Genomic DNA, 224571 nt, shown 5'->3' with positions numbered 1-224571 from the left:
TGGCTGGCTGGCTGGCTGGCTGGCTGGCTGGCTGGCTGGCTGGCTGGCTGGCTGGCTGGCTATTATTGCGTTTAAAATAAATTTCTTCGCCTTCTTCGCTGCTTTGTCCGCCATTCAACACACAATCTTTAAACGGAAAATCCAACACAATATCCGAATTGTCTTTCAAAAAGCGGTTGCCGTCCGTCAAACCAATGCGGTTGGCGTATTTTGTGTAGGAATTATTGACGCTGTGTTTGTCCAAGAAAAAACGAAAATCCTGCAATTTAAACACCAAAACACCATTTACTTCTACAAAAAAATGGCGTTTTAACTCATCATTTCCCAATAACAATCCGATAATGGTCGGGTCGGTTTTTTCCACCAAATCCAACAGGATGTTTTTGGCTAAAATGGTTTTTTCTTCGTTCGCCCATACTTTTTCGTGTGATAGCAGGGCTTGGGTTAATTCGGTTTGAATGTCTGCCTTCATCGTTATAAATCCTCATCAGTCATTTTAATGTACCATTCTTGTGTAACGGCAAATGGCTTTGCAAATAAATTCTAATAAAATCAATTCTTTGACGTCTTTGCTGTTTCCGGGGGGCGTTCGCAAAGTTGCGATAAGCGGGGCGGGTGTCCGAGTGTGTCGTGATTTTACGGAAATATCAACACATTATTCAAACACAGCCCGTATTTTTAACCGCCGTTCAGGCGGCGGATGCCGCCGTGTTCATCAGGCGCAAGGCTTTCAGACGGCATATTTCTTTTTGATATTCCGCCAGGCCGACAAAGCGGCCGTTTTCCGTGTAAACGCGTACCGGCGTATCGGAAGGCAGGTCTTCCTCGAAACGCGGCCGTTGTCCGCATTGGAGCATATGGACGGCATAATCGTTTAAAACGGTTTGGGGAAAGTGTGAAACCAATACGTCGCAGGGTAGCAGCAAGCTGTCGCGTTCTGTTTCGTCCAAGTTTGCCAAGGCTTCGAGCGTGTGGCTTTGGGTGATGGTAAAACCGGCGGTTTCGGTGCGGCGCAGGGCGGTCAGGTGGGCGAACGTGCCGATGTGTTTGGCGATGTCTTCGCTGAGGGTGCGGATATAGGTGCCTTTGCTGCAACGCACGTCTATCACGGCTTTGGGCGCGTCAAACTCGGCAATATCGATGGTGTAAACGGTAATGTCGCGCGCTTTGCGTTCGATGACGATGCCTTTGCGGGCGTATTCGTACAGCGGTTTACCTTCGTGCTTGAGCGAGGAAAACATTGGCGGCACTTGGCGGATGTTGCCTGTCAGTGCTTGGCAGGCCGTCTGAAATTCGGCTAAGGAAATATCGGCGCGGGCGGTGGCAACGATTTCGCCTTCGGCATCGCCCGTGCTGCTGGCTTCGCCGAGTTTCAGTGTGGCGGTGTAGGCTTTGTCGGCATTAATCAGATATTGGGCGAACTTGGTCGCTTCGCCGAAGCAGACGGGCAAAAGTCCGGTTGCCAAAGGATCGAGCACGCCGGTATGTCCGGCTTTTTCTGCATGAAACAAACGCCGCGCTTTTTGTAGGGCGGTGTTGCTGGAAAGGCCTTCGGGTTTGTCGAGAAGAAGAACGCCGTTGACCGGGCGTTTGGCGGGTTTATTGGTCATATTAATTAGGGAATATTAATGTTCAGACCGTCTGAAAGGGTTCAGACGGCCTGCGTGTCAGCTTAATTCTTCATTCAATAATTCACGAACAGAGTGTTTTTCATCAATTAGATCAACGCTGATTGCATCAAAGCCATTTCGTTTTAATGAGTCAAAACTAATGACGCGACCATCAATTAAGGGAACTTGTCCTTCAGAATTGACGAAATCTTCATATTCATCTTCATAGTCTATATTGTAATAAAGATGAATCAGAACTCGGTAAGTATACTCATCCAAATCAGTTAATGTTCTGTTTTGCTTTTGATTTGGGCTATATTTGTTGCAAAACATAGCGTTATAGCCATGTTCCGCGCCATCAAACAATACGATTTCATCGCCACTTACAGCTTCTACCGCCACAATTTTTACCGGAGCCTTATCAGTATCGGTAATCAATCCATCAAAAGGCTCTCCATAGTAACGGATGTGGAAAGTATCTCTACCTTGGCAGGATAATGAAAAGCAACGATGCCCGCCTTCAATTTGCAGGTCATCACTATGTACATAGGCGGCTAAATGTTCGGGAATCAGATTGTTCATTCTAGCAGTATCAGTCTTCAACCGGTTTTTCTGCCGCCACTTGGTCGATCAGGCTGGAAATGCTCATGCCGCGTTCGAGTGATTCGTCGTATTTGAAGTGCAGTTCGGGCGTTTTGAAGAGTTTGATGCGTTTGGCCAATTCGCTGCGCAAATGGCCTTTGGCGTGTTCCAAAGCTTCTTCGGTAATGTCGCGTGTGCTGTCGTCGAGGACGGTGTAGAACACGGTAGCGTGGCTGTAATCTCGGGTAACTTCGACTTCGTTGATGGTGATGAAGCCTGCGCGCGGGTCTTTCAGGCCGGTGCGGACGAGTTCGGCAAGCTCGCGCATAATTTGTTCTTTGACACGGTCTTGGCGGGCGTAGCCGCGTTGGGGTTTTTTCATGAATATCCTCAGATTTGGTTTCAGACGGCATTTCTGCCGCCGGGACGGTTGCGAAGGGGCGTATTATAGCCGAATCGGCAGGATTTTAAGGTAATACGTGGCAGGATGTCCTTGGGATCACAAGAAGGCAATACAAAGACTTCAAGGGTATAAACATTGGTCTTGTGATAAGAATAAACATTTCTTGTTTTTCTATGATTTGTGGTCTAAATATACACTATGGTTTTATCGGAAAAGCGGTTGGGTTTACAGAATGGGAGTTAACAGCCGGGGCAGGAGTAGCACAGTTGAAAGATAATAATCGAAATTTTGGAGCATGGGTTTCTCAATACATTCAAAATCGGATTAGAGAACTTTGGGATGCAGATTGTTTAGCAGCTTTTGATGATGCGAGTGATAATGAAGCTATCAAAATAGGTTTCAGACTATGGTCTCAGGCTACGTTAGCGGAAACGAAGTACAGCGAAGCGAAAGCCAAAACCGCGGTGTATGAATGCATAACCTATAATTGAAAATTTGCGTTAATTACAGATAATGCCAGCTGAAAATGTTTCAAAAAAATTGCATCCATTTTATTAGAATTTATAAGATTGAAATATCACCAATCTATTTTCCCCTGTTTCCTTAGCTCTTCTTCATAACAAGCAAATCCATATCCCAAACTAAAAATATCCTTTACCGAAGCAGTTGTTTTTACTGAGCAAAAAAATAATTCTATTTCTTCATGTACATTTACAATTGTAAAATCAGTATGATGCAGTTGATTGTACCGATTAATTTCATCTTCTAATAAATTAGGCGAAATTACATCAATTTCAAAAATTACTTCTTGTGCCATTATTTTTTTACTCCATCTATTAATGTTAAAGTTACATTTGGAAACATTATAATAGATATGGAGGAACTCCTTCTTTTTTAACGGCTCAAGTTATCTTAGATGAAATCTATAAATCTTATCAAGATAACAAACCTGTAAATATCAAGAAATGCCTAAATTATTAATATTCTTTTTAATTACATTCATTTTTTTGCTTTTTGGGTGTACAAGAAATAATGTGTCGTCAGATCATCAAATGTTAGAGCATTTCAATCTCTACGAGTCTGAATTTGAGAGATTGAGAAAAATTTCTGTTAAGTACGATGGATTTCATTATCCCCCTTATGACGAAACAGATAGTACAGCCTATGTTATTTCATCTAAAGATAAAAAGGAATTGGACTCTTTAATCAAGAGACTGGATATTATTAGTATACAGTATGATGGGATATCAGAAGTATGCTTGCTCTTTCATACATGGGGTGTTTCTATCAGTGGAGGGTACAAGGAGTATGTCTATACTCCAAATCTTGAGAATCATATAAAGAACTACGATAAAGAGGTTGCCTTAGATCCCAGCACTGAAATGTATATCGTAGAAAGAATTACGGAGGAAGATTTGGATCAAGTTGCTCAAAGATATTCTGCAAATATAGAGTTATATCGTCCTATAAAAAATGGTTGGTATATACATCTCAGTCGAGAGAATTGATTCTTGAGATGTATGCTATTCTTTTATATTGATAAGCACGGATATAGTTATTATACTTGGCAACCCGAACGGCGCGTGCCGTTTCTGCAACGCATACATTGTAAAGAAAGCCATGTCCAACGAAAACCGTACCTGTTCCTTTTGCGGAAAATCCAAATCACACGTCAAACATTTGATTGAGGGCGAAAACGCCTTTATCTGCGACGAATGCGTCTCAAACTGTATTGAAATATTGCATGAAGACGGAAATGACGGCACGCCTCCAGAAAGTGCCGGAGGGGAGCCGGAGGAATCCGGCAAGCTGCCCACGCCCGCCGAAATCGTTGCCAACCTTAACGACCACGTTATCGGTCAGGAACCAGCCAAGAAAGCCTTGGCGGTGTCGGTGTACAACCATTACAAACGCCTGCGCCACCCTAAAGCCGGCGGTAATGTCGAATTGTCGAAATCCAACATCCTGCTTATCGGCCCGACCGGATCGGGTAAAACCCTGCTGGCGCAATCTTTGGCGCGCAAACTGGACGTACCGTTCGTGATGGCGGATGCCACAACTTTGACTGAAGCAGGTTATGTCGGTGAAGACGTCGAGCAAATCATTACCAAGCTCTTGGGCAAATGCGATTTCGATGTCGAAAAAGCCCAGCGCGGCATCGTCTATATCGACGAAATCGATAAAATTTCACGCAAAAGCGACAACCCGTCCATCACGCGCGACGTATCCGGCGAAGGTGTGCAACAAGCCTTGCTGAAACTGATTGAAGGTACGGTGGCAAGTGTTCCGCCCCAAGGCGGCCGCAAGCATCCAAATCAGGAATTTATCAATGTCGATACCACCAACATCTTGTTTATCTGCGGCGGCGCGTTTGCAGGCTTGGAAAAAGTAATCCGTCAGCGCACCGAGAAAGGCGGTATCGGTTTCGGTGCGTCCGTTCACAGCAAGGATGAGGATGCCGACATTACCAAGCTGTTCGGTATTGTCGAACCGGAAGACTTGATTAAATTCGGCCTGATTCCGGAATTAATCGGACGTTTGCCCGTGATTGCAACACTAGAAGAACTGGATGAGGACGCGCTGATTAATATTTTGACCGAGCCGAAAAATGCTTTGGTCAAGCAGTATCAAGCCTTGTTCGGCATGGAAAATGTCGAACTGGAGTTTGAAGAAGGCGCATTGCGTTCCATCGCGCGGCAGGCAATGGAACGTAAAACCGGCGCGCGCGGCCTGCGTTCCATTGTCGAACGCTGCCTGCTCGATACGATGTACCGCCTGCCCGATTTGCAAGGCTTGAAAAAAGTGGTGATCGGCAAGGCAGTCATTGAAGAGGGCAGGGAACCGGAATTGGTGTTCGAGTCCTGATGGCAAACAAAACCGCTTCGGAACGTTGAATCACGTTTCCGAAGCGGTTTTTTGTTTCTGATGCCGTCTGAAGCCTTCCCGTTTTCAGACGGCATCTGCTTTCTGCCTAGGGGCGGTTTGCGGCGGCAAATTCCGCCAGCGCGTTTTCCAGACGCGCCAAACCTTCCGCCATATCTTCATCGTTCAACAGCAGCGAAGGCGCGAAACGCAATACGTCCGCACCCGCAACCAAAATCATCACGCCGTGTTTCAACGCAGCGGCGGTTATTTCGGATGCGCGTCCGCAATAAGGCGCGTCCAACACGCAGCCGAGCAGCAGCCCCATCCCGCGAACCTGTGAGAACAAGCCCGTTTTCCTGCCCAAATCCAGCAATGCCGTCTGAAGTTTCTGCCCCTGTTCACGGACATGGTTTAAAGTTTCGGGCGCATTGATGATGTCGAATGCGCGGCTGCCGACTGCACACGCCATCAGGTTGCCGCCGAAAGTCGAGCCGTGCGTACCCGGTTGGAAGGCGGCGGCAACCTCTTCCTCCGCCAGCATAGCGCCGATCGGAAAGCCGCAGCCCAAGGCTTTTGCCGAACTCAAAATATCGGGAACAACGCCGTAATGTTCATAGGCAAACAGCCTGCCTGTATGCCCCATACCGGTTTGAACTTCGTCCAAAATCAACAACGCGCCGTATTTGTCGCACAGACGGCGCGCGGTTTGCAAATATTCCGCAGTGGCGGGCAGGATGCCGCTTTCGCCCTGTATCGGCTCGATGATGACCGCGCAGGTCTGTTCGCCGACGGCAGCTTCCAGCGCGGCAATATCGTTGAACGGAACGTGCGTAATGCCTTGCGGCAGCGGTGCATAATCCTTGCTGTATTTCGGCTGGCCGCCGACGGATACGGTAAACAGCGTGCGCCCGTGGAAACTGTTGATACAGGCGACGATTTCGCTTTTTCCTCCGCCGAAACGGTCGCGGGCGTATTTCCTCGCCAGCTTCAACGCCGCCTCATTCGCTTCCGCGCCCGAGTTGCAGAAAAAAACCTTGTCGGCAAAACTGTGTTTCACCAATTTTTGCGCCAATTCCTGCGCCGGACGTGTCGTATAGATATTGGAAATGTGCCACAGCTTGTGCATCTGCGTGTTTAAAGCATCGATAAGGGCAGGGTGGCAGTGTCCCAGCGCATTGACGGCGATGCCGCCTGAAAAATCAATATATTCACGCCCTTCCGTATCCCAAACGCGGCTGCCTGAAGCGCGTTCGGGAATCATCGGGGCAAAGGCGAAATTGGGGGTCAGATAGTTTTGCATAATTGCTCCTGATTGCGGTTTTGCTCGGGATTATGCACCGTTTTTCAAGGCGGATAAAGGGAAATTGCCGACAATATCGGGTAGCGGTAAAAATAAACCTAAATATTTTCAATAAGATAGATGAAAAATCAAAAAAATTTCAATAAAATGCTTGAGGCGCGGCAGCGTTTTGATTTAGACTCTCCCCAATATTTTTATCTTCAGACGGCATTTCATCATGCAAGGCAAAACGTTTACAACCGCTTACTGCTATTGGTACCACACAGACGTGCGGTACTTTTTTGCGCTTGCTTGAAATCCATCCCATACGCAAAACAGGCCGCTCGAAAACGGGGCGGCTTTTTTGTTACCTTCACACAGGTCGCCCGATTCGGCAACACACGACAGAATCAGGAAAATGACCATGAATGCAATGCCCCAAACCGCCGCACAAAACGAAACCCTGCACACTTGCAGCATTATTGTCGATGATGCGCAGGATTTTTCCCTCATACTTCTCGATGCAGGGCGGGACGGCACACTCATCAGCGAATCGATGATTCCGCAAATCCGCACCGTTGCCGCCCTGATAGCCGCCGAACGGCACGATTTCAGCCGCAGCAGCCCCGCCGAGTTTACCGATGCCGCCGATTTTTTTGCCGCACGGATTCTCGTATTGGGCGTGCGCTGCTTCCATCTGGACGTATCGCTGCTGCAAGTATTGAAAACCGCCAACAGCCGCGCCCGCCGCTTTGCCGAAAAACACCGCCTGTTTTTCATACCCGCACAAGCCGAATTGAGCCTGAACAAACACAAAAACCGCCGCCTGCTGACCGTAGAAACCGAACACGAAGTCGAAAACAAAGGCAACCCCGTCGCCAACAGCCTCGCATTTGTCCGCAAACTGCACCCCCTGCCCCTGTAAACATCACGATTTGCCGGCAGAATGCTTGCCAAAATTCCCGACGGCGATACAATAAAACCGATTTTCCACCCGAACAGGACACACATGAAAAAAATCATCGCCTCCGCGCTTATCGCAACATTCTCACTCGCCGCCTGCCAAGACGACACGCAGGCGCGGCTCGAACGGCAGCAGAAACAGATTGAAGCCCTGCAACAGCAGCTCGCACAGCAGGCAGACGATACGGTTTACCAACTGACTCCCGAAGCAGTCAAAGACACCATTCCTGCCGAAGCACAGGCAAACGGCAATAACGGTCAGCCCGTTACCGGCAAAGACGGGCAGCAGTATATTTACGACCAATCGACAGGAAGCTGGCTGCTGCAAAGCCTGGTCGGCGCGGCGGCAGGCGCGTTTATCGGCAACGCGTTGGCAAACAAATTCACACGGGCGGGCAACCAAGACAGCTCCGTCGCCCGGCGTGCGCGTGCCGCCTACCATCAGTCCGCACGCCCCAATGCGCGCACCAGCAGGGATTTGAACACGCGCAGCCTCCGTGCAGAACAACAGGCGGCGCAGGCGCAGCGTTACCGCCCGACAACGCGCCCGCCCGCCAATTACCGCCGCCCCGCTATGCGCGGTTTCGGCAGGAGGCGGTAAACCCGTCGCGCCATGCCGTCTGAAGGGCTTTCAGACGGCATTTTTGCATTTGTTAGGGGGCGTTATGTTGCCGTTTGATTTTCAGACGGCATCATATCGAACCGTCAGGCCGTAGGGCGAGCATTCTTGCCGACCGATGCAAGGGCGGGATTTGGCGGGCGGGAATGCCCACCCTGCATCTGAACCTTTCCGCGTCATTCCCGCGTAGGAAGGAATCTAGGTATTTGAATTTACATAAATTTCAATCGTTACCAAAGCGGAAAAGGGTTTTTATTGCAGCCTAATCCTTTGGGTATCAAAGCCGGGCGGTGCTGAAACATTATAGTGGATTAACAAAAACCAGTACGGCGTTGCCTCGCCTTAGCTCAAAGAGAACGATTCTCTAAGGTGCTGAAGCATCAAGTGAATCGGTTCCGTACTATTTGTACTGTCTGCGGCTTCGTCGCCTTGTCCTGATTTTTGTTAATCCACTATACAAAAATGCCGTCTGAAACCCGAAATCGGTTTTAGACGGCATTGGTTTATGCGGCAGGTTGGGGCTTAGCGGTCTTTGTAACGGCGTTCGCTTTTGCCGGCAAAAGAATCGCCGGATTTGCGTTTGCCTTTGAAGCCTTCGCCGGTTTTTTTGAAACTATCTTTCTTAAAGCCCTCTTTCTTGAAACCTTCGCCGCGCGTTTTGTCGCCGAAGCCTTCTTTGCTCGGTCTATGATCGCCGCGCCAGCCGCCGGATTTCCTATCGCCCCAGCCGCCTTTGCCTTTCGGCTTGCCGCTTGCGGATTTGCGCTTGCGGGTTGGTTCCATGCCTTCGATGGTCAGCTCAGGCAATTTGCGGCCGATGTATTTTTCGATTTTGTGGACTTTGACGTATTCGTTCACTTCGGCAAACGTAATCGCAATACCGGTACGGCCTGCGCGACCGGTACGGCCGATGCGGTGAACGTAGTCTTCCGCTTGTTTCGGCAGGTCGTAGTTGATGACGTGGGTAATGGTCGGTACGTCGATACCGCGGGCGGCAACGTCGGTGGCAACCAAAATTTTGCAGCGGCCTTTGCGCAAATCCATCAGCGTGCGGTTGCGCCAGCCTTGCGGCATATCGCCGTGTAGGCAGTTTGCGGCGAAACCTTTTTCGTACAATTCATCCGCAATGACTTCGGTCATGGCTTTGGTGGACGTGAAAATCACGCATTGGTCGATGTTGGCATCGCGCAAGATGTGGTCGAGCAGGCGGTTTTTGTGGCGCATATCGTCGCAGTACAGCAGCTGCTCTTCGATTTTGCCTTGGTCGTCCACGCGTTCGACTTCGATGACTTCAGGGTCTTTGGTCAGTTTGCGCGCCAGTTTGCCGACTGCGCCGTCCCAAGTGGCGGAGAACAATAAAGTCTGACGGTCGGCCGGGGTGGCTTCGACGATGGTTTCGATGTCGTCGATAAAGCCCATGTCCAACATGCGGTCGGCTTCGTCCAGAATCAGCACTTCTAAGCGGGTGAAATCGACTTTGCCGCTTTGCATCAAGTCCATCAGACGGCCCGGTGTGGCGACAATCAGGTCAACCGGTTTGCTCAGGGCGCGGGTTTGGTAGCCGAACGATGCACCGCCGACGATGCTGACGGTGCGGAACCAACGCATATTTTTGGCGTACGCCAGCGCGTTTTTCTCGACTTGCGCCGCCAATTCGCGGGTCGGCGTCAATACCAAAGCGCGCGGGCCTTTGCCCGGTTTTTCGCTGCGTTTGGTCAGCCGCTGCAACGTCGGCAGCAGGAAGGCGGCGGTTTTGCCGGAGCCGGTTTGCGCCGAAGCCATAATGTCGCGGCCTTCCAAAGCAAACGGAATCGCCTGCGCCTGAATCGGCGTCGGGCTTTCGTAACCCTCGCTGCGCACGGCGGACAAAATGTTTTTATCGAGGTTCAAATCGGCAAATTTAATAGACATAGCTATCCTAAAGAGACAACAACGCGCACGTCTGAACAGTTTTCAGACGACCTGAAGCAAAGGAAAGTAACGATACGGAAAATGTGAAGTTACAGGGTTGTCGCAAGCGGCTCGCTTGTGGTTTACATCGACGGCAACCTGCACAGATACGCTTTGCAAAATCAAAGCAACAAAAGAAACGCGCCCGGAAGGGCGGTTTAGGTTGGAAGGCGATGGCTTCGTATGACAAGATAAGCGGCTGATGGTATAGGGTTTGCCCGAAACGGTCAAGCAATCGGGCGTTAATTACAGTAAAATTGCCGTTTTCCACTTTATTCCGCCTGAAATCAATGACCGACATCACACCGTTTGCCAACCGCTTGGGCAAAAACATCAAACACCTTATGAAATGGGCGAAACGCAACGGCATCGAAGCCTGGCGCATTTACGACCGCGACATCCCCCAATTCCCCTTTGCCGTCGATGTTTACGGCGACCAAATCCACCTTCAGGAATACGATACCGGCTGGCTGATGCAGCCCGAAGAATACGATGCATGGCTTGCCGAAGTATTGGAAGCCGTCGCCTTCGTTACCGGTTTTGCGCCCGAACAAATCCACCTCAAACGCCGCGAACGCCAAAAAGGCCTGCAACAATACGAGAAAACCGGCAAAACCGGCGACGATTTCGTCATCACCGAAAACGGCCGCAAGTTTTGGGTCAACCTCGACAAATACCTCGACACCGGCCTCTTTCTCGACCACCGCAACACGCGCAAAAAAGTCGGCGAAACCGCAGCGGGCAAACGCTTCCTAAACCTGTTTTCCTACACCGGCAGCTTCACCGTCTATGCAGCCACCGGCGGCGCGGTATCCAGCGAAACCGTCGATTTATCCAACACTTATCTCGAGTGGGTGAAACGCAATTTCGAACTCAACGGCATCGATACGGAACGGCACAAAATCGTCCGCGCCGACGTGTTCCAATATCTTCAGACGGCATATGGGGAAGGCAAACAGTTCGACCTCATCGTTATGGACCCGCCCAGTTTTTCCAACAGCAAGAAAATGTTCGATATCCTCGACATTCAGCGCGACCACAAAAAGCTGATTGACGGCGCGGTGAAGCTGCTCGCTTCAGACGGCATTTTGTATTTCTCCAACAACTTGCGCAGCTTCGTTTTGGACGATTCGGTATCAGAACAATACGCCGTCAAAGACATTTCCAAACAATCCGTTCCCGAAGATTTCCGCAACAAAAAAATCCATCGGTGCTGGGAAATCCGCCACAAATCTTAAGGGTGCGAAAAAGCCGCCGGAATCTTCCGGCGGCTTTTTTCCATATTGCCGTTAGGCGATGGAAGCCTCAACAAAGGCAGTCAGCTGACCTTTTGCCAATGCGCCGACTTTGGTGGCGACGACTTCGCCGTTTTTGAATACCATCAGGGTCGGAATACCGCGTACGCCGAAACGGGACGGGGTGACTTCGTTGTCGTCGATATTGAGTTTGACCACTTTCAGACGGCCTTCGAATTCGGCGGCGATATCGTCCAAAATAGGGGCAATCATTTTGCAGGGGCCGCACCAAGGAGCCCAAAAGTCCAGCAGGACGGGGGTATCTGCATTTAAAACGTCTTTTTCAAAAGCGGCATCGCTGGTGTGTACAATCAATTCGCTGCTCATCAAATTTTCCTTTTAGGTTTGGATTAGTGGGATAGTGTGCAGAATAGGGCTTGAACGTAAAAATTTCAAGGGGGATGTTCGGATAATAGTTTTTTTGTACCGCTCCCATCGTCTTTACAAATTCAGCCGACGGCACGGGTCGAATTATTTTTCTGAAAATTACTTTTATTATCAAAATGTAATAAATATAGTGGATTAACAAAAACCAGTACGGCGTTACCTCGCCTTAGCTCAAAGAGAACGATTCTCTAAGGTGCTGAAGCACCAAGTGAATCGGTTCCGTACTATTTGTACTGTCTGCGGCTTCGTCGCCTTGTCCTGATTTTTGTTAATCCACCATACGTTTGAGGCTGTACAGAAGCGCGCGGGCGGTGTATGCTTTGTTTAAATAGATTCTTAAAATATGAATGTTAAAAATAACCCCTAAAACCCTATAAAAGGAACCCTGCCATGACTGATTTTTCCGTTTGGGAAACCGCTCCCTTTGGTGCGACTGTCGATCATATCCTGCAACGCTACCACAATGTACACCGTGCACAATTTGAAGAATTGGTGCCGCTGGCGCAAAAAGTGGCCCAAGTCCATGCCGATACCTTTCCGGCGGAAATTGCCGAGCTGCTTGCCTATATGCAGAACGAGCTGCTGATGCATCTGATGAAAGAGGAAAGGATGCTGTTTCCGATGATTAATCAGGGTGTCGGTCGGGGTGCGGCGATGCCCATCAGCGTGATGATGCACGAACATGAAGAACACGACCGCGCCATCGCACGGCTCAAAGAGCTGACCAATGATTTCCACGCGCCCGAAGGAGCCTGCGGAAGCTGGACACGGCTTTACGCCTTGGCCAAAGAAATGGTGGAGGATTTGAATGACCACATTCATTTGGAAAACGATATTCTGTTTGCCCGCGTACTTGATTCTTAAGGGATAGGAGTCGGATATTTCCATGCCGTCTGAAATACGGTTTTCCGTTTCAGACGGCATTTTCATGTTTCAGCCCAGCAATTCGGGCGGAATGCGGCACACGGGAATTGGGTTGATTTTGTGCTGCATGGCGCGGTGAAGCCGCGTATAGATTTCCAGAACTTCGCGCCGCCGACCTTCAAAATCTTCGGGTTTGCGCGTGCCGTACACGCCCATTGCCCACTCCAGTTCGGGATAGCTTGCGCCCATTTGTTCCTCGTCGGTGCGTTCCGTATCCCACAGGCCGTCGGTCGGCGGGGCTTTTTGAATCGCCTCGTCCACGCCCAATGCTTCGGCAAGTCGGTAAACCTGCGTTTTGGTCAGGTCGGCAATCGGGCTGATGTCCACGCCGCCGTCGCCGTATTTGGTAAAAAAGCCCACGCCGAAATCTTCGATTTTATTGCCCGTCCCCGTAACCAGCAGCCCGTGCACCTGCCCGTAGTAGTAGAGTGTCAGCATACGCAGGCGGCTTCTGGCGTTGGCGAGCGAAAGCGGCTGATTGGCAAATGCCGTCTGATGAACGCCGACGGTTTGCTCAAAGGTCTGGAACGTGTCGGTCAAATCGGCCGTTTGTGCGCTTATATTGGCATATTGCCCTTGCAGGTTGCGGATGTGCCGCCTTGCCCGCTCAAGCTGGTCGGGGTGTTGGCGTATCGGCATATCCAAAAGCAGCGTGGGGCGACCGGTGCGGGCGGCGAGCGTGGAGACGACGGCGGAATCGATACCGCCGGAAACGCCCACGACAAACCCTTTTGCATTTGCCTGAGCGGCGTATTCGTCCAACCATCGGACAATATGTGTGATAACTGCCTGCGTATCCATTTTTCCTCCTGTTGAAAATATCCGCATCATAGCCTGCCGGCGGTGCAATTTGAATAGATTGCGGGCGGGTTGATGAATATTTTTCCCATTCCCCGCTTAAAAAAGTCATACGGGAAAAGGCGGGCGGCAAGATGGCGCGTGTTATAATATTGTTGACAATTTAGGCGGCCCAATGCCGCCTTGGGCTTCAAAACACATTCATATTTTTTATTATTTGATTGATTCGATGTCTGATTTTTTTCATTCTGCCGTGTTGTCCGTTTCCGAGTTGAACGCATTTGCCAAAAGTATTTTGGAAAACCACCTTGCCGGTTTGTGGATTGCGGGCGAAGTGTCCAACCTGACCCGCGCCGCCAGCGGACATTATTATTTCTCGCTCAAAGACAGCCGCGCGCAGGTGCGTTGCGCGATGTTCAAGGGTGCGGCGGCGCGTTTGGCGAAGCCTTTGAAAGAAGGCGACCATATCGAAGTGGCGGGGAAAATCAGCATTTACGAGGCACGGGGCGAATTTCAAATTACCGTAAACGAAGTACGGCTCAAAGGTTTGGGGCAGCTTTACGAAGCCTATGAGCGGTTGAAGGCGCAGTTGCAGGCGGAAGGCGCGTTTGCAGCGGAACGCAAGAAACCTTTGCCCGTCCGGCCGCAATGTATCGGTATCGTAACCAGTTTGGCGGCGGCGGCATTGCGCGATGTCGTTACCACCTTAAACCGCCGCGCGCCCGAAATCCCCGTTATCGTTTATCCGACGCCCGTACAAGGCACAGGCAGCGAATTGCAAATTGCCCAAGCGATTAAAACCGCTTCGCAACGCGCCGAATGCGATGTGTTGATTGTCTGTCGCGGCGGCGGCAGCATTGAAGACTTGTGGGCGTTTAATGAAGAGCCGGTCGTGCGCGCAATCGAAGCCTGCACGATTCCCGTCGTCAGCGGCGTGGGACACGAAACTGATTTCACGCTCGCCGATTTCGTCGCCGACGTGCGCGCGCCCACGCCGACCGGCGCGGCAGAATTGGTCAGCCCCAACCGCCAAGAATCGCTGCAACGTCTCGCCCAAGCCCAAGGCCGTCTGAAAACCGTTTTGGAACAACGCTATTTCGATGCCAGCCAAAAACTCGACTGGCTCGCGCGGCAAATCCGCCACCCGCGCCAAAAACTTGATGAGCAGCGCGCTTCAATCGGCAAGCTGGCGCAAACCCTGTCCTACTCGATGACGCAAAACCTCCGCGCCCACACCGCCCGTTTTGAACGCCAAACCCAAGCCCTGCAACATTACCGTCCTGATGTTTCCATTTACAAACACAACATCGTCCGCCTTCAGACGGCATTGCCCGTCGCCTTCAGCCAGCTGCTCGCCCGCCGCCGCCAAAGTCTGGCTGCCCAAGCCGCATTGCTCGAAGCCGTTTCGCCGCAGCACATTCTGGAGCGCGGCTTTTCCGTCGTCAAAAACACACGCGGACAAGTCATCCGCAACGCCGATGTTTTGAAGCAGGGGCAGAAGCTGCACATTACTTTCGCTGACGGCGAAACCGACGTGCGCGTAAGCAAAGAACAAGGGCAGCAGGATTTGTTCGATTGCATTTAAACCCAATCGGAAACAGTTCCCCTGCCGCCGTCATTCCCGCGAAAGCGGGAATCCGGAAGGGAAAAGTGGTGGGAATGTATTAGAAATGACTGAAACTCAAAAAACCGGATTCCCGCCTACGCGGGAATGACGAGTCAGAAGTTACTCGAAAAAAAAAATGAAATCGAACGAAGTGGATGGATTCCCGCCTACGCGGGAATGACGAGTCAGAAGTTACTCGAAAAAAAAAAATGAAATCGAACGAAGTGGATGGATTCCCGCCTGCGCGGGAATGACGATTGATACGTTTCGATAATTTATTGAAGATGGCTGAAATTCAAAGTTACAGAAATTTATAAACAAAAAACAGCAACCCGCCGCCGTCATTCCCACGAAAGCGGGAATCCAGTCCCTTGACCTTAAGATAATCCTTAATTTGTCATTCCCGCAAAAGCGGAAATCCGGAAGCGAAAAGCCGCAGGAATTTATCGGAAAAAACAGAAACCTTTCCGTACGCCAAAAATGTTTCAGACGGGGCATCTTGGGGCGGATAAAAACCCGACCCGATATTTTTTTATAATTTTCAATAAGTTTTCATTGAGCAAATGAAATTTTATTTTTCAACTGACAGAAAGAGGATGTTATGAAGTTTTTAGACCGTGAGGCAAGTATTGCCAAGCCGGGTTTCAACCGTTGGCTCGTACCGCCCGCAGCATTGGCGGTGCACCTTGCCATCGGGCAGATTTACGCCTATTCCGTATTCAACGCGCCGCTGACCAAACTTATCGGCATAACCGAATCGGCGGCCGGAGATTGGAAGCTGACGACCGTAGGTTGGATTTTCAGTATCGCACTTGCGATGCTGGGCGCGTCGGCCGCCCTGTTCGGTACGTGGATGGAACGGGTAGGGCCGCGCAAAGCCATATTTGCCGCCGCATGCTGCTTCAGCTTGGGCTTCTTCGTATCCGCATTCGGCGTGAGTACGCATAACCTCTTCCTGCTTTATTTGGGCAACGGCGTCATCGGCGGCGTAGGCTTGGGTTTGGGCTATATCGGGCCGGTTTCCACACTGATGAAATGGTTTCCCGACAAGCCGGGTATGGCGACTGGTTTGGCGATTATGGGTTTCGGCGGCGGCGCAATGCTGGCCTCGCCGCTTTCCGTATCACTGATGAATGCCTTCTCAAACGCCGCTTCGGTCGGGGTTGCCGAAACCTTCGCCGTATTGGGCCTGCTTTACCTCGCACTGATGATGTTCGGCGCGTTTACCATCCGCGTACCTGCCGACGGCTGGAAACCTGAAGGCTATACCGCGCCGAAAACGCAAAACAAGCTGGTCAGCAGCAATCATGTCAACGTGTCCCAAGCCATGAAAACGCCGCAGTTTTGGCTGTTGTTCTGGGTATTGTGCCTGAACGTAACAGCCGGCATCGGCGTATTGGGTCAGGCATCCGTGATGATTCAAGAACTCTTTTCCGAAACCTCGGCAGGCAGGCAGGCGGCAGTCGGCGCAGGTGCGGCGGCAGGCTTCGTCAGCCTCCTGAGCCTGTTTAATATGGGCGGACGCTTTTTATGGTCGAGCGTTTCCGACAAAATCGGACGCAAAAACACCTACACCATCTTCTTCGTACTCGGTTCGCTGCTGTATTTCGCCGTTCCCTCCATCGGCGAGGGCGGCAGTAAAACCCTGTTCATCATTGGCTTCTGCGTGATTATTTCCATGTACGGCGGCGGATTTGCCGCCATTCCCGCCTACCTGAAAGACCTGTTCGGCACCTATCAGGTCGGTGCGATTCACGGGCGCATCCTGCTGGCCTGGTCAACCGCCGCCGTTATCGGCCCGGTACTGGTCAATTACATACGCCAAAGCCAAATCGACAGCGGCATACCGGCGGCACAGGCATACAGCGTAACCATGTACATTATGGCGGGCTTGCTGATTATCGGTTTGTTGTGCAACCTCGCCGTCAAATCCGTACACGAAAAACACCACGAAAAAGACATCAAGGCAGCCGCACGCAGCGGTAACCCCGACGACGAAACCGCCATATCCGACGCTTACCTTGTGGGCGAAAAAGTTTCCGGCGGCGGCATATCGGTCTGGTGGCGTTGGGCATTGGCCGTCATACCGCTCGCCTACGGCGTGGTGATGGTCTTTGTCAAAGCACTCGACCTTTTCTCCTGAAAACGCCCGAATAAAATGCCGTCTGAAACAGTAGATGTTTCAGACGGCATTTTGTTTCAGGTCGGGTTGTCTTGGTTGGGAAGGGAATGTGCCGTGTTGTCGGTGATGCCGTCCGCGTTTTGGCTTTCTTGGGGGATTTGGGGTTTGAGGAGACGGAACAGTGCTTGTCGGACGGCGGTTTCGATGCGCTTGCGTACGGATAGGAGGATGAGGAAAATTAGGATGAATAGGGCGGTAAAGATGAAGAGGCCGTACAGATAGCTGCCCAGCAGTTGTCCGATAAGCAGGGAAAGGCTGAGCAAGGCGAGGATAAGGGTGAAAATGTCGGTCAGTCCGGCAGTCAGCCAAAACAGTATGGTCGCGGCCCGTTCGGCGGTTTTGCGGGCAAGTGCTTCCTGTTTTTCGTGAACCATGCCGGTAAGGGGGTTGACGGCGTAGGTTTTGATTTTGTGTTTGAGGTAGTCGAACACGGGGCATCCTCGGGATTATGGGGACATTCCCCAAAGAAATACGGAAAGGATACTAATTATGATATTTGGATGTAAGAAATTTTTTGCTATTGAAGTAACCAAGCTACCAATAAAATCCTATTATTCCACAATACCATTGAGAATTTGGATAAATTCTATACCGCTAGGAACATTTAATGATGAGACCTATATTCCCGTATTTATAGCCCGCCTTGAGCGATGTTTATCGAATCAAATTAGATTACCGGAAGATATTATTAATTCCAATACCAATAGGAAATTTTATTATCTAATCAATGATGAGACCACTAGTGAATATATTGTAGGGCTTGGGGATTCATTTGATGATTATCAAATGTATTATTTTAATAATAAAAATCGTGTTTCATTTTTATGGAAATTACGTGAAAATACATTTTCAAATTATAGCTATGAATACGATTGCAACGATTTATTTGAGTTTGAATTAGAGAAGAAGATAATTGAAAATAGTATACTAATTTTTAAGGAAGCTATCGATAATAATATTAAATATAATATTGTGAAAATAAATGAATGATTTTTAATAATTTTTTAATATAGGCTAAGACTATGGTAGAAAAATTTCACAGTATGCCGTCTGAAGGTGTGGCGTTTCAGACGGCATTTTTACTTTCAGGCTTTTTTGCGGCGGCGTTCTCCCGGCAGTAGCATGTCCGCCCATTTGATGATGTTGGCGACTTCGGCGGGGTTGAGTTCGTAGAACTGTCCGCGTTTGAGGCGGTTGGGCAGTCCGATGGGGCCGAAGCCGACGCGCACAAGGCGGCTGACGGTGAGTCCTTGGCTTTCGAATATGCGGCGCACTTCGCGGTTGCGGCCTTCTTTAATCACGACGTTGTACCATTTGTTCGCGCCTTCGCCGCCTTGTTCGCGGATGCGTTCGACTTTTGCCAAGCCGTCTTCGAGCATCACGCCTTCTTCGGTGAGGACGCGCATTTGTTCGCCGGTCAGCCCACCCAAGACGCGCACGGCGTATTCGCGTTCGACTTCGAAGCTGGGGTGGGCGAAACGTTGGACGAGTTCGCCGGAGGTGGTCAGGATGAGCAGACCGCTGGTGTTGATGTCCAAGCGTCCGATGGCGACCCAGCGGCTGCTGGCGGCCTGCGGCAGGCGGTCGAATATGCTGACGCGGCCTTGCGGGTCGTCACGGGAAACGATTTCGCCTTCTTGTTTGTAATACAGGATGATGCGCGGCAGGCGATCCGCCCATTTGAGTTTGATGATGCTGCCTTTGACGGTAACGTGGTCGTCGGGGGTAACTTTGTCGCCCAGTTGCGCGGTTTTGCCGTTGACCGTTACCCAGCCGTTGGTAATCCATTCTTCCATTTCGCGGCGCGAGCCGACGCCGGACGCGGCAAGCACTTTTTGCAGGCGTTCGGGTTCCATACGCGACAGGTCGCTGCGGCGTTCTTTCAAATCGCGCGCGTGTTCCATAATTTTTTGGTTGGGATTGCGGACGACGAGTTTTTTGGCTTTGGCGGCGCGCTGTTTGGGGGCGTGTTGCGGCTTGATGCCGTCTGAAGCTTTTTGTCCGTAAGGTTGGGATGCGGTTTTGCCCGTTTCGCCTTTGGGACGGGCTTTGCTTTTGAACGGTTTGGCGGTTTTTTTGGCAGACGGGGCTGCGCCGTCGCGCCATTGGCGTTTGCTGGTGGGTTGCTTGGACATCATTTTTCCTAACTCGCCTGATAAGGCGGTTCTTCTGCGGCGTGTGCGGCAGGACGGGTTGATAAAATGCCGCCCTCGGTCGGACGGTTCGATATTGTACCTGATGCGGCGGTTTTGCGGATGAAATCGTCGCTGTGGCTTTGGGGACAAAGTTTGTGCAACGGTTGAAATCGGTTTGTGTGCGGGAGTAGAATCTTTCAAATGATAAGAGGAGCGGTAAATGGATTTGCACAATATTCGGGAAGATTACAGCAAACGGGAATTGTCGGAAGGCGATTGCGCCGATAATCCGATCGAGCAGTTCGAGCGGTGGTTGGACGAGGCAGTACGCGCACAGGTCAACGAGCCGACGGCGGTCAATGTGGCGGCGGTCGATGGACGCGGCAGACCCAACAGCCGTATGGTGCTGCTGAAGGAAGTTAATTCTGAAGGTTTTGTTTTCTTTACGAATTATCACAGTCGCAAGGGGCGTTCGCTGGATGCCCGTCCGTTTGCGGCGATGACGTTTTTTTGGCCGGAGCTGGAGCGTCAGGTGCGCGTGGAAGGGCGTGTTGAAAGGCTGGCGGAGAAGCTGTCGGACGAATATTTTGAGAGCCGCCCGTATCAGAGCCGTTTGGGTGCGTGGGCAAGCGAGCAGAGCGAGGTGATTCCGAACAAGGCGGTTTTAGTGGCAAAGGCGGCGGCGGTCGGACTCAAACATCCTTTGCATGTGCCGCGTCCGCCGCATTGGGGCGGCTATATTGTGATTCCCGATTTGATCGAGTTTTGGCAGGGCAGGCCGAGCAGGCTGCACGACCGCATCCAATACCGTTTGCTGGATGGCGGCTGGATACGCGAGCGGCTGTCGCCTTGAACAGGAAAAAACATATGCCGTCTGAAAACCGGAATCGGGTTTCAGACGGCATTTTTTCACGGGGAAAATACGGACGGGAAGTTTTTTGTGTTCCGAACGGAAAGCCCGAATCTTCTTTATACCGGGGAATTATGATGCGGACGGCGTGAATGCGTCGGAGAAAAACAAGTTTTCCGGCAGCTTATGCTGTTGCACAAACAGATTCTTTGCTTGTTCGGTCATAGCCGGAGAGCCGCAGGCAAATACTTCGTATTCCGACAGGTCGGGGTGGTCTTGTGCCGCGATGTCTTGTACGTGGCCTTTTCTTCCTTGCCAGCCCTCTCCGGGGCGGGACAATACGGGGGTGAAGCAGGCGTTTTTCAGACGGCATGCCAACCTTTGTGCTTCTTCGAGGGCATACAAATCATCCTGATGACGCGCGCCCCAGTAGAAATGGACGGCGCGGCTGCTGTCTTGGCGGATAAGGTCGAGCAGGATGCTGCGGATGGGGGCGTAGCCTGTGCCGGTTGCCAGCAGGATGACGGGCTTGCCGCTGTCTTCCTGCAAGGTAAACGAACCGAGCGGACCTTTAACGCGGACGATGCCTTTTTCTTTGACTTTGGGTTCGCTGCCGAAAATCATTTCCGAGCAGACACCGTTTTCGCGCCTGCGGATGTGCAGTTCCAAAATGCCTTCTTGGTCGGGCGGATTGGCGATGGAGTAGCTGCGGCTGACGTTGCCCGGCAGTAGTAAATCAATGTATTGCCCGGCGTAGAAGGCAAACGGCGGGGCTTTGGGCAGGGCAAGTTTCAGGAGGGCGACATCGTGTTTGAAAACAATGCTTTCGATGCGTGCGGGCAGGGTGCGGACGGGTAGGGCATCGGCTTTGTAGCCGGGGATGTTGATGCTGATGTCGCTTTGCGCGGTGGTGCAGCACATCAAAATCTTGCCTTGGGCTTTTTCTGCTTCGGATAAAGCCTGTTCCGAGTGTTCGCCCATTTGAATATCGCCGCTCACCAGTTCGGCTTTGCATTGCCCGCAGGCACCGCTTTTGCAGGAATGGGGCAGATTGAGGTTTTGACGGGCGGCAGCGGCCAAAACGGTTTCGCCTTCGTTGGCGGCAAAGGTGGTTTGGTCGGGCAGGGTAATGGTGTGGTTCATATTGTTTTTTATGCTGTTTTAATGTGTGGTCAGACTGTGAAAAACTGTGAAAATGCCGTCTGAACGTCGGATTTGGGTTTCAGACGGCATCTTGCTTGTCAGGCAAGTTTGGCTTTAATCAGCTCTTGAACCTGCGCGGGATTGGCTTTGCCTTTGCTGGCCTTCATCACTTGCCCCACAATCGCATTCAGGGCTTTTTCGTTGCCGGATTTGAATTGTTCCACGGCTTTGGCGTTGTTGGCCAGCACTTCATCCACCATGGCTTCAACCGCGCCGGTATCGGTCATTTGCTGCAAGCCGTGTTTTTCGATGATTTCGGTAATGGTGGCTTCGGGTTCCGCCCACATGGCTTCAAAGGCTTTTTTCGCCAACTTGCTGCTTAATGTGCCGTCGGCGATTTTGCCTACCAGCGCGGCGAGGCGCGGGGCGGTAATCGGGCTGTCGGCAAGTTCCATGCCTTCTTTGTTCAGCGTAGCGGCAAGTTCGCCGTTCATCCAGTTAGCAGTCAGCTTGCCCTGTCCGCTTTCTTTGGCGGCTTCTTCAAAATAGGCGGCCTGTGCGCGGCTTGTGGTCAGCAGGCGCGCGTCGTATTCGGACACGCCGTAATCCGCCACGAAACGCGCCGCCATTTCTTTCGGCAGTTCGGGCATTTCTGCTTTGGCTTTTTGCAACCGGTCGTCTGAAATGATAACGGGCAGCAAATCCGGGTCGGGGAAGTAGCGGTAGTCGTGCGCGTCTTCTTTCAAACGCATCACGCGGGTTTCGCCTTTTTCAGGATCGAACAGCATCGTTGCTTGCTGGACTGTGCCTCCGTCTTCCAAAATCTCGATTTGCGCTTCCACTTCGTAATTAATCGCCTGCTCCAAGAAACGGAAGGAGTTGAGGTTTTTAATCTCGCGGCGCGTGCCGAACTCTGCTTGACCTTTCGGGCGAACGGATACGTTGGCATCGACGCGGAACGAACCTTCCGCCATATTGCCGTCGCAAATGTCCAGCCAGGTTACCAAGCTGTGTAAGGCTTTGGCGTAGGCAACGGCTTCGGCGGCGGAGCGCATTTCGGGTTCGGATACCACTTCCAACAGCGGCGTGCCGGCGCGGTTCAGGTCGATGCCGGTCGCGCCGTTCAAGCCCTCGTGTACGGATTTGCCTGCGTCTTCTTCCATGTGGGCGCGGGTTACGTTGATGATTTTCACATCGTCGTCGACCACGATTTCCAATTTGCCGTGTTCGACAATCGGCAAATCCAACTGGCTGATTTGATAGCCTTTCGGCAAGTCGGGATAGAAGTAGTTTTTGCGGTCGAACACGTTTTTCCGGTTGATTTTTGCATCCAAGGCCAAACCCAATTTGATGGCTTTTTCAACGACTTCGCGGTTCATTACCGGAAGCACGCCCGGCAGCGCGCATTCCACCACGCTGGCGTGCGCGTTGGGCTCTGCGCCGAATGCGGTCGATGCGCCGCTGAAGATTTTGGATTTGGTGTTCAATTGGACGTGGATTTCCAAGCCGATTACGGTTTCCCAGGTCATAGGAGGTTCTTTCTCTAAAATATCAATTCGATAGTCTTCGCGTCAGGCTGTCCGGCGGAGCGGTTTTTCCGTTTGGATGCCGTCTGAAATGCCGCGTGCTTCCGTTTTCAGACTGTCCTTCATCTCTGCAACCATGTTGTCCAGCATTTCATAACGCTTGCGGTACATCGAGCGTTTTTTGCTTTCGATGTCGGCAAGGTCTTTGCGGGCGGGGGTTTGGGGGAGATGCCAGTAGCCGTCCCGTTCCAAACTTGCGCCGTATTCCTGCCAGAATGCGTCGTAATTCATTTTGACGCGCTTTTTAAGTTTCCAGCGTAATTTGACTTGATGTTTTTGTGCAATGCCTATCGCGCCGTCTAATTTTAATGCGGCGGCGAAATATTGCAGTGCGGTTACCATCAGTTGTTGGGGACGCAAGCCGTGAAGTTGTTTGGTTATGCGGCGGACGGTGTCTTTGGCTTCTTCACCCGCAGGCCCTTGTACGGAGGCTGTCAGCAGGTGCGTGCCGACAAAGGCGAAGGTCGCCATATACAGCCGGTTGCCTGCTTCATCGCGCAAAGATAAAGACCACGCGCCTTCTTCGACGCAGTTGTCGTTGCGGTTGAGCCACAAGCTGATGCCGTCTGAAAGGTGCGCCAAGACCAGATGGAAGCGGTAGTCTTCCATTTGGTGCAGAATGTCTGTGCCGAACAGTTTTTCCGCCATGAGAAAATCTGCCGTCATCGCATCTAAACGGCGTTTGCAGTTAAAACGCCTGTCAACAAATTCGCGCAGCAGCGGATAGGCATTTTGCGGGCAGTGGAGGAACAGCCCCTGACGGATAGGGGAGGCGTTGACAAACTGCTCGAAGGCGTAAATTTCTTTTTTCCCGAAAAATTTTCGCAATGTGTATTTTAAATGTTGCAGCCGATATAAAGGAGCATAGCTGTAAACGGTGCGAAAATCGGGGAAGGTAAAGGTGCGGTTCTGCTTCATTCGGGTCGTTTGCCGTGCCAATCGCTGTTGAGTTGGATTTGATGCGCCGCACCGAGGATTTTGGCTTCGGCGAAGTAGTTGCCGATAAGCTGTACACCGACGGGCAGTCCGCCGCCGCTGAAGCCTGCGGGCAGGGTCAATGCGGGCAGTCCGGCGAGGTTGACGGCGATGGTGTAAATGTCGCTCAAGTAGGTTTCAACCGGCGAAGCATCCGCTCCGATTTTGGGTGCGGCGGAGGGTGCGGTCGGCGCGAGGATGAGGTCGCATCGTGCAAATGCCGTCTGAAAATCATCGGCAACGAGGCGGCGCAGTTTTTGGGCTTTGAGATAATAGGCATCGTAGTAGCCGTGCGACAGTACATAAGTACCGATCATGATGCGGCGTTTAACTTCGCTGCCGAAACCTTCGGCGCGGGTTTTGCCGTACATCTCTTCCAAATCGCTGAATTGGGCGGCACGGTGTCCGTAACGCACGCCGTCGTAACGTGAAAGGTTGGTGCTGGCTTCTGCGGAGGCGAGGACGTAGTAGGCCGGAATGGACAGCTTGGTTTGCGGCAGGGAAACTTCAATCAATTCCGCGCCTTGGGCTTTCAGCAAATCAATGGTGTTTTGCAATGCCGTCAGAACATCGGCGCTGTTGCCTTCGCCGAAATATTCTTTGGGCAGGCCGATTTTCAAACCTTTGAGCGGTTGGTTCAAATCGCGGGTGTAGTCTTCTTTTTCGCGCTCGAGGCTGGTGGAGTCTTTGGGGTCGAAACCTGCCATCGCGTTTAACAGAATCGCGCAGTCTTCGGCAGTTTGCGCCATCGGGCCGGCTTGATCGAAGCTGGAGGCGTAGGCGACCATACCGAAGCGGGAAACCGTGCCGTAGGTAGGTTTGATACCGGTGATACCGCAGTGCGATGCGGGTTGGCGGATAGAGCCGCCGGTGTCCGAACCGAGCGCGGCAGGGGCGAGGCGCGCGGCAACGACGACAGCCGAACCGCCGGAAGAGCCGCCGGGGACGTGTTCGTGATTCCACGGGTTTTTGGCCGCGCCGTAGAATGAGTTTTCATTGGTCGAACCCATAGCGAACTCGTCCATATTGGTGCGACCAAGCGTTACCATACCTTCGTCGAGCAGGTTTTGGACGACGGTGGCGGTGTAGGGGGAGATGAAGTTGTCGAGCATTTTGGAAGCGCACGCGCTACGCCAGCCGGTTTGGCAGAAAATATCTTTGTAGGCGACGGGGACGCCGGTAAGCGCGGAGGCGTTGCCTTGTGCGATGCGTTCATCGGCGGCACGGGCTTCTGCGAGGGTTTTATCTTGGTCGATGGTAATGTAGCCGTTGAGGGCGGGATTTTTTTCGGCGATGGCGGCAAGGTATGCGCTTGCCAGTTCGACGGCGGAAATCTGTTTGGACTGCAACAGGACGCTTGCCTGTTTCAATGTGTATTGGGTCATAAATCTTCCATCCTTAAAGGGCTTCGGGCGGTATTGCTGATGCCGTCTGAAGCGTATTCGGATTATTCTTCAATAACTTGCGGTACGATGTACAGGCGGTTGCGTACTTCCGGCGCAACGGCTTGGTATTCGGCGGCGCGGTCGGTTTCGGTTACTTCGTCTTCGCGCAGGCGCAGGGCGGCCTCGTGCGGGTGCGCCATCGGTTCGATGCCGTCTGTGTTGATGTTCTGCATCTGTTCGACCATAGAGAAGATGTCGTTTAATTCTTGAAGCGATTTTTCTTTTTCTTCCGCAGTCAGGTGCAGTCGGGAGAGTCGGGCGATTTTGTCTACGTCGGCAAGTGTCAGTGCCATGAAAAGCATCCTTGTCTGATGGTAAAGATACCGTCGTTCGGGTATGATGGGGCGTATTGCTTGAATTTTTAATTATAACGGAAAAATCCGTTGCGGCGGCAATTTGCAGCATCGGATGCCTGCCGCACGGGTTTGAAGGAGGGGAAATAATGGGATTGGGTATGGAAATCGGCAAGCTGATTGTGGCTTTTTTGGTGCTGATCAATCCGTTTAGCGCGTTGTCGCTTTACCTTGACCTGACCAACGGGCACAGTACGAAGGAGCGCAGGAAGGTCGCGCGGACGGCTGCCGTCGCCGTGTTTGCCGTGATTGCGGTATTTGCGCTGATCGGCGGTGCGCTGTTGAAGGTTTTGGGCATCAGCGTCGGTTCGTTTCAGGTCGGCGGCGGGATTTTGGTGCTGCTGATCGCCATTTCGATGATGAACGGCAACGACAATCCCGCCAAACAGAATCTCGGCGCGCAGCCGGAAACGGGGCAGGCGCGCCCCGCCCGCAATGCCGGGGCGATTGCCGTCGTGCCCATCGCCATACCGATCACCATCGGCCCGGGCGGTATTTCGACCGTGATTATTTACGCTTCGGCGGCTAAAACATACGGCGACATCGCGCTGATTATCGCAGCCGGTTTGGTGGTCAGTGCGATTTGTTATGCCATTTTAATCGTTGCTGGGAAGGTCAGCCGCCTGCTGGGCACGACGGGGCTGACGATTTTAAACCGCATTATGGGTATGATGCTGGCGGCGGTATCGGTGGAGATTATTGTGTCGGGACTGAAAACGATATTCCCGCAACTGGCAGGTTGATTCGATGTTTCACAGTGTCAATGTATTTACGGGCGAAACGCTTTACCGCCGCCCAGCTCAAGATTATGCGGAGTTTGAACGGCGGCTGGCGGATTTGAAAATACGCGGCAGGGCGTTCGCGCAATTGGGCGTAACCGATCGTGCCGCACGTCTGCAAAAATTTGCCGGCCGTTTGGAGGCGGAGAAAGGGCGTTTTGCGGAAATGGTGTGCGAAGAAGTCGGACGCTGCCTGCACGAATGCCGCGCGGAAATCGTCAAGTCTATCGAACTGATACGCTATTACGCCCGCCTCGCCCCCGAACTGCTTGCCCACAAAACCATTGCGACGCAGGCGAGTTTGAGTCAGGTGCGCTTCGAGCCTTTGGGCATCGTATTTGCCGTCATGCCTTGGAACTATCCCGTCTGGCAGGTATTGCGTTTCGCCGTTCCTGCCATGTGTGCGGGTAACGCGTGCGCCGTCAAACCTGCACCCAGCGTGGCACGCGTCAGTCAGGCGTTGTTCGATTTGGCTTCAGACGGCATTCCTTTGGCAGGCGCGTGGCTGGATGAGGCGGACACGCTCAAAGCCATCGAACACACCGATGCGATGGCGTTTACCGGTTCGACGTACACGGGGCGCATCCTTGCGGCACACGCGGGCGCAAACCTCAAGAAAACCGTGTTGGAGCTCGGCGGCAGCAATGCCTTTATCGTGATGCCCGATGCCGATTTGGAACGCGCCGCCGCAGAAGCCTGCTATTCCCGTTTCCGCGATGCGGGGCAATCGTGCAACGCCGCCAAACGCATCATCGTAACTGAAGCCGCAGCCGACCGCTTTATTCCGCTGTTTCTTGCCGAATGCGCCAAATTGAAAATGGGCGACCCCAAACATCCCGATACCACGCTTGCACCGCTGCACCGAGAAGATTTGCGGAACCGGGTTCACGGGCAGGTTGAAGATGCCGTTTCAAACGGCGCGGTATGCCTGATCGGGGGCAAAATCCCGCCGGGGTCGGGGTGGTTTTACCCTGCGACGGTTTTAGACAGGGTAAATCCCGACTGCCGGGTTTGGTATGAAGAAGTATTCGGCCCCGTCGCTCTGATTTTGCGTGCGGCAAACGAAGAACATGCCATCGCGCTTGCCAATGATTCCCCGTTCGGGCTCGGAGCCTGCATTTATACCGCCGATACTGAACGCGCCTGGCGGTTTGCCGAAAAAATACAGGCGGGATCAGTATTCATCAACCGCCATACCAGCAGCGATTTGCGCCTGCCTTTCGGCGGAGTCAAAGATTCCGGTTACGGGCGCGAACTGTCCGAATTCGGGCTGTACGAGTTCGTCAACGTTAAAACCTACTGGCAGAAATAAACAAACCCCGTGCCGCTTCAGACGGCATCGGGGTTTTCGATGAGGCTGCTCAACGGCAGTATTTGTTCACATCGTTATTGTATTTCCGAATCAAATCATCCTTGTTTTTCGCATTTGAGTTTCCCACCGCCTTCAGGTTCATTTTTGAAATCCGGCAGTTTTCTTCTTTGTTCTGCCGTTCGGTTTCGGCAATTTTTTTCTTTTCTTCCTCAAGCTGCCCGTTTTTTTCGGCAATATCCTTTTCGTTTTCCTTCGCACTGTCCGCATTCTTATCGACGGCAGGTTTGGGCTTGACCGCCGGTTTGGTTTGGCGCGTCCGCAGGTTGAGGATTTGGCTCTGGTCGGGATGAAGCTGTTTCGGTACATCCGAATAGCTGTTGCCGCCGCCGTCCTTCCAAGTAAAGACGGCGGCTTCGGCGGGCGGGACGGGCAGGAAAGAGGCGAGGGTAAATATGATGACGGATAAAGAAAAGTTCATTAGGATTTCCTTAATGGTTGGCTGTCGGGGCAGCATCAGGATTGGCTTGGGCGGTGTCTTTTCCGGGTTCGGGTCAAAGTGGGGAAGACACTCCGCCTTAATATGGTGCTTTATATAGTGGATTAAATTTAAACCAGTACGGCGTTGCCTCGCCTTAGCTCAAAGAGAACGATTCTCTAAGGTGCTGAAGCACCAAGTGAATCGGTTCCGTACTATTTGTACTGTCTGCGGCTTCGTCGCCTTGTCCTGATTTTTGTTAATCCACTATATATTGGGCTAAAACAGATTCCCAAAAATATCATTGGAATATGCTTATGCTACCGTATATTTCGACAAAGAAAAAGAAAATTGCAGGATAGTGCGCATAGGAATCGTTTTGAGTAGCGTGTGATTCTGTCTTTGACGTTGAATCGGTCGGATGTAAGTTGTCTGAGGTATTTGGTATTTTAATTTACGGGATGCCGTCTGAATGCTTTGAAAAGGGGTCAGACGGCATTTTGTTTAAACCGGTTTATTTGCGTTGCAATATAGCGGCAAAGAAGCCGTCGGTTTGGTGTTTTGCCGAATCGAGGCGCAGGTATTTTCCGGTATCCAAATCGATTTTCAGGTTTTGCAGAAGTTCGGCACAGTTGACGGGTTCAAATTCGGGATGTTCGGACAGGAAGCGTTCGACTTGCAGCTCGTTTTCTTCGGGCAGGATGCTGCAAGTGGCGTACACCAAGCGTCCTTGCGGTTTGACCAGTTTGGATGCGGCATCGAGGATGCTGTGTTGCTGTTCTAAAAGTTTGGCGACGGTCTCAGCGGATTGGCGGTATTTGAGGTCGGGATTGCGGCGCAGTGTGCCTAAGCCGGAGCAGGGCGCATCGACCAACACGCGGTCGGCTTTGCCTGACAGTCGGGCGATACGGGTATCGTGTTCGCTGCCGATACGTTCGGGGTGGATGTTGGTCAGTCCGGCGCGGGTCATGCGCGGTTTGAGGTTGGCAAGGCGTTTTTCGGCGATGTCGAAGGCGTAGATTCTGCCTTTGTTCGCCATTTGAGCGCCGACGGCGAGGGTTTTGCCGCCTGCGCCGGCACAGAAATCGACAATGATTTCGCCGCGTTTCGCGCCCACCAATAAGGCAAGCAGTTGGCTGCCTTCGTCTTGGACTTCCAGCGTGCCGTCTAAAAACAGTTCGTGTTTGCTAAGCGCGATTTTGTTTTTCAGGCGGATGCCCCAAGGCGAATAAGGGGTTGCCTCTGCATCGGGGCTTTCGGCTTGCAACAGCGGCAGCACTTTATCGCGTTTGCCTTTCAAGGTATTGACGCGGATGTCGAGCGGCGCGGCTTGGTTGATGCTGCGTCCGAAGGCGAGGATTTCTTCTTCGTTCCAATGCTGTTGCAGTTGTTCCACCAGCCATTGCGGCAATTCGGCGGCGGTATTCAGGCCGTCTGAAAACTCGGTTTTACGGGCTTTCAAATTGCCGAGAAACTCTGTTTCTTCTTCATCAAGCAGGTCTTTGATTTGGCTGATGTTGGTGCTTCTGCCGAGAACCAGTGCGGCGAGCGCGGCTTTGCGCGGCTGCGCGTGAGGGCGGCGCAGGGCAGTGCTGATTTTTTGATAGTGGCGCAGCGCGGCAAAGGCGGTTTCGGCGATTTCGTGGCGATCCTGCCTACCTAGCTTTTTGTGTTCGCGGAAATAGGCGGAGAGGACGGCATCGGCAGGCTGTTTGAAAGTCAGCATTTCAGCCAAAACTTTGGCGGTATGGTCGAGTTGTGCGGCGTTCATCATTAATGGGTTCTCTTAAAGTTGGTAAAGGGTTTCAGACGGCCTTCATAATGCGTTCGATTTCGTGCCAAAAGCCGTCCGGCCGACATTCCAAAACGGCAATCAAGCCTTGGTCGATGCGGCGGATTTCGGCTGCGTTCAATGTTTCGGTTTCGGCGACACGCGCAGGTGCAAGATAGGCCATGCGGTCGAGCAGGTGGTAGCGCGCTTCTTGGCGTTCAAACCCATATTCCGCCCAATCTTGAATATAGATGCCGCGCCAGCCGTATGGGTTAAGCGGCGGCTCAAAAGCATGGAAACCTTGTGGAAAAAATCCGATGCCGCGCACGACGGACGCGGGTTTTACGGTAAGTGGCAAACCGTGCTGCCGCAAGGTCCGGATGCCGTCTGAAGTGTGTGGCAGACCGAGTTGGGCGGTCAGCTTGGCGGCTTTTCCCAACAGCGTGTCTTTGGGGTTGAGTCCGCGCATGTCTTCGGGTTTGCCCGTGCCGCCGCCGTGGTATTTGCAGGTCAGCTCGATATGGTAGGGCTTGCCGTTAAGCCTTGCCACAAAATCCGCCGCGCCTTGCGTATTGCCGTCCGAACCGGAAACCGTCAGGTTGTGTGCGAGCAGTTCGGCGTGCGGCGCGTTGGCAAACCAAAATGCCAGCAACTCTTCGGCGTAAATGCCCAAGCGGTGTCCGAACGGGGCGCGTCGGGCGAGGTGTTCCGTCAGCGGAGCGGGATCGGCGTCCAATGCCAAAAGGTAACGGAAACCGTGTTCCCCTAATAGTTCGCGCACGCTCAATTCACAACCGCTTTGCCACAAAGGCGGCGCGGTCAGCAGCGAGGCTAAATCCCGCACGGCAGGGTCGGTCAGTTTCCACCACAGGGCATCGAGGGCGTAGTTCATGGTTTTCCTGTTTCTGTATTCTGATTTTTCCTGAAATGCCGTCTGAAAAGCGGATTCAGACGGCATGTGCTTAGGATTGCCCGTCCTTCAGACGCTGTTGCAGCGTATTGAAAAAACCGCGCAGGATGTCGATGTCTTCCGTTTGCGTGTTGGCGCGTCCGAACAGGCTCTGCATACGGCGCATCAGGCGTTCGCCGTTGCGGCGGTTGAAAAAGCCGATGCTGTCCATCACGCTTTCCATATGGGCGACCATACCTTTGATTTGCTCGTGGGTCGCGGCATGGTCTTCCTGTTGCAGGTGGGTCATGGGCATATCGGTCTGGCTGAAGATTTCGTAACACGCGACCTGCACGGCTTGGGCGAGGTTGAGCGAGAAATAATCGGGGTTGCCGTTGATGGTCATCAGTCGGTTGCAGGCTTGGACTTCTTCGATGCTCAAGCCGAAGGTTTCGTTGCCGAACACGAGTGCGGCCTGTTCGCCGCGTTGCGCCGCCTGCAACAGCTCGGGAACGAGTGCGCGCGGGGTTTGCAACGGGGCGGTGATTTCGCGGCGGCGGCTGGTGAGGGCGCAGGCGATGGTGGTGTCGGCAAGGGCTTCGTCCAGCGTGGCGACGATTTCGGCGTTGTGCAATACGTCCGCCGCGCCCGAAGCGAGGATGAAACTTTCTTCAGGCAGTGCAAAACTTTGCACGTCATCGGGATTGAAAACGGGCGGGTTTTCCGTCATCGGCGTAGCCATCAGATTGGGGGCGACGATGGTCAGCCTGTGCAGGCCCATCGTTTTCATCGCGCGTGCGGCAGAGCCGATATTGGCGGGGTGGCTGGTGCGGGTCAGGACGATGCGGATGTTGTCCAGATAAGCGTGCAGGGAGGGTTTGAGGGCAGTCATGTTCGGTTTTCGGTCGGAATGGAATAGGGTATAATGCGCCGTCTTTTTCGTTCGGACGGTCAAATGCCGTCTGAAATGTTCTTTAACAACGTCGGAAATTTAACGTTGCGCCTGAAGCAGACACGCGTCAGGCGGTATTTTACCCGATTTGGCAGGGTTTACCCCAACCAAATAAACTCCGATTTTGCCGCTCCGAAGGACTGCACGTCCGAACCGGCGGTATGCCACCCTTAAGGAAATCTGATGAATCCGTTTTTGAATACAGCCTTTAAAGCCGCCCGCCGTGCCGGTCAGATGATGATACGCGCCGCAGGCAACCTCGATGCCGTCAAAACCGACAGCAAAGCCTTCAACGATTTTGTTTCCGATGTTGACCGCAATTCCGAAATCATCCTGGTTGAGGCTTTGAAAGAAGCCTATCCGCACCACAAAATCACTTGCGAAGAAGGCGGCTCCCACGGTAAAGCCACTGCCGAGTACGAATGGATTATCGATCCGCTCGACGGCACGACCAACTTCCTCCACGGCCATCCTCAATACGCCATCTCTATGGCGCTCCTGCACAAAGGCGTGTTGCAGGAAGCTTTGGTGTACGCACCCGAGCGCAACGACGTATATATGGCTTCGCGCGGCAAAGGCGCGTTGCTCAACGACCGCCGCATCCGCGTTTCCAACCGCATAGAATTGAACCGCTGCCTGATCGGTACGGGCTTCCCCGTTGTCGATCAAAGCATGATGGACAAATATCTGGCGATTCTGAAAGACTTTTTGGCAAAAACCGCTGGCGGACGCAGGGAAGGCGCGGCTTCTTTGGATTTGTGCGCCGTAGCGACTGGTCGTTTTGACGGCTTTTTCGAGTTCAACCTCAAACCGTGGGACATTGCCGCAGGCGCATTGATTGTTCAGGAAGCGGGCGGTATCGTAACCGATATGACGGGTGAAGACGGCTGGCTGGAAAGCGGAGATATTGTGGCTGCCAATCCCAAAGTGCTGGCGCAAATGTTAAAAATCATTTCCGCACACGTTTAATCCGAGTCTTTCCCGAAGGAAGGGAAGAATAGAATGCCGTCTGAAATACCCGACCGTATTTCAGACGGCATTTTGCTTTGAAGCGGAACAATCTTTTGGTCGGATATTGTCGGTTCGTTAACTTTTCCTTTATTGCCGCCTAAAGCGTGGAGTGACGGCACACCCTGCCGGTGTGGTATAAAGTACACACTTGAAAATAGAAATAAACCGATATTTGGTAGGCGGATAGATTAAGCGTATGGATTCGTTTTGTAATGGTTTTGATTATCAAATATAATGCGCGCACAAAATATCCTTTGGGTTTTATCTTTTCCAATTCAAATTTGAACAATCAATAAAGGGAGCGTTTTCATGAACAAAAAACTTGCCTTAATGCCGCTGTTGATTTTGAGTGCGTTTTCGTCTGCCGCCGACAATGTTCCGCAGCAGGGCGAACTCGGACAGGTTCATGTCCGTGCCGATGCCAAACGCGTCAAAGCCGCCCGTTCTTACTCCATTGCCAGCGACGGCGACTTGCGCGACCGCGTGAACTTGGGTTTGTTGGGTAAGGCCAACGCCTTTACCGCACCGATTACCGTCGTTAATTACGACGAGCAAGCCCTCAACAACACCGAAGCGCGTACTTTGGTGGATGCCGTAGCCAAAAAAGACGCTTCCGTTTGGCAGTTCGGCGGCGAAAGCAACACGCTTACCGGTTTGTATTTCCGCGGTTATCAGCTTGACTCGCGCCAATTCAGCGTCAACGGTTTGGCAGGGATGTACGGCACGCAAGGCACGGCCAGCGTGCATGTCGGTTCCGCACAGCTGATTAAAGGCGCGTCCACCGCCGTAAATGGCATGGACCCTGAAGGCGCGGTATCCGGTTCCGTCAACATCGAAACCAAAAAAGCCGCCGACGAAGGCAACCGCAAAATCGGTTTGGGCTGGTTTAGCAACAACCGTGCCCAAGGTACGTTCGACTTGGGCCAACGCTTCGGCGAAAACAAAGAGTTCGGCGTGCGCGCCAACGGCAAACTGCGCCACGGCGACACTCCGCGCCACGGTTACAGCGAAGACAACAAAGAATTTGCGGTAAATGCCGACTATCGCGGCGAAACACTGCGCGTGGCGTTCGACTCCATCTACGCGAAACGCAAAACCAACGGCGGCCGCGCGCGTATGCAGGATATTCAAAACGCCAACGGACGCTTGTTTGATGCGCCCGATGGTAAAACCAACCTGCTGCCTTCTTGGAACTGGCAAAACACTGTCGGCGAAACCAATATGCTGACCTTTGAATGGGATGCGTTTGACAATGCCCAAATTACCGGCGGTATCGGCTACAACAAGGCGCGTTATTACGGCACGCTGATTTCCCCGACCGTTTGCGGTACAAGCGGTGCGAGCGACCAAACCGCTACCTGCTCAAGTGCCAACCAATACCATACCGGCACGGCGCACCTGACCGACCAATATTTCCGTACTTTGAGTATGAACCTGACCGCACGCGGCGAATTTGAAACCGGCCCGGTAACACACAACTGGAGTACGGCTTTCGACCGTATCATCCGTCAGCGGAAAACCATAAACGGCAAGGACGGCAACAACAAGGTAGAAGTGAACGCAAACGGAAATATTGAGCATCAATTGGCATCGTTTACAGCCGACTATCCCAATTCTTGGGCGAAAACCGCCAACTTGGATGCCAATATCAAAGTTAACAGCCTGGCTTTGTCCGACACCTTGGGCTTCGTGGATAACAAATACCGCCTGACTTTGGGCGGACGTTTCCAAGCGGTTGAATACACCGATAAGAAAAAATCACAGAGCGGCAATGCCAAACGCTTCAGCCCGATGCTGATGGCGGCGTGGGTGCCGCAGCCCGATTTGGTCGTTTACGGCAACTATATGGAAGACTTAGAGCCTGCCGACATCAAAACCGATGGTTCCGGCGAAACGACAATGGCGAAACCGCGCGTCAGCCGCCAGTTTGAAGTGGGCGTGCGTAAAAACTGGGGCGATTTCGTGACCACTTTGAACGCGTTCCAAATCAAACGCCCGGGATACTGGAGGGGTAATACCAAAACAGGTACTGATTTTGCAGCATACAAAACGCAAGGCGGCGCGAAGGGCGACGAGCAAGGAATGGAACGCAATCGCGGTATCGAGTTCAACGCATACGCCAACCTGTTAAACAAAACCCTGCGCCCGACTTTGGGTCTGATGTATCTGCAATCGACCGTGAAAGAGTATCCAAATTCACGCGATATGCTGGTTAACGGCGTACAAGTCGCCAATCCGCGCGTGATTGCCAAAGCAGGTTTGGAATGGGATACACCGTTTGCCAAAGGCTTAACTTTAAACGGTAATGTTTCGTATTTCGGCAAGTCTTACCAAGACACGCAAAAACAATACGCCTTCCCGTCCTATACCTTGGTTGATGTAGGCGCGCGCTACAAAACCAAGCTCGGCAAAAATACGTTGACCGTCAGCAGCTCGGTAGAAAACCTATTCAACAAAAACTACTGGCAGGTACAACGTGGCCAATTCGACCGCAGCTTCGCCGTCGTCGGTATGCCGCGTACTTACTGGCTGAAAGCGGAATTGGATTTCTGATTTCCCTACATCCGGAAAATGCCGTCCGAACAGGTTTCAGACGGCATTTCTTTTAAAGAAATATAGCGGGATATGCTTAAATAATGCTATTCTAGTACCTTTGAAACCTGCTTGTTTGAAGTGATGAAAAAACCTTTGATTTCAGTTGCGGCAGTATTGCTCGGCGTTGCTTTGGGGACACCTTATTATTTGGGTGTCAAAGCAGAAGAAAGCCTGACGCAGCAGCAAAAAATATTGCAGGAAACGGGCTTCTTGACCGTCGAATCGCACCAATATGACCGCGGCTGGTTTACCTCTACGGAAACGACGGTCATCCGTCTGAAACCCGAGTTGCTGCATAATGCGCAGAAATACCTGCCGGATAACCTGAAAACAGTGTTGGAACAGCCGGTTACGCTGGTAAACCATATCACACACGGTCCTTTTGCCGGCGGATTCGGCACGCAGGCGCACATTGAAACCGAGTTCAAATACGCGCCTGAAACGGAAAAAGTTTTGGAACGCTTTTTTGGAAAACAAGCCCCGGTTTCCCTTGCCAATACCGTTTATTTTAACGGCAGCGGCAAGATGGAAGTCAGCGTTCCCGCCTTCGATTATGAAGAACTGTCGGGCATCAGGCTGCACTGGGAAGGCCTGACGGGGGAAACGGTTTATCAAAAAGGTTTCAAAAGCTACCGGAACGGCTATGATGCCCCCTTGTTTAAAATCAAGCTGGCAGACAAAGGCGATGCCGCGTTTGAAAAAGTGCATTTCGATTCGGAAACTTCAGACGGCATCAATCCGCTTGCTTTGGGCAGCAGTAATCTGACCTTGGAAAAATTTTCCTTAGAATGGAAAGAGGGTGTCGATTACAACGTCAAGTTAAACGAACTGGTCAATCTTGTTACCGATTTGCAGATTGGCGCGTTTATCAATCCCAACGGCAGCATCGCACCTTCCAAAATCGAAGTCGGCAAACTGGCTTTTTCAACCAAGACCGGGGAATCAGGCTCATTTATCGACAGTGAAGGGCAGTTCCGTTTCGACACGCTGGTGTACGGCGATGAAAAATATGGCCCGCTGGATATCCATATCGCCGCCGAACACCTCGATGCTTCTGCCTTAACCGTATTGAAACGCAAGTTTGCACAGATTTCCGCCAAAAAAATGACCGAGGAGCAAATCCGCAATGATTTGATTGCCGCCGTCAAAGGCGAGGCTTCCGGATTATTTACCCATAACCCGGTACTCGACATCAAAACGTTCCGTTTCACGCTTCCGTCGGGCAAAATCGATGTGGGCGGGAAAATTATGTTTAAAGATCTGAAGAAGGAAGATTTGAACCAATTGGGACTGATGTTGAAGAAAACCGAGGCAGACATCAGAATGAGCATGCCTCAAAAAATGCTGGAAGACTTGGCGGTCAGTCAGGCAGGTAATATTTTCAGCGTCAATGCCGAAGATGAGGCGGAAGGCAGGGCAAGCATTGCCGATATTAATGAAACATTGCGCCTGATGGTGGACAGTACGATTCAAAGTATGGCAAGGGAAAAATATCTTACTTTAGACGGTAATCAGATTGATACGGTCATTTCCCTTAAAAACAACGCCCTGAAGTTAAACGGGAAAACGCTGCAAAATGAACCCGATCCTGATTTTGACGAGGGAGATATGGTTTCCGGCCAGCCGCATTAATGCCGTTTATGCCAAATGCCGTCTGAAATGTTCAGACGGCATTTTGTTGTATTGGAAACTGCCGTTTTCAACCATTCCTTCAGATAAGCCGTGCATTTAGTTGCATAGAAAGTTACATAGATATTTTTATGTATGCAACCACATATAGAGATAGCTTATGAATACTTTTAAAGAAAGATTGACCTACTTATGGCGCGATAACCCAAAGCCTGCGGTTATTGCAAGAGATATTGGAATGAGCCCACCCGGATTTAACCGAATTTGGTATAACGACGGCCTTCCAAACACTGAAACCCTTATAAAGATTCAAGAATCTACCGGGTGTGATTTAAACTGGCTACTGACCGGCAAAGGCCTACCGTATCTCGATAAAGCCAGGCCGGAAAACGCTGGAGCATTCTCTGTAAGCAGAAATTCTGATGGAATTACCGACACTATGGGCAACCCTGTCGACTTGTCAGAGTTTGTATTCGTGCCGCGCTACAACGTAGCCGCAGCAGCAGGGTATGGCGCACCGGTCTTCGGCGAAGAACCTTTGTTCTGCTTGGCTTTCCGGAAATATTGGATTGACAACTATGTGACCAAACAGCCGGAAAAACTGTCTGTAATTACCGTTAAAGGCGATTCGATGGAGGGCGTGCTCAATCATGGGGATTCCATCCTCATCAATCACGCCGAAACCGACCCGCGTGACGGCCTATATGTCTTGCGTATAGGCAATGACCTCTTTGTCAAACGTGTGCAACGCATACCGGGCAAACTGCTTGTAACGTCCGAAAGTCCACGTTACGCACCGTTTGAAATAGATTTGAACAATACCCAAGACGACATCGCCATCATTGGACGTGTTGAGTGGTATGGCCGGAGTATTGATTAAATCCATTTTAAAAACCTCTTAAAACAGTTTTAAAAATTCCCTAATCTCGTCAGCTTTAAACAGAAAACCACGCATTCCGGCGCGGTTTCGTGAAAAAGCTGGCGTAACTTTTCCGGATACAAAAAAACGCCGAAATCCACGTCTTCCGAAGATTTCAGCGTTTTTTTACTCTATTTGTTCCTTGTGCAAAAACTAACAGTCCCCCACACGTGTCGGATTCGTTTTTAGGCAGGACGTAGGGAATATTTTAATCCGCTGTAAAACAGAAAATGCCGTCTGAACATTTCAGACGGCATTTGCTCAAATAAACCTTATGGCTGTTTATTCAGTCGGATTTATTTTTTCTTTTGCGGAGGCAGGTCGGTACAAGTACCCAATGCCACTTCCGCCGCCATACCGATGGATTCGCCCAAGGTCGGGTGCGGGTGGATGGTTTTGCCGATGTCTGCCGCATCGCAGCCCATTTCGATGGCAAGGCAGACTTCGCCGATCATGTCGCCACCGTTCGGACCGACAATGCCGCCGCCGATGATGCGGCCGGTTTCGGCATCGAAAATCAGCTTGGTAAAGCCGTTGTCGCAACCGTTGGCAATCGCGCGGCCGGAAGCAGCCCACGGGAAGTTGGCTTTGGTGATTTTGCGGCCGGATGCTTTGGCGGACAATTCGGTTTCGCCCACCCACGCCACTTCGGGGGAGGTGTAGGCAACGCCCGGAATCACGCGCGCGTCGAAGTAGGCTTTGTGGCCGGCGCAGTTTTCGGCGGCAACGTGGCCTTCGTGAACGGCTTTGTGTGCCAACATCGGTTGACCGACGATATCGCCGATGGCGTAGATGTGCGGCACGTTGGTGCGCATTTGTTTGTCCACTTCGATGAAGCCGCGATCGGTTACGGCAACGCCTGCTTTTTCCGCGCTGATGAGTTTGCCGTTGGGTGCGCGGCCGGCGGCAACCAATACGGCATCGTAGCGTTGCGGCTCTTTCGGCGCGTTCGCGCCTTCAAAGGTAACGTAAACGCCGTCTTCTTTCGGCTCGACTGCAACGGTTTTGGTGTTGACCATAATGTTGTCAAAACGGTATTCGTTTTGTTTTTGCCATACTTTCACCAAGTCGCGGTCTGCGCCTTGCATCAGGCCGTCCATCATTTCAACTACATCCAAACGCGAACCCAGTGTGCTGTAAACCGTACCCATCTCGAGGCCGATAATGCCGCCGCCGATAATCAGCAGTTTGCCCGGTACTTCTTTCAGCGCCAATGCGCCGCTGGAATCGATGATACGCGGATCTTCAGGAATGAAAGGCAGTTTGGTTACGCGGCTGCCTGCTGCAATGATACAGTTTTTGAAGGCAACGATTTTTTTCTCGCCGGTAGGGGCTGCCTGTTCGTACGCGTCGCCGGCAGTCAGCGACACTTCCAAGTGATGCGGATCCAAGAATTGTCCGTCGCCTTGGATAACGTCCACTTTACGGCCTTTCGCCATACCTGCCAAACCGCCGGTGAGGCGGGAAACCACGCCGTCTTTGTAGGCGCGCAGCATATCGATGTCGAGTTCCGGCTCGGGGTATTTGATGCCGTTGGCAGCCAAGTGGCGCACTTCGTCGATAACGGCAGCGTTGTGCAACAGGGCTTTGGAAGGGATACAGCCGACGTTCAGACAAACGCCGCCCAAGGTTTTGTAACGCTCGATGATGGCGACTTTCAAGCCTTCATCGGCAGCGGCAAATGCAGCAGAATAACCGCCAGGGCCGCCACCCAATACGACTACGTCGTATTCGGCATCGGCAGAACCGCCGAATTGCGCGGCTTGAGGGGCAGGAGCGGCTGCTTTAGGTGCTTCTTGTGCAGGGGCAGCAGGCGCTTCGGCTTTAGGAGCAGCAGCTGCACCTTCGGCCTCAACGACAACAATCAAGCCACCTTCAGAGATTTTGTCGCCGACTTTAACTTTAACTTCTTTGACTACGCCTGCAACTTCGGCAGGCACGTCCATCGTCGCTTTATCGGTTTCCAAAGTAATCAGGGTATCGTCAACCGCGATGGTGTCGCCTACGTTCACTTCAACCGCGATAATATCTACATTTTCGTGTCCACCAATGTCGGGCACTTTCAATTCAACTAAAGCCATTATATTGACCTTTCAACTTAGTTAATTTCTATCAACTCTTTAGCAATAATCACTTCTTCAGGAATACAACCACAATCTTCAGCTCTGATTGTTACTTCCTTCTCATCTGGGTTTTCTGGATGTTCAACCTCATATTTAAAAATAGAATATTGACTAAACAAATCTCTATTTAAAACATATATATAGCCATTTTCGATGCCGGAGCTTGTTGCAAATTTCTTGGCAATTTCCTTGTCTGTTGTCGTAGATATATAACATCCGTCATATAGACCTGTTTCAATTTGATGGGCGTAAACTGCATTCTTCACACTTGGACCATGTGTAGCTTTACCATCATATTTAAACTTGCCATCATAACGAATTACAACTTCAGCTTTATTACCTTTAGGTTTTAATTGTCCATTATTTTGCTCATCTTGTTGGCAATTAATGCCTCTATATAAGAAATTTCCCATAAGTTATTAATTTAAAGGTTGAATTTAACACCATCACTCATCAATCTCAAGCAATCCAAACATTATCAGACTGCTTGAGAAGGATGTTTTATTTTATAAGGTAATGCGGCGGAAGTCTTTCAACAGGTTAGCCAGGAATACGGTGAAGCGCATACCGGCGGCACCGTCGATGACACGGTGGTCGAAGGACAGGCTCAATGGGCACATCAGGCGAGGAGCGAATTCTTTGCCGTTCCAAACTGGTTTGATTTGGGATTTGCACACGCCCAAGATGGCAACCTCAGGAGCATTTACGATTGGTGTGAAGCCTGTACCGCCGATACCGCCCAAGCTGGAAATGGTAAAGCATGCGCCTTGCATTTCTTGTGGCTTGAGCTTGCCTTCGCGGGCTTTTTTAGACAATTCGGTCAGCTCTTGGCTGATTTGTTTCAAGCCTTTTTGATCCACGTCTTTGATTACTGGAACAACCAAGCCGTTTGGCGTGTCGGCTGCGAAACCGATGTTGAAGTAGTTTTTCAGCACCAAGTTGTCGCCATCCAGGGAAGCGTTGAATTCAGGGAAGGCTTTCAGCGCGGAAACGGAGGCTTTGATAATGAACGCCAATGGGGACAGTTTCACGCCTTCGCGTTCCCATTCTTTGTTCAGTTGTTTGCGGAATTCTTCCAATTCGGTCATGTCCGCTTCTTCGTGTACGGTAACGTGAGGAATCACAACCCAGTTGCGAGACAGGTTTTGACCGGAGATTTTCTTAATGCGAGACAGTTCTTTAACTTCGACGCTGCCGAATTTAGAGAAGTCAACTTTAGGCCATGGCAACAAGTCTAGACCACCGCCCAAAGAAGCAGCGGCAGGCTTGCCTGCACCGCTTTGCATAACGGATTTAACGAAGGCTTTAACGTCTTCGCCCATGATACGGCCTTTCAGACCGGTACCTTTGACTTGACCCAAATCTACGCCCAATTCGCGCGCCAGTTTGCGTGCGGAAGGACCGGCGTGTGCTTTGGCGAAAGCGGCTTCATCGATTTTGGCAGCGGCAGGTGCAGAAGGTGCGGGCGCGGCGGCAGCAGTCGGAGCCGGAGCGGCAGCCGGTGCGGGTGCGGCAGCTTGAGCGGCAGAACCGGCAGTTTCCACTTCGATAATGGCAGAGCCTTCGGACACTTTGTCGCCGACTTTCAGGAATACGGTTTTAACGACACCGGCAGCGGTACAAGGTACGTCCATTGTCGCTTTATCGGTTTCCAAAGTAATCAGCGTGTCGTCTTCGGCAACGGTGTCGCCAACTTTGATTTCAACGGCGATTACATCCACATCGGTATGGCCGCCGATGTCGGGAACGGCTACTTGAACGGTTGCACCGCCTGCGGCAGCGGGTGCGGCGGCAGGTGCAGGTTGTGCTTCAGCCGCAGGAGCCGGAGCAGTTTCGGCAGCGGCGGCACCGGTTTCAACGGTCAAAATTACGCCGCCTTCGGAGATTTTGTCGCCGACTTTGACTTTCACTTCTTTCACGACACCGGCCGCATCGGCAGGTACATCCATCGTGGCTTTGTCGGTTTCCAGTGTAATCAGGGTGTCGTCAACGGCGATGGTATCGCCCGCTTTAACTTCTACGGCGATGATGTCGACGTTTTCGTGACCGCCGATATCGGGGACTTTGATTTCTACGATACTCATTTGAGTTCCTTTAATCTTTTTCAGTTGGATGCCGTCTGAAAGCTGCTTCAGGAGGCATCGGTACGGTTTGTCTGTTCAAACCATTCGGGCATTCGGTTTTCAGACGGCCTGATGTCTGAATGGGGCAAACAGGCCGTCTGAAACATCAATCAGCGTTTCCAGCTAGGGGCTGAATCGGCTTTGATACCATATTTTTCAATGGCTTGCTGAACGGTTTCTTTGCTGACCTTACCTTGTTCCGCCAATGCGCTCAATGCTGCCACGGCAACGTTGTAGCGATCCACTTCAAAGAAGCGGCGCAGGTTGGCGCGGCTGTCAGAACGGCCGAAACCGTCGGTGCCCAAAACGTGGTAGTCGTTCGGGATGTAGGCGCGGATACGGTCGGCATAACTGCGGATGTAGTCGGTAGCGGCAATTACCGGGCCGTCATGACCTTGCAGCTGAGAAGTAACAAACGGTACTTTTGCAGTTTCCAAGGGATTCAGGCGGTTGAAGCGTTCCACTTCGATAGCGTCGCGATGCAACAGGTTGAAAGATGGGCAAGACCAGATGTCTGCTTCCACGCCGAAGTCGGCTTTCAGCAATTCGGCACCGGCAATGACTTCTTGCAGGATGGTACCGGAACCCATCAATTGAACTTTCTTGTCGCCTTTGCCGCCGGCTTTCAGCAGGTACATACCTTTCAGGATGTCTTGTTCTACGCCTTCAGGCATATCCGGATGGGTGTAGTTCTCGTTCATCAGGGTGATGTAGTAGAACACGTCTTCGTGGTTAACATACATGCGGCGCAAGCCATCGTGTACGATAACGGCTACTTCATATTGGAATGTCGGATCGTAAGTTACACAGTTTGGAATCAAATCTGCTTGAATATGGCTGTGGCCATCTTCGTGTTGCAGGCCTTCGCCGTTCAGCGTCGTACGGCCGGCAGTACCGCCCAACAGGAAGCCGCGCGCGTGCATATCGCCCGCCGCCCATGCCAAGTCGCCGATACGTTGGAAACCGAACATGGAATAATAGATATAGAACGGAATCATGGCGAAGTCGCTGTTCGCATAGCTGGTTGCCGCTGCAATCCAGTCTGCCATCGCGCCCGGTTCGTTAATACCTTCCTGCAGGATTTGACCGTCTGTAGATTCTTTATAGAACATCAGCTGGTCTTTGTCTTGAGGGGTATATTGCTGACCTTTCGGATTCCAAATACCGTATTGGCGGAACATACCTTCCATACCGAAGGTACGGCTTTCGTCGGGAACGATAGGTACGACGCGTTTGCCGATTTTTTTGTCTTTCAACAAGGTTGACAAAATGCGGACAAATGCCATAGTGGTCGAGAACTCGCGTTCACCGCTGGATTTGAGTTGTGCGTCGAATGCCGACAGCTCGGGCACTTCCAATACTTCCTGCGTCGGTTTGCGTTGCGGCAGGTAGCCGCCCAAAGCATCGCGGCGTGCGTGCAGGTATTTGTATTCTTCCGTATCGGGTGCGAAAGACAGGTAAGGCAAATCGCCGCTTTCGATTTGCTCGTCGGTAACCGGAATGTCAAAGCGGTCGCGGAATTGTTTCAGGGACGCTTTGTCCATTTTTTTGGCTTGGTGGGCAACGTTCTGACCTTCGCCGGATGCGCCCATACCGTAACCTTTAATGGTTTTCGCCAAGATAACGGTAGGTTTGCCGTCGGCATGGTTCGCTGCGCGGTCGTAGGCGTTGTACACTTTTTGAGGATCATGACCACCGCGGTTCAATGCCCAAATTTCGTCATCGGTCATATCGGCAACCAATGCTTTCAGTTCGGGCGTATTGAAGAAGTGTTCTCGCACATATGCGCCGTCTTTGGATTTGTAAGTTTGGTAGTCGCCGTCCAAACATTCTTCCATACGTTGGCGCAGGATGCCGTCTTTGTCTTTCGCCAAGAGGCGGTCCCAACGGCGGCCCCAAATGACTTTGACGACATTCCAGCCGGCACCGGCAAAGTTGCCTTCCAATTCTTGGATGATTTTGCCGTTGCCGCGCACCGGGCCGTCCAAGCGTTGCAGGTTGCAGTTGATGACGAAAATCAGGTTGTCCAAGCCTTCGCGTGCAGCCAGCGCGATTGCACCTTGGGATTCGGGTTCGTCCATTTCGCCGTCGCCGCAGAAACACCATACTTTACGGCCTTTGGTTTTTGCCAAGCCGCGTGATTCCAAGTATTTCAGGAAACGCGCTTGATAAATCGCCATGATGGGACCCAAGCCCATAGATACGGTCGGGAACTGCCAGAAGTCGGGCAAGAGGTGGGGGTGTGGATAGGAAGGCAGACCGTGTCCGTCCACTTCTTGGCGGAAGTTGTTCAGTTGATCTTCAGTCAGACGGCCTTCGACGAAGGCGCGTGCATAGATGCCTGGGGCAACGTGGCCTTGGAAGAAGACCAAATCGCCTTCTTCGCCTTCGCCCTTGGCTTTCCAGAAGTGGTTGAAACCGACTTCATACATGGTGGCGGCAGATTGGAAAGATGCGATGTGCCCACCCAGTTCCAAATCTTTCTTGCCGGCGCGCAGTACGATGGCGGCGGCGTTCCAGCGCACGAATGCACGGATGCGGTGTTCGATGTTTTGGTCGCCCGGAATGCCTTTTTCGTTTTCGACGGAAACGGTATTCAAATACGGGGTGGTCGTGCCGTGGGGCATACGTACGCCTTTGTCGCGGCAGTATTTGACCAGGTTTTCCAAGAGGTATTGCGCGCGTTCGCCGCCTTCATATTCGAGGACGGAGCTTAACGCGTCCAACCACTCTTGGGTTTCGATAGGGTCAACATCGTGTAATTGGGTGGACATAGTATCTATCCTTTATGTTGAGTGTTTAATCGGCAGGGAGGGTGTAGCCAACCCCTTTATTTTCGTTTGTGAAAAATAATAAGCAAAAACGAAAATTTCTAAATCAAACCGAAACAAAATAATTTAAGTCCAATGTTTTCAAAAAATTATAAAAGTCTTGGAAACAAGGGAAAACTTGAAAAAATGTTCGGTCTGCTCCACACGAAATCCTATCAGCAATCGGGTCTGCTGGCAAATAACCATGCTTTTAAAAGCAGGTTTCGTTCCGAAGTGGGCGTTTGGTAAGGACAGGTCTTTTTGATTGTGAAAACATTCTGTTTAATTTTGGTTATATTTTTTCGGAATTGTGGGATATCGAATCGTTATGTCTCTGCCGGCAATTTTCCTATTGTAGAAAATCTATACACAAGCTTTGTGGATAACCGTGTTGATAAGCCACGGCTTGTGTTAAAAAAGTCTTACGCAACAAATGTACGCTTATTTTGATTAAAAAATAGGCACATTTAAATCTATAAAAATCATGTAATTATGTTCAATATGATGTTTCTGGTTATGTTTTTGTCGTCTGGCATGGGATTTGTCCCGCGCTTGGGGCAGGGGGTGAATTTTGGAGGTTGGTGCAAAACCTGCTTTTTTCGCGTTACAATCTGCACCCGATTTACTTTTGAATTTGCCTGTTTGGAAAAATACTTTTATGAAAGCCAGCCAATTTTTCATTTCCACCCTGAAAGAAGCCCCTGCCGAAGCCGCGCTTGCCAGCCACAAGCTGATGATTCGCGCCGGTCTGATTAAAGCCAACGCGTCCGGCCTTTATACTTGGATGCCGATGGGGCTGCGCGTGTTGCGCAAAGTCGAAAACGTCGTGCGCGAAGAAATGGCGCGCGCGGGCAGCGTGGAGCTGCTGATGCCGGTGGTGCAGCCTGCCGAGCTGTGGCAGGAATCCGGCCGCTGGGAATTTTACGGTAAAGAACTGCTGCGCCTGAAAGACCGCCACGAACGCGATTTCTGCATGGGCCCGACCTGCGAGGAAGTCATCGCCGACATCGTGCGCAAAGAAATCAACAGCTACAAACAGCTGCCGAAAAACTTTTACCACATCCAAACCAAATTCCGTGATGAAGTGCGTCCGCGCTTCGGCGTGATGCGTGCACGCGAGTTTGTCATGAAAGACGCTTATTCCTTCCATGCCGACTACGCTTCGCTTCAGACGACCTATGATGCCATGTACGACGCTTACTGCCGTGTCTTCACTCGTCTGGGTCTGGAATTCCGTCCCGTCACCGCAGACACCGGCAGCATCGGCGGTACTGGTTCGCACGAGTTTCAAGTGTTGGCGGAAAGCGGCGAAGATGTTATTGCGTACAGCGACACTTCCGATTACGCCGCCAATGTCGAGCTGGCGCCAACCTTGCCGCTCAAAGGCGAACGCGCGACCGCTCATGCCGAGTTGACCAAAGTACACACACCGAACGTCAAAACCATTGATTCATTGGTTGATTTCCTCAGCATTCCGATTGAAAAAACGCTGAAATCCATCGTAGTCGAAGGCGAAAACGACGGCGAAATCGTTTTATTGCTGTTGCGCGGCGACCATGAGTTCAACGACATCAAAGCCGAAAAACTCGCAGGCGTGAAATCGCCGCTGACCATGGCAGACCCTGCCGCCATTCGCGCGCAGTTCGGCGCAAACGGCGGCTCGCTCGGCCCCGTCGGCTTCACAGGCAAAGTCTATGCCGATTTCGCCACCGAAAAAGGCGCGGACTGGGTTATTGGCGCAAACGAAGACGACTACCACTATACCGGCTTCAATTTCGGCCGCGACGCTGCCGAGCCTGAGTTTGTCGATTTGCGCAACGTCGTCGAAGGCGACGAAAGCCCCGACGGACAAGGTTGTCTGAAACTCGCGCGTGGCATCGAAGTCGGACACGTCTTCCAATTGCGCGACAAATACACCCAAGCCATGAACGTAAGCTTCCTCGACAACAACGGCAAATCGCAAATCATGGAAATGGGCTGCTACGGCATCGGCATCACCCGCGTCGTTGCCGCCGCCATCGAGCAGAACAACGACGAAAAAGGCATCATCTGGACAAAAGCAATGGCGCCGTTTGAAGTCGTTATCGTGCCGATGAACTACAAAAAATCAGACACCGTGCGCGAAGCCGCCGACAAAATCTATGCCGAACTGCTGGCGGCAGGCGCGGATGTGCTGCTGGACGACCGCGACGAACGCGCAGGCGTATTGCTGAATGATTCCGAGCTGTTGGGCATTCCGCACCGCATCGTCATCGGCGACCGCGCTTTGAAAGAAGGCAATGTCGAATACGCCGAACGCCGCGATAACGAAGCGCAATCGGTTCCGATCGGGGAAATTGTTGCGCGTGTAACAGCTTCATTAAATGTGTAAGCTTGGTCAAATGCCGTCTGAAAATAATTTCAGACGGCATTTTTATTTGGGGAGAAAGTGAAGTGGCTTCAGTATTTTTAGAAGGAGAAGTAGTCGAGGTCGGCAATATTTTCTGTATCGGCAGGAATTATGCCGCACATATCGAAGAGTTAAAAAACGAAATACCTTCCGACCTGTGGTGTTTATGAAGCCGTCAGGCAGCATTTTGAATAGCGGCGGTACAATCTTGCTGCCCGAGTTCAGTAGAGATGTACATTTTGAGTGCGAGCTTGTGTTGCTGGTCGGTAAGGATTCAGACGGCATGGGCGAGGGTGAAGATATTTTGGGATGTGTCGCAGGATATGGTGTAGGGTTGGACCTTACAGCACGGGATATCCAATGCCGTCTGAAGGAAAAAGGGCTGCCTTGGTTGAAGGCAAAAGGGTTCAGGCATTCCGCGTGCGTGTCGGATTTTGCGGCGGCAGACAGAATCGGCAATCCCGAGAAGGTGTTGTTTTCATTAAAACAAAACGGTGTATTGAAACAGCGCGGGGATACCGGTTTGATGATTTACTCGATTCGGGAAATTTTACACAAACTGGCGGCGGATTACGGTTTGGGGAAAGGGGATTTGGTGTTTACCGGAACGCCCTCCGGTGTGGGCGCAATCGGTGCGGGGGACAATTTGGCATTGGAGCTGGACGGCTTGGTGCGCGCCTCTTTCACGGTAGGGTGTTAACCGTGCCGTTTAACCCTCACGCCCGTTGAAACATTCCGCCGCGCCGCCCTCGAAAAAACCGTGCAGGATGGCTTGCGCCGCCACTTGGTCGAGCACCGATTTGCGTTTTTTGCCGAAGACCTGTGCTTCCGAAAGCAGGCTTTCGGCATAGACGGACGACAGCCGTTCGTCAACCCAATAGACGGGGAGATTGAACCTGCCGTTCAGCCTGCGTCCGAACTTGCGCGACAGGTGTGTCATTTCGTGTTCCGTGCCGTCGGTATGCACGGGCAGTCCGACGACAAAATAACGCGGTTGCCATTCTTGAACCAGCTTGGCGATTGCCGCGAATTTTTCATCGTTGCTGCCGCCGGTAACGGTGCTCAAAGGATGGGACAGCCCCAATTCCGCATCGCCCTGTGCCACGCCGATGCGCGCTTCGCCGAAGTCGAACGCCAGTGCCGTTCCTTTTGGGATTTTATGCATGACCGGCTCCCGAAAACAGGGCGAGCGGGTCGATGCCGAGTTTGGCGAATGCGGCGGCGTAACGGTGTTCGTAGGGGATGTCGAACAGGATGTGTTCGTCGGCGGGAACGGTCAGCCACGCATTGTCGGCAAGTTCGCGTTCGAGCTGCCCTTTGCTCCAGCTCGAATAGCCTATGCTGATCAAGGCTTTGTCAACCGCACCTTCGCGTGAAATGTTTTCAAGCACATCGCGGGAAGAGGTCAGCGCGATGCCGTCTGAAACGCCGATGCTGCTTTGCCAGTTGCCGATCGGGGTATGCACGACATAACCTCGCTCGACTTGCACCGGCCCGCCCATCATCACGCTGTCGTGCTGCATCCGCATGGGGATGTTTTTGCCGGTGGCGGAAAAAATCATGTCCATCGTAATCGGAGAGGGTTTGTTGATGGCGATGCCGAGTGCGCCGTCTTCATCGTGTTTGCAGATATAGACGACCGATTGTGCAAAAAACGCGTCTTCCATATCGGGCATGGCGACGAGAAAGTGGTTGGACAGGTTCATAATCAGCGTTTGTCGGGATTTTCTATCGGGTTGGAAATAATGCAGGTGCCGGCAAGCAGTTTGCCGGAAGTATCGGTTTGCACCCCGTCGGTTTGCGGTATGCCGCTGCCGAAACAGGAAACTGCACTTAAGGAATTTTTCGGAGAACCTTGGACGATTTTATCGCTGTAAACCAAATAAGCGAAAGTTTTACGTTTCGGATCATAATAACGGATAATCTGTCGGCTCTTGAACGCGAAGCTCGTACCGCGCTTGAAAACTTCTTTCGGTTTGCGTACGGCGGTTTCGTCAAAAGAAATCGAAGATGCCGTCTGAACGCACGAAACCGATGCGTCGGACGCGTCCTCTTCCAAATTGACCATTTCCTTCAAACCGCCTTTTTTTGCATACGAAATATAACAGGCAACCCCTCGAACGTCGGGATCGTCGAATCCTTCCACTTCGATACGGTCGTTTTTGCCCAGCATATTGAAAACGGTGCTGACCCGTCCGATTTTATCGGTTTCGCCGCTGCCGCAGGCAGTCAGCAGAACAGCGGCAGACAGCAGTAGCAGTCTGTTCATCAAAATTTCCTTATCGGTTGAATCACCGTTTTCCGGAAGGCGGCAGGGCTTGCTTTGTTTGGATGGGCGCACGCTCCCGAATCGGGCAACATACGGTACGCGGCTTAATGTGCTACCCTGTATGTCGGAACACAATATCCGTTGCAGCATTGAAAATATGCCGCACAATATAAGGCTGTTTGAACCGATTGCAAGTGTCTGTGCAAAGAAGGTGCAAGATTGGGCAAACGGCATTTTCAGACGGCATAACTGACAGTATAATCCAAACGTCCGGCTGCTTTCGTGCAGCCTTCAGTATTATCCAACTTTTTCCGAAGGCCGAACCATGCGCTACAAACCCCTCCTGCTTGCCCTGATGCTCGTTTTTTCCACGCCCGTCGTTGCCGCCCACAACGCGGCACACAACCGTTCCGCCGAAGTGAAAAAACAGGCGAAGAACAAAAAAGAACAGCCAGAAGCGGCGGAAGGCAAAAAAGAAAAAGGCAAAAATGCCGCAGTGAGAGATAAAAAAACAGGTGGCAAAGAGGAGGAAAAAGAGGGCAAAGAGTCCAGAAAAAACGCCAAAAACCGCAAAGAAGCAGAGAAGGAGGCAACATCCAAGCAGTCTGCGCTCAAAGGACGCGGAGAGGATAAAGAATCGAAGGCGGAACACAAAAAGGCATATGGCAAGCCTGTGCCCGAATCCAAAGAAAAAAACGCAAAAACACAGCCTGAAAACAAACAAGGCAAAAAAGAGGCAAAAGGACAGGACAATCCGCGTAAGGGCGGCAAGTCGGACAAAGACACTGTTTCTGCAAATAAAAAAGACCGTACCGACAAGGACGGCAAAGCAGTGAAACAGAACAAAAAACACACGGAAGAGAAAAATGCCAAAACCGATTCCGACGAATTGAAGACCGCCGTTGCCGCTGCCACCAATGATGTCGAAAACAAAAAAGCCCTGCTCAAACAAAGCGAAGGAATGCTGCTTCATGTCAGCAATTCCCTCAAACAGCTTCAGGAAGAGCGTATCCGCCAAGAGCGTATCCGTCAGGCGCGCGGCAACCTTGCTTCCGTCAACCGCAAACAGCGCGAGGCTTGGGACAAGTTTCAAAACCTCAATGCCGAGCTAAACCGTTTGAAAACGGAAGTTGCCGGCGCGAAAGCGCAGATTTCCCGTTTCGTATCGGGGAACTATAAAAACAGCCAGCCGAATGCGGTCGCCCTGTTCCTGAAAAATGCCGAACCGGGTCAGAAAAACCGCTTTTTGCGCTATACGCGTTATGTGAACGCCTCCAATCGGGAAGTCGTCAAGGATTTGGAAAAGCAGCAGAAGGCATTGGCGGCGCAAGAGCAGAAAATCAACAACGAGCTGGCGTATTTGAAAAAGATTCAGGCAAACGTGCAGTCCCTGCTGAAAAAACAGGGTGTAAGCGACGCGGCGGAACAGGCGGAGAGCCGCAGGCAAAATGCCAAAATCGCCAAAGATGCCCAAAAACTGCTGGAACAGAAAGAAAACGAACAGCAATTGAACCATCTTTTGAGCAGTTTGGAGAAGAAAAAGGCCGAACACCGCATTCAGGATGCGGAAGCAAAAAGAAAACTGGCGGAAGCCAGACTGGCGGCTGCCGAAAAAGCCAGAAAAGAAAAAGAAGCGGCGCAGCAGCAGGCTGAGGCACGACGTGCGGCAATGTCCAACCTGACTGCCGAAGACAGGAACATCCAAGCCCCTCCGGTTATGGGTATCGGCAGTGCCGACAGTTTCAGCCGCATGCAGGGACGTTTGAAAAAACCGGTTGACGGTGTGCCAACCGGACTTTTCGGGAAAAACCGCAACGGCGGCGATGTTTGGAAAGGCGTGTTCTATTCCACTGCACCTGCAACGGTTGAAAGCATTGCGCCGGGAACGGTAAGCTATGCGGACGAGTTGGACGGCTACGGCAAAGTGGTCGTGGTCGATCATGGCGAGAACTACATCAGCATCTATGCCGGTTTGAGCGAAATTTCCGCCGGCAAGGGGCAGCCGGTTTCTGCGGGAAGCAAAATCGGCACGAGCGGGTCGCTGCCGGACGGGGAAGAGGGGCTTTACCTGCAAATACGTTATCAAGGTCAGGTGTTGAACCCTTCGAGCTGGATACGTTGATTGGGAAAATAAAAAGGCAGGTTTTGCGCGGATTGTCCGCTGCGGCGCATCCCGTTGCAAATCCTGCCGTTTTCAATACGTTTTCAATGGCTGCGTTTCCGTTTTCGGAAAATCAAGAGAGAAAGTTAAAGAAGAATGTCGAAACCTGTTTTCAAGAAAATCGCACTTTATACCCTGGGCGCAATCAGCGGCGTTGCCGTCAGTCTGGCGGTGCAGGGTTTTGCCGCCGAGAAGGACAGGCGGGATAACGAAGTCCTGCCGGTGCAATCCATCCGCACAATGGCGGAGGTTTACGGTCAAATCAAGGCAAACTATTATCAGGACAAACCCGATGCCGATTTGTTTGAAGGTGCGATGAAGGGTATGGTGGCCGGTTTGGATCCGCATTCCGAATATATGGATAAAAAAGGTTATGCGGAAATGAAGGAATCGACCAGCGGCGAATTTGGCGGCTTGGGGATGGAAATCGGGCAGGAAGACGGTTTTGTCAAAGTGGTTTCGCCGATTGAGGACACGCCTGCGGAACGGGCGGGGGTGAAAAGCGGCGATTTCATTGTGAAAATCGATAATGTTTCGACGCGCGGGATGACGGTCAGCGAAGCGGTTAAAAAAATGAGGGGTAAGCCGGGTACGAAGATTACTTTGACGCTGTCGCGTAAAAATGCCGACAAGCCGATAGTCGTCAACCTGACGCGCGCCATCATTAAAGTGAAAAGCGTCCGCCATTATTTGCTCGAGCCGGATTACGGCTATATCCGCGTCTCCCAGTTCCAAGAGAAGACGGTCGAAAGCGTCAATACCGCCGCAAAAGAGCTGGTAAAGGAAAACAAAGGCAGACCGCTCAAGGGGCTGGTGTTGGATTTGCGCGACGACCCCGGAGGGCTTTTGACCGGCGCGGTCGGCGTGTCGGCGGCATTTCTGCCGTCCGAGTCGGTCGTCGTCAGCACCAAGGGACGCGACGGCAAAGACGGCATGGTACTGAAAGCCGTTCCCGAAGATTATATGTACGGTATGGGCGGCGATCCTTTGGCGGGCATTCCTGTCGAGTTGAAAACCGTTCCGATGACGGTGTTGGTCAATTCGGGTTCGGCTTCCGCCTCGGAAATTGTTGCAGGTGCATTGCAGGACCACAAACGCGCGGTGATTGTCGGTACGCAGAGCTTCGGCAAAGGTTCGGTTCAGACTTTGATTCCCTTGTCCAACGGCAGTGCGGTCAAGTTGACGACCGCCCTGTATTACACGCCGAACGACCGTTCCATTCAGGCGCAGGGGATTGTTCCCGATGTCGAGGTGAAGGATAAGGAACGCACTTTTGAAAGCCGTGAGGCGGATTTGGTCGGACACATCGGCAATCCCTTGGGTGGCGAGGATGTGAACAGCGAAACCCTTGCCGTGCCGGTTGAAGAAAATGCGGATAAACCCGCTGCAAAAGAAAAAGGCAAAAAGAAAAAGGATGAAGATTTGTCTTCAAGGCGGATTCCCAACCCTGCCAAAGATGAGCAGTTGCGCAAGGCTTTGGATTTGGTCAAGTCGCCCGAGCAGTGGCAGAAGTCTTTGGGGCTGGCGGCGAAAAAGCCGGTTTCAAATAAGGATAAGAAAGATAAAAAAGATAAGAAGTAGGTTTTGACGATGCCGTCTGAAAGGATTTCAGACGGCATATTATGTTTGAAAGGACAGGTTATGACTGATTTTTTACCGGAATTTGAACCGTTTGCAGAGAAAATTGCAGCCACGGCAAAACCCGTCGTGCGTTTTTCTTTGAAGAAAGAGACAGTAGAACTGTGGGACAGCAAGGTCGGCGGCAGACCTTATCTGCTGGAGGGTATGGAATATCCCCAAAACGACCAAGGACAACCGCTTTCCCTGTTGGCGCAAATCAACTTTGCCCAAATGCCGCATCTGCCGGACTATCCGACCGAAGGCATCGTCCAGTTCTTTGTCGACGGTTACGACGATTTGTCGGGCATGGATTTCGACGACTTGCGTGCCCAAAAGGGATTCCGTGTTTTGTACCATCGCGAAGTGCGGCAGGAAGGTTTGTGTTCGGATCTTCCGGCATATTCCGATTTCGGGGATTTCGGAGTCGGTCTGCCGTTTGGTGCAGAGGAAGAATTCCGCATGGTTTTTTCCGAACCGGAGATGCAATATCTGTCTTTCGACGATTACCGTTTCGATCGGACTTTTCCGGAAATGCGCAAGCTGATTCTCGAAAGGGTTACGGATACGGGTAACAACGATTGGCGGCTTTACGAGAACTATCGGGAAGCTTCCAATCAGGCGGGACACTGTATTGGCGGTTATCCCTGCTTTACCCAATACGATCCGCGCGGCGGCAGTTTGGAAGGCTACGAACTGCTGTTCCAATTGGAAAGCGAATATGACGAGAACGAAGGAATAGACATCATGTGGGGCGATATGGGCATCGGCAATTTCTTTATCGCGCCCGAAGATTTGGAAAAACGCGATTTTTCCAAAACGGCATTCACTTGGGATTGCGGTTGAGTTCAGACGGCATACGGTCGGGAATGTCTTTTATTCCATGCCGTCTGAAAGGCGTTTCTTCCCCATCCCTACTACACGCTTTGTCCGCAAACGCATCACAGGCAAGATTATGGAAGTTATCCGATACCCCGATTCCCCCTTCAAACTCCACCAGCCATTCCCGCCCGCAGGCGACCAGCCCACCGCCATTGCCGGCCTGCTCGAAGGGCTTTCAGACGGCCTTGCCTATCAAACCCTGCTCGGCGTAACCGGTTCGGGCAAAACCTACACCATGGCGAACGTCATCGCCCAAAGCGGCCGACCCGCCATCATCATGGCGCATAACAAAACCCTTGCCGCCCAGCTCTACGCCGAAATGCGCGAGTTTTTCCCCGAAAACGCGGTGGAATATTTCGTGTCCTACTACGACTATTACCAGCCCGAAGCCTATGTGCCCAGCCGAGATTTGTTCATTGAAAAAGACAGCGCGATCAACGAACACATCGAGCAGATGCGCCTTTCCGCCACCAAAAACCTGATGACGCGCGACGACGTGATTATCGTCGCCACCGTGTCCGCCATTTACGGTATCGGCGACCCGACCGAGTATCAGCAAATGGTGTTGTCCGTCAAAGAAGGCGACACCATCGAGCAGCGCGACATCATCGCCACGCTCGTTTCCATGCAGTACGAACGCGGCGATTTGGATTTCAAACGCGGCAGCTTCCGCGTGCGCGGCGACGTGATTGACGTGTACCCCGCCGAAAGCTCCGAAAACGCCTTGCGCATCAGCCTGTTTGACGACGAAATCGACCGCCTCGATATGTTTGACCCGCTTTCAGGCAGCCTTATCCAACGCGTCGGCCGCTACACCGTCTTCCCGTCCAGCCACTACGTTACCCCGCGCGACACCGTCTTGCGCGCCTGCGAGTCCATCAAAGAAGAATTGCGCGAACGTATCGAATTTTTCGCTCGCGAACAACGCCCTGTTGAGCAACAACGCATCGAACAACGCACCCGTTTCGACCTCGAAATGCTCTACGAAATGGGCTTCTGCAAAGGCATTGAAAACTACTCCCGCCACTTCTCCGGCAAAAAAGAAGGCGAACCGCCGCCCACGCTGATGGACTACCTGCCCGACAACGCCATCATGTTCATCGACGAAAGCCACGTTACCGTTACCCAAATCGGCGGCATGTACAAAGGCGACGCATCGCGCAAGCAAAACCTCGTAGACTACGGCTTCCGCCTGCCTTCCGCCCGCGACAACCGCCCGCTCAAATTCCACGAATTTGAAAAAGTCATGCCGCAAACCATCTTCGTTTCCGCCACCCCCGCCAAATACGAAGAAGAACACGCCGGACAAGTCGTCGAACAAGTCGTCCGCCCCACGGGGCTGGTCGATCCCCAAATCATCATCCGCCCCGTCGCCACCCAAGTCGATGACTTAATGAGCGAAATCAACGACCGCATCCAAAAAGGCGAACGCGTACTCGTTACCACCCTCACCAAACGCATGGCGGAGCAACTCACCGACTATTACAGCGAACTCGGCATTAAAGTGCGTTATCTGCACAGCGACATCGACACCGTAGAACGCGTTGAAATCATTAGAGATTTACGGCTCGGTCTGTTTGACGTGCTGGTCGGCATCAACCTCTTGCGTGAAGGCTTGGACATCCCCGAAGTCTCCCTCGTCGCCATCCTCGACGCCGACAAAGAAGGCTTCCTGCGCTCCCACCGCAGCCTGATTCAAACCATAGGCCGCGCCGCGCGCAACGTGAACGGCGTCGCCATCCTGTACGCCGACAAAATCACCGACTCCATGAAAGCCGCCATCGACGAAACCGAACGCCGACGCGAAAAACAGATGAAATTCAACGAAGAACACGGCATTGTGCCGCAGCAGATTAAAAAACAGGTCAAAGACATCATCGACGGCGTGTACCACGAAGAAGACGGCGGAAAAGGCCGTCTGAAAGGCAAAAACAAAGTTAAAGTCGGCGAAATCCACAACGAAGAAGACGCGATTAAAGAAATCGCCAAACTGGAAAAAGCCATGCAGCAGGCAGCTAGGGATTTGCAGTTTGAAGAGGCGGCGGTATTGAGGGATAGGATTCGGAATATTAAAGAGAGTTTGTTGTTTGGGGCGGAATAATTTTATTATTTTTATTTAACATGGAGATTAATTAAATGACTTCTATTATTTTAGAACTCCAAAGCCTAGCTGCCAATCCAAATAGTGATGTAGAAGAGTTAGTGATTAAAACATTAATGGTTGCAAGAAAATTAAAAATTAATGAATTAACTGAATGGTGTAATAATGAATTACAAGGTTATTCATCAAAAAATTTACCAAAATATAGAATATTTTATGGAGAGTTAAAAGCTTTTAACCCTTATCGTGGCGATGTTCCATTTATGCTTCCTGATGAATTGAGAGAACGAGTAACAAGAGTTGAATATACCTCATCAATTAGCGAAATAAGAAACTTACTAAAAACAAAAAATAATAATTTTATACGAATTCTATCTAGTAAAGAAAAACAGTTTTTAATGAATTTACAAGATACTCCATTTCCACTTGAACCTAAAATAATTATTCATCCAATTAACTTAATGAATATTCAATCAAAAGTAAGACAACTAATTTTAGATTGGGCATTACGACTGGAAGAGGAAGGCATTTTAGGAGACGGTATCCAATTTACAAAATCAGAACAGGAGAAAGCAATGTCAAACCAATTCAATATTCAGAATATGCAAGGGTTTATTGGGGATATTTTTGGCGGTAATGTTCAGCAAAATATTCAAGACGGTATTCATATTGAAAAAGAAAATTTCAATGAACTGGCTAACTTTTTAGCAAAAAACGGGATTCCATCTGCCGAATTAGAAGATTTACGAAATGCACTGATAGAAGATGGTCAGCCCACAGATAAAAAATTCGGCTCAAAAGTAAGTGCATGGATTGGCAATATTATTACAAAGGCTTCTACCGGTGCAATTGATGTTTCAGTAGGTACTATTGCAGGAATATTAACTAATGCGATTTCAAAATATTATGGCTTAATGTAAGCAAATGCAATATGTGCGGCTCCACCACACACGTCGTCCCCAACCGCCCAAAACCGCGTGCCTGCCTGCGGCTTACCCCCTACCACCCAACCAACACAGCAAGCGTAGGTTAGATACTTGTATCCGACAAAATCTTTAACGTTCCTGTCATTGCAATCCATTGCAGCAATGCCCAAAATGTCGGATTCGAGAGTACGACCTACGGAAAACTAAAGATTTTATGCGGGCTACGGCTTACTTGTTGAGTTTAGATTTCATACGGGCTATAGCTTGCTTCTTAATCGTCTCTGAAGAAATTTTGAGCCTACCTACGTAATTTATTTATTATCTAATATTTTTATAGGTATTAATGGATTATTTTCCTCCCATGGAACTTCATAATCTGAAAAAATAGATTCTAGCGCTAGAATGAACGAATGATTAAGCTCAAATGGCAAATCTTCGCATTCGAATAGTTCGGGAATATAAAATTTAACTAAATCCAAACCTTTTTTTGTTAATGTAATTTCCCCAGAATACCATAATTCATTATTTTCCATACCAAAAGGATTTTGTTTTGCAAATTCTTGGCAAAACATGAATATCTCTTGTTTTTTATCAAATGTAAAAGGCCATAAAATAGCCAATTCACATACTAATAGTCGATATATAAATTCAACTGCAAATTGCCATTGCCATGTTTGCGGTTCGCGCCCTAGTGGTGCAAAAGATATCGGAGTAAGATCATCGAAGGCCAAATATTCAAATCCGCATTGTATTTCTTCTGCTGTTTCTTTATTCATAGTAAAACCTTATTTAGCTGGAAATTTAAATTTTAAACTTGTAGGCTTTCCTTTTTTACCAATATTTAATCGGTGGCAATCTCAGGCTTTGGCAAAACGCTTTGGGGAACATACTATCCGCGATGAGACCAATTTTGCCTGCCATTTTGATTATCTGTATTTCAATCCGGTCAGACATGGCTATGTAGGGCAAATTCCGATTGCTGGTTTTCTACGTTTCACCGTTATGTCAAATAGGGTATTTATCCGCATAATTGGGGTGGCGGCAATGCGGACTTTTCTATTGAATACGATTAAAGTAATGTCGGATTCGAGAATCCGACCTACGGAAAACTAAAGATTTCATGCGGGCTACGGCTTGCTTGTTGTATTTAATCATATTTATTTGAATTGAATTCTTTTATTTTATTGTGAGATGAAAACAGTATTTTCGATGAGAAACCCATGACTAAAATAGTATAGTTTTTATCATTCTTTACGAAGTAACAATTACCATATCCTGCAATATTTTTATCCCAAAAATCACAATATGATTCAGTAGTAAAATTAGTTTTAGTTGATATAAAATCAAAATTATTTGGGTAAGTTCCATATTGCTGGTAATATTCATCTATATTTTCTACTAAGAAATCAATCCTTTTTTCTAACATTTTAAGATTAATTTGCAATAATAAAATGTATAAAACTATACTGGTTATTATTATTTTTAAATAAGTCATTTTATTTTCCAGTAAATAGAGGTTTAGTTGTTTTGTTAACTATGCCTGAATGTACACCTAAGTCTTCTTTTGGTAACGATGAATAATTAGCAAGCGGTAGCCCGCATCTCCGCCAAACGCGTGCCACTATCTGCGAGCAGCACAAACTTAAAACCAATGTGCAGGTTAAAACCTACAAGGATGAGTGCGGTACACACGCGTTTTTGCCGTTCAAACCATTGTTTTAAACCTTGTATCGAAACATCTGTAAGGCGACGGCAGCTTTTGCACAAATTTACGGCAGCTTTTGCACCACCGAAGCGTAGGAAATTGTATCAGCTTTTGCGCAAATTATCCCCACTTAATGGTCTGTTAAACGGTGAAGCGCACCGAGAAAAATCTCGGCATTTTCTGAGAAAAAACTTTGGCAATTTATTGCATTATTTGCAACTCCCTTGCACTTTTATAAAAGCGACGATAACCATCGCTTTTGTTTTACCAGTTGCAGATAACTAGTTCGCCGCTGGTTTTTTGCGTTTTTTCCCGACCAACGGAATAGATAAGCTCAAGGCGGGTGGTTCGGAAATCTTTGAACAACTCTCTAATATCGGGATGGTCGTTAATGGACAGCATTACTTTGCCTTTGCTCTCAGCCATCGATTTCGCCAATAATTCGTATTGCATCCAATCAAAAGAACGGTCATAGCCTGCTGTTTGCCAATACGGTGGGTCGGCATAGAAGAAGGTATGTTCGCGGTCGTAGCGTTTAAAGCACCGTTCCCACGGTTCGTTTTCAACGAATACACCGTTCAGTCTGGTTTTGGCAGCGGTCAGTTTTGCTTTGATTTGAGAGGCGTCCCATGCTTTAGATGTGGTTGCGGTACCGAAATACTGTTGGACGGTTTTGCCGCCGAAGGCATTGTGCTGTAGGTAGAAGAACCGTGCGGCACGTTGGATGTCGGTCATGCAATCCGGTGGTGTGCTTTGCAGTCGGGAGAAGACTTCACGGCTCGTAAGCGTCCACTCGAACTGTCTGACAAACTCATCAAAATGATGCTGAACGACGCGGTAGAGGTTAACAAGCTGTCCGTCGATGTCGTTGAGTACCTCTACTTTGGCAGGTTTCGGACGAAGGAAAAAGAGTGCCGCCCCACCTGCAAACAGTTCGACATAACAGGAATGTTCGGGGAACATCGGGAACAGGTGTTTTGCCAGTCGGCGTTTACCGCTCATCCAAGGGACGATAGGTTGTGGTTTGGTATAGTCCATGAGTTACTCCTATATAACGGGTACTCTTGGTACTCTTATCAATATAATGAATCATGATGTTTTGATGCTCTGTAGCATTCTGATGATTTTTAATTAGTTGAAGGTATTGATATTTTTGCAGCGCATACATTTTATTTGTACGCTGCCGCTGCCTTTTGCAAGCAGCCTGCCGCAATATTTGCAGCGCAGTTCGCGGTAGTTTTGCATTTGCACTCACTCCAATTTTGGATAGAATGCCCAAGTCTCTAGAGACTAAGGCGGCCTTGAAGTCAATGCAGCTTACCCTGCTTGGCTGGTGTACCGGTGTTCCCGCACCGGTACGTCGCCGTCCCACTTTAATATTTTTTATCCTCCTTTATTGCGGTTATTTCCATCAGTTGCATAGCGTTTCTGGATCATTTGATAATTGGCGATTTCTTTTTCCGCCCGCTCAAACAGGGCAATATCGCCGGTTTCCGAGGCACGGCGGCTGATTTCCGTCCATTCGTCGATTTTTTTTTGGCAAAATTGGTAGGGGTTCATTCAGCCTCAGCTTTCAGGTCGATGACGAGCGATATATCAGCCAATTCATCAAGATTGGCCGCGGCGTTGATTTTGTCTTCCGCCGCCTGCCTCAAGCTTGCAACATGCGCGGTCAAAAGTTCGAATTTGAGTGTTTTTTCATAAGCTTTTTGCCTTAAAGCATCGGGCGGCACGCCTCGAGAAGCGGCAATGGCGTCAAGCGTCGGCGTGGCAGCATTGGGGTCGGCATGCCATGCTTTCGCCTCAAATGCCTGCGTTGTCCAAGTTGCCACCTCAAATTCCGGCACTTTATCCAAGCCAGCCGCACGGTCGATATAGGATTGCGCGGCGCGGTTGACTTCGGCCAGTTTTTCAGACTTCGCCTGTTGCAGCATTTTCTTTTTGGCGGTAGGTGTCAGCACCCAGTCGCTTCCGTCCCATTCGTGGTAATCGGACGGGCGCGGTGGGGAAACGGCCAGATCGTCGGACACGATGCAGCCGGAATTGAGGGCGGCGAGCAGCGCGGCGTGTTGTTCGGGCGTAATGGGGCGCGCGCCCTCGGGTGCTTGTTCGGGGGTGTCCGCGTCGTAAAAGGCGCGGTCTTTGTAGTAAATGGTCATTGGTTTTCCTTTTCTGTATTTACATTTTGATTTTTTGCCGCTTATAATGTAACGACAAAATACGCTGTAAGCTGCAATGAAGATTGAATTTGACTCCGAAAAAAATCAACGCAATATCGAAGAGCGGAATTTGCCCTTTGAATTAGTCGGGCAAATACGCTGGACAACGGCCGCTATTGTGCCCGATGTCCGCTTTGAGATTACCCCGAACCGCGTTATGTTGCCGCTGCTTATCTGGGCGATACGCAACGCCTGCACATTGTCTGTTTTACGCCGATAAAAGACGGTATCCGTGTCATCAGTTTTCGCAAAGCGAATAAAAGAGAGGTTAAAAAATATGCAACGTCAATCCTTAATAAACGCTGACGGCGAAGTGCGGGAACTTGCCGCTGAAGATTTTGCGCTTGCCCGCCCCATTGCCGAAACCCTGCCCGAAGACTTGGCACAGGTGCTTTTTTCCCATCAAAAACAATTGGAAGAAAAGGGCGTAATGCAAAAACGAAACACAGGCAAAACCCCGAAACAACTCGTTACCATACGCCTGTCCGCCGATGTGGTCGAAAAATTCCGCGACGGCGGCAAGGGCTGGCAGACGCGCATCAACGAGGTTTTGCGCCAATATGTCGCCCAATTGAAATAACGGGGACGGCCGCTGCTTATCGGGCGCGCCCGACTGTCCTTTCCCGCGCGGTTTCAGCCGTGCGGTTTTTTTTGCCGATGCCGTACCCTGCGGGCAGGCTTCGCACTCTGAAGGGGTCGGGCAATGCCGTCTGAAGCCCGCCAAAGCATCCGGTGCCGTCTGAAGCTTCGTCATTCCCGCGCAGGCGGGAATCTAGAATCTCGGGGTTTCGGTCATTTCCGACAGATTCCTGCCGCGTCGGGGGTTTCTAGATTCCCGCTTTTGCGGGAATGACGGGGGTGGTTTCAGCCGTTTCCGACAGATTCCTGCCGCGTCGGGGGTCTGGATTCCCGCCTGCGCGGGAATGACGGAAGGGGTCGGGAATGGCGGCGGCGGGGTTTCAGACGGCATTGCGGGTCGGCGGCGGCGTTATCGGAAGCCGCTGGCGGCGAGTCTTCTGATTTCATTTAGCGCGTCTTCATTAATTCCCCTTAGCGTTTCTTCATCGATTCCGGGGACTGTCGAGGGGGAGCTGGCGGCGTTTCCCGAGGCGGCTTTGCCGATGGCCATCCAATCGCAACTGCCTTCGTACCAGTTGGTGATAATGGCGGCGGCGTGGTTTTTTGCGCGGATAAACAGCCAGTTGTATTGCCTTTCGCCGTTGGCGCTGGCGGAATGGCGTTCGGACACGAAGCAGCGGACGTTGCCGTCGGCAAAGGCGATGGGGAAGACGACTTCGTTTTCTATGGCGCCGCCGCTTCTTGTAAACCTGTAACTGCCGGTCTGTATCATTGTGCCGTCGGGGAATCTGACAATATCCACGCCGCCGATGGTTTGGCGTGTGAATTGCGCGGCAACGGCGGTGCTGATTTTTTCGTCCAGCCCTTGGATTTGGGCGGGGGGTGTGGGTGTGGGCGCGGTCGGCTTTTTCCTGCAAACCCTGCGCCAGCGTGCCAGCGTCCAGTGCGCCGGCGTTGACGGTTTCGCCGTGGGACTTTATCCAGAACACGGCTTCGCCCAAGGTGTCGGCGGCTTTGATGCACAGTTTTAAAACCAGTGCTTTGGGGCGGTTTTCGTCGGCGGTGGGGACGACGCGGGATGCGTCGAATGTGATGGCGGACGGGCGGTCGTTGCCGCCGTCGCCTGCGTCGTATGTCCAGTTTTTGCGGGCGGTGTCGATGCCGAACGCGCCCTCGGGGATGGCGGTGTCGAAGAGTTGCTCGGTGCTTCGGTTGCCGCTGTCGATTTTGCCGGTAATGTTGCGGATTGCGTCTTCCTGCACCTGTCCGACCGCCAAGCCGTTGCCCGCGTTGCGGATGAAGCGGTCGGCGGCTTTGGGGACGTTGGCAATGCTGCCGTATTTTTCGGCCAGCAGGCGGTAAAGTTCGGGATACGCCGATTCGGTTACACGGTCGGCGATTTCGTCGAACGCCAGCCAGCCGGTCGGGATTCGGTCGGACGGAAACCACGCGGTCATGCCGATGTCGGTACGGCTTAAATCGGGCAGGCGGTTGCTGTTGCCCAGTGCGCGGTACAAATCGGGGAAGGTGTTTTGTTCAAAGGCCGTGCCGTCGGCTTTGAGATAGCCGGCGGGGTTTTGTACGGCTTTAGGAAAGGACACGATCGCGCCGACGGGGATGCCGTCCGAATTGAGTTTTTTCCACGCGCTCCATGTGTCGTCCGTGCCGCTTGTCTGGTGGCGTTCGTAGGTGTCGGAGGTGTAGGCGTTGTAAGCCAGTTGGCGGCACCAGCCGGGGTTTGTGCCGGCGATGACTTGGACGTGGCAGGAGAGGCCGGACACGGGCAGGTTTTGGGACAGCGAGGCTTCGCGGACGGCGTAGATGCCGTCTGTTTTGAGGGCGTTGAGGTCGCCCCGGTATTCTTTGACTTGAAAGTCGCGGATACCGTAGCCGGACAGGGTGTTCGGCTTGCCTTCGATGTCTTCGGCAAAACGCGGTTTGTTGGCTTTGTGGAAGATGTCGTGGTTGTTGTAGGAGATGCGGTTTTGCGCGCCGTGCAGGCGCAGGGTGTCGTCGCCGAAGACGATGTGGGCGTTGTCGTTATCCGCGCCGATGTAGGCTTTGTAGCCGCCGTTCCAGTGCGTCGGGTTGGCGGACAGGTGGATGCCGCTTTGGAATTGTGTCTCGGCGGCAAAGGTTTTTTGGCCGCCGATTTCTTGGTTGGCGGTGGTAACTACAGCCAGCCTATTCAGTGCTGCCAGTAATTGATTAGGCTGCGACTTATCCGGCTGGATACCGGCCGCAGTCAGCACGGCCAGCAGCTCTGATTGCACTTGGTTGAGCCACCACGCGGGCAGGATGGTGCCCAATTCGGACACGCCGTCGCCGTCGTGGAAGGTCTTATCGGGGGTTTCGATGGGGTGCATAAATCGTCCTTTAGCGGTAGGTAAATCGGATAGCGGTGTGGGCGGGCTTGAGGCGATTGAACAGGCTCTCGATCACGGCGTCGCTGTATTGGCTCAAGCGGCTGCCGGCGGTGCCGGAGCCGGCGCGGAAGCACCACACGGTTTGTGATTGGGCGGACACGTCCACCCACCACACCCACATAATGTCTTCGCGGGCGAGACGGTCGCCGGCGCGGTTTACACCGGCGCGGAAGGGCTGCGGCTCGCTGATGGTGATGGTGTAGCCGGCTGCGGCAGCCAGCCGGATGAAATACGGGATGCTCAGGCCGCCGGTCTCATTGAGTTTAGCCAACACATCGGCTACACGGCGGGCGTAGTTGTCGGGCTGCGGCGGATTGATGCCGAGCAGCTGCTCCCAGCGCGTGATGTCGCCGCCGGCAGTGGGGGCGTAGGCGGCAGCCTGCACCTGTGCCGACTGCGTTTGCACGCCGTCGAATATGGCGGCTTCCGCCTGCCGCTCGGCGGCCTGCCGGGTGGCACGTACGTCGTAGCTGACGGGCGGATAGTAGAGTGGGAGTAAATCAGCGTAAGTCATAACAGGGTCATCTCAAACGTGCCCAAGGCGAGCCATTGGATGTGCGGGGTGATGGCGGCGTTTTGGTTGGCGGACGGACTGTCGAGCACGCGGTCGCGCACGCCCGGGGTATCGCTAATCAGTGCTTCGATATGGCTTTTATAGACGGTGTCGCCCGGCTTGATGGTCGCGAAATAGGCTGACAAGGCGCGCTCGGCAGCCTCCTTGACCGCAGGCAGGGTGTAGCCGTCGGCCAGCGATACGCGCACAGATACATTGAGCGGCACGCGTTGCGGCGCCACCACCTGCACGTTTTTGGCGGTAACCGGGCGGCGTTCGTCGATATACTGCTGCACGGCCCGCACCACATCGGGAGAGGGTAAACCGGAAGCGGTAAGGATGGCCACATCCACCGTGCCCAAACCGCGACGCAGCGGATACACAAATGCCGCCTCTACCCCCGGTACGTCCATTGCCCAGCGGTAATAGTCGTAGGCATTGCCGCCGGCGGGTGGTTGGCGTAAACGCGACAGCAGCCTGTCTAACAGCGCGGCATCGCTCTCGATATCGGTGCCGCCCACCATGCTGGTAAGCACGGCATCTGCCTCAATGCCGGCAGGCGGGCTTTGCAGCTTGGCCGGGGTGTTGTCCGGCTGATTACCGGTGGCACCAGCGCTCAGGCAGTGGCAGGCAATCAATACCTGACCGCTACCGTCGGTTTGACCCGGTGCACCGGTTTGATAGGCAATGTCGCCCACTTGGGCCACCAGCCCGGCAGGCAGAACGGTATTGGGCGCGCCGCTGATGCGGATGCTGCCCGCCGCTGCGGCAGCCGCTTTGCGCCAAATGCGGTACATGGCGCAATGGCGCTCCAAATAGGCGGTGTCCGCCGTATCGGCAAATACCTGCCGCAAAATCCACTCTTGATGCTGGTATTGCCCCTCGGCCAGTGCGGCCAAAGCGGTGGCGCGGGCGTAATTGTCGCTGCCGGGGTGGGTGTGGGCGGCAGGCTGTTGGTTGCTCAAATCGCGCAGGTAGTCGCTGCGCAGTTGCTCAAAGTTTTTGGTTTTCATGCCAGCCGCACCTCGTGGATTAAATTCAAACTCCGGCCGCTTGCATCCACCGCCGCAATATCCAGCCGCAGCCAGCCGCGCCGTGCCAAAGAGGCGGCCACATTGATGCGGCGGGCACGGCGGGTATCCAAAATAGGTTGCAAGGCCTGCTCGGCATACTGCTTGGCCAGCACCGCCATGCGCGGCAGGTCTTTCATGCGGCGCAATTCGTGCAGGCGGCTGCCCAGCGCGGGCTCTGCCCAGTAGCTGCCCAGCGGGGTAACCAGCCGCACATAGACTTCGTTTTCGATACCTTGAGCGGATTGGTTTAATAAGTAGTCGCCGGTGGCGGGATTAAGTAAAGCGTCCATACCAGAATTTTCGGATATGAACGCCCCTTCTTTGAGTGAATTGATGTCAGACAAATATAGAAAGCCGCCTAAAAACCCAATAAGGATTCTTAGACGACCTTTAAAAGCAGTTTAAATGACTTCACCGGTTTCCGAACCGTTGGTCTCAGTATGTTTGTGATTACTGCCGACATCTTTACCGTTGTTGGTTAATGCGCCGGTAGTATTCAAATTGCCGACCATATCCACATTGCCGATAAATGTCGTACCGCTACCGCCTTGCACGGCCATACCTCCATTGCCGTTGATTTGGCCTTGCGCGGTTAATACCGCAGAACATTCAACTTTTTCCGAAGTAATATTTACGCCGCCAGGTGCTTTAATATTTAATTTATCGCAGTCAATCTCAATGACGCGCCCCTTTTTTAACACCATCTTGGCACCGTCAGCGTTATAAACCGCCGTTTCGCCATCAGACAAACCGGTAATGCGGTACGCGCCGTTTGTCGTGGTAACGATAATACCGTGGCTGGTTTTGCCGCCCAAGGGTACGACGACGCAATCGCTGCCTGCGGGCGGATTGCTGGTAAAGCCGAAGTTTTCGGCGTGTTCCAAGTCTTGCACGGTTTCGCCGTCCAAGCCTTCGACTTGGATTTTCTGCACACCGCCCGCTGCTTTGACGCGGGCAACCTTTCCGCGAAAGCCCTGCCGGACAGTGTTAAACGCCTGTTTGATACGCTTATCTATGGTTTTAATATCCATTTAAATAACCTGCAATTCCTGTTTTGGCTTTTTAGCTTGACGGCGTTTCTTCGGCTTGACCGGTGCTTGACCGTCGGCTTTGCGGCTTTCAGACGGCATTTTGGTTTTGCCCGATTTCTTCGGCGGGTCGGCATCCAATACCCACGCGCCGTCTTCTTTAAGCGTTAATACAGTTTCCGTGCCTTGGCCTCTGCCTCCGACAAAGGTACGCGCCATAAGGAAATACACTGAGTCGATGCCGTCCGGTTCGCTCAATACGTTGATTCTCTGACCCGGTTGCCACAACGTACCGTCATCGGTTCGGTGCCCCTGTACCACTGCCGTGATGGTCAAGCCTTCCAAGCGGCTGTCCGCCAAGCGTTTCTTTGCTTTACGTTCCGCTTGAGCCTGACTGTCGATGTCCGGCTCGGTAACGATTAGGGGGCGGTGCAGTTTGACGGATTCGTCTTTGGCGGTGGCTTTGATGTTGTGTTTGCCGCTGTGGCTTTGCGCCAACACGGTAACTTCGCTGTACCGTGCCGCCATATCGCGGTTTACTTCCAGACGCTTGATATTGTTATTGTCGCCACTGACCCGCAAGATCAGCCCGGCAACAGGTGCGGCGGTGTAGTCGGGACCGCCGACAAACAAGGTGCCGTCAGGCTCCATCCAAGGCCATACCCCGTTGGCTTCGGCATATTGCGTCAAGGCATCCCACGCGCGGCTGCCCGGTTCGATCTGCACTTTATGGGTTTTATCGGTTTTAGATGCATCGATACGGATTTTTGACAAACCCAAAGACTTGACGATTTTTTCAATAATTTGGTTTAAATCCATATCCTGCGCATTAAACAACGGCGCAGAACAATCCAACAGGATACCGGCATCATCACGGCCTTGAATGGTCAGCGTTTTATTGCCTTTCTCTGTCGTGGTGTGCACACGGTCGATACGGCCGCTCAATACCGTATCGCCGCCCACGCGCACTTCCACTTTGTCGCCCGCCTGCACCGCATCGGGTTCGGCATCGACGGGACGGCCCAGCGTAACGCTGAAATCATCGGCAGGAGTCAACAGGTCGGAAACGATGTCGTAATTCGTCCACTGCCCGTGGGTTTTGCCATTAATCAGCAGGGTAACGGTATTATTCGGCGTAGGCATTCAACACCTCTCCTTTCTCAATAAAGTTCGGATGGCGGATTTGCGGATTCAGACGCAGCAGCTCGCCGAAACGGCTGTAATCGCCATACCATTCAAACGCCAACAGATGCAGGCCGGTATCGCGTCCTACAATTTTCTGCACTAACGGAGGACGCATATTCAAAACGGCAAAAGCCTGTTTTTGCAGCTTGTGTGCCGTATCACGCAAACTTTCAGTCAGTTCGGCGGCAGTTTCAAGATATGGTGTTTGCGGCAACAGACCTGCCGCTTCGATACGTCGGTACACATCATCGGCGCTGTCTGCCGGTGTCTGATACAGCCGCAGCAGGAAATAAGCCATCTTTCCGGCCTTTGCCTCGTCTGCCGACATCATCGCCAAAATACGGTTTGCGCCCAGCGCGCGTTGCAAAGCAGCATGGGTATCGGATAATAGGCGTGAGATTTCCACGGGCGTTAAAGTCGGATCATCAATTTGTGTTGCCAAAATATCTGCTGCCTGTTCCGCCAAAGCACACGCTCCGACGGTTGCGGTAAACGCTGTGAACGCAGCGACATCTTCAACCTTTGCACGCTGAATTAAATCTATTGCCGAAACGCTGCCTTCTGCCCCGCGACTTACCTGCCACGGTGTAGCGGCGGCTTTTGATACCCCGCCAACCATATCGCGCCAACCATCCAGCCCGCTTTTACCGACAACGTGCATATTTGCCAACACACCGAATACTGATTTCAGCTCCGCCGCCAATACGCGCGGGCTGTTCAGAAGATTCATTGAGCCGGTAAACACGCCGTTGACCTGACCATACATAACGCCGACGGCCGTCAATACTGCGGCGTGAAATGCGTTCCAGCGGCTTTGCGTTTTCTGAATCCTGCCCAATGCCGTCTGAAACACCTCGAAGCCCTGCCAAACGGCCAAGTCGGCAAGGAAATCCACTTCGTCGGCCAGCGCGGACGGCAACTCACGGTCAAAGAACGGCGCGGCTTTGACGCTTTGCTTGAAGGTCATACGAACCGTGCAGTAATCGGGGTTTTCTTTGTTGTGCGCAACCTCGAAATCAGCCACCACGCAATCTGGCACGCTGCCGTAAATCGGGTGGATAAGCTCACCCGCACCAGTCTCCCGCAAAACACCTAACAGGCTTTGCAGCCTGCTTTCATAATCATCCCCCCACAATACCGCCGTCAGGCTCATATCCATTGCCGATACGCCCGTGTCCTCAATATCCGAACCCTGAACAAACGGGTATTCGTGTTCGGCTAAGGCGTGCGTGCCACGCAACGTATCATCGATTACATCAAAGCCGACACCCTTGAAACTGGCATCAAGCAAAGTATCTTTCCAACTCATCACAGATCCTTAATTTTTAGCTGCCGCACGCGCCGCCGCTTGATTGATATAGGCCATAATATTGCCGTTTTGAACGGTGACTGTAACGGGTATCGGCTTGCCTGCTGCCGCCTGCATTTGCGCGGCGGCTGCCGTCATCTGTGCCGCCGCGCCGGTCATTTGCGCCGTTGCCGCCTGATTTTCCGCTGCCGCCGTAACATACTGTTGGCTGGCTTGCTGATTGGTTTGTGCGGATTGACTGAGCTGCGCCATACTCTCTTTGAGAACAGGGCTGTCGAGCGGAGAGTTATTCCCACCCAATTCCTCCCGTTTTCTCATGTATTCGTTTTTGGCAGACGACATAAAATCAGGTAAAAACGACTGCAAGCGGTCGGCGAATGCCGCCAAGGGCTTACTCCAGTCATCATATTTATCTCGTTGCGCCGCCAAATGTGTTACGCCGCCCATAGCGGCCAACGGAGCAGCACCTAAAGTAAAGGCACCCATTGAGCCTGCAGAAGGCAGAAAACGGCCGGCACCGGCAACGCCTTGACCGCCTTGGAAGAACCGCCATCCGCCGCTTACCATTGAGCTTGTCCCCGCAGTTGCGGATACCGCCGCAGCCCCTTGACCCGCCGCCACCGCTGTCTGCGCGGCCTCCTGATGACCTCTGGCCCAGTCGGCAATACCTTTAAGCTTATCGGCCACCATGTCGGTAAAGCTTGAGAATGCACCATATTCGGCTTCGCTATATGCCGTTTTGAGTTGTTCTTTTTTGAACCCGGAGCCTTCGGCTACAAATTGATAATTATTGTCTACCGCACCGGCGGCATTGGCCTGTCCCTGCTGCAGCCGTGCGGCTTCTTGCTTGTTGTTGATGAGCGAGAGCAACGCCATCAAGGCTTGGCGGTCTGAAACCAATTGTCCGACAGCCGTACCGTCAACTAAAGCTTTCTGGTTTTCCAGTAAAGCCAACTTAGCTTCATCACCTTGAGCGGCGGCCATTTGTTTCATTAATGCCGCGCTCTTTTCGTCCTTACTCACGATTTCTCCGACAATATCGACCAAAGCGTCCAGCGAATTCATACCGGCAGCCTGACGCTTATTCATACTGGCCGTAAAGTCAAAACCCTCTTGGCCGTTAATGTCGATTTTCTTTGCCTTAGTAACGATGTCCTGACTGCTGATTTTCGCCAGCAGATTGACCAGGTTGTTACCGGCTTCGTCTGTACTGCCTGCAGTCATAAACGCCAGTTGGTTTGCATTTAACAAACTGCTGAAATTATCCAGTGTCGCGCCCATACCTGCGGACTTCATTGCCGCCAACTGTTGCGGCAGCCATCGAGCCATGTCTTTCAGTTCAAAACCGCCATCCGCGCCCGATTGCATGGCTCGGTCGAGCAATGCAGGAATATCGGCTTCTTTAAACCCTGCCTGCTTCGCTCTGGTCACAATATTGGCAATATCATCGGCATCTGCCCCTGCTGCGGCTGCTGTTTTCATTACGGTTGGCAACATCTGCTTCACGGCAGCATTACTCAATGAGCCGCTGGCCACCATGGTATTCATTGCCTGCAAGGCTGCTTGCTTAGATGTCCCGCCCAAATAAGCGGCATCGTTTACCGTTTTATTGATTTCCTCCATGCCGGCGCGTTTTTCCGCCAAAGTCTTGCCCGCATACATGGTATTGGTCGCGTGACGCAGCTCCGTGTCATAGTCCATTGTCCGGCTGACCGGCTGGGCCAATACATAAGCCCCTGCCGCCGCACCGGCGGCAACCGAAGCCGCGCCGCGCGCCAAACTTTTACCGCCTTGGATTATGCGGTTGAAACGGCTGCCGCTGTTCATTTCGGCATTTAATTCCCGAATACGGTTGCGCGTCTGTTGAGCGGCTCGCGCCAGCTCACTGTGCGAGGCACGGCCGCTTTTGGCCATTGCGTTGTAGGCCGCTTGAGTACGTTGGATTTCACGGCGGATTTCACGCTCCGTGCGGATGCCCAAACGGGCGGCAGCTGCATGCATCAGCTGTTGCTGCCGGCCGGAAGATGATGCCGCACGGCTTTGAATCTGCATCGTACGGTTGGCCTCGGTCGCCAAGCGGCGCAGGCCGACACTTGCGTCATCTCGGAACTTGGCAACTAATTCGACTGTATTACGGCTCATTTTTTCTTCCGTTTACTGATAAAGGTTTGAGTGTGTCCGCCGGATGCAGATGGAGCTGAGGTTTTGGCAGACGGCGCAAACCAGGGCAGCACCACGGGAGCGGCACGGCCTCGGTCAATTAGATCAGCCTGTTTAAGCCATCCCTCAAGCTCCGGCTGAGTCATCTTGCCGATATCGTCGGCAGAGATACCGTAACTCCCCAGCTTTAGGACTGCGTATCGGTAGCGGTCGGCACGGGCTGAACGGACAGACGCTTTTTTGCTAACAGCTCTTGGGCGAAATAAAGCGCGTCAAAATCGGTGGCGACCAACTCATCGGCCAAGAAGTCGAGCGTTAAGGCATCAGGTTGAATCGTACCGATATGGTCGAGAGAGGCTGAATAGGCTGCCAACATACGCGCCTGACCCTCCAGCGTTGGGTCAATAGCCATATCTTCGCGCACGGTCAGCAGATGCATGGAAAAATCACGATGGACAGCGCCGTCAACAGAGATACCGTACTTCAGACGGCCTGAAACGGTTTTCAGGTCAGAAGAAACAACCAGCCCATACTCTTTTGCGGCATGTTCGAGTTCTTTGGAAATTGAAGACATAATAAAAGCCTCTAAACGGTTAATTGGATAAAAATCCAATTATCGTTTAAAGGCTATTTAAACCGTCTTTAACAGGTGTCAGTTTCGGATGGCTTACTCAATCACTTTACGGGTTGCAAAGCCGGTCACATCAATGACCAATTCATTGTCCACCGTATAGCTTTCACCGGCTTCCTTCGCGCAAAAACCAAGATAGGAGGTTGGGCGTGCGCCATTGATATCAGGGACCAGCGAGATTTTTGCGTCTTCGATTTTATCCCAATCGATAACCGTACCGTCTGTCGGCACGACGGCGGTAAAAGAAATATCATACTGGCCGACACCGCGCGTAAAGCCTTTGACGCGGCGTGTGCGGTTCATGGTTTTAACTTCTTTTTTGCCTGTGATGTTTTTCACATCAATCTTGGTGACCTCCACCTCGGTCGCACCGACATACAGCGTTACGCTGCCTACATATTCTGTACTCATGTTCTTTCCTTTTTACAGATACAGGTCGATAACCATGCCTACTTGGTGCAGGCCGTTAACCACATCGGACGGCACACGGCAGTTGAGCATGCCGGTGTTTTGTGCATCGCGTTCCACAATCAGTTTGGCCAAATTGTTTTCAACGTCTTCGACAATTTCCAATTCTTCGCATTTCATCAACACGTCAATCAACTCGGAGCGGACACGGTCAATGGTGCGCTCGGTCATTTTGTCGCGCGGGAAACGCAACGCGATACGGTCGGCACACGCGCCTGATACATAAATCAATGTGCGTACGGTAGTCATATCGAGCAGGCTTTCGTCTGCAGTGCCGTTGGCGGTTTTGGTATAAGTCGAAATAGCGCGGACGATTTGGGCGGATGTGCCGTCCGGGCTGGTTTCAATAGGGGTAACGCCGTTGTAGAGCGCGTTTTCCTGTTCGGTACGCATCGTCTTGTCCGCACTGTCGCACACACCGATGCCGTTGAGCTTCAGGGTATTGAGCGGACGGGCCGGATCTTCCTCGCCTGCCGCGACGGCAGCAAACGCGGCCGCCAGCTCGCACGGCAGGCTGGGCGTTTTACGATACCAGGCCGAATACAGATAACCGCTGTTCAGACGGCCTGCCTGTGTCGTTGTCTGCGCCAATGCTCCGGTTTGACCGTAAATACCCAATGCCCAGCGTTTTTCTTCGGGTGCGCCGACAGTGTCCAAATGTGCGCGCAACTTCAAGAGGTTCGCCTCATCGGTACAGCCTACCGCAATTAAATGATGGCCTTCGGCAACCACTGCATTCAATGCGGGGCCGATATCGGCATCGGCATCACCGCCGCTCATGGGCCTGACCGCAACGGTAATCCCTTCGGCGGTATTGCCGGTGCGGATACGGATATGGTTGCCGTGCGTGCCTTTATTTTTAGCCGTCAGCGTTACCGAACCTTCGGAAGCTGTTGCCGTTACCGGCAAAGATGTTTCCGCATCAATGGCCGCCTTAACGGCTGCCGCTACGGTTGCGGCGCTTGCACGGGCGGCGACACCGACGGTCAGCGTATCGGCATTGCCGATGTTGACGCGTAAAACGCCTTGCGTAGCGGCAGTGCCCGTAATCGTGATACTGCCGGTCGCGGCAACGCCTGCTTCATTGTCGGCAACGGTAATCAGGCTCAAATCTGCATAGGCATAGGCTTTGATCGCGGCGGTAACCATCAGGTGCGCCATACTGCCCGCGCCGTATTTGGCGGCCACATCGGCGGCGGAAAATACGTTCTCCAGCCCGGTAAGCCCGCCCAAGGCGGGATTGTTGTGCTGCGCCACAATCAGCACACGTTGCTTGTTGGCCGGCAGGTTGCGCACGGCAAGCTTGGTGTTCCATTCGACGTAAACGCCGGGCTTGCGCGTACTGGTTTGAATCTTATCGAAACTGACGTTTGCGGAAGTCATGATTTGTTGCCTTTCGGTTTGTCCTCAACAATAAGCAAGTCGCCGTAGTGAATACAGCGCAGGTAATACGCGGCATTCGGCACTTCGACCGTCTCTTGGTCAGTAATATATTCATGTGGCTTGCCTGCCATAGGTACTTGCAGACCTGCGGCGGCACGAACTTTAATGGTTTCAGTCATGTTTTACCTCGGTTTTAACGGTGGCCGCCATATCGGCGGGTTGGTTTGGTTTTTTAGGCGGGATACGCAGCTCAAGGTTTGCACCTTTAAAGTCGGGATGTTCTGGGTCGGTACGGCCTTGGTATTCGGATACGTCGGCATATACTTGCGCCTGTTGAGCATCTGAAACCGTAGGCCGCGGCCAATCGCCGTCTCGCAGTGCGTCTTCGAACCAATGCGTTTCAAAATCCAGCGCAAATACGCTGATTGCGTCCAACTCCATTTGTTTTGAAAACAGGCTTTTTGCTTTGCCGGGCTTCAGACGGCCTATACACAAACCCATAGTCTGATTGATCAGCAACAGGCGCACGGTCTGCATCAGCCGGTAAGTACCGACATCATTCCGGTGCAAACCGCCGAAGCGGCTGTCTGCCTCGCTGCCGCTGGCACGGTCGCCGACTAAGACAGTAAAGCGGCCGGTGACTTGGTAGCGTGTACGGCGCGTATCATGGGGCTCGCTGTCGGTGATGCCGGCAAACATGATCCAAACGGCGGGGAACTGGTTGACCACTTGAGCCAAGCCTTCGCCGTCAAATTCACCACCGTAGGTATGCACACCGCTGACCATTTGGCCAAGGCCGTCTGAAAGACGCTGTTTGATGGCTTGTTCAATAGACGCTATCACGGCCGAACACCTTTTCCTTAGCGGCAAACATCACCGCATCACCTTGCACGGCCGGCTTGGGATCGGCATTTTCAGCCACACCCAAACCAGCTTTGCCTGATGCCACCAATTTGAGATACGCAACCGCCGCCTCATATCGGTGCACCATATCTTCCGTCAGCTGGCGTTTGCCCGTTGCCAAACGGTAAACGGCAATGTCGCAGCAATAAAGGCTCAACAGGCGCACAGGGGCAGGCAACGGCAATTCATAACGTGAGGCCAGATAGCCGTCGATTTCGGCGGAGGCATCATCCAAACCTTGTTGCGCAATTTCGGCATTCACGCTTCCCAAGCGCGTCAGGTCGGTCAGACCTGCAATCGTCGGCTCGGTATAACGTGCCACCAAATCGGCAACCGTTGCGTAAGCCATTAATCCTGCTCCACGGGCAAGGCTTCACAAACAACAGCCATCGGCTCGGCCAGCAGGCGCTCCCACGCTTCGGGCTCGAAATCGGCACGTTTCACAAAGGTAAAATGCGGTTGAACGTGATACCCGCTGCGCCAAAACGCATGGCCATGTTTGGATTTGATGGCAACCACTTCGGCATCGGCCGCCGCTTCACCGCCTGCCTGATAGCGTTCTTGCGCTTCTGCCGCTTCAACGGCACCTCTTGCGGCCTGTTCCAATTGAGCTTCCAATTCGGCGATACGCACACGCGCCGCTTCAAGCTCGACGTTCAATTTTTCGACTTCAGTCTCAAGAAAAGCCTGCAACTTAACGTCTTCGGGATTTACATCCACAGTTGCGCCAACCGCTTGCTCGGTTTTCTCATCTTCGTTTTTTACTTTTGCCATTTCTTATCCTTTCGGCGGGCAGAGCCCGCCTATCTAAAGGGTTACAGCAACCAAGGAGATACGATTACCTTGCATTTGCCTTTGTTCGGGTTGTACCCACCATTCACCAGGCGGTCGCCTTCCACCAATTCTTTAGCGGCGTTTTCCAAAGACGGAGGAACCAGCAGCACATTGGGGCGGATACCCAGCGGTCGGCCGCCGTCGCCTTTCAGGCAGACCATTGCGTTGTAGGCTTTTTCAAAACCTGCGGCATCCAGTTTTTCTTGCGACTTGGCCGCCATTTGCCAGAAGCCCAAACCAACATTACAACGGCCGTCCACGCCGTAGCGGTATTCGTTGCGCATGAACACGCCTTCGTCGGTAGCGGCGGTCATGGCAGTGAACTGCTTAGGTTTGCGTTCCTGATAAATCAGAGGTTTCAGGGCGCGCGATGTATCCAGCAAATACCAAGCGGCTTCGGTACCGGCAAAAATATTGGATACAGTGGTGGATTGACCGGTGCCATCGACTTTTTCATATACCGGGTGGTCGTTGTCGAAGAAGTTCTGACCGTCATAACACAATGTAGCATGCGCGTTTTTCAGCAGAGCAAATACCAATTCGTCAGGATGAACGGCGGAAGCACGGCCCATTTCGGTCATCATTGGCGCGTAAATGCCGACATTGTCGTCTTCGATATCGTTGCGGTTGACCTTGACCGAACTTTCAAAATGCTTGTTGGTGATGGCATAGCCGTGCGCCTTCATATCTTGGAATACGCGGTCGCCCACCCATTCGCGGAAGGCAGGCCATTGACCGAGCCAGCCGTAAGTATTGGAAGCAGTAGAGGACGGAATAACAGTGGCAATTTCCTTGTATTGGCTGTCCGCCATTTGCAAGCCGTCTTGGAAGTTTTTCTTAAAGCCGGTAAACAGCGCCTTCAGGGTATCTGGAGTGATAATCATGGTTTAATCCTTGTTTAAAGCCTTATTTGGCTTTTTGATAATCTGCGGCCGAAATACCCAATTGCTTGGCCACTTCGATTTCTTCCGGAGTCAACGCAGGCTCACCGCCATCCGCGCCTTTGCCACCGGTTTGTGTTTTGCTCAACGCGGCCAATTTCAAACTGCCTTCCATCAGATTCTTAAATGCCTCTGGGTCTTTGGCAGCCAATTGTCGTGCCGATGCTTCTTGATGCGGCAGCAGGCGGCCGTCTGAAAGAGCGGCACGGATCAGGCCGTCTGAAGTACCGCTCACTTCCATTGCAATCACTTTCTTGCTCAACGCAGCCACTTGGGCTTTCAGTTCGGCAACTTCGCCGTTGTCGGCATTACCTTCTTGCGGATTATCTTCGGGCTTGCCGGCATCGCCTTTACCGCCTTCGCCGCCTTGCGGTTCGTTTTTGTGTTCGGCCAGTGCTTCGGCCAGCGTTTTACCGCCCAGCTTTTCCTGTGCTTCGGCCAAAGCCGCTTCAATGGCTTTATCGTCGGCATCTGCCGCCAAGCCCAAGAGCTTGATTAAAGCTTCCTTGTTCATACTGGTTTCCTGTTTGGGGTTGATAGAGTTTTGGCGGCTCAATGCAGCCAGAGCCATGCCGTCCAGCGCAGGCGAATTGGTCAACGCCACACTGTGCAGCCCGCGCACATTGCCCAATGTGTCGTATTCGAGAACCGGCGACAGATAGCGGTATTCGCCGCTGTCTATCATGTCTTTTGCGCGTTGTGTCCATTTCACTTCGCCCATCAGACCGCGATCGTCATCCCACACATATTTGCTGATCCAACCGGCGGCAGGATTTTGCTGTCCGGTTTCTGCGGCTTTCAATGTGGCGTGTTCGTAGTCCACAACAAGGTCTGTTTGTCCGGCATCAAAAGCGGCAATGATTTGCCGTGCCAAATCGGCAGTCATCGTCCAGTGCGCCACGCCTGTATCGGTGCGTCCGTCAACCGGTGCAAATTGACCTTTGGGTACGATTTTGATTAGGCCGTCCGTATCTCCGACTTTGGCGGCAGATAAGGCGGCAAGAAAGGTTTTTGTATCCATTGCCGAATGATGCGCCATCAAGCCGGCACAAGAGGCTGAATCACTGTCAGTAAGGGATAAAAATGAGAAATGGCGGAGAATGGAAAAGAGAGTATGTTTAAAACCGTTTCAGAAGCCTTTTAAGCCCCTCGCAGATTGATTTAAACGTTTCGGGAAAGGGTAGATAAGGGAAAGGTGTATAAAAGCCGTCTGTGTGCAATTTCAGACGGTTTTTGTTTTAATTGCCGAGAGCGGCATCCAAATAATCATTTACCGCATCAACTAAAGCCTGTTCGTCGTCAGGTTGGAGAACCATAAACGGACGTGCGGGAATCTTACTGCCGGGGTGATTGACGCGTTTGGCAAACCGTCCGCCGAATTTTAAGGCTTTGCCGTTTTTTGGCAATATCGTATGCGGTGCAGTTTGTCCGCCGAAGTGATGAATGGCCGCATATTCCACATTGGTACCGACCACGGCTTCCGTGGCCGTACTGTTCTGCGTAATCGAATTGCGCAAACGCCCACTGGCCTGCAACAGCCCCGATCCTTCACGCGCGGACGGATACTTGCGCGGAGCCCACGCGGGGCGGCCGCCTGCCTCGAAGTTGTCCAGCACGGCATTACGCATGATGCGGGCAAGCTGCGTCATCAATGGCCGGGTGTTGCTTGTACGTTGAGCAATGGTATTTAAGGTGCTTTGCAGTGCGTCTGTGTTGATTTTTATCTCAATCATCAGTATATTATCCTTAAAGCCAAGTTGACGGCGGGTCGCCAACTGGAATGGCCTCGGTGGTTTATCCGCTGTTTTATCCTGTTCGAATCAGGCAAAGCCGCCAACTTGGTTATTTCTCCCCATCAGTATATTGTCCTTAATGCCGTAAAACTCGGGTTTCCTACTGGAAAGGTTACGGCCACGTTACCGTGTCGCGTATTATCCTGTTCGAATCAGGCAAAGAGTTTTATGGCTTTTTCCATATTGTTTCATACCCGTACAGTAAGCTATCCACCTGTTTATCCGTTTCGGCAATCATGCCGGTGTTGACCATATTCAAGGTCAGATGTTCTTTCTTACCTGTAAACGGATGTCGGGTTTTCACATCATAGTCCAGCGTTACCACCAGCTTCCCTTTGCCTGCCGGCAGCGGATACACAAATGCCAAAAACTGTTTGGCATCGTCATTTCGTCCCGCCTTGCCTAATAAAATCTGCTCCGGTTCTTGCAGCAGTTCGGGTATCTGCTCCCAAAATGACACCGGCAGCGGCTTGACCTTCTTGTCGCGCAAAGCGTGCAATACCCGTTCGTCGCTCATCGAAATCACGGCGGATTGCGGATAGATTTGCCTTACCGCCAATGCATCTAACACGGGTAGGGTCAATGCGCCCACATACAGCGTTTTCCCGCGCGCTACTTTTTCCGCATCTACCCGCCGCACCATTTGCGCCGCCTGTTGCGACACCGCCCGCATCAAATCGGGCTGTTTTAAGGCCGTCTGAATCGCCACGCTTGCCAGCTTCGGCGGCAGTTCCACTGCACGCTGCATCTGCAATTGCCCCAAGTTGGCCAAATGGCTTTTACCCACATTGTTCTGAAAACCTGCATCAGTATAAAAGCGGCTGCCGTCGGCCAGCTTCACTGCCTTGGCCGAGCGGGTGTCGCCCTTGCGGTTGACTACCACTTCCGTATCTTCCAGTTGTGCCTTTTGCGGCAGCAGATTGCGCCGCTTCAAATCACGGTCTGAAAACGCCCGTACGGTACAGCGGCAGTTGAAGCCGTTGGGCGGGTAGAAGTAATCCCAAAACGGGTCGTCGATGTGATACACCGCACCATGCGCCGCAGCGTGGCTCTGCCGGGTGCGGCTGTCCAAAATGGCCGAGTATTGCAGCCACGGCGCATCATCCCGACCATCTTCAAGAGCCTGCCAATGCCCGGCCATATAGGCCGACTGCATTTGCGTACGGAAAATGGTTTCCAGTCGATGCCGCGTGATGCCTTTACCATCTACTTCGCCGGTGTCAACATTCACAATGTCTCCATCTTTCAGCAGCTGCCAATCATGCTGTTTCAGACGGCCTGCCACATCATCACGGAATTTCTCAAATGACGTACCGTTTTTCAGGCTCTCGTACAAAGCACCGTGGATTTGCGCGGCAATATCCTGCTTGTGAATGCCCGCAATCGCCCGTGCCTTAGCCTGCGCTTCGTTCCACGTTACTTTCCAATCGGGCGGCACATTAAAGCCCAGCCCCTCAAAATACTTGACGGCCTGTTCAGGCTCAAGGCCGAATGCGTAGCTCAAATCAGCCATTCATCCGTCCCCATAAGTCCGACACAAAAACCACACGCGCCAAGGCCGTCTGAAATTGCCCGGCAGTCAGCTCGGGATAAACGCGCAACAGGCGCTCCTGCACATCCTCATAACTGTCGCCCTCGGCCAAAGCCTGGCCTAAGCCGCGTAAAAACGGCTCAATCATTTCCGGCAAGGCCACCTTGCTCAAGTCCGCATTGTCTAAATCCGCCTGCGCCGCGCCGACAATCTCGCCCGATTTACTCAAAGCCACACGGCGGTAGCTTAACGGAGCACTTTTTAAATCCGTTTTAACATCTGTTTGAAAAGCCAATACCGACTCGTCTTCGGAAGCCAAAGGAATGGCCAATTTTTCCTGCGCCCACGACAACGGAATCTTCATGCCGATTTCCACCAACTTAGGCAAAGACTCCGAATACACCATCAAATCTTCGGGTAATTGCGTATCGAACACAAAGCGCGGCAGACGTGAAACATCGACATTGCCTTTATTGAGCTGCAACAATGGCAGGATCAATTGGCGCGTCAATGTGCCGGCCAGTTGCTTGGCATCGGATACCAGCAAATCATGGCGCACCTCGTTATGGACTTTCCCCAGCGCATTAGTGGCAGTCTTACCGTCTGCCTGACTGGTCAGCGTGCCGCCTAAAATCGCCTTTGAAGAGGTTTTATCTGCCCAATCGATCATTGCCTGAAACGGGTCCGCGCTGCCATTGGCCGCGTTGAGCAGCTCAATCTGCATGGTTTCAGGAATAATGCCCGCCGCGTTATGGCCGATTTCGCGCACCGCATTCAAAAGGGTGAGCTTATCTTTGTCGTCCGCACCGGAGGCATATTTACCGATTCGGGTAGGCAGGCCGTAAATCTCCAAAAATTCGGCCAAATCACGCACCGAGTAATTCTTGAACAAATAAGGCCACACCAGCGTGCGCATCAAACCGCTTCTTGCCAAAATACCCGAACGGCAGCGGTGCTTATGGACAATCCAGCCTAAATCCCACAGTTTTTCGCCATCAGGATTGCCGTCTTTGCGCAGCAACACCCCATCCATCGCATTGACTTTAAACCAAGCCTGCGGACGATGATGGAATGCCTTGGGCAACCATAACGAACCAAGGTTTTCCCATTCGATTTCCACGCAGGAGAAGCCGTGTCCGATCGCGTCCAAAAGGTCAAACATCATATCCTCTAAATCGGTCATCTGATTGAGCCAGCCATCAACCTCTTCGGCCAACTTTCGTTCCGATTCGCTGCTGTTCGGAGGCGGAACAATATTCCAATCCAAGCCGATCACCGCGCGTTTGCGCTTGCTCATCTCCGAAAAGATATGGCCGTCCTTCTCCTCAATATCGACAAAGAGTTCTGACTGCGCCTGAATATCACCGTTTTCGGCATCCTCCAAAATCCGATGGAGCGACTGCGGAGTCAGACCTTTGCTCGGATGCTCGTGGGTAGTGCGGTTTTTAACGATATCCGCCGTTTGGGATTGTTTATCGGGCGTTTTAGGTGCGGCTTTACTAAACAACGCACGGAGTAGGTTTTTCATGACGTAAAAAAGGGCAAGTCAAACTTGCCCCATTTTCAGCCGTGCCGCTCCTTAGCAGGCTGTATCCCGTGTCAGTTTTACCATGCGCCGCTCCCCATCCGTCCGGACAAGCCGTGCTCTCTAGGCACAGCAATATAACCGCCGACAGTCGCGCTGCTTTGTACCAAACCCCACAGCATATGCACGGCATCAGGGCCGTCGTCATGGTCTGCCATCGGAAAATGGCGGAATTGATCAATCAGCGTGCTTTGACTGGCGTGTAAACGGATTTGACCGTTTTGCATATACGGTTGCAGGCTCTCGATACGGAGCAGTTTGTCTGCACTAGGCTTGATACCGCGTGCCGGAATCGGGATACCGGCAGCCGCACCGCGTTTGACCAGCTCAGTCTTCAAAAACTCCTGAAACTGTACCGTCTCGATTCCCCACAACACACAGCGGTACCGGCGTTGCAGTTCGATAATGTCGGAAATAATCTTGTCCGGCAGGCGTTTCTTAATCAGAGCCTCTACCACATCCAACACGCCCGTGCGGCGGTTGTACCCGCCGATACACAAAGCAGACGGATCGCGGCTGTTGCCCGCCTTGCCCAAACTCGGGTCGCAAGCACCATAAAAAATCCAATCAGAATCACGGTTGACCCAAAAATTCAGGCTGTTCGCAAACGGCGCGGCTTCACCGGCAACAGGGTCGTTTTGATATTCCGAATCAAATGTCGCATGACCGTCGCGGGCGCGGATTTTCATCAGTGCCAACACGCCGCGAGCCGCCCAAGAAGTGACCGCGCCGCGCTCCATCTCGTCTTTGTTTGCCTGATAAAACGCCTCGGCCACCGTCTCGCCGTCGTTTCGGAAAAGTTCCTCCCAGCGGTCCCACAAATCCATGCGGTCGGGCCAGCGTTTCATCGCCTTAAACTTAATACCGTGCCAAAACGGGTTATTCAAAGTGCGGTTCAGTACGCTGTCGTAATGCAAAATCGTGCCGATATAAATCACATCGTATTTCTGACCAACCCCGCCCAAAGGCAATACAGTCTTAGTCAGCCACGCATTGAGCTTGTCGCGCTGTTCGGGATTGCGGACTTGCTCGTCATTCTCAATATCGTCCAAAACAGTTAAGTCAGGACGGTAAGGGCCATGACGCAAACCATGCAGCTTTTTGCCGCTACCTGCCACTTGGATTTTGACTTCGTTTGCCGTTACCACCGTACCCGCCTGCCAAACGCGTCCTTGTCCGCAAGCCTCTGAAAAGTCGGTTTTAAGGCGCGGGTTGAACTCAAGCTCCGCCTTGATGGCCTCCAGCATGGGATAGGCCTGGTCGATACTGTCCATCACAATGACCGCGTAATGCTTTCGCCCCGTCACCACGCACCAAAGCGTAAACAGTTGCGTAACCAGCGTCGATTTCGCCTCGCCGCGCGGGGCGGCGGTTGCCTCGTTGATGCCTTCAGACGACCTCAAGATTTCGGGCAGTCGGGAAAATAAAAACTTATGCAGCAGCGACTTTTCAGGCGAACGGACATAGTGCGGGAAGTAGGTATTCACGAAATATTCGTAACCGTTGACCGGGTCTAATACCTTCGCCCGACGTTCGGCAATGGCGGCAGGCGACGCGTCGAAGCCGTCCACCTCCGCCTCAATGATTTGGCGGAGTTGGGCAGCATATTCGGCAAGCGACTTTAAAAACTCTTTGGACTTCATTTAATTACCTTATGCAGTTGTAGGTCGGATTCTCGAATCCGACGCCCGAACCGTTCTGTCTTCATCTGTATTTCTTTTCAATTTCCACGCCCAGCGGCTCGACCAGCTCGACAAAAGCCTGCAAGTGTTGCGGGTATCGCTCCTTGACCACTTCACCGAACAATTCCAACACCTCGATCGCCGTCGCCAGTTTTGACGTTTCCGGCATCACGCGGGCATTGGCCGATACGGTTTTCGTAAACGCGTCGGACAGGCTCGCCAACAGTTTGGCGCGTTCGGACGGCATCAGCTCTTCGACCGACGTGTCTTGCAACATCGTCATCGTCGATTGGTACTGCACCAAAAACCCCGCCAGCAGCGAGCGGCTCAAGTCTTCGATGCCGCCGCCCGCCAAGGTGTAGGCGGCGCGCACTTTGTCCCAATCGTCGCCGGTCTCCTTGGCGGCGCGTTTCCAGCTGCGGGCGGTCGCAATCGGGATTTCGCACATCATCGCCGCGATTTCGAGCGTCTGCCCGTCGCTGACGTACAGCCGGCGCAGCTTTTCGCGGATTTCTTTCGGATGCGCCATATCAGCCTCCGAACTTGGCTCGCAACAGTTCCCAGCCGGTCGTTACAATCACGCCGCCGAGACCGCCATAGACCGCCGCAGATTTCTTGCAGTCTTTTTTGATTTGCTGCAATTCCTCGTCCATGCGCGCCTGATTAGCAAGCAGGTCATCCTGCTTGGCTTCGATACGCGCCAAGGCTTCCAAAATCGGGTCGCTCATGATTTGTCCGCTTTCCTGTCCAGTTTTTCGTTTACTTTTTCCAACTTGTTTTCGATGCGCTCCAAAGACGCTGCGATATTTTTGCGGTCGGCTTGGGCATCCTGCTTGGTGTGGTACGAGAGCTTGACCGCGTGCAGCTCCTCTTTAAGGTCGTCGATACGCTTGTCCGCCTCTTTCAGACGGCCTGAAATGCCGTTGACCCAAAACCAAAATGCCGCCGTCGCAATCGGCCACAGGGTTTTAAACCCAAATTCAAAGTCCATTTAAAACCCCTTTAAACCGGCACATCGCCGAATACGATACGGACGGAGTAGCAGTCAGGGCGATTGCTGGAAATTTCGAGTCCATCTCCATCATTACAAACGCAGTAATACGCCGAAATCATCTGCCTAACTACACGCTTAAAGGTGTCGTAGTTTGTATTTGGATATTCAAGGTTAAACGTCGTCTGAAAATCCTTATCCATGCGTACCGCGTACTCAATGCCTGCCTTATCCAACAAATCAGAAACATGAATGACAAACGGCTCTTGCTCGCGTGCGCGGCTCAATCCCAGCTCTAAATCCGCATGGCGGCAGGCGACCGTGCGTTGTACCAACTCACGATAAGTCGTCATCGCGCGCCCTCCGAACCGTCAACTTCCGCTTGACTGTTGGCCCAGTCGCGCCACGCTGCGTTTTGGTTTTCCAGCTCCGCCACATAGCCGCCAAACTCAGCGGCGTGTTCCAACAGCGTGGCCGTCTTACCGTCTTTCGGCGGATTCGGGCGTACCGGCGCGACCATCAATGCGGCAGGCGGTGTCGGCATGACCGCCTTTTCGACAACCTTAATTTCCGTAGCCGAGGGCGCGGTTGTAGAGCTGCAGGCCGTGATGGCCAAAGCCGTCAATACAATTACCGCTTGCATTTTTACGGTCTTGAGTAAGGACATTTTCGATTTCCTTTTTATTTTCCGTTTTCAGACGGCTGACTTCCGCCTGTTTTTTCGCCAAAGCCATGCCGACAGCGTGCGCCTTGACTTCATATTTTTTAGCTTCCGCACGCGCATTTTCCAGCTCACGCGCATAGTTTTGAGCCGTCAACAGCAGGGCTTGCGCTTTGTCTTTTTCCATCTTGTCGATGACCGCCTGCTGCTTCGCAAACGCCGACTTATAGCCTTGATGGTGCGACACAGCCAAGAGAGTGCCGACAAGCGCGATGATGGCAATCGGTTGCCAGTTATTCGCCAGCAGTTTCACGAGATTCATTTTCGACCTCCTGACGTTTGACGCTGACAAACGAGCGTGCCACCGCATAGCCGCCCACAATGCCCAAATACACCGCCCAAATCTCCGCCGACGGGTCGGGCAACATCACAAATTTAAACGTCCCCGCCGCGCAGGCAATGTTTGCCCACAGTTTCGAGTGCGACACATTACCGGTAGCCGGGTTTTTAAAAATATCCAAAATACGCATTGCTATTCCACACTTTTGGTTTGCAGGTACCGTTTCAGCATTTCCCGATAATTGGCCAGTTCGCCCTCCGCAAATTCAAACGCCGCCAAGTCTGCCCGTTCGCTTGCCTCACGGCTTTTGGCCGACCACAGCTCAATCATCTTTTCGTAAAACTCGACCTGTCCCATGATTAACGACGATTCTTGCGTTTACGCGCCGCACGTTTGGCAGCCGCCACGCCCGACTTACCCGGGCGCATAGACGGATGTTGTTTCAAACAGCCGATACCGGCAGGCTTAATCTCAAATTCAGGCACCTGCGGTTTCAAGACAGACAGAGCCAAAGCAATCAAAGACTTTTTCATACCTTCGACGCTCCCAATTCCATCGCAATCGCGTCCGCAATTGCGCGGCAGATGCCCCATTTAGTCGCCTTAAACAAGGCCAAATCAGTGTCGTTGCTGATAAAAAACGGCTCAAACACAATGCCGCCGGCCTGTGCATAAGCCAGGCGCGAATGCTGGCCGGCATTGTCGGGTTTAAAGCCGTCTTCGCCGCGCAGTTTCCATCCGGTTTTCTTGGCAACAGCCTTGCCCAGCACCTGACACCAGCGTTTGTTTTTGACGGTACTCAACGCCTCAATGCCAGTGGCCGTTTTCACGGCCGCCGCGTTGGTATGGAACTCAATCGCCACATCCGAGCCGCGAATCAGCTTGACCGCATCGCGCAAGGGCATATTGCCTTTGCCTTCGCCGTCGGTGCGTACGGTCAGGCCGTAATCGTTACGCAGGATTGAAGCCACAATGTTGCGCATATCCTGCGCCAAGTCCGCCTCACGGTCGCTTCCGTTGACCGCGCCCGGGTCGGTGTTGCTGTGTCCGGCAGTCAGACAAATAATTTTGCTCATTAAAGCCTCCCTCAAAATCAGATTAAAATGCACTTTCAGAGGCTTACATTTTCAAACGGCATGGCTTTTGCAGCGGTCGAAACAGTGTCAGTAGGCAACAAAAAGGCCGTCTGTTGTTCAGACGGCCTTGGCATGATTCAACCTTATTTGATTTTCATCGGACAAGTAAATGTGTCAAAGGGTTCATCTCCAGTCAACACGGCTAAACAATCATTGATAGGCAGATTAATACCTTTACGGGCATAGACAGTTGCCTCAGCTTCAGGAGGATGTTTAATTTGCTCTTTACAAGCGGCCATAGCGTTGTCGTAGTTTTGTTTATAATTGGCAACCATAGCGTTTTGGTTTTGTCTGGCGGTAAAGTAGTCATATGCAGCATTGGCGGCATTGGTACACTGATACAATCCAGCCTTATCTTCCAAAAATGGCCCACCGAAAGTTTCATCGGCTGACTTGGCGACAGCGATAAAAGCCTCGTTAAATGTCTTGACCTCCGCCAAATTGCTACCGTTTAACACCATGCCGCGGCTCTCCTTTTCAGCTTGAGCAAGCAATGCCACCAATTTTTCCGCATGGCTTTTCAGTTCGCCGTGCCGGCGGATTTTGTCTAAATTATTCTCCCCTATAAAGTATTCTTCGTTTTTCAGGCGCTCCACGATTTTCACTTTCGGGTCAGGCTGAGTTTCTTGCTGTGCTGGGGCTGTCGGTTTGACTTCCTCTGATCCTTGCCCACACGCTGCCAAACCCATCGCCAGCAGCACAAAATAAAACGTTTTCATATTTTTCTCCAAAATAAAATGCCATACATCTGCATGGCATTCCATTCTAAAACAAATTTTCCTGTTCTGCTTCCTTATCCGCCTGCTTCAAAATCCGCCACACATGGCGGTCGCTTAGACGGTGTGCCAAGGCCAAATCGTTAACGGCCTCATAAGCAGGGGTACCGCCTGCCGTCTGTCGGTCAAACTGACTGCGGATTTTACGGTTACGCAGCTCATACAAGGCCGTCTCGCAGCGGGGTATAAACAGATTGCAAGGAGCCATCGCTTCCACCAGCCGACCGGCCGCCTCACTGCCGATAATCTCCTCCAAGTATGCAACACGGGATTGACTGTTTTTCGTATAACCCTGCCGCAACGGATAAGTCGTACCGCCCATCAGGCGTACCAACTCCAGCGTTTCATTAAACCCGATGACCGTAATCAACGCCTGTACACTATCAGGAAGCAGATGCTTGACCGCGCCAAAATCTGCCGTCTCATACATCACACAGCCCCTTTCTTACGGCGGTTCGCCGCAATCTGCAACGCCGCCACCAGCTTGTGCATATTGCCGTCAGACAACCATTCCACGCGGTCAACCTTAAACATCTTTTTCACCGTACCATGCGCATAATTCCAAGTCCAGCCGTTATCCAGCAGCAGGGCTTCGATTTTCCGCATCATCGGATCGGCGGAAGAGCGGCGGTTCGGGCGACGGCCTGCCGTTTTCTTCGGCGTAAACCCATGCCGGCGCAAATCCTCGACCACGCGCTCCAGCTCAGGGATGCTGCACTCGGTACACGACCGCTTGCCCGTCACACGCTCCAACACCGCGCGATAGGTACCGTCATCCAAGCCCAGCTCCTTTTGAGCAATCTTAATTTTCGCAATCAACGCCCGGCGCATTATCTCTCCAATACAACATATAGTATAAATTAGCGCATTTTATACCAATAAAATACTATATGTTGTAGTAAACCACTGTTTTTTTGCGAAACGGACAGACATGAAAAAATGCTGTCTGAAAACGTTTCAGACGGCATTTTTCTTTGATTTTGTTGGGGAAAGGGTTGATTTTTAACGTGTCCACGTTTATAATTCAATTCATCGGCGCAGTGAGGGCCGATACGGGAAAAGCCCCACCGAAGCGGGGCTCAACTGGGAGAAAGAAGATGAATAAACGCACTATTCAAATTCTCATCTTGGTCGCAGTTTTCATGTTGGCAAGTGCTAATGCCTACTAAAGACTGACCAGCTGGGGGCGGTCGCCGCCGTCCCCAGTCCCAATCTTACAAAATACGGTTTAAAAAATCAAGGAGTTTGCCTATGGTTGATGAAAAACTGGCAGAAAACCGAAAGCGTTACGAGCAGAAACGGGTGATTAAGAAAGTCTCGTTCAATGCCGAAACGGAAAAAGAACTTTTGGAATATGCCCAAAATATCGATTTTTCCCAATGGGTTAAATCAATCATCAAAGAAAAAATCAAAAAGTAACTTGATTAAAATCTAGAAATACTAGATAATACGCCTATCCGATAAAGCAAAGCCCCGAAGCGGCAACTTCGGGGGCTTATCGGATAGAAAGGAGGCTTGTGGAAATGACAAAACTGGCGAAAGTTGTTTTTTTCATCATTCTGCTTTTAAGCTGTAGCCCGGCTTACTAAGCAAGTTGATTAAACACAAGGGGTGGCAGAGCACCGCGCCCCTTTCGCCAACCTTTCTGCAAGCCATTTTACTACAACGGTTTTAAAAATCAAGGATTGCCTATGCCTGATGAAAAAACGCTAAAAGCAAAACAAGCTGAATATCAGCGAAAGTATGACCAAAAGCGGCTGATGAAAACAGTTTCTTTCCATTTGGAAAGAGAGAAAGAGTTAGTGGATTTTATGCAAAAAGAAATTCCCGACTTTTCAAACTGGGTTAAATCAGTCATGAAGGAAAAAATGAAATAAGAAAATTCCCCCGATGGTGGAACATCGGGGGAACAGTGGGAAAGCAACGCACCAACGTTCTTTCTCGTGTCTTTTAAATGCAATCTAAAAGAAAGGCTATTCTATCATGAATACCAACAACACCCAACTTGTTCAAATCTCCGGCGACCGTCCGGTTACAACCTCGCTCGCCGTATCAAACCACTTCGGAAAAAAGCACAAGAACGTCCTTCAAGCAATTGAAAACCTCGAATGTTCAGACGAGTTTGCAAAGCTGAATTTTCAGCTTTGCCATAAAAACAACGAGTTGCAGAACGGCAAGCCGCAACCGTTTTACGAAATCACCCGCGACGGTTTCGTGTTCCTGTGTATGGGCTTTACCGGCTCCGCCGCCGCGCAGTGGAAGGAAAAATACATCGCCGCCTTCAACGCCCTGGAAGCCGAAGCCGCGCGCCGCCGCGCACCGGCATTAGAAAAACTCAAAGCCGCCTACCTTTCCGCCCGCCCCGATTTGGCGCATCTCTTGCGCTACACCGAAATGGGACTGAATCAGGCGGAAGCCGCCAAGCTCTTGGGCATTGCGCCGTCCAACGTTCGCCACCGCCTCAAACACCTCGCCGATCTGGGTCTGACCGAATACCGCCCCGACCCGAAATACCGCAACCGCCGCGCCTTGGCGGCGGCACACGGCCAACAGTCTTTGGGATTGGAGGGTTAAGCCATGAATACCACCTATACTCTGACTTTCGACCAAGACAGCCTCAAAGCCCTGAATCTGCCGGTGTTCACGCTCAACCATCTGAAAGTTTTGGAGATGGACATGGAAGGAATCGAAGACGGTTTGTCTGCATGTCAACTATTTTTTTATCCGCTCTCGCAATTTTTCTTTGACCCAGCGGGAAAAATCCAATTTTTTTACCTCATCTAGTAAATCTTGTTCCTTTTCTGTATTAAATGAAACATGCTTAAGAATGCGCTTTTGAGCGTATTTTTTTTGGTATTCAATTTGCTTTTCTTTATCGGCCATAGATACTCCTTGATTTTCAGCACGTTCTATTTTAAGATTGGGACTAGGCGGCGTGCTGGCCGCCTAGCTGGTTAACCCTAGTAAGCGTTACCGCTTACCGTTAACAGGATAACCAAGATGAGAATTTGAAGGGCTAGCTTCATTTTCTTCTCCCAGTAGAGCCCCGCTTCGGTGGGGCTTTTCCCGTATCGGCCTTGCTGCACCGATAAGATAAATTATACTGGTATCTACCATTTTTAGCAACCCCTTTTTCCTCAAAATCCCATAAAAAAAGCCGTCCGAAACCCTGATAAATCAAGGTTTCAGACGGCCTTTAACATTGCTTTAAATCATCACATCAACTCCTGCTCCGTAGGCTCAATCACGTTTCAACACACTGAATTGAAATCAGGCTGTTGATTTTATAGAATTTGTTCGCTCGGCTCAATCACAAAATCCTCAAGCCCCGATACAATCTTAATCCCCGGAACTTGGCCGTCTGAAAAACGCTCTTTTTGATTCAGGATGGCATCTTTGTCGATTTCCTTTTTCGTGCGGACAAACTCGGCAAAGGCGGATTTCTCGGAGAGCCACGCCAAGACGGCGGCCACGCCCGTTACCTTGACGGATGGCGGACGGATGCGCCATTTAATCAGGCCGGTAGTAAAGTCCACGGTTTTGGTTTTACCGTTTTCCGTCAGCTCGTCCTTGTGCGCCTCGCAGTAGGCGGCCACACGTTCGGTCAGGCTCATGATTTCGGCACACATCGGCGCGGCTTTGGCGGCATATTCTTCTTCGATGACCGCTTTTTTGTCTCCGGCTTCGGTTTCCAGGCGTTTGACTTCGCGCTGCAAGTCGCCGATTTGGCGGATAAATGCGGTAACTTCTGCTTTGTCTTGTGCCGCTTCGATAGCGGGCTGTTTGATTCGGGTTTTAGCCATTTTCTTTTCCTTTCAGGTTGGGTTTAACATTTCGGCTTGCTCAAGCCTTGTTCGCGTTCGCGCTTGGATTGTTTTTCTCCCTTCATCACACTTCCTCCCATAAAGTTATCGCCTGAGCCAAAGTTTCCGCCTCGGCAGTCTTCCACATCCCGTCCGGCGACCGCGCAGCGATTACAAAGCCTTCGCCGTCCTTCTTCATGACCATCAGCTCGCCACGGTCTTCGAGCCATTCGATCAAATCTTTTTCATTCATCGTATTTCCTTCCGTTTTCAGACGGCCTTTGCCGTCCTTATCTTCAAACTGCGCCTGATATTCCTCGATTTCACGCGCCCAGCTTTTTTGCGCCATTCGCGCCGTCGCACGCCTGCGGTGCTGTCCCCAAGCCTGCCAATCCGTATTACGTCGTCCGAAACTCATTTCACACATCCTTTCACAATCGCCTTATCGCCATATTTCGCGCGGATTTCCTTTACCGCCCGTGCCAAAGCCTCTTTTTTCGCCGCAGGGTTCAATAAAATTGGCTTATCGCTCATAAACAATCCCTTTCATTTTTTCCTCGACGCTCATTGACTCGTATTGCGCTTCCCATACCTTGACCTCCAAATCCGCCTGTCTTTCCATCTTCTCAACCTTCGTCGGCTCTTTCGCAACCGGTTCGGGTTCTTTCGCGCAGGAATGCAACGCCATTCCCGCCACAAAACACCACACGCCCACCGTCAAACCAACCGGCACCCAACGCCAAAAAGAGCGCGCCACAAACATCTTCCAATCAACTTTCTTCAAAACCTACATTTTGCGTTTTCCTTTTAAAACAATAACTTATTAAAATCATAGGGTAAAAAAATATATAGCCCTGTCAAAGACTTACCGTTTCAGACGGCCTATCGGATAATCAGGGAGCTGTATTTTTTGACGATACCGGCCTGCATCTTGATACCGTTCTTGTTCGCCGTGCGCACCGCGCCGCGCATCAATTTGCTCATCCGGCGCGTATTGCCGTTGCTGTGTTTCACCAGTTCCAGGAGCGTTTCTTCGTCCGCATCAGGCAAAGCCGCTTTCGCAATCTCAAAGAGTTCCTCGTCCGGCAAAGATTCGCCCAAATTCAGCGGAATCGACACGCGGCTGTAAAGCTGTACCAGCTCGCCATGCTTACCGCGCAGATTCGCCACCAGTCGGGGCATACCGCTCAACACCAAGCCGCAGCCCGTTTCATCGTGCAGTCGGCGGATAATCTCAAGGGCGCGTAATGGCAGGTTTTCCGCCTCATCAACTACAATCAGACGGCCCGAATCACGCAGGCGGTCAGATACCGATTCAAACAAATCATTCAGGCTGCCCATCGCCGATACCTTCGCCGCTGCTGCCAGCTTGCGCATCAGCACAAGTGCCGTAAAGCTCGGATTGGCCTCAATCAGGATGGCCGCAGGGTTTTTCTCGCAGTAGTTTTTGACCGCCTGCGTCTTGCCCAAACCTGCCTGACCGTAAATGACGGCAATCTCGCCAGCCTCATGCGCATCGCGCATCACTTCCGCAATACGGCGGGTCGTCTTAGTCGATACAAATCCCAACACCAGCTCTTCGCGTCGCGCCTTACTTTCCTGCATCTCCAAAAACGCCTCGATTTTCGGCTCGATGGTTTCATAATTGCCGCCTTTTTCCGCATAAGTGCCGTTCAGATACATACTGACGGATGCCGGCGAAGTATCGATACCGCGTGCCAGTTGGGTTTGGTTCATACCCGATTTTTCTTTAAATTCAACCAGTTTTTGTTGCAATGCTTGATTGATTTGTTTCATTTTTAATATCCTTGAGTTTTAAACAACCTTTAAAGGCCGTCTGAAATGAAAGAGTTTCCCGATTTGGAAAAACGCCTGATTATGCTGGAAGTCGCCGTTCAAGACTTGGAAGACAGGTCGCTTGCCGATTCTTTCGTACTTTCCTGGCTGCTCCAGCGGATTACCCGTCAAGAGCCGACTTCGATTGGGCAGGTCCGCCGCTTTCTTCAGGCGCAGGCAAAAACGTTTGAGCCTGATTCCGTTCAGCGGGAACACCTTGAATCTTTGCTTGCAATCGTTGAATCCGCCCAAGAGCTCGCTTGAGTTTCAATTTTTCAACAAGCTCGGTCGAAAACGCCGCATTTTGCTGTTTGTCCATCATGTTTTCCTTTATCTATCCGCCTCAAACAACACAAAATCGTCTGTGCCCGTTTTCGGCAATACCGCATACTCCGCCTCGATGACGTTTCCGCCCAAATGTCCCAGCTCGTCCCAAACCGCAGCCTGTTCCAGTGCCGGATTGACTTCCGCATTTGCGAGCTTGATTGTATTTTCCGCCCGCTTGATTTTGCCTTTTCGGCGTTTTTCCGCCAGCTGGTCGATACGCGCCGTCGGGAAAGCCTCGCGGGTATTGCCGTCGGCCTGCGCCTTAGTGATAAACTTGCCGTCCATATCAAACACATTGACCACCGACGCATCGCTCAAATCGTAGCTGACCCGTACCTCGTCTTTGTGATACTCCGCCAGCTCGGTTGAGAAATAAGAGTTGTTGAACAAATCCAGCCAACCGCGCTGTACCTTTCGCACCTCTTGCGGCATAAACATCGTTGCCAGCTCTTCCGCCGACAACATATCCGGCGCAATCCCGTCCTGTTCCAGCCTCATTTCCCGATATTCCTTCGGCGAATAATGCCCGCCGTCCGGATGTCGGGGCAGCTCGCCGTGCGGGCGGTTGTTGTATTCGTCGATACACTTGACCACATCCGCGATAAAACGCGACCAGCTCGGCAATTTTTTCAAATATTTCTGTTGTTCCTCCGTCAAATCCTTGCCTTTTTCCAAAGCGTTAAAAGCACTTTCCATCTTGCGGTACATCAGGTTCTTCGTACTGCTGTCCATCCCCGCGCCCGCAAACGTCTCATACTGCCGCGCCATCTCAATCAGATTGTCTTTCCACCATCGCTCAATGATGCCTCGACCTTGCGGATTGCCCGCGATACCCGTTTCATGTCGGATACCCAGTCGGGACGTAATACCCGTGATTTCATGGTCTATCGTCTTACCCGTCTGACCGCCGCCGTTATCCGAGTAATAGATAATCGGCAAACCATAGTGCTTGACCCCGATACGCAGCGCGTCCGATACCGCCACACAACTTTCAGCCAACGACACCGAAAACCCGACCACAAACCGCGTACAACCATCAATAATCACCGTCACTTCCGGCTTAAATGGCCTGCCATGTACCGGATGCGCCACCTTTGCCTTAAAGCTATGGCCGTCGCCGATCCAAACATCGTTCGGCTTCAAAGCCCCCCAATCACGTTTCACATAAGGCAGCAGCGATTTATAAGCCGCCCCCGTTTTCCTACCGCGCTCCTGCATAATCAGCGGCAGCTTGTCCCAAACGCGCCGCACCATACTCAAGTTAGGCACATCATTGACCGGCATATTTTCCGCTTCCGCCCACTGCACAAAACGGCGGTAGCTGTGTGCCAGCTTCGGAGCTGAAGGGATGTTGTGAAACTGCATAAACATCGGCAACCAACCGTAGCTCTCAATCGGCTTGACCACCTTCGTCGTCTTCGGAGCTAAAGCAACCAACCGCTCCGTCGCGTTTTCCGCTTTCAAATAAGCAGAAATCCAGCCGTCTAAAGTACGTTCGCCAACCTTCGCCGACCGGCTGCGGTCATTGGCCTTTTCCAAGTTCCCAAGCGTGACCGCGTCCAATTTACCTTCTGCCAGCAAGCCCAAAAACTGAGCCACCGCAGCCTTCGCAGAGCAACCGTATTGGTATTTAATCCCCAATACCGCCGCCACCACCGCACATCGCGCATCCGCCACCGACCGTTGTTTCTCGTTCAACAGCTTGGCCGCTTCAGCCAGTGCCTGAGCCGACATCGCCGTCCCCGGTCTGACTTGGGGCAGGGTTTTCGGCATCTTCTCCGCCAGCTCGTCCGACTGCCGTTTCATGATGGCGGCGCGGATTTCAATAGGTAGGGCATATTCAACACCACCACCCTTACCTTGACGCCTTCTCGTTTGCCAACCATCCCTTTGCGCTTTTTTTCTCAGCCCTATTACTGTTCTTGGCATATTTGGCAACCCAAAATCAAGCAGGCTTTTGAGGTCCATATATTCCATTTCAACCCACTCCGAGCATCTCTTTCAATTCAGCTATCTTTTTGTCTCGACAATCTGTTTTCTTGTAATGCGGAAAAACTTCAACTAAATCTTTTTGAATCACTTTCGCGATTGCTTCCGCAATTCTTTTGCTTCCTCGTCCATTTCTTATGACCTCAGAAACAGATTGGTTAGTTACCCCTAAAGCCGAAGCCAACATTCTTGCCGATATATTTTTTTCTTCTAAGGATTTATAGATTTCGTTCGCTTGCATAATGCCTCCATGATAGAATCCCTTACTTACCTTACAGGCTTTAATGCCTGCCTTAACTGTTACCTGAATGATATACCCAAAATATTTGGTATAGCAAATATATTTGGTACTATTTTGCGGTATTTTTTATGGAACGCATTGATTTAGCATTGAATTTAGTTGAAGAGAGAAGCCGACTTGGATACTCTCGAAAGAATTTTGCTGAGCAAACTGGATGCAGTGCAGAAAGTTTGAGACTGTATGAAAGCGGGCAGGTCAACATTCCTGCGGACTTTTTACTTGCTGCTGTCCAATTAGGGGTGGATATTCAATTTGTCTTTACAGGCATTCATTCGGCAAATTTAAATGCTGTTTCAGACGACCTTAATAAAAAACTGGACGACGCTATTGGCAAATCAAACGTTGAAAATCAGATTAACGGCAACGTCAGTAACGCTGTTATCGCCTCATCTGGTTCTGTTGTTCATCAAATTAATACCCAGAATCATGTCATCAGAACCCGTGTCGATTCAAAACCCGGTAAGGAACACATAACGCTTGAGCAAGCCTCAAAGCTGCAACAACTTGTTAAACAAGTTGCCGCAGCCGAAGAGATTGCCAAACGATCGCCAAAATCAATCCGTGCAATTTGGGCTAGTCTGAATGCTCACTGTAAAGTTCCAAGTTACAAACTAATCGCATTGAGTGATTACGACAAAGCAGAAACTTATCTCAGAAAATGGCTGGGTAGGTTGAGTAATACAGCAACATCAAAGAACAACGATCCCGACTGGCGAAAAAAGAAATACGCTTATATCAAATTAAATGTAAAACAACTTGAGCTTGAAGATTGGTTGAAAAGTTACCTCGAAAAAAATTTCTCAGTAGAAAGCCTGACTGAATTAAGTAATGACGATTTGCAAAAAACATATGCAGCAGTATCGACTAAAAAACGGAAAAAATAGGCTTAAACATGAAACTTCGCCTTTAAATTCAAGTTTCATGTTTAACTTATGGTCTTCAGATGCTTTGTTTTTTAGAGATATGATATTAAAAGATTTTTTCAAACATGGAACTATTGTACGAGTTCCATGTTTAGTTTCTAGTTAAAGCCTTTTATAAACATCCTAATCAACCACGCCGAAACCGAGCCGCGTGACGGCCTATATGTCTTGCGTATAGGCAATGACCTCTTTGTCAAACGTGTGCAACGCATACCGGGCAAACTGCTTGTAACGTCTGAAAATCCACGTTACGCACCGTTTGAAATAGATTTGAGCAATGCCCAAGACGACATCGCCATCATAGGCCGTGTTGAGTGGTATGGCCGGAGTATTGATTAAATCCATTTTAAAAACCTCTTAAAATAGTTTTAAAAAATTCCCAATCCCGTCAGCTTTCAACAAAAAACCGCGCATTCCGGCGCGGTTTCGTGAAAAAGCTGGCGTAACTTTTCCGGATACAAAAAAACGCCGAAATCCACGTCTTCCGAAGATTTCAGCGTTTTTTTACTCTATTTCTTCCTTGTGCAAAAACTAACAGTCCCCCACACATCACTCGCTGCTTTATCTTGAAAAAATGCCGTCTGTAAGCAAACGTACTTCAGACGGCATTTTTTTATCCGGCGGTTTGTTATCTGATCCGTTTGAATACCAAGTCCCAAACACCGTGTCCGAGGCGTTTGCCGCGCGCTTCGAATTTGGTTTCGGGGCGGTAGTCCGGGGTGGGGGCGTAGTCTGCCGCCGTATTTTGCAGGCTGTCGAAGCTGCTGAGGACTTCAAGCATCTGTTGTGCATATTCTTCCCAGTCTGTCGCCAGGTGGATATAGCCGCCGGTTTTGAGTTTGGGCAGCAGTTTGGCGATGAAGGGGGCTTGTATCAGACGGCGTTTGTGGTGGCGTTTTTTGTGCCACGGGTCGGGGAAGAATATGTGGATACCGTCGAGTGAGCCGTCTTGCAGCATATTTTCGACAACTTCTACGGCGTCGTGCCGCATCACGCGGATATTTTCCAAATGGTTTTCTTCTATGAGTTTGAGCAGATTGCCTACGCCGGGACCGTGTACGTCGATGGCGAGGAAGTCGGTTTCGGGCAGGCGGCGGGCAATTTCTGCGGTTGCCGTCCCCATACCGAAGCCTATTTCGAGAATTTTAGGTCGGCTGCTTCCGAAACGGGCATCAAGATCGGCCGGTGTTGCTTGGTAGCCGATGCCGAAGCTGTCCCATAAGGTATCGATGGCGCGTTGCTGTGCGGCGGTCATATGGCTTTGGCGGAGGACGAAACTGCGGATGCTGCGGGGGCGTCCGGCTTGACGGTCGTTTGGTGTTTGGTTTTCGGCGGTGTCTGTCATAATGCTTCCGTGCGCTTGTGCAATCAGGATGCCGTCTGAGTGAGAGCTGTCTGTTCGGACGGCGGGAAGGGAAAGGGGCGATTATACCTGTTTCGTTTCGGCAGGGTAGGTGTAACGGTGTTCAGACGGCATTTTGCCACTGTTGCAGCAGTTCCTGCAGAAAGCTTTTTTGCCCGTATCCGTTGTTTATGGCTTCTTGCAGGTAGCGGCAGGCTTTTTCTTTGTCCGGTTCGACACCGTGTCCGCTGTAATGGATGCAGGCGAGGTTGTAGAACGCCATACTGTCTTTTTGCGCGGCGGCTTGTTCAAACCATTTGCGGGCTTTGCCGTAGTCGGCGGCTATGCCCTGTCCGAAGTAATACATACTGCCCAGATTGGTTTGGGCTTTGCTGTGTCCGAGTTCTGCGGCTTCTGTGTAGAGTTTGAGCGCGGCTGCGTATTCGGGCGCGCATTGTAATCCGTAATGCAGGGCTTGGGCTTTTTGATAAAGCTGTTCTGCCCTTTGCCGCCTGATGGCGGAATCTTTAATGCCGCCATATTGCTCGGGATGGTTTAACGCGCTGTCGGATATGAGTTTCTGATAGGCGGAAAGGCTGCCGGCTTCGGTTGCCTGCCGGTAATAATGTCGGGCTTTTTCCGTATCGGGGGCTGTGCCCAAACCGTAGCGGCAGATGTCGCCCAGTATCCGCAAACCTTCGGGATGGCGTTCGGCTGCGGCTGCTTCGGCATGATGCAGGGCAAGTTTGTGGTTTCTTTCCTGATATTTGCCTTGCAGGTAGATGTCGGCCAGCGCGGCATGGGCATCGGGGTCATTTTCCTGTGCCGCCTGTTGGAACCGGTAAACGGCTTCATCGGGAGCCGTAGGCAGGATGAGTTCGGCAAGCGGGGTGTAGGCGGGAATGTATCCTTGTTGTGCGGCGGCGCGCAAATGATTGATGGCTTGGGTCGTGTCGGTTTGCGTCCCTTGTCCGAAACGATATTGCAGCCCGAGTTGCCAATGTGCTTCCGGCAAGCCTTGTGCCGCCGCTTTTCGGTAGAGCAGGTGCGCCGTTTCAAAATCCGGCGGTGTGCCGTACCGGCAGTATTGGGCGAGCAGGTATTGCCCGTGGGGATTGTTGTTTTTTGCGCTTGTTTTTGCCCATTTCAGGGCTTCTTCAAAATGCCGGGACGCATACAGCAGGTATATCAGGCGGACTTGCGCTTCGGGCAGGCCTGCTTCTGCCAGAGGCCTGTAAAGCGGTATCAGGGTTTCAGGGGGCGCGCCTTCCAATTCTTGGATATATGCCAAATTGTAACGTGCATAGGGATGCCCCTGTTCGGCGGCGATGCGGAGCATTTCCATACCTTGTTCGCGGTCTTGGTGCGGGTTGTCCGCGTCCATCAGGTGTTTTGCCAACTCGAATGCGGCGGCGGGATGGCCTGCCGAGGCCGCTTCTGTCAGCAGTCGGCGGACTTCGGCAAAGTTATATTGTTTTTGAGACAGGCGTTCCAAGGCCTGTCGATAGGTTAAGTCGGGATTGTTCATATCAGATCGTTTTCCGTTTTGTCGAATCATCGTTATTTGTTATGAAGTTAGGTTTATATCGGCACGCCGGCCTGCTGTATCATATTTTTACAGACGGTTTTTGTTTTGGCGGCATACTAATGCAGATGATTATAAATGGTTTCCGCCAATGCCTTGCTGATGCCTTCCACTTTTTCCAAGTCCTCGCGGCTGGCGGCAATCACGCCGCGCAGGCCGCCGAATCGGGTGAGCAGGGCTTGGCGACGTTTGCTGCCTACGCCGGGGATGTCGCTGAGTGATGAGGTAACGCGGGCTTTGTCGCGTTTTTTGCGGTGGCCGGTGATAGCGAAGCGGTGTGATTCGTCGCGCACGGTTTGCAGAAGGTGCAGGGCGGGGCTGTGCGGGGGCAGGCGGAAGGTTTCGCCGGTAAACGGAAGGATGAGTTCTTCCATACCGGCTTTGCGCTCCGGGCCTTTGGCGATGCCGACCAAAGGAATGTGCAGCCCGAGTTCCTCCCATACCGATACGGCGACGCCGATTTGCCCTTTGCCGCCGTCAATCAATACGGCATCGGGCCATTTGACGCTTTCTCCGTTGGCTTCGGCTTCCTGCATTTTGCCGTAACGGCGCGTCAACACTTCGCGCATTGCGGCGTAGTCGTCGCCGGGTTTGGCGGTGGTGATGTTGTAGCGGCGGTATTGCGAAGGCTGGATGTTTTGCTCATCGTACACAACGCAGGACGCAATAGTGGCCTCGCCTTGGGTGTGGCTGATGTCGAAGCATTCGAGGCGGTTGAGGCCGTCTGAATCCATACCGAGGATTTTGGCGAGTTCGTCAATTCGGTGTTGCTGGCTGCTTTGTTGCAGGCGGCGTTGGGCAATCGCCATTTGTGCGTTTTGTTCCGCCATTTTCAGCCAGACTTTGCGTTCGCCTATGGTTTTGGTAACGAACTGCATTTGTTTGCCGTGTTCGCTTTCCAAGGCTTCTTTCAATGCGTCGGGGACGGGAAAGTTGCTGATGATGATGTCGGGTTTGCTTTTGCCCAGATAGTGTTGGGCGACGAAGGCTTCGGCGTAGTCTTGCCCGTTTGGCTCGGGGTCGTTTTTGGTGTCGGGGAAAAAGCTTTTGTCGCCGACGTGCCGCCCGCCGCGTATGCTGACCCAGTGTACACAGACGAGGCCGTCTGAAACGGCGAGCGCGAGCAGGTCGATATCGTTGGGGTTGTTCGGGTTTTTGCTGTCGATGAACTGGTTGCTCTGCATGATGCCGAGTGCTTGGATTTGGTCGCGGTAGTGGGCGGCTTCTTCAAATTGCAGATTCGCGGCGGCGGTCTGCATCTTGTGTTGTAAGGTGCGGGTCAGTTCGTCGGTTTTGCCGTTGAGGAAAGTGGCGGCTTGGCGCACGCTGTCGCGGTAGTCTTCTTCGCTGATGTGTCCGACACAAGGCGCGGTGCAGCGTTTGATTTGGTACAGCAGGCAAGGGCGGTCTCGGTGTTCGAACACGCTGTCTTCGCAGGTACGCAGCATAAAGACTTTTTGCAACACTTGAATGCTGTCGCGCACGGCGTTGCTGTTCGGATACGGACCGAAGTATTGGTTGGGCTTTTTCAGCGTGCCGCGGTAATACGCCATTTGCGGATATTGATGGCCGCTGAGCATCAGATAAGGATAGCTTTTGTCGTCGCGAAAAAGGATATTGTATTTCGGCGACAAGGCTTTGATGAAGTTGTTTTCGAGAATCAGGGCTTCGGCTTCGGAGCGGGTGATGGTGGTTTCGATGTGGTGAACCTGTTTCACCATCAATGCGATGCGCGGTGAATGGTCGTTTTTTTGGAAATAGCCGGACACGCGCCGCTTGAGGTTGACCGCTTTGCCGACGTATAAGACTTTGCCGCCTTCGTCAAAAAAACGGTACACGCCCGGCAGCTTGGGCAGGTTTTTGAGGAAGAGCGGGATGTCGAATTGTTCCGGAGAACGGTTTTCTGTATTCATATCAATCATTTGAAAAACGGCTTCAGACGGCATATCGGCAGCGGCAGCCCTATCCGTTCGGAAAAGCTGTCGGGCGGTTATATGCGGTCAATCGATTTTTACCCGTTTCAGGCGCAGGGCATTGCCCAATACCGAAACCGAGCTTGCCGCCATTGCCGCACCTGCGATGACGGGATTTAAAAAGCCGAGTGCGGCGAGTGGAATGCCCAAAATATTGTAGAAGAAGGCGAAAAACAGGTTTTGCTTGATGTTTCTCAACGTCGCCCGCGATACCGATAGCGCATCGGCGAGCTGGTTGACCGAATGCTGCATCAGCGTGGCGGATGCGGTGTGTTCGGCAACGTCTGCGCCGCCTTTCATGGCGAAGCTGACGTTGGCGGCGGCAAGCGCGGGCGCGTCGTTGATACCGTCGCCGACCATTGCCACGGTTTTGCCGGCAGCTTTGAGTTTCTGCACTTCGGCAGCCTTGTCGCGCGGACTCATATTGCCGAAAGCGTGGGCGATGCCCAGTTGTTTGGCGACATATCCGACCGTGCCTTGGTTGTCGCCGCTCATGATGTAAACGTCGATATTGTGTTTTTTCAGACGGCCTATGGCTTCGGCAGTATCGGCTTTCAACGCGTCGGCGAGTGCGAATGCGCCGATAGGTTTGCCGTTTACAGATACGGCAACCACACTGGCGATTTCCCAAACGCCGTCTGAAAACTTCGGCAAGGTCAGTTCGGCAAATTCGGCTTTGCCTGCTTTCACCAACCCCACGCTTTCCACTTCGGCGGCAATGCCTGCGCCGACAACGGTTTGTGCGTTTTGTGCGGTAGGAATGTCCAAACCGCGCGCTTGGGCGGCGGAAACGATGGCGCGGGCGAGCGGGTGGGCGGCGTTTTGTTCGACGGCGGCGGCGATGCGGTACAAAGCGTCTTCGTCAAAGCCGCTGTCGGGAACGCAATAAACGGCGGCAACCTGCGGGCTGCCTTCGGTCAGCGTACCGGTTTTGTCCAACACGACGGCATCGACGTGGGCGGCTTCTTCCATTGCTGCCGCATCTTTAAACCAAATGCCGTGTTTCACCGCTTTGCCCATGCCGACCATAATCGCGGCAGGGGTTGCCAAACCGAGTGCGCACGGACAGGCAATCACCAAAACGGCGACGGCGTGCATCAGCGCAACCGTCCAATCGCCCTTAATCAGCCAAGTAACAATAAAAGTCAACAACGCAATGCCCACGACAGTCGGCACAAACACCGCCGCCGCCTTATCTGCTACGCGTGCAATCGGCGCTTTGCTGCCTTGTGCTTCAGAGAGCGCGTTCATCATGTCGCCGAGCAGGGTTTGGCTGCCGAGCTGCGTGGCGCGGTACACCACGCTGCCTTCGGTCATCAGCGCGCCCGCCAACACTTTGCCGCCTGCCTTTTTCTCTTCGGGATTGGATTCGCCGGTAAGGTGGCTCTCGTCTGCCCAGCCGCTGCCGCTTTCGATGATGCCGTCGGCGGCAATGCGTTCGCCGTGGTTGGCGCGGATTAGGTCGCCGATTTGCACTTGGTCAATGGGCAGTTGTTTCCATTCGCCATCGCGTTGCACGTTGACTTGGGTTGGCGTGAGTTTGAGCAGCAAGCCCAAGCTGTTCAGGCTGGATTTTTTGGTGCGGTGTTCCAAAAATTTGCCCAGCGACACAAAACCGATCACCATTACGCCTACTTCAAAATACACGTGCGCCATGCCGTGTGCCGCGTGCGGGCTGAAAAACAACATATAAACGGAATACAGATAAATCGACACCGTGCCGATGGTAACGAGCACGTCCATATTCGCCAATCCACCTTTAATACTCGCCCACGCGCTTTTGTAAAACGGGATTGCCAGCCAAAGCTGCACCACACTCGCCAATGCGAACTGCCACAACGGCGGAATCATCCAATCGTGTCTGCCGATCATCATCCCCGTCATACCGATAAGGAAAGGGATATTGATGACCAGCAAAAGCCACAGCCTCCAGCCGATATGGTGTTCTGCTTCTGGTTGCGGCAATGTATCTTCCGTTTTTTCCTTCGCGCCGTAACCGGTTTTCTCAATGATTTTGGCAATGTCAGCTACCGACGTTTTGCTATCGTCAAACGTAACCTGCGCTTCCTCGCTGGCGAAGTTCACTCCCGCCGATTCGACAAAATCTTTTTTGTTCAACACTTTTTCAATACGCGAAGCGCAGGCCTGACAGGTCATGCCTTCGATTTGGAAACGGATTTTTTGTTGCATAAGTTTGATTCCTGCTTTGATGTTCAGACGGCAGTCAAGGTTGCGGGATGCCGTCTGAACGCCCGTATGGTCGAAATTTCTCAAACGCGCCGATAATTCGAGTAGAATCCGAAAACTTGACACAGCAAAGGAAAAACGATGTCCCAACACCGCAAACTGATTATTTTGGGTTCCGGCCCCGCCGGATACACCGCCGCCGTCTATGCCGCGCGCGCCAATTTAAACCCCGTCATTATTACAGGTATCGCACAGGGCGGGCAACTGATGACAACGACCGAAGTGGACAACTGGCCTGCCGATGCCGACGGCGTGCAAGGGCCGGAATTAATGGCAAGGTTTCTCGCCCACGCCGAACGTTTCGGAACGGAAATCATTTTTGACCAAATCAACGCCGTCGATTTGCAAAAACGCCCCTTTACACTCAAAGGCGATATGGGCGAGTACACTTGCGATGCCCTGATTGTCGCAACAGGCGCGTCCGCCAAATACCTCGGCTTGCCGAGTGAGGAAGCGTTTGCGGGGAAAGGCGTTTCCGCTTGTGCCACCTGCGACGGTTTCTTCTACAAAAACCAAGATGTTGCCGTAGTCGGCGGCGGCAATACGGCAGTTGAGGAAGCACTCTACCTTGCCAATATCGCCAAAACCGTTACGCTGATTCACCGCCGCAGCGAATTTCGCGCCGAAAAAATCATGATCGACAAACTGATGAAACGCGTAGAAGAGGGCAAAATCATCCTCAAGCTGGAGAGCAATCTGCAAGAAGTACTGGGCGACGATCGGGGCGTAACCGGCGCATTATTAAAAAACAACGATGGTTCTGAGCAACAAATTGCCGTCAGCGGCATCTTTATCGCCATCGGACACAAGCCAAATACCGATATTTTCAAAGGGCAGTTGGAAATGGACGAAGCGGGTTACCTGAAAACCAAAGGCGGCACGGCGGACAATGTCGGTGCAACCAATATCGAAGGCGTATGGGCGGCGGGCGATGTAAAAGACCATACCTACCGTCAGGCAATTACCAGCGCGGCTTCCGGCTGTCAGGCGGCTTTGGACGCGGAACGCTGGCTGGGCAGCCAAAACATTTGAATGCCGTCTGAAACCGAAATTTTCGGCGGAATGCAAGTTTTTCGTACCAAATCCTTGATTCCGTCGGCAAACCCCAATATAATGCCGCTTCTTTAAACCTTGCCTTCTGCTTTCGCATGGCAGAAGGCTGTTTTTACCATCCATAAGGAGATAACATGCGTCATTACGAGATCGTGTTTATCGTTCATCCTGATCAAAGCGAGCAAGTGCCCGCTATGGTTGAGCGTTACAAAACCATGATTGCCGAGGCAAACGGTAAGATTCACCGTCTGGAAGATTGGGGTCGCCGCCAACTGGCTTACCCGATTAACAAAATCCATAAAGCACATTATGTTTTGATGAACATTGAAACCACTCCCGAAGTTGTTGAGGAGTTGGAAACCGCGTTCCGTTTCAATGATGCGGTATTGCGTCATCTGACCATCAAAACCAAACACGCCGTTACCGAAGCATCCCCTATGTTGGGTGGTGAAAAGGCTAAGAACCTGTTGAGCGGTGCGGCTGAAGAAGCGGCTGCCCAATAATTGGGATTCAATAATCTTGTTTCGCTTGCCGCGTTGATTGAAAAGGTTTTCCCTATTCGATATACGCCTGCCGGAATCTCTGTCTTAGATATTATTTTAAAGCATGAATCATGGCAGAAAGAAAATGGACAGCAATGTCTTGTCCAATTGGAAATTCCGGCACGGATTTTAGGCAGGCAGGCGGAAGAGTGGCAGTATCGGCAAGGTGTTTATGTTCACGTCGAAGGTTTTTTAGCTCAAAAAAGCAGACGTTCCCTGATGCCGATGCTCAGAATACAAAATATTAAAGAATATAAAGGTTAAACGACAATGGCTCGTCAATCATTCAAACGTAGAAAATTCTGCCGTTTCACGGCTGAAAAAATCCAAGAAGTCGATTACAAACAAGTTGATTTGCTGAAAGACTTTATCTCTGAAAACGGTAAAATCATTCCTGCCCGCATTACAGGAACGAAGGCATTCTACCAACGCCAATTGGCTGTTGCCGTAAAACGTGCGCGCTTCCTGGCTCTGCTGCCTTACACCGACCAACACAAATAATTTTGGAGATTGAATCATGCAAATTATTCTGTTAGAAAAAATCGGCAGTCTGGGCAACTTGGGCGACATCGTAACCGTTAAAAACGGCTACGCCCGCAACTTTTTGATTCCCGCAGGTAAGGCAAAACGTGCTACTGAAGCAAACATGAAAGAATTTGAAGCACGCCGCGCCGAATTGGAAGCCAAACAGGCTGAAATTTTGGCAGATGCCCAAGCCCGTCAGGAAAAATTGGATGGCCAAACCATTACAGTTGCCCAAAAAGCAGGTGTGGACGGTCGTCTGTTTGGTTCCGTTACCAATGCCGACATTGCTGCTGCAATCGTTGCTGCCGGCATCGAAGCCGTGAAAGCAAATGTACGTCTGCCGAACGGTCCTCTGAAAGCCGTTGGCGAGTACGAAGTGGAAGTGGCTTTGCACACTGATGCCGTTGCTAAAATTACCGTTGCCGTCGTTGCTGCAGCCGAGTAATTGAAATTATCAGAATGCCGTCTGAAACCATGCCGATTATCGGAATATGGTTTCAGACGGCATTTGTTTCGTTTTGTTTTCCGTATATTCTGCAAAAATCGGGAGGATTGTTTTTTATTTGCCTGAAGTCTTTGCAGAAATAGTTTGTTAACGAAATTTGATGTATAAAATGCGCTAAAAAATATTCAATTGACAAAAACCTTTCTGATTTTGAGAAAAGTAGGAAAATCGGGGCTTATTTATTTTGAAAATGGTATCGGGCATAAAGTTTGGCTGTGTTTCAATATGCTGCTGATAAGCATACTTCGTTCCGGAATATTCAATAGGATAACTTCCTGACTGACCGAAAAACCATGGTTTTTTCCCTTGCAAACAGTTGAAATCAACGGATTGTCAAAATACATCCTAAAAATTTAATAACTTATATGATTGTAAAGGTTGCGGCTTGTATGCTGGTCATTATGGCGGAAATACCGTTTGGGAGACAGCCGCATCGCGTGGATTCGGTACGGCAGACGATGTGCCGATGCCTTCGGGCGTTAAGGCGGGGTAATCGGCAGTTTGGAAAAAGGCAATGGAATCTGTGGGTAGAAGAAGTTAAGGGGAAAAGTCGGGCGTACGGTCAGGTTGTCTGTCCTCTTGTCGGAACAGGAGGCAGGGCAGCTTTGTCCTGATTAATTGCTTGTGCAAACGGTAAGAAGGTTTTTAAAGCAGGTTGTACAGCATTTTTCCGGCAATCAAAAGCAACATAATACCGAAGGATTTTTTGAGTTTGGCAGAAGAAAGTTTGTGGGCGGTTTTGACACCGAGCGGGGCAAAGGCAATGGTTGCCGCGCTGAGGACGGCAACGGCGGGCAGGTAAAGGAAGCCCAGCGACCCTTCGGGTAATCCTGCAATATTCAGGCCGTTGACCAGATACGATATTGCGCCGGAGAGTGCAATCGGCCAGGCAAGGCCGGATGATGTGCCGATGGCTTTATGGGCGGGGAAGCCGCAGTGGATTAAGAAGGGGACGGAAAGTGAACCGCCGCCTATGCCGACCCAGCTCGACATTGCGCCGAACAGTGTGGAAACCGCAGTCAGTCCGGGCAGCTTGGGCAACGGGCGGGATGCCGTCTGAGGGCCGGTATGCAGTGTTTTGAATGCGACGGCAGTTAAAAACAGGATGAAGAAAATTTGAAGCCCGAACGCGGGAATATATTTTGCGGAGAGTGCGCCCGTGAATACGCCGAATATCATACCCGGCATCATCGCAAATACGGTTTTCCAGTCGACCGCCTGTTTTTTATGCTGCCCCAACATACTGGAAAAGGCGGTGAAGACCATGACGGCGAAGGATGTGCCGACGGCGAGGTGTTGCGCGTAAGGATGTTGTGCCAAACCCTGCAAATCAAGCACCCATAAAACGACAGGGACAATCAGCGTGCCGCCGCCTACGCCGAACAGGCCGGCAATAAAACCTGCCGCACTGCCTACGGCAAGCAGGATTAAGATAATGTCCCAATGCCACATTTAATCCGCCTTTCTGTATTTTTTCCAAAATCGGCGTGCCGCCATAATGTAGCCGGACAGGCTGTATCCGAGAAAGAACAGGAAGAGGACGAGCGACGGTTCCCAAGTAACCAGAAGCAGCAGTAAGACGGCAAGCAGCATTCCGACAAAGGGGACTTGTCTGCGGATGTTGATTTCTTTAAAACTCCAAAAAGGGATTTGGACAATCATCGACAGGCCGGCAAACAGTGTGATACCCAATGCCCACCAGTGGACGGCGGGGAATTTTTCGACGCTGTGGTTGACCCAAATCAGCCCGACAATCAGCGCGGCAGCAGTCGGACTGGGCACGCCGATAAACCAGCGTTTGTCCACCTTGCCGATAAGCGTGTTGAACAGCGCGAGGCGCAGGGCGGCGCAGGCGCAGTAGATGAAGGCGACGGAATAACCGATTTTGCCGAACTGCCAAAGCTGCCATTTGTAGGCAATCAGCGCGGGGGCAACGCCGAAGCTGACCATGTCGGCAAGGCTGTCGAGCTGCTCCCCGAACGCGCTTTGGCTGTTGGTCAGCCGCGCCACGCGCCCGTCCATACCGTCCAGCAGCATGGAGATGAATACCGCGATGGCGGCGGTTTCGTAACGTCCGTGCATGGATTGGGTGATTGCGTAAAACGCGGAAAACAGCGCGGCGATGGTAAAGGAGTTAGGTAGCAGGTAAATACTGTTTTGACGCAGGGAGCGTTGCGGGGTGTTTGGCGGGATTTTCATAGTTGAAGTGTCTCACGGACGTGGAGAATTGATGTTCGGATTATAACGCAAACGCTTATCAAACAATACGCCCTTTAGGATGAAGCCCTCGGAGGCGGTTTGTTTTTCTGATGGAGGATGCTTTGCGGGGCGGTTTGACTCTGCCTGCCGCCGGGTGTGTTGTTTCAGATTTTTGCCGGATGGATATTGTTGCCGGGCATTTCTGGGCTTGCCGGAAGGTATCGGGGGAAGGGCATCGGAATATGCGGCGCGCCGTTCAAACCGGGGCGGCGTTTCCCTATTTTCGGGGAGTTTGCAGGTTTCAACAAATTGAAAGATATTTTTTGCCTTTCCGACCGTATGCTGATTTTGAAGCGGGATAAATTATAGGACAAGGTTTTTCGCCCGCCGCAAAGATTGGCCGTAACGCCGTTTGAAAACAACGGCTTGACGCTAAGGCGGCGGTATGCGGATTTGCGCTGCCGAAACCGGTTTGCTACAACTCGGCAGTGAAATCTGCAGGGAGGGATAAGCCGATAAGGCGGGACTTATCCTGTTTTTTGTTTATAATGCGACAGAATTTGGACGAACCGTCGGGAATTTATCATGATGAAAAAGATACTGGCAGTATCGGCACTATGCCTGATGACTGCGGCGGCACGGGCTGCCGATACTTACGGCTATCTCGCCGTTTGGCAGAATCCGCAGGATGCAAACGATGTTTTGCAGGTTAAAACCACAAAAGAAGATTCGACGAAAAGCGAAGCGTTTGCCGAGTTGGAGGCCTTTTGCAAAGGTCAAGACACGCTTGCGGGCATTGCCGAAGACGAGCCGACTGGATGCCGCTCTGTCGTATCCTTGAGCAATACCTGTGTTGCGTTGGCATATCCGAAAGCCGAAGGTGCGCTGCGTGCCGACAACGCCGTCGTGATTACTTCTCCGCGTTTTACGAGCGTTCATCAGGTCGCACTCAACCAATGTATCAAAAAATATGGCGTAGAGGGAGAATGTGCTTTGGAAACAGTGTATTGTACGTCTTCTTCTTATTACGGCGGGACTGTGCGCTCTTTGATTCAAAATCTCAAATAAAACGGAAAATGCCGTCTGAAAGATGTTCAGACGGCATTTCCATATCAGCGGTCAGGATTCTTTTGAATCGGGCAGCAGGCTGTTCAACACAATGGCGAGTACGGCGCACAAACCTACCCCCGCAAAGCTGAAACTGCCCAATTTGAGCGTCATGCCGCCGATGCCCGTGGTCAGTACCGAGCTGACAATGACTAGGTTTTTCGGCAGCATCAAATCGACTTTGGCATCAATCAGCGTTTTCACGCCCAAAGAAGCAATCGTACCGAACAGCAGCAGCATAATGCCGCCCATCACGGGCATCGGAATGGAAGCCAAAAACGCATTGAATTTGCCGAAAAACGCCATACAGACGGCAAAAACCGCCGCCCAAGTCATGATGACGGGGTTGCTGTTTTTGGTAATCATCACCGCACCCGTTACTTCGCCGTAGGTTGTAACCGGCGGGCCGCCGATCAGACCCGCAAGGCACACGCCCAAGCCGTCGCCCGCAAGGGTTTTGTCCAAGCCCGGGTCTTTCGTATAGTCTTTCCCCGTTACATTGCCGATTGCCATGATGCCGCCGATGTGTTCGATGGCGGGGGCGACGGCAACGGGCAGCATAAACAGTGCCGCCTGCCAGTTGACCTGAGGCGTTTCAAAATGGGGAATGGCGAACCAGGGCGCGTGTGCAATGCTTGCCGTGTCCACCAGTCCCATCAGCAGTGCCAAAACATAACCCGAAGCGACACCGATCAAGATGGGAATCAGCTTCATCATCCTGCTGCCGAAAACCGATACGATGGCGGTAACGGCAAAGGTAAAGCCGGAAAGAATCAGCGAATCGGTATAGTCGATGACCTGTTTGCCGTCCGCCTGACCCATTGCCATGCTGCTTGCCGCCACGGCAACAGACAGACCGATGACCATGATGACGGGACCGATGACGACCGGCGGCAGCAGTTTGTGTACCGCCGCCAGTCCGCGCCAACGGATCAGCGCAGCAAACACAAAATACATAAAGCCGGCGGCAAACAGTCCGAACATAGTGGAAGGCAGCCCCCATTCGCCGACGGAGTAGATGATCGGTGCGATAAAGGCAAACGAAGAACCGAGAAAAATCGGCACTTTACGTTTGGTTGTAATTTGGAACAGCAGCGTTCCCAAGCCTGCGCCCAAAAGTGCAAGAGCCGGATTCAGACCGGTCAGCAGGGGAACCAGCACCATTGCGCCGAATGCCACAAATAAAATCTGTGCGCCGGAAACGGCAAGTTTCAGTTGGTTCATACCATCTTCTTTCAATCGGTTCAAACGGCACGGATTATACTGGTTTGCCGAGGGTCTGCGTAAAAATACATATGGCGGGCAACAGATATGCCGTCTGAAAGGCAATGTCTGTCTGTTGCAGGATGAAAGCAGGAGAAATGGAGTATAATCCGACACTTTCCATATTCAATCCGCAAGCCGTCCGGCTTCCTTATTTCAGACGGCATTTTCCGGTAATACGGCATGACAGAAAAATCCCATAAAAAAACAGCAAAAGGCAGGGCGGGAAGCCCGTCCCTAACGTCCGCACGCAACAAGAAAGCCGACAACGGCGCACGGGGCAATAAAGTTTCCGAGCGGCTCAAGGCGGTCAAAGAGTTGCAGAAAACCGAAACCAAAAAGGCGCGTCCCGAACATGTCGTCAACCTTATTGGCGACGCGCTGTGGTTGATGGGTTTGGCGGCAACCCTGTATTTGGCGATTTCCCTGATCAGTTTCGATATGGGCGATCCGTCTTGGTCGCGCAGTTCGCCGCTTGCCGGAGATACCGCCAATTGGGGAGGTTTGTTCGGGGCATATATTGCCGATGTCGGTTATTACCTTTTCGGCTGGTCGTTCTGGTGGTGGGTAGCGGCTGCCTGCGTCGTGCTGTATAAAAAATTCCGTCTGCACGCAAAACAGACGGAAAACGAGGCATACAACCACAAAATCGCTGCCGCCGCGCTGTTTGTTCTGACGGTCTTCAGCCCCGTCTTGGAGTATTTTGTGCTGGGCGGAAAATATGCCGACTCCCTGCCTGTCGGAGCCGGCGGTATGGTCGGCATACGCGTCGGCGCAGTGTTTGCGTGGCTGCTGGGGAAATCGGGCAGCCTGCTGATTATCCTGGTTGTTCTGCTGTTGTCGTTGTCCCTGCTGGTGCAGATTTCATGGCTGGAATTTTTGAACAGTACGGGCAGGGCGGTTCAAAACCGTCTGAGTGCCTTATCCGGCAAGGTCATGGCTTTGGGAAAACGCCGGTCGAATACCAAAACAGACGGTGTCGATATCCAAAACACACGGCGCATGGTGAAAGAAGCCAAGAATATTACGGCCAAACCTGTTATTCCCCTCGAAGGCAGCAGCAGCAACCGAAAATCTGTTTCCGTTTCCGTTGCGCCGCCACCTAAAATCCAACCTTCGCTGTTTGAAGACAATGAAGTACAGCAGAACGGCGAATACCACAAGCCTGCATTGAACCTGCTGCGGATTCCCGACAGCGAGCCGGTCAGCATCAATCCCGCCGAATTGGAAAATACAGCCGAACTGATCGAATCCAAACTGGCAGAATTCGGCATCGGCGTACAAGTCGTATCCGCTACATCCGGCCCCGTCATCACGCGCTACGAAATCGAACCCGCGCAAGGTGTCAAAGGCAGTCAAATTGTCGCCTTGTCGAAAGATTTGGCGCGCTCGATGTCGCTGCAATCCGTGCGTATCGTCGAAACCATCGCCGGGAAAAACACGATGGGCATCGAGTTGCCCAACGACAAACGCCAAGACGTGATGTTGAGCGAAATCTTGTCCTCGCCCGTGTTTGCCGAAGCCAAATCCAAGCTGACCGTCGCGCTGGGCAAAGACATCGCCGGTACGCCCGTCGTTGGCGACTTGGCGAAAATGCCGCACCTTTTGGTTGCCGGTATGACCGGTTCGGGCAAGTCCGTCGGCGTGAACGGCATGATTATGTCTATGCTTTTCAAAGCTACGCCCGACGAAGTCCGCTTTATCATGATCGACCCGAAAATGCTTGAGTTGAGCATTTACGACGGCATTCCGCACCTGCTCTGTCCGGTTGTAACCGATATGCGCGAAGCGGGACAGGCGTTGAACTGGTGCGTCGCCGAAATGGAAAAACGCTACCGCCTGCTTTCCCACGCCGGTGTACGCAACTTGGAAGGCTTCAACCAAAAAGTCGAACAAGCCAAAACGGCAGGCAAGCCGCTGCTCAATCCGTTCAGCCTGACCCCCGACGAACCCGAACCTCTGGAAAAACTGCCGATGATTGTGGTCGTTATCGACGAGTTGGCAGACCTGATGATGACCGAACGCAAAGCCGTCGAACAACAAATCGCCCGCCTCGCCCAAAAAGCGCGCGCCGCCGGCATACATATGATTGTCGCCACCCAACGTCCCAGTGTCGATGTCGTTACCGGCCTGATTAAAGCCAACATCCCGACCCGTATGGCGTTTACCGTGCAAAGCAAAATCGACAGCCGAACCATCCTCGATCAAATAGGCGCGGACGAACTGCTGAAATACGGCGACTCCCTGTTCCTGCAACCGGGCAGTGCCGAACCGACCCGCCTGCAAGGTGCGTTCGTTTCCGATGATGAAGTCCACCGCGTCGTCGCTTTCGTCAAGGAGCAGGCACCGGCAAATTATGTAGAAGGGCTGCTTACAGGCGAAGCGGCACAGGAAACGGCAAATATCGTCAGCCCCAATGCAGACAGCGACGAATTGTTCGATCAGGCAGTCGCCTATGTTTTGGAAAGCAAAAAAACTTCCATTTCGTCTTTGCAGCGGCAGTTGCGTATCGGCTATAACCGCGCGGCAAACCTGATGGAGGCACTGGAAAATGCGGGTGTGGTTTCGCCGGCCGATTTGAACGGCAGCCGTAAAATTTTGGCGCGTAAGGATCATTTGTAGCCCGTGTCGCAAAATGCCGTCTGAACGGCGGAATTGGCGTTTCAGACGGCATATTATGTTTCAGGCGGAACATTGTGATATACTTGCCAGCTAAAATTTCCCCTTTGCGGCAATGCGGTTCAAATATCCGTACCGTTGCGCTGTTTGCTTCCCCATGCAGGGAAGAAGGTTTATCATTTTATCAACACAACAAATTTAAGGGCTTATGATGAGCGTAACTGTTGAAACTTTAGAAAATCTGGAACGCAAAGTAGTGTTGTCTCTGCCTTGGTCCGAAATTAACGCAGAAACCGATAAAAAACTGAAACAAACCCAGCGCCGTGCAAAAATCGACGGTTTCCGCCCGGGTAAAGCACCTTTAAAAATGATTGCCCAAATGTACGGTGCAAGCGCGCAAAATGATGTCATCAATGAAATGGTTCAACGCCGCTTCTACGATGTTGCCGTTGCCCAAGAATTGAAAGTTGCAGGCTATCCGCGTTTCGAAGGCGTTGAAGAACAAGATGATAAAGAATCCCTGAAAATCGCTGCGATTTTCGAAGTATTCCCTGAAGTCGTTATCGGCGATTTGTCTGCACAAGAAGTTGAAAAAGTAACCGCTTCCGTCGGTGATGCTGAAGTGGATCAAACCGTAGAAATCCTGCGCAAACAACGTACCCGCTTTAACCATATTGAACGCGAAGCCCAAAACGGCGACCGTGTCATCATCGACTTCGAAGGCAAAATCGACGGCGAACCTTTCGCAGGCGGCGCATCCAAAAACTACGCCTTCTTATTGGGCGCAGGTCAAATGTTGCCTGAATTTGAAGCCGGCGTAGTTGGTATGAAGGCTGGCGAAAGCAAAGACGTTACCGTCAATTTCCCTGAAGACTACCACGGTAAAGACGTTGCCGGTAAATCCGCTGTCTTCACCATCACATTGAACAACGTATCTGAAGCTACTTTGCCTGAAGTTGATGCCGATTTTGCTAAAGCATTGGGTATTGCCGACGGCGACGTGGCCAAAATGCGCGAAGAAGTGAAGAAAAACGTCGGTCGCGAAGTGGAACGCCGCGTAAACGAACAAACCAAAGAATCTGTCATGAACGCGCTGCTCAAAGCTGTAGAGCTGAAAGCACCTGTTGCTTTGGTAAATGAAGAAGCAGCACGCTTGGCAAACGAAATGAAACAAAATTTTGTTAACCAAGGCATGGCTGATGCTGCCAACTTGGATTTGCCTTTGGATATGTTCAAAGAACAAGCCGAACGCCGCGTATCTTTGGGTCTGATTTTGGCCAAACTGGTTGATGAAAACAAACTGGAACCGACTGAAGAGCAAATCAAAGCCGTTGTTGCCAACTTCGCAGAAAGCTACGAAGATCCTCAAGAAGTGATTGACTGGTACTACGCAGAGCCTTCCCGTTTGCAAGGCCCGACTTCTTTGGCAGTAGAAAGCAACGTTGTTGATTTCGTTTTGGGCAAAGCCAAAGTAAGCGAAAAAGCTTTGTCTTTTGACGAAGTGATGGGTGCACAAGCCTAATCATCTTCAAAGGTTTGTCTGAAACAGGCAACTTGAAAGCACCAAAGCGTCCCTTTGGTGCTTTCGTAACATTGACAGGAGACAAGAATGTCCTTCGATTTCAATAATTACCTCGTTCCTACCGTTATCGAACAAAGCGGTCGTGGTGAGCGTGCATTTGATATTTACTCGCGCCTTTTAAAAGAACGCATCGTATTTTTAGTCGGTCCGGTAACCGATGAGTCAGCAAATTTGGTGGTCGCCCAGCTATTGTTTTTGGAAAGTGAAAATCCGGATAAGGATATTTTCTTCTACATCAACTCTCCCGGCGGTTCGGTAACGGCCGGTATGTCGATTTATGACACGATGAATTTCATCAAGCCCGATGTATCGACTTTGTGCTTGGGGCAGGCGGCAAGTATGGGGGCGTTCTTATTGTCGGCAGGCGAAAAAGGCAAACGTTTCGCATTGCCCAACAGCCGGATTATGATTCACCAGCCTTTAATCAGCGGAGGCTTGGGCGGTCAGGCATCCGACATTGAAATTCACGCACGCGAACTGTTGAAAATCAAAGAAAAACTCAACCGCCTGATGGCGAAACACTGCGGCCGCGATTTGGCAGATTTGGAGCGCGACACCGACCGTGATAATTTCATGTCTGCCGAAGAGGCAAAAGAATATGGTTTGATTGACCAAGTTTTGGAAAACCGCGCTTCTTTGCAGCTTTAAACCTTGTGAAGTAGACAAATGCCGTCTGAAAACAGTTCAGACGGCATTTGTCTTATAGGGACTGTATCGGGATGATTTTGTTCTGGTTGCGTTTGGAGCCGTTTTCGCCGTAGTTGGTTTTGACATACTCTTCAACAATAGCCAGAAATTCCGTTGCAATGTTGTCGCCTTTCAGCGTTACTTTGCGTTCACCATCTACATAAACAGGCGCGACGGGTGTTTCTCCCGTACCTGGCAGGCTGATGCCGATGTCAGCCAGTTTGCTTTCTCCGGGACCGTTGACGACACAGCCCATCACGGCGACATTCAAGGATTCCACGCCGGGATAAGCAGTACGCCATACGGTCATTTTTTGGCGCAGGTAGTTTTGCACATCTTGGGCCAGTTCTTGAAAAACGGTACTGGTGGTGCGACCGCAGCCGGGACAGGCAGTAACCATCGGCGTAAACGAGCGCAAACCCATAGTCTGTAAAATCTCTTGCCCGACGACGACCTCCTGCGTTCGCGGGCTGCCCGGCTCCGGAGTGAGTGAAATGCGGATGGTGTCGCCGATTCCTTCTTGAAGCAAGACGGATAATGCTGCCGTTGATGCGACAATGCCTTTGCTGCCCATACCGGCTTCGGTCAAACCCAAATGCAGCGGATAGGCGCAACGGCTGCCCAGTTCGCGGTAAACCTGAATCAGGTCTTGAACCGCGCTGACTTTGCACGACAGGATAATTTTGTCTTCGGGCAGTCCCAATAGAACGGCTTTCTCGGCAGATTCCAAAGCGGAGACAATCAGTGCTTCCTTCATCACTTCTTCGGGCGGTTTCGGCGCGGAAGAAGCGAGGTTGGCATCCATCATGCGTTTGGCGAGGCTCTGATCCAAAGAACCCCAGTTTACGCCGATGCGGACGGCTTTATCGTTTTCGGCAGCAGTCCGAATCATAAAGGCAAATTTTTCATCGCCTTTTGCACCTTTGCCGACATTGCCGGGATTGATGCGGTATTTGGACAGGGCTTTTGCACACTCGGGAAATTCCGCCAACAGGCGTTCGCCGTTGAAATGGAAATCGCCAATCAGTGGTGTGGTATAGCCCATATCGTCCAAGCGGCGGCGGATTTCGGCAACTTTGGACGCGGCTTCGGGGCTGTTGACGGTAATCCGCACCATTTCTGAGCCGGCATCACTCAATTCCTTAATCTGCAATGCGGTGGCTTTTGCATCGGCAGTGTCGGTGTTGGTCATAGATTGGATAACGACGGGTGCTTCTGAACCGACGGTAATATGATCGATGCGGACTTGATGCGTCTTGCGGCGTTGGAGTGTGTTCATATGGTTTGAATCTGTTTATTGACCGGTGAGGACGGTTTGCAATTCTTCCGAGTAGGGGAAATTTGCCTGCAATTGTGCTTCATATTCGTATGCCGCCTGCGCGTTGCCGAGGGCTTTGGCAATTTTCCAGCCAAGCAGCAAATCATCGGCCTGAAGGACTTCTACCCTGCTTTGGTATTTTTTAAAGTAGTAATCGGCATCGCCCAACTGCCCGGCCAGCATTTTGGTGCGCGCCAGTTCTTTAAATGCGGGGGGGAACTGCGGCTGCGAGGCGAGCGAGCGTTCCAAATAGGCTTCCGCCAATCCGAATTGCCCCTGTTTGGCACTGCATATGCCTTTATTCAGGTTGGCAATATAAGGGGTCGGGTAGGTGGGGTCGGCCAAGGCTTTGTCGAAATATGCCATAGATTCGGCAGGGCGGTTGAGCCTGCCGCACAGGAACCAGCCGTAGTTGTTGTTGATTTCGGCGCTGTCGGGTTTGATGGAGAGGGCTTGCCGGAAACTTTCCTGCGCCTTGTCGTTAACTTTCAGGTATTGATAGATTTCGGCACGAACCAGCCAAGCAAGCTCGTTTTTAGGGTCAGATTTCAAGGCATCTTCAATACTTGCCGTCGCCTGACGGTAGTCCTGACCGCGCATATATTCCATTGCCAACTGGGTTTTGATATTGGAAACCTGATTGGCTTTTTCTGCCCGCGAGGGGCGGTAGGAAGTGCTGCACGCGCCCAAGGCAAGGACAAGCAATAAAGAGATTCGTTTGGATAGCTTAAAAGGCATAATTACCCCTGTTGTCCGATTAAAATCTGCTGCCATTTTTGTTGGCGGCGTGTTTTATCCCGAACCTGACCTGCCAGCTGTCCGCAGGCGGCATCGATGTCGTCGCCGCGCGTTTTTCGTACGGTAACGACAAATCCTGCCTGCTGCAAAATATCGCGGAACACACGGATGTTCTCATTGCTGGAGCGTTCGTATCCGGAGTTTGGGAAGGGATTGAACGGAATCAGATTGAACTTGCAGGGAACATCTTTGACCAGTTCGATCAGTTCGCGCGCATGTTGCGCCTTATCGTTTATTCCGTCCAACATGACGTATTCGAAAGTGATGAAATCCCTGGGTGCTTTGACCAGATAGCGTTGGCAGGCCGCCATCAGTTCTTTCAAGGGATATTTTTTGTTCAGCGGTACGATTTGGTTGCGGACTTCGTCATTGGAAGCATGGAGGGAAACCGCCAAAGCCACCGGCATGACATCGCGCAACCTGTCCATTTGGGGAACCATACCCGAAGTAGAAACCGTTACGCGGCGGCGGCTCAAACCGTATCCGTGGTCGTCCAGCATGATGCTCAAGGCGGTAACGACATTGTCGAAGTTCGCCATCGGTTCGCCCATACCCATCATCACTACATTGGAAATTACGCGTTCGTTTTTCGGTGTAACGCCCATTGCTTTGTTTGCCCACCACAATTGCCCGATAATTTCGGCAGCGGTCAAATTGCGGTTGAAGCCCTGCCGGCCGGTCGAGCAAAATGTACATTCCAAAGCGCAGCCGACTTGCGAGGAAATGCAGAGCGTGCCGCGATCCGATTCGGGGATGAAGACGGTTTCCACGCCGTTGCCCGTCCCGACATCCAAAAGCCATTTTCGAGTGCCGTCTGAAGATTCTTGAGACATCATCAGCTTGGGAATTTCGATGCTTGCCTGTTCGTTCAGTTTATGGCGCAGGGATTTTGCCAAATCGGTCATTTCGTCAAAATTTTGCGCACCGGATTGGTGCATCCAACGCATAACCTGTTTGGCACGGAAAGGTTTTTCGCCCATATCGGCAAAATGTCGGGTCAGCCCTTGAAGGTCGTAGTTGAGCAGATTGGTTTTCATGTGTTTGTGTTTTTCTTAAATTAAGGCTTCAAATAAAAAATTGCAGGGCAGGCAAGTTTGATTTAAAGCCTTTTGCAACTGAGTTTTCAGACGGCATGGATATATTTTATGCCGTCTGAAGAGGAGTTGTGCGGTGTATTGTATCAACGGGGGCAGATTTCGGTTTGGCTGAAAAAGTAGGCAATTTCCAAAGCGGCATTTTCCACGCTGTCGGAACCGTGTACGGCGTTAATGCTGACTGATGTGGCAAAGTCCGCACGTATTGTGCCTTCGGCGGCTTCGGCGGGATTAGTCGCCCCCATCAGTTCGCGGTTTTTCAGAACGGCGTTTTCGCCTTCCAGTACTTGAATCATAACCGGACCGCCGGTCATAAATTCAACCAATCCGGCGTAGAAGGGGCGGTCTTTGTGAACCGCATAAAATTCTTGCGCCTCTTTGAGGGTAAGCTGCTTCATTTTGGCGGCAACGATTTTCAGACCGTTCTCCTCAAAGCGGCTGTATATTTTGCCGATAACGTTTTTGCCGACGGCATCGGGTTTGATGATGGAGATGGTGCGTTCAATCGCCATGCTATATCCTTATTTTTATTTAAGAAGAATCAAATCGGTACTCTACCAAAAAAATAACTTATCCGCCTGAAGCCTTGGGAGACAGGGTCAGGTGCGGCTGTTCCAAATAAACTTCGGACTGCATCTCGACCATCCGGCTGGCGGTGCGGGTAAATTCTTCGGCAAAATCGCCTTCCGTGTAGATATGGTTGACATCTACCGCGCCGGTGGCACACAGTTTGACTCGGAAATCGTAGAGCACGTCAATCAGCCAAGTCAGCCGCCGCGCCTCCGCCTTTTCTTGCGGTGAGAGTTGTTCCAAACCTGAAACAAAAACCATTTCATAATGTTCGGCCAAATACAGATAGTCGGACTGTGAGCGCGGGCCGAAGCACAGTGCGCGGAAATCAAACCATATGGCACGGCCGGACTCGGCTTTGTGGGGAATTTCCCGGCCGTGGATGGTGCTGATGCCGGGGTTCAAATCGGTAATGCCTGTCATTTCTTTGAACAGTTTTGCCAGTTTTGCCTCATTTTCTTCATTGGCAGGCGTAAAGAAAATCTCGGCGGGGCGGAGGGTACGCAGCCGGTAGTCTTCCCCGCCGTCAACGTTTAAGACGGTCAGGCTGGATTCGATGAGCGCGATTGTGGGAAGAAAACTGCTCCGGTTTTGACCTTGCGGGTAGAGTTCGGAAGGCGCGTAGTTTGAAGTCGCCACCAAAACAACGCCCTCGTTAAGCAGATTTTCCAGCAGACGGCCTAAAATCATTGCATCCGCAATATCGCTGACATGAAATTCGTCAAAACACAATACGCGGGTTTCTTTGGCAATCTCGGCGGCAACGGATTTCAACGGGTTGCTTTCGCTTTTCAGGGCTTTCAGCCGCCGGTGGATTTCTGCCATAAAGGCATGAAAGTGGACGCGGCGTTTGCGGCGGTAAGGCAGACATCCGAAAAAAGCGTCCATCAGAAAGCTTTTGCCGCGTCCGACCCCGCCATAGAAATAAAGCCCTTTGGGGACTTGCGGGGAACGCAAACTCCTGCCTAAAAAACGGTTTCTTTTGCGTTTGAACATCATCAATTCGGTCCAAAGCCGATCGAGATGTTCGATGGCGGCAGCCTGTGCGTCGTCGCGGATAAAGTTGGGCAGTTGTGAGGCGGCTTGATACCAAGTCAGCGGGCTGTGGTTTTCAAACGGCGGGGCTTTAAAAAGTTGGTCTCTATTACTCATATTTAACCTTGTTATACTTCTTGCGGCGGAGAAAGAAAATGCTTACCGTCGGTATTATAAATGATTTCCTTCAAACTTGGCGTTTTCTGTGGAAAAGAATAATGACGCACACAGGGGGGTATAAGCAAAGGCGGCGTTTCAATATGGTGCAGATATGAGCCCAAATGCCTTTTATTTCAGGCTGCGTTTTAATATTGAAGGAGGACAGATGAAACAGATGGTAAATCGCAAAGCTGTTACGCCCTGTCAGCTTGGAGGAGGCGAAAACACAACAGGAACAGGTTGCTTATGCAAATTCGGCAACGAATAATGCGAAGCCTGGAAGTGAAGTAGGAAATACGGGCGATTTTAATGTTTGACCAATCAGGTTTTAAGCTCAAAAATGATACTGATCAAATCAAGGGCAGGGTTTGGTAATCCGTAGGGCCGGCTCCTTCAGGTTCAGACGGCATACGTTTATGCCGGCACTTCTTACCGCCCTCGTGCCGGCTATCCCAAACTGCTTTGAATACTGAACGCTCTTCGGTTTACTTCAAAAATGCGGCGTGATAAGCAACATGCTCACCAATAAAACTGGCAATGAAGTAATAGCTATGATCGTAGCCTTTGTGGAAGCGTACATCGGCCGGTTGATTTGCCGCACGACAGGTTTCGATAAAATCTTCGGTACGCAATTGTGTTGGTAAAAACTCATCTTCCAAACCCTGATCAATGCGCATACCTTGCACTTTATAGCCTTGTTGGATGAGCGAGTTGGCATCATATTGCTGCCATTTTTCGCGATCTCTTCCTAAATAGGCAGAAAAGGCTTTTTCTCCCCAAGGCACAAGGCTTGGCGACAAAATGGGCGAAAAGGCAGAAACACTTTGATAACGTTCCCGGTTTCGCAGTGCCAATACCAATGCGCCGTGTCCGCCCATTGAGTGTCCCATAATGGAACATTTGCCGTTGGTAGGAAAATGTTCCTCAATCAGACGGGGCAACTCGTTCAAAATGTAATCATACATTTGATAATTCGCCTCCCAAGGCTGTTCGGTCGCATTCAAATAAAAGCCTGCACCCTGTCCTAAATCGTAAGCGGTATCGTTCGGCACTTGCGCTCCGCGAGGGCCGGTATCGGGGGCGACCACAATCACTTGATGTTCTGCCGCATAACGCTGAAAGCCCGATTTGGTAATGAAATTTTGTTCCGTACACGTCAAGCCGGAAAGCCAATAAATTACACCAAGCGGTCGATTCTCCGGATTATCCGGCAAATAGACGGCAAATTTCATTTCGCATTGAAGCGTTTGGGCATGATGCGCCCAAACTTGTTGCGAACCGCCAAAAATTTGATGTTGTTCAATCAGTTTCATCGCATACCTTAGTAGTGAATAACGGCGCGGATCGATTTACCTTCGTGCATTAACTTAAAGGCTTCATTGATTTGATCAAGCGTCATTGTGTGGGTTACAAACGGTTCTAACTCAATGTCGCCTTTCATTGAATCTTCCACCATTTTCGGAAGCTCGGAGCGGCCTTTCACGCCACCAAAAGCCGAGCCTTTCCAAACACGACCTGTTACCAACTGGAACGGACGAGTTGAAATTTCTTGTCCTACGCCCGCTACGCCGATGATAATGGATTGTCCCCAACCGCGGTGTGCACTTTCTAATGCCTGACGCATTACGTTTACGTTGCCGATACATTCAAAGGTGTGGTCAATACCCCATTTATTGATGTCTAACAACACATCTTTGATCGGTTTATCGTAATCGTTCGGGTTTAAACAATCAGTTGCACCGAAGTGTTTCGCCAACTCGAATTTTGCGGGATTGGTATCAATGGCGATAATGCGGCCGGCTTTCGCTTGACGCGCACCTTGCACCACTGCCAAACCAATCGCCCCCAAGCCAAACACGGCCACAGAGTCGCCTTCTTGCACTTTTGCTGTGTTATGTACCGCACCAATACCAGTGGTAACGCCGCAGCCGAGCAAACATACTTGTTCGTGGTTGGCTTCTGGGTTGATTTTCGCCAGTGAAACTTCCGCAACAACAGAATATTCACTGAAAGTCGAACAGCCCATATAGTGATAAATCGGCTGACCTTGATAAGAAAAACGCGTCGTGCCGTCCGGCATTAAGCCTTTACCTTGCGTCTCACGTACCGCAACGCATAAGTTGGTTTTACCCGAACGACAAAACTCACACTCGCCACATTCTGCGGTGTAAAGAGGAATAACGTGATCACCCGGTTTTACGCTTGACACACCTTCGCCCACAGCAACGACCACACCCGCACCTTCATGTCCAAGAACCACAGGGAATACGCCTTCAGGATCGCTTCCTGATAACGTAAACGCATCAGTATGGCACACGCCGGTGTGGGTATTGCGGATTAACACCTCGCCTTTACGCGGCATTTCCACGTCGATTTCTACAATTTGTAAGGGTTGGTTAGGGGCGAATGCCACCGCCGCACGAGATTTGATGGTTGAATCGGTTTGTTTCATTTCCATTGTCTTTCCTCTTAATTCATTGACAAAACAGCCTTGCCTGAGCAACATAGCAACAGTTTACACTTTAGAGTTAACTCTAAAGCAAGTATTTTTTACTGTTTTTGTTTAGAAGAAGGGAAAATGACTTATACCACTGCCAAAGCCGCCGAAAAAATAGGCATCTCCGCCCACACTTTACGCTTTTACGACAAAGAAGGCTTGTTGCCTAATATCGGACGTGATGAATATGGTAACCGCTGTTTTACCGATAACGATTTGCAATGGTTGGGCTTATTGCAATGCTTGAAAAATACGGGAATGAGTTTAAAAGACATCAAACGCTTTGCGGAATGTACCGTCATTGGCGACAATACCATTGAAGAACGCCTTTCCTTGTTTGAAAATCAAATAGAAAATGTGAAGTGTCAAATTGCCGAATTAAAACGCTATTTAGATTTGCTTGAATACAAATTAGCGTTTTACCAAAAAGCGAAAGCATTAGGTTCGGTAAAAGCCGTAAATTTGCCGCAAATTCCTGAAACGGCTTAGTTTTAGTGCAATAAGCAGGATTTTTGTCCTGTTCGTAATAGAAATCAACAATTTGTTGTTTAAAAAGCGGATTGTAAGCAATGATAAAAAAATCCACGCTCTAATCCGTTGCTTGCTTGGCTCAAGGTATTGAAGCAGCGGATGAAGTTAAACCACAGAAAAAAACGCCGCTTGGAAGCGGCGTTTTGATGCTAAGGTTTAATTGGCATTTTCTTTTAAAGCCAAATCGACCCGCTCGCGCAATTCTTTACCAGGCTTGAAGTGGGGTACATGTTTTTCAGGTACTTCCACACGCTCGCCGGTTTTGGGATTGCGACCGATGCGGGCAGGACGATGGTTCAAATCGAAGCTGCCGAAACCGCGAATTTCGATGCGTTGACCTCGGGCAAGCGATCGGGTCATGGTGTCAACCAAGACTTTTACGCTGTACTCTACGTCTTTTGCCAGAAGATGCGTGCCGTTTTTGGCGGCAAATACTTCTGCTAAGCGAACCATTAACTCAGACTTTGTCATGTCTGCAACCTTATTCTTGCTCGCCGGAGAGTTTGGCTTTCAGCAGGTCGCCCAAGCTGGTGGTACCGGCATTCGCATTGGCAGCGGCATTGACGGAGTTCAGTGCTTCGCGGCTTTCTTTGGCATCTTTGGCTTTAACGGAAAGTTTGATGCTGCGGTTTTTGCGGTCAACGGTAACGATGACGGCTTCAACTTCGTCGCCTTCTTTCAGTTTGGTGGTCAAGTCTTCAACGCGGTCGGCTGCAAATTCGGAAGCAGGCAGGTAGCCTTCTACTTCGTCAGACAGGGCAACAACGGCACCTTTGGCGTCAACAGATTTCACGGAACCTTTAACCAAAGAACCTTTGTCGTTCACGCTGATGAAGTTGCCGAAAGGATCGCCTTCCAGTTGTTTGATACCCAAGGAGATGCGTTCTTTTTCCACGTCGATTGCCAATACGACGGCTTCGACTTCTTCGCCTTTTTTGTATTTGCGTACGGCTTCTTCGCCGGATTCGGTCCAGGACAGGTCGGACAGGTGAACCAGACCGTCGATGCCGCCGGGCAGACCGACGAATACGCCGAAATCGGTAATGGATTTAACTGCACCGGAGATTTTGTCGCCTTTGTTGTGGTTGGCGGCAAATTCTTCCCAAGGATTGGCTTGGCATTGTTTCATACCCAAAGAGATACGGCGGCGGCCTTCGTCGATTTCCAAAATCATGACTTCGACTTCGTCGCCCAGTTGTACGACTTTGCTCGGGTGTACGTTTTTGTTGGTCCAGTCCATTTCGGAGACGTGTACCAAACCTTCGATGCCTTGTTCGATTTCGACGAATGCGCCGTAGTCGGTCAGGTTGGATACTTTGCCAAACAGGCGGGTGCCTTGCGGATAACGGCGGGTCAGACCGCTCCAAGGATCTTCGCCCAGTTGTTTCATACCCAAGGAAACGCGTTGTTTTTCTTGGTCGAATTTCAATACTTTGGCTTCAACTTCCTGACCGACTTCCAAGACTTCGCTCGGGTGTTTCACGCGACGCCATGCCAAATCGGTGATGTGCAGCAGACCGTCGATACCGCCCAGGTCAACGAATGCGCCGTAGTCGGTGATGTTTTTGACGATGCCTTTGATGACGGAGCCTTCTTGCAGGTTTTCCAGCAGGGCTTTGCGTTCTTCACCCAAAGTGGCTTCCAGAACGGCGCGGCGGGAAACAACGACGTTGTTGCGTTTTTTGTCCAGTTTGATCACTTTGAATTCGATCTCTTTGCCTTCAAAGTGGGAAGTGTCTTTAACGGGACGTACGTCGACCAAAGAACCCGGCAGGAATGCGCGGATGCTGTTGATCATAACGGTCAGGCCGCCTTTGACTTTTCCGTTGATGATGCCGGACAGGATGTCGCCGTTTTCCATAGCTTCTTCCAGGGCAATCCAATCGGCTGCGCGTTTGGCTTTTTCGCGGGACAGTTTGGTTTCGCCGAAGCCGTTTTCGACGGATTCGATGGTAACGGTAACGAAGTCGCCGACTTTAACTTCAATTTCGCCTTGAGCGTTTTTGAATTCAGCTACATCAATCAGGGATTCTGATTTCAGACCTGCGTTTACGGTAACGAAGTTTTGGTCGATTGCCACTACTTCAGCGGTAATCACCTCACCCGGGTTCATTTCTTGCAGGGTAAAGCTTTCTTCCAACAGCTGAGCAAAATTTTCCATAGACATATATAACTCTTTTCGGTACACCGCCAAGGGGTGCGGGGTGGGTTGGTGGGTGTCTGCCGTCCTTGGCAGGGCAGACGGGTAAATAAGGTTTCAGACGGCATATGGGGGATTTTTATGCCGTCTGAAACATAATGTGGGCAATTATACCTGAAAATTTAAACTTTACGATACCAATCAAGCACTTTTTTTACAGTTTCTTCTATAGTCAGGCGGCTCGTATCCAAAAGCAGGGCATCGGGCTGTTGTTTCAGGGGGGCAACCTTGCGGTTTCGGTCTGCCTCATCTCTGGTCTCGATGTCGGACAGGATGCGCTCGAATGCTAAACCTTCGCAGGGGATGCCGATTTGTTTGGCGCGGCGTTCCGCCCTGATTTTGGATTCTGCTGTCAGAAAAATTTTGAGTTCGGCCTGGGGGAAGACGACCGATCCGGTATCCCGTCCGTCGGCAACCAGTCCTTTTTCGGTCAGAAAATCGCGTTGGCGTTGCAGCAGTGCGGCGCGGACTTTAGGCAACTGTGCGACTGCAGATGCGCCCATGCCGATGGCTTCTGTCCGGATGCCGTCTGAAACGTCTTCGCCGCCGAGCAGGATGCGGCTGCCTGAAAATACGGCGGGCAGTTTTTTTGCCAGTTCGGAAACATTTTCTTCATCGTGCCATTCCACGCCTTGTTTTTGTGCATATAGGGCGGTCAGGCGGTAGAGCGCGCCGGTATCGAGATAATCGTATCCCAATGCGGCGGCGACGCGGGCGGCGACCGTGCCTTTGCCCGATGCGCCCGGGCCGTCGATGGCGATCACTTTTTGTCTGTTCATAAGGGGGATTCCTGATGGTTTGGGGTATGGGTTTTGCCGTCTGAAGGATGTGTTTCCTGTTGGGGGCGGATTCTACCTGTTTTAAAGGATGATTGTCTAAGCAGACGGACCGCCGCCTGCCCGGAAGCGTCCGACAGAAGCCGGCAAGCCGGTTCGGATTCCGGCGTTGCGGGTATTGTGGCGGGCATCAATGCAATGCCGTCTGAAAGAGATATGACCTTCAGACGGCATCGATTGCTGCGGATTAGAACAGGTTGCTGACGAAAATCAGCAGAATCACCAGCGGCACGAGGTATTTCACATAGGCAAACCAGATATTGACCGTCGTATGATTGCCTTTATAAAGTAATTCGTCCTTCGCTTCGTCCTTCATCACGAAACCGACAAACAATGCCGAGCCGAGCGCGGTCAGCATAAACAAGATGTTGCCGCTGATGTAGTCAAAAGCGTCAAAAATATTTTTGCCAAATATGGAAACATCTTTCCACGGGCCATAGCTCAGAATGGACGGAATATTGCCGAAGATGAAGATGGCGGACAATACAATCGTGATTGCGGCGGTACGGCGGATTTTGGTTTTTTCCTGAATGGTCGTAATCAACACTTCATAAATCGTCAGCGAAGTTGTCAGAGCGGCAATCAGGAGCAGAGAGAAGAAAATCACGGCGAACACAGGTCCCGCCCACATATGCGAAAACACAATCGGCAAGCTTTGGAACACCAAAGTCGGACCGGAATCGGGGGCAACGCCGAAGCTGAAGAGCGACGGGAAAATCATAAAGCCAGCCAGTACGGCGATGATGGTGTTGGTAATTGCCGTAATGACTGCGGTTTGCACCAGATTTTCGTTTTTATCCAAATAGCTGGACAAGGTAATCATCACGCCGAAACCCAAGCTCAAGGCGAAAAATACTTGTCCCAAAACGAAGACGAACAGTTCGGTGGTAATCTTGCTGAAATCAGGCTTCAGATAGAAAGTAATCCCTTCCATTGCACCAGGCAGGGTAACGTTGCGTACGACCATCGCGATTAGGAACAAAAACAGCAGCGGCATCAGGTATTTTGCCGCTTTTTCAATGCCGCCGATAACGCCTTTAACCAAAATCCATTGGTTCACAACGACAAACAAGAAAGTGTAGAACGCAATTTCCCAAGGGCTGTTTTCAATGTGTTCGGTAAAAAAGCCTTTTGTAACCACACCGTCAACGGGGCTGGAAATATCCAGATTGCCGCCGATAATGTTGACGATATAGCTGATTACCCAGCCGCCGAGCACCATGTAATAAGCCATGATGCCGAACGCGCCGAGCAGCCCCATCCAGCCGACCAGTTTCCAAATTTTGGTAACGGGTTTGCCGTTCATCGAGCCGCCGAACGCATCCAGCGCGTTCACGCCTTTGCGCCGTCCGATGACGTTTTCCACCAAAATCATCGGGATGCCGATAACCAGCATCGCGATACAGAATAAAAACACATACGCGCCGCCGCCGTTTTCACCGACCAAATACGGGAAACGCCACGTCGCGCCGAAACCGACAGTCGCGCCGGCAACGGTAAGGATATAAGTCAAACGGCTGGACCAGGTTTGACGGTTGGTATTTGAAGGGGAAGACATATTGAAACCGTGCCCGATTGAGATAAAGCGGAAATTTTACACGTGATTCTTAACAGAAATTGACTGAATGTTTTTCAACTGTCTAGTGATTTTTCCTGAAAAAGGCATATATTTCAGTGAGTATTTCTGATAAGTATAAACCGATAAGGAAGAATCGAAGTTTATGAACAGATTAATTTGTTATTCTTATACATCGGTGTACGGAAGTGAAATTTTGTTGATTATATTAACGATAGTATTTTAATGGTGATGGAAGAGAGAGAGTTTGAAATAAAAAAACATCTATACCGTGAAGTATAGATGGTCAAACACATTACGGGGAAAACGTCTTACTCATAAGCCTGCTTGCACAGGCATTGCTCAGACAGGAGAATTATATCGCAAACCGGCTGTTTTTGAGTTAATTTCGGTTAAATGATTCATTTTAAAGGTATGTATTTGAATATAAGGAAATAATGGATTTTTTCAGAATTTGGGGCATCTGATAAATTTCCATTCCCCGGGTTTGAGGTTTCCTGTTTCCAAATGTGCGAATTGTCTGCGGTGAAGATGCTGCACGCGGTTGCCGGCGGCGGCGATCATGCGTTTGACTTGGTGGTATTTTCCTTCGGTAATGGTCAGCAGCAGGGTGGTCGGGTTTTCCAAAACGGCATCAGCGGCGCAAACGGTTTCATTTTCATCATGAAGCAGGACGCCGTTTTTTAGCGTTTCACAGAGCATTCCGTCAGCAGGATGCTTGAGTGTTACCTCGTATAATTTGGGAATCTTACGGCTCGGAGAGGTAAGGTTGTGATTCAGTTTGCCGTCATTGGTAATCAGTAATACGCCGGTCGTATCTGCATCCAGCCTGCCGACTGCCTGCATGTCAATATTGCGCATATTGTCGGGAAACAGGCTGAATATGCTGCGGTAGTGCTTGGGTTTATGTGAAGTTTCGTAATCTTCGGGCTTGTTGAGCAGGATATAGAAATAAGGTTCGGGAATAACGGTTACTGCTTCCCCGTCAATATCCAACGTTTCGACGGATGAGGAATCGATGTCTGCATCGGTGTCGTCCATGCAGGTTCCGTTGATGAAAACATAACCGCCGGCAATCAGCCATTGGCACTGCTTGCGGCTTCCTATGCCTTGATATTGCAGGTATTTGATGAGTTTCATGATGGTATGGGAAATGTGAGATGAAAAAGACAGGACTGAGAAAGTCCTGTCATGTGCCGTATCCGAATCAGCTTCCAATCAGTTTGACCCTCTGTCCCGGATTGATGGTGTTCAGGTTGGGATTGAGCCGGCGGATGTCGTCGATATGGATATTGAAGCGCACGGCGATACTTTTGAAGGTGTCGCCTTTGCGCGCGGTGTAGGATACTTTTTCAATACGGGTTTGGGCGGGGGCTGCCTGCGCCAGGCGGAGTACCTGTCCTTTTTGGATGGTGTTGCCTTTGATGTTGTTGGCGACAATCAGGTCGGCTACGCTGACGTTGTAGCGTTTGGCAATGTTGAACAGGGTGTCGCCTTCTACAACGCGGTGGATGCTGGCATGGAGCGGGGAGATTTCGGCTTCGCCGTCGGCAGCTTTGGCTACGCGCGTTTCCAAACGTGCCCGGCGTTTGCCGTCGGCGGCAACGGTATGTTGCGGAGATGAGGAAATGTTGTGTTCGGCAACTGTGTCAGGCGTGCCGATGACGGCGGAGATGGTTTCTTCAGCCTGCCGGCGTAGGTTGTTTCGGGCAACAAGCTGCATGAGTTCGTCTGCCGCCTGCATGTCGTTTTGGGGGATGATCTGCGCGAGTGTTGCGGTTTGGGTTTCAGACGGCATGGCGGTCTGTTTTTCGGTTTGAGGTTGCGCTGCGGCTGTCGCAAGGGCAGGTTCGGCAATACGGACAAGGGGATCGGGTTCCGTACGAACGGTTTTCTGCGGCAAAGGTGCGACGGTAATGTCCGCTGTCTGTGCGGCGGCGAGCCGTGCTTGGGCAAGGCTGATATTCATCATCCCTGCCGGCATATTGGAGAGGTAGGTGTCCGGCGTGTCGTCGATGTCGATGGCGGCAACGGACTCCGATGCCGTCTGAAGGGTTGCGCCGGTTTTGGCAATCAGGATGCTGTGTCCCGCCTTGACAAGGTTGCCGTTCAGGTTGTTGAGGCGTTTGATGTCGGCAACGCTCATGCCGGTTGCCGTCGATATGTCGGACAGGCTGGTTTTGGCGGCAGGCGTATAGACTTCCCATGAAAACAGGCTGTCGGGCGCGGCGTTGAGGTAGTTGCTTTGGAAGGTTTGGACGGACGCGGCAGGAAGCAGCAGTTTGCGTTTGTTTTTGGGGATGAACGCGGGGACGTTGAATGCCGGATTCAGGGCGAGCAGCTCGCTTTGCGTGATGCCGGCGAGCCGGGCGATGGCTTCGTTATCGATGGGGCGGTCCGGTTCGACTGCCTGAAAATAGGGTTTGTTGTCTATGTCGCTGATATTCATGCCGAAAGATTGGGGGGTGGCAATAATGTTGCGCACGGCGAGCAGCTTGGGGACATAGTTGCGCGTTTCGTTGGGCATACGCAGATTTTCGTAGGTCGGTTCGAGACCTTGAGCCCGTGCGCGGTTGATGGCGCGTCCGACGTTGCCTTCGCCCCAGTTGTAGGCGGCAAAGGCAAGAGACCAGTCGCCGAACAGTCCATAGAGGTATTGCAGATAGTTGAGTGCGGCATCGGTGGCGGCGTAAACGTCGTGCCTGCCGTCGTAAACCGGTGTTTTTTCCAAGCCGTAATGTCTGCCGGTAGCGGGCATGAACTGCCACAGGCCCGATGCGCCGACATGCGATTTGGCTTTGGTAACGAACGCGCTTTCGATGAAGGGAAGCAGGGCGGCTTCGGCGGGCATATTGCGTTTTTTGACTTCGTTGGCGATATGGTACATATAGGGTCGGCTCCGGTTGACGACCCTATCAAAATAGCTGCGGCTTGCGATGAATTTGCTTTCGTGGCGGCGCACCAGTTCGGGATTGACTTCGTCCATCCGGAAGCCTTGGCGCAGCTCGCCCCACAGGCTACCCGATTGGAAATATTGTTTTGTCGGGGGCAGGTCGAGTATTGAAGAGTTTAAGCGCATAATCGCCAAACCGATTTGGTGTGAAGAGGTGTTTTGGGCGTACAGTGGACCGGAACAGACGGAGAGGCCCGAGGCAGTCAGGACGATGGTTTTGAGTTTGGACATGATTTATATCGGCGGAATAAACATATTTTATCGTCCGATGGTACTGTTTGACTGAAAAAGCGTCAAGTTTTACAGGAACTTTATGCGGATTCGGAAATGGGCGGCCGATGTGTTTTTTGACAGAAACTCTGTTTGGAATAGAATATCGGTAGGCAATCTGTTTGAAACGGACGCAATATGGATGCATGGTTTGAAGATACGGCGATGGGGCGGTATGTTGCAAAATTGGAACAGGACTTCTTCGGGCGGTATCTGGATTCATACCGTTTTTCGGGAATGTGTGCGGTTCAGGTGGGCGGTAGGTGGCTGATGCCGTCTGAAGATGTTGTCTGTGTGCCGCGAGATATGTCGATGTCGGCGGAAAATATGGCTTTGGCGGATGTTTCTGCGGATATGCTGCTTTTCCCCCATACGCTTGAAGGCGGTGTTCCTTCGCAAATCCTGTCCGAGGCGCACCGGATATTGAAACCGTCCGGACGCTTGATGCTGACGGGTTTCAATCCGTATTCGCTTTGGGGATTCGGCCATTGGTTTGACGGCAAACGCCTGCCGGAGAAACGGTTTTGTCTGCCGCTGCCCGGGTTGAAAAGGCAGCTTGCGGATGTCGGTTTCGATATTGAATTTGGGAAATTTATGGTGTATCTGCCGCCTGTTTCGTCGCTCGGGCAAATACGCTTTTGGCAGTTTATGGAAAAGGCGGGCGACCGTTGGTGGCCGCAGTGTGCCGCAGTGTACGGTTTGGTTTTGGTCAAAAGGGCGGCGGGCGTAACGCCCCTGCCCGCGTGGGACGGGTATTTGGGCGGCAAAGCCCTTGCGGCGGGTGCGGCAAGGGTTGCGGATTAGGGACAACCGTCTTTCAGACGGCATCTGTCAGAAGAAATGTCGGGAGGGATTATGCCGGAATTGCCGGAAGTGGAAACGACGTTGCGCGGCATCGCGCCGCATATTGAAGGGAAAACGGTGGAAGCCGTGATATTGCGCCAATCGAAGCTGCGCTGGCAGGTCAATCCCGATTTGGGGGAGATTTTGTCCGGCCGGCAGGTTTTGTCCTGCGGCAGGCGGGCGAAATACCTGCTTATCCGCTTTCAAACGGGCATACTGCTGATTCACTTGGGAATGTCGGGCAGCTTGCGGATTTTTACGCCGTCGGACGGACGTATCGGCAGGCCGGACAGGCACGATCACGTCGATATTGTGTTTTCAGACGGCACGGTCATGCGTTACCGCGATCCGAGAAAGTTCGGCGCGATACTTTGGTATGAGGGAATCGAAGAACATCATCCGCTGTTGGAAAAACTGGGGCCGGAGCCTTTGTCGGAGGCATTTTGCACGGATTATCTGTATGCGGGGCTGAAGGTGCAGAAACGGGCGGTCAAACTTGCCCTGATGGACAATGCCGTCGTGGTCGGCGTGGGCAATATTTATGCCAACGAGAGCCTGTTTAGGGCGGGCATTTCGCCCCGCCGTCCTGCCAACCGCCTGAAAAAGAAAGAGTGCGCGCTTTTGGTTGAAACCGTCAAAGCGGTGTTGCGGCGCGCCATTGAAACGGGCGGAAGCACCTTGAGGGATTTTGTGGACAGCGACGGCAAAAGCGGCTACTTCCAACAGGAATATACGGTGTACGGGCGGCACAATCAGCCGTGTCCCCGGTGCGGCGGCTTGATTGTGAAAGAAACTTTGGGGCAGCGCGGCACGTTTTATTGCCCGAACTGTCAGAAATAGGGCTGAAAACGGTTTCAGACGGCATTTTATCGGTATGCCGTCCGAACGTTTCAACAACAAACACCGATTATCGGAAAAGAATTGCTCATGTCTTCAAATAAAGCTTCATTTTTTACACGTCTGCGCCGCTTGTGCCGCTTGACGGTCTGGCTGTTAAAAACCGGCAAAAACCTGCGCGGTATTGACGGCGGCTGTCTAGAGTCGCGCAATCGGGCGGTAATCGAATTGGGCAGGGGGGCTTTGGCGGCTTTGGATATCGGATTGGAGGTGGGCAGGCCCGCACCTGAACATCCGAACGGTGTCTTGGTTGCCGCCAACCACGTGTCCTGGCTGGATATTTTCGCGATGAGCGCGGTTTATCCGAGCAGCTTTATCGCCAAGCAGGAAATCAAAAGCTGGCCGGTATTGGGCAAGATGGGGCAGAACGCGGGAACGGTGTTCATCAACCGCAATTCGCGGCGCGACATCGAACCGATTAACCGCGCCGTCTGCGAAACCTTGCAACGCGGTCAAAACGTCAGTTTTTTCCCTGAGGCGCGGACTTCTTCGGGCTTGGGGCTCCTGCCGTTTAAAGCCGCGCTGTTCCAATCTGCCATCGACGCGGGGGCAAAGGTTTTGGCGGTCGCGCTGCGTTATTATGACGAAACGGGAAAAAGGACGGCCCGTCCGTCGTATGCCGATGTCGGTTTGCCGACCTGCCTGTGGCGCATCGTGTCCATGAAAAAACTGACCATCAAAGTCGATTTCGTTTGCGTGGCGGACGCGGCGGAAAGCGAAGACCGTTATACTTTAAAGGATAAAATCGAAGAAAGCATCCGTGCCGTTGTCGCCGGCGATGCGGATGTTGCCGTCTGAAACCGGTTGCCGGAATGTGGCGGTATGATTCGCTTTTGCGGATGCGTTAAGGCTGCGGCAACGGGAGTATCTCAAACGAAATGGCGTAAGGATAGTTTGTTGTATCTATGGAAAATGCCGTCTGAACCTGTGTTCAGACGGCATATTTTATATGGGATTAACGGCGGAATCTGCCGCCGTCGAAATCATCGAAAGCCTCATAAGCCGCCCGGCATTGGGTTTTCTGTTCCTTATAAGGCAGGGAGCGGAATGCTTTGCGCGCCTTTTTGTTTTCTCGCAATTCCTGCACGTTGCCTTGCAATCGGTACCACGCGGCACGGCGTTCCAAATATTTCCTGCATTCGGGGTGCAGCATCTGCTTGTTTGCCTTGCGGATATGTTTGGTATGGTGGTGGGCGGGTTCTGACGTACCGGCAGCGGCAGTTGCCGATACCGGTCCCAATATTGCAGACAACAGTATAGCAAGCATTTTTTTGACAGACATGACGACCCTTTCAGTTTGCAATTCTTTCCAGTATAGGATGGAAGGATGGAACGGGCAAACTGTCGGCAGTTTCAGACTCGTTCACCCGGCAAAACTTGCCGTTTGATATACAGATTCAAATAACACATTAATCTCAATAATAAATTCCAATCGGTAAGAAAATGGAATTTGTCGGCGGAGGCGCGGCAAAATCATACTTTGCAAAATTTAACAATTTACAAGGGCAGAAAACCGGAAGCTTTCCTTTTCCGTCGGAAAATCCTTATTTCATCGCCTTGTAGCAGGAGCCGGTCAAAAGGCAAAAAATTTACCCGTTTTTTATCGGTAAAGAATTATCAGATAAAACAAATATTATAGGAAAAATACGACAGGCGGATTTTATCGCGCATTGCCTGAAACTGAAAAATGCAACCGTTGTCAAGACTGGAGAAAATGCCAAAAATCCACTATATTGTCTGCCTTAATTTATTTGAAAAGGCCGTGTCTTGAATATCAAGAGTGGAAGAGGAAGCGATGAATACACCGACTGATTTGAAAGTAACCAAACGAGACGGGAGATTGGAAGCCATTGATTTGGATAAGATTCACCGTGTCGTTACTTGGGCGGCGGAAGGATTGGAAAATGTTTCCGTGTCGCAGGTCGAGTTGAAATCGCACATCCAGTTCTACAACGGCATCCGCACCGACGACATCCACGAAACCATCATCAAAGCCGCTGCCGATTTAATTTCGGAAGATACCCCGGACTACCAATACCTTGCCGCGCGCCTGGCGATTTTCCATCTGCGTAAAATAGCCTATGGCGATTTTGAACCGCCCCATCTCTACGATCACGTTAAAAAGCTCACCGATGCCGGAAAATACGACAGGCATATCCTTGAGGATTACAGCCGTGAAGAATTTGACGAGCTGAACGCCTATATCGACCACGAACGCGATATGTCCTTTTCCTATGCCGCTGTCAAACAGCTCGAAGGCAAATATCTGGTACAGAACCGCGTTACCCGCCAGATTTACGAAACGCCGCAGTTTTTATATGTTTTGGTGGCGATGTGCCTTTTCAGCAAATACCCGAAAGAGGCGCGCCTGGGTTACGTCAAACGGTTTTACGATGCCGTTTCCACATTTAAAGTATCGCTTCCGACCCCGATTATGAGCGGCGTGCGTACACCTACGCGCCAGTTCTCAAGCTGTGTGCTGATTGAATGCGACGACAGTCTGGATTCCATCAACGCCACTACCAGCGCGATTGTGAAATACGTTTCCCAACGCGCGGGTATCGGCATCAATGCCGGACGTATCCGCGGTTTGGACAGCGAAATCCGGGGCGGCGAAGCGCGGCATACCGGCTGCATCCCGTTTTTCAAAATGTTTCAGGCGGCGGTCAAATCCTGTTCGCAAGGCGGCGTGCGCGGCGGCGCGGCAACCTTGTTCTATCCCTTGTGGCACATCGAAGCCGAAAGCCTGCTGGTGTTGAAAAACAACCGGGGCGTGGAAGACAACCGCATCCGTCAATTGGACTACGGCGTGCAAATCAACCGCCTGCTCTATACCCGCCTGATTAAGGGTGGCAATATTACGCTGTTTTCGCCCAACGAGGTTCCGGGATTGTACGAAGCGTTTTTTGCCGACCAAGACGAATTTGAGCGGCTCTATACGAAATACGAGCAAGACCCGAACATCCGCAAGCGCATTATTCCGGCTGCCGATCTGTTTTCCACACTGATGCAGGAGCGTGCCGGAACAGGGCGCATTTACATTCAAAACGTCGATCATTGCAATACGCACAGCCCGTTTGATCCGAGTGTCGCCCCCGTGCACCAGTCCAACCTGTGCATGGAAATCGCACTGCCGACCAAACCTCTGGACAATATCAACGATCCGAACGGCGAAATCGCCCTGTGTACCCTGTCCGCCTTCAATTTGGGCGCGTTGAACAACTTGGACGAGTTGGAAGGGCTTGCCGATTTGACCGTTCGCGCGCTCGATGCACTTTTAGATTATCAGGGTTATCCGGTAGAGGCAGCGCGTACCTCCACTATGGGCCGCCGTTCGCTCGGCATCGGCGTCATCAACTATGCTTATTATCTGGCGAAAAACAGTGTCCGCTACAGCGACGGCTCCGCGCTCGGTCTGACCCACCGTACCTTTGAAGCCATGCAGTATTACCTGCTCAAAGCATCGGTAAACCTTGCCAAAGAATACGGCGCGTGCACGCTCTTTAACCAAACCGTTTATTCGCAAGGCAAACTGCCCATCGACACCTACAAAAAAGATTTGGATGCCGTCTGCGGCGAGCCTTTGCATTACGACTGGGAAAGCTTGCGCGCCGACATCGTCAAATACGGCCTGCGCAACTCTACTCTAACCGCACTCATGCCGTCTGAAACCAGTTCGCAAATCGCCAACGCCACCAACGGCATCGAGCCGCCTCGCGGACTGGTAACGGTCAAAGCGTCGAAAGACGGCATCCTGAAACAAGTCGTGCCGGAGTTTGAAGCCCTGAAGAATGCCTACGAAACCCTGTGGCAGCTTCCCGGCAACGAAGGCTACCTGAAACTTGTCGGCGTGATGCAAAAATTCGTCGATCAGGCGATTTCCGCCAACACCGCCTACGACCCGGGCAAATTCGAAGGCGGCAAAGTTTCCATGAAACAAATGCTCAAAGACCTGCTGACTGCCTACAAATACGGCGTCAAAACCCTGTACTACCACAACACCCGCGACGGCGCGGACGATACGCAGACCGATATTCAGGATGACGGCTGCGCAGGCGGGGCTTGTAAGATTTGATAAGGGCTTTGGTGAAGTAATTGAAAGCCTTTCCTAAATTTGATTATCAAGGTATTGAATATGATCTAACGCATTTAACTGCGTTTTCTTGTGACTATATTCAACCTGCTAAAAGTGATGGTACGGCGGAAAAACGATACCGCTGTATTATCGAGTTTAGTACACATTGTTTTACAAGAGGTGAAAATAAACGTAAGGGAGAAACGTTATCAGATATTGAACCTGCATTGCAGTATATAACGGCTAAAGAAACACGAATTTTTTGTTTCGAACGTTATCAGGTTTCAAAAATGTTGCCGCAAATTATGCGTGAAATTAGTAGAAACAAATGTTATTTTACTTCGGCTGATGATAAGTTTCTGACCATATCAGTAACGGATAAAAACGGTAAAAAAGTAGATTATGAAATTTACTTTTCACTTCAAAGAGCCAAATCTCCAAAACATGATGTACATATTTACATTAATAGTGCATATATACGGGATGGGGATTACAAAGAAAATCACGGAACAAAAGTAAGGAGAAAACCGGTCGGTTTCTTTGTGTTATTACATAATACATTGGTCAATAAGAGAATCAAACGCCCAAAGTGAAACAACCCTCACTTAAAAGCAAGGGTTGTCAGTACAGGCTTCGCTTTATAACTGCTCTTGGGCTAGTAGCCTAAAAAGGTCGGACAAACGCTGAAATGGTTTCATGCCTGCTCATGCGTTTTGTTGAGACAAATTGTACCACGATTGCAATAAGGCTCAAAATAAAAATTTTCAGACAACCCATATGCTTTGCATAGCCTAGAAGTCGCCTATCCTACTTTTAGATTTAAATCAACCTGAGAAAACAGCCATGTCCTGCGAACACCTAGTCATGTCATACAGCACCTTTCCCAAAACCAAAAACGACGCGCTGAAAGAGCCGATGTTTTTTGGTCAGCCGGTGAATGTTGCCCGTTATGACCAGCAGAAATACGAGGTATTTGAAAAACTGATTGAAAAACAACTGTCGTTTTTTTGGCGGCCGGAAGAAATCGACGTGTCGCGCGACCGTATCGACTACGCCAACCTGCCGGAACACGAGAAGCATATTTTCATCAGCAATCTGAAATACCAAACTTTGCTTGATTCCATCCAAGGGCGCAGTCCGAATGTTGCCTTGCTGCCTTTGGTTTCGATTCCCGAGCTGGAAACGTGGATTGAAACGTGGAGCTTCAGCGAAACCATCCACTCGCGCAGCTATACCCACATCATCCGCAATATTGTGAATGACCCGTCGGTCGTGTTTGATGATATTGTCGAAAACGAATATATTACCGCCCGCGCCGAAGACATCGCCTGCTATTACGATGACTTAATCGAATACACCCAGTATTACAACCTGTTGGGCGAAGGGGTGCACAATGTCGGCGGCAAACCCGTTACCGTGTCTTTGCGCGGGTTGAAGAAAAAACTCTATCTCTGTCTGATGTGTGTCAACGTGTTGGAAGCCATCCGTTTCTACGTTTCATTTGCCTGCTCGTTTGCTTTTGCCGAGCGCGAGTTGATGGAAGGCAACGCCAAAATCATTAAACTGATTGCCCGCGACGAAGCCCTGCACCTGACCGGCACGCAGCATATGCTTAATCTGATGCGTTCTGGTGTCGATGATTCTGAAATGGCGGAGATTGCCGCCGAGTTGCAGGACGAATGTTTCCAACTCTTCAAAAAGGCGGCGGAACAGGAAAAAGAATGGGCGGCATATTTGTTTAAAGACGGTTCGATGATTGGTTTAAACAAAGAAATCTTATCCCAATACGTCGAATATATTACCAATCTGCGTATGCAGGCGGTGGGGTTGCCGGCCGGATTTGAAGGCGCAAATCAAAACCCGATTCCGTGGATTAATGCGTGGCTGTCGTCCGACAACGTACAGGTCGCGCCGCAGGAAGTGGAAATATCTTCTTACTTGATCGGTCAGATTGATTCTGAAGTGAATACGGATGATTTGGGAGATTTTGAGTTGTAAACGTTTTTTTGAAAAAATGCCGTCTGAAGCCGGATGTTTCAGACGGCATTTGTATGTTGTATGATGGGAAAAACAGCGGGTAGGATCGGTTATTGTTCCTTTTATAGTGGATTAAATTTAAATCAGGACAAGGCGACGAAGCCGCAGACAGTACAGATAGTACGGCAAGGCGAGGCAACGCCGTACTGGTTTAAATTTAATCCACTATATTTTTGATTGGTTGGAAATGGCGCACATTGGTACGAATAAGGGTCTTTTTGAGCTCTTGGAGGGTGAGACCCTGTTGGAAGGCTTGGAACGGACGGGACATATGGTGGAATATCAGTGTCGAAGCGGATATTGCGGATCGTGCCGGGTAAAGATTTTGGAGGGAAGCGTTACTTATCGGGAGCCGCCTTTGGCTTTTTTGGGGCGGGACGAGATACTGCCGTGCTGCTGTTGTGTCGAGGGGGATGTCAGGCTGGATTGCGGTTTGGCGGGGGAGGATGAGGTGCTGTCTGACCGTTTGTTGAAATAAAAGCCGTCCGAACATTGGTTCGGACGGCTTTTTGACGGTATTACCGGTTATGCCTGATGAGTCGGTAAAAGGTTTCGCCGTCTTGGATATAACCCAGTTCTACCCGGGCGATTTCCGAAATGGCTTCTTGACCGTTTTCCAAATCATAGACTTCGGCGGCAAGGGAATGATTGCGTAGGGCGAGCGTCTGGTTTTTTTCTTCTTGAACGGCAATCTGTTCTCTCAGACTGCTGTTGCGTCCGATGCTGCCTTTGCTGAACCACAGGCTGTATTGGCAACAGACAAGTGCGAAGGATAAAACGACAGTTACCCACTTCATACCTTAACCTTTTCTTATTTGCCCAGTTGGTAGAATGCGGCTTTGCCGGGGTAGTAGGCGGCTTCTGCCAATTCTTCCTCGATACGCAGCAGTTGGTTGTATTTCGCCATGCGGTCGGAACGGCTCAAAGAACCGGTTTTGATCTGCATACAGTTGGTGGCGACTGCTAAGTCGGCAATGGTGCTGTCTTCGGTTTCGCCGGAGCGGTGGCTCATTACGCTGGCGTAGCGGTTGCGTTTTGCCAAATCGACGGCTTTCAGGGTTTCGCTCAAAGTACCGATTTGGTTGACTTTGACCAATAGTGCGTTTGCCACGCCTTTTTCGATGCCTTCGGCAAGGATTTTCGGATTGGTTACGAACAAGTCGTCGCCGACCAATTGAACTTTTTTGCCCAATTTTTCGGTCAGCAGTTTCCAGCCTTCCCAGTCGTTTTCGTCCATACCGTCTTCGATGGAAATGATGGGGAACTCGTTAACCAAGCCTTCCAAGTATTCGGCAAATTCCGCGTTGGTGTAGGAGCGGCCTTCGGCTTCCAAGTGGTATTTGCCGTCTTTGTAGAATTCGCTGGATGCGCAGTCCAGGGCGAACAATACGTCTTCGCCTGCTTTGTAGCCGGCGGCTTCAGTCGCTTCGACCATCAGTTGCAGGGCTTCTTTGTGGCTGTTCAGGTTGGGGGCGAAACCGCCTTCGTCGCCGACTGTAGTCGGGAAGCCTTTGCTGTCGCACAGTTTTTTCAAAGCGTGGAAGATTTCCGCACCGCAGCGCAACGCTTCGCAGAAAGATTTTGCGCCGACGGGCATAATCATAAATTCTTGGATGTTCAGGCTGTTGTTGGCGTGTTCGCCGCCGTTGATGACGTTCATCATCGGTACGGGCAGGGACATCGGACCTGCGCCGCCCAAGTAACGGTACAGGGGCAGGCCTGCATCTTCAGCGGCTGCGCGGGCAACAGCCATAGAAACTGCCAAAGTCGCGTTGGCACCCAAGTTGCCTTTGTTTTCAGTACCGTCCAATTCAATCATAATTTGATCGATATAAGATTGCTCGTTGGCATCGATACCGATGAGGGCTTGGGCGATTTGGTTGTTGACGTGTTCAACCGCCTTCAATACGCCCTTGCCGGAATAGCGGGATTTGTCGCCGTCGCGCAGTTCCAAAGCTTCTTTTTGACCGGTGGACGCGCCGCTCGGTACGGCTGCGCGTCCCATTACGCCGGATTCGAGCAATACATCACACTCGACTGTGGGGTTGCCGCGTGAGTCCAAAATTTCGCGGGCGAAAATATCAACGATTGCGCTCATGAATGTTCTCCAAGTGAAGTGAAGAGAGGTAAAAAATGGGAGGGCTTCAGACGGCCTTTTTGCCGGAAAGCCGCCAACTTAAAACTGCTGAAAGTAGGGCGGCTGCCATGAAAATCATGCTGGAAATGCCGTGCCACATTCCGAAAGATCCGCCTGCAACCGACAACAGCCAATTTTCATGCCCGTATTTCAACGCCTCGATAACGGGGGTAACCAAAAATTGGTTGGCGGCAAGGGCGGACAATAAAAAAAGCAGCAGGGCGGTTTGCCGCCGGGTTAGGGCGGTAAAGGCGGCAGCCAGTACCGCGCCCCAAACGGCAAGCCCGCTCAAAGAGAGGATGTCGAACAATACGCCGGCAATTTCGCCCGCCTGCATTTTGGGCAACATTTTGAACAGCACCGGTGCGGCGATATAACCCGTCATAATCTGCATACCGAGCCACAAGGTTGCGGCATACAGGCTGATTTTTCGGAAAGTCTGCATCATAAGGCGAAACCGTGTTATTCGATTGTTAAAATCGGTTGTGATTTGATTAAATCGTCCAATGCTTTGATGCGGATTAAAAAATCTTCTAAAAGGTGCAGCGGCAGCGCGCTGGGGCCGTCGCATTTCGCCAGTTTCGGATCGGGGTGCGATTCGAGAAACAGGCCGGCAAGGCGGGTTGCCATGCCTGCAAGTGCCAAATCCAAAGCCTGTGCGCGACGGCCGCCGGATGCGGCAGAACCGGCATCGCGGGTTTGCAGGGAATGGGTAACGTCAAAGATGACCGGCAGATTATCGCAGGTTTGTTTCATCACGCCGAAGCCGAGCATATCGACAACGAGGTTGTCGTAGCCGAAGCTGCTGCCGCGTTCGCACAGGATTATTTGTCCGTTGCCGGCTTCGCGGAATTTTTCCACGATGTTTTTCATTTGCGAAGGGCTGAGGAACTGCGGTTTTTTGATGTTGACGACCTTGCCGGTTTTTGCCATGGCAACCACTAAATCGGTCTGCCGCGCAAGGAATGCGGGAAGCTGGATGACATCGCACACTTCGGCGACGGGTTGGCACTGATGGGGTTCGTGTACGTCGGTAATGACGGGGATGCCGAACTCTGCTTTGACTTTTTCAAAAATCTTTAAGCCTTCTTCCAGACCTACGCCGCGATAAGAGTGGATGGAGGAACGGTTTGCCTTGTCGAAAGAGGCTTTAAAGATATAGGGGATGCCCAGTTTGAGGGTAACTTCGACGTAATGCGCGCAGGTTTGGAGGGTGGAATCCAAGCCTTCCAAAACGTTGATGCCGCCAAACAGTACGAAAGGAGCATCGTTACCGACGGTAATGCCGTTGATTTTAATATCCATGGTCAATGTCCGTTTTCAGGGTTACAGCACGGTGTGCGGCGGCTCATAGGAGATGATGTCGCGGATTTTGTTGTTTCTGTCCACTAAGACGACTTTGGGTTTATGCGCGGCGATTTCGGGTTCGGAGAGTTGGACGTAAGACATGATGATGACGATATCGCCTTTCTGCACCAGCCTTGCCGCCGCCCCGTTCAGGCAGACCACGCCGCTGCCGCGTTTGCCTGAAATGGTATAGGTTTCAAAACGTTCGCCGTTGTTGTTGTTGACGATGGCGACTTTTTCGTTGGGGTAGATGCCTGCCGCGTCTAACAGGTCTTGATCGACGGTAATGCTGCCGACGTAGTTCAAATCGGCTTCGGTTACGGTGGCGCGGTGGATTTTTCCGCCAAGCATAGTACGGAACATGTATTTCCTTTGGGTTTGTGTGCGGTCTGACGGGCGTGATGCCGTCTGAAAATCTGAATGCCGTATTATAGTGGAGTTTCTTTCAAATTCATAATGGCAAGGCTTCGGGCAGGGAAGCTGTTTTCAGACGGCATTTCATTTTTGCCGATTGGCAATTCGGCTCAACTCTCCCAATCGATTGAGAAAATGCTGCCGTCCAGATGCAGTTTGACGGCAAGGATTTCGTCGCTTTCCATATTGGCGGGCATATAATCCATAACGGCAAAAGCCGGACTTTCTGCCCATAGGCTGATATAGGTCAACTGCATGGATCGGACAAACTTTGCCGCATCAAGGCTTGTTTGGGTATCTTCGGTGTGAAAGTCGATATAGCGGCTGTCCCGTTTCAGATATTCCGTCAGTGCGGCGCGTGCAGTATTGTCGGCTTTTTCCAATTCGGATAGGAAGGCGGCAAATGCATCCAATGTTTTGGTTGGCAGGCGGTTTTCATTTTCTGCCCACAGGGATACCTCGACAAGATTGCCTTTGACGGTCAGCTCGTCTTCCCAGAGGACATCTTCTTCTCCGTCAAAACCTTCGGTGGACAGTTGTCGGAAATAGGGGTGAAAAATCGACATGATTGTTCCTTTTGGTGAGGATTGGAGGGATTGTATGCCGTCTGAACGGTGTTCTTCAGACGGCATCGTTACATCAATTTCCCTTGGGCAGGCGTTTGCTTTGCAGGGTTTTTAGCACGGTTTTGACGGTATTGATCCTGACTTCGATGTTTTCCATTTCCGCTGCAAACCTCAATTTGTCTGCCCCTGCCAGCCGGTATTTTTTATCCGTCTGAATCAGCAGGATAATCTCCGTCGGGTCGATACAGTGGTGTTTGCCGAAGGTAACGGTTACGGCTTCGCCTGTAGCATCGATGGCATCGATGCCCAGTTCTTTTGCCGCAAGCCGTAGGTGGTGGCTTTCGATGAGGGTTTTGACGGGTTGTTCGGGCAGGCCGAAGCGGTCGACCAGTTCTTCGTGTATGGCGTTGATTTGCTGCACGGTTTCGCAGACGGCGAGGCGTTTGTAGAGGACGAGACGCTCATGAATGTCGGGGCAGTAGTCTTCAGGCAATAATGCCGGGCTGTGCAGTTTGATTTCAGTGGTGATGCCCAGCGGTGCGTCGAGATCGGGCTGGCGGCCTTTTTTGAGGTCGCGCACGGCTTGTTTGAGCATTTCGGTGTAGAGCGTGAAGCCGACCTGTATCATTTCGCCGGACTGTCCTTCGCCGAGGATTTCGCCTGCGCCGCGGATTTCCAAATCCTGCATGGCGAGGGTGAAACCTGCGCCGAGTTCGTCTGCCGCCGCAATGGCGTCGAGGCGTTTTTCTGCGTCTTTGGTGATGTATTCGGGCGTGAGCAGGTAGGCGTAGGCTTGGTGGTGACTGCGGCCGACGCGCCCGCGAAGCTGGTGCAGTTGCGCCAGCCCGAATTTGTCGGCGCGGTTGATGATGATGGTGTTGGCGTTGGGGATGTCGATGCCGGTTTCGATGATGGTGGAACAGAGCAACACGTTAAACCTTTGCTGCAAAAAGTCGCGCATGACTTGCTCCAGCTCGCGCTCGCGCAGTTGTCCGTGCGCCACGCAGATGCGGGCTTCGGGCAGCAGGGTTTCCAGCCGCTCGCGCATATTTTCGATGGTATCCACTTCATTGTGCAGGAAAAAAACCTGCCCGCCGCGTTTGAGTTCGCGCAATACGGCTTCGCGCACGCTGCCTTCGCTGAACGGTTTGACAAAGGTTTTGACGGCGAGACGGCGGCTGGGTGCAGTGGTAATCAGTGAGAAGTCGCGCAGGCCTTCGAGTGCCATGCTGAGGGTGCGCGGAATCGGCGTGGCGGTCATGGTGAGGATATCGACATTGGCGCGCAGGCGTTTGAGCTGCTCTTTCTGACGCACGCCGAAACGGTGTTCTTCGTCAATGATGACTAGCCCTAAGTTTTTGAATTTGATGTCGTCCTGCACCAATTTGTGCGTACCGATAACGATATCGACCGTGCCGTCCGCCATGCCTTCGAGCGCGGCTTTGGTGGCTTTGCTGTTGTTGAAACGCGAAAGGCCGGCGACTTTCACGGGGAAATCGGCGAAGCGGTCGGCAAAGTTTTGCGCGTGCTGCTCGACCAGAAGCGTGGTCGGGGCGAGTACGGCGACCTGTTTGCCACCCATTACCGCCACAAACGCGGCGCGCAGGGCGACTTCGGTTTTGCCGAAACCGACATCGCCGCACACAAGGCGGTCCATCGGCTTCGCCTGCGTCAAATCTTTAATCACGGCGGCGATGGCGGCGGCCTGGTCTTCGGTTTCCTCGTAGCCGAAACCGTCGGCAAACGCCTGATAGTCCAACTCGTTGATTTCAAACTTGTGTCCCGATTGGGCAGCGCGTCGGGCGTAGAGGTTGAGCAACTCGGCGGCGGTATCGCGCGCTTTTTCGGCGGCTTTGCGCTTCGCCTTGTTCCACGCGCCGCTGCCGAGCTTGTGCAGGGCGACGTTCTCATGCGCCTGACCGGAGTAGCGGCTGATTAAATGCAGTTGCGAAACGGGCACATAAAGCTGCGCTTCGCCTGCGTATTCGAGCAACATCATTTCGTTGGTTTCGCCGCCCAAGTCCATTGTGACCAAGCCCATATATCGACCGATGCCGTGTTCTTCGTGCACGACGGGATCGCCGATGCTGATTTCGGCAAGGTCGCGCAACAGGCCGTCTGAAACGGCGGCGTGTTTCTTGCGATGATGTTTGCGCGAGCGGGCAACATATTGATAAAGATCGGATTCGGTAATAACCGCGATGTTTTGATCTTCTAACTTAAACCCGTATGCCAACGGCGCAACAGTAATCATCAGCGGCTCGTGTGCCGATAAAAAGCCCTGCCAGTCGGACACGGGTTTGGCTTTCAAGCCGTTTTGCTGCAAGAAGCCGAGCATGGTTTCGCGCCGTCCCAAACTTTCGGCGCACAGCAAAATCCGTCCTTCAAACGCCGTCTGAAAGTCCTTCAATGCCTGCAAAGGCTCGTCGGATTGGCGGTTGACGGCAAGGTCGGGCAGGGTGTGTTCCTTGCCGGAAACATCGGGCAGAACTTGTCCGTAGTTTTTCAGACGGCCTGCGAATACGTCGGCAGAGAGATACAAATGCTGTGGAAGCAAAGGCGGATAGGTTTCGTCGCCCTGCGCCATGGCGTAACGCGATTTGACATCGCTCCAAAAGCGGTTTGCCTCGGCGTGAACATCGCCCAAAGAGACAAACAGCGCATCTTCGCCGATATAGTCAAATAGCGTTTCCAGCTCGTTTTCAAAAAACAGCGGCAGATAATATTCCACGCCTGCGCCGAAATGACCGTTGCTGACGGCTTTATACACAGCGGCATCGTTCGGATTGCCATCAACTTCCTCGCGGAAACGGCTGCGGAAAATCTTTTGCGCCTCGCTGTCGGTGGGGAACTCGTGCGCCGGCAGCAGGCGGATTTCGGAAACGGGGGAGATGGTGCGCTGCGTCTCGGTATCGAAAGTTTTGATACTGTCGATTTCATCGTCGAACAAATCGATGCGGTACGGCATTTCGCTGCCCATCGGGAACAAATCGACAATGCCGCCACGCACGGCAAACTCGCCCGCCGCGACAACGTGGGAAACATGGTTATAACCTGCATCCACTAAATCGCTTTTCAGACGGCCTATATCCAAAGTCTGCCCTGTTTTCAGCCAAAACGTGCGCCCTGCCAGAAACGGCACAGGCGGCAGCTTCTGCATCGCCGTGGCAACCGGCACGAACAACACATCCGCCGCGCCGCTTTTAATCTGCCACAACGCCGACAGCCGCTCCGACACCAAATCCTGATGCGGCGAAAAACGCTCGTAAGGCAGCGTTTCCCAGTCCGGCAGGAACACCGCCGTATCGTGCGGACGGAAAAACCGCCACGCCGTCTGAAGGCGCAACGCCTGTTCCGCATCTTGGGTCAGCACGACTTTGAGCCGCTTATGCGGCAGATAACGCGCCAAAGCCAAGGGCAGCGAGCCTTGCGAAAGATTGGGCCAACGGGATTTTTCACGGGGTTTGGGGATGGGGTAGGTCATAGTGCGGCAATAGGCGGACAGTGATGCAAACAGTCATTTTAGCACGGGAGGGTGCGCGATGCCGTCTGAAAGGCCGGCGGATTGTTGCCCGGCGCACTTTGTGGTAAAGTTTAGAAAATCAACTCTAAACTGTGGCAGGCGGTTTGACCGGCCGCCGATTAATGGGAACCGACAGAGGAAGCCGATGATACACACCGAACCGAGCGCGCAGCCGTCAACTATGGACACGGCTGCTTTTTTAAAGCACATCGAATCCGCATTCCGCCGCATTTTTTCAGACGGCATCGACCTGATGCGATACCTGCCCGAAGACAAATGGCTTGCCTTGAAGCATGCGGGTTTGCTGCTGCCCTTCCTCGACAAAAAACACGGCGGGCGCAAGGGCAGCCAGTTTGAAATTCAGGAAGTATTGCGGATTGCGGGGCATTACGGCGTGCCCGTTACGCTGCGTACCGGCATCGAAGGCGCGCTGGTGTTGCAGCCTCTGCAAGAATTCGGCGGCGAAGCACAAATCGCACAGGGTTTGGAGATGATTTTCAAAGGCGAGGGCGGCGGTTTGGGCATTACCGAACCCGAAACCTCCGGCGCGGCGATTGCCCGCGAAATGCAGTCCTACTACGAATATACCGACGATAAAACCATTTACGTCAACGCCGCGAAATACTGGCAGGGCAACTCGCAGAGCGACTTCCTCCTCGTCGCCGCCAAAGAGCGCAAAAACGGCAAACTCGCCAAAGTCATCGACCTGCTGCTCGTCCCCAAAACATACATCCGCTGCGAAACCCTCGCATCCGAAGGTCTGCGCGCCGTCCGTTACGCCGTCAACCGCATCGATGCCCAAATGCCTGCCGCTGCCGTGATGAAACTCTCTCAGGGCGACGCCGCCGGTTTGCGCGCGTTCCAAAACATCTTTATCCGCAGCCGCCTGCAACTGATCGGCATGACGCACGGCATTATGGAATACATCCTTGAAAACCTGAACCAATACGTCCGCCACGACATCAAATTCGTCGATTACGAACGCCGCGAAATCCAACGCCGCCATCAGGTTTCCGAGATTCTTTACCGCTACGTCTGCCATTCCGTTTCGCCCGTCGCGCCTGTCGCCCATCAGCTGATGGAGGCGAACATCATCAAAACCCTCGCCACGGAATACACTTACGCCGCCGCGCAAATGTTGCAAAAACTCTTGGGTGCGAAGGGTTTTGAACGCGGACACCCCGCCGGCAATATCGCTATCGACATCCGCCCCTTCACGATTTTTGAAGGCCCGAACGATATGCTTTATGCCGAAATTTACGACCAGTTCGTCCGCGCCACCGCCGAAGAAAAAGAAGCTGGCATCAGGTTGGACAAAAACCAAACCCTGCTCGACCGCCTGCAAACCGATGCCCGCTTTGCCGCCGTCGCCCGTGATTACACCTTACCCGAAGACATCCGCAGCTTCTTGCAGGAACACACCCTGACCGATGCCTGCGCCCTGCAAAAAGTCTTCATCGGCAAAATTATCGCCCGACTTTTCACCTTTGTTCAGGCGGAACACGAAGATACCGCAGCCTTCCTGCTGAACGACATCCGCAAAGACATATTGGACTGCCGATATTGCGGATAGCGGGCAAATACGGCATTTCCGGCGGCGGCACACGGATTTCGGGCGGTGCAAAAGGCAACGCGCGGCATTCCGCAAAGCCGCCGATTGCGCCGGATGCCGCATTTCGCGCCGCGCTCTTGTGCCACTTTCCCACTTACCCTATTTGTTCGGAATGTATTGATGAAAAAGAGAAAAATACTGCCGTTGGCAATTTGTTTGGCGGCTTTGTCTGCCTGTACGGTGATGGAGGCCCGCCCGCCCCAGGCAAATGAAGCCCAAGCCCCCCGCGCGGATGAAATGAAAAAAGAAAGCCGCCCCGCGTTTGACGCGGCAGCCGTACCGGTCGCCGAGGGCGGGTTTGCCGCCAATGCAAATGTCCGCCGTTTTGTGGACGATGAAGTCGGGAAAGGGGATTTTTCTCGGGCGGAATGGCAGGATTTTTTTGATAAAGCGGCTTACAAGGCGGGCATCATCAATATTATGCACCGTCCTTCCACATCGCGTCCGTGGTATGAGTTCCGCACGGGAAATTCGGGCAGGGCAAAATTTCACGGTGCGCGCCGGTTTTATGCGGAAAACCGCGCGGTTGTCGATGATGTGGCGCAAAAATACGGCGTGCCTGCCGAGCTTATCGTGGCGGTTATCGGGATTGAAACGAATTACGGCAAAAATACGGGCAGTTTCCGTGTGGCGGACGCATTGGCGACTTTAGGCTTCGATTATCCCCGTCGCGCAGGGTTTTTCCAAAACGAATTGGTCGAGCTTTTAAAGCTGGCAAAAGAAGAAGGCAGCGATGTTTTCGCCTTTAAAGGCAGCTATGCGGGCGCAATGGGGATGCCGCAATTTATGCCTTCGAGCTACCGGAAATGGGCGGTGGATTATGACGGGGACGGACATCGGGACATATGGGGCAACGTCGGCGATGTCGCGGCATCGGTTGCCAATTATATGAAGCAGCACGGTTGGCGCACGGGCGGGAAAATGCTGGTGCCGGCGACGTTGGCACCGGGTGCGGATGTTCAGGAAATCATTGGCGAAAAAACCGCCCTGACGCGGACGGTGGCGGATTTGAAGGCGTACGGCATCATACCTGGGGAAACGCTCGCAGATGATGAAAAGGCGGTTTTGTTCAAACTGGAAACCGCACCGGGCGTGTTTGAATATTATTTGGGTTTGAACAATTTTTATACGGTATGGCAGTACAACCACAGCCGGATGTATGTAACGGCGGTCAGGGACATTGCCAATTCGCTTGGCGGCCCAGGATTGTAGTGTTTTTTAAAATGCCGTCTGAACCACGTTTCGGTTCGGACGGCATTTTTGCATCCTTTTATGGGGATTTCCGCATCAGGGTGGTATTCGGGGCGAAGCCCGCTTCAGACGGCATTGCCGGTTAAGGCTTGTCCGAAGGAGGGTGTCCCTGTCCTTTGGCGGGCGGGAGGAAAAGTATGCAGGGATTGCTTTTAATCTGATTCCAAAAACTTTTGATCAGGTTGCGGATGCTGCCGATTTTCGTGCCGCGCGAGCGCAGGGCGACGAAGAGGGCGAGACTGAAGCTGACGCATAGGTTGACCAGGCCGATGGCGAGGACGCTGAAAATGCCGAGTACGAACGTGCCCAAACCGACGTTGCCGCTGACGGCGGCATAGCCGAGGTTGGCGGAGGAAAAGGCGACGTGGCGGATGTCCAGCGGCAGCCCGAGTAGGTGTCCGAAATAGCCGGTCATACCCAAGAGCATCCCGAAGATGAAGTTGCCTGCCAGCGAGCCGTAGTGTTTGTGGATATAGGCGGCGAGGACGCGGCGGGGTTTGGGGCGCATGATTTTGCGCAACAAGGGATTGAAGGGCAGGCGTTGGCGCAGGTTGAGGTAGTCGGCGCGGTTGTCGAAGAAGCCTGCGATGATGCCGGAACAGAACAGCCACAAGCCCGCAATAGCGGCATACCATAGGGTCGGATGATTGATGATGTCTATGGATTTGAACTGGTAGGCGGTGGTGTGGGCATCAAGTATAGGCTGTTGGTGCAGATGGGCATAGCCGAACGATATGGCACACGCCAAAAGGATGGCGATGGAAACGTTGCCGAAGACGGCGACGCTTTGGGAGCGGCATACGTCGATAAGGAGCTTGGCGAGCTTGTTGTCCACCGCTTTGCCGCCTTCGTTGAGATCGACCTGTTCGGCGAAGCTGGCGGCGGTCATGGCGGGCTGTTTGGTGGCGACGGTGCAGTGCAGCATATGGATGATCATAAAGCCGATGCCGTAGTTGAACCCCGCCGACAAGGAGGCGAGGAAGGGGCTGAGGCCGAGTGTGCCGATGCGGATTTTGAGCAACGCCATCAGGGCGATGATGATGCCGCCGCCTGCCGCCGAGTAGAACATTTTGAAATATTCTTTGCGGTTGCGGGTGATGTAGTGTTCGCCGTGGTGGCTTTTGTTTTCGGTAATGCTGCGGGCGAGCATACGGATGCTGCTGCGGCGCAGGTGGCGGGTGCTGTATTGTTCGACCGCCGCGTAGATGAGGGAGTTCATCAGCGCGATGGTCAGGCGGTTGCTGTTGCCGGCACCGGTTTGGATGTCGGTGAGCAGCTTCAGACGGCCTACGGTCTGCCGGAGCCGTTCGAGCAGGTGGGCGACTTTGACCGACGAACCGGAGCCGGCCCCCGTCCCTTTGCGGCGCAAATAGTCAATCTGGCTGAAACATTGGTCGAACATCACTTCGAGGTGGGCGGTGTCGTAAGGCGCGGTGCCGTTGCGGTAGTGTTCGACCAGTTTGGCGGTTTCGCGCTGGAGGGCGACGAAGGAAGAATCGGCTTCCAGCAGGCGCGGGGAGATGCGGATGAGGTCGGGTTCGATGGCTTCGGATGCCGTCCAGACAGACAGCATTTCGATGGCGCGCAAACGGGCATCGGCAAGGCGGATGCCCGCCGTCTGCAATTTGGACGGTTCGGCGTGGCTCCGGATGAGTTCGTATAAAACCAGCCATTGGCGGATATTGAGCGTTTGTAGCCATTTGTCGTCGTTTTCGGAATGGAAAAGATAAAGGAAGACTTCGCCCAAGTTGGCAAAATCTTTATATGACGGGCTGAAGCGTTCGTAGATGCGTATGCCCATTTCCCGGGCAAAGCTGTGGCGCGAGAAGATGCCGAGTTTGATGAGTGCCGGATAAATGTGTATTTGCGCGAGCCAGATGTAAAAACACCGGCTGAAGCGGGAGAGCAATTCCCTGTCTTGTTTGAATGTGTCGATGATCAGGTCGAAACGCTCCCCCGCGCATTTTTTGCCGCCACGGCGCAAAAATTTAATCAATGCGTTGAGGACGTTGACAAAATCGGTATGTCCGAGGCTTTCCGAAAGCAGGGGGCGCAGGTTTTGAGGGGTAATTTTCTTCATATCAGCCATTGTACCGCATCGGCAATCCGGCGTTAAACGCCCCGATGGCGGGGAGGGCGCGCCTGCGGCGGGCGGCGCATTTTCCGCCGGTTTGAAATCAAACTATATTAATGATATAATAAATATCGATAAATCAATCTGATAGAATAATCTGTATTGATTTTTAATTTTTTCGATTATAACAATTTCGGCCGGTTTGTGCATTTCGTCATCCGGAAGCCGGTATTTTGCCGGCAGGTTTTGACCGCTTTGCCCGATGACCGGGTTTGTCTGTTTTTAACAAAGGAGTGAGAAGGTTTGTCCCTGTCTGAATTTATAGAAAGCCGAACGTCATTTAATCCGATGGTTATTTTGACGACTTTGTTTTTCGTGTGTGTTTTGGTGGTATTGGTTTTAACCGTGCCGGATCAGGTGCAGATGTGGCTCGACCGGGCAAAAGAAGTCATTTTTACCGAGTTCAGCTGGTTTTATGTTTTAACGTTTTCCATTTTTCTGGGTTTCCTGCTGATACTCTCGGTCAGCAGTTTGGGAAACATCAGGCTCGGACGGGATGAAGATGTGCCGGAATTCGGCTTCCTGTCGTGGCTGGCGATGCTGTTTGCGGCCGGGATGGGCGTGGGCCTGATGTTTTTCGGCGTGGCAGAGCCGTTGATGCATTATTTTTCGGACATTACGGCCGGTACGCCGGAATACAGGCAGCAGCAGGCATTGCTGCACACGGTGTTCCATTGGGGCGTTCACGCCTGGTCGGTGTACGGTACGATTGCATTGGCTTTGGCTTATTTCGGTTTCCGCTACAAGCTGCCGCTCGCCCTGCGTTCTTGTTTTTACCCCCTGTTGAAAGAAAAAATTACCGGAAGGTTCGGCGATGTCATTGATATTATGGCGTTGCTTGCTACTTTTTTCGGCATCATCACCACATTGGGGTTCGGGGCTTCGCAACTGGGCGCCGGATTGCAGGAAATGGGCTGGATTGCCGAAAACAGCTTCAGCGTGCAGGTTTTGATTATCGCCGCCGTCATGTCCCTCGCCGTCGTTTCGGCAATATCCGGGGTGGGGAAAGGCGTGAAGGTGTTGAGCGAGTTGAACCTGGGCCTTGCGTTTTTGCTGCTGTTTTTTGTTTTGGCGGCGGGCCCCACTGTTTATCTGTTGTCGGCATTCGGCGACAACATAGGGAACTACCTCGAAAATCTGGTGCGCCTCAGTTTTAAAACTTATGCGTACGAACGGGAACACAAGCCGTGGTTTGAATCTTGGACGGTGCTTTATTGGGCGTGGTGGTGTTCTTGGGCGCCGTTTGTGGGTTTGTTTATCGCGCGTATTTCAAAGGGGCGCACCATCCGCGAGTTTGTCTTCGGGGTTTTGCTCATCCCCGGCCTGTTCGGCGTTTTGTGGTTTACCGTCTTCGGCAATACGGCGATTTGGCTGAATGACGGGGTTGCGGGGGGAATGCTCGAAAAGATGACCTCCTCTCCGGAAACGCTGCTTTTTAAATTCTTTAATTACCTCCCCCTGCCCGAATTGACGAGCATCGTCAGCCTGCTGGTCATTTCCCTGTTTTTTGTAACTTCTGCCGATTCCGGGATTTATGTCCTGAACAATATTACCTATCGGGACAAAGGCTTGAGCGCGCCACGGTGGCAGGCGGTTATGTGGGGCGTGCTGATGTCTGCCGTTGCCGTTTTGCTGATGCGCTCGGGCGGGTTAGGCAACCTGCAATCTATGACCCTGATTGTTTCCCTGCCGTTTGCCCTGCTGATGCTGATAATGTGTTTCAGCCTGTGGAAAGGCTTGAGTGCGGATAAGAAATATTTTGAGACCCGGGTTAACCCTACCAGTGTATTTTGGACGGGCGGCAAGTGGAAAGAACGGCTGGTGCGGATAATGAGCCAGACACAGGAGCAGGATATTTTAAAATTCCTCAAACATACCGCATCGCCCGCTATGCACGAGTTGCAACGGGAGCTTTCGGAAGAATACGGTTTGAGCGTCCGGGTCGATAAGATGTTTCATCAGGACGAGCCTGCAATCGAGTTCGTTATTCGGAAAGAGACGATGCGCGATTTTATGTACGGGATTAAGTCTGTCGGGCAGGATGTATCCGACCAGTTGATTAACGACGGCAAGCTGCCGCATATCCGGCACCAGACAACTTACAAACCCTACGCTTATTTTTTCGACGGGCGCGTCGGGTACGATGTGCAGTATATGAACAAGGACGAGCTGATTGCCGACATTTTGAAAAATTACGAACGTTATTTGATGTTGTTGGATGATGTCGGTCAGGAACTGATGGCGCACGAGCAGGTGGAATTGGCAGAGTAAATGCCTTTTCTCCGGCGTTTGCCAAAAAAATGCGGTGAATCAGATTCACCGCATTTTTTTGCCGGACGTGGCTTCAGACGGCACGGCGTTCATTTGTTTCCTTCAAACTGCTCCTTCAGCACCCGTTTCAATACTTTGCCCGTAGCGTTGCGCGGCAGCGCGTCTTTAAAGTGGATCTGTTTGGGGATTTTGAAATTTGCCAGCACGGTACGCAGGTGGCGGCGGATTTCGTCCTCGCCCAGATTCATACCTTCCTTCAATTGGACGAAGGCGACGATTTCCTCGTCGGCATAACGGTCTTTCACGCCGATGACGGCGGCGGCTTCGACGGCATCGAGTTTGTAGATTTCTTCTTCGATCTCGCGCGGATAGACATTTTGACCTTTGGAAATAATCAAATCTTTTTTGCGGTCGACGATAAAGATGAAGCCGTCCTCGTCTATGGTAACGAAATCGCCCGTTTTCAACCAGCCGTTGACGATGGTTTCATCGGTGGCGGCAGGCATATTGAGGTAGCCCCGCATCACCGAACCGCCCCTGACAATCAGTTCGCCCACTTCGCCGCGCGGCACTTCGACCAGTTCTTCATCGACGGCTTTGACTTCCAAACCGGGAAGGGGGATGCCGACGCTGCGGGCTTTTTGCCTCTCGGGCGTATTGACGGCGACGACGGGCGAGGCTTCGCTCAGTCCGTATCCTTCCAGCAATTTGGCGCGGGGGAACTTGGCTTTGAAATCGAGGATGGTTTGTTCCGCCAAAGGCGCGCCGCCGCTGATAAACAGGCGGATGCGGTTGAACCATCTGAAATACCAAGGGATTTTCGCCTTGCTCATCGCGGTGTAAATCGCGGGTACGCCCAAAAACACGGTCGCGCGTTTGAGCAGTGCCTGTTTCAAAACGTTGGAAAACGGGAAAACGGATTTGACCAAAATAATCGAACACGCCATATAAATCGGCAGCAGCACCATAGCCGTCAGCGTGAAGCTGTGGAACATCGGCAGGAAAACGATAAAGCGGTCGCGCTTGGAGATTTTAAAGATGCGTTCGATGCCGTTCAGGTTGGCGAACAGGTTGGCGTAGCTGATTAGCGCGCCTTTGGGATGCCCCGTCGTGCCGGAGGTATAGATGATATGTGCCAAATCATTTATCCGGGGTTGGCGGCCCAAGTCGGGTTTTTCGGGGAAGCGGCGCACGTCTTCAAAAAAGGCATCGCCTTCCGCCGTTTCGCCGGCCGGCCGGCTTTGTCCCGTCCAAATGATTTTTTCGACGGGCGTTTGCGCCTTCAAGCCCGCTAATTCTTTGGACAGGCCGGCCGAGGCGAACAGGAAGCGCGCCTTGCAGTCGTTCAGGATATACGCGTATTCGCTGTTTTTCAAAAATGTGTTCATCGGTACGGCGACCGCGCCGATGGCGGAGACGGCGAAATAGGCGGTAATAAATTCTGTGGAATTGGAAACCGCCAGCGCGACTGTGTCGCCGAACTTCACGCCGATATTTTGCAGATACGCCGCGACGGCTTCGGCTTCCTGCTTGAGCGCGCGGTAGGCGGTTTTTTCCTTGCCGTCGAACACTGCCGTGCCGTTGCCGTTTTTGCGGCAGGCGGCGGTCAGCATTTCGTAGAAATTGGCATAAGTCCGGTTCATGAAACTTCCTTTATGGTTGCGGACGGAGAACGCCCTCATTTGAAAACAATATGCCGTCTGAAAACGGAAGGCGGCAGTTTATCATCTTTGCCTTCAGACGGCATATCAAACGCCGCCTTTGCGCCGTATGCCGGAGGTTCGCCCCCGTCCTTCCTATGTCTGACCTGAATGCCGTCTGAAGCAATATGAAGGTATGCGTTTCAGACGGCATCCCCCTGTTGTGGAAATACCGTCCGAACCCTGTCCGATTATTGCCTGATTGCGGCGGAGCGGACGAGTTCTTCGAGGCTGTCGGCGAGCATTTCCGCCGCGCGCCGGTAGCCTTTGGCGGAAAAGTGTACGCCGTCTTTGGCGGCCCATCCGTGGTTGAGCCAGTTTTTCATGCTGCAAACGCCGCCCATCGCGTTTTGCCAAGACCAGAACATCGTCTGCCCCTGACGGGCGATGCGCCGCTGCATCTGTTGGACTTCGATCAGGCGGACGGGGCGTGTGCCGCATACGCCGAGCGTGTTTTTCAGAGATTCGGGCGCGCCGATGATGAGGATGCCGGCGGCAGGCAGGCTGTCGCGGATTTGGCGGACGGTATCCAGCCATTTTTGTTCGGTGTCGGTAATGTCGATGTTGTTGTTGAAGGCTTCGTTGGTGCCGTAGGAAAGGATAACCAAATCGGCGCCGGTTTGGGCAAGGTCGTTCATACGGTCGGCACGCCATTTCGACCACTGGGTTAATTGTGCGCCGTTGATGCCCATCGCGGAAACGGTAATGCCGCCGGCGGGATTTTCGATGTTGATGAAGCCGATGTCCCACGGCATTTCGGTGTGTATGGTCAGGGGCAGTGCCGCGCCCGTATCCAGTACCTGCCAGCCGCCGCCGTTGGCGGAGACGGTGTTGCCGTTGACGGTCAGGGTTTGTTCGGCAAGCAGGGGTTTGGCAAACAGGGAAACGCGCTGCTTGCCGGTCTTGCCGTCAGATGAGGTCAGGGTCATGCTGCCGCCGCTGCCGGTGTGGGCGAGGATGCCGCCGAGCGGGAAGTCTCCGGTGTTGTTCCTGCTGGTGAGGCTTTGCCAGTTGCCGTTATAGCGGACGGCCGCCATACGCTGTCCTTTGACGTTGGCGGGGTAAACCCAGCCTATGCCGCCGTCGCCCCAAGTTTTTTGCAGGCGTTTGCGCAGGCTGTCGGTAAAGAAGTCGCCGGCGGTATGCGAGTCGCCGATTTGCAGGATGCGGAAAGTCTCGCCACTGCCTTGTGCGACGGATTGGAGTTTTTTCATCCAAGGCGAGGCGGCGGCGTTGCCGTAGTCGGTCAAGAGCCCGTTTGTATCGGTGTAGGGGGCGGACGGGGAAACGGTAACAGTGTCGAGGCTGACGGAGGCGACGGGCAGGGCGTTTGCCTCGGTTGCGGCGAACAGGGCGGAAAATGTGATGAAGTGTCTGAGGTTCATGGTTGTCTGCCTGGTGTAAAAGTGAGTTTTTCCATTATTTTTTCCGCCAGCAGTTTTTGTCCTTCGGCGGTAAAGTGTATGCCGTCCTTGCTGCGGTAGCGGACGGGTTTGCCGTTGACGTTGACGGAGTCGGTGTAGCGGTCTTTCCCGCCGCTCAGGGTGTGCGTGGTGGGAATCAGGATGATTTTGCCTTTCAAATGTTCCGAAAGCAGTTTGTCTAGGTAGCGCATCTGTCCGTCGAGCTTGGCTTTTTTCATGTAGGGGATGCCGAGCCAGACGACTTGGACGCGGTGCGTGTGTGCGGCTTCAAGGATGCGGTCGACACGTTTCAGGTATTCTTGCGCCCATTCGTCGGAAGCGAATTTGAGATAGCGTTTGCCGACGGGGAAATCCCACGGGTCGTTCGGTCCGAGGAAGACGGCGAGTACGCTGATTTCGGGATGTTTTTGCAGGGTTTCTTCAATCGTTTTCGGCCAGTCGAAGAATGAGGGGTAGGACAGCCCCGTGCTTTGTTTGCTGAGGTTGACGGATTCGATGCCGTATTGCTGTTTCAGGCTTTTTTGCACGAAGGGGGCAACGCCCTGCATCAGCGAGTCGCCGGCGAAAAAGACTTTGTCGCCGCTGCGGACGGCGGCGGCTTCGGTGTCTTGTTTCCATTCTGTTTCACCGGTTTGAGGGACGGCTTCGGATGCGGCGGCTTCAGACGGCATATCTGCCGAACCGCCGTCTTGAGCCGTCGGCGGCGTTTCGCCGGACAGGAAGGCTTTGATGCCGTCTGAAAGGGCGTAGGCGTTTTCTTGCAACGCCGCACCGCTCCGCCACCATCCGTAGGCGGCAAGCGGTTCGAGCGGGCTGTTGCGGTGGTAGGTCTGCTGCCAGTAGGCGTTGATGGGGTTTTGGCTGAACCACACGGCAATCAGGGCAGACATCAGTATGGAGGCGAAAAGGGAAAGAAAGTTTTTCATGTCCAAACCCTTAAAAATTGGCATAAATAAAGCCGGGTATCCCCGAGGGGGCGAGGACGATAATCAGCAGCAGGACGGCGGAAACGGGGATAAACCACAGCCACATCGGGATTTTTTCCAAACCTTTGACCGCGCCGTCGAAAGCGCGTTGCAGGTAAGGGTAGAGCAGCATCACGGATGCAAACGAGGCAAGCAACAGCATGTTTGCCTGTTGCGGCGCATTCCAGCCGTTGGCATTGGCAAAGAGGGCACTGAAAACTGCGCCTGCATCGTCGGGATTTGCGGTATTGAAGACGACAAAGCTAAGGCAGACGAAATGGAAGGTAATGAGCCATGAGAGCGGCGCGAAGTATTTCAGACGGCATAGCGCGTCGCGTCCGAAATAGCGGTCGCCCGTGTTGAGCAGCACCAGTGCCGTGCCGTGCAGCGCGCCCCAAATGAGGAAGTTCCAGCCGTAGCCGTGCCAGATGCCTGAGAGCACCATTGCCGCCATCAGGTTGAGCTGTGTCCGTAAAAAGCCTTTTTTGCTGCCGCCCAAGGGGATGTAGATGTAGTCGCGTATCCAGGTGGAAAGGCTGATGTGCCATTTGTCCCAAAATGCGCGGATGTTTAAAGCACGAAGCGGTGCGGAGAAGTTTTTGGGCAGTCGGAAGCCCAGCAGCATCGCCATGCCGATAACCAAATCGGAATATCCGGAAAAGTCCAGGAAGAGTTGGAAGGTATAGCCGTACACGCCGCCCAATACGCCCCAGCCGTCGAATTGGGCGGGATTTTCAAATACGGGCGACACCCAGTTTTCCGCCAGCATCCCCGCCAGCCACCATTTTTTGGCAATACCCAGCAAAATCAGGGAAACGGCGAGTGCGGGGCGGACGGGCGAACGCGGATGGCGGGTGCGGATTTGCGCCAGTGCGCCCGCCTGTTCGCCGTCCGCGCTTTTGAATACGGCGGCGCGGATAATCGGGCCGGAGGTAACGGTGGGAAAGAAACTCAGGTGCAGCAGCAGCTCGTGCCACCCGAAACGCGCGGCGTGCGGCGCACGGAAGCAGTAAACCAGATAGGCAATCGACTGGAAGGTGTAATACGAAAGCCCCAGCGGCATCAGGATGTCGATTGCGCCGCCTTTTCCAGCATATTGGGCAATCAGCGGCCGGAAAAAATCGAAATATTTGAAAAATCCCAAGACGGTCAGCGAGACGGCAACGCCGCACCCCAGCCAGAAACGGCGCGTATTTTCGCATTCGGAACGGAGCAGTTCGCCCAAAAGGTACACGCAGGAGGAATAGAGGGCGACGATTGCCGCAAATACGGGGCTGATATGGTAGAGCCAGCCCATACCGGCAGCCAGAAGCAGCAGGTTTTGGACGGACGGGTATTTCGCCCAGCCCCAGTAAATCGGCAGGAAGGCGAGAAAGAACAGTGCGAATTCGACAGACAGCAGCGGCATAAACCATCCTTGGAACAAAAAAATAGGCGTTAAAACACGGCAAAGCCCGTTATTTTAAGCAGGGGCGGATATTTCTTCAATCAAAATGCCGTCTGAAGGGCGGGAGGGGCTTCAGACGGCATCGCGCGGTCAGGTTCGGATATGGCGGTTCAAATTCAGGCAGACCCACAAACCTGCCGCCGCCGCAAACATACCGGCGATGCCGATACGGGAAATGCCGGCATATTGCGTTACCCAATGCCCCAGCAGCGCGCCGCCGCCGATGCCGACGTTGTAAAGTCCCGAATAAATCGAGTTGGCAAGGTCTGCGGCATCGGAGGCGAAATCCAAAACTTTGGAAACCATCCCCAAGCTGACGACCACAATCGCCGTCCCCCATACGAACACCAGCGCGTAAATGGCGGCAGGAAAATGCGCCAAAGGCAGCAAAAGCCCCGAAGACAGGGCGATAAGCGATACCGCGCCCGCCAAAAATGCGCGCGGATGTTTGGCAAACCATTTGCCGAACAGGTAAGACGCGGCAAAACCCGCCAGACCGTACAGCCCCAAAACCACCGTAACCTGCCGCGTGGAGAAGCCGCCGATTTGGATGACGAAAGGCTCGATGTAGCTGTATGCGGTAAAGTGCGCCGTAATGACCAGCACCGTTACCGCATACAGCAGCATCAGTTTTTTCCGTTTTAAAAGCAGGGGCAGGCTGCTTAAAGAACCGGCATTCACGCTCGGCAGGCGCGGCAGGCTTTTGGCAAGCACGGCCATCACCGCCGCCGCACACAAACCAATCAGCAAAAAACTCGCCTGCCAGCCCAAATATTGTCCGACCATACGCCCGAGCGGAATCCCCGCCACCATCGCCATTACCGTCCCCGTACTGAGCAGCCCCAATGCCTGATTTCCCTTTCCGACAGGGGCGATGCGTACCGCCAGCGAAGCCGTAATGGACCAGAACACCGCGTGCGTCAGCGCAATCCCCACGCGGCTTGCGAGCAGGATTTCAAAACGCCATGCGGCAAATGACAGGATGTGGCTGACGGTAAACAGCGCAAACAGAACCAGCAGCAGGCCGCGCCTTTCCATATGGCGCGTCAGCAGCATCAGCGGCAGCGAAGTCAGCGCGACAATCCACGCATAAACCGTAATCATTATGCCTGTTTCGGTCGCCGCCATGCCGAAGCTTCGTCCGATGTCGCTCAAAAGCGCGATGGGGATGTATTCGGTCGTGTTGAAAATAAATGCGCCGATTGCCAAGGCAATGATGCTCAACCAGGGTTTGTGTGAAGCGTTCATTGTTGTTGTCCTGATAGGAATTGCCGCCATTATGCGCAAGCGTCCGTATTTTTTCAAACCGCCGCACCGTTTCCGCGTTTGCCCAAGTTCACGCCCCGACTTACAATAACGCCCGTCAGAATGCAGTACCAACGAAAGGAAAAACCATGGAAACCCTTATCCTCGACATCGGCGGCATGAGCTGCGGCGGCTGCGTCAAAAGCGTTACCCGGATATTGGAAGGCGTCAAAGGCGTGGCTAGCGTCGAAGTCAGCCTTGAAAACAAAAGTGCGACCGTTGCATACGACCCCGCGCAAACCGATGCAGGGGCGTTGATTGAAGCCGTTGAAGATGGCGGCTATGATACCGCGTTGAAATAAAGCGGCAAAAATGCCGTCTGAAGCCTTTGCGTTTCCCCGATGCCGTCTGAAGCCCGCTTCGTGCCTTCAGACGGCATTTTTTAGGTAAGGTTTACGGTTCCTGAGGAATCATCAGTACGGGGATGACGACCGCCCATACCGGAATGTCTTCCCGATATTGTTCGAGATATTTTTTGCCGACATCTTTCAAATAGGAGACACCGACAGCGGCAACGGCGGCACGGGCATGTTTGGGGATTTTTTCTTTAAAATTCTTGGCGGTTTTGGCAACCGGTATATTGTTGGCGCAGAAAAGGTAATTGCCGCCGCCGTCTTCAATGATGTCTAGGCTGTCGCCGGTTTTCAACATTTTGGCAGCTTCGATGCGTTCGCCGATTTCCCCGTATGAAGGATTTTCGTTTTCTCGGGCGATAAAGCCGATATCCAACGCTCCTCCATAGTTGGAAAGCATCCTATATTCGACATTCAATTCAGGCAGTTCGGCAAAGGTGCGGTCTATGCGCTCTACGTCTTCGGGCAATGTGTTTATCCATGCGTGGTGCGGCGTGTGGCAGATCAGTGTCAGCGTCTTTTTGGCACGGGTCATGGCGACATAATAGAGGCGGCGGTTTTCGTCGCTGCGCTCTTCCCAGCCGTCGTCCAGGATAAAGACGTGGTCGAATTCCAAACCTTTGGATGAATGCGCCGTTCCCAAGAATATGCCGTCTGAACGGCTGATTTTTTCGTTGCCGACATATTCGTACAGCCAGTTTTTCAGAAATGCCGCAGGATGTTGTTGCGCGTCAGTGTTTTCAGACGGCCGGGCAATGGGGAATTCGTTGAGGAAGTCGGTTTTAAGCTGTGCGAACCAGTTTTCCCATTTCTTGCCGCTGCGCCCGATTTCTTTCTCTATTAGCCGACAGAAATCCGCCGAAGAAAGCATACCGTCCCCCGCCGTTTCGATGCCGTGCACCAGACGGACAAATTCGCGTGTTTTGCATAAAGACAGGCTTTGTTCGTTTTTCAGGAAGTAGGGAATGCCGTTTTGTTCGCACCATGCCTGCATGGGGTTGAGTGTGTCGTTGTTGCGGGAAGGACGGCGATGCTGTTCCAAGAGATGTCCGCCAAATTCCGCAAACGCTGTATTTCCGCAATGACGGCTTGGGATTGGATGTTGAAGCGTTTTCTCCGGTGGAACTCGGGGTGCAGGCGGATGACGAGGACGCGGCCTTGACGTTCGGGGTCGGTTTTCGCCCAGTCGCCGCCGTCGGGGTCTTGCCGCCTTTCGGGATTGACGGCGATAGGGTGCAGGGTTTTCAGGCGGTCGGGCATTCCGCTTATCACGCGGTTGGCGGCGGTGATGATGTTTTGCGTGCTGCGGTAGTTGAAAGTCAGGAAATCGGGCGAATCCACGCCGTATTCTTCCTGAAAACGGCGGATGTATTCGTTGCTGCTGCCGTTGTAGGCAAAGATATTTTGGTCGTCGTCGCCGACTGCAAGAATGGTCAGCTTGTCTTCATCGTCGCGTTTCCTGCCTGCCAGTGCGGAAACCAGCCTGTAATGCCGTTCGCTGATGTCTTGGTACTCATCTACGAGGATATAGCGGAATCCCGACATGATGCGCTCGCGCGCTTCGTCCCCGTCGCCGCCGCTGATGCCGTCTGAAAGCATGGCGGTGGCTTCTTCGCACCATTTTTCAAACTGTTCTTTGGTTTTCTGTTCCTCCTGTTCTCTGCTTTTGCCGTCGAAGCCTTTGCTGTCGAAACGTACGCCTAAAAGCCGCATCGCCATACCGTCGTAAGTCAGGACGGTAACGGCCCGGGCAAGGTTGCCGACCAGTCCGTGCAGGCGGCGTTTGACTTCCAGTGCGGCAAGCCGGGTAAAGGTCAGGACGATGATGGAGGATGCCGGAACGTGTTGGACGCGCAGAAGATAGGCGACGCGGTGGACGATGATGCGCGTTTTGCCGGAACCTGGACCGGCAAGTACCAGGCGGTTCCTGCCGCTCTGATCGGTAACGACGGCTTTTTGCACGCTGTTCAGACCGTCCGTTACGGCATGGAGGGTATCCGGAGAGACGGGTTCTTCCAACTCTTTCAGCCTTCCTGAGAACCATTTGTCCTTAAATGATTTTTCATCCGTTTTAAAATAGTCGGCGACCAGGTTTAAGGCTTCGGTGATGTTTTTGAGCGCGCGTTCCGCATATTCGCGCATGACGTGGATTTGGAAACGTTTTTCCCCGTAAAACGTTTCCAAGGGGCGGTAGTCAGATTTGAGGTATTGCCGTTTGGATTCCAGCGCGTTCCGGTTGGGGACGATGGTCATCGCGTGGCGCAGGATGGTAATGCCGTGGTTCAGTTTGATGATGCCCAGTTTGTGCATGAACAGCAGTGCCTGTTTGAGCAGGGTTTCGCGGCGGTTTGCCGGAATCTGTACCGACAATTGCATATCGTCGGCAAGCCGCTGCACCATTTCGCCGATTCCGGTTTCCACGACGACATCTTTCCGCCGGACACCCTCTGTCTTGTCGACGAGGAAGGACAGGATGCAGGCGCAGATGTTGCGGCGCAAAAGGGCGGTTTCCTGAATATTTTCCCAGCTGTCATTGTTTTTGAAGCGGATTTTCAGGCAGCCGTTGCCTAAGTCGCGGATTTCAAAGCTGCCGTTTTTATTGGATTCGAGTGCGGATTTGTCGTCTGCAAAGGACAGGATGAGCTGCTTGATTTCGGCGGGCGTGCTTTCCAGTCCTGAATCGTGCATTTCGTAGCAGACGGCATTGACGGCGAGATTTTGCCATATTCCTTGGTCGGCATCGGGAATTTCCGTTTTCAATATCTGCCAGAGTTTTTCTTCCCATCGGGTTATTTTTTCCAAAAGTCCCGACGACGGTTTGACATTGTCGGTACGCAGGATGACGGTCATGCGCGTATCGTTGGTCAATATGCCCATTTCTTCGAGGCTGTGCAGGTGTCCGCGCAATTCTTCCAAGCTGCATGCGGTCGCCTGTATCAGGTCGTCGGTACTGAGCGGCTTGTCATCCGGTGCGTTGAATACGATTTCGGCAATGGTCAGGTAGATTTCTTTGAGCCGTCGGGCAAACCGGCCTTTTTGAATCAGCTCCGAAGCCTGTTCCAGAGTCAGTTTGCCCGAGCGTGAAGGGAAGATTCTGGTGCGGTTTTCTTTTCGGTCGAGCAGTTCGGCACGTTCCAGCCAGGAAATGGCGGTTTTGATTTTGGTGTCCGACTGGCGGTCGTCCCTGTCAAAGCTCATATATTCTTCGCTGTCTTTCAGAATCTCGCCGCCGGTGGCGACGACTTCGCCGCAGCCGTCCCTGCCGTGTGCAGCCGCGTTGAGCATGCCGATTTTGCGCCATACCGTTTTGAGGTCACGCAATTCTATTTGCGACATTTTGCTGATGCCGAATTGGGTATCCACATCGCTTTTTTCATAAAGCAGGATGCATTTTGCCTCTTCGCGGTCCCGTCCGGCGCGCCCGGCTTCTTGAAGGTAGTTTTCCAGCGAACCGGTGATTTCGGCATGAATGACCAGCCGTACATCAGGTTTGTCCACGCCCATACCGAAGGCGTTGGTGGCGACGATGACGCGCAACCCGCCCTCGATAAAGCGGTTCTGTATGTCTGCTTTGGCATTGGTTTCCAGGCCTGCGTGGAAGTATTCGCACGCCCAGCCTTGTTTTTGGAGGTATTCGTTATAGCCTTCCGCACTTTTGCGCCTGCCGACGAAAATGACTGCGCCGCCCCTTTGATGGTCGAGTTCTCGGTGGAGCAGTTCGTCGATTTTTTGTTTTTTGATGCCGTCTGAAGCTTCGAAAACTTCGTAAGACAGGTTGTCGCGCGCGTTGTCGCCGATAAATTGCCTGAATTCTATGCCGGCCTGCTCGCGGAAATTATCGGTAATGTCGGCAAGTACGTCGGGTTTGGCGGTGGCGGTAAAGCAGCTTACCGGTGCGGTGCCGCCGTTTTTCCTGCCGTGTTCGGCGATGAATTTGACCGCATACAGGTAATCGGGTCGGAAATCGTGCCCCCATTTGGACAGGCAGTGCGCCTCATCGAATACCCAGCCGTTGATTTGACGTTGGGAAATGGCGGAAATGAAACTGTCGTTGCGGAACTGTTCGGGGGCAACCAGCAGGATGCCGATGTCGCCCAATGCGGTTTTGTCCAAAATTTCGGCACGTTCGACCACTTCGACTAGGCCGTTGAGCATGGCGGCGCAGGTAATGTTTTTTCTGAGCATTCCGTCCAGCTGGTCTTTCATCAGCGACTGTAGGGGCGAAATGACGACGGTCAGCCCGCCGTTACGGTAATAGCGGTTGAGTGCGGGAACTTGATAACACAGGGATTTTCCGCCGCCTGTGGGCAGGACCGCCAGCGTGTGCAGACCTTTCATCCCCGACTGCACAATGGCGCGCTGACCGCCTTCGAAACCTTTGAAATGGCGGAATTCGGACAGTTGGAAATAACGCTGCAACTGGGCTTCGGGATTGAGCATATCGGTGCAGTAGTTACAGTTGCTGTCGCCGCAGTCGCGATCGCGCAATTCGGCAATCAGCCGCGCCGTTTCGGGAAAACGGCTACGCACCCACGGGGCAAGCACGGAGTTGCCGCCGGAGACATTCAGCCATGACAGGGCATAGGCAAGCGAAGGATAGATGTCGCGGTTGCGGATGTCGGTTTTCATCAACTCTAAAAAACGCGTGCGGCAGACTTTCAAACGCCCTTTCCCTTCGTTGTCCTGCATCATCATCCAAATAATGCGTATCAATCGGTTGGTGTCCGGGTGTTCGCTACGTTCGGCGAAGGAGATGCCGTCTGAAGAACGATACGGCAGACGCATATCGGACAATGCCGCCCACAGGGTAAATTCATCGGGCCTTTCGGTTTTGATTTTGCCGAATGCGGCACACTGGTCTTGAAAAAGCTGCCAACAGGCGCGGCAGTCCGCCAATGGGGAGTTGAGTTCGGAAGAGATGATTTTGTAGTTTTTAATCAGGCGGTGGTACGGGTTTTGCGGAAAGGCGAGCGGCGACAGCTTCAGCGTATCGATAACGGGCAATGAAAGCCATGCCCGGTCGGGCGCGGCTTTTTTCAAATACGGCAGGTCGTGTTCGAGGAAGTTGTGCCCCATCAGCCATTCCGCACCTTCCGCAAGGGGCTGCATTTCCGCCAATGCCTTCCTGAATCCTTCTTCATGGCGGAAGCTTCGTTCAAACCCGAGGTCAAGGTCGGGTCGGTATGCACCGATTTTGAAAACGGTATCGGTTTTGGGGTTAATTTCCAAGTCGATGATTAAAACGGCAGGTGCGGCAAAATCCATGGCGGTCGGGATGCTGGCATAAAACGGTCAATATACCATAGTGTTGCGCCTTTATCCCTGATTTCGGCAAGATGGCGGAGGGATGCGTCCGGACTTCAGACGGCATACCCGTCCGAAAGCGCCGATAATTTCCGTGCGGTTGAAGTAGGCAGGCGAATTGGTTAAACTTGCGGGCAATAGTGCCTTCAGACAAACAAAATATGCCGAACAAAAAGAATAAAGCCGCCTTTGCGCGCACTGCAACGGAAAACGGTGCGCCGGATGTGTCCGACATCAAAAACTCATATGATGATTTGATGTACGAATCCGGCGCATTCTCTCAAACCGCCATCAATAATTTGGAGGCGCGCGCCCGCCTGATGGGTTTGCAGCCCGCGCCCGCCGCCAATGCCAAGGTCTTGGAGCTGGGCTGTTCGATGGGCGGCAATATCATCACGCAGGCACTTTATTACCCGGATGCGGAATTTACCGGTATCGACTTGTCCGGCAGGCAGGTTGCACAGGGCAACGCCATCATTGAAAAAATGGGCTTGAAAAATGTGCGCCTGGAAGAAAAAGATATTTTGACCGTCGATGAGTCATTCGGAAAATTCGACTATATCATCGTCCACGGTATTTGGTCGTGGGTGCCTGACGCAGTTAAAGACAAAATCTTTTCGATTTGCCGCAACAACCTGACCGAACACGGCATTGCCTATATTTCATACAATGTTTACCCCGGCTGGAAACGGCAGGAGCAGTTGCGCGAAATTATGTACTTTTCCGGCAGGGATGTGCTTGAAGAACCCTTGGAAGCGCGAACGCGGAAAGGCTTGGACGCGCTCAAGGCACTGGCGGAAATTTTGGAAAACGACAAGGGCTTGGGCGGCGGCGGCAAACTTCCGGCGATTCAAAAAATATTGAATCACAATACTTATTATGTCGCACACGAATATATGGAAATATTCAACGACCCGATTTACGTCAACGGCTTCATTGAATGGGCAAACCGCCACCGGCTGGCGTATATCGGGGATACCGATTTGCACGTGTCTTTTGTTTCTTGGATGGCGGAGCATACGCGGGAGCGGATTCTGGCATTGGCAGGGGGCGATTATATTGCCAAAGAATTTTACAGCGATATTTTATCCGACCGCCAATTCCGCCGTTCGCTTTTATGCCGTGAGGAAGTTGGGGATACTATCAGGCGTGATGAGTCGGTTACTGTCGAAGTGATAGAAAGTTTGAATTTCCGCCCGGCAAGAGGGGAAACAATCAACTTTGATGAAAACGATACCCTGCTTTCGGGCATACGTGATGTGATGAAAACCGGAGAGGCGTTTAAAACGGAAGATGTTGCGGAAAACCTCGCCCGCCGATTTCCCGGTCTGGAATTTGACCGTATGAAAATCAATTCCCAACTTTTATTGCAAACCATTCTCGGGCGTTTTTCTGTTTCATCAGACAATACGGGCAAACAATTTTTTGAAGACCATAAAACCTATGTGCCGGCGCGTTTTACAGATTATGTCGCTGCCTTTGTGGAACACGGTGCGGGAGCTTTTGTCCGGCCTGCCAATCGTTACAACGAAAGCACGCCCTCATTCGGATACGGGCATTTGTACATTATGCGCCAATTGTCGCGGCCGACGACCAAACAGGCACTGATTGAAACGGTTGCCGAAAACTTGAACATCGTCAGCACCACGCCCGACGGTTTGACATTCCATCCGCCTGCCGAAGTGTATGTGGAAGAAATATTGGCAGACTTGGCAGACAGGCATTTTCTCGTTTCGGCGGATTGACGGGCAAGGCCCGGCGGCAATCCGTCCGATATATTTTCAGACAGGAAAGACACACACTGCGAAAAACGGTACACGACACATATGAACCAGACATTTACCTTGCCCGATACGCGCCCGTATCCCCAAAATCCGATTAAAAACCACCTGCTGCTCAATGCCTACCAGTTGGCGCACAATTCCTCACAGGCTTCGCGCAAACTCTCGTCCGGCCAACTTCAAACCGAAATCAGGGGGATGCTTGAGCAAAACCACTATATCAACCTTTCCCTCGCGCTGACGATGTCGCCCGATGCCGGAACTTATGCCGCGCTGCTTTCCAGTGTGAACGCGGTACTCGATTGCGAGAAAGAAGGCGAAGTGCAGTGGTTCGCCCTGCCGGTCGTGCTGGTGTCAGGCTGCAAAAAAGAACGTGCAATCGGGATGAAGCTGCCGACGGAGGCATTGTTTGCCTGCCTGCAAAACTATCCGCACCTGCGCGCGTTGACGCAAGAGACACAATGGCTGCCTTATCTTGTGCATTCGTCCGATTTGAGTGCGGTCGCGCCGGATGAGTGGTGGCGTGCCAAACAGGACGAAGCGGCTGCTGCCGGACATTTGCGCCGTTTTGAAGAACGCGCCCTCCTTCTGCCGGAAGGGCAGTCCGTCCACGTCGTTTACGCGCTGGGTTTCGGCAGCGGCAAGGTTCAGACGGCATTGGGTCAGAACCTTCTTCAGGCAGGCCTGCCCTTAATGCAGGTATGGCAGGAAAATCTTGCATCGGAAGGCGTTACGCTGTTTGCCAATCCGCTTTCCCCGGATTCTCCGGTACGCGCGCTTTCAGACGGCAGCCACACGCGCCAACGTATGGCGATGGATGTTTTTGCGGCAAACGCGATACGCGCCGTCCGTATGCAGAGTCCGCGCGTCGGCGTGGTCGTTGCGGCAAAGGCGGGCGGACAGATTCTATTCGGATTTAATGCGACCGACGGCGCGTTTGAAGTCGTGCCGCAGGTGTTTTCGTGGCAGCTTTCCTTTACCGACAACATCGCCGTCATCCAGCAGAATTTCCTCGACCTGATGGCGGAGTGCCGCGTGGAACACGTTTACCTGTTGCACAATCCCCTGGGCGAACAGGAAAACATCCCGAGCTATGCGGAAGCGTTGAAACGGGAAGGGCACAATCCGTTTTTCAGTACACAATACGATTGACCTGCCGATGCCGTCTGAAAGGGTTTCCGCTTCAGACGGCATCGCATTGGAACAGGGCGCGGATATGAAAAAACCGAAAATCCTTTTTGTCTGCCTCGGCAACATCTGCCGCTCGCCGATGGCGGAATACATTTTGCGCCGCCGTGCCGCCGAAGCGGGGATTCCCCTTGAAACGGACAGCGCGGGGACATCGGGCTGGCACGACGGCGAGGATATGCACCGCGAGACGGCGAAAATATTGAAAAAACACGGCATTGACGCTTCAGGCTTTACCAGCCGCAAAATCCGCCAAAGCGATGCAGCGGCGTTCGACTACATCATCGCGATGGACGGCAAGAATTTGTCCGAATTGGAAAAAACCTTCGGCAGGCAGCCGGAAAAAATATTCAAACTGACCGACCTGATACCCGAAAGCGGTTACGACCATGTCCCCGATCCGTGGTACACGGGCGATTTTGAAGAAACCTTCAGGCTTGCGGATGCGGGCTGTCGGGCATTGTTGGAAAAGATTTCCAAATAAAGTAATTGAATACAAACACAAATATAAAACCGCCTCCTGCCGTATCGGTTGTTCAGACGGCATAAACAGGAAATTTATGAAAACAAACTTCAAACAGAAAATCATCGATCAGGCACGCAGCGAAGGCTTGCAGGTAACCGCTTTGCGCGAGCAGGTACTCGATATTGTCTTGCAGCAAAGCGGCGTGATTAAAGCCTACAACGTCTTGTCGCAGATGCAGCAGCAGAGCGAGGGCGCGGTTGCGCCGCCTACCGCCTACCGCGCCCTTGATTTTTGGGCGGAGCAGGGCGTTTTGCACAAAGTGGCGGCGGTCAACGGCTATATTTTGTGCAGCCACGCGCAGCACGAGTGCGACGACCATTGCCACGACCACGAAGAAGCCGAAGCGCACCACAGCGCGTTTATTTTGGTCTGCACCGAATGCGGCACGGCGGACGAGCAAACCCTCAGCCACGAGTGGGCGGCATTGCGCGCAGGCGTTGCCGAAAGCGGCTTCGCGCTGAAAGAAGAACACGTTGTTTTAACCGGAATCTGTAAAAAATGTCAGAAATGAAAAAAACCAAAGTCCACCTGATTTCAGGTTTTCTGGGAACAGGCAAAACCACCGCGCTCAAAAGCCTGATGGCGCAAAAAGACCCGAACGAAAAATGGGTCATCATCGTCAACGAGTTCGGCGAAATCGGCATTGACGGCGCGGTATTGAGCGACAACGGCATCCCCGTGGCAGAAATCGCCGGCGGCTGTTTGTGCTGCACCGCCGGCCCGCAAATGGGCGTAACCGTACAGAAAATGCTGCGCGACGCCAAGCCCGACCGCCTGATGATTGAGGCAAGCGGACTGGCGCACGCCGCCAGCGTCATCGATGAACTCAAAGCCAAACCGCTGGACAGCCTTTTGGAAATCGGCGCCGTCTTTACCGTCGTCGATCCGCGCCAGTTCATCAACCCCGATTACGCGCAACAGGCGTTGTATAAAGACCAAATCGGCATCTGCGACGTATTGGTCGCCAGCAAAACCGATTTATGCACCCCCGAACAGCTTGCCGAATTTCACGACAAAGCGGCAAAACTGTTCCCACCCAAAGCCAAAGTGGTCGAAGTCCGAAACGCACAACTCGACATCCGGTGGCTTGACATCCCCGTCATCGAAAAATCACGCTACCGCCTCAAAGCCCTGCCGGACAACACCATGGGCTTCCAGTCGCAAGGTTTCACATTCCCCGCCGGACGCGATTTCGACGGCGAAAAATTGACCAACTTCTTCAATGATTTGACCAAAATGACCGAAGGACTCGTCCGCGCCAAAGGCGTGTTCCAAGTGCTCGGCACTTGGGTGTGGCTCAATTGGGTGGACGGGCAGTGGGGCGCGAACCAAGTGTCTTGGCGGCGCGATTCCCGTTTTGAATTGATTGCCAAATCGTTTGACGCGGATTTAATCGAACAAAAGCTCAAAGACGCATTGGAATAGCGTTCACGCGCTTTCAGACGGCATATGAAATGAAAATGCCGTCTGAAGGCTTTAACCGTTTCCAAAATCGCCCGCGTCAAAACCGCCGCGTCGTCGTCGGGTAATAACACGCGGGCAGACGTTCAGACGGCGCACCCGTTTCCCAAAAAACGCCGTATGAAGTGAAAAAATATTTTAAAACAGACAGTTATATATTGACAAATTCAAACCGAGGATTTTAAAATGCTGCCAAGCCAAGCCAAGCCAAGCCAAGCCAAGCCAAGCCAAGCCAAGCCAAGCCCTGATTTAAGCGACACAGCCGGGGCGAACACCGAGGCAATCTACACTTCAGACGGCATTACCGCCAACTCTACCCAACTCGAACAGCTCAAAAAACTCTTTCCCGCCTGTTTTGACGCAGACGGGCATTTCCTGATAGACAAATTCCAAGCCGAAATCGCGCCGCAGACCGACATCAGCCGCGAATTTTATGCAATGAACTGGCTGGGAAAATCCTATGCCCGCCTGCTTCGCAACCTGCCGCCCGAAACCCTGATAAGTGAAGACAAGATGCACAACGCCAAGCCCGAAAATGCAGGCAGCCAAAACCTGCTGATTCGTGGCGACAATCTAGAAGTGTTGAAACACTTAAAAAACGCCTACACAAACAGCGTGAAGATGATTTACATCGACCCGCCCTACAACACCGGATCAGACGGCTTTGTCTATCAGGACGACCGCAAATTCACACCCGCCGAACTTGCCCGCCTGGCGAATATTGACGAAGACGAAGCCGCGCGGATTTTAGATTTCACCGACAAAGGCTCAAACTCGCACAGCGCATGGCTCACCTTTATGTATCCGCGCCTGTATGTCGCCCGCGAACTGTTAAAGGACGACGGCGTGATTTTTATCTCGATTGACGATAACGAAGCGGCGCAGTTGAAGTTGTTGTGTGATGAAGTGTTTGGGGAAGGGAATTTTGTTGCTTCTTTTATCTGGAACAACAAATATACAGTTTCAAATGATACAGATGTCTCATATCAGCATGAACATATTTTATGTTATGCAAAAAATAGAAATATATTTTCTTTAAATTTGTTAGATAGAACAGATAAGCAAAATAAAGATTATAAAAACAGAGATAACGACCCTAAAGGTGCTTGGAAAGCAACACCACTTCACGCAAGAAGTGGTAGTAACAATAGCATTTATACAATTACATTTCCTAATGGAATTACTTGGACTGCCCCAACTGGTCGTTATCCACGATATTCAAAAGCTAGGCTACAAGAGCTTTATAATGAAGGTGCCTTATATTTCAATAAAAATGGTGGAATTGATAAAAAAACTTATTTAAATGAAGTAAGAGATGGCGTTACTTGCGGAACATTTTGGAGTTATGAAGATGTTGGACACTCTCATGGAAATAACGAAGAATTAGCAGAAATGCTTGGTAAAGGAATTTTTAATGACCCGAAAGGTATAGCTTTATTAGAACGAATTATAAAACTAGCAACTGCAAAAGATAATGGCGATATTATTTTAGACTTCTTTGCTGGTAGTGGTTCAACCGCTCATGCTGTAATGAAATTTAATTTGGATAAAGGAAACAGAAATTTTATTTTGGTTCAAATTAATGAAGAACCCAAAGCGGAAGCAAAAAAAGCAGGCTACCCGACCATCTTCGACATCACCAAAGCCCGCATAGAAAAAGCCGCCGCCAAAATCCGCGCCGAGCATCCCGATTACACGGGCGATTTAGGCTTCAAAATCTTTCAAACGGCAGACAATTTCAGGCAGCATCCGGACAAGGATTTTTCGCCCGAACAACCGGATTTGCCGTTTAACGACGAATTAAGCGAAGAACAGCTGCAAACGCTTCTGACCACCTGGACGCTGTATGACGGGGCGGCACTGACCACGCCGGTTGAGCCTGTGCGGTTAGGGGATTACACGGCGTATCTGTGCGAAAAACGGCTGTATCTGATGAATGCCGGTTTTACTTCCGCCGATTTGTTGGAGTTTATCCGCAAGCTGGACGACGATGCGGATTTCAATCCCAACCGCGTGATTGTGTTCGGCAGCAATATGGCAAGCGCAATGCAGCACGAACTTGACCAGGCGGTACGCGGTTATACCAATAAAAAAGAGATTGAGTTGAATGTGGTTATCAGGGTTTGACGGAGGCAATTCATGAGCGGTTTTAATTACGAGAAAAACCAGCCGCACCAAATGCGGGCGGTTTCAGCGGTTTTGGGCGTGTTTGACGGGGCAACGCCCAAATATCGGACGGCAGACGAAAATCCCGAACTTTTGTTTGCTGCAAAACAATACGCAGACAATATCCTGAAAGTGCAAACCCAAAACGGCATAGGCGGCCGATTTCCAGACCGTTCGGACGACCAAAATATCCTTGATATTTCCATGGAAACGGGCACGGGCAAAACCTATACCTACACACAAACCATGTTCGAGCTGCACCGTTGGCTGGGCGTGTTCAAATTTATCGTGGTCGTGCCGACTTTGTCCATTAAGGCGGGAACGCAGCAGTTTTTGCAAAGCAAGGCTTTGGCGGAGCATTTTGAACAGGATTTCGGCGGCGATTATGAAGGCGTGCGCCTGAAAACCTATGTGGTGGAAAGCGCGAAAAAGAATAAGGGCAAAAAGTCCAATGCGCCCATCACGATTGAGCAGTTTGTCAAAGCGGAAAACAAAAAGGAAATCCATGTGCTGCTGATTAACGCGGGCATGGTTAATTCGCCGTCCATGACCGATACGGGCGACAAGGCATTGAAGGATTTGTTTGACAATCCCGTTGATGCATTGGCCGCCGTGCGTCCGTTTGTGATTGTGGACGAACCGCATAAATTCCCGACCCGGGAGAGCGCGAAAACGTGGGGTAATATCAAACGCTTAAAACCGCAATATATTTTGCGCTACGGTGCAACATTTAACGACGAATATTACAACCTGCTTTACCGTTTGACGGCAGTAGGCGCGTTTAACGACGGGCTGGTCAAAGGCGTGCGCGTGTTTCAGGAAGAAATGCAGGGCGGCATGGATGCAGCGGTAAAACTGGTGTCGTTTGACGGTAAAGAAGCGAAATTTGAATTAAACGAAAAGGACAAAAAGCAGACGTTCAAACTGGCAAAAGGCGAAGATTTGGCGCAAATCCACCCGGCCATTTCGGATTTGAAAATCGACAAAATGAATAAAACCGCAGTGGTGTTAAGCAACGGCTTGGAGTTGAAAACGGGTGCCGTCATCAACCCTTATTCCTATTCGCAAACGGTGCAGGACGCGATGATGCAGCGGGCGGTTGCCGAACATTTCAAGCTGGAACGCGCACTTTTGGCAGAACGCGCGCCACAGCCCAAAATCAAGCCGCTGACGCTGTTTTTTATTGACGATATTGCGGGCTACCGCAGCGGCAACGAGCTTTCAGGCAGCCTGAAAGATAAATTTGAAAGCTGGATCCGTGCGGAAGCGGCACGCCGCCTGAAAACGGAAAGCGACCCGTTTTACCGCGATTACCTGCAAAAGACGTTGGACGATGTATCCGCCTGCCACGGCGGTTATTTTTCCAAAGACAATACAGACAGCGACGATAAAATCGAGCAGGAAATCAATGAAATCCTGCACGATAAGGAAAAACTGCTGTCTTTGGACAACCCGCGCCGCTTTATTTTTTCCAAATGGACGCTGCGCGAAGGCTGGGACAATCCCAACGTTTTCCAGATTTGCAAACTGCGTTCCAGCGGCAGCACGACTTCCAAGCTGCAAGAAGTCGGACGCGGCCTGCGCCTGCCGGTAAACGAGCTGATGGCGCGGGTGCGCGATGTGCCGTACAAACTGAATTATTTTGTCGATAGCAGCGAAAAAGACTTTGTGAAGCAGCTTGTCGGCGAAATTAACGACAATTCTTTTCAGGAAGAAATCTCCAAAAAGTTTACCGAAGAGCTGAAACAAAAAATATTGCAAAAATACCCAGATATCAAACCGCTGGTATTGGTAAACAAACTGTTTTCAGACGGCATCATTGACGACAATGAAAACTTTACCGAAGACGGCTATGACAAATTAAAAGCCGCCTATCCCGAAGCCTTCCCCAAAGGTTTGGACAAAGGCAAAGTCAGCAACGCCAAAGACGAAGGCAAAGACACCATCATCATGCGCGAAGGCAAATATGAAGAACTCAAAGCCTTGTGGGAGCTGATTCACCATAAAGCCGTTTTGCAGTACAAAATCAAGGATGAAGCCGAATTTGCCGATTTATTTACCGCCTATTTGCGTGAAAACGCCGCCAAATTCCCGCAGGCAGGCATACGCACGGCGGTAAACGAAGCTTATATCAACAACGGGCTTATGCTTTCCCGCCGCATAGACAGTTTTGAAGATGGAGATTTTATCCGTTTCAATACAATGACTTATCGAGAGTTTCTGGAAAAACTGGCACAAACGGCAAAAATCCGCATGCAGACTTTGCATCAGGCGTTTTACCGCGTCCGCAACGAACTGAACATTGGCGATTTTTTGAATATGCAGACCATCGCCCAAATCAAAAACGGCTTCAACCGGTTTTTGCTTCATCATTCCTTCCATAAATTCGAACTGGATTACCGGCTTGTCGGCAGCAAAATCCATCCGACCAAATTTACCGATAAAGACGGCAAACCGCGCGCGGTGAAAAAAGCAGATTTGGGCAGATTTGAAGATACGGAGCACCGGCCTGCCGCCGGCTATCTCTTCGGCGAGATTTTCTACGATTCGGATATAGAACATGAAAATGTCGCCAACAACCAAATTGAAGGCGTAACCGTATTCACTAAAATACCGAGAAACTCCATCAAAATCCCTGTTGCCGGCGGCGGCACGTATTCGCCCGATTTTGCCTATATCGTGAAAACCAAAAGCGGCGAGATTCTGAACTTTGTGATTGAAGCCAAAGGGACTGACGGGGCGGAAGATTTGCGAAAAAGCGAAGAGCGGAAAATCAAACATACCGAAAAGCTGTTTGCCGAGATTTCCAAAGAAATCAAGGTGGTGTTCAAAACGCAGTTTGACGGCGAGAGGATAGCCGAACTGATCGGGCAAAATATGCCCGCAGGAGGACATTCTGAAAACGGACACTGAGAAACAAATGTTTGGGAGCCGTCTGCTTCGGGATTTTAAAATGCCGTCTGAAACGCCAAACGGGTTTCAGACGGCATTTTTGACGGCGGAGGCCTATGCGCCGCAGGTTTTCGGCTTGTTCGCCAGAATATTGATGACTTTGCGTTCGGCTTTTTGCGGCTCGATTTTGATTTCGCTCTCATCTTCTTCGTTGCCGTCTGAAAAACGTTCGGGCATTTTTTCGCTGTCAAACGCTAAATCGCCGCCGTGTTTCAGGCTTTGACCGCGTTCCAATCCGACAAAGTCAAAGAGTTCGGTATCGGCAAGGTGGGAAGGGACGACGTTTTGCAGGGCGGAGAACATCGATTCGATACGGCCGGGGAAGCGTTTGTCCCAATCGCGCAGCATATCGCCGATGACTTGGCGTTGCAGGTTGGGCTGCGAGCCGCAGAGGTTGCACGGGATAATCGGGAACTGTTTCAATTCGGCGTATTTGATCAAGTCCTTCTCTTTAACATACGCCAGAGGGCGGATGACGATGTGTTCGCCGTTATCGCTCACCAGCTTGGGCGGCATGGCTTTGAGTTTGCCGCCGTAAAACATGTTTAAAAACATGGTGGCGAGGATGTCGTCGCGGTGGTGTCCCAAGGCGATTTTGGTACAGCCTAATTCTTTTGCGGTACGGTAGAGGATGCCGCGGCGCAGGCGGCTGCACAGCGAACAAGTCGTTTTGCCTTCGTCCAACACGCGTTTGACGGTGGAGTAGGTGTCTTCTTCGACGATTTTGTACGGCACACCTATGCTTTCGAGATAGGTCGGCAATACTTCTTCGGGGAATCCCGGCTGCTTTTGGTCGAGATTGACGGCAACCAGTTCGAAATCAATCGGCGCGCTGGCTTGGAGCTGGCGCAGGATGTCTAACAGGGCGTAGCTGTCTTTGCCGCCGGAGAGGCAGACCATGATTTTGTCGCCCGGCTCGATCATGTTGAAATCGTTAATCGCATCGCCGACGGCGTGGCGCAGGCGTTTGCTGAGTTTGTTGTTTTCCAGTTCTTGTTTGGTTTTTTTGGACATGGCGGTTTGGGTTTGAAAATTGGAAAGGCGGCATTGTAACCGATTGGCGGGGCGGCAATGCCGTCTGAAGGGCTTCAGACGGCATCGGCGGCTTATTCTGCACTTTCGGTTTTAAAGAAAGTGCGGACCGCTTTGAAGCTGCCGCCGTTTGGGGCGGACAATGTTTTTTGCGCGGCGGAGAATTTAATCACGGCAAGGGCGGTAAAGTTTTCCGAATCTTGAACGCTGTCGAGTACGATGCCGGCCTCTTCGCCGTCTGCCGCCAGCAGGGTTCCTGCTTCGACGGCCGAATTTCCCGACAATACCGCCAAGCCGCGTTTGACCTGACCCCGATACTGGGCACGGGCAATGATTTCCTGTCCCGGATAGCAGCCTTTTTTAAAGTGTACGCCACCGATGATGTGCTGATTGAGCATTTGGGCAACGGCAGTTTCTTTGGTAGCCGCGCATATCCACGGATAACCGCTGCGGATTTCGTGCAGCCGCCACGCGCTTTCGGCGGCGGCATCATAAGGCGGCAGGGCGTTTTTGGGGGCAATGTGCAAAATGCCACGATGGGGCAGGACGACGGTGCAGATGCCGTCTGAAGCGCATTCGGCGGTAAAGGCGAGACTGGGTTCTTGTGCGGCAAGCGGTTCGGCGGATGTTTCCAATTCCGCGCCGACGGCGTAATCTTCAAGGATTTCAAAAACGGCTTTGGCACGCAGGACAAACATCCGCAAGCGTTTGACCGTTGCTTCAAGCAGGTCTTGCGCCATTATCAGCAGCAAATCGCCGCCTCGGTTGACGACAATCATATTGGCGATGACGCGGCCTTTGGGCGTGTTGTAAGTCGCATAACACGCCTGCCCGGACTGAAGATTATTGATGTCGTTGGAAAGCTGTCCGTGCAGGAAGGTTTGGCGGTCTTCGCCGCTGACGCGCGCCACGCCGAAAAAGGGCAGTAAGGTTTTCATCATTTGCGTACTCTGAAATATAAAGGAAATCTGTTTATGCAGTTGCCGCGTCTTTCTTCACGGCGGTTATTTTGATTTCGACACGCCACTCCGGACGGGCAAGCCGCGCTTCCACGCAGGCGCGGGCGGGCGTTCTGCCGGCGGCAACCCAAGCGTCCCACACGCCGTTCATTTCCTCATAGTCGCCCATATCGCGCAGATAGATGACCGCATCCAAAACGTGTGCCTTGTCCGAGCCGCATTCCGCCAGCCAGCGGTCGGTTTGGGCAAGCACGTCGGTAGTCTGTTCGGCAGCCGTTTCACCGTTTTCGGGAACCATGCCGGAGAGGAAAATCAAACCGCCCGCGCAAACCGCTTCGGAATAGCGGGGCGTTGTGCCGAAATACCGGATATCCATATCGGTTTCCTTCGATAAAGGGGATATATGGTAACATTGCACTTGACCGATTTCCATGTTTTGCATGACGAAAAATGAGTAAACACACTTATCCGATAACACCTGCCGTGCGCGTTTTGCGTGAAAACGGCATCGAATTTGAACCTTTTACCTATGCCTATGAGGAACACGGCGGCACGGCCCAATTTGCGCGCCTGTTTGGAAAAGACGAACACTTAGTCATTAAAACCATTGTTTTACAGGATGAAAACAGGCAGGGGCTGATTGTCTTGATGCACGGCGACAAACAGATTTCAACCCGCAATCTGGCGCGGCATTTGGGTGCGAAACACATCGAACCCGCCACGCCCGCACAGGCAAACAAGTGGACGGGCTATCTGGTCGGCGGCACAACGCCGTTCGGCATCCGGACAAAATTGGATATTTACGTCGAACAGTCGGTGATGGATTTGGACATCATCTATATCAATGGCGGAAAACGCGGGTTCATTATCGGCATCCGTCCCGGAGATTTAAATATTTTGAACCCGAAAACAATACAGGCAGCGGTTTGATGGGGGAGTATAAAGGAGCAATATGGACAAAGATTTGTATGCCGTATTGGGCGTGTCGCCGCAGGCGGGGGCGGACGAAATCAAACGCGCCTACCGCAAGCTGGCGATGAAATACCATCCCGACCGCAATCCGGGCAATCCGCAGGCGGAAGAAAAATTTAAAGAAATCCAACGGGCTTACGATACGCTTTCCGACCTGTCGAAACGGACGCAATACGACGCGTCCTTCAGACGGCATGATGAACGCGGGCGGCAGGAAGAGGCATTCCGCCGCGAACAGGCGCGCAGGGAGCAGTTTTACCGCGAACAGATGCGCCGCGAACAGGCGTTCGGACAGGAGTTTGAACGGCAGGCCTCACGTTCGCGCCATGCTTACGAACCGTCCGGCAGTGGAAGCGGGCGCAACTATGTCCTCGCCGCCTACATCCTGTTCGGTTTGGGTGCAATCATGCAGTTTATGCCCATAGTCGGCGTGATTCTCGCCTATATGAAACGGAACAGTTTGGACAGCATTATCTATGCCGCACATACCGAATACCTGATTAAAACCTTTTGGCGCACATTTTGGCTTTATCTTGTGGGCGCGCTGACTGCCCGTTTCGGTATCGGCGTGCTGATTATTATTGCAACGACCGTCTGGTATTTCTACCGCATCATCGCCGGCTTTATCCGCTTCAACGACGGCAGGGCGGTTGCACCCGAGAAATGGATATAGTATGGCTTACCTGTTAATCAGCATCGTGTTCAGCGTGTCGGTTTCCATTTTGCTGAAAATGGCAAGGAAGAAAAAAATCGACATCACGCAGGCGGTCGCCGTCAATTATGTGGTCGCGGTTATACTGACCCTGTCGGTATTGAAGCCGGATGTCGGCAATATCGGCGCATTTTTGCCGACATGGTGGCTGTTTGCCGCTTTGGGCGTGCTGCTGCCGTCCGTATTTGTCATTATGGGCAAATCCGTAGAAGCCTCCGGTATCGTCAAATCCGACGCGGCGCAGCGTTTGTCGCTGTTTTTGCCGATTGTTGCGGCATTGACCCTGTTTGGTGAAAAACTCAGCGAAGGCAGACTAATCGGACTGTGCCTCGCATTTGCCGCGCTGTTCTGCCTGCTTTGGAAGCACGGTGGCGGCAAAAAATCAGGCAGCGCGTGGCGGCAGGCGGCCTTGCTGCTGGGCGTGTGGGCAGGTTACGGCATTATCGACATCCTGTTCAAACAGATTGCCAAAAGCGGCACAGCATTTGCGGGCAACCTGCTGGTTGCATTTGTGCTGGCGGGTGTGCTGATGTTTGCCTGCCTGTTTGCCAAATCGGTCAGATGGCGCGTTGAGAGTGTGGTCGGCGGCATACTCTTGGGCGGTTTGAATTTTATGAATATCGTAACCTACATCACCGCGCACCAAATGATGAAGGACAATCCCACGCTGGTTTTTGCCGGTATGAATATCGGCGTGATTGTTTTGGGGACGCTTTCGGGCGCACTGTTTTTTAAGGAAAAAATCAACACAATCAATACGGCGGGAATCGTGTTGGCACTGTGTTCCATCGCCTGCCTGTTTTATTGGGCGGAGGTCAAGGCACTGTTCGGCATATAATCCGGCTGATTGATATAACAAAATGCCGTCTGAAGCAGCATCCCTGCTTCAGACGGCATTTGTCTGCAACGTTACAGATGGGGGTTCATCAGGTTTTCAGGAGAGAGGATGCGGTTGAGTTCTTCTTCACTCAACAGCCCGCGTTCCAAAACGACCTCACGCACGCCTTTGCCGGTTTGGGCGCAGATTTTGCCGACCAAATCGCCGTTGTGGTGTCCAATATACGGATTCAGATAAGTCACCAACCCGATGGAGTTGAAGACATACCGCTCGCAGATTTCTCGGTTGACCGTAATGCCTTTGACGCATTTTTCGGCGAGGTTGACGGCGGCATTGCCCAAGAGGGAAATCGTTTCAAACATACATTGGGCGATGACCGGCTCCATCACGTTTAATTGCAGTTGCCCGGCTTCGGCGGCGAAGGTAATCGTCGTGTCGTTGCCGATGACTTTGAAGCAGACTTGGTTGACGACTTCGGGAATCACGGGATTGACTTTGGCGGGCATAATGGAAGAACCGGCCTGCAATTCGGGCAGGTTGATTTCTTTCAAACCGGCGCGCGGGCCGGAAGAAAGCAGGCGCAAGTCGTTGCAGATTTTGGAGAGTTTGACCGCCGTGCGTTTCAATGCGCCGTGTACCATCACATATGCGCCGCAGTCGGAGGTTGCTTCGATCAGGTTTTCAGTCAGTTTGCAAGGCAAGCCGCTGACTTCGGAGAGTTTCTCAACGACTAAAGCCGCATAGCCTTTGGGTGTATTCACGCCTGTGCCGATGGCGGTTGCGCCCAAATTGACTTCCAAAAGCAGTTGGCGCGTGCGGTCAAGGTTGAGGATTTCCTCTTCCAGCAACACTTGGAAAGATTGGAATTCTTGTCCGGCAGTCATCGGTACGGCATCTTGAAGCTGGGTGCGGCCCATTTTCAAAACGTCTTTAAATTCTTCGGCTTTGGCGGCAAAGGCATTTTTCAGGATGGCCAGTTTGTCGAGCAATTCGCCGATGCTGTAATACACGGCAAGGCGGAAGCCGGTAGGGTAGGCATCGTTGGTAGATTGGCTGGCGTTGACATGGTCCATCGGATTAACGATGTCGTAGCGGCCTTTCTCATAGCCCAAGGCTTCCAATGCGAGGTTGGCGATGACTTCGTTGGTGTTCATATTGACCGAAGTACCTGCGCCGCCCTGATACACGTCGGATGGGAATTGGTCGAGGCAGCGGTTGTTCAGCAGAACTTCGTCGCAAGCCTTTTCAATGGCGGCGGCGATTTCGGGTTTTACTGCACCCAATTCTCCGTTTGCCTGCGCGGTCGCTTTTTTGACCATCACCATACTGCGGACAAACTGCGGCACGTCGGAAATTTTTTGCGTGGAAATTTTAAAGTTTTCAATGGCGCGCAGGGTGTGGATGCCCCAATACACTTCGGCGGGAATCTCGCGGTCGCCCAATAAATCGTGTTCGATACGGACAGTCATGTTTTTACCTTTGTAAGTCGGATAATTAATATTGAAAAAATGCGCCATCGGAAAGATGCCGCAGCAGGACGAACACTATACCAGTTGGGCGGCGTTGTCTATGGTGTTTTCAAGAACAATGCCGTCTGAACGCCGAAATGCCGCGTCTTAAGGATGCTGCTCCGGCAGGTCTGCCAGCGTTTTCCGCGCCAGCGTCGCACCGAGGTTATGGCGGTGCAGCCCCAAAACCATGCCCGTCCACACACCGCGTCCGCTCGGGTCGGTCAGCAGCGCAACGCCTCCGGTCAGCCATTGGTAGAGGGAATGCGGAAGCACATGGACGGAATATGCCGCATCATGCCTGCCGCGATAACGGACACGCCCGAACGCACCATAAACAACCAGTTCCTTATCATCGATATAAACCGATTTGCACGTCGTCAGCGCATACCACCAACGCTCCATGCGCCACATCCAAAACACGGAAAAACCCGCCGTCAAGACACTGTAAACCGAATCGGATACGGGAGGAACACCCCATTCGAGCAACTGGTTTCCGCCGCCTATCCAAAGCAGCAGACCGAAAAACAGCGCAAGCAGCGGCTGAAACAACCTGCCGCGCAGAACGGAATGCCGGAACAGCAGCCCTTCGCCCGCAATAGAAACCCCGAACGGCAAATCACGTTTTAAGGTTCTGATGTATTCGGAAAGGTTGGTCGGATTGGGATGCGGTGCAACCATATCGGTTTTCGGTTTGCAGCATGTCGAACAATGCCGTTTGAAGGGATACACCTTTTGAGTCCTTACAGGCTTAGGAAGAGGGTAAAACGTACCATAAAACATACCATAAAAAAACGGTAACGGATAGTAATCAATGGTAACGTGATGTGATGTGGCGTAACTGATTTTCTACAATAGAATCAATGCGTAAGTAACAAAAAATCCCAAACTGTAAAAGTTTGGGATTTGTATTTGGCAGAGAGGAAGGGATTCGAACCCTCGATACGCTATTCACGTATACACGCTTTCCAGGCGTGCGACTTAAACCACTCATCCACCTCTCTAATGGCGGAAAATTATCCCAATCGGGATAATTTATTATTTGGTGCCCAGGAGAAGACTCGAACTTCCACACCCGTGAGGATACCAGCACCTGAAGCTGGCGCGTCTACCAATTCCGCCACCTGGGCAATCTAAATATTGAAATAAAGCAAAGTATGATTGGTGCCCAAGAGAAGACTCGAACTTCCACACCCGTGAGGATACTAGCACCTGAAGCTAGCGCGTCTACCAATTCCGCCACCTGGGCTTTGCTTTATTTACTGTTTTGCGGTACAGTGTCGTTCCGCAAAGAAGTCGCCATTATATAGGTCATAAAAAGAATGTCAACGGTCAAAATGAACAAAAATATTAAATATTTAAATTTACGGGAAAAAGATCCGTTTTTGGGTCGGGAGAAACAGCGTTATGAACATCCTTTGCCCAGTCGGGAATGGATAATTGAATTGTTGGAGCGCAAAGGTGTACCTTCAAAAATTGAATCGCTTGCACGCGAGCTTTCGATTACGGAAGACGAGTATGTCTTTTTTGAACGCCGTCTGAAAGCGATGGTGCGGGACGGTCAGGTTTTAATCAACCGCCGGGGCGCGGTTTGCGCGGCGGACAAATTGGATTTGGTCAAATGCCGCGTCGAGGCGCATAAGGACGGTTTCGGCTTCGCCGTACCGCTCATGCCGACGGGCGAAGGAGATTTCGTTTTATACGAACACCAGATGCGTGGTGTCATGCACGGCGACATTGTTACCGTTCGCCCTGCCGGCATAGATCGCAGGGGGCGGCGCGAAGGGACGGTTCTGGATATTGTCGAACGCGCGCAAAGCAAAGTTGTCGGCCGTTTCTATATGGATAGGGGCGTGGCGATTTTGGAGCCGGAAGACAAGCGTCTGAACCAAAGCATCGTATTGGAACCGGACGGCGTGGCGCGTTTCAAACCCGAATCCGGTCAGGTTATCGTCGGCGAAATTGAGGTTTATCCTGAGCAGAACCGGCCGGCAGTGGCGAAAATCATCGAAGTATTGGGCGATTATGCCGACAGCGGCATGGAGATTGAAATTGCCGTGCGAAAGCATCATTTGCCGCACCAATTCGGTGAAGCGTGTGCCAAAGCCGCGAAAAAAATTCCCAACCATGTACGAAAAAGCGATTTGAAAGGCCGCGTCGATTTGCGCGACCTGCCTTTGGTAACGATAGACGGCGAAACGGCGCGCGATTTTGACGATGCCGTGTTTGCCGAGAAAATCGGACGCAATTACCGTTTGGTCGTGGCGATTGCCGATGTCAGCCATTATGTCCGCCCCGATGACGCTATCGACACAGACGCTCAGGAACGCAGCACCAGTGTTTACTTCCCGCGCCGTGTGATTCCGATGCTGCCGGAAAACCTGTCCAACGGCATCTGCTCGCTCAATCCTAATGTCGAGCGTTTGTGCATGGTGTGCGATATGGTCATCACTTACGCGGGCAATATTAAAGAATACCGCTTCTACCCCGCCGTGATGCGCTCCCATGCCCGCCTGACCTACAACCAAGTTTGGAAATGGATTTCAGACGGCATCGACCATCCGCACAAAGCCCAAATTGATACCCTTTACAAACTCTTCAAAATCCTTCAGAAAAGGCGTTTCAAACGCGGCGCGGTGGAGTTTGAAAGCGTCGAAACCCAAATGCTTTTCGACGGCAACGGCAAAATTGAAAAAATCGTGCCCGTTGTCCGCAACGATGCCCACAAGCTGATTGAAGAATGTATGCTGGCGGCGAATGTTTGCGCGGCAGAGTTTTTGCTGAAAAACAAACATACGGCTTTGTTCCGCAACCATTTGGGTCCCACGCCCGAAAAACTCGCCACCCTGCGCGAGCAGCTCGGTCTGTTGGGGCTTCAACTTGGCGGCGGCAACAACCCGACGCCGAAAGACTATGCCGCGCTTGCCGAACAATTCAAAGGCAGACCCGATGCCGAATTGCTGCAAGTCATGATGCTGCGCTCCATGCAGCAGGCGGTTTACGAACCGCATTGCGAAGGGCATTTCGGTTTGGCTTATGAAGCATACGCCCACTTCACTTCCCCCATCCGCCGCTATCCCGACCTGACCGTCCATCGCGCCATCAAAGCTGTATTGGACAAGCAGACCTACACGCCAAACAAAAGCTGGCAGGCTTTGGGCGTGCATACTTCGTTTTGCGAACGCCGTGCCGACGATGCCGCACGCGATGTGGAAAACTGGCTGAAAACCTACTATATGCGCGATAAGGTCGGCGAAGTATTCGAAGGTAAAATCTCCGGCATGACCAGTTTTGGTATCTTTGTAACACTAGACGGCATCCACATCGACGGCTTGGTGCACATCAGCGATTTGGGCGAAGACTATTTCAACTTCCGCCCCGAAATCATGGCAATCGAAGGCGAACGCAGCGGCATCCGTTTCAACATGGGCGACAGGGTTGCCATTAAAGTGGCCCGTGCCGATTTGGATACCGGAAAAGTTGACTTTGTCTTGATTGCGGGCGGCACGTCCGACAGAAGGCATTCCGGAAAAAACAAAATGCCCAATGCAGAACCCAAAAGAAAAAAAGCCAAACCACCCAAGAAGAATACCCCGTCAAACAGCAAATTGGAAAAAGGAGGGAAAGGGCAGAAGGGGAAAAGTAAAAAATCCGTTTCCATCAAAATAAAGAAAGCCAAGAATAACCGCTAATCCGTATCGAGGAAGTTGCCGATGCGGTCGAACTTGACCTTTTCCCAATCCGATTTCCCCATTTTGTTTACGCTTGTGCGCAATGCGGAACGCTATTTTGCCGACGATTCCAACACGTTGGTGATGAAAACCCGTCAGTTTGCCAAGCTGACGGCGAAAACCATGGCGGCAAACTATGGACTGGCGGAGTTGGAAAACGGTTCGTAGTCGGATCTGCTCAAACAGTTGCACGTTATGGCATTGATTGAGATATGCTGCATCTTTTCCACGGCTTGCGTAAATCCGGCAATGCGGCAACGCACGTATTTAACGACGACCGTAAAGCGGCGGTAGAAAGTTTGATGGCGGCGTGGCAGATTGCATTGTGGTTTTGCCGCATTTTTGCCGACGGGCAGGAAGATTTTGTGTCGGATAATCCTGCCTATTTGCAGACACAAAGTACGCTAGAAAATCCGCCCGTTTCCAACGGAGAAGAGCAACGCCTGTTGAAAGCGCAAGAAGCGGAATTGGCAAAATTGCACACGGAATTGGCCGCGAAAAGCGAAAAAGAACAACAGGCACGCCGCAACCAATTGGACAAACATTTTGCCCACAGCCGCCAGATGCAGAATTTGGATGAAAAATAAACCTGCCTGCTGTTGATTGATGCCCAACTGCGCGAAGCCGGTTGGGAAGCGGATACGGAAAATCTGAACTACCAAAAAGGCACGTGTCCGGAAAAGGGCGGAATCTGGCGATTGCCGAATATCCGTGCGGTAAGGACAGGGCGGATTACGTGCTGTTTTGCGGTTTGATGCCGATTTCCACGGCGGATGAAGCGCACCAAGAAAAATCTCGGCATTTTCTGAAAAAAAACTTTGGCAGTTTATTGCACTATTTGCAACTCCCTTGTACTTTTATAAAAGCGACGGTTATCATCGCTTTTGTTTTACCGGTTGCAGATAACCAGTTCGCTGCTGGAGACCTTTACAAAAATCCCCAAAACCCCCTAAATCCCCACCAAGACATTTAGGGGATTTCTCATGAACACCTTCTTCCAGCAAACCGCCCAAGCCATGATTGCCAAACACATCGGCCGCTTCCCATTATTGAAGTTGGATCAGGTGATTGATTGGCAACCGATCGAACAATACCTGAATCGTCAAAAAACCCGTTACCTTCGAGACCACTGCGGCCGTCCCGCCTATCCCCCGTTGTCCATGTTCAAAGCCGTCCTGCCCGGACAATGGCACAGCCTCTCCGATCCCGAACTCGAACACAGCCTCATCACCCGCATCGATTTCAACCTGTTTTGCCGTTTTGACGAACTGGGCATCCCCGATTACGGCACCTTATGCCGCTACCGCAACCGGCGGCGCAAGACGACACCCTGTCCGAATTGCTCAAACTGATTAACCGCCAACTGACCGAAAAAGGTTTAAAAATAGAGAAAGCATCCGCCGCCGTCGTTGACGCCACCATTATTCAGACCGCCGGCGGCAAACAGCGTCAGGCCATAGAAGTCGATGAAGAAGGACAAGTCGGCGGCCAAACCACACCGAGCAAAGACAAAGATGCCCGTTGGACAAAGAAAAACGGTTTATACAGACCCGGTTACAAACAATATACCCGCACCGATGGGGAAGGCTATATCGGGAAACTGCACATTACCCCCGCCAATACCCATGAGTGCAACCACCTGTCGCCTTTGCTGGAAGGGATAGCCGAAGGTACGGCCGTCTATGCCGACAAAGGCTATGACAGTAAGGAAAACCGGCAACATCTGGAAGAGCATCGGTTGTCGGACGGCATTATGCGCAAAGCCTGCCGCAAACATCCGCTGACGGAAGTGCAAACCAAACGCAACCGCTATTTGTTGAAGACCCGTTATGTGGTCGAACAAAGCTTCGGTACGCTGCACCGTAAATTCCGCTATGCGCGGGCAGCCTATTTCGGACTGATTAAAGTGAGTGCGCAAAGCCATCTGAAGGCGATATGTTTGAACCTGTTGAAAGCGGCTAACAGGCTAAGTGTGCCTGCTGCCGCCTAAAAGGCGGCCCGGATGCCTGATTATCGGGTATCCGGGGAGGATTAAGGGGGTATTGGGGTAGAATTAGTGGATATTTGAAACGAAAACAGCCGAAAACCTGTGCTGGGGTTTCGGTTGTTGGGGGGGGAAAGGAATTTTGCAAAGGTCTCGGATCAAATTTCCATTAGCTCATTATTTTAAAATTGAAATTTTATATTTTATTTCACTGTTGTTAAAACGCTGTTCACATTCCTTTATCGGTTTTATCATTCATCACCGTATTTACGGCTTCGGGAGACAGGGGCTTACCGCATTTGCTGCAGTAATCGATTTTTGGAACAGGGGAAACGCCTTTAAAGAAAGTAAAGCTATCCGACCCGATGCCGACGGAGGTGCCATAATTCATCTTTTGGAATTCGTGGCAATAGGGGCAGATTCCTGCGATGATTATGTAGAATAAAATTATGATACCTCCGAAACTGAAATATATCGCAAATATTATTTGCACAATTGTTATTTGCAGAAAGTTAGAACCCGTTATCACGTCTTGGATAAATGCCAAAACCACTGTGATTTCGAGAATTAAAAAGAAAAATTTCGGAATCCTCATCCTTTTCTGAAACCTGATTGCGGTATCCATGGCTTTGTCTTTGTCATTTAAGTTTGTGTTCATATTTTTGACCTTCTTTGCTTTTTAAATCCTTTTTAAATTGCCGACTTTTTCCGTTCCAAATGTCCCATTTGAACATTATCCCGCTGCCTAAAATACGACCCAAATTCATCGGCTGTTCTTGCTGCGATACCTGCAAACAACAGTTCAATGGGTTTATTTTGTTTATTCTAACCTATTACTGTTTAAATAAATTTCCAAAGGCTTGGGCAGGCCGTAATCTTTCAAATGCGCCGGCTTTATCCAAATGCCGTCTGAAGGGCTTTCAGACGGCATTTGCCCTTCAAACGGCGTAATCATCAGCAAACGGTGAGTCAGGCGGTGGGTCAGGGCGGTTTGTTCGTCCATATCTGCCATGGTCAGGGAGAATTTGGCGGCAAAGTCGGAAAGCCCGTTCAAACTTTCAAAACACGGTACGCAATACAGACCGCCCCAAATGCCTTTGGCAGGGCGTTTTTCCAATAAGATTGCGCCGTTTCGGTTGCGGACAATCAGCCAATAAAGCGGCAGGGTTTGTACTTCGGGGGCAGTTTTTTTGCGCGGTAACTCAGCAATGCGGTTTTGCTTTTTCGCTTCGCAGATGTCCGCCATCGGGCATTGGTGGCACAAGGGTTTCGTCCGTTTGCACACGGTCGCGCCCAAATCCATCAAGCCCTGCGTGTAGGCAGGCATATCGGTGTTTTCAGACGGCATCAGGCTTTCGGCAAGCGTCCAGAGCGAGTTTTCAAATTTTTTGTCCTGCGGATTACCGTCGCGGGCAAACACGCGGCAGAGTACGCGTTTGACGTTGCCGTCCAAAATGGTCTCGCGGCGGTTGAAGGCAAAGGCGCAAATGGCGGCGGCGGTACTTCTGCCTACGCCGCAGAGCGTTTCCAAGTCTTTGCGTTCGGATGGAAAGATACCACCGAATTGTCCGACGACTTGTTGCGCGGCTTTGTGCAGATTGCGCGCGCGGCTGTAATAGCCCAACCCCGCCCACAACGACAACACTTCGTCTTGCGGCGCAGCGGCAAGCGTTTGTACGGTCGGGAATTTTTCCAAGAAACGCGGATAGTAGTCCAATACGGTGGCGACCTGCGTTTGCTGGAGCATGATTTCGGAAAGCCAGACGCAATAAGGGTTTTGCACTTGCCAAGGCAGGTGGTGCCTGCCGTATTGTTTTTGCCAGCGGATGAGCCGTTCGGAGAAGGGGATGGGTGTGTTCATTAATATCAATCTGTGGTTTTATTTATATTTAAAACAATATGTTATGGTATAACATTGTGAAAGTAATTCTTATTGACATACAGATTATAGGGGTATATAACTCATACAAAGAGACTTTATTGCGGTATTGAAATTATTTATCAACAAGCAAGGAGTATCAGCATGAAAGCAATGGTTTATCACGGCGCAAACGACATCCGTTTTGAAGAAAAACCTCGTCCGCAGATTATCGATCCGACCGATGCGGTGGTGAAAATCGTCAAAACCACGATTTGCGGTACTGATTTGGGTATTTGGAAAGGCAAAAACCCCGAAGTCGCCGACGGCCGTATTCTCGGCCATGAAGGCATCGGTATTGTAGAAGAAGTCGGCGATGCTGTAAAAAACATTAAAGTCGGTGATAAAGTCATTATTTCATGCGTCAGCAAATGCTGCACTTGCGACAACTGCAAAATCCAACTCTATTCACACTGCCGCAATGGCGGTTGGATTTTGGGCTATATGATTGACGGTACGCAGGCCGAATACGTCCGTACGCCTTATGCAGACAACAGCCTTGTTCCGCTGCCCGACAATGTCAACGAAGAAGTCGCCCTGCTGTTGAGCGACGCTTTGCCGACCGCACACGAAATCGGCGTGCAATATGGTGATGTCAAACCCGGCGACACCGTATTCATCGCTGGTGCAGGCCCTGTCGGCATGTCCGCCTTGCTGACCGCCCAACTGTATAGCCCCGCCGCCATCATCGTTTGCGATATGGACGAAAACCGTTTGAAACTGGCGAAAGAGTTGGGCACGACCCATACCATTAACCCTGCTTCCGGCGATGTAAGCAAGCAAGTTGCCGCTATCGTCGGCGAAGACGGCGTAGATTGTGCCATCGAAGCGGTCGGTATCCCTGCAACTTGGAATATGTGCCAAGACATCGTGAAACCCGGCGGCCATATCGCTGTGGTTGGCGTACATGGTCAATCCGTTGATTTCAAACTTGAAAAACTCTGGATTAAAAACCTTGCCATCACAACCGGCCTGGTAAACGCCAATACCACCGAAATGCTGATGAAGGCAATTTCCAGCAGCTCCGTCGATTACACCAAAATGTTGACCCACCATTTCAAATTCAGCGAATTGGAAAAAGCTTACGACGTGTTCAAACACGCCGCCGAAAACCAAGCGATGAAAGTGGTTTTGGAAGCGGATTAATCGGCGTTGAATCAGTTGTTTTTTAAGCGGATGCCGTCTGAACGTGTTTCAGACGGCATTTTTTCAGCCGCGTAAAACGGGCTGTGCCTGATCAATCAGGTATAGTGGATTAACAAAAATTAGGACAAGGCGACGAAGCCGCAGACAGTACAAATAGTACGGCAAGGCGAGGTAACGCCGTACTGGTTTTTGTTAATCCACTATATTTAAGGGGGATTAATGGGATATTTTGGTGGGAACGGCGGGTATTTGAAACGAAAACAGCCGAAAAACCTGTGGTTGGATGTCGGCTGTTTGAAGAAAAGGAATTTTGCAAAGGTCTCTGAGCGTTATTTTTTAACGACGGTTAACTTGTTAGTTTTAGCTGTTCATCACGACATTTTACCGATAGGGCGATTTTCTAACTACTTGATAAATATATTATAATTATTTTTCTCGTCATATATTTCCTCATATCGTGTGTCCTTCGCATTATGCGGGAGATGGATGGGTATTTTAGGGGAGGTGCTGCCGTGTATGCCGACTGGGCCGCCAAGCGGCAAAATGCCATCTGAAACAGCAAAGGGCTTCAGACGGCATTTTTACGATGCGGTTCAGGCTTTGGGTTTCAATGCCGCCGCTTCTTTGGCGAGGCGGGTGATGGTGTCCCAGTCTTTGTTTTTTACAGCTTCTTTCGGCGTCAGCCATGAGCCGCCGACGCACAGGACGTTGGGCAGTGCCAAGTACTCGGGGGCGGTGGCCAGGCTGATGCCGCCGGTCGGGCAGAAGCGTACGTCGGCGTAAGGTCCGTAGAGGGCTTTGAGCATCGCTTTGCCGCCGACAACTTCGGCAGGGAAGAGTTTGAGTGTGTCGATGCCGTGTTCCAAAGCCAGTTGGACTTCGCCCGGAGTGGCAACGCCGGGAATCAGGGGGATGCCGCTATTGTGGCTGGCTTTGGCGAGGGATTCGTGCAGGCCCGGGCTGATGGCGAAAACCGCGCCTGCGTCTTCGACGGCTTTGAGCTGTTCGGGATTGGTTACCGTACCTGCGCCGACGATGGCGTTGGGTACTTCTTTGGCAATCAGGCGGATGGCGTCGAGGCCGACGGGGGTGCGCAAGGTGATTTCGAGGGTAGGAATGCCGCCTTCGACAAGGGCATGGGATAAATCGACGGCAGTGCTCAAGTCGTCAATCGCCATTACCGGCACAACTGCGCCGGCAGTTAAAATTTTGCGGGGGGTCAGTTTGGACATTTCGGTTCTCCAAGTGGAAGGGAGTGTTGTTTTTTGCTGCGGTCAAACGGGATGGGGGTTTAAGTTTTCAGACGACCTTTGGGGGCTGTAGGTCGGATTCGAGAATCCGACCTACGTCTTTGGTTTTATTCGCGGGCTAAGCCCACGCTACGTCTGCTGTGTTCAAACGGGACGGGGTTTAAGTTTCAGACGACCTTTAGAGGCTGTATTCGGATACTCATATTCGACAAATGCCCTGATAACGTTGGATTCGAGAATCCGGCCTACGTCTATCTTAAACGGCTTCAATAATTTTTCAGACGACCTTCCGTTCACAAAGGTCGTCTGAAACGTGCATCAAGCAAATTCGCCGCCGAAACTCATAGCACCGGTTTCTGCGCTGCTGGTCATACTGCGGAAGCCGGCGAAGAGTTCGCGACCGCAGCCTTGTTGGTTCGCGCCCAAGTCGATGCGCTCGACTTCGCGGGCGTTCCATTCGGCTTCGTCAATCAGGACGTTGAGTTCGCCGGTAACAGAGTCGAAGCGGATCAGGTCGCCGGTACGGATTTTGGCGATGTTGCCGCCCATCAGGGCTTCGGGCGTCATGTGGATGGAGGCCGGAACTTTGCCGGACGCACCGGACATACGGCCGTCGGTCAGCAGTGCTACTTTGAAGCCGCGGTCTTGCAGAATGCCTAAAGGAGGGGTCAGTTTGTGCAATTCGGGCATACCGTTGGCGCGCGGACCTTGGTAGCGGACGACGCAGACGAAATCGCGTTCCAACTCGCCGCGCTCAAACGCAGCCAATACTTCGCGTTGGTCGTTGAATACGATGGCGGGCGCTTCGATGATGCGGCAGCCTTCGCGCACGGCGGACACTTTAATCACGCCGCGACCGATGTTGCCTTTCATCAGGCGGAGACCGCCGTCCGGGGAGAACGGATTGTCAGCTTTACGCAGAATGTCTTCATTGCCGCTGGTTTCGGGCACTTCGCGCCATTCGAGTTTGCCGTCGATGAGGAAAGGCTCTTTGGTGTAGTGGCGCATGCCGTGTCCGACGACGGTATCGACATCGTCGTGCAACAGGCCTGCGTCCAGCAATTCGCGGATAACGAAAGGCAGGCCGCCGGCAGCGGTAAAGTGGTTCACATCGGCTTTGCCGTTGGGGTACACACGAATCAGCAATGGAATGATAGAAGAAATTTCATCAAAGTCGTCCCAGTTCAAAATCACGCCTGCGGCACGCGCCATGGCAACGAGGTGCATGGTGTGGTTGGTCGAGCCGCCGGTCGCCATCAGACCAATCAGGGCGTTGATGAAGGATTTTTCGGTCAACATTTCGCCCAAAGGTTTAATCGTGCCGTTTTTGATGCCGCGCGCGAGATGTCCGGCGGCGTAGCGGGTCAGGGCTTCGCGCAGGTCGGTATAGGGATGGACGAAGGCGGCGGCAGGCAGGTGTACGCCCATCATTTCCATCATCATTTGGTTGGAGTTTGCCGTGCCGTAGAAAGTGCAGGTGCCCGGGCTGTGGTAAGAACCCATTTCGCTTTTCAAAAGTTCGTCGCGTCCGACTTTGCCTTCGGCAAAAAGCTGGCGGGTGCGGGCTTTTTCCTTATTGCCGATACCGCTGGACATCGGGCCGGCGGGAACGAAGATGCCGGGGATATGACCGAACGAAAGCGCGCCTATCATCAAACCCGGTACGATTTTGTCGCACACGCCCATAAACAGGCTGCCGTCGAACATTTGGTGCGACAGGCCGATGGCGGTACTCATGGCGATGACGTCGCGAGAGAACAGCGACAATTCCATACCGGCGTAGCCTTGCGTGATACCGTCGCACATGGCGGGCGTACCGCCGGCGACTTGGGCGGTCGCGCCGTTTTTCTGCGCTTCGTCTTTGATTTGGTCGGGGAAGTCTTTAAACGGCTGGTGTGCGGAAACCATGTCGTTGTAGGCGGTGATGATGCCTAAGTTGGGGACGGTGTCCTGAAGCATTTCGATTTTGATGCTTTTAGGCATGGCAGCATAGCCGTGCGCCAAGTTGGAGCAGCCGAGCTGGTTGCGCTCTAAGCGTCCCATTTGTTTGGCACTGCGGATTTTCGCCAGATATTTTTCACGCGTCGGACGGCTGCGTTCGATAATGCGCCCGGTAATTTCGGCGAGTTTGGAGTGGATAGGAGTAGTGTTCACGGTCGGTCTCCTGTCGGAACGGGGTGGTATTGGGGATTTGTTTGTGCGTTTCTGATTTTTGTATCGGGTATTCAGACGGGGAGTGTTTTAAAAGATATGCCGTCTGAAAGTGGGAAGCGGGTGCTATTATAGTACAAAATTTGTAATTTTGTTACAAAAAAATCAGGCATTGAAAAGAAATTTGATTTAAATCGCAGAATCTTCCGATTGTTGTAACGGAATAGGGGAAACCTGCCCGATTTTTGGACTAAGTCAAATAAATTGTAAAAATGGGAATAGACAAAAAGTGTAGCGGTGTGTAGTATTACTACTCATTATGCCGCCTGCCTTTGTTTCCGATATTGTGATGCAGCGTGATGGGAAAAGCAGGTTTCAGACGGCATCGAAAAATTCTTTCCTGACGAGATAATACGATGAGTACACAAACAAATTTTGATTTGGTGTTGTTCGGTGCGACCGGCGATTTGGCGATGCGCAAGCTGTTGCCCTGCCTGTATCAGGCGCACGTGGCCGGTCTGCTTCATCCCGAAGGGCGTATTTTGGGGGTCAGCCGCAGCGAGTTGGATACAGAAGGTTTTCTGGCGAAGGTGGAAACCAGTTCCAAAATCCATGTGAAAGAAAATTTTTCCGATGAGGCTTGGGCATCGTTTGTCGAACGTCTCGCATATCTCAAAGTCGATGTTACGCAGCCGGACGATTTTGCCGCTTTGGGCGATTTGGTCAAAGCGTGCAAAGAAACCGACAACGTCGTCATTTATCTGTCCACCGCGCCCAAATTCTTCGCGCAAGCCTGCGAGAACCTTGCTGCGATCGGTTTGAATGCCGACAATGTGCGCGTGGTTTTGGAAAAACCGCTGGGTACGGATTTGGCTTCTTCCCAACAAATCAATACCGATGTGGCGCGTTATTTCAAAGAAGGGCAAATTTACCGCATCGACCACTACCTTGGCAAAGAAAGCCTGCAAAACCTGCTGGCGCTGCGTTTTGCCAACGTGATGTTCGAGCCGCTGTGGAACAACAAATATATTGAAAGCGTGCAGCTGACCATTGCCGAACAGCTCGGTGTGGAAGAGCGCGGCGAGTTTTACGACATTACCGGCGCGTTGCGCGATATGGTGCAAAACCATTTGATGCAGATGCTGTGCATGACTGCGATGGAAGCCCCCGCCAGTTTGGATGCCGACGCGGTGCGCGACGAAAAAGTCAAAGTCATCAAGTCATTGAAGCCGCTGACCGTCGAATCTGTCAATGAAAACGTCGTGCGCGGACAATATACCGCCGCCAAAGGCATGAACGGTTATCTTGAGGAAATCAACGTTCCGCAAGACAGCTTTACCGAAACCTACGTCGCCATTAAAGCCGAAATCGAAAACGAACGCTGGAAGGGCGTTCCCTTTTACCTGCGTACAGGCAAGCGCATGGCGGGCAAAGTGGCGGAAATCGTTTTGAACTTCAAAGATTTGAACAGCCATATTTTTGAAGGCAGCCGCACCGCGCCCAACCGGCTCGTTATCGAGTTGCAACCGCATGAATCCGTGCGCCTCTATACGCAGATGAAAACCCCGGGTGCTGGCAATAAGGTCGAAACCGTGCCGCTGGCAACCGATTTGGGCAAAGCATTGGAAGGCCGCCGCGCCGAGGCTTACGAACGCCTGCTGTTGGATGTGATTAACGGCAAACTCGCTTTGTTCAACCGCCGCGACGAACTCGAAGCCGCTTGGGAATATGTGATGCCGATTTTGGAAAACTGGGCAGGCAATACCACGCCGCCGCACGGTTACGGCGCACATTCTTGGGGTCCCGAAGCCGCCCGCGAACTGTTGGCACGCGACGGACACAAGTGGCACGAAGAGCAGTAATGCAATAATGCGTTCAGACGGCATGGGGTTTGAAATGCCGTCTGAAGGAGGTCGGGGCAGGAAAAGCAGTCCCGCTTCGGGGCGGAAGCGGCATAAGCCATTGCCCGGCAGCCGCCCCGTAACGGGATATGCCGTCTGAAATCACAAAAGGACACAAATATGTTTGTTTGGCACGAATACGGAAACGCGGCAGAAGCGGCGCAGTCTTTGGCCGATGCCGTAGCGGCTTCATTGCAGGGCGCGCTGGATGAAAAAGGCAGTGCGGTGTTGGCAGTCTCCGGCGGACGTTCGCCGATTGCGTTTTTCAACGCCTTGTCGCAAAAAGATTTGGACTGGGGCAAAGTGGGCGTTACTTTGGTTGACGAACGCGTCGTGCCGACCAACCACGCCGACAGCAATACCGGTCTGGTGCGCGAATACCTGTTGAAGAACAAAGCGGAAGCGGCAATGTGGATTCCTATGGTGGAAGACGGAAAAACTGAAACCGAATTACATCCCGATGCTGTTGTCGATTATGCGCTGAAACATTACAAGCAGCCCGATGTTTTGATTTTGGGTATGGGAAACGACGGGCATACGGCTTCGATTTTCCCGAAAGCTCCGCAGTTTCAGACGGCAATCGACGGTTCGGCAGGTGTCGCGCTGGTGCATACCACGCCCGTTACCGCGCCGCACGAGCGTATCAGCATGACTTTGGATGCGATTGCCCATACGGGGCATGTGTTTTTGGCGATTCAGGGCGCGGAGAAAAAAGCCGTGTTCGACCAAGCCGCACAAGGCGAAAACCGCGAATATCCGATCAGCTTCGTATTGAACCGCCAAGGAGTGAACTGCCATGTCTTCTACGCCGAATAAACACGCCGATTACCCGAGGCTGGTCGCCGACATCGGCGGCACAAACGCCCGTTTCGCATTGGAAACCGCGCCGCGCGTCATCGAAAAAGCCACCGTGCTTCCGTGTAAGGACTACGATACGGTTACCGACGCGGTGCGTGCCTATCTGAACCAAAGTGGTGCAACAGGCGTGCTGCACGCGGCATTTGCCATCGCCAACCCGATTTTAGGCGACTGGGTGCAGATGACCAACCACCATTGGGCATTCTCCATCGAAACCACCCGTCAGGCTTTGGGTTTTGAAACGTTGATTCTGTTGAACGACTTTACCGCGCAGGCATTGGCGGTAACGCAGACTTCAAGCAAAGACCTGATGCAGGTAGGCGGGCAAAAACCTGTCGAATTTGCCCCAAAAGCCGTTATCGGCCCCGGTACCGGCCTGGGCGTGAGCGGATTGGTGCACAGCCCCGCAGGCTGGGTGGCTTTGGCGGGCGAGGGCGGGCATACCAGTTTCCCGCCGTTTGACGATATGGAAGTGCTGATTTGGCAGTACGCCAAAAACAAATACGGCCATGTTTCTGCCGAACGCTTTTTGAGCGGCGCGGGCTTGAGCTTGGTTTACGAGGCTTTGGCTGCAAAACAGAAAGCGAAACCCGCCAAACTGATGCCGTCTGAAATCACGGAAAAGGCTTTGAGCGGCACGTCGCCTTTGTGCCGTCAGACTTTGGACATCTTCTGCGCCATGCTCGGCACGGTTGCTTCCAACCTCGCCCTGACGCTGGGCGCGCGCGGCGGCGTGTACCTGTGCGGCGGCATTATTCCCCGCGTGTTGGAATACTTCAAAACTTCCCCGTTCCGCAGCCGTTTTGAGAACAAGGGCAGGTTTGAAGCATATCTTGCCGCGATTCCCGTGTATGTCGTCTTGAGCGAGTTTCCCGGAATTTCCGGTGCGGCTGCGGCTCTCGACAACCATTTGAGAAACGTTTAACCACAGCGGCTCCTTGCAGCGGGGCTGCATTATCGAAGGGCATATCATTATGTTAAGCAAAATCAGCGAATCACTGGCAAACCTTTCCGGTGCGGAACGCAAAGTCGCCGAATGTGCATTGGCGGAACCCAAATGGTTCGTCCATGCCGCCGTTGCCGAAATTGCCGAACGTGCGTCCGTCAGCCAGCCGACCGTCATCCGATTCTGCCGCAGCCTCGGTTATAAAGGACTGCCCGAGTTCAAGCTCGCGTTGTCCGCCAGCATCGGTCATGAGGGTATGCCCTATGTCCACGAAGAACTCAACGCCGACGACGATATGGCAAGCGTGGTCGAGAAAGTATTGGGCAATGCCGCCGCCTCGCTGTTGGGCGAACGCCGCTTCCTGAAAGAGTCGGAGCTGGAAAACGCCATTGCCACACTGATGCACGCCCGCCGCGTCGAGTTTTACGGTGTCGGCAATTCCGGTATCGTCGCGCAGGACGCGCAGCACAAGTTTTTCCGTTTCGGCATGTCCACGGTCGCCTATGTCGATACGCACACGCAGCTGATGGCGGCATCCGTTTTGAGCGATCAGGATGTTTTGGTTGCCATTTCCAACACGGGTTCGTCTATCGAACTTTTGGATGCAGTCAGCATCGCCAAAGAAAACGGCGCGTCCGTCATCGCGCTGACCCGCAACGATTCGCCTCTGGCGCAACTTGCCGACTGCGTGTTGAGCGTTGCCACACAGGAAAACGCCGAACTCTACACGCCCATGGTTTCCCGCCTCTTGCAGCTTGCCGTCATCGATATTCTCGCCATCGGACTTGCCCTGCGCTTGGGCGATGCTGCCAGCCTGCAATTGCAGAAAAGCAAAAAAAGCATACACAACAAGCACATCGATTACGACAAAGATTGACCTTCAGACGGCATCCCGCAAATGCCGTCTGAAATGCCGGACAACGGCCGTCAGCGGCTTGCGGCAGTTTCCGGCAGCCTCTGCATCCCACAACAAAAAACCTCATTCAGGAGCATACAGATGAAACACCTTCACGACTTACCCGCATGGTCGAAATTGTGGAACCACTTTGACGACAGCAAAACATTGCATATGCGCGAAATGTTCGAGCAAGACCCGCAGCGTGCGGAACGCTACTGGCTGCAGGTCGGCGGACTGACGCTGGACTACTCCAAAAACCGCATCAACGACGAAACCATGTCGCTTTTGTTCGAGCTTGCCCGCGAAGCAGGCGTGCCGGAGCGAATGCGGCAGATGTTCCACGGCGAAAAAATCAATACGACGGAAAACCGCGCCGTCCTCCACGTCGCCCTTCGCAACCGCACCAATTCGCCGATTGTGGTTGACGGTGAAGATGTTATGCCCAAAGTCAACCGCGTTTTGCAACGTATGGGCGAATTTGCACACGAAGTCCGCAGCGGAAGCTGGCTGGGCTATACCAACCAAGTGATTACCGACGTTGTCAACATCGGCATCGGCGGATCGGATTTGGGCCCGCTGATGATGTGTACCGCGCTCAAGCCTTTCGGACATCCGCGCCTGAAGATGCACTTCGTCTCCAACGTGGACGGATCGCAACTGCGCGACGTATTGTCCAAAGTCCACCCCGAAACCACGCTGTTCATTATCGCCTCCAAAACCTTTACCACGCAGGAAACGCTGACCAACGCGCTGACCGCGCGCGAATGGTTTTTGAATCATGCGGGCGATGAAAGCGCCGTCGCCAAACATTTCGTTGCTGTTTCCACCAACCAAAAAGCCGTTGCCGAATTCGGCATCGACACCGCCAATATGTTTGAATTTTGGGACTGGGTCGGCGGCCGTTACAGCCTGTGGTCCGCCATCGGATTGCCGATTATGCTGTATCTCGGCGAAGAAAACTTCATCGAAATGCTCAACGGCGCGCACCTGATGGACCAACATTTCATCAACACTCCGCTCGAGCGCAACCTGCCCGCCATCCTCGCCCTTATCGGCATCTGGTACATCAACTACTACGGCGGCGGAAGCCACGTCATCGCGCCTTACGACCAACATCTGCACCGCCTGCCCAAATTCATCCAGCAGCTCGATATGGAGAGCAATGGCAAACAAGTGACCCTTGACGGCAAAGCTGTCGGTTACGAAACTTCGCCGATTATTTGGGGCGAAACCGGTATCAACGGCCAGCATGCCTTCTTCCAACTGCTGCACCAAGGTACGCACATCACGCCGATTGACCTGATTGCCTCCCTTGAAAAACGCAGCAACCTGCGCGGCCACCATGAAATCCTGTTGGCGAACGTCTTTGCACAAGCCGAAGCCTTTATGCGCGGTAAAACGCCGGACGAAGTGCGCGCCGAGCTTCAAGCTCAAGGCATGGACGAAGCGCGTATCGAAGAGCTGATTCCGCACAAAACCTTTTCCGGCAACCGTCCGACCAACCTCATCCTCATGGATAAAATCAATCCGCGCAATATGGGCAGCCTGATTGCCATGTACGAACACAAAACCTTCGTCCAAGGCATCATTTGGGGCATCAACAGCTTCGACCAGTGGGGCGTGGAACTCGGCAAACAACTGGCTAAAACCATTTTGGGCGAACTGACCGGCGAAACTGTGCCGCAAAAGCACGACAGCTCGACCGAACGCCTGATCAACCTCTACCTGCAAACCAACCGCAAATCATAAACACCGGGGCAAAATGCCGTCTGAAAGGTGTTCAGACGGCATTTTGCACGATACGGGTTTGAAAACGGGTCAAAGGCATCCCGCAATCCCGTATAATGCGCCGCACCATTTCAGACACTCACAGCCATACATCCCGCATCCGCCGTGTGTGGGAATATACGGGCAGACCGACAGTCCGTTTGGACGGAAAAGGAAATCCGATGAAAAAGAACTTACCCGCACTGGCATTGGCAAGTATGCTGATTTTGTCGGGCTGCGACCGTTTGGGTATAAGCAATCCGTTTTTCGAGAAGGAGGTTTCCTGCGGAAGCGAAGAGGCTAAAGAGATTTTGGTCAAACTTATCCGCGACAATGTCGAAGGGGAAACCGTCAAAACTTTTGACGATGACGCATTCAAAGAACAGGCATTTGCCGACATCGACATATCGCATATCCGCAGCATGATCGAACGTTTGGGCATAACCATCGATGAAATCCGTACTGCCGAAAAAACCGACACTTCCAGCAAACTGAAATGCGAAGCCACGCTGAAGTTGGAAGTGCCGGAAGATGTCGTCGGTTATGCCGTCGCCGCCAACCAATCCATAGGCAACAGCTATAAGAAAACGCCCGACTTTTTTGAACGCTACTACCGCAAAGAAGGCGCGTATTACATCAAAACTATTTCTTATAGCGTCCAGCCGACAGACGACAAAAGCAAAATCTTTGCCGAGCTGAATCAGGCGTACGAAGTCATCCATCCGCTCAGCGAGCTGGTGTCTATGGCACTGATTAAAGAGCCGTTGGACAAAGCGAAACAAAGGAACGAAGAACTTGAAGCGGCAGAAGCCGCCGCGCAGGAAGCGAGGGAGGCAGAAGAAGCGGCGGCGCAGGAGGCATTGAGCCAAGAACAGGAGGCAGCCCGCGTATCAGAATGGGAGGAGCGCTACAAATTGTCGCGCGGCGAGTTTGAACAATTTTGGAAAGGTCTGCCGCAAACCGTCCAAAACAAGCTGCAAGCCTCACAGAAAACATGGAAAAGCGGGATGGATAAAATCTGTGCCAGCAAGGCAAAAGCCGAAAGTGAAACGCCAAACGGCATAAAAATCAGCGAACTGGCATGCAAAACGGCGGAAACCGAAGCACGCTTGGAAGAGCTGCACAACCGCAAGAAAGCAGTGATTGACGAAATTATTAGGGAAGCAGACAAAAAAGAAAGGACTGCCAAGGCGGCATTGGATGGTGCGGTTCAGGCATTGCCCGCCGATATTGCCGAAACCGTTATGCCCGAATACCGAAACTGGCAAAACGGTTTGAATGCCAAATGCGCCGATGGCGACGAATACGGTTTGGCGCAATCTGACTGCCGTACTAAAGAAATCAATGCAAAAACCAAGGAAATCCAAGGGTATCTGATTAACTGACCTTCGATTTGAAGATGCCGTCTGAAATGCTTTTGCGTTTCAGACGGCATTTTTGCTGCTGGCCTTTTGGATGACGGTTTTGTTTATTCTGTAAAAAACGTATGTGCTCCAAGGTAGTTTTTGGCGTAAAACGGTGTGGAGAGTTTTTCGGTTTTGATGGTTTTGCCGCTGCTGGGGGCATGGATGAATTCGCCGTTGCCGATGTAGAGTCCGACGTGTGAGTAGCGGTGTGCGCCGCCGGTGTTGAAGAATACGAGGTCGCCCGCTTTGAGGCGGCTGTCGGGGATTTTGCGGCTGGCTGCCGCCATGTCGCGGGCGGTGCGGGGAAGGTTGACGTTAAGGGCGTTTTTGTAAACGAATTGGATCATGCCGCTGCAATCGAAGCCGGTTGCGGTGCTGCTGCCGCCCCATTTGTAGGGCGTGCCGATGAGTCCGAGGCTGTGGAGCATGAGTTCCTGCGAGCCTTGTGTGTGGTCGATGTGGCTGATGCGGACGGCTTGGATTTGCCGGACTGTCTGTTTGGGTTTCGGTTGGCGGTGTTTGCCGGAGGTCGTGCCGCATGAGGCGAGGAGCAGTGCGCTGAGACAGAGGAAAAGGGTTTTGTTGAGGGGAAACATGGTTTTTCCTTTGCGGGTTCGGATATGCCGTCTGAAGGTGTTTCAGACGGTATAGTGGATTAAATTTAAATCAGGACAAGGCGACGAAGCCGCAGACAGTACAAATAGTACGGAACCGATTCACTTGGTGCTTCAGCACCTTAGAGAATCGTTCTCTTTGAGCTAAGGCGAGGCAACGTCGTACTGGTTTAAATTTAATCCACTATATTTCTATAATAAACCTTCTATGGGCAGCAGGGATAGGATTTTTGCGGCGATGCGTTTCCAAAGTTTGGCTTCGGGTTCGTTCGGGTAGGTTTTTCGGGTGGCGGGATCGTGCCATTGCAGGCGGTTGTGTTTGTCGAGGGTAACGCGGTAGGCGTATTCGGGTGTGGTATCGGCGAGGGTGCGCTCCATCTGTTCTGCGATTTTGGGGCTTTCGATGACGACGCCCATTTCAGTATTGAGGCGTGCGGAACGGGGGTCGAGGTTGAATGAGCCGATGAAGATGCGTTTGCCGTCCACAATGAAGGTTTTGGCGTGCAGGCTGGTTACGGAGCTGCCGGTCAGGCCTTTGTCTTTTGTGGCGGGGACGGCATGGTTGGGTTGCAGCTCGTAGAGTTTGATGCCGGCTTTGAGCAGCGGTTTTCGGTATTTGACGTAGCCGGAATGGACGGCGGCAACGTCGGTCGCCTGTAGCGAGTTGGTCAGAACGGTAACGTCTATGCCGTCCTGCACCAGTTTTGCCAGTGCGTCTGTGCCGGATTTTGTGGGGACGAAATAGGGTGAAACCAGATAGACACTTTTTTCGGGCTGTTTGAGCGCGTCTTGCAGCCGCCCTGCAATCGGCGGTTTGCGGCGGTCGCGGTCGAGTCCTTTTGCAGGGTCGTCGCTGATCAGGCGGGTTTGGACGCTCTGCCAGTCGATGCGTCCTGTCTGTATTTTCCGGTAGAGGGGCGACTGTTCGACGGTTTCGCGGTAGCGCAGGAGCGCGTGTCTGGACGTTTCGTCGTTGTATCCGAGTGCTTGAAGACCCTTGCCGATGTTGCCGCTGCGGATGATGCGCGTGGCGTTGTGGGCGGAATGGCTTGCCCAGTAGCGGTCGAAGTCGTGCGATACTTCGCCGACGACGCTGCCGGTAGCGAGGATATCCAGGTCGGCGAAAACGGTGTCCTCACCGACTTTGAAATATTCGTCGCCGATATTGCGTCCGCCGAGTATGGTGGCGCGGTTGTCAGCGGTAAAGGATTTGTTGTGCATGCGGCGGTTGAGGCGGGGGAAGTCAGTCAGGTAGCCGAGTGCGCGCCATTTGCGGAAGACGAAGGGGTTGAACAGGCGCACTTCGATATTGGGGTGGCTGTCGAGGGCGAGCAGGAGGTCGTCCAAGCCGCGCGTGTTGTTGTCGTCCAACAGCAGGCGTACGCGCACGCCGCGTTCTGCGGCAAGGTACATCAGGTTGAACAGCAGCCGACCGGAAATGTCGTTGCGCCAGATGTAGTATTGCAAATCGAGGCTGTGTTCGGCAGATTCGATAAGGGCGGCGCGGGCGGCAAAGGCTTCGTGGGGGTCATTCAGCAAATAGATATCGGATAGCCCGTTGTTATGAGGGGTGTGCCGGATTTGCAGGATGTTGTCCAGGCGGACGGGTTTGGAAGTATTGAAATGGCGGCTTTCCGTCCGTTCTTCCAGTGGGGGCAGCCATGAAGAACATGAACAGAGAAGGAGACATAAAAGGGAAATGAGGCTGCGTGTTTTCATAGGAAATCGGTTCAGACGGCATTGCCTGTGTTTTGGGGTTGGCGCGCATGGAAGTGCGACATCATAATCCAAACGTTGAAACGGGTAAAAGTTTTGCGTGCGAACCGCTTCAGGACGGTGTGTTCCGTGTCAGGTTGGTGCCGTCTGAAACGTGCAGCCGATTGAATACCAGCGATGAGGCAAGGGTGATGCCGCCGATGCTGAGCAGGGTCATACGGAAGGCGGAATGCAGACCTGAAGAAGCCGGTATCAGAAATGTCCAGTTTTTAAGGATTAATGCGCCGGCAACAATGCCCATGCTGATGGCAAGCTGTTGGTTGACCGCCATCAGGCTGTTGCCGCTGCCGGTCTGTTGCGGGCGCAAATCGGCGAGGGTCAGTGTGTTCATGGCAGAAAACTGTAGGGAGTTGCACGCGCCGATCGCCAGTGAGAGGAAAATCCAAATCCACAGTGGCGAGTTTCCGTCAGGCAGGGCAAGTAGCATGATGAAGGCGGCAAGCAGCTTGGTGTTCCAAAGCAGTACCGTACGGTAGCCAAAACGTTTCATGAGCGGTGCAATCAGCGGTTTGACCAGCAGCGAAGATAGGGCGACGGGTGCGACCAGCCAACCCGACAGGCTTGCGCCGAAGCCGAAAGCGACTTGAAACATCAGGGGCATCAGAAAAGGAATTGAGCTGATGCCGAGACGGCTGAACAGATTGCCTGCCAGTCCCAGACGGAAAGTGCGTATCAGAAACAGGTCGGCGGAATAAATCGGTTTGGACGTGGTTTTCATATGTCGGAAATAACGGCGTGCAAACAGCAGTCCGCCGCACAGCGGCAACAGTGCAAAATACGGAGGCAGCGCGTGCGACAGGCTTTCTGCCGCAAGCAGCAGCAGGCAGGCGGCAGCGGAAAAGGTCAGATAGCCTTTGAAATCCAGAGCGGTATCGTTGCCTTTGACATCGGGCATGATGTTGCGTCCCAATATAAACCCCAGCAGACCGATGGGCAGGTTGAGCAGGAAAATCCAGTGCCACGAAGCGTATTCGACCAGATAACCGCCCGCCAAAGGTCCCAACACAGGGCCGATCAGTGCAGGCATGACCGCATAATTGATGGCGTTGAGCAGCTTAGACTTGTCGTACACACGCAAGATGGTCAGACGCGGTATCGGAACCAGCATCGAACCGCCGATGCCCTGAACGACACGGGAAAGCGTCAATTCAAACAGCGAACCCGATGCGGCACACAATGCTGATCCGAGCATAAAAACGGCAATCGAACCGAAAAAGACTTTTTTCGTTCCGAACTTGTCCGCCAAATAACCGCTCAAAGGAATCAGCAGGGTAACCGTCAGCGTATAGGCAACGACTGCCAGTTGCATATCCAGAGGCGATTCGTTCAGGTCGGCGGCAATTTCGGGCAGTGCGGTATTTAAAATGGTCGCATCCAACATCTGCATAAAAATGGCAATTGCCAGCAGAAGCGGCAGCCAAGGGGATGGTGCGCGGGCGGATAGGGTGTTTTTTTCCATAGGGCGATTGTACCCCATTCTCACGCCGCGACCGCTTCCAAATGCCGTCTGAACGGCGGTAAGGCGCAAACCTTACACGTTTACAAATAAATGAAACGCCATTTTATTATAATGATTACTATTATCAAATAATAGACGAAATAAGGCAGGGCAAGCATCAGCGCGGGAAGCCGCAAGGAAAATCAGATTATTTTTTAAAATTACACTTGACCCGCAACAGTCAATTACTTAAAGTAAACGCTTACCTTTCTACAGAAAAAAACGGGTTTCCCGTTATCAAAAAAAATGAGCGCAACCACTCCCCCAAAAATCATCCGATACGACAGCAATCCGACAGATGTCTATTTTTTCGGCACCTGCGTCCTCGATCTCTTTATGCCCGAAGCCGGTATGGATGCCATTACCCTAATCGAGCAGCAGGGCATACGCGTCCATTTCCCGATGGCGCAAAGCTGCTGCGGCCAACCCGCCTACTCTTCCGGTCACCCGACCGAGGCGTTTGATGTCGCCAAAGCGCAACTCGACCTTTTCCCCGAGGAGTGGCCGATTGTCGTGCCGTCCGGTTCGTGCGGCGGTATGATGAAACACCATTGGCCGACGCTGTTTAAAGGCAGCGAGTACGAGGAAAGGGCTGTGGATTGCGCCAGCCGCATCATCGAGTTTACCCACTTCCTGCTTGCCATCGGCTATAAACCTGAAGACAAAGGCGAGCCAGTCAAAGTCGCCGTTCACACTTCCTGCGCCGCCCGCCGCGAAATGAATGTCCATCTCTCGGGCTGGCAGTTGATTGACGGCATGGAAAACGTCGAGCGCGTCGTCCACGACCACGAAAGCGAATGTTGCGGCTTCGGCGGTACATTCTCCGTCAAACAAGCCGATATTTCCGGCGCGATGGTTACGGACAAAGTCGCCGCGCTGAAAGAAACCGGTGCGACCGAAATCATCAGCGCGGACTGCGGCTGCATGATGAACATCGGCGGCAAAATCGCTAAGGACGAACCGAATATGCCGCGTCCGAAACACATCGCATCCTTCTTGTTGGAACGTACCGGAGGCAAAGTATGAGCGCGCGCGAAAATATTTTGGCAAAACTGAAAAAAGCCGATGCCTTGCCGATGGAAGAGCCTGCGGTTTTCGATTATTACCGCGAAAAGGGTGTTTACTGGGACAGCGAAGCCGAGCGTTTGAAACATTGGGCTGCCGCAATGCGCGCGGTCAAAACCGAAATCTATTGGGTGACGAAAAGCAATTGGATGCAGGTTTTCCGCGAAGCGGCAGAAGGCAAGGGTTTGAAAAACATCCTTCTGCCTCTCGCAACCGAGCACGGACAAATCGCCCGTGCCGCGTTGGCGGGCAGCAATATCGAACCGATTGCCTTTGAGCGCGAAATCGATACTTGGAAAACCGAGTTTTTCGCGAACATCGATGCAGGCTTCAGCGGCGCACAATGCGGCATCGCCCGTACCGGTACGCTGATGCTGTTTTCCAGCCCTGAAGAGCCGCGTACTTTAAGCCTCGTTCCGCCCGTGCATTTCTGCCTGTTCGATACGTCCAAGATGTACAACGAGTTTCATAACGCCGTCGAAGGCGAAAAACTGGTGAAAAACGGTATGCCGACCAATGTATTCCTGATTTCCGGCCCGTCCAAAACCGCAGACATCCAACTGACGCTTGCTTACGGCGCACACGGTCCGCGCGATTTGGTCATCCTCGCCATCCTGCCCGACCACATTTCCCCTACCGATTTGGAGGAAAACGCATGACTACGCAAACCATCAAGTTCCACATGAAGCCGGAAACTTTCAAACAAAATGCCGCAATTTCCCTTCAAGACAAGCCTTTGCGTAAAAGCCTACGTACCGCGATGGATATGCTGATGACCAAGCGCAAAGCCGTTTTGACCGACGAAGAAGAGCTGCAAAGCCTGCGCGATTTGTGCGAACACGTCCGTCAGCGTTCCCTGTCCAAATTGCCCGCGCTGTTGGAGCAGTTGGAAGAAAACCTGACCAAGCTGGGCGTGAAAGTGCATTGGGCGGAAACCCCTGCCGAAGCCTGCCAAATTATCCACGACATCATCACAGCCAAAAACGGCAAGCTGATGGTCAAAGGCAAATCGATGGTCAGCGAGGAAATCGAGCTGAACCATTATCTTGAAGCAAAAGGCATTAAAGCGGTAGAAAGCGACTTGGGCGAATTTATCGTCCAAATGGCAGGCGAAAAACCGACCCATATCGTGATGCCCGCCATTCACAAAACCAAAGAACAGGTTAGCGAACTTTTCCACCAAAATCTTGGAACTCCCTTAACGGACGACGTGGACCAACTGACCGGCTTCGCCCGCAAAGCCCTGCGCGATATTTACAGCACTGCCGATGTCGGCTTGAGCGGCGTAAACTTCGCCGTTGCCGAAACGGGTACGCTGTGTCTGGTCGAAAACGAAGGCAACGGCCGCTTGAGTACCACCGTTCCGCCCGTGCATATCGCTATTACCGGTATTGAAAAAGTGGTGGCGAAATTGTCCGATATCCCTCCCTTGTACAGCCTGCTGCCGCGTTCCGCCATCGGTCAGAACATCACAACCTATTTCAATATGATTACCGGCCCGCGCCGCAGTGAGGAATTAGATGGTCCGCAGGAAATGCACTTGGTTCTGCTCGACAACGGCCGCAGCCAGGCTTATGCTGAAGACCAAATGCGCCGCACCCTGCAATGTATCCGTTGCGGCGCGTGTATGAACCATTGCCCGGTTTATACCCGCATCGGCGGCGCGGCATACGGCACAACCTATCCCGGCCCGATTGGCGAGATTATTTCCCCGCACCTGTTGGGTCTGGATGCCACCCGCTACCTGCCGACCGCCTGTACCATGTGCGGTGCGTGTGTGGAAGTCTGTCCGGTACGCATCCCGATTACCGAACAAATGCAACGTTTGCGCGTTGAAGCACAACGTTCGCCGACCGAAACCGTGCCGCACCCCATCCGAGGGCAAGGCGCATCGCATACCTTCGGCGAACAAATGGCGTGGCGCACATTCAACGGTATTTTCAGCGGCAGCAAAACCTACCGCGCCTTCGGTTGGGCGGCTACCAAATTCCGCAACCTGACCCCTCGCAAACAGTTGGGTTGGACGCAAAACCGCGTACCGATGAAACCGGCGAAGAAAACCCTGCACGAACTGATGGCGGAAAAAATGCGCCAAAAAGAAAAAGCATAAGCGATTGTGTATGAAATGCCGTCTGAAATCTTTTCAGACGGCCTTTTAGTTATGCGGATTTTAATCCCAGGTCTGCTTCCGGAGCGGTTTTCAAATCGGACTTGTACGGTTTGACCCACTCGGACTTTTCAGCCGCCTCAAGTCGGCTGCCTCCCTGTCAATTCCAGCCGACAGATAGTCGAACAATTCGGACGGGGCGGTTTTCCTACTTAAAAATACTTTTATTTCTCGGCTGACATACAGTTCAGACGGCATGACCTACTCCGATATTTTTATCAATAAGCAGACTTTATCCCGCTGTTCTTGCGGCAATGATAACACATACCGCAACAATGTCTTTGCAGTATTATCCCACCACCCGGTTGATTTCATACCGGCATATATAGGCGAAATTCATACGGGTGGGCGAATACATGGGGGGGAACTGCAACAGGGTGCGTGTTTGCGGATAGCTTGTGTAAGCACAAAAGTGTGTAACAGCCTGATAATTGGCTGGAAGCTTGCAGCTTTTTGCATTGCCGATTTGTCGGCAGTAACGTTGGCTTTGGCATTTTCTTCTGTTTTAAGGTAACTTGTGGCAAGCTTCCTCCATAAATGGCGAAAACTCAAGCATACCCCAGCACATTCAGGGTAATAAAAAAGCCCTGAAACTGTTATATTTCAAGGCTCTATGCATACTTCAGGATACTGCTGAAAATAGGGTATGGTGGAGGCGGGGGGAATCGAACCCCCGTCCGAAAGTCCTCTACAAAGCGTTCTACATACTTAGTTGTGTCTATTTGAAAATCTTATTTCCATCATGCCGACCAACAGGCCTTTTGGAAACCAGTTACCTTAAGTCTTATTTCCTGCCAAGTAACCCGGCTGGAAACCAGTCAATGTAAGATGACGTTGCAGTGGCTTTCGCCACACAGCCCATTGACCGACTGCTGCAACGGCTAGCCTTAAGCGGCTAAAGCGTAAGTTTCGTCGTTTGCGACTATTTGAATTCAGTGTTTTACGGGAATCTGAGACCCCGGTATGCCCGCATCTGCTTCGCAACCCCCGTCGAAACCAAGGTCGCCCCCAGAAATGGTTTGCAAATTATACGGATATTGTGCGGTGCTGCCAAGTCTGTCGGAGAAATTTGTCAGTCTTGCTGCCTTAATTTGCGTTTGAGCAGGATGCGGACGCAGCCGTCGTTGCCTTCCCGGGGTTCGACGTAGGCGAGTACGTCGGGGTGCTGCATCAGCCAGTTTCGGGTCATGTTTTTGAGTACGGGCGTGTAGCCTTTGGAACCTAATCCGCTGCCGTGGATGATTTCTCCGCATACGCCGCGTTTTTGGGTGAACTTGATGAATTCGTTGAGGACTTTTTGGGCTTCTTCTTGGGTGTAGCCGTGCAGGTCGACATCGGTAACGACGGGATAGTATCCGTTTTTCAGGCGTTGGATGTCGTTTTTTCCCTGTCCGTTTTTGCTGAAGCTAGCGGGCGGGTCGTTGTATGTGCTGCCGATGTAGAAGTAGTTTTCTTCGTCGGCGCGGTTGTCTTTGGGACGGACTTTGATGGGGGTTTTGTCGGGCGGCGCATAATATTGCTGCCGGGTTTTTAATGGGGAGACTTGTCCGACTGCTTGTGAAAAATCGAAATCCTGTTCTTGTTTTTGCTTGTTTTTTTCGGCTGCCTGTTTTTCTGCCGCTTCTTTTTTGGCCTGTTTGCCCAATTGTTTGAGGATGTTTTGGAAGTCGGTATTCATATTTTTTCCTGTTATTTGTCCGATGGCTGTTTCGGGCGGGGGTTTAATTTGCCGGAATGTTTGCCAAGCGGGGGCGGATGATTTTGTTGCCGTCGTATGTTTTTTGAAAGTGTGATTGTATATCAAAAAGAAATGCGGCAACCGTCGGCAGTGTCGATTGCCGGAAATGCGGGCCGGTCGAACCGATATGCCCGAACGCCTGATAAAGTTTTAAAAACCTGCTTTGTGAAGCAGGTTAATGGTTTTGCCAATCTTGAATTGCCGGAAACTCGAAACACGGAAATCTGATGTTTTATAAATGTTCCGATACGAACCGCAAAATATTGGTTTTGTTTCTGACAGGCAAAAGCACTGTTTATTTGGCTGTCAAAAGGGATGGTTAAGGAAAGCTATGCCCCCTTTGATGAAGTGCACCCTAGATAAGGATGGTTGCGCTGACGGCTTCAGACGGCATTTTGGCGGCGGCGGTGTTGGGTTTTGTATCCGGTTTGCCGTTGTGTCTTGCGATGATGATTTTGGGCGCGGTTTTTCTGTTTTGATGTGTGAAATGCCGTCTGAAAGGCGGTTCAGACGGCATAGTGGTCATTTTTGTGCGGTCAGGCGGTCGAATATGCCGCCGTCGGCGAAGTAGGTTTTCATGATGTTGTCCCAGCCGCCGAATTTTTCTTCGGGAGAGAAGGTGTCTAAGTCGGGGAAGTCGGCTTTGTGCCGCGCCAATACTTCGGCGTTACGCGGGCGCAGGTAGAGTGAGACGGCGAGTTCTTGCGCCGGTTCGCTCCAAAGGTATTCGAGATAGGATCGGGCGACTTTTTGCGTACCTTTTTTCGCGACGACGCTGTTGACGACGGCAACGGGGCTTTCGGCGGAAATGGTGTAGCTCGGATAGACGATTTCAAACTGTCCTTGGGTCAGTTTTTTACTGACGTAGTTGGCTTCGTTTTCAAAAGTGATGAGTACGTCGCCGATGTTGCGTTGTGTAAAAGTGGTGGTGGCGGCGCGTCCGCCGTTTTCAAAAACGGAGGTGTTTTTGAGGATGGATGCGACGAGTTTTTGGGCATCCTGTTCGTTGCCGTTGTTGGCTTTCAGACCGTAACCGTATGCGCCGAGGAAGGCGTAGCGTCCATTGCCCGAGGTTTTGGGATTGGCGATGACGATGTTAACGCCGTCTTTGGCAAGGTCGTTCCAATCGCGGATCTGTTTGGGGTTGTTTTTTCGGACAAGGAAAACCATAGTGCTGGTGTAGGGCGCGGCGTGGTCGGGGAGGGCTTGTTGCCAGCCTTTTTCTACCAGTCCTTTTTTTTCGAGCAGGTCGATGTCGGAGGATTGGTTCATGGTTACGACATCGGCTTGAAGGCCGTTGGCTACGGATAATGCCTGTTTGCTGGAGCCGCCGTGGGACTGTTGGACGCTGACGGATACGCCGGGATGTTCGGATTGGTATGCCTTGATAAATAAAGGGTTGTATTCTTTGTAAAAATCCCGTGCCACATCGTATGAGGCGTTGAGCAGGGTAATGTTTTTTCCGTCGGATTCGGTATTGGCCGGGGAATTTTGTCCGGACGGATGGTTTGAATCGGCTGCGGGGCTGCAGGCGGTGAGCAGGGCTGCGGTATAGAGTGCCGGTGCGTAGGTTTTCATATGTTGTCCTGTCGGTTGGTAGATGGGGCAACTTTATACGGCTGTCTGCGCTTGTGGAAATAATGTTTGATTTGAAGATTATCAGTTTTGGTTATAAGGACGGGTCAGAGGTGTTTGCGCATCAGTTCGCATTTGATTTTGATGCTGGGGTCAAGCTGCAATACTGCCGAACCGAGCGATTCGTAGCGGTTGAGGAAGTAAAACGGGACGGAGTTGAGCGATGCGTAGAGTTTCAGAAAGCTCAAACCGGATTTGTGGGCGATGGTTTCCGCCTGACGGAGCAGGGCAGTGCCCAGCCCGAGGTTGTGGAACAGGGGGTGGACGTAAAGCGCATCGAGTTGTGCTTCTTGGCAGTCGATTTGGAAAAATCCCTGTATGTTGCCTTTGTATTCGGCAACCCAAAGTGCTTTGTCGGGGTCGGAAATGGTAGGCAGGTAGCTTTCTGTGTTTAACAGGCCTTCCCATACTTTTAGGGCGTGTTCGTTGTAGCTGAGGATGCAGGTGTATTGGACGGAGTGCAGGTGGACGTTGAAGATGTCTTTGCAGTCTTGCACGGTGGCGGGGCGTAACAGTGTCAGCAGGCTCATGGCGGTATGTCGGCGGCTTCAGACGGCATCTGTGCCGTTGGTCGGATTATAGGGACTGATGCAGTTTTTTTGCTTCTTGAAATGCGGTGTCCGAATCGGTGGTTAAAACGGTGAAATGCCCCATTTTCCGCCCTTTCCGTGCGGCTTTTTTGCCGTATAGGTGCAGGTGTGTATTCGGATGGCTTTGCAACGGCAGCCAATCCGGTTCGCCGCCGTCTTCCTGCCAAACGTCGCCCAAAATATTTGCCATACAGCAAGAACTCAGTAATTTGGTATCGGCAGGCGGCAGGTTGCACATAATGCGTACCTGCTGCTGGAACTGGTCTGCTGCGCAGGCATCTATCGTATGGTGTCCGGAATTGTGCGGGCGCGGCGCGATTTCGTTGACGACCAATTCATGCGTGTCGCCGACAACAAACATTTCCACCGCCAATACGCCGACATAATCCAATTCGTCCGCCAAGCGTTGCGCCATTTGCCGCGCCTGTTGCTGCACGTCGGCACTCAGCCGAGCGGGGACGATGGAATAAGCCAAGATGCCGTTTTCGTGGATGTTTTCGGCGGGGTCAAAGGTTTGCACGTTTTCATTGTTCAGACGGCATACGACCACGGAAATTTCGCCGCGCAAATCCACCATTTTTTCCAAAACGCAATCCACACCGCCGTGTTCGGCAAACGCGGCTTTGAGTTCGTCCACCGTTTTGACGCGGATTTGACCTTTGCCGTCGTAGCCCAAAGTGGCCGTTTTCAGGATGCCGGGCAAAAATTGCGCGCTTGCTTCAGTAATGTCTTCGGCTTTGCAAACCGCTTGATACGGCGCGGTTTGTAGGCCTGCTTTGCGTATCCATGCCTTTTCCTGAATGCGGTTTTGCGCAATGGCAACGCAGTCGCCGTTGGGGGAAACATTGGTGTGTTTGGCGAGAAAACGCATCGCGTCGGCATTGACGTTTTCAAACTCGGTCGTAACCGCCGCACATTTTGCCAATTCTTCCAAAGCGGCCGAATCATCAAACGGCGCGCACAAATGGCGGTTGGCAAATTCCGCTGCCGGAGCGTCCGGATCGGGGTCGAGTACGGTTACTTTGTAGCCCATGGTTTTGGCGGCAACGGCAAACATTCTGCCTAATTGTCCGCCGCCGAGGATGCCGAGCATTGCGGGCGGAGAAAGAGATATGTTTTTCATGCTGATTCTTCAAATTGTACAAGTTGATATCTATAACTAATTCTTGACGGATGTCTTGTATCGCTGGAATTACCAGTTTCAGAAATACAGAATACTTTTTCCATAAATTTTTCTGTTTTTAGAAATTCCAGTATTCTGTTTTTTTCATCCTTATAAGCACCGCGGTCTGTACCCCATGCAAGAATAATCATATCAGCATCTTCCAAACATCCTTTAAATTTGGAAAAATCGGTTTGGGTGTTTGCCCTAATTCCTGTTTGCTGTGTAGAGTAACTGGAAAAAATATTTAACATTTTGAAGTTGGTAAAACCGTACATATCCAAGAAACGTGCAAGTTGGGTAAGGGTTTTGTCGCTTCTTTCATCATTTGCTTTACTTGGATTAATTCCTATAGCAACAGCTGAGAAATTTTTAGGATTTTCTGTGTTGCCGCTCCATCTAACCGTTAGGATTTCTCGATTTTTTTCATTATCTGTATAGAGACCATCTTTGGTAGTCGGTCTGAGTGTTTGGCGAAGCTCATAAAGTTTTTCATAAGTCATTTATCCAACCCCTCCTGCACCATCTGCGCTGCGCGGATTACTGCACGGGCTTTGTTTTGTGTTTCCTGCCATTCTGATTCAGGATTGGAGTCGGCAACCACGCCTGCGCCGCTTTGGACGTATAGCGTGTTGTTTTTCACCACGGCTGTACGGATGGCGATTGCCAAATCCATATCGTTGTTGAAGCCCCATACGCCGACCGCGCCGCCGTAGATGCCGCGTTTGCTCGGTTCAACTTCTTCGATGATCTCCATGGCGCGGACTTTGGGTGCGCCGGAGAGTGTGCCTGCGGGGAAGGTGGCGGCGAGGATGTCCATGTTGGTGATGCCCTCTTTCAGATGACCTTCGACGTTGGAAACGATGTGCATCACATGGGAGTATTTTTCAATCACCATTTTATCGGTTACTTTGACTTCGCCTGTTTTGCTGATACGGCCGACGTCGTTGCGCCCTAAATCGATAAGCATGACGTGTTCGGCGATTTCTTTGGCGTCGCTTAATAAGTCTTGCTCGTTGGCAAGGTCTTCAGCAGGGGTTTTGCCGCGCAGGCGCGTGCCGGCGATGGGGCGGACGATGACGTCGTCGCATTCGCGGCGGACGAGGATTTCGGGCGAGGAACCGACGATGTGGAAATCGCCGAAATCGTAGTAAAAGAGATAAGGCGAAGGGTTGAGCGTGCGCAGGGCGCGGTAGAGGGCGAGCGGGCTGTCGGTAAATTCCATGCTCATGCGCTGGCTGGGGACGACCTGCATGCAGTCGCCTGCGAAGATGTAGTCTTTGATTTTGTTGACGCAGGCTTTGAACGGCTCTTCGCCGAACTCGCTGACAGCTTCGGTGTGTTTGCTGCCGAGCGAGAGTGGGATGGCGCAGCTTTGGCGCAACTGGGTGCGGATGTCTTCGAGGCGTTCGCGGGCGCGTTCGTAGCCGTCGGGCTGCGAGGGATCGGCATAAACGATGAGGTGGATTTTGCCGCTCAAATTGTCGATAACCGCCAACTCTTGCGACAGCATCAGCAGAATGTCGGGCGTGCCGAGCGGGTCGGCTTTGGCGGTGTTTTTCAGGCGGTGGGCGAAATGCTCGAAATTGTAGATGGTTTCGTAACCGAAGTAGCCGACCAATCCGCCGGTAAAGCGCGGCAGGCTTGGGATTTCGGGCGTTTTGAAACGGTTGTGAAAGGCTTCGATAAAGGGCAGCGGATTGCCGTCGTGTTGCTCGATGATTTCGCCGTTTTGGTAAACATCGACGTGTTTGCCGCTGGCTTTGAGATAGTGGCTGCAAGGCAGGCTGATAAAGGAATAGCGGCCGAAACGCTCTCCGCCGACAACGGATTCGAGCAGGTAGGTATAGGGGCGGTTGGCGAGTTTGAGATAGAGGGAAAGCGGCGTATCCAAGTCGGCAAGGAGTTCTTGCACGAGCGGGATGCGGTTGTAGCCTTGGGTGGCTTGGGCTTGGTATTCTTGCTTGCTGATCATTTCTGCTTTCCCAAAAGGCGGTTTCAGACGGCATGATAAGGGGTGCGAGTATAGCATTTTATCGGAATTGTTGACAGTCTGACCGGAGATGCCGTCTGAAAAAAGACGGGCTTACGGCTTTGTTTTGCGCTGCCGGTATTGTTTCCATTTAAACAGATAACCTGCGGTTACGGGAATCAGGGCCAAGATGGTTTTGAACGTCCATGATGCATACCAAGGTAAAGAACCGGGTGCGACCGATTGATTCAGATACGGCCACCAACAGGCAGTCAGGCAGCCGAGCAGCAGCGGCCAGATATGCCGGCTGAGGTTTTTTTGCCAAAGGAGGAATGATGCGGCAGACCAAAGCAGGGTAAGGGCAGTGATTTTTAACACGGTATAAGTATCCGCTCCAAACAGGGCGGCGAGAAAATACGTACCGGCAATCCAGAGGACGGCAAGTATCAGCACGATGATTTCTTCAGGTCGTTTGAACATTTTTTTCTTCCTATTTGATTTCAGACGGCATTGCCGTTCTGTTTGGTTTCCAGCAGCTCCCAGCGTTCCAGCTTTTCCAAAAGCAGCATTTCGATTTCTTCGGCACGGTTTTGCAATGCACCTGCTTTTTCGTAATCTTTGAAAATTTCAGGATCGGAAAGCTGGGTATTGATTTCAGCCTGCTCGGTTTCCAAAGCGGCGATTTCGTCGGGCAGGGCGTCGAGTTCGCGCTGTTCTTTGTAGGAAAGTTTGACCGTGCGGTTGGCTTTGGGTTTTTCTTTGGCGGGTTCGGCATCGGATGCTTTGGGTGCGGATGCCGTCTGAATTTTATCTTCCCGCGATTTTGCGTCGATATAGTCCTGATAGCCGCCGATGTATTCTTTCAGACGGCCTTGTCCTTCGAAAACAATGCTTTGGGTAATTACATTGTCGAGGAACATACGGTCGTGCGAGACGAGGAATACCGTGCCTTGGTAATCGCGCAGCAAATCTTCGAGCAACTCTTGGGTGTCGATGTCCAAGTCGTTGGTCGGTTCGTCCAAGACCAAAATATTAGCAGGACGGGTAAAAAGTTTTGCCAGCAAAAGGCGGTTGCGTTCGCCGCCGGAGAGCGATGAGACGGGGCTTTGTGCGCGGGCTGGATGGAACAGGAAATCTTCCAAATAGCTCATCACATGCTTTTTCTTACCGCCGACTTCGACGTAATCATTGCCCTGTCCGAGTGTGTAAAACACGGTGTCGTTTTCGTTCAACGCGCTGCGGAACTGGTCGAAATAGGCAACCTCCTGCTTACTGCCGATACGGATTCTGCCGTAGGTCGGCTGCAATTCGCCCAAAATCAGCTTGAGGAAGGTGGTTTTGCCGATGCCGTTTGGACCGATTAAGCCGATTTTGTCGCCGCGCTGCAAAATCGCGGAGAATTTATCCATGATAACTTTGTCGCCATAGGCAAACGAGGCGTGTTCCAGCTCGGCGATGATTTTGCCGCTTTTTTCGCCGCTGTCGAGCTTGAAGTTGACCTGCCCCTGCACGTTGCGGCGTTCGGCGCGTTGGCGGCGCAGCTCTTCCAAACGGCGCACGCGGCCTTCGTTGCGGGTACGGCGCGCTTCGATGCCTTTGCGTATCCATGCTTCTTCCTGAGCATGGAATTTGTCGAATAGGCGGTTATGTTCGGCTTCAACCGCCAATTCCTGCGCTTTTTTCTCGCTGTATTTGGAGAACGAGCCGGGATAGGAGCGCAGAATGCCGCGATCGAGTTCGACAATGCGCGTGGCGATATTATCCAAAAAACGGCGGTCGTGGGTAATCACGACCAAGCTGCCTTCAAACGCTTTGAGCAGGTTTTCCAGCCAGATAATCGCGTCGATGTCCAAATGGTTGGTCGGTTCGTCCAGCAGCAAAACGTCGGGCTTTTGCACCCAAGCCTGCGCCAAAGCGACGCGCTTTTTCTGACCGCCGGAAAGGTTGCCGATTTTTTCATTTTCCGGCAAACCGAGTTCGCCCAAAGTCTGCTTGACTGCCGCATCCAGCTTCCAGCCGTCCTTCGCTTCGATTTCAAGTTGCAATTCGTTGAGCTCTTTCAACAAAGCCTCACTCGAACCATTTTCCAACTCATGACCGATGCTGTGGTAACGGCGCAATAAATCACGGATTTCGCCCAAACCTTCGGCAACGGTATCAAATACGGTTGCGTCCTTATCAAAAAACGATTCCTGCGGCACATAAACGATTTTGAGGTTGTTTTGAACGATAATCTGCCCATCGTCGAGTTTCTGCACGCCGGCAAGAATTTTCAGAAACGAAGACTTACCCGCACCGTTGCGGCCGATTAAACCGATTTTCTCGCCGCTGTCGAGTTGAAAAGAAGTTTTGTCGAGCAAGGCGACGTGGCCGACGGCAAAGGAAGCGTTTTCTACGGATAATATATTCATAATGTCAATTTCCAACAATTAACGTTTGGATTTTGCCGCAAGTTTGGCGCGGGCAATTTCGATGATGCCGGGCAGGACGGAAACAATAATGATACCGCCCATCACCAAGCCCAGATTGTTTTTTACGACGGGGAAGTTGGCAAAGAAATAGCCTGCATAAGAAAACAGGATAACCCACAAGAAGCCGCCGATGATGTTATAGCGGATAAATTTGGCATAGTGCATTTTCCCCATACCGGCAACAAAGGGAGCAAAGGTGCGGACGATGGGCACAAAACGCGCGATGATAATCGTTTTGCCGCCGTGTTTTTCGTAAAAACGGTGGGTTTTATCGAGATATTCGCGTCGGAAGATTTTAGAATCGGGGTTGGCGAACAGCCTGCCGCCGAAATACTTACCGACGGTAAAATTGAGCGCGTCGCCGAGTATGGCGGCAACAAATAGCAGCATAACCATCAGATGAATATCCATACCGCCCAGCGCGGCAATCCCTCCGGCGGCAAACAGCAGCGAATCGCCGGGCAGGAAGGGCGTAACAATCAGGCCGGTTTCGCAAAACACGACGACAAATAAAACGGCGTAAATCCAAATGCCGTATTGCGCCGACAGCGCAAGCAGGTGTCGGTCGATATGGAGGATGAAGTCGATGGCGGAGGCAAGCACGGTGCGTTCCTAAAAAAACAGACCGCGTATTTTAACCGATTGGAAAAATGCCGTCTGAAAAGTTTCAGACGGCATTGGTTTTATTTTTTCCTTGCAAGGCAAAAGGCGGTCAGCCCCGCGCAGCGGTTGCTTTTTTGTATGCAGATTTCAAGGCGGCATATTGAAGCCAGTATGCGGTTGATGACGGGATGGTGCCGCATCAGTTGGGATTTGGGATTTTGTCCGGATCTCAACCGTCCGAGCAGGCGGACGGTTGCGGCAAGGGGGAATACTGCGCCAAAATAATAGTTCCCCCCGAGGACGGACAGCCCGGTGCTGCGGATTAAGTTCTCGAGCTGTGTCAGGCGGTAGCGGCGGTAATGTCCCAAAAATTCGTCGTGCCCGCTCCATAGGGACTGGAAGGCGGGTACGGAAATCAGGAATTCCGTACCGGAAGGGACTTTTGCGATATAGTCCTCAAGCATTGCCTTGTCGTCTTCGACGTGTTCCAAAACATCCATCATCAGAACCAGGTCGGCATCGCTCATGCCGATGGTGCGGCGGAAATGAATCGGTTTGCCGCAATATGCCTCATCTTTTTCACCCGTGTAGGCGGTGTCGATGCACAATGCTTCGCGTATATCGGAATTTTCCAGCAGGAAGTGTGAAAAAAAGGCGGAGCCTGCGCCGACATCCAGCACTTTGCGGAAGGTTCTGCCTTTTAAAAGATTGGCAACGGCAAGTGCTTTGGATACGTAATACCAATGGCTGTTGATGCTGTCGCCCAAAATACCGCTTTCTTTCACATCCATCTTATTATCCTTTCTTTCGGTTTTTTAAAATATATCGGGGACGCTGTTTGGTTTCGATATAGATACGTCCGATATATTCGCCGAGTATGCCGATACCGATGAGCTGGATTCCGCCGAGAAACAGGATACAGGCCAAAAGCGACGGGTAACCGGGAATATCTTTTCCATAGACGAGCGTTCGGAGAATAATCAATGAGCCGTATAAAAATGCGGTAAATGCAAACAAAAAGCCGATATACGTCCATATTTTGAGCGGGACGGTCGAAAATCCGGTAATGCCGTCCCAAGCGAGATTCCAAAGTTTCAAGGCATTGAATTTGGTATGGCCGATGATGCGTTTCGGACGGGTGTATTCGATAACTTCCCCTCTGTCCGGCCAGGAAAGCAATCCTTTCATAAAGAGGTTTCGTTCGGGCATTTTGATAACGGTGTCGATGATGTCGCGTGAAATTAGTCGGAAATCGCCGACATTTTCTTCGATTCTGACGGGGCTGATTTTATTGTAAAGTTTATAGAAGAAGGACGCGCTCCATCTTTTGAGCGGATGGTCTTGCGTGCGTCCGATACGTTTTGCCAATACGGTTTTTGCGCCGGCGTGCCATCTTTCGAGCATAGTCGGAATCAGCTCTATGGGGTCTTGAAGGTCGACGTCAATCGGAATGGCGGCATTGCCCGATGCGTGTTCCAAGCCGGCGAAAAGGGCGTTTTCCTTGCCGAAATTGCGTGTAAAGTGCAGCGGTTTGACCAAGGGGTCTGCAAGGGCGAGGTTTTCCAAAATGGTTTCCGTATTGTCTGTGCTCCCGTCGTTGCAGAAGACGATTTCGACTTCGTATTTTTGAAGCCCCCTGCTTTCCCTGACGGCACGGTAGAAGATCGGAATGGCGGCTTCTTCATTCCACACCGGGACGATAAGCGATATTTTCATGGTTTTCCTTTTGTTTGGGCAAAAACAAGGTAACTCGAGCACAGGTAGCCATATATCAGACTGATGGCGGAAAATCCGACGGCAGCGACCTGCGGCGGCATAGCAAGGGCATCCGATGCCAAACCGCTTGCCGATGCCGCAAAACCCATAAACAGTACGAAACAGGCATAGCGTTTGAAGGAAGCTTTTGTACCGAACGTCCATCTTGCATTTGCGGCAAAACCGAATGCTGAGGCTGAGGCAAAGGCTATGAGGTTTGCGGCGGCGGCGGAATATTGCCGGTTTGACAGCACGGTAAAAACGGCGATATGGATTAGGGTGTTGATGATGCCGACCGTGCCGTAACGCGCGAACCGTTTGAGCCGCATATCAATGCCGTCTGAAAAGCGACCATTCCCCTATGGTCTTGATATGGGAAACACGGGAGCAGGAGGGATTGGCGGCAAGCAATTTTTCCAATGCGTCCGACGTATGGTTGGCGGTCAGGATAAGCAGGTAGTCATAGCGGCGGCAGTCTGTTTTCCGAGTCAGGTTATATTCGGACAAAAACCTGACTTGACTGTACCCGTCATACATTTCTTTCATTTTCATGCGGACGGGCATAGCGTGCGCCGAGGCAAAGCTGTAATCCGCCCACCCCTGCCTTTCGGCCTGATACCATTGTGCGATATGGAAGAACTCGCCGCCCGAAGTCAGGCTGCCTTCGCTGATGGACAAGGGGTCGTTGACAGTCAGGACTTTTTTGCCGTTTTCCATCATTTGGGAAATCTTTATAAAATCAGCCAGCTTCTGCGAGCGGTCAAAAAGGACGTTGTTAAGGTAGGCTTTGCCCGTCAGCGCAGCGATGCACAAGGCGAACAACAGGCAGGCTGCTTCCGATATTTTTGCTGCGGTCCTACCCGGCGTTTCCGGTTTCTTTTCCCAAATCAGATAATAAAAAGGGACGAACAGGGCGAAGCGTTCGTAAAGGAAGCTGGTTTGAAAGGTAAAATGAGGCATCAGGAAATAAACCGCAAGACAGGCAAGCAGCGGGACGTACCGGCTTTTTTCCCGAGTGGGGCGGCAGTTTGCCGCTATGGGGGCGGCAAAGAGGAAGAGGCAGGCAATGTCGTAGTAGAACAGGACCGACATATTCCAAGGCAGGTAGGCAATTTCCAGTATTTTGTCCCAAAAGGAATGTTGGATAAAGTTGTCTTCAAATGCCTTATAGGGGACGGGGTTGGGTTTTGCGGTATAACGTGCCAAAAGGGCGGCGAAAAAGAGATAGGCGGCTGTCAGGGAAAAACGCTGTTTCCAAGGGATTTCTTTGATTCTGAAAAGAAAGTATCCGTATGAAAGCAAGCAGAAAAACGAAAAGGTCAGAATATGGGAGAAGTACGACCATATCCCCAATGCGGCAACGGCGGCAAGCATCTTTGCCGAGGGGTTTTCAATCCAACGCTTGTTGGTAATGAAAAACAGTATGCCGACGGGAATGCCCATAATGTAGCCGATAAAGCCCCATTGAAAGGCAAATCCGAAAAAGCAGGTCAGCGCGACCCAGTCGGTCATCCTTTCCGCCCCCATTTCCTTTCTCATTTTGACTGCCGCATAAATGAAAAATAAAAATTCGAGGGCGACCAAAGCCTTAGAAGAAGCATTAATGCCCATAAACTGATACAGCGCCAACCATAGGGCGTAAACGGTCAGATAAGGCGTATCCCAATTTATTTGCAGCATATCTGCCCACGGACTGCGGTGTTTGAGCAAATCATCCAAGGCGGCAACCTGCGCGGCGTGCTGCGGCAGGTCGTTCATCGGCAGGTATTTCGGATAAAACAGGAAACATACTGTTGCAAGGACGGTAAGGAAAAACAGCCTGTTTTGTATTTTGTCGGATAAAGGTAGTGCGATGTTCATCAAAATTTTCTTGGTTGTTTCATTCCTACCCGTCAGGATATTAGTATGTTTGAAAGGTAAGCTTTTCTAAATTGGGACGCACATAGGACCGAACTGTATGTGTGTCCCGTGGTATGGCAGTTGGCTTTTACATAACAAAACAATTGTTACGGTTGACATAATAAAGAAATCGGGGGGGGGGGGGAGGTTT

Annotated in this window: 214 protein-coding genes, 3 tRNA genes, 1 other RNA gene and 8 pseudogenes; 84 read left to right on the top strand and 142 right to left on the bottom strand. The window is 51.9% G+C overall.

What is annotated here, in order from left to right; translation table 11 throughout:
• The 4 genes from Q9J32_RS01125 to rbfA form a co-directional block, all read right to left on the bottom strand.
• Positions 1-472 (bottom strand): site-specific DNA-methyltransferase (locus tag Q9J32_RS01125; RefSeq protein WP_304666358.1); only part of this gene is annotated, 472 nt, incomplete at its 3' end.
• A gap of 217 nt (positions 473-689) precedes the next feature.
• Positions 690-1610, bottom strand: a complete 921-nt coding sequence (gene truB, locus Q9J32_RS01120; RefSeq protein WP_301884795.1) for a tRNA pseudouridine(55) synthase TruB — start codon at positions 1608-1610, stop codon at positions 690-692.
• 57 nt (positions 1611-1667) lie between these two features.
• The gene (locus Q9J32_RS01115) at positions 1668-2192 is read right to left on the bottom strand and encodes a hypothetical protein (RefSeq protein ID WP_301884816.1); all 525 of its coding nucleotides are present in this window, start codon (positions 2190-2192) and stop codon (positions 1668-1670) included.
• Positions 2193-2202: 10 nt separating this feature from the next.
• Positions 2203-2574 carry a 30S ribosome-binding factor RbfA gene (gene rbfA, locus Q9J32_RS01110; RefSeq protein ID WP_070823549.1) on the bottom strand — a complete coding sequence of 124 codons (372 nt, stop codon included), beginning with the start codon at positions 2572-2574 and terminating at the stop codon, positions 2203-2205.
• Between the two features lie 194 nt (positions 2575-2768).
• Between rbfA and Q9J32_RS01105 the strand changes: the two genes are divergently transcribed.
• Positions 2769-3086 carry a polymorphic toxin type 44 domain-containing protein gene (locus Q9J32_RS01105; protein WP_301884814.1) on the top strand — a complete coding sequence of 106 codons (318 nt, stop codon included), beginning with the start codon at positions 2769-2771 and terminating at the stop codon, positions 3084-3086.
• An 86-nt stretch (positions 3087-3172) separates the two neighbouring features.
• On the opposite strand, the gene Q9J32_RS01100 is transcribed toward Q9J32_RS01105, so the two are convergent.
• Positions 3173-3412: a hypothetical protein gene (locus tag Q9J32_RS01100; protein WP_003711469.1), complete on the bottom strand. Its 240-nt coding sequence runs from the start codon at positions 3410-3412 to the stop codon at positions 3173-3175.
• Between the two features lie 235 nt (positions 3413-3647).
• On the opposite strand from Q9J32_RS01100, the gene Q9J32_RS01095 reads away from it, so the two are divergent.
• Together Q9J32_RS01095 and clpX are read left to right on the top strand one after the other, a co-directional pair.
• Positions 3648-4103: a DUF4948 family protein gene (locus Q9J32_RS01095; protein WP_025458477.1), complete on the top strand. Its 456-nt coding sequence runs from the start codon at positions 3648-3650 to the stop codon at positions 4101-4103.
• A gap of 112 nt (positions 4104-4215) precedes the next feature.
• Positions 4216-5460, top strand: a complete 1245-nt coding sequence (clpX, locus tag Q9J32_RS01090) for an ATP-dependent Clp protease ATP-binding subunit ClpX (protein WP_301884788.1) — start codon at positions 4216-4218, stop codon at positions 5458-5460.
• Positions 5461-5566: 106 nt separating this feature from the next.
• On the opposite strand, the gene Q9J32_RS01085 is transcribed toward clpX, so the two are convergent.
• Positions 5567-6760 carry an acetylornithine/succinyldiaminopimelate transaminase gene (locus tag Q9J32_RS01085; RefSeq protein ID WP_301884787.1) on the bottom strand — a complete coding sequence of 398 codons (1194 nt, stop codon included), beginning with the start codon at positions 6758-6760 and terminating at the stop codon, positions 5567-5569.
• Between the two features lie 403 nt (positions 6761-7163).
• On the opposite strand from Q9J32_RS01085, the gene Q9J32_RS01080 reads away from it, so the two are divergent.
• Together Q9J32_RS01080 and Q9J32_RS01075 are read left to right on the top strand one after the other, a co-directional pair.
• Positions 7164-7664, top strand: coding sequence for a hypothetical protein (locus Q9J32_RS01080; protein WP_301884784.1), 501 nt, complete (start codon positions 7164-7166; stop codon positions 7662-7664).
• An 84-nt stretch (positions 7665-7748) separates the two neighbouring features.
• Complete coding sequence (locus Q9J32_RS01075; protein ID WP_301884780.1) at positions 7749-8303, top strand: hypothetical protein; 555 nt, start codon at positions 7749-7751, stop codon at positions 8301-8303.
• 540 nt (positions 8304-8843) lie between these two features.
• Here Q9J32_RS01075 and Q9J32_RS01070 read toward each other — a convergent pair.
• Positions 8844-10232, bottom strand: a complete 1389-nt coding sequence (locus Q9J32_RS01070; RefSeq protein WP_301884777.1) for a DEAD/DEAH box helicase — start codon at positions 10230-10232, stop codon at positions 8844-8846.
• Positions 10233-10561: 329 nt separating this feature from the next.
• Between Q9J32_RS01070 and Q9J32_RS01065 the strand changes: the two genes are divergently transcribed.
• On the top strand, positions 10562-11509 hold the full coding sequence (locus Q9J32_RS01065) for a class I SAM-dependent methyltransferase (RefSeq protein WP_301884775.1): 948 nt from the start codon (positions 10562-10564) through the stop codon (positions 11507-11509).
• Positions 11510-11560: 51 nt separating this feature from the next.
• Here the strand turns inward: Q9J32_RS01065 and trxA are convergent, their stop codons facing one another.
• Positions 11561-11893, bottom strand: coding sequence for a thioredoxin TrxA (gene trxA, locus Q9J32_RS01060; RefSeq protein WP_111726785.1), 333 nt, complete (start codon positions 11891-11893; stop codon positions 11561-11563).
• Positions 11894-12343: 450 nt separating this feature from the next.
• Between trxA and dnrN the strand changes: the two genes are divergently transcribed.
• Positions 12344-12817 carry an iron-sulfur cluster repair protein DnrN gene (gene dnrN, locus Q9J32_RS01055; RefSeq protein WP_301884771.1) on the top strand — a complete coding sequence of 158 codons (474 nt, stop codon included), beginning with the start codon at positions 12344-12346 and terminating at the stop codon, positions 12815-12817.
• Between the two features lie 69 nt (positions 12818-12886).
• Here dnrN and nadE read toward each other — a convergent pair whose 3' ends face one another.
• Positions 12887-13708 carry an NAD(+) synthase gene (gene nadE, locus Q9J32_RS01050; protein WP_301884768.1) on the bottom strand — a complete coding sequence of 274 codons (822 nt, stop codon included), beginning with the start codon at positions 13706-13708 and terminating at the stop codon, positions 12887-12889.
• Positions 13709-13904: 196 nt separating this feature from the next.
• On the opposite strand from nadE, the gene xseA reads away from it, so the two are divergent.
• Together xseA and Q9J32_RS01040 are read left to right on the top strand one after the other, a co-directional pair.
• Positions 13905-15260 (top strand): exodeoxyribonuclease VII large subunit, encoded by a 1356-nt coding sequence (gene xseA, locus Q9J32_RS01045; protein WP_301884766.1) that lies wholly within the window; start codon positions 13905-13907, stop codon positions 15258-15260.
• A 622-nt stretch (positions 15261-15882) separates the two neighbouring features.
• Complete coding sequence (locus tag Q9J32_RS01040) at positions 15883-17424, top strand: L-lactate MFS transporter (RefSeq protein ID WP_301884764.1); 1542 nt, start codon at positions 15883-15885, stop codon at positions 17422-17424.
• Positions 17425-17480: 56 nt separating this feature from the next.
• On the opposite strand, the gene Q9J32_RS01035 is transcribed toward Q9J32_RS01040, so the two are convergent.
• Positions 17481-17894, bottom strand: a complete 414-nt coding sequence (locus tag Q9J32_RS01035; RefSeq protein ID WP_025457732.1) for a hypothetical protein — start codon at positions 17892-17894, stop codon at positions 17481-17483.
• A gap of 58 nt (positions 17895-17952) precedes the next feature.
• Between Q9J32_RS01035 and Q9J32_RS01030 the strand changes: the two genes are divergently transcribed.
• A complete protein-coding gene (locus Q9J32_RS01030; protein ID WP_025457731.1) occupies positions 17953-18453 on the top strand; it encodes an Imm42 family immunity protein in 501 nt (166 codons plus the stop codon).
• A gap of 95 nt (positions 18454-18548) precedes the next feature.
• Here Q9J32_RS01030 and Q9J32_RS01025 read toward each other — a convergent pair whose 3' ends face one another.
• Both Q9J32_RS01025 and Q9J32_RS01020 read right to left on the bottom strand, forming a co-directional pair.
• The gene (locus tag Q9J32_RS01025; protein WP_301884760.1) at positions 18549-19598 is read right to left on the bottom strand and encodes a pseudouridine synthase; all 1050 of its coding nucleotides are present in this window, start codon (positions 19596-19598) and stop codon (positions 18549-18551) included.
• Between the two features lie 8 nt (positions 19599-19606).
• Positions 19607-19759, bottom strand: coding sequence for a hypothetical protein (locus tag Q9J32_RS01020; RefSeq protein WP_301884757.1), 153 nt, complete (start codon positions 19757-19759; stop codon positions 19607-19609).
• A 59-nt stretch (positions 19760-19818) separates the two neighbouring features.
• Here Q9J32_RS01020 and pdxH point away from each other — a divergent pair, with 59 nt between their 5' ends.
• Positions 19819-20451, top strand: a complete 633-nt coding sequence (gene pdxH / locus Q9J32_RS01015) for a pyridoxamine 5'-phosphate oxidase (RefSeq protein ID WP_301884754.1) — start codon at positions 19819-19821, stop codon at positions 20449-20451.
• 129 nt (positions 20452-20580) lie between these two features.
• Here pdxH and Q9J32_RS01010 read toward each other — a convergent pair whose 3' ends face one another.
• The 5 genes from Q9J32_RS01010 to gatC all read right to left on the bottom strand — a co-directional run bounded on the left by Q9J32_RS01010 (position 20581) and on the right by gatC (position 25890).
• Positions 20581-21591 (bottom strand): 2Fe-2S iron-sulfur cluster-binding protein, encoded by a 1011-nt coding sequence (locus Q9J32_RS01010; protein WP_301884751.1) that lies wholly within the window; start codon positions 21589-21591, stop codon positions 20581-20583.
• 98 nt (positions 21592-21689) lie between these two features.
• A complete protein-coding gene (gatB, locus tag Q9J32_RS01005) occupies positions 21690-23120 on the bottom strand; it encodes an Asp-tRNA(Asn)/Glu-tRNA(Gln) amidotransferase subunit GatB (protein ID WP_301884749.1) in 1431 nt (476 codons plus the stop codon).
• Positions 23121-23162: 42 nt separating this feature from the next.
• Positions 23163-24095: a VirK/YbjX family protein gene (locus Q9J32_RS01000; protein WP_124214208.1), complete on the bottom strand. Its 933-nt coding sequence runs from the start codon at positions 24093-24095 to the stop codon at positions 23163-23165.
• A complete protein-coding gene (gene gatA / locus Q9J32_RS00995) occupies positions 24092-25537 on the bottom strand; it encodes an Asp-tRNA(Asn)/Glu-tRNA(Gln) amidotransferase subunit GatA (RefSeq protein WP_301884742.1) in 1446 nt (481 codons plus the stop codon). Before gatA ends, Q9J32_RS01000 begins: the two co-directional genes overlap by 4 nt.
• Before the next feature lie 62 nt (positions 25538-25599).
• On the bottom strand, positions 25600-25890 hold the full coding sequence (gene gatC, locus Q9J32_RS00990; RefSeq protein ID WP_301884740.1) for an Asp-tRNA(Asn)/Glu-tRNA(Gln) amidotransferase subunit GatC: 291 nt from the start codon (positions 25888-25890) through the stop codon (positions 25600-25602).
• A gap of 149 nt (positions 25891-26039) precedes the next feature.
• Between gatC and Q9J32_RS00985 the strand changes: the two genes are divergently transcribed.
• Positions 26040-26693 (top strand): MarC family protein, encoded by a 654-nt coding sequence (locus tag Q9J32_RS00985; protein WP_107819002.1) that lies wholly within the window; start codon positions 26040-26042, stop codon positions 26691-26693.
• Between the two features lie 4 nt (positions 26694-26697).
• Positions 26698-28041, top strand: a complete 1344-nt coding sequence (locus Q9J32_RS00980) for an aldehyde dehydrogenase family protein (protein WP_301884737.1) — start codon at positions 26698-26700, stop codon at positions 28039-28041.
• A 49-nt stretch (positions 28042-28090) separates the two neighbouring features.
• Here Q9J32_RS00980 and Q9J32_RS00975 read toward each other — a convergent pair whose 3' ends face one another.
• The 4 genes from Q9J32_RS00975 to Q9J32_RS00960 form a co-directional block, all read right to left on the bottom strand.
• A complete protein-coding gene (locus tag Q9J32_RS00975; RefSeq protein WP_301884735.1) occupies positions 28091-28519 on the bottom strand; it encodes a DUF4124 domain-containing protein in 429 nt (142 codons plus the stop codon).
• Positions 28520-29030: 511 nt separating this feature from the next.
• Entirely contained in the window at positions 29031-30287 is a 1257-nt protein-coding gene (locus tag Q9J32_RS00970; protein WP_301884812.1) for an RsmB/NOP family class I SAM-dependent RNA methyltransferase, read from the bottom strand.
• Between the two features lie 34 nt (positions 30288-30321).
• Positions 30322-31179 carry a DUF1853 family protein gene (locus Q9J32_RS00965; protein ID WP_301884811.1) on the bottom strand — a complete coding sequence of 286 codons (858 nt, stop codon included), beginning with the start codon at positions 31177-31179 and terminating at the stop codon, positions 30322-30324.
• Positions 31180-31249: 70 nt separating this feature from the next.
• Positions 31250-32068: an RNA methyltransferase gene (locus Q9J32_RS00960; RefSeq protein WP_301884733.1), complete on the bottom strand. Its 819-nt coding sequence runs from the start codon at positions 32066-32068 to the stop codon at positions 31250-31252.
• 63 nt (positions 32069-32131) lie between these two features.
• Here Q9J32_RS00960 and Q9J32_RS00955 point away from each other — a divergent pair, with 63 nt between their 5' ends.
• A complete protein-coding gene (locus Q9J32_RS00955; protein ID WP_301884730.1) occupies positions 32132-32302 on the top strand; it encodes a hypothetical protein in 171 nt (56 codons plus the stop codon).
• 9 nt (positions 32303-32311) lie between these two features.
• Positions 32312-33097, top strand: a complete 786-nt coding sequence (locus Q9J32_RS00950) for an inositol monophosphatase family protein (protein WP_101136526.1) — start codon at positions 32312-32314, stop codon at positions 33095-33097.
• On the opposite strand, the gene Q9J32_RS00945 is transcribed toward Q9J32_RS00950, so the two are convergent.
• Complete coding sequence (locus tag Q9J32_RS00945) at positions 33094-33258, bottom strand: hypothetical protein (RefSeq protein WP_301884723.1); 165 nt, start codon at positions 33256-33258, stop codon at positions 33094-33096. The two genes, Q9J32_RS00950 and Q9J32_RS00945, sit on opposite strands and share 4 nt — an antisense overlap.
• Before the next feature lie 190 nt (positions 33259-33448).
• Between Q9J32_RS00945 and Q9J32_RS00940 the strand changes: the two genes are divergently transcribed.
• The 3 genes from Q9J32_RS00940 (at position 33449) to Q9J32_RS00930 (ending at position 38243) form a co-directional block, all read left to right on the top strand.
• On the top strand, positions 33449-35692 hold the full coding sequence (locus tag Q9J32_RS00940) for a TonB-dependent siderophore receptor (RefSeq protein WP_301884720.1): 2244 nt from the start codon (positions 33449-33451) through the stop codon (positions 35690-35692).
• A 123-nt stretch (positions 35693-35815) separates the two neighbouring features.
• Positions 35816-37366 (top strand): YdgA family protein, encoded by a 1551-nt coding sequence (locus Q9J32_RS00935; protein WP_301884717.1) that lies wholly within the window; start codon positions 35816-35818, stop codon positions 37364-37366.
• A gap of 157 nt (positions 37367-37523) precedes the next feature.
• Entirely contained in the window at positions 37524-38243 is a 720-nt protein-coding gene (locus Q9J32_RS00930) for a S24 family peptidase (protein ID WP_301884713.1), read from the top strand.
• Between the two features lie 335 nt (positions 38244-38578).
• Here Q9J32_RS00930 and lpdA read toward each other — a convergent pair whose 3' ends face one another.
• From lpdA to Q9J32_RS00905, 5 genes are all read right to left on the bottom strand, one after another.
• Complete coding sequence (lpdA, locus tag Q9J32_RS00925; protein ID WP_301884711.1) at positions 38579-40363, bottom strand: dihydrolipoyl dehydrogenase; 1785 nt, start codon at positions 40361-40363, stop codon at positions 38579-38581.
• 17 nt (positions 40364-40380) lie between these two features.
• A complete protein-coding gene (locus Q9J32_RS00920) occupies positions 40381-40818 on the bottom strand; it encodes a hypothetical protein (RefSeq protein WP_301884707.1) in 438 nt (145 codons plus the stop codon).
• 93 nt (positions 40819-40911) lie between these two features.
• Positions 40912-42489, bottom strand: coding sequence for a dihydrolipoyllysine-residue acetyltransferase (gene aceF, locus Q9J32_RS00915; RefSeq protein WP_301884705.1), 1578 nt, complete (start codon positions 42487-42489; stop codon positions 40912-40914).
• 149 nt (positions 42490-42638) lie between these two features.
• Positions 42639-45302, bottom strand: a complete 2664-nt coding sequence (aceE, locus tag Q9J32_RS00910; RefSeq protein WP_304666356.1) for a pyruvate dehydrogenase (acetyl-transferring), homodimeric type — start codon at positions 45300-45302, stop codon at positions 42639-42641.
• Positions 45303-45788: 486 nt separating this feature from the next.
• Positions 45789-46019 carry a hypothetical protein gene (locus tag Q9J32_RS00905; protein WP_301884701.1) on the bottom strand — a complete coding sequence of 77 codons (231 nt, stop codon included), beginning with the start codon at positions 46017-46019 and terminating at the stop codon, positions 45789-45791.
• Between Q9J32_RS00905 and Q9J32_RS00900 the strand changes: the two genes are divergently transcribed.
• Together Q9J32_RS00900 and Q9J32_RS00895 are read left to right on the top strand one after the other, a co-directional pair.
• On the top strand, positions 45997-47709 hold the full coding sequence (locus Q9J32_RS00900; protein WP_301884699.1) for a proline--tRNA ligase: 1713 nt from the start codon (positions 45997-45999) through the stop codon (positions 47707-47709). The two genes, Q9J32_RS00905 and Q9J32_RS00900, sit on opposite strands and share 23 nt — an antisense overlap.
• 62 nt (positions 47710-47771) lie before the next feature.
• Positions 47772-48427, top strand: a pseudogene (locus Q9J32_RS00895) (fumarylacetoacetate hydrolase family protein).
• A 9-nt stretch (positions 48428-48436) separates the two neighbouring features.
• Here the strand turns inward: Q9J32_RS00895 and ruvX are convergent.
• From ruvX to Q9J32_RS00880, 3 genes are read right to left on the bottom strand one after another with little or no spacing between them, the layout of a single operon-like run.
• Complete coding sequence (gene ruvX, locus Q9J32_RS00890; RefSeq protein WP_301884696.1) at positions 48437-48892, bottom strand: Holliday junction resolvase RuvX; 456 nt, start codon at positions 48890-48892, stop codon at positions 48437-48439.
• Positions 48885-49433 (bottom strand): YqgE/AlgH family protein, encoded by a 549-nt coding sequence (locus tag Q9J32_RS00885; RefSeq protein ID WP_301666821.1) that lies wholly within the window; start codon positions 49431-49433, stop codon positions 48885-48887. The genes ruvX and Q9J32_RS00885 overlap by 8 nt, the downstream gene beginning before the upstream one ends.
• A gap of 2 nt (positions 49434-49435) precedes the next feature.
• A complete protein-coding gene (locus Q9J32_RS00880) occupies positions 49436-49996 on the bottom strand; it encodes a CreA family protein (protein WP_301666822.1) in 561 nt (186 codons plus the stop codon).
• A 325-nt stretch (positions 49997-50321) separates the two neighbouring features.
• On the opposite strand from Q9J32_RS00880, the gene Q9J32_RS00875 reads away from it, so the two are divergent.
• From Q9J32_RS00875 to Q9J32_RS00855, 5 genes are all read left to right on the top strand, one after another.
• Positions 50322-52118 carry a peptidoglycan DD-metalloendopeptidase family protein gene (locus Q9J32_RS00875; RefSeq protein WP_304666355.1) on the top strand — a complete coding sequence of 599 codons (1797 nt, stop codon included), beginning with the start codon at positions 50322-50324 and terminating at the stop codon, positions 52116-52118.
• A gap of 135 nt (positions 52119-52253) precedes the next feature.
• A complete protein-coding gene (locus Q9J32_RS00870) occupies positions 52254-53738 on the top strand; it encodes a S41 family peptidase (RefSeq protein ID WP_304666354.1) in 1485 nt (494 codons plus the stop codon).
• 60 nt (positions 53739-53798) lie between these two features.
• Entirely contained in the window at positions 53799-54620 is an 822-nt protein-coding gene (locus Q9J32_RS00865) for a YwqG family protein (RefSeq protein WP_304666359.1), read from the top strand.
• Between the two features lie 37 nt (positions 54621-54657).
• Positions 54658-56757, top strand: coding sequence for an excinuclease ABC subunit UvrB (gene uvrB / locus Q9J32_RS00860; RefSeq protein WP_304666353.1), 2100 nt, complete (start codon positions 54658-54660; stop codon positions 56755-56757).
• 35 nt (positions 56758-56792) lie between these two features.
• Positions 56793-57677, top strand: coding sequence for an AbiTii domain-containing protein (locus Q9J32_RS00855; RefSeq protein ID WP_301884689.1), 885 nt, complete (start codon positions 56793-56795; stop codon positions 57675-57677).
• 317 nt (positions 57678-57994) lie between these two features.
• On the opposite strand, the gene Q9J32_RS00850 is transcribed toward Q9J32_RS00855, so the two are convergent.
• Positions 57995-58459, bottom strand: coding sequence for a hypothetical protein (locus Q9J32_RS00850; protein WP_019272420.1), 465 nt, complete (start codon positions 58457-58459; stop codon positions 57995-57997).
• Positions 58460-58518: 59 nt separating this feature from the next.
• Between Q9J32_RS00850 and Q9J32_RS00845 the strand changes: the two are divergent.
• Positions 58519-58696 (top strand): annotated as a pseudogene (locus Q9J32_RS00845) (REP-associated tyrosine transposase); the annotation flags it as partial.
• Between the two features lie 134 nt (positions 58697-58830).
• On the opposite strand, the gene Q9J32_RS00840 reads toward Q9J32_RS00845, so the two are convergent.
• The 5 genes from Q9J32_RS00840 to Q9J32_RS00820 all read right to left on the bottom strand — a co-directional run bounded on the left by Q9J32_RS00840 (position 58831) and on the right by Q9J32_RS00820 (position 61547).
• The gene (locus Q9J32_RS00840; protein WP_301884684.1) at positions 58831-59178 is read right to left on the bottom strand and encodes a hypothetical protein; all 348 of its coding nucleotides are present in this window, start codon (positions 59176-59178) and stop codon (positions 58831-58833) included.
• A gap of 474 nt (positions 59179-59652) precedes the next feature.
• The gene (locus Q9J32_RS00835; protein WP_301884682.1) at positions 59653-60426 is read right to left on the bottom strand and encodes a DNA adenine methylase; all 774 of its coding nucleotides are present in this window, start codon (positions 60424-60426) and stop codon (positions 59653-59655) included.
• A 93-nt stretch (positions 60427-60519) separates the two neighbouring features.
• Positions 60520-60633: a zinc finger domain-containing protein gene (locus tag Q9J32_RS00830; protein WP_101106650.1), complete on the bottom strand. Its 114-nt coding sequence runs from the start codon at positions 60631-60633 to the stop codon at positions 60520-60522.
• 138 nt (positions 60634-60771) lie between these two features.
• Positions 60772-60948, bottom strand: a complete 177-nt coding sequence (locus Q9J32_RS00825; RefSeq protein ID WP_301884675.1) for a hypothetical protein — start codon at positions 60946-60948, stop codon at positions 60772-60774.
• A complete protein-coding gene (locus tag Q9J32_RS00820; protein ID WP_301884674.1) occupies positions 60945-61547 on the bottom strand; it encodes a phage tail protein in 603 nt (200 codons plus the stop codon). The genes Q9J32_RS00825 and Q9J32_RS00820 overlap by 4 nt, the downstream gene beginning before the upstream one ends.
• A 234-nt stretch (positions 61548-61781) precedes the next feature.
• Here Q9J32_RS00820 and Q9J32_RS00815 point away from each other — a divergent pair, with 234 nt between their 5' ends.
• Together Q9J32_RS00815 and Q9J32_RS00810 are read left to right on the top strand one after the other, a co-directional pair.
• Positions 61782-61913 carry a BrnT family toxin gene (locus Q9J32_RS00815; RefSeq protein WP_308446884.1) on the top strand — a complete coding sequence of 44 codons (132 nt, stop codon included), beginning with the start codon at positions 61782-61784 and terminating at the stop codon, positions 61911-61913.
• Positions 61885-62187 (top strand): BrnA antitoxin family protein, encoded by a 303-nt coding sequence (locus tag Q9J32_RS00810; protein WP_301670016.1) that lies wholly within the window; start codon positions 61885-61887, stop codon positions 62185-62187. Before Q9J32_RS00815 ends, Q9J32_RS00810 begins: the two co-directional genes overlap by 29 nt.
• Before the next feature lie 484 nt (positions 62188-62671).
• Here Q9J32_RS00810 and Q9J32_RS00805 read toward each other — a convergent pair.
• The 34 genes and pseudogenes from Q9J32_RS00805 to Q9J32_RS00640 all read right to left on the bottom strand — a co-directional run.
• Positions 62672-64552: pseudogene (locus Q9J32_RS00805) on the bottom strand (pyocin knob domain-containing protein); the annotation flags it as partial.
• Positions 64553-64562: 10 nt separating this feature from the next.
• Entirely contained in the window at positions 64563-65126 is a 564-nt protein-coding gene (locus Q9J32_RS00800) for a YmfQ family protein (RefSeq protein WP_301884670.1), read from the bottom strand.
• Positions 65123-66178 (bottom strand): baseplate J/gp47 family protein, encoded by a 1056-nt coding sequence (locus tag Q9J32_RS00795; RefSeq protein ID WP_301884668.1) that lies wholly within the window; start codon positions 66176-66178, stop codon positions 65123-65125. Before Q9J32_RS00795 ends, Q9J32_RS00800 begins: the two co-directional genes overlap by 4 nt.
• Positions 66175-66528: a phage GP46 family protein gene (locus Q9J32_RS00790; RefSeq protein ID WP_107818640.1), complete on the bottom strand. Its 354-nt coding sequence runs from the start codon at positions 66526-66528 to the stop codon at positions 66175-66177. Before Q9J32_RS00790 ends, Q9J32_RS00795 begins: the two co-directional genes overlap by 4 nt.
• Before the next feature lie 111 nt (positions 66529-66639).
• Complete coding sequence (locus Q9J32_RS00785; RefSeq protein ID WP_250313671.1) at positions 66640-67269, bottom strand: phage baseplate assembly protein V; 630 nt, start codon at positions 67267-67269, stop codon at positions 66640-66642.
• Positions 67270-68409 carry a phage baseplate assembly protein gene (locus Q9J32_RS00780; protein WP_301884663.1) on the bottom strand — a complete coding sequence of 380 codons (1140 nt, stop codon included), beginning with the start codon at positions 68407-68409 and terminating at the stop codon, positions 67270-67272.
• Positions 68393-69760 carry a DNA circularization protein gene (locus Q9J32_RS00775; RefSeq protein ID WP_301884661.1) on the bottom strand — a complete coding sequence of 456 codons (1368 nt, stop codon included), beginning with the start codon at positions 69758-69760 and terminating at the stop codon, positions 68393-68395. Before Q9J32_RS00775 ends, Q9J32_RS00780 begins: the two co-directional genes overlap by 17 nt.
• 9 nt (positions 69761-69769) lie before the next feature.
• On the bottom strand, positions 69770-71902 hold the full coding sequence (locus Q9J32_RS00770; RefSeq protein WP_301884659.1) for a phage tail tape measure protein: 2133 nt from the start codon (positions 71900-71902) through the stop codon (positions 69770-69772).
• Between the two features lie 205 nt (positions 71903-72107).
• A complete protein-coding gene (locus Q9J32_RS00765; protein ID WP_249228459.1) occupies positions 72108-72533 on the bottom strand; it encodes a hypothetical protein in 426 nt (141 codons plus the stop codon).
• A gap of 54 nt (positions 72534-72587) precedes the next feature.
• The gene (locus Q9J32_RS00760) at positions 72588-72962 is read right to left on the bottom strand and encodes a hypothetical protein (protein ID WP_004520443.1); all 375 of its coding nucleotides are present in this window, start codon (positions 72960-72962) and stop codon (positions 72588-72590) included.
• Positions 72963-72974: 12 nt separating this feature from the next.
• The gene (locus Q9J32_RS00755; protein ID WP_301884653.1) at positions 72975-74402 is read right to left on the bottom strand and encodes a phage tail sheath C-terminal domain-containing protein; all 1428 of its coding nucleotides are present in this window, start codon (positions 74400-74402) and stop codon (positions 72975-72977) included.
• Complete coding sequence (locus tag Q9J32_RS00750) at positions 74399-74581, bottom strand: DUF2635 domain-containing protein (RefSeq protein ID WP_025457323.1); 183 nt, start codon at positions 74579-74581, stop codon at positions 74399-74401. Before Q9J32_RS00750 ends, Q9J32_RS00755 begins: the two co-directional genes overlap by 4 nt.
• Positions 74574-75245: a phage protein Gp37 gene (locus Q9J32_RS00745; RefSeq protein WP_301884649.1), complete on the bottom strand. Its 672-nt coding sequence runs from the start codon at positions 75243-75245 to the stop codon at positions 74574-74576. The genes Q9J32_RS00750 and Q9J32_RS00745 overlap by 8 nt, the downstream gene beginning before the upstream one ends.
• Positions 75229-75654, bottom strand: coding sequence for a gp436 family protein (locus tag Q9J32_RS00740; protein ID WP_101174487.1), 426 nt, complete (start codon positions 75652-75654; stop codon positions 75229-75231). The genes Q9J32_RS00745 and Q9J32_RS00740 overlap by 17 nt, the downstream gene beginning before the upstream one ends.
• Positions 75654-76079: a hypothetical protein gene (locus Q9J32_RS00735; RefSeq protein ID WP_301884646.1), complete on the bottom strand. Its 426-nt coding sequence runs from the start codon at positions 76077-76079 to the stop codon at positions 75654-75656. Before Q9J32_RS00735 ends, Q9J32_RS00740 begins: the two co-directional genes overlap by 1 nt.
• Positions 76080-76120: 41 nt before the next feature.
• Positions 76121-77023, bottom strand: coding sequence for a Mu-like prophage major head subunit gpT family protein (locus Q9J32_RS00730; protein ID WP_301884645.1), 903 nt, complete (start codon positions 77021-77023; stop codon positions 76121-76123).
• Positions 77024-77045: 22 nt separating this feature from the next.
• Complete coding sequence (locus Q9J32_RS00725; RefSeq protein ID WP_301884644.1) at positions 77046-78101, bottom strand: phage protease; 1056 nt, start codon at positions 78099-78101, stop codon at positions 77046-77048.
• A gap of 217 nt (positions 78102-78318) precedes the next feature.
• Positions 78319-78855, bottom strand: a complete 537-nt coding sequence (locus tag Q9J32_RS00720; RefSeq protein WP_301884643.1) for a phage virion morphogenesis protein — start codon at positions 78853-78855, stop codon at positions 78319-78321.
• A gap of 184 nt (positions 78856-79039) precedes the next feature.
• On the bottom strand, positions 79040-80386 hold the full coding sequence (locus Q9J32_RS00715; protein WP_301884641.1) for a phage head morphogenesis protein: 1347 nt from the start codon (positions 80384-80386) through the stop codon (positions 79040-79042).
• The gene (locus Q9J32_RS00710) at positions 80379-81932 is read right to left on the bottom strand and encodes a DUF935 domain-containing protein (RefSeq protein ID WP_301884640.1); all 1554 of its coding nucleotides are present in this window, start codon (positions 81930-81932) and stop codon (positions 80379-80381) included. Before Q9J32_RS00710 ends, Q9J32_RS00715 begins: the two co-directional genes overlap by 8 nt.
• 77 nt (positions 81933-82009) lie before the next feature.
• Positions 82010-83632 (bottom strand): phage terminase large subunit, encoded by a 1623-nt coding sequence (terL, locus tag Q9J32_RS00705; RefSeq protein ID WP_301884637.1) that lies wholly within the window; start codon positions 83630-83632, stop codon positions 82010-82012.
• Positions 83633-83693: 61 nt separating this feature from the next.
• The gene (locus Q9J32_RS00700) at positions 83694-84200 is read right to left on the bottom strand and encodes a DUF1804 family protein (RefSeq protein ID WP_301884635.1); all 507 of its coding nucleotides are present in this window, start codon (positions 84198-84200) and stop codon (positions 83694-83696) included.
• A gap of 1 nt (position 84201) precedes the next feature.
• Positions 84202-84399 (bottom strand): hypothetical protein, encoded by a 198-nt coding sequence (locus tag Q9J32_RS00695; protein WP_049227001.1) that lies wholly within the window; start codon positions 84397-84399, stop codon positions 84202-84204.
• Positions 84396-84662, bottom strand: a complete 267-nt coding sequence (locus Q9J32_RS00690) for a hypothetical protein (protein ID WP_211709633.1) — start codon at positions 84660-84662, stop codon at positions 84396-84398. The genes Q9J32_RS00695 and Q9J32_RS00690 overlap by 4 nt, the downstream gene beginning before the upstream one ends.
• Before the next feature lie 11 nt (positions 84663-84673).
• Positions 84674-85015 (bottom strand): hypothetical protein, encoded by a 342-nt coding sequence (locus Q9J32_RS00685; protein WP_300906161.1) that lies wholly within the window; start codon positions 85013-85015, stop codon positions 84674-84676.
• On the bottom strand, positions 85012-85329 hold the full coding sequence (locus tag Q9J32_RS10085; RefSeq protein ID WP_308446883.1) for a hypothetical protein: 318 nt from the start codon (positions 85327-85329) through the stop codon (positions 85012-85014). Before Q9J32_RS10085 ends, Q9J32_RS00685 begins: the two co-directional genes overlap by 4 nt.
• Entirely contained in the window at positions 85226-85645 is a 420-nt protein-coding gene (locus Q9J32_RS00675) for a hypothetical protein (RefSeq protein ID WP_301884627.1), read from the bottom strand. Before Q9J32_RS00675 ends, Q9J32_RS10085 begins: the two co-directional genes overlap by 104 nt.
• The gene (locus tag Q9J32_RS00670) at positions 85617-85853 is read right to left on the bottom strand and encodes a hypothetical protein (RefSeq protein ID WP_019272986.1); all 237 of its coding nucleotides are present in this window, start codon (positions 85851-85853) and stop codon (positions 85617-85619) included. Before Q9J32_RS00670 ends, Q9J32_RS00675 begins: the two co-directional genes overlap by 29 nt.
• A 2-nt stretch (positions 85854-85855) precedes the next feature.
• Positions 85856-86020 (bottom strand): hypothetical protein, encoded by a 165-nt coding sequence (locus tag Q9J32_RS00665; RefSeq protein ID WP_301884624.1) that lies wholly within the window; start codon positions 86018-86020, stop codon positions 85856-85858.
• A gap of 2 nt (positions 86021-86022) precedes the next feature.
• The gene (locus tag Q9J32_RS00660; protein WP_301884622.1) at positions 86023-86196 is read right to left on the bottom strand and encodes a hypothetical protein; all 174 of its coding nucleotides are present in this window, start codon (positions 86194-86196) and stop codon (positions 86023-86025) included.
• On the bottom strand, positions 86193-86738 hold the full coding sequence (locus Q9J32_RS00655; RefSeq protein WP_301884621.1) for an N-acetylmuramoyl-L-alanine amidase: 546 nt from the start codon (positions 86736-86738) through the stop codon (positions 86193-86195). The genes Q9J32_RS00660 and Q9J32_RS00655 overlap by 4 nt, the downstream gene beginning before the upstream one ends.
• Before the next feature lie 143 nt (positions 86739-86881).
• A complete protein-coding gene (locus tag Q9J32_RS00650; RefSeq protein ID WP_118778728.1) occupies positions 86882-87562 on the bottom strand; it encodes a hypothetical protein in 681 nt (226 codons plus the stop codon).
• A gap of 1 nt (position 87563) precedes the next feature.
• A complete protein-coding gene (locus tag Q9J32_RS00645) occupies positions 87564-88004 on the bottom strand; it encodes a Mor transcription activator family protein (RefSeq protein WP_002233845.1) in 441 nt (146 codons plus the stop codon).
• Positions 88004-88405: a gp16 family protein gene (locus Q9J32_RS00640; protein ID WP_301884619.1), complete on the bottom strand. Its 402-nt coding sequence runs from the start codon at positions 88403-88405 to the stop codon at positions 88004-88006. Before Q9J32_RS00640 ends, Q9J32_RS00645 begins: the two co-directional genes overlap by 1 nt.
• A gap of 420 nt (positions 88406-88825) precedes the next feature.
• On the opposite strand from Q9J32_RS00640, the gene Q9J32_RS00635 reads away from it, so the two are divergent.
• The 4 genes from Q9J32_RS00635 (at position 88826) to Q9J32_RS00620 (ending at position 90358) form a co-directional block, all read left to right on the top strand.
• A complete protein-coding gene (locus tag Q9J32_RS00635; protein ID WP_002213620.1) occupies positions 88826-88993 on the top strand; it encodes a hypothetical protein in 168 nt (55 codons plus the stop codon).
• A gap of 272 nt (positions 88994-89265) precedes the next feature.
• Positions 89266-89451, top strand: coding sequence for a hypothetical protein (locus tag Q9J32_RS00630; RefSeq protein ID WP_002213621.1), 186 nt, complete (start codon positions 89266-89268; stop codon positions 89449-89451).
• Positions 89452-89557: 106 nt separating this feature from the next.
• Positions 89558-90148: a Rha family transcriptional regulator gene (locus Q9J32_RS00625; RefSeq protein ID WP_301884614.1), complete on the top strand. Its 591-nt coding sequence runs from the start codon at positions 89558-89560 to the stop codon at positions 90146-90148.
• A 3-nt stretch (positions 90149-90151) separates the two neighbouring features.
• Complete coding sequence (locus Q9J32_RS00620; protein ID WP_301884822.1) at positions 90152-90358, top strand: hypothetical protein; 207 nt, start codon at positions 90152-90154, stop codon at positions 90356-90358.
• Between the two features lie 500 nt (positions 90359-90858).
• On the opposite strand, the gene Q9J32_RS00615 is transcribed toward Q9J32_RS00620, so the two are convergent.
• The 4 genes from Q9J32_RS00615 to Q9J32_RS00600 all read right to left on the bottom strand — a co-directional run bounded on the left by Q9J32_RS00615 (position 90859) and on the right by Q9J32_RS00600 (position 93174).
• Positions 90859-91377 (bottom strand): host-nuclease inhibitor Gam family protein, encoded by a 519-nt coding sequence (locus tag Q9J32_RS00615; RefSeq protein ID WP_101174513.1) that lies wholly within the window; start codon positions 91375-91377, stop codon positions 90859-90861.
• A gap of 85 nt (positions 91378-91462) precedes the next feature.
• The gene (locus Q9J32_RS00610) at positions 91463-91795 is read right to left on the bottom strand and encodes a hypothetical protein (RefSeq protein ID WP_301884818.1); all 333 of its coding nucleotides are present in this window, start codon (positions 91793-91795) and stop codon (positions 91463-91465) included.
• A 105-nt stretch (positions 91796-91900) separates the two neighbouring features.
• Positions 91901-92140, bottom strand: a complete 240-nt coding sequence (locus tag Q9J32_RS00605; protein ID WP_301884804.1) for a hypothetical protein — start codon at positions 92138-92140, stop codon at positions 91901-91903.
• A 119-nt stretch (positions 92141-92259) separates the two neighbouring features.
• A complete protein-coding gene (locus Q9J32_RS00600; RefSeq protein ID WP_301884607.1) occupies positions 92260-93174 on the bottom strand; it encodes an AAA family ATPase in 915 nt (304 codons plus the stop codon).
• Positions 93175-93219: 45 nt separating this feature from the next.
• Here Q9J32_RS00600 and Q9J32_RS00595 point away from each other — a divergent pair, with 45 nt between their 5' ends.
• Positions 93220-93477 carry a GntR family transcriptional regulator gene (locus tag Q9J32_RS00595; RefSeq protein ID WP_301884605.1) on the top strand — a complete coding sequence of 86 codons (258 nt, stop codon included), beginning with the start codon at positions 93220-93222 and terminating at the stop codon, positions 93475-93477.
• Between the two features lie 66 nt (positions 93478-93543).
• Here the strand turns inward: Q9J32_RS00595 and Q9J32_RS00590 are convergent, their stop codons facing one another.
• Positions 93544-95517: a Mu transposase C-terminal domain-containing protein gene (locus tag Q9J32_RS00590; RefSeq protein ID WP_301884604.1), complete on the bottom strand. Its 1974-nt coding sequence runs from the start codon at positions 95515-95517 to the stop codon at positions 93544-93546.
• Between the two features lies 1 nt (position 95518).
• Complete coding sequence (locus tag Q9J32_RS00585; RefSeq protein ID WP_002232388.1) at positions 95519-95770, bottom strand: helix-turn-helix domain-containing protein; 252 nt, start codon at positions 95768-95770, stop codon at positions 95519-95521.
• A 128-nt stretch (positions 95771-95898) separates the two neighbouring features.
• On the opposite strand from Q9J32_RS00585, the gene Q9J32_RS00580 reads away from it, so the two are divergent.
• Positions 95899-96714 carry a transcriptional regulator gene (locus Q9J32_RS00580; protein ID WP_199900503.1) on the top strand — a complete coding sequence of 272 codons (816 nt, stop codon included), beginning with the start codon at positions 95899-95901 and terminating at the stop codon, positions 96712-96714.
• Between the two features lie 156 nt (positions 96715-96870).
• Positions 96871-97092, top strand: a pseudogene (locus Q9J32_RS00575) (S24 family peptidase); the annotation flags it as partial.
• A 289-nt stretch (positions 97093-97381) separates the two neighbouring features.
• Here the strand turns inward: Q9J32_RS00575 and trmB are convergent.
• The 4 genes from trmB to Q9J32_RS00555 form a co-directional block, all read right to left on the bottom strand.
• On the bottom strand, positions 97382-98098 hold the full coding sequence (trmB, locus tag Q9J32_RS00570) for a tRNA (guanosine(46)-N7)-methyltransferase TrmB (protein ID WP_301884595.1): 717 nt from the start codon (positions 98096-98098) through the stop codon (positions 97382-97384).
• 121 nt (positions 98099-98219) lie between these two features.
• Positions 98220-99623, bottom strand: a complete 1404-nt coding sequence (locus tag Q9J32_RS00565) for a tetratricopeptide repeat protein (RefSeq protein WP_301884592.1) — start codon at positions 99621-99623, stop codon at positions 98220-98222.
• A gap of 116 nt (positions 99624-99739) precedes the next feature.
• Complete coding sequence (uvrC, locus tag Q9J32_RS00560) at positions 99740-101626, bottom strand: excinuclease ABC subunit UvrC (protein ID WP_301884589.1); 1887 nt, start codon at positions 101624-101626, stop codon at positions 99740-99742.
• Between the two features lie 54 nt (positions 101627-101680).
• Positions 101681-103843, bottom strand: a complete 2163-nt coding sequence (locus Q9J32_RS00555; RefSeq protein ID WP_301884586.1) for a heavy metal translocating P-type ATPase — start codon at positions 103841-103843, stop codon at positions 101681-101683.
• Between the two features lie 138 nt (positions 103844-103981).
• Between Q9J32_RS00555 and trxB the strand changes: the two genes are divergently transcribed.
• From trxB to rplI, 5 genes are all read left to right on the top strand, one after another.
• On the top strand, positions 103982-104932 hold the full coding sequence (gene trxB / locus Q9J32_RS00550; protein WP_196428160.1) for a thioredoxin-disulfide reductase: 951 nt from the start codon (positions 103982-103984) through the stop codon (positions 104930-104932).
• 155 nt (positions 104933-105087) lie between these two features.
• Complete coding sequence (rpsF, locus tag Q9J32_RS00545) at positions 105088-105456, top strand: 30S ribosomal protein S6 (protein ID WP_118810218.1); 369 nt, start codon at positions 105088-105090, stop codon at positions 105454-105456.
• A complete protein-coding gene (priB, locus tag Q9J32_RS00540; protein WP_118792160.1) occupies positions 105457-105759 on the top strand; it encodes a primosomal replication protein N in 303 nt (100 codons plus the stop codon).
• A 6-nt stretch (positions 105760-105765) separates the two neighbouring features.
• Positions 105766-105996, top strand: a complete 231-nt coding sequence (gene rpsR / locus Q9J32_RS00535; protein ID WP_002213306.1) for a 30S ribosomal protein S18 — start codon at positions 105766-105768, stop codon at positions 105994-105996.
• A gap of 16 nt (positions 105997-106012) precedes the next feature.
• A complete protein-coding gene (gene rplI / locus Q9J32_RS00530) occupies positions 106013-106465 on the top strand; it encodes a 50S ribosomal protein L9 (RefSeq protein ID WP_118811639.1) in 453 nt (150 codons plus the stop codon).
• Between the two features lie 705 nt (positions 106466-107170).
• On the opposite strand, the gene Q9J32_RS00525 is transcribed toward rplI, so the two are convergent.
• Together Q9J32_RS00525 and pssA are read right to left on the bottom strand one after the other, a co-directional pair.
• Positions 107171-107977 (bottom strand): sulfite exporter TauE/SafE family protein, encoded by an 807-nt coding sequence (locus Q9J32_RS00525; protein ID WP_118811640.1) that lies wholly within the window; start codon positions 107975-107977, stop codon positions 107171-107173.
• Positions 107978-108724, bottom strand: a complete 747-nt coding sequence (gene pssA, locus Q9J32_RS00520; RefSeq protein ID WP_301884577.1) for a CDP-diacylglycerol--serine O-phosphatidyltransferase — start codon at positions 108722-108724, stop codon at positions 107978-107980.
• Between the two features lie 585 nt (positions 108725-109309).
• On the opposite strand from pssA, the gene Q9J32_RS00515 reads away from it, so the two are divergent.
• A complete protein-coding gene (locus Q9J32_RS00515; RefSeq protein ID WP_301884575.1) occupies positions 109310-109792 on the top strand; it encodes a DUF4189 domain-containing protein in 483 nt (160 codons plus the stop codon).
• A 51-nt stretch (positions 109793-109843) separates the two neighbouring features.
• Here the strand turns inward: Q9J32_RS00515 and Q9J32_RS00510 are convergent, their stop codons facing one another.
• Complete coding sequence (locus Q9J32_RS00510) at positions 109844-111055, bottom strand: uracil-xanthine permease family protein (RefSeq protein WP_301884572.1); 1212 nt, start codon at positions 111053-111055, stop codon at positions 109844-109846.
• A gap of 222 nt (positions 111056-111277) precedes the next feature.
• Here Q9J32_RS00510 and Q9J32_RS00505 point away from each other — a divergent pair, with 222 nt between their 5' ends.
• From Q9J32_RS00505 to clpP, 3 genes are all read left to right on the top strand, one after another.
• Entirely contained in the window at positions 111278-113716 is a 2439-nt protein-coding gene (locus Q9J32_RS00505) for a DNA translocase FtsK (RefSeq protein ID WP_301884570.1), read from the top strand.
• Between the two features lie 208 nt (positions 113717-113924).
• Positions 113925-115235: a trigger factor gene (gene tig, locus Q9J32_RS00500; RefSeq protein ID WP_301884567.1), complete on the top strand. Its 1311-nt coding sequence runs from the start codon at positions 113925-113927 to the stop codon at positions 115233-115235.
• 87 nt (positions 115236-115322) lie between these two features.
• On the top strand, positions 115323-115943 hold the full coding sequence (gene clpP / locus Q9J32_RS00495; protein ID WP_301884565.1) for an ATP-dependent Clp endopeptidase proteolytic subunit ClpP: 621 nt from the start codon (positions 115323-115325) through the stop codon (positions 115941-115943).
• Positions 115944-115995: 52 nt separating this feature from the next.
• Here clpP and ispG read toward each other — a convergent pair whose 3' ends face one another.
• The 7 genes from ispG to Q9J32_RS00460 form a co-directional block, all read right to left on the bottom strand.
• Positions 115996-117261 (bottom strand): flavodoxin-dependent (E)-4-hydroxy-3-methylbut-2-enyl-diphosphate synthase, encoded by a 1266-nt coding sequence (ispG, locus tag Q9J32_RS00490; protein WP_301884563.1) that lies wholly within the window; start codon positions 117259-117261, stop codon positions 115996-115998.
• A gap of 15 nt (positions 117262-117276) precedes the next feature.
• Positions 117277-118038 carry a type IV pilus biogenesis/stability protein PilW gene (gene pilW / locus Q9J32_RS00485; RefSeq protein ID WP_301668900.1) on the bottom strand — a complete coding sequence of 254 codons (762 nt, stop codon included), beginning with the start codon at positions 118036-118038 and terminating at the stop codon, positions 117277-117279.
• A gap of 2 nt (positions 118039-118040) precedes the next feature.
• The gene (gene rlmN / locus Q9J32_RS00480; RefSeq protein WP_301668898.1) at positions 118041-119135 is read right to left on the bottom strand and encodes a dual-specificity RNA methyltransferase RlmN; all 1095 of its coding nucleotides are present in this window, start codon (positions 119133-119135) and stop codon (positions 118041-118043) included.
• A gap of 143 nt (positions 119136-119278) precedes the next feature.
• Complete coding sequence (gene ndk, locus Q9J32_RS00475) at positions 119279-119704, bottom strand: nucleoside-diphosphate kinase (RefSeq protein WP_014573969.1); 426 nt, start codon at positions 119702-119704, stop codon at positions 119279-119281.
• 58 nt (positions 119705-119762) lie between these two features.
• Positions 119763-120914: a cell division protein ZapE gene (zapE, locus tag Q9J32_RS00470; RefSeq protein WP_301884560.1), complete on the bottom strand. Its 1152-nt coding sequence runs from the start codon at positions 120912-120914 to the stop codon at positions 119763-119765.
• Between the two features lie 527 nt (positions 120915-121441).
• Positions 121442-122269 (bottom strand): S-formylglutathione hydrolase, encoded by an 828-nt coding sequence (fghA, locus tag Q9J32_RS00465; protein WP_301884557.1) that lies wholly within the window; start codon positions 122267-122269, stop codon positions 121442-121444.
• Between the two features lie 8 nt (positions 122270-122277).
• On the bottom strand, positions 122278-123414 hold the full coding sequence (locus Q9J32_RS00460) for an S-(hydroxymethyl)glutathione dehydrogenase/class III alcohol dehydrogenase (RefSeq protein ID WP_439652133.1): 1137 nt from the start codon (positions 123412-123414) through the stop codon (positions 122278-122280).
• A gap of 120 nt (positions 123415-123534) precedes the next feature.
• On the opposite strand from Q9J32_RS00460, the gene Q9J32_RS00455 reads away from it, so the two are divergent.
• Positions 123535-123942: a MerR family transcriptional regulator gene (locus Q9J32_RS00455; protein WP_107862753.1), complete on the top strand. Its 408-nt coding sequence runs from the start codon at positions 123535-123537 to the stop codon at positions 123940-123942.
• A gap of 198 nt (positions 123943-124140) precedes the next feature.
• Here the strand turns inward: Q9J32_RS00455 and Q9J32_RS00450 are convergent, their stop codons facing one another.
• The 6 genes from Q9J32_RS00450 to Q9J32_RS00425 all read right to left on the bottom strand — a co-directional run bounded on the left by Q9J32_RS00450 (position 124141) and on the right by Q9J32_RS00425 (position 131780).
• On the bottom strand, positions 124141-124455 hold the full coding sequence (locus Q9J32_RS00450) for an integration host factor subunit beta (protein ID WP_002213349.1): 315 nt from the start codon (positions 124453-124455) through the stop codon (positions 124141-124143).
• Between the two features lie 10 nt (positions 124456-124465).
• Entirely contained in the window at positions 124466-126151 is a 1686-nt protein-coding gene (gene rpsA, locus Q9J32_RS00445; protein WP_025457075.1) for a 30S ribosomal protein S1, read from the bottom strand.
• A gap of 155 nt (positions 126152-126306) precedes the next feature.
• Positions 126307-126963, bottom strand: coding sequence for a (d)CMP kinase (gene cmk / locus Q9J32_RS00440; protein WP_107862751.1), 657 nt, complete (start codon positions 126961-126963; stop codon positions 126307-126309).
• 244 nt (positions 126964-127207) lie between these two features.
• Complete coding sequence (locus tag Q9J32_RS00435; protein WP_301884546.1) at positions 127208-128578, bottom strand: sodium-dependent transporter; 1371 nt, start codon at positions 128576-128578, stop codon at positions 127208-127210.
• Between the two features lie 465 nt (positions 128579-129043).
• A complete protein-coding gene (locus Q9J32_RS00430; RefSeq protein ID WP_301884540.1) occupies positions 129044-129736 on the bottom strand; it encodes a 16S rRNA pseudouridine(516) synthase in 693 nt (230 codons plus the stop codon).
• Between the two features lie 67 nt (positions 129737-129803).
• Positions 129804-131780 (bottom strand): lytic transglycosylase, encoded by a 1977-nt coding sequence (locus tag Q9J32_RS00425; RefSeq protein WP_301884539.1) that lies wholly within the window; start codon positions 131778-131780, stop codon positions 129804-129806.
• Positions 131781-131957: 177 nt separating this feature from the next.
• On the opposite strand from Q9J32_RS00425, the gene Q9J32_RS00420 reads away from it, so the two are divergent.
• The 3 genes from Q9J32_RS00420 (at position 131958) to Q9J32_RS00410 (ending at position 134357) form a co-directional block, all read left to right on the top strand.
• A complete protein-coding gene (locus Q9J32_RS00420) occupies positions 131958-132623 on the top strand; it encodes a class I SAM-dependent methyltransferase (RefSeq protein ID WP_301884534.1) in 666 nt (221 codons plus the stop codon).
• A gap of 51 nt (positions 132624-132674) precedes the next feature.
• The gene (gene mutM / locus Q9J32_RS00415; RefSeq protein WP_301884531.1) at positions 132675-133502 is read left to right on the top strand and encodes a DNA-formamidopyrimidine glycosylase; all 828 of its coding nucleotides are present in this window, start codon (positions 132675-132677) and stop codon (positions 133500-133502) included.
• An 87-nt stretch (positions 133503-133589) separates the two neighbouring features.
• Positions 133590-134357 carry a 1-acyl-sn-glycerol-3-phosphate acyltransferase gene (locus Q9J32_RS00410; RefSeq protein ID WP_301884528.1) on the top strand — a complete coding sequence of 256 codons (768 nt, stop codon included), beginning with the start codon at positions 133590-133592 and terminating at the stop codon, positions 134355-134357.
• Positions 134358-134514: 157 nt separating this feature from the next.
• On the opposite strand, the gene Q9J32_RS00405 is transcribed toward Q9J32_RS00410, so the two are convergent.
• The gene (locus tag Q9J32_RS00405; RefSeq protein ID WP_301673255.1) at positions 134515-134826 is read right to left on the bottom strand and encodes a stress response protein; all 312 of its coding nucleotides are present in this window, start codon (positions 134824-134826) and stop codon (positions 134515-134517) included.
• Positions 134827-135354: 528 nt separating this feature from the next.
• Between Q9J32_RS00405 and nrdA the strand changes: the two genes are divergently transcribed.
• The 5 genes and pseudogenes from nrdA to yfaE all read left to right on the top strand — a co-directional run bounded on the left by nrdA (position 135355) and on the right by yfaE (position 140149).
• Positions 135355-137634, top strand: a complete 2280-nt coding sequence (gene nrdA, locus Q9J32_RS00400; protein WP_301884526.1) for a class 1a ribonucleoside-diphosphate reductase subunit alpha — start codon at positions 135355-135357, stop codon at positions 137632-137634.
• 20 nt (positions 137635-137654) lie between these two features.
• A complete protein-coding gene (locus Q9J32_RS00395) occupies positions 137655-138227 on the top strand; it encodes a YjaZ family protein (RefSeq protein ID WP_079874230.1) in 573 nt (190 codons plus the stop codon).
• Positions 138228-138498: 271 nt separating this feature from the next.
• Positions 138499-139632 (top strand): class Ia ribonucleoside-diphosphate reductase subunit beta, encoded by a 1134-nt coding sequence (nrdB, locus tag Q9J32_RS00390; protein WP_003752662.1) that lies wholly within the window; start codon positions 138499-138501, stop codon positions 139630-139632.
• A gap of 102 nt (positions 139633-139734) precedes the next feature.
• Positions 139735-139842: pseudogene (locus tag Q9J32_RS10150) on the top strand (IS5/IS1182 family transposase); the annotation flags it as partial.
• A gap of 16 nt (positions 139843-139858) precedes the next feature.
• Complete coding sequence (yfaE, locus tag Q9J32_RS00385) at positions 139859-140149, top strand: class I ribonucleotide reductase maintenance protein YfaE (RefSeq protein ID WP_107818951.1); 291 nt, start codon at positions 139859-139861, stop codon at positions 140147-140149.
• 40 nt (positions 140150-140189) lie between these two features.
• On the opposite strand, the gene ftsB is transcribed toward yfaE, so the two are convergent.
• From ftsB to mfd, 7 genes are all read right to left on the bottom strand, one after another.
• A complete protein-coding gene (gene ftsB / locus Q9J32_RS00380; protein ID WP_107818950.1) occupies positions 140190-140468 on the bottom strand; it encodes a cell division protein FtsB in 279 nt (92 codons plus the stop codon).
• A 14-nt stretch (positions 140469-140482) separates the two neighbouring features.
• A complete protein-coding gene (gene eno, locus Q9J32_RS00375) occupies positions 140483-141769 on the bottom strand; it encodes a phosphopyruvate hydratase (RefSeq protein WP_301884520.1) in 1287 nt (428 codons plus the stop codon).
• Positions 141770-141815: 46 nt separating this feature from the next.
• Positions 141816-142256 carry a DUF4149 domain-containing protein gene (locus Q9J32_RS00370; RefSeq protein ID WP_301884518.1) on the bottom strand — a complete coding sequence of 147 codons (441 nt, stop codon included), beginning with the start codon at positions 142254-142256 and terminating at the stop codon, positions 141816-141818.
• Between the two features lie 14 nt (positions 142257-142270).
• Complete coding sequence (gene kdsA, locus Q9J32_RS00365) at positions 142271-143113, bottom strand: 3-deoxy-8-phosphooctulonate synthase (RefSeq protein WP_301884514.1); 843 nt, start codon at positions 143111-143113, stop codon at positions 142271-142273.
• A 21-nt stretch (positions 143114-143134) separates the two neighbouring features.
• Complete coding sequence (panD, locus tag Q9J32_RS00360) at positions 143135-143518, bottom strand: aspartate 1-decarboxylase (protein WP_301884511.1); 384 nt, start codon at positions 143516-143518, stop codon at positions 143135-143137.
• Between the two features lie 161 nt (positions 143519-143679).
• On the bottom strand, positions 143680-144201 hold the full coding sequence (locus Q9J32_RS00355) for a DUF2004 domain-containing protein (RefSeq protein ID WP_301884508.1): 522 nt from the start codon (positions 144199-144201) through the stop codon (positions 143680-143682).
• A 7-nt stretch (positions 144202-144208) separates the two neighbouring features.
• Positions 144209-147619, bottom strand: coding sequence for a transcription-repair coupling factor (gene mfd, locus Q9J32_RS00350; protein WP_301884476.1), 3411 nt, complete (start codon positions 147617-147619; stop codon positions 144209-144211).
• Between the two features lie 184 nt (positions 147620-147803).
• On the opposite strand from mfd, the gene Q9J32_RS00345 reads away from it, so the two are divergent.
• Together Q9J32_RS00345 and mltB are read left to right on the top strand one after the other, a co-directional pair.
• On the top strand, positions 147804-149231 hold the full coding sequence (locus tag Q9J32_RS00345) for an acyl-CoA dehydrogenase family protein (protein ID WP_301884473.1): 1428 nt from the start codon (positions 147804-147806) through the stop codon (positions 149229-149231).
• A gap of 159 nt (positions 149232-149390) precedes the next feature.
• Positions 149391-150482, top strand: a complete 1092-nt coding sequence (mltB, locus tag Q9J32_RS00340; RefSeq protein WP_301884470.1) for a lytic murein transglycosylase B — start codon at positions 149391-149393, stop codon at positions 150480-150482.
• A gap of 121 nt (positions 150483-150603) precedes the next feature.
• Here mltB and Q9J32_RS00335 read toward each other — a convergent pair whose 3' ends face one another.
• The gene (locus Q9J32_RS00335; protein ID WP_500797185.1) at positions 150604-152601 is read right to left on the bottom strand and encodes a site-specific recombinase; all 1998 of its coding nucleotides are present in this window, start codon (positions 152599-152601) and stop codon (positions 150604-150606) included.
• Between the two features lie 297 nt (positions 152602-152898).
• Between Q9J32_RS00335 and Q9J32_RS00330 the strand changes: the two genes are divergently transcribed.
• Positions 152899-154926, top strand: a complete 2028-nt coding sequence (locus Q9J32_RS00330; protein ID WP_301884465.1) for a BCCT family transporter — start codon at positions 152899-152901, stop codon at positions 154924-154926.
• Positions 154927-155015: 89 nt separating this feature from the next.
• Here the strand turns inward: Q9J32_RS00330 and Q9J32_RS00325 are convergent, their stop codons facing one another.
• Positions 155016-156569: a fatty acid--CoA ligase gene (locus tag Q9J32_RS00325; RefSeq protein WP_301670062.1), complete on the bottom strand. Its 1554-nt coding sequence runs from the start codon at positions 156567-156569 to the stop codon at positions 155016-155018.
• A 50-nt stretch (positions 156570-156619) separates the two neighbouring features.
• Between Q9J32_RS00325 and Q9J32_RS00320 the strand changes: the two genes are divergently transcribed.
• Positions 156620-156748: a hypothetical protein gene (locus Q9J32_RS00320; RefSeq protein ID WP_257623275.1), complete on the top strand. Its 129-nt coding sequence runs from the start codon at positions 156620-156622 to the stop codon at positions 156746-156748.
• Between the two features lie 69 nt (positions 156749-156817).
• Here Q9J32_RS00320 and Q9J32_RS00315 read toward each other — a convergent pair whose 3' ends face one another.
• The 4 genes from Q9J32_RS00315 to Q9J32_RS00300 all read right to left on the bottom strand — a co-directional run bounded on the left by Q9J32_RS00315 (position 156818) and on the right by Q9J32_RS00300 (position 161710).
• A complete protein-coding gene (locus tag Q9J32_RS00315) occupies positions 156818-158011 on the bottom strand; it encodes an SGNH/GDSL hydrolase family protein (RefSeq protein WP_301884463.1) in 1194 nt (397 codons plus the stop codon).
• Positions 158008-158976 (bottom strand): peptidoglycan O-acetyltransferase PatB, encoded by a 969-nt coding sequence (gene patB, locus Q9J32_RS00310; RefSeq protein WP_301884461.1) that lies wholly within the window; start codon positions 158974-158976, stop codon positions 158008-158010. Before patB ends, Q9J32_RS00315 begins: the two co-directional genes overlap by 4 nt.
• A 10-nt stretch (positions 158977-158986) precedes the next feature.
• Positions 158987-160423, bottom strand: coding sequence for an MBOAT family O-acyltransferase (locus tag Q9J32_RS00305; RefSeq protein ID WP_301884459.1), 1437 nt, complete (start codon positions 160421-160423; stop codon positions 158987-158989).
• Positions 160424-160552: 129 nt separating this feature from the next.
• Positions 160553-161710 (bottom strand): sugar transporter, encoded by a 1158-nt coding sequence (locus Q9J32_RS00300; RefSeq protein WP_301884456.1) that lies wholly within the window; start codon positions 161708-161710, stop codon positions 160553-160555.
• A 146-nt stretch (positions 161711-161856) separates the two neighbouring features.
• On the opposite strand from Q9J32_RS00300, the gene Q9J32_RS00295 reads away from it, so the two are divergent.
• Positions 161857-162069: a heavy-metal-associated domain-containing protein gene (locus Q9J32_RS00295; RefSeq protein ID WP_301884454.1), complete on the top strand. Its 213-nt coding sequence runs from the start codon at positions 161857-161859 to the stop codon at positions 162067-162069.
• A 91-nt stretch (positions 162070-162160) separates the two neighbouring features.
• On the opposite strand, the pseudogene Q9J32_RS00285 reads toward Q9J32_RS00295, so the two are convergent.
• Positions 162161-167385 (bottom strand): annotated as a pseudogene (locus Q9J32_RS00285) (RecQ family ATP-dependent DNA helicase).
• A 200-nt stretch (positions 167386-167585) separates the two neighbouring features.
• On the opposite strand from Q9J32_RS00285, the gene Q9J32_RS00280 reads away from it, so the two are divergent.
• From Q9J32_RS00280 to Q9J32_RS00250, 7 genes are all read left to right on the top strand, one after another.
• The gene (locus Q9J32_RS00280; protein WP_301884449.1) at positions 167586-169169 is read left to right on the top strand and encodes a class I SAM-dependent methyltransferase; all 1584 of its coding nucleotides are present in this window, start codon (positions 167586-167588) and stop codon (positions 169167-169169) included.
• 81 nt (positions 169170-169250) lie between these two features.
• The gene (locus Q9J32_RS00275; RefSeq protein WP_301884446.1) at positions 169251-170357 is read left to right on the top strand and encodes a conjugal transfer protein; all 1107 of its coding nucleotides are present in this window, start codon (positions 169251-169253) and stop codon (positions 170355-170357) included.
• A 64-nt stretch (positions 170358-170421) separates the two neighbouring features.
• Entirely contained in the window at positions 170422-170877 is a 456-nt protein-coding gene (locus Q9J32_RS00270) for a low molecular weight protein-tyrosine-phosphatase (RefSeq protein WP_301884800.1), read from the top strand.
• Between the two features lie 76 nt (positions 170878-170953).
• A complete protein-coding gene (locus tag Q9J32_RS00265; RefSeq protein ID WP_118780170.1) occupies positions 170954-171430 on the top strand; it encodes a Fur family transcriptional regulator in 477 nt (158 codons plus the stop codon).
• Positions 171418-172344 (top strand): CobW family GTP-binding protein, encoded by a 927-nt coding sequence (locus tag Q9J32_RS00260; RefSeq protein ID WP_301884442.1) that lies wholly within the window; start codon positions 171418-171420, stop codon positions 172342-172344. Before Q9J32_RS00265 ends, Q9J32_RS00260 begins: the two co-directional genes overlap by 13 nt.
• A 222-nt stretch (positions 172345-172566) precedes the next feature.
• Positions 172567-174507 (top strand): site-specific DNA-methyltransferase, encoded by a 1941-nt coding sequence (locus tag Q9J32_RS00255; protein ID WP_304675346.1) that lies wholly within the window; start codon positions 172567-172569, stop codon positions 174505-174507.
• A gap of 12 nt (positions 174508-174519) precedes the next feature.
• Positions 174520-177459, top strand: coding sequence for a type III restriction-modification system endonuclease (locus Q9J32_RS00250; RefSeq protein ID WP_301883825.1), 2940 nt, complete (start codon positions 174520-174522; stop codon positions 177457-177459).
• A 93-nt stretch (positions 177460-177552) separates the two neighbouring features.
• Here the strand turns inward: Q9J32_RS00250 and ttcA are convergent, their stop codons facing one another.
• The 3 genes from ttcA to Q9J32_RS00235 form a co-directional block, all read right to left on the bottom strand.
• Positions 177553-178512: a tRNA 2-thiocytidine(32) synthetase TtcA gene (ttcA, locus tag Q9J32_RS00245; RefSeq protein ID WP_301883828.1), complete on the bottom strand. Its 960-nt coding sequence runs from the start codon at positions 178510-178512 to the stop codon at positions 177553-177555.
• Between the two features lie 92 nt (positions 178513-178604).
• On the bottom strand, positions 178605-179468 hold the full coding sequence (gene ygfZ / locus Q9J32_RS00240; protein WP_301883910.1) for a CAF17-like 4Fe-4S cluster assembly/insertion protein YgfZ: 864 nt from the start codon (positions 179466-179468) through the stop codon (positions 178605-178607).
• 34 nt (positions 179469-179502) lie between these two features.
• The gene (locus Q9J32_RS00235) at positions 179503-179865 is read right to left on the bottom strand and encodes a RidA family protein (RefSeq protein ID WP_301883830.1); all 363 of its coding nucleotides are present in this window, start codon (positions 179863-179865) and stop codon (positions 179503-179505) included.
• Positions 179866-179939: 74 nt separating this feature from the next.
• Between Q9J32_RS00235 and ybaK the strand changes: the two genes are divergently transcribed.
• The 3 genes from ybaK to Q9J32_RS00220 are packed head-to-tail and all read left to right on the top strand — an operon-like array spanning position 179940 to position 182011.
• Positions 179940-180419, top strand: a complete 480-nt coding sequence (gene ybaK, locus Q9J32_RS00230; RefSeq protein ID WP_124215561.1) for a Cys-tRNA(Pro) deacylase — start codon at positions 179940-179942, stop codon at positions 180417-180419.
• A 22-nt stretch (positions 180420-180441) separates the two neighbouring features.
• Positions 180442-181134 (top strand): DnaJ domain-containing protein, encoded by a 693-nt coding sequence (locus tag Q9J32_RS00225; RefSeq protein ID WP_301883835.1) that lies wholly within the window; start codon positions 180442-180444, stop codon positions 181132-181134.
• A 1-nt stretch (position 181135) separates the two neighbouring features.
• A complete protein-coding gene (locus Q9J32_RS00220) occupies positions 181136-182011 on the top strand; it encodes a DMT family transporter (protein ID WP_301883838.1) in 876 nt (291 codons plus the stop codon).
• A 71-nt stretch (positions 182012-182082) separates the two neighbouring features.
• Here the strand turns inward: Q9J32_RS00220 and aspA are convergent, their stop codons facing one another.
• From aspA to Q9J32_RS00195, 5 genes are all read right to left on the bottom strand, one after another.
• Entirely contained in the window at positions 182083-183480 is a 1398-nt protein-coding gene (aspA, locus tag Q9J32_RS00215; protein WP_301883841.1) for an aspartate ammonia-lyase, read from the bottom strand.
• A gap of 147 nt (positions 183481-183627) precedes the next feature.
• Entirely contained in the window at positions 183628-184200 is a 573-nt protein-coding gene (locus tag Q9J32_RS00210) for a hypothetical protein (protein ID WP_301883843.1), read from the bottom strand.
• A gap of 232 nt (positions 184201-184432) precedes the next feature.
• Positions 184433-184523 (bottom strand) — tRNA-Ser (locus tag Q9J32_RS00205).
• A gap of 39 nt (positions 184524-184562) precedes the next feature.
• A tRNA-Leu gene (locus tag Q9J32_RS00200) sits at positions 184563-184649 on the bottom strand.
• Positions 184650-184681: 32 nt separating this feature from the next.
• Positions 184682-184768, bottom strand: a tRNA-Leu gene (locus tag Q9J32_RS00195).
• Between the two features lie 88 nt (positions 184769-184856).
• On the opposite strand from Q9J32_RS00195, the gene rnr reads away from it, so the two are divergent.
• From rnr to Q9J32_RS00170, 5 genes and pseudogenes are all read left to right on the top strand, one after another.
• Positions 184857-187211, top strand: a complete 2355-nt coding sequence (gene rnr, locus Q9J32_RS00190; RefSeq protein WP_301883844.1) for a ribonuclease R — start codon at positions 184857-184859, stop codon at positions 187209-187211.
• Positions 187212-187232: 21 nt separating this feature from the next.
• Positions 187233-187418, top strand: coding sequence for a hypothetical protein (locus Q9J32_RS00185; RefSeq protein WP_301883847.1), 186 nt, complete (start codon positions 187233-187235; stop codon positions 187416-187418).
• A gap of 44 nt (positions 187419-187462) precedes the next feature.
• On the top strand, positions 187463-187837 hold the full coding sequence (locus Q9J32_RS00180) for a hypothetical protein (RefSeq protein WP_301883848.1): 375 nt from the start codon (positions 187463-187465) through the stop codon (positions 187835-187837).
• Between the two features lie 83 nt (positions 187838-187920).
• Positions 187921-188223 carry a hypothetical protein gene (locus Q9J32_RS00175; RefSeq protein ID WP_301883850.1) on the top strand — a complete coding sequence of 101 codons (303 nt, stop codon included), beginning with the start codon at positions 187921-187923 and terminating at the stop codon, positions 188221-188223.
• Positions 188224-188233: 10 nt separating this feature from the next.
• A pseudogene (locus tag Q9J32_RS00170) lies at positions 188234-189240 on the top strand (IS5 family transposase).
• Between the two features lie 223 nt (positions 189241-189463).
• Here the strand turns inward: Q9J32_RS00170 and Q9J32_RS00165 are convergent.
• Positions 189464-189892, bottom strand: coding sequence for a hypothetical protein (locus tag Q9J32_RS00165; protein ID WP_301883852.1), 429 nt, complete (start codon positions 189890-189892; stop codon positions 189464-189466).
• Positions 189893-190054: 162 nt separating this feature from the next.
• Positions 190055-191095: an A/G-specific adenine glycosylase gene (mutY, locus tag Q9J32_RS00160; RefSeq protein ID WP_301883853.1), complete on the bottom strand. Its 1041-nt coding sequence runs from the start codon at positions 191093-191095 to the stop codon at positions 190055-190057.
• Between the two features lie 162 nt (positions 191096-191257).
• On the opposite strand from mutY, the gene Q9J32_RS00155 reads away from it, so the two are divergent.
• On the top strand, positions 191258-192298 hold the full coding sequence (locus Q9J32_RS00155; RefSeq protein ID WP_301883855.1) for a zinc-dependent alcohol dehydrogenase family protein: 1041 nt from the start codon (positions 191258-191260) through the stop codon (positions 192296-192298).
• A 593-nt stretch (positions 192299-192891) separates the two neighbouring features.
• Here Q9J32_RS00155 and Q9J32_RS00150 read toward each other — a convergent pair.
• Both Q9J32_RS00150 and edd read right to left on the bottom strand, forming a co-directional pair.
• Entirely contained in the window at positions 192892-193530 is a 639-nt protein-coding gene (locus Q9J32_RS00150; RefSeq protein WP_301883858.1) for a bifunctional 4-hydroxy-2-oxoglutarate aldolase/2-dehydro-3-deoxy-phosphogluconate aldolase, read from the bottom strand.
• Between the two features lie 336 nt (positions 193531-193866).
• Positions 193867-195702 (bottom strand): phosphogluconate dehydratase, encoded by a 1836-nt coding sequence (gene edd, locus Q9J32_RS00145; protein WP_301883860.1) that lies wholly within the window; start codon positions 195700-195702, stop codon positions 193867-193869.
• Between the two features lie 413 nt (positions 195703-196115).
• Here edd and zwf point away from each other — a divergent pair, with 413 nt between their 5' ends.
• The 6 genes from zwf (at position 196116) to Q9J32_RS10145 (ending at position 203454) form a co-directional block, all read left to right on the top strand.
• Positions 196116-197561, top strand: a complete 1446-nt coding sequence (gene zwf, locus Q9J32_RS00140) for a glucose-6-phosphate dehydrogenase (protein WP_301673368.1) — start codon at positions 196116-196118, stop codon at positions 197559-197561.
• 159 nt (positions 197562-197720) lie between these two features.
• Positions 197721-198416 (top strand): 6-phosphogluconolactonase, encoded by a 696-nt coding sequence (gene pgl / locus Q9J32_RS00135; RefSeq protein ID WP_301883862.1) that lies wholly within the window; start codon positions 197721-197723, stop codon positions 198414-198416.
• Positions 198397-199383, top strand: coding sequence for a glucokinase (locus Q9J32_RS00130; protein ID WP_301883864.1), 987 nt, complete (start codon positions 198397-198399; stop codon positions 199381-199383). The genes pgl and Q9J32_RS00130 overlap by 20 nt, the downstream gene beginning before the upstream one ends.
• Before the next feature lie 49 nt (positions 199384-199432).
• On the top strand, positions 199433-200281 hold the full coding sequence (gene hexR / locus Q9J32_RS00125) for a DNA-binding transcriptional regulator HexR (RefSeq protein ID WP_002213148.1): 849 nt from the start codon (positions 199433-199435) through the stop codon (positions 200279-200281).
• Between the two features lie 120 nt (positions 200282-200401).
• Positions 200402-202051, top strand: a complete 1650-nt coding sequence (gene pgi / locus Q9J32_RS00120) for a glucose-6-phosphate isomerase (protein WP_301883912.1) — start codon at positions 200402-200404, stop codon at positions 202049-202051.
• Positions 202052-202251: 200 nt separating this feature from the next.
• The gene (locus Q9J32_RS10145) at positions 202252-203454 is read left to right on the top strand and encodes a DUF1311 domain-containing protein (RefSeq protein WP_301883865.1); all 1203 of its coding nucleotides are present in this window, start codon (positions 202252-202254) and stop codon (positions 203452-203454) included.
• An 83-nt stretch (positions 203455-203537) separates the two neighbouring features.
• On the opposite strand, the gene Q9J32_RS00110 is transcribed toward Q9J32_RS10145, so the two are convergent.
• Positions 203538-204071 carry a C40 family peptidase gene (locus Q9J32_RS00110; RefSeq protein WP_301883867.1) on the bottom strand — a complete coding sequence of 178 codons (534 nt, stop codon included), beginning with the start codon at positions 204069-204071 and terminating at the stop codon, positions 203538-203540.
• Between the two features lie 47 nt (positions 204072-204118).
• Here Q9J32_RS00110 and Q9J32_RS10140 point away from each other — a divergent pair.
• Positions 204119-204333: pseudogene (locus Q9J32_RS10140) on the top strand (hypothetical protein); the annotation flags it as partial.
• Here Q9J32_RS10140 and Q9J32_RS00105 read toward each other — a convergent pair.
• Positions 204282-205808 carry a phospholipase D family protein gene (locus Q9J32_RS00105; protein ID WP_301883869.1) on the bottom strand — a complete coding sequence of 509 codons (1527 nt, stop codon included), beginning with the start codon at positions 205806-205808 and terminating at the stop codon, positions 204282-204284. The pseudogene Q9J32_RS10140 and the gene Q9J32_RS00105 overlap by 52 nt on opposite strands.
• A 109-nt stretch (positions 205809-205917) precedes the next feature.
• Positions 205918-207393 carry an MFS transporter gene (locus tag Q9J32_RS00100; protein WP_301883871.1) on the bottom strand — a complete coding sequence of 492 codons (1476 nt, stop codon included), beginning with the start codon at positions 207391-207393 and terminating at the stop codon, positions 205918-205920.
• 216 nt (positions 207394-207609) lie between these two features.
• Here Q9J32_RS00100 and Q9J32_RS00095 point away from each other — a divergent pair, with 216 nt between their 5' ends.
• From Q9J32_RS00095 to Q9J32_RS00085, 3 genes are read left to right on the top strand one after another with little or no spacing between them, the layout of a single operon-like run.
• Positions 207610-208389 (top strand): (Fe-S)-binding protein, encoded by a 780-nt coding sequence (locus tag Q9J32_RS00095; RefSeq protein ID WP_301883873.1) that lies wholly within the window; start codon positions 207610-207612, stop codon positions 208387-208389.
• A complete protein-coding gene (locus Q9J32_RS00090; RefSeq protein ID WP_301883874.1) occupies positions 208386-209087 on the top strand; it encodes a LutC/YkgG family protein in 702 nt (233 codons plus the stop codon). The genes Q9J32_RS00095 and Q9J32_RS00090 overlap by 4 nt, the downstream gene beginning before the upstream one ends.
• Entirely contained in the window at positions 209084-210538 is a 1455-nt protein-coding gene (locus tag Q9J32_RS00085) for a LutB/LldF family L-lactate oxidation iron-sulfur protein (RefSeq protein ID WP_301883877.1), read from the top strand. The genes Q9J32_RS00090 and Q9J32_RS00085 overlap by 4 nt, the downstream gene beginning before the upstream one ends.
• A 90-nt stretch (positions 210539-210628) precedes the next feature.
• On the opposite strand, the gene Q9J32_RS00080 is transcribed toward Q9J32_RS00085, so the two are convergent.
• The 16 genes from Q9J32_RS00080 to Q9J32_RS00005 all read right to left on the bottom strand — a co-directional run bounded on the left by Q9J32_RS00080 (position 210629) and on the right by Q9J32_RS00005 (position 224381).
• Positions 210629-210793: a hypothetical protein gene (locus tag Q9J32_RS00080; protein WP_301883880.1), complete on the bottom strand. Its 165-nt coding sequence runs from the start codon at positions 210791-210793 to the stop codon at positions 210629-210631.
• A 449-nt stretch (positions 210794-211242) separates the two neighbouring features.
• Positions 211243-211605: a transfer-messenger RNA gene (ssrA, locus tag Q9J32_RS00075) on the bottom strand.
• A gap of 62 nt (positions 211606-211667) precedes the next feature.
• A complete protein-coding gene (locus Q9J32_RS00070; protein WP_301883883.1) occupies positions 211668-212273 on the bottom strand; it encodes a Smr/MutS family protein in 606 nt (201 codons plus the stop codon).
• A gap of 415 nt (positions 212274-212688) precedes the next feature.
• On the bottom strand, positions 212689-212850 hold the full coding sequence (locus Q9J32_RS00065; protein ID WP_301883885.1) for a hypothetical protein: 162 nt from the start codon (positions 212848-212850) through the stop codon (positions 212689-212691).
• Between the two features lie 5 nt (positions 212851-212855).
• Positions 212856-213911 carry a sulfate ABC transporter substrate-binding protein gene (locus tag Q9J32_RS00060; protein ID WP_301883887.1) on the bottom strand — a complete coding sequence of 352 codons (1056 nt, stop codon included), beginning with the start codon at positions 213909-213911 and terminating at the stop codon, positions 212856-212858.
• Positions 213912-214015: 104 nt separating this feature from the next.
• The gene (locus Q9J32_RS00055) at positions 214016-214498 is read right to left on the bottom strand and encodes a GNAT family N-acetyltransferase (RefSeq protein WP_301883891.1); all 483 of its coding nucleotides are present in this window, start codon (positions 214496-214498) and stop codon (positions 214016-214018) included.
• A gap of 46 nt (positions 214499-214544) precedes the next feature.
• Positions 214545-215681: a 5-(carboxyamino)imidazole ribonucleotide synthase gene (locus tag Q9J32_RS00050; RefSeq protein WP_301883893.1), complete on the bottom strand. Its 1137-nt coding sequence runs from the start codon at positions 215679-215681 to the stop codon at positions 214545-214547.
• On the bottom strand, positions 215678-216223 hold the full coding sequence (locus Q9J32_RS00045; RefSeq protein ID WP_107819284.1) for a DUF1643 domain-containing protein: 546 nt from the start codon (positions 216221-216223) through the stop codon (positions 215678-215680). The genes Q9J32_RS00050 and Q9J32_RS00045 overlap by 4 nt, the downstream gene beginning before the upstream one ends.
• On the bottom strand, positions 216220-217695 hold the full coding sequence (trpE, locus tag Q9J32_RS00040) for an anthranilate synthase component I (protein ID WP_301883896.1): 1476 nt from the start codon (positions 217693-217695) through the stop codon (positions 216220-216222). Before trpE ends, Q9J32_RS00045 begins: the two co-directional genes overlap by 4 nt.
• Before the next feature lie 111 nt (positions 217696-217806).
• Positions 217807-218172, bottom strand: a complete 366-nt coding sequence (locus Q9J32_RS00035) for a hypothetical protein (protein ID WP_107819282.1) — start codon at positions 218170-218172, stop codon at positions 217807-217809.
• Positions 218173-218192: 20 nt separating this feature from the next.
• Positions 218193-220103 carry an ATP-binding cassette domain-containing protein gene (locus Q9J32_RS00030; RefSeq protein ID WP_301883900.1) on the bottom strand — a complete coding sequence of 637 codons (1911 nt, stop codon included), beginning with the start codon at positions 220101-220103 and terminating at the stop codon, positions 218193-218195.
• Positions 220104-220121: 18 nt separating this feature from the next.
• Positions 220122-220766 (bottom strand): DedA family protein, encoded by a 645-nt coding sequence (locus Q9J32_RS00025; protein WP_301883903.1) that lies wholly within the window; start codon positions 220764-220766, stop codon positions 220122-220124.
• An 80-nt stretch (positions 220767-220846) separates the two neighbouring features.
• On the bottom strand, positions 220847-221557 hold the full coding sequence (locus Q9J32_RS00020; RefSeq protein WP_301883905.1) for a methyltransferase domain-containing protein: 711 nt from the start codon (positions 221555-221557) through the stop codon (positions 220847-220849).
• A gap of 4 nt (positions 221558-221561) precedes the next feature.
• Positions 221562-222482 (bottom strand): glycosyltransferase family 2 protein, encoded by a 921-nt coding sequence (locus Q9J32_RS00015; protein ID WP_301883907.1) that lies wholly within the window; start codon positions 222480-222482, stop codon positions 221562-221564.
• Positions 222479-222850 (bottom strand): GtrA family protein, encoded by a 372-nt coding sequence (locus tag Q9J32_RS00010; RefSeq protein WP_301883908.1) that lies wholly within the window; start codon positions 222848-222850, stop codon positions 222479-222481. Before Q9J32_RS00010 ends, Q9J32_RS00015 begins: the two co-directional genes overlap by 4 nt.
• Before the next feature lies 1 nt (position 222851).
• Positions 222852-224381: a hypothetical protein gene (locus Q9J32_RS00005; RefSeq protein ID WP_301883909.1), complete on the bottom strand. Its 1530-nt coding sequence runs from the start codon at positions 224379-224381 to the stop codon at positions 222852-222854.
• Between the last annotated feature and the right edge of the window lie 190 nt (positions 224382-224571).

The organism is Neisseria uirgultaei (assembly GCF_962719845.1).
GTDB classification, from domain to species: domain Bacteria; phylum Pseudomonadota; class Gammaproteobacteria; order Burkholderiales; family Neisseriaceae; genus Neisseria; species Neisseria bergeri.
This window is presented reverse-complemented; position numbering and strand designations above follow the sequence as displayed.

Bases quoted from the DNA above. Each gene is read 5' to 3' on its own strand.
- truB (WP_301884795.1), bottom strand. From the start codon at position 1,610: ATGACCAATAAACCCGCCAAACGCCCGGTCAACGGCGTTCTTCTTCTC.
- Q9J32_RS01115 (WP_301884816.1), bottom strand. From the start codon at position 2,192: ATGAACAATCTGATTCCCGAACATTTAGCCGCCTATGTACATAGTGAT.
- rbfA (WP_070823549.1), bottom strand. From the start codon at position 2,574: ATGAAAAAACCCCAACGCGGCTACGCCCGCCAAGACCGTGTCAAAGAA.
- Q9J32_RS01105 (WP_301884814.1), top strand. From the start codon at position 2,769: ATGATTTGTGGTCTAAATATACACTATGGTTTTATCGGAAAAGCGGTT.
- Q9J32_RS01100 (WP_003711469.1), bottom strand. From the start codon at position 3,412: ATGGCACAAGAAGTAATTTTTGAAATTGATGTAATTTCGCCTAATTTA.
- Q9J32_RS01095 (WP_025458477.1), top strand. From the start codon at position 3,648: ATGTTAGAGCATTTCAATCTCTACGAGTCTGAATTTGAGAGATTGAGA.
- clpX (WP_301884788.1), top strand. From the start codon at position 4,216: ATGTCCAACGAAAACCGTACCTGTTCCTTTTGCGGAAAATCCAAATCA.
- Q9J32_RS01085 (WP_301884787.1), bottom strand. From the start codon at position 6,760: ATGCAAAACTATCTGACCCCCAATTTCGCCTTTGCCCCGATGATTCCC.
- Q9J32_RS01080 (WP_301884784.1), top strand. From the start codon at position 7,164: ATGAATGCAATGCCCCAAACCGCCGCACAAAACGAAACCCTGCACACT.
- Q9J32_RS01075 (WP_301884780.1), top strand. From the start codon at position 7,749: ATGAAAAAAATCATCGCCTCCGCGCTTATCGCAACATTCTCACTCGCC.
- Q9J32_RS01070 (WP_301884777.1), bottom strand. From the start codon at position 10,232: ATGTCTATTAAATTTGCCGATTTGAACCTCGATAAAAACATTTTGTCC.
- Q9J32_RS01065 (WP_301884775.1), top strand. From the start codon at position 10,562: ATGACCGACATCACACCGTTTGCCAACCGCTTGGGCAAAAACATCAAA.
- trxA (WP_111726785.1), bottom strand. From the start codon at position 11,893: ATGAGCAGCGAATTGATTGTACACACCAGCGATGCCGCTTTTGAAAAA.
- dnrN (WP_301884771.1), top strand. From the start codon at position 12,344: ATGACTGATTTTTCCGTTTGGGAAACCGCTCCCTTTGGTGCGACTGTC.
- nadE (WP_301884768.1), bottom strand. From the start codon at position 13,708: ATGATGCGGATATTTTCAACAGGAGGAAAAATGGATACGCAGGCAGTT.
- xseA (WP_301884766.1), top strand. From the start codon at position 13,905: ATGTCTGATTTTTTTCATTCTGCCGTGTTGTCCGTTTCCGAGTTGAAC.
- Q9J32_RS01040 (WP_301884764.1), top strand. From the start codon at position 15,883: ATGAAGTTTTTAGACCGTGAGGCAAGTATTGCCAAGCCGGGTTTCAAC.
- Q9J32_RS01030 (WP_025457731.1), top strand. From the start codon at position 17,953: ATGATATTTGGATGTAAGAAATTTTTTGCTATTGAAGTAACCAAGCTA.
- Q9J32_RS01025 (WP_301884760.1), bottom strand. From the start codon at position 19,598: ATGTCCAAGCAACCCACCAGCAAACGCCAATGGCGCGACGGCGCAGCC.
- pdxH (WP_301884754.1), top strand. From the start codon at position 19,819: ATGGATTTGCACAATATTCGGGAAGATTACAGCAAACGGGAATTGTCG.
- Q9J32_RS01010 (WP_301884751.1), bottom strand. From the start codon at position 21,591: ATGAACCACACCATTACCCTGCCCGACCAAACCACCTTTGCCGCCAAC.
- gatB (WP_301884749.1), bottom strand. From the start codon at position 23,120: ATGACCTGGGAAACCGTAATCGGCTTGGAAATCCACGTCCAATTGAAC.
- Q9J32_RS01000 (WP_124214208.1), bottom strand. From the start codon at position 24,095: ATGAAGCAGAACCGCACCTTTACCTTCCCCGATTTTCGCACCGTTTAC.
- gatA (WP_301884742.1), bottom strand. From the start codon at position 25,537: ATGACCCAATACACATTGAAACAGGCAAGCGTCCTGTTGCAGTCCAAA.
- gatC (WP_301884740.1), bottom strand. From the start codon at position 25,890: ATGGCACTGACACTTGCCGACGTAGACAAAATCGCCCGACTCTCCCGA.
- Q9J32_RS00985 (WP_107819002.1), top strand. From the start codon at position 26,040: ATGGGATTGGGTATGGAAATCGGCAAGCTGATTGTGGCTTTTTTGGTG.
- Q9J32_RS00980 (WP_301884737.1), top strand. From the start codon at position 26,698: ATGTTTCACAGTGTCAATGTATTTACGGGCGAAACGCTTTACCGCCGC.
- Q9J32_RS00975 (WP_301884735.1), bottom strand. From the start codon at position 28,519: ATGAACTTTTCTTTATCCGTCATCATATTTACCCTCGCCTCTTTCCTG.
- Q9J32_RS00970 (WP_301884812.1), bottom strand. From the start codon at position 30,287: ATGAACGCCGCACAACTCGACCATACCGCCAAAGTTTTGGCTGAAATG.
- Q9J32_RS00965 (WP_301884811.1), bottom strand. From the start codon at position 31,179: ATGAACTACGCCCTCGATGCCCTGTGGTGGAAACTGACCGACCCTGCC.
- Q9J32_RS00960 (WP_301884733.1), bottom strand. From the start codon at position 32,068: ATGACTGCCCTCAAACCCTCCCTGCACGCTTATCTGGACAACATCCGC.
- Q9J32_RS00955 (WP_301884730.1), top strand. From the start codon at position 32,132: ATGCCGTCTGAAATGTTCTTTAACAACGTCGGAAATTTAACGTTGCGC.
- Q9J32_RS00950 (WP_101136526.1), top strand. From the start codon at position 32,312: ATGAATCCGTTTTTGAATACAGCCTTTAAAGCCGCCCGCCGTGCCGGT.
- Q9J32_RS00940 (WP_301884720.1), top strand. From the start codon at position 33,449: ATGAACAAAAAACTTGCCTTAATGCCGCTGTTGATTTTGAGTGCGTTT.
- Q9J32_RS00935 (WP_301884717.1), top strand. From the start codon at position 35,816: ATGAAAAAACCTTTGATTTCAGTTGCGGCAGTATTGCTCGGCGTTGCT.
- Q9J32_RS00930 (WP_301884713.1), top strand. From the start codon at position 37,524: ATGAATACTTTTAAAGAAAGATTGACCTACTTATGGCGCGATAACCCA.
- lpdA (WP_301884711.1), bottom strand. From the start codon at position 40,363: ATGGCTTTAGTTGAATTGAAAGTGCCCGACATTGGTGGACACGAAAAT.
- Q9J32_RS00920 (WP_301884707.1), bottom strand. From the start codon at position 40,818: ATGGGAAATTTCTTATATAGAGGCATTAATTGCCAACAAGATGAGCAA.
- aceF (WP_301884705.1), bottom strand. From the start codon at position 42,489: ATGAGTATCGTAGAAATCAAAGTCCCCGATATCGGCGGTCACGAAAAC.
- aceE (WP_304666356.1), bottom strand. From the start codon at position 45,302: ATGTCCACCCAATTACACGATGTTGACCCTATCGAAACCCAAGAGTGG.
- Q9J32_RS00900 (WP_301884699.1), top strand. From the start codon at position 45,997: ATGAAAGCCAGCCAATTTTTCATTTCCACCCTGAAAGAAGCCCCTGCC.
- Q9J32_RS00905 (WP_301884701.1), bottom strand. From the start codon at position 46,019: ATGAAAAATTGGCTGGCTTTCATAAAAGTATTTTTCCAAACAGGCAAA.
- ruvX (WP_301884696.1), bottom strand. From the start codon at position 48,892: ATGCATAAAATCCCAAAAGGAACGGCACTGGCGTTCGACTTCGGCGAA.
- Q9J32_RS00885 (WP_301666821.1), bottom strand. From the start codon at position 49,433: ATGAACCTGTCCAACCACTTTCTCGTCGCCATGCCCGATATGGAAGAC.
- Q9J32_RS00880 (WP_301666822.1), bottom strand. From the start codon at position 49,996: ATGAACAGACTGCTACTGCTGTCTGCCGCTGTTCTGCTGACTGCCTGC.
- Q9J32_RS00875 (WP_304666355.1), top strand. From the start codon at position 50,322: ATGCGCTACAAACCCCTCCTGCTTGCCCTGATGCTCGTTTTTTCCACG.
- Q9J32_RS00870 (WP_304666354.1), top strand. From the start codon at position 52,254: ATGTCGAAACCTGTTTTCAAGAAAATCGCACTTTATACCCTGGGCGCA.
- Q9J32_RS00865 (WP_304666359.1), top strand. From the start codon at position 53,799: ATGACTGATTTTTTACCGGAATTTGAACCGTTTGCAGAGAAAATTGCA.
- uvrB (WP_304666353.1), top strand. From the start codon at position 54,658: ATGCCGTCTGAAAGGCGTTTCTTCCCCATCCCTACTACACGCTTTGTC.
- Q9J32_RS00855 (WP_301884689.1), top strand. From the start codon at position 56,793: ATGACTTCTATTATTTTAGAACTCCAAAGCCTAGCTGCCAATCCAAAT.
- Q9J32_RS00850 (WP_019272420.1), bottom strand. From the start codon at position 58,459: ATGAATAAAGAAACAGCAGAAGAAATACAATGCGGATTTGAATATTTG.
- Q9J32_RS00840 (WP_301884684.1), bottom strand. From the start codon at position 59,178: ATGACTTATTTAAAAATAATAATAACCAGTATAGTTTTATACATTTTA.
- Q9J32_RS00835 (WP_301884682.1), bottom strand. From the start codon at position 60,426: ATGGACTATACCAAACCACAACCTATCGTCCCTTGGATGAGCGGTAAA.
- Q9J32_RS00830 (WP_101106650.1), bottom strand. From the start codon at position 60,633: ATGCAAAACTACCGCGAACTGCGCTGCAAATATTGCGGCAGGCTGCTT.
- Q9J32_RS00825 (WP_301884675.1), bottom strand. From the start codon at position 60,948: ATGAACCCCTACCAATTTTGCCAAAAAAAAATCGACGAATGGACGGAA.
- Q9J32_RS00820 (WP_301884674.1), bottom strand. From the start codon at position 61,547: ATGACCATTTACTACAAAGACCGCGCCTTTTACGACGCGGACACCCCC.
- Q9J32_RS00810 (WP_301670016.1), top strand. From the start codon at position 61,885: ATGCAACGTCAATCCTTAATAAACGCTGACGGCGAAGTGCGGGAACTT.
- Q9J32_RS00800 (WP_301884670.1), bottom strand. From the start codon at position 65,126: ATGACTTACGCTGATTTACTCCCACTCTACTATCCGCCCGTCAGCTAC.
- Q9J32_RS00795 (WP_301884668.1), bottom strand. From the start codon at position 66,178: ATGAAAACCAAAAACTTTGAGCAACTGCGCAGCGACTACCTGCGCGAT.
- Q9J32_RS00790 (WP_107818640.1), bottom strand. From the start codon at position 66,528: ATGGACGCTTTACTTAATCCCGCCACCGGCGACTACTTATTAAACCAA.
- Q9J32_RS00785 (WP_250313671.1), bottom strand. From the start codon at position 67,269: ATGGATATTAAAACCATAGATAAGCGTATCAAACAGGCGTTTAACACT.
- Q9J32_RS00780 (WP_301884663.1), bottom strand. From the start codon at position 68,409: ATGCCTACGCCGAATAATACCGTTACCCTGCTGATTAATGGCAAAACC.
- Q9J32_RS00775 (WP_301884661.1), bottom strand. From the start codon at position 69,760: ATGAGTTGGAAAGATACTTTGCTTGATGCCAGTTTCAAGGGTGTCGGC.
- Q9J32_RS00770 (WP_301884659.1), bottom strand. From the start codon at position 71,902: ATGAGCCGTAATACAGTCGAATTAGTTGCCAAGTTCCGAGATGACGCA.
- Q9J32_RS00760 (WP_004520443.1), bottom strand. From the start codon at position 72,962: ATGAGTACAGAATATGTAGGCAGCGTAACGCTGTATGTCGGTGCGACC.
- Q9J32_RS00755 (WP_301884653.1), bottom strand. From the start codon at position 74,402: ATGACTTCCGCAAACGTCAGTTTCGATAAGATTCAAACCAGTACGCGC.
- Q9J32_RS00750 (WP_025457323.1), bottom strand. From the start codon at position 74,581: ATGACTGAAACCATTAAAGTTCGTGCCGCCGCAGGTCTGCAAGTACCT.
- Q9J32_RS00740 (WP_101174487.1), bottom strand. From the start codon at position 75,654: ATGGCTTACGCAACGGTTGCCGATTTGGTGGCACGTTATACCGAGCCG.
- Q9J32_RS00735 (WP_301884646.1), bottom strand. From the start codon at position 76,079: ATGGCAAAAGTAAAAAACGAAGATGAGAAAACCGAGCAAGCGGTTGGC.
- Q9J32_RS00730 (WP_301884645.1), bottom strand. From the start codon at position 77,023: ATGATTATCACTCCAGATACCCTGAAGGCGCTGTTTACCGGCTTTAAG.
- Q9J32_RS00725 (WP_301884644.1), bottom strand. From the start codon at position 78,101: ATGGATACAAAAACCTTTCTTGCCGCCTTATCTGCCGCCAAAGTCGGA.
- Q9J32_RS00715 (WP_301884641.1), bottom strand. From the start codon at position 80,386: ATGGCTGATTTGAGCTACGCATTCGGCCTTGAGCCTGAACAGGCCGTC.
- Q9J32_RS00710 (WP_301884640.1), bottom strand. From the start codon at position 81,932: ATGAAAAACCTACTCCGTGCGTTGTTTAGTAAAGCCGCACCTAAAACG.
- terL (WP_301884637.1), bottom strand. From the start codon at position 83,632: ATGAAGTCCAAAGAGTTTTTAAAGTCGCTTGCCGAATATGCTGCCCAA.
- Q9J32_RS00700 (WP_301884635.1), bottom strand. From the start codon at position 84,200: ATGGCGCATCCGAAAGAAATCCGCGAAAAGCTGCGCCGGCTGTACGTC.
- Q9J32_RS00695 (WP_049227001.1), bottom strand. From the start codon at position 84,399: ATGAGCGACCCGATTTTGGAAGCCTTGGCGCGTATCGAAGCCAAGCAG.
- Q9J32_RS00690 (WP_211709633.1), bottom strand. From the start codon at position 84,662: ATGGACTTTGAATTTGGGTTTAAAACCCTGTGGCCGATTGCGACGGCG.
- Q9J32_RS00685 (WP_300906161.1), bottom strand. From the start codon at position 85,015: ATGACGACTTATCGTGAGTTGGTACAACGCACGGTCGCCTGCCGCCAT.
- Q9J32_RS10085 (WP_308446883.1), bottom strand. From the start codon at position 85,329: ATGTCCTTACTCAAGACCGTAAAAATGCAAGCGGTAATTGTATTGACG.
- Q9J32_RS00675 (WP_301884627.1), bottom strand. From the start codon at position 85,645: ATGAATCTCGTGAAACTGCTGGCGAATAACTGGCAACCGATTGCCATC.
- Q9J32_RS00670 (WP_019272986.1), bottom strand. From the start codon at position 85,853: ATGCGTATTTTGGATATTTTTAAAAACCCGGCTACCGGTAATGTGTCG.
- Q9J32_RS00665 (WP_301884624.1), bottom strand. From the start codon at position 86,020: ATGGGACAGGTCGAGTTTTACGAAAAGATGATTGAGCTGTGGTCGGCC.
- Q9J32_RS00660 (WP_301884622.1), bottom strand. From the start codon at position 86,196: ATGAAAAAGTCTTTGATTGCTTTGGCTCTGTCTGTCTTGAAACCGCAG.
- Q9J32_RS00655 (WP_301884621.1), bottom strand. From the start codon at position 86,738: ATGAGCAAAATTATTTGTCTGACTGCCGGACACAGCAACACCGACCCG.
- Q9J32_RS00650 (WP_118778728.1), bottom strand. From the start codon at position 87,562: ATGGAATGCCATGCAGATGTATGGCATTTTATTTTGGAGAAAAATATG.
- Q9J32_RS00645 (WP_002233845.1), bottom strand. From the start codon at position 88,004: ATGTATGAGACGGCAGATTTTGGCGCGGTCAAGCATCTGCTTCCTGAT.
- Q9J32_RS00640 (WP_301884619.1), bottom strand. From the start codon at position 88,405: ATGCGCCGGGCGTTGATTGCGAAAATTAAGATTGCTCAAAAGGAGCTG.
- Q9J32_RS00635 (WP_002213620.1), top strand. From the start codon at position 88,826: ATGGTTGATGAAAAACTGGCAGAAAACCGAAAGCGTTACGAGCAGAAA.
- Q9J32_RS00630 (WP_002213621.1), top strand. From the start codon at position 89,266: ATGCCTGATGAAAAAACGCTAAAAGCAAAACAAGCTGAATATCAGCGA.
- Q9J32_RS00625 (WP_301884614.1), top strand. From the start codon at position 89,558: ATGAATACCAACAACACCCAACTTGTTCAAATCTCCGGCGACCGTCCG.
- Q9J32_RS00620 (WP_301884822.1), top strand. From the start codon at position 90,152: ATGAATACCACCTATACTCTGACTTTCGACCAAGACAGCCTCAAAGCC.
- Q9J32_RS00615 (WP_101174513.1), bottom strand. From the start codon at position 91,377: ATGGCTAAAACCCGAATCAAACAGCCCGCTATCGAAGCGGCACAAGAC.
- Q9J32_RS00610 (WP_301884818.1), bottom strand. From the start codon at position 91,795: ATGAGTTTCGGACGACGTAATACGGATTGGCAGGCTTGGGGACAGCAC.
- Q9J32_RS00605 (WP_301884804.1), bottom strand. From the start codon at position 92,140: ATGTTTGTGGCGCGCTCTTTTTGGCGTTGGGTGCCGGTTGGTTTGACG.
- Q9J32_RS00600 (WP_301884607.1), bottom strand. From the start codon at position 93,174: ATGAAACAAATCAATCAAGCATTGCAACAAAAACTGGTTGAATTTAAA.
- Q9J32_RS00595 (WP_301884605.1), top strand. From the start codon at position 93,220: ATGAAAGAGTTTCCCGATTTGGAAAAACGCCTGATTATGCTGGAAGTC.
- Q9J32_RS00590 (WP_301884604.1), bottom strand. From the start codon at position 95,517: ATGGAATATATGGACCTCAAAAGCCTGCTTGATTTTGGGTTGCCAAAT.
- Q9J32_RS00585 (WP_002232388.1), bottom strand. From the start codon at position 95,770: ATGCAAGCGAACGAAATCTATAAATCCTTAGAAGAAAAAAATATATCG.
- Q9J32_RS00580 (WP_199900503.1), top strand. From the start codon at position 95,899: ATGGAACGCATTGATTTAGCATTGAATTTAGTTGAAGAGAGAAGCCGA.
- trmB (WP_301884595.1), bottom strand. From the start codon at position 98,098: ATGACAGACACCGCCGAAAACCAAACACCAAACGACCGTCAAGCCGGA.
- Q9J32_RS00565 (WP_301884592.1), bottom strand. From the start codon at position 99,623: ATGAACAATCCCGACTTAACCTATCGACAGGCCTTGGAACGCCTGTCT.
- uvrC (WP_301884589.1), bottom strand. From the start codon at position 101,626: ATGCCGTCTGAAGCCGTTTTTCAAATGATTGATATGAATACAGAAAAC.
- Q9J32_RS00555 (WP_301884586.1), bottom strand. From the start codon at position 103,843: ATGCAACAAAAAATCCGTTTCCAAATCGAAGGCATGACCTGTCAGGCC.
- trxB (WP_196428160.1), top strand. From the start codon at position 103,982: ATGTCCCAACACCGCAAACTGATTATTTTGGGTTCCGGCCCCGCCGGA.
- rpsF (WP_118810218.1), top strand. From the start codon at position 105,088: ATGCGTCATTACGAGATCGTGTTTATCGTTCATCCTGATCAAAGCGAG.
- rpsR (WP_002213306.1), top strand. From the start codon at position 105,766: ATGGCTCGTCAATCATTCAAACGTAGAAAATTCTGCCGTTTCACGGCT.
- rplI (WP_118811639.1), top strand. From the start codon at position 106,013: ATGCAAATTATTCTGTTAGAAAAAATCGGCAGTCTGGGCAACTTGGGC.
- Q9J32_RS00525 (WP_118811640.1), bottom strand. From the start codon at position 107,977: ATGTGGCATTGGGACATTATCTTAATCCTGCTTGCCGTAGGCAGTGCG.
- pssA (WP_301884577.1), bottom strand. From the start codon at position 108,724: ATGAAAATCCCGCCAAACACCCCGCAACGCTCCCTGCGTCAAAACAGT.
- Q9J32_RS00515 (WP_301884575.1), top strand. From the start codon at position 109,310: ATGATGAAAAAGATACTGGCAGTATCGGCACTATGCCTGATGACTGCG.
- Q9J32_RS00510 (WP_301884572.1), bottom strand. From the start codon at position 111,055: ATGAACCAACTGAAACTTGCCGTTTCCGGCGCACAGATTTTATTTGTG.
- Q9J32_RS00505 (WP_301884570.1), top strand. From the start codon at position 111,278: ATGACAGAAAAATCCCATAAAAAAACAGCAAAAGGCAGGGCGGGAAGC.
- tig (WP_301884567.1), top strand. From the start codon at position 113,925: ATGAGCGTAACTGTTGAAACTTTAGAAAATCTGGAACGCAAAGTAGTG.
- clpP (WP_301884565.1), top strand. From the start codon at position 115,323: ATGTCCTTCGATTTCAATAATTACCTCGTTCCTACCGTTATCGAACAA.
- ispG (WP_301884563.1), bottom strand. From the start codon at position 117,261: ATGAACACACTCCAACGCCGCAAGACGCATCAAGTCCGCATCGATCAT.
- pilW (WP_301668900.1), bottom strand. From the start codon at position 118,038: ATGCCTTTTAAGCTATCCAAACGAATCTCTTTATTGCTTGTCCTTGCC.
- rlmN (WP_301668898.1), bottom strand. From the start codon at position 119,135: ATGAAAACCAATCTGCTCAACTACGACCTTCAAGGGCTGACCCGACAT.
- ndk (WP_014573969.1), bottom strand. From the start codon at position 119,704: ATGGCGATTGAACGCACCATCTCCATCATCAAACCCGATGCCGTCGGC.
- zapE (WP_301884560.1), bottom strand. From the start codon at position 120,914: ATGAGTAATAGAGACCAACTTTTTAAAGCCCCGCCGTTTGAAAACCAC.
- fghA (WP_301884557.1), bottom strand. From the start codon at position 122,269: ATGAAACTGATTGAACAACATCAAATTTTTGGCGGTTCGCAACAAGTT.
- Q9J32_RS00460 (WP_439652133.1), bottom strand. From the start codon at position 123,414: ATGGAAATGAAACAAACCGATTCAACCATCAAATCTCGTGCGGCGGTG.
- Q9J32_RS00455 (WP_107862753.1), top strand. From the start codon at position 123,535: ATGACTTATACCACTGCCAAAGCCGCCGAAAAAATAGGCATCTCCGCC.
- Q9J32_RS00450 (WP_002213349.1), bottom strand. From the start codon at position 124,455: ATGACAAAGTCTGAGTTAATGGTTCGCTTAGCAGAAGTATTTGCCGCC.
- rpsA (WP_025457075.1), bottom strand. From the start codon at position 126,151: ATGTCTATGGAAAATTTTGCTCAGCTGTTGGAAGAAAGCTTTACCCTG.
- cmk (WP_107862751.1), bottom strand. From the start codon at position 126,963: ATGAACAGACAAAAAGTGATCGCCATCGACGGCCCGGGCGCATCGGGC.
- Q9J32_RS00435 (WP_301884546.1), bottom strand. From the start codon at position 128,578: ATGTCTTCCCCTTCAAATACCAACCGTCAAACCTGGTCCAGCCGTTTG.
- Q9J32_RS00430 (WP_301884540.1), bottom strand. From the start codon at position 129,736: ATGAAACTCATCAAATACCTGCAATATCAAGGCATAGGAAGCCGCAAG.
- Q9J32_RS00425 (WP_301884539.1), bottom strand. From the start codon at position 131,780: ATGTCCAAACTCAAAACCATCGTCCTGACTGCCTCGGGCCTCTCCGTC.
- Q9J32_RS00420 (WP_301884534.1), top strand. From the start codon at position 131,958: ATGGATGCATGGTTTGAAGATACGGCGATGGGGCGGTATGTTGCAAAA.
- mutM (WP_301884531.1), top strand. From the start codon at position 132,675: ATGCCGGAATTGCCGGAAGTGGAAACGACGTTGCGCGGCATCGCGCCG.
- Q9J32_RS00410 (WP_301884528.1), top strand. From the start codon at position 133,590: ATGTCTTCAAATAAAGCTTCATTTTTTACACGTCTGCGCCGCTTGTGC.
- Q9J32_RS00405 (WP_301673255.1), bottom strand. From the start codon at position 134,826: ATGCTTGCTATACTGTTGTCTGCAATATTGGGACCGGTATCGGCAACT.
- nrdA (WP_301884526.1), top strand. From the start codon at position 135,355: ATGAATACACCGACTGATTTGAAAGTAACCAAACGAGACGGGAGATTG.
- nrdB (WP_003752662.1), top strand. From the start codon at position 138,499: ATGTCATACAGCACCTTTCCCAAAACCAAAAACGACGCGCTGAAAGAG.
- yfaE (WP_107818951.1), top strand. From the start codon at position 139,859: ATGGCGCACATTGGTACGAATAAGGGTCTTTTTGAGCTCTTGGAGGGT.
- ftsB (WP_107818950.1), bottom strand. From the start codon at position 140,468: ATGAAGTGGGTAACTGTCGTTTTATCCTTCGCACTTGTCTGTTGCCAA.
- eno (WP_301884520.1), bottom strand. From the start codon at position 141,769: ATGAGCGCAATCGTTGATATTTTCGCCCGCGAAATTTTGGACTCACGC.
- Q9J32_RS00370 (WP_301884518.1), bottom strand. From the start codon at position 142,256: ATGATGCAGACTTTCCGAAAAATCAGCCTGTATGCCGCAACCTTGTGG.
- kdsA (WP_301884514.1), bottom strand. From the start codon at position 143,113: ATGGATATTAAAATCAACGGCATTACCGTCGGTAACGATGCTCCTTTC.
- panD (WP_301884511.1), bottom strand. From the start codon at position 143,518: ATGTTCCGTACTATGCTTGGCGGAAAAATCCACCGCGCCACCGTAACC.
- Q9J32_RS00355 (WP_301884508.1), bottom strand. From the start codon at position 144,201: ATGCCGTCTGAAGAACACCGTTCAGACGGCATACAATCCCTCCAATCC.
- mfd (WP_301884476.1), bottom strand. From the start codon at position 147,619: ATGACCTACCCCATCCCCAAACCCCGTGAAAAATCCCGTTGGCCCAAT.
- Q9J32_RS00345 (WP_301884473.1), top strand. From the start codon at position 147,804: ATGATACACACCGAACCGAGCGCGCAGCCGTCAACTATGGACACGGCT.
- mltB (WP_301884470.1), top strand. From the start codon at position 149,391: ATGAAAAAGAGAAAAATACTGCCGTTGGCAATTTGTTTGGCGGCTTTG.
- Q9J32_RS00335 (WP_500797185.1), bottom strand. From the start codon at position 152,601: ATGAAGAAAATTACCCCTCAAAACCTGCGCCCCCTGCTTTCGGAAAGC.
- Q9J32_RS00325 (WP_301670062.1), bottom strand. From the start codon at position 156,569: ATGAACCGGACTTATGCCAATTTCTACGAAATGCTGACCGCCGCCTGC.
- Q9J32_RS00320 (WP_257623275.1), top strand. From the start codon at position 156,620: ATGCCGTCTGAAAACGGAAGGCGGCAGTTTATCATCTTTGCCTTCAGA.
- Q9J32_RS00315 (WP_301884463.1), bottom strand. From the start codon at position 158,011: ATGAACCTCAGACACTTCATCACATTTTCCGCCCTGTTCGCCGCAACC.
- patB (WP_301884461.1), bottom strand. From the start codon at position 158,976: ATGAAAAACTTTCTTTCCCTTTTCGCCTCCATACTGATGTCTGCCCTG.
- Q9J32_RS00305 (WP_301884459.1), bottom strand. From the start codon at position 160,423: ATGCCGCTGCTGTCTGTCGAATTCGCACTGTTCTTTCTCGCCTTCCTG.
- Q9J32_RS00300 (WP_301884456.1), bottom strand. From the start codon at position 161,710: ATGAACGCTTCACACAAACCCTGGTTGAGCATCATTGCCTTGGCAATC.
- Q9J32_RS00295 (WP_301884454.1), top strand. From the start codon at position 161,857: ATGGAAACCCTTATCCTCGACATCGGCGGCATGAGCTGCGGCGGCTGC.
- Q9J32_RS00280 (WP_301884449.1), top strand. From the start codon at position 167,586: ATGCCGAACAAAAAGAATAAAGCCGCCTTTGCGCGCACTGCAACGGAA.
- Q9J32_RS00275 (WP_301884446.1), top strand. From the start codon at position 169,251: ATGAACCAGACATTTACCTTGCCCGATACGCGCCCGTATCCCCAAAAT.
- Q9J32_RS00270 (WP_301884800.1), top strand. From the start codon at position 170,422: ATGAAAAAACCGAAAATCCTTTTTGTCTGCCTCGGCAACATCTGCCGC.
- Q9J32_RS00265 (WP_118780170.1), top strand. From the start codon at position 170,954: ATGAAAACAAACTTCAAACAGAAAATCATCGATCAGGCACGCAGCGAA.
- Q9J32_RS00260 (WP_301884442.1), top strand. From the start codon at position 171,418: ATGTCAGAAATGAAAAAAACCAAAGTCCACCTGATTTCAGGTTTTCTG.
- Q9J32_RS00255 (WP_304675346.1), top strand. From the start codon at position 172,567: ATGCTGCCAAGCCAAGCCAAGCCAAGCCAAGCCAAGCCAAGCCAAGCC.
- Q9J32_RS00250 (WP_301883825.1), top strand. From the start codon at position 174,520: ATGAGCGGTTTTAATTACGAGAAAAACCAGCCGCACCAAATGCGGGCG.
- ttcA (WP_301883828.1), bottom strand. From the start codon at position 178,512: ATGTCCAAAAAAACCAAACAAGAACTGGAAAACAACAAACTCAGCAAA.
- ygfZ (WP_301883910.1), bottom strand. From the start codon at position 179,468: ATGAAAACCTTACTGCCCTTTTTCGGCGTGGCGCGCGTCAGCGGCGAA.
- Q9J32_RS00235 (WP_301883830.1), bottom strand. From the start codon at position 179,865: ATGGATATCCGGTATTTCGGCACAACGCCCCGCTATTCCGAAGCGGTT.
- ybaK (WP_124215561.1), top strand. From the start codon at position 179,940: ATGAGTAAACACACTTATCCGATAACACCTGCCGTGCGCGTTTTGCGT.
- Q9J32_RS00225 (WP_301883835.1), top strand. From the start codon at position 180,442: ATGGACAAAGATTTGTATGCCGTATTGGGCGTGTCGCCGCAGGCGGGG.
- Q9J32_RS00220 (WP_301883838.1), top strand. From the start codon at position 181,136: ATGGCTTACCTGTTAATCAGCATCGTGTTCAGCGTGTCGGTTTCCATT.
- aspA (WP_301883841.1), bottom strand. From the start codon at position 183,480: ATGACTGTCCGTATCGAACACGATTTATTGGGCGACCGCGAGATTCCC.
- Q9J32_RS00210 (WP_301883843.1), bottom strand. From the start codon at position 184,200: ATGGTTGCACCGCATCCCAATCCGACCAACCTTTCCGAATACATCAGA.
- rnr (WP_301883844.1), top strand. From the start codon at position 184,857: ATGAACAAAAATATTAAATATTTAAATTTACGGGAAAAAGATCCGTTT.
- Q9J32_RS00185 (WP_301883847.1), top strand. From the start codon at position 187,233: ATGCGGTCGAACTTGACCTTTTCCCAATCCGATTTCCCCATTTTGTTT.
- Q9J32_RS00180 (WP_301883848.1), top strand. From the start codon at position 187,463: ATGCTGCATCTTTTCCACGGCTTGCGTAAATCCGGCAATGCGGCAACG.
- Q9J32_RS00165 (WP_301883852.1), bottom strand. From the start codon at position 189,892: ATGAACACAAACTTAAATGACAAAGACAAAGCCATGGATACCGCAATC.
- mutY (WP_301883853.1), bottom strand. From the start codon at position 191,095: ATGAACACACCCATCCCCTTCTCCGAACGGCTCATCCGCTGGCAAAAA.
- Q9J32_RS00155 (WP_301883855.1), top strand. From the start codon at position 191,258: ATGAAAGCAATGGTTTATCACGGCGCAAACGACATCCGTTTTGAAGAA.
- Q9J32_RS00150 (WP_301883858.1), bottom strand. From the start codon at position 193,530: ATGTCCAAACTGACCCCCCGCAAAATTTTAACTGCCGGCGCAGTTGTG.
- zwf (WP_301673368.1), top strand. From the start codon at position 196,116: ATGAGTACACAAACAAATTTTGATTTGGTGTTGTTCGGTGCGACCGGC.
- pgl (WP_301883862.1), top strand. From the start codon at position 197,721: ATGTTTGTTTGGCACGAATACGGAAACGCGGCAGAAGCGGCGCAGTCT.
- Q9J32_RS00130 (WP_301883864.1), top strand. From the start codon at position 198,397: ATGTCTTCTACGCCGAATAAACACGCCGATTACCCGAGGCTGGTCGCC.
- hexR (WP_002213148.1), top strand. From the start codon at position 199,433: ATGTTAAGCAAAATCAGCGAATCACTGGCAAACCTTTCCGGTGCGGAA.
- pgi (WP_301883912.1), top strand. From the start codon at position 200,402: ATGAAACACCTTCACGACTTACCCGCATGGTCGAAATTGTGGAACCAC.
- Q9J32_RS10145 (WP_301883865.1), top strand. From the start codon at position 202,252: ATGAAAAAGAACTTACCCGCACTGGCATTGGCAAGTATGCTGATTTTG.
- Q9J32_RS00110 (WP_301883867.1), bottom strand. From the start codon at position 204,071: ATGTTTCCCCTCAACAAAACCCTTTTCCTCTGTCTCAGCGCACTGCTC.
- Q9J32_RS00105 (WP_301883869.1), bottom strand. From the start codon at position 205,808: ATGAAAACACGCAGCCTCATTTCCCTTTTATGTCTCCTTCTCTGTTCA.
- Q9J32_RS00095 (WP_301883873.1), top strand. From the start codon at position 207,610: ATGAGCGCAACCACTCCCCCAAAAATCATCCGATACGACAGCAATCCG.
- Q9J32_RS00090 (WP_301883874.1), top strand. From the start codon at position 208,386: ATGAGCGCGCGCGAAAATATTTTGGCAAAACTGAAAAAAGCCGATGCC.
- Q9J32_RS00085 (WP_301883877.1), top strand. From the start codon at position 209,084: ATGACTACGCAAACCATCAAGTTCCACATGAAGCCGGAAACTTTCAAA.
- Q9J32_RS00080 (WP_301883880.1), bottom strand. From the start codon at position 210,793: ATGCCGTCTGAACTGTATGTCAGCCGAGAAATAAAAGTATTTTTAAGT.
- Q9J32_RS00070 (WP_301883883.1), bottom strand. From the start codon at position 212,273: ATGAATACCGACTTCCAAAACATCCTCAAACAATTGGGCAAACAGGCC.
- Q9J32_RS00065 (WP_301883885.1), bottom strand. From the start codon at position 212,850: ATGCCGTCTGAACCGCCTTTCAGACGGCATTTCACACATCAAAACAGA.
- Q9J32_RS00060 (WP_301883887.1), bottom strand. From the start codon at position 213,911: ATGAAAACCTACGCACCGGCACTCTATACCGCAGCCCTGCTCACCGCC.
- Q9J32_RS00055 (WP_301883891.1), bottom strand. From the start codon at position 214,498: ATGAGCCTGCTGACACTGTTACGCCCCGCCACCGTGCAAGACTGCAAA.
- Q9J32_RS00050 (WP_301883893.1), bottom strand. From the start codon at position 215,681: ATGAAAAACATATCTCTTTCTCCGCCCGCAATGCTCGGCATCCTCGGC.
- Q9J32_RS00045 (WP_107819284.1), bottom strand. From the start codon at position 216,223: ATGACTTATGAAAAACTTTATGAGCTTCGCCAAACACTCAGACCGACT.
- trpE (WP_301883896.1), bottom strand. From the start codon at position 217,695: ATGATCAGCAAGCAAGAATACCAAGCCCAAGCCACCCAAGGCTACAAC.
- Q9J32_RS00035 (WP_107819282.1), bottom strand. From the start codon at position 218,172: ATGTTCAAACGACCTGAAGAAATCATCGTGCTGATACTTGCCGTCCTC.
- Q9J32_RS00030 (WP_301883900.1), bottom strand. From the start codon at position 220,103: ATGAATATATTATCCGTAGAAAACGCTTCCTTTGCCGTCGGCCACGTC.
- Q9J32_RS00020 (WP_301883905.1), bottom strand. From the start codon at position 221,557: ATGGATGTGAAAGAAAGCGGTATTTTGGGCGACAGCATCAACAGCCAT.
- Q9J32_RS00015 (WP_301883907.1), bottom strand. From the start codon at position 222,482: ATGAAAATATCGCTTATCGTCCCGGTGTGGAATGAAGAAGCCGCCATT.
- Q9J32_RS00010 (WP_301883908.1), bottom strand. From the start codon at position 222,850: ATGCGGCTCAAACGGTTCGCGCGTTACGGCACGGTCGGCATCATCAAC.
- Q9J32_RS00005 (WP_301883909.1), bottom strand. From the start codon at position 224,381: ATGAACATCGCACTACCTTTATCCGACAAAATACAAAACAGGCTGTTT.